A 226,674-nucleotide genomic window follows, 5' to 3' on the forward strand; every position below is an offset into this window, starting at 1 on the left:
TTACCCAGGAACGTCACATTGACCTTCGTGCCCTGCGGGATCACCTCCCGCGCCTCCAACAGACCCGGGACATCCTTCCCCGTCATCTCCAACGAGAAATCATGGACGAGCTCACGGGCCGCAAGCGGATGCGTGGCAGAAGAGGAACGTGACACGTTACGGATCCTTCCGGGTTCACGGGAGGACGCGGCATCGTGCCCTCATCTGACACGATACCTATCTAGATAGGTAATGGCAAGAGTGAAATAGGAATCACGCCGCGCCGGTGCCGTCCAGGCCCAGCAGTCGCACGGCGTTGTCTTTGAGGACGAGTTGTACGACGTCGTCGGGGAGTTCGAGTGCGGTGAAGTCGCGCAGCCAGCGGTCGGGGGTGAGGGCGGGGAAGTCGGAGCCGAAGAGCATCTTGTGCTTGAGGTAGGTGCGGGTGGCGCGCACGAGGGCGGAGCTGAAGTATTTGGGGGACCAGCCGGACAGGTCGATCCAGACGTTGGCTTTGTGCGTGGCGATCGAGATCGCTTCGTCCTGCCAGGGCACGCTGGGATGGGCCATCACGATCTGCAGCTGCGGGTGCCGGGCGGCGACCTCGTCCAGCAGCATCGGGTTGGACAGTCCCAGCCGCAGGCCGAGGCCGCCCGGGACGCCGGCGCCGACGCCGGTCTGCCCGGTGTGCACCACGATCGGCAGTCCGGCCTGCTCGATCGCGGTGAACAGCGGGTCGAACTGCAGGTCCGAGGGGTCGAAGCCCTGCACGGTGGGGTGGAACTTGAATCCGTGCACGCCGAGGCTGATCTGCCGGTGCAGCTCGTCCAGGGCGGCGGCGCCGCCCAGCGGGTCTACGGTGCCGTAGGCGATCAGGGTGTCGGGGTTGCGGGCGGCGCCGGCGATGATGTCGTCGGTGCTGTTGGGGGCGTGCCCGGTGTTGGTGGTGGCATCGACGGTGAACACCACGGCGATCATGTTCCGCTCCCGGTAGTACGCGGCGGTCTCGTCGACGGTGCGGGCCGGTTCGCTGCTGCCGAAGTACCGGTCCATGGCTTGGCGCTGCTCGTCCGAGGCGCCGTAGCGGCCGCTGTCGTCGACCTGGATGTGCACGTGCGTGTCGATCGCGCGGATGCGGTCAAGATCAGTCATTCGGGGTGCTCCTGTTCCCGGTCGTGGACGACCTCCTCGCGCAGCCGGGCGATGTCGACCTTGCCGGTGGGGGTGCGGTCCATCGTGGCGCGGAAGAGGATGTGCCGTGGTCTCTTGTAGCCGGCGAGGATGCCGTCCACGTGTCCGAGCAGCTCGTCGGCGCTGACGTCGCCGGCGCGCTGCACGACGGCGGTGACCAACTCGCCGAAGCGCGGGTCGGGCACGCCCAGCACGACGGCGTCGGCGACGGCGGGGTGGGTCAGCAGGGCTTCTTCGACCTCGAGCGGGTAGACCTTCTCACCGCCGGTGTTGATGACGCCGCTGCCGCGGCCGAGGAACTCGATGTACCGGTCCTCCTCCACACGCACCCAGTCGCCGGGCACCACATACCGCACCCCGTCGATGACCGGGAACGTCGCGGCGGTCTTCTCTGCGTCACCGTAGTAGCCCAGCGGCAGCGCGCCGTGCTGGGCGAGGATGCCCAGCGCACCAGGCTGGTTCTGCACGTCGCGCTGGTTCTCGTCGAGGACGACCGCGGTCGGCGCCAGCAGGGGGCGGCCGGGCAGGTCGTCGGGGCCGGTCGTCGTGGTGATGGCGAACATGCCGCCCTCGGAAGAGGCCAGCAGGTCGATGATCGTGAGCGTGCCCAGTGCGTGCAGGCGCCGTTTGCTGTCGGGGCTGAACCGCATGCCCGAGCTCATCACCGAGGTCACCGTCGGGAAGCCCACGTCGAGCCGCTCGGCCGCCTCGACCAGCGGGATCGTGACGGCGTCGCCGGCGACGATGATGCGGGTGGCGCTCTCGTCGTTGGCGAATCGCACTGCGGCCTCGGCATCCAGCCGCGGCGAGCAGGTGGTCAGCACGGTGCCGCCCAGAGTCAGCGTGTTCATCGACGTGGTCAGAGCCGTGCCGTGCAGGAACGGAGCCAGCGGCAGGTTCACCATGGTCGGGTACCGCGGGTCGGCCGCGATCTGAACGGCCTCGTCGAGCGTGGTTGGCGAGGGGCGTTCGGACAGCGTGTAGGTGGCGACCATCTGTGCCTCGAACATGTCCTGCTCGCCCCAGCGCACCGCCTTGGGCCGCCCGGTGGTGCCGCCGGTGTAGATCCAGAACTCCCCGCCGTCCGGCGCGGCCGAAGGCAGCGGAGCATCGCCGCTGACCGCGTCGGTCCATGCGATGCCCGGTGCGCCGGTGCGCTGGTCATCGGTGACGGCCACCAGCAGCGGGTCGCCGTGCGCCTGGGCCACGGCGTCGGTGGCCACGTCGGTCAGGGAGGTCGGGTAGACCAGCGCCGCCGCGTCGGCGTCATCGAGCAGCGCCGCCGCCTCGCCGGCGCGCAGCCGGTAGTTCAACGGCACTGCGATCATCCCGGTGGCCAGGCACGCGAAGAACGTGATCAGGAACTCCGGCCGGTTGTACAGCAGCAGGGCCACCCGATCTCCGCGCCGCAGTCCGCGGGCGCCCAGCGTCGCCGCCAGCGCGCCCGCCTCGCGGGCGAATCGGGCGTAGCTGTAAGTCGTGCCGTCGATCGCACGGATCGCGGCACGGTCGGGCAGGGCGCGCGCCAGCGCCTGCCAGAGGTCGGCATACCGCGCGCGCATCTCAGGACTCCGGCGGTCCGGAGTGCTGGGCCTGGGCGGCGAGTTCGGTGCGCCAGGCCGTGTCGATCTGGTCGGCGCTCCAGCCGCCGTCGTGGTCGAGATGGCGCAGCACGGTGGGGTGGGCGTACAGCGAGAGCCGGTCGCCGCCGATGCCGATGGCCTGCCCGGTCACGTCGGCGGCGGCGTCGGAGGCCAGCCAGACGATCAGGGATGCCACATCCGCGGGGGTGCCCAGGGCGTGGTCGCGGCGGTATTCGGTGGGGATCTCCCCCCCGGCCACGTAGTCCTCGTAGACCTGGGTGTAGGCGGGGATGGTCGCGGTCATCGGCGACAGGGCGGTGGGGATGACGGCGTTGGCGGTGATGCCGGCCCGGGCCAGTTCCAGCGACCAGGTGCGGGCCATCGCGACCAGGCCGGCCTTGGCGGTGGCGTAGTTGGTCTGTCCGAAGCTGCCGAACTGACCCGCCGGTGAGCCGATCAGGATGATCCGCCCGCCGGTGCCCTGCGTCCGCATCGCGGTGGCCGCGGCACGGCCGCACGTGAACGAGCCGCGCAGGTGCGTGGCGATGACCAGGTCGAAGTCGTCGTCGCCCATCTTCCACAGCACCCGGTCGCGCAAGATGCCGGCGTTGGCCACAAGCACGTCCAGGCGCCCGAAGTGCGTGGTGGCGGCATCCACCAGTGCGTCGGCGGTTTCGGTGGGGCCGACCGGGGCGATCACGGCGACGGCCTTGCCGCCGGCGTCGGTGATCTCGGTGACGGTCTGCGCGGCGGTCTGCTCGTCGACGTCGTTGACCACGACGGCGGCACCGGCGCCGGCCAGCGCGATCGCGTAGGCCTTGCCCAGGCTGCGCCCGGCGCCGGTGACGATGGCCACCTTGCCGTCCAGGCGGATCGGCGCGCTCACTTGTAGTACCTCAGCACCAGCTCGGCCACACACGCGGGTTTGCTGCCGCTGTCGACCTCGAACGTGATCGGCACCTCGATCTGCCAGCCGCCGCCGACGTCGGTGACCTTCGTCACCTCGCCGTGCACCCGGATGCTGGCGCCCACCGGTACCGGTGCGGGGAAGCGCACTCGGTTGAAGCCGTAGTTGATGCCCATGCCCACCTCGGTCACCTCGAACACCTCACGCATCAGCGGCACGACCAGGCTCAAGGTCAGCAGGCCATGTGCGATGCGGGTGCCGAACGGGGTCGACGCGGCGAAGTCGGCATCCACGTGGATGGGATTGTCATCGCCCGACAGCCGCGCATAGAGGTCCACCTCGTCCTGCGTCACCGGCCGCCAGCTGGAGGGGCCGAACTTCTTGCCGGCCAGCTGGGGCAGTTGATCCACGGTCACTGACACTTTGTTCTCAGCCATGTCGTCTCTCTCGCGTCGTCGCGTCGTGCTTGGGGTCAGAGCCTCGTCACTCTGGGATATCAGATGATGAGTATCAGGCTACCTGAAATACCGAAGGGAAGCACCTATCCTTGCAGAATGAGGCAGGAGCGTCGCGGCGCGGGGGATGATGACGGGGATGGGGTGCGGCACAGCAACCACACCTACGTCATCAAGCAGCTCGAGCTCGCGCTGCGCCCGTACATCGAGGCGGCGTGCGCGGCGGCGGGCATGACGACGTCCCAATACACCGCACTGACCGTGCTCGAGCGCCGTCCCGGCATCACCAGCTCGGAGCTGGCCCGCCGCTCGTTCGTCCGTGCCCAGACGATGGCGCAGACCATCGATCCGCTGCTGGAGGCCGGGCTGGTGCGCCGTGATCGCGACCCCGAGCACGCCCGCCGGTTCCGGCTGTATCTGACCGCGGCGGGCACGGCCGCGGTCGCGGCGGCGCGTCCCCGCGTCGACCGGCTGGAGGCACTGCTGACCACCGGCTTCACCGACGAGGAGAGCGTCGCCTTCGCGGACTACCTGCGCCGCGCGCGGGATGCACTGCGGGGCAGCACCCCGTAGTGCATCCCGTGTTTCAGCGCCCGGACGGGTGCGATGCGGCCGGTGAGTACGTGCGCGCATTGACGAACTTCGCCGGACGGTAGGTGATGAAGCTGCTGTCACCGTAGCCGGTGGCATCCGCCGCCGTCGTCATCGCGTGCGCCGTCGTGCTCGGCCAGTGACCGGTGGACACCCGCGTGTGCACCGTGTTCAGCGCACCGACGATCTCGGCGGGCGTGAAGTTGCAGTGCCCGATCGACTGCGTGAACACCTGGCGCAGCAGGTGGCCCTGGCCGGCGTGGGTCACCTGGGCACGGTACAGGTTCTCGTACGTGATAGGTGCGAGCTGGTCGCTGATGGTGTGCATGGTCAGCTCGGGCACGGTGATCCGCCCGGTGAGCGTGGAGGTCGCCGTGAGGCTTCGCAGCGCGGCGGTGTCGGGCGCGATGTCGGCCGTGCGGGTCAGCGTGCGCAGATCGGCGTCGAGGTCGAGCCCCGCCGCTCGGTACAGCGCACGGACCTGCGGGTACCGGTCCGACTGGCGGATCAGCGTCGCGTAGTCGACGCCGATGTTCCAGGACGCGTTGCCGCCCGCGGATGCCTCGATCGTGGGGCGTCCCGAGATGACGAAGCCCAGTTGCGGGGGCAGCCATGCGGCCTCCTGCGCCTCCTGCTCGACGAACGACGTGGGCGGGGTGTCGCCGCTGATCCAGTCGGGCGTCTGCAGCAGCGCCGCCGCCAGCGCGATGCGGGCGCGGCCCTGAGCGGTCTGCTGACCGGTGGTCACGGCATCCGTCAGTGCCGCCGTCGCCGCCTGCACTTGATCCTGAGACGTGTAGTCGACGAGCTGGATGTCGGGGTCCGAAGCCAGCAGCTGCGCGATGGCGTGCTCGCCGTCGAGCTGATAGTTGTTCAGGTTCACCCCGCCGCCGAGCAGCCCGCAGGTCGTCAGCGCGCCGTCGATCCGGCCGTCGGCGCGCTCGGCCTCCTGTGCGCTGATGAGTCCGCCCATCGACGTGCCCAGTGCGAGCACCTGCTCGGGCCGGCCGATGATCGGCGTGGCCGCGGCGAGAGCCGCGAACTGGTCGTCGGTGGCGGAGGCCAGGGCCCACCAGGTCGGGCCGCTGTACGAGGACCCCACCAGTGCGTAGCCCGAATCGAGCAGCGCCTGATGGCTGGCGGGGTCCGGCGCATCGACTGCGTTCAGCGGGCCGAAACCGTGGCTGTACAGGACGAGCACGCCGTTCCAGACGGCGGGTCTGTCGGCGACCCAGGTCGCGCCATCGGGGAGGGTCCCGGTGACGTGGGTGGCGGTGGTCGTGGTCGTGGTGACGTCGGCCTGGGCGGCGATGCCGCCGGTGAGCACTATCGCCGCGGCCGCGGCGATAGTGGTGAGGGCACGGGTGAATCGTCTGGTCATGCGAACTCCTCGGTTCGGCAGTTATTGACGTTGCCAATTATCGGAGCTCTGAAGGATTGCACAAGGGGGGTGTCGGATGTCACAGCCCGGCATCGATTCTGGCCGCGGGTATTGACGCGGCCTTTCGAGAGGCACATACTTCCTGACAGTCAGGCAACCTGATAATGGCCCCGGCTTCTGCATTCGGCGATGAATCGGAGTGACCATGAAATCCAAGACCTTGCTTGCCGTCGCCGCGTTCGCGACGGCATCCCTCACGGCGATCGCCCTGGCCGGGTGTTCCGGCAGTGGCGGCGCGACTCCGTCGGGCAGCACCAGCGGGCCCATCAAGATCGGTGCGGTCATGCCGTTGACCGGTCCGTTGGCGGCCCTGGGCGCCGGCGACAAGGAGGCCGCCGAGCAGACGGTCGCCGACATCAACAAGGCCGGCGGCATCGACGGTCGGCAGATCCAGCTGACGGTCGCCGACGACAAGACCAACCCCACCGAGTCGGTCAAGCAGTTCAACCAGATGGCCTCGGACAGCAGCTACTCGGCGATGCTCGCGAGCTCGATGACGTCCGCGGCGCTGGCGGTCAGCTCCAGCATCGAGCAGTACAAGATCCCGACGATCGCGCTCAGCCCCGTCGATCAGTACGTCGACGGCAGCAACCCGTATGCGTTCACCTCGCCGGGCAGCACCAAGATCTATGCCGCCGCGCTCGTGGACTACTGGAAGTCGATCGGCGTCAAGACGGTCGCCGTCGCCTACACCGGCACAGACCTGTACGGTCAGACCGGCGAGAAGTCGACCAAGAGCCTGGTCGAGGCGGCCGGAATGAAGATCGTGGTCGACGAGGCCTACGACCCGGCGGCGACGGACTTCACACCGTTGATCACCAAGGTCGTCGCAGCGGGGCCCGACGCGTTCGTGCAGTGGGGCTCCGGGCCCGCACCGGTCATCATCACGAAGCAGATCGCCGGCAAGGGCGTGCACTTCTATGTGACCGGCTCGCAGGCCTCCAACCTGTGGCTGCAGCCGTCCGGCGCCGCCGCTGAGGGCGTCATCGGCGCCACGACCGCCGCGCTGGATCCGGATGCCATCCCCGCCGGCCCGTACAAGGACCTGGTGATGGCCGTGGCAACGCCGTGGCGCGCCCAGAACAACAATGTGAACCCGCCCGAGTTCGCCTACGGCGGCGCGACCGCGATCGAGTTGCTCAAGAACGCGATCGAGAAGGCCGGGTCGACCGACCGCGGCAAGATCCGCGATGCGCTGGAAGCGACCGACCTGCTCACCCCGAACGGCCACTACCACTACAGCAAGACCGATCACATGGGCCTGGATGCCAGCGCCATCGGCATCATGGTCGTCAAAAACGGCGTGTGGAAGGCCACCGACTACCAGCTGAACCGATTCAAGACGGACACACCGAAGTAGCCATGCTCGAAGTGGACCGGCTCTCCCGGGCCTTCGGCGGTGTCTACGCGGCGCGAGACGTCTCGCTCGCCGTGGCCGATGGCGAACTGCGCGGGGTGATCGGCCCGAACGGGGCGGGCAAGTCGACGCTGTTCACCATGATCAGCGGACACCTGCACCCGCATTCGGGCCGCATCACCCTGGACGGGCAGCACATCGACCGGCTGCCGCCGCATCGGAGGGCACAGCTCGGCATCGCGATCGTGTTCCAGGGGGCGCGGATCTTCCCGGGGATGTCGGTGCTGGCCAACGTCGCGGTGGGTGCCACGGCGCGCACCCGGGCGGGGGCGGCCAGCGCCGTGCTGCGCCTGCCGCGGCATCGGCGCGAGGAACGGCAGATCTTCGCCGCCGCATACGAGGCGCTGGCCCAGGTGGGGTTGGCGGACTGGGCGGACCGCGACGCCGAGCAGCTGCCATTGGGGCAGCAGCGGCGACTGCAGCTGGCTCGGGCTCTGACGGCACAGCCGAAGCTGCTGCTGCTGGACGAGCCGGCGTCGGGCCTGCGGGCCAACGAGCGCCGCGACCTGGCGCAGCTGATCCGGCAGCTGCACCGCGGCGGCATGACGATCATGCTGATCGAGCACGACGTGTCGATGGTGACCAGCCTCGCCGACCGGATCACGGTTCTGGATCTGGGTGAGGTCATCGCCGACGGCACCCCTGACGAGATCCGCCGCAATCCGCGCGTCATCTCGGCATACCTGGGCAAGGGGGCCGCGGCATGATGCTCGAGGTCGACGATCTGGTCGTCCGCTACGGTGCGGCCACAGCGCTGGACGGCGTGTCGCTGCGGGTGGATGACGCGGAACTGGTCGCCCTGGTGGGCCCCAACGGTGCGGGCAAGACGTCGCTGGTGAACGCGATCTCGGGACTGGTCAGACCCGTGTCCGGCCGCATCCACGTCGGCGGGCGCGTGGCGCAGGTGCCCGAGGGGCGGCAGATGTTCGGCGAGCTCAGCGTCGAGGACAACCTGCGGCTGGGCGCGTGGCGACACCGCCCGAAGGACACCGGTCCGATCTACGAGCTGCTGCCCGATCTGCAGCGGCTGCGCCGGCAGCGCGCCGACACGCTCTCGGGTGGTCAGCAGCAGATGGTGGCGGTCGGGCGCGCCCTGATGGCCCGGCCCGATCTGCTCGTCGTCGACGAGCTGTCGTTGGGGCTCGCGCCGATGATCGCCGCCCAGCTCGTCGAGCACCTCGCCGTGCTCAACCGCTCGCAGGGCACTGCCGTGCTGCTGATCGAACAGGAGGTCGGCTTGGCCTTCGAACTGTGCTCGCGCGCTTACGTGCTCGAATCCGGGCAGATCGTCGCCGCGGGATCGACGGCGCAGCTGCGCGATGCCCCGGAACTTCAGGACGCGTACTTCGGTGGCCTGGACGTCGAAGGGACGGAGGGCTGATCGTGGCGGACTTCATCACCTTCGTCCTGTCCGGGCTGGCGCTGGCCGGATCCTTCGCGCTGGTCGGCAGCGGCCTGGTCGTCGTCTATCGGGTCACGCACGTGCTCAACTTCGCGCAGGGCATGCTGGCCGTGTTCGGCGCGATGATCTCCTACTCTCTGCTCGGTGGCATCCTGCCGCACGGGCTCGCAGAACTGGTCGCTGTGCTCTGCTGCGTCGCGATCGGCGTGGCCCTGGGGATCGCGGCGATCGGCAAACGCGGCACACCGCCGATGATCGCGCTGCTGATCACGCTGGGGCTCGGCATGATCGCCGAGGCCGTGGTCGTGTGGGTGTGGGGGCAGACGCCCGTCTCGCCGCCGGGGGTGCCCGGCTCGATCGACGTCTTCGGTGTGAGCCTGGAGAACCAGCGCATCCTCGTCTTCCTGGTGGCACTTGTCACCTTCGCCCTGCTCAGCCTGTTCTTCGCCCGCACCGACATCGGCAAGGCGCTGACGGCGGCGGCATCCAACCCGCATGCGGCACGGCTGGTGGGCATCAACACCCGCATGATGGGGCTGGTCGCGTTCGGCATCGCGGGTGCGCTGGGTGGCCTTGCCGGGGTGCTGATCGCGCCCACCACGGCCATCTCGGTCGCCTCGGACCTTCCGCTGATCCTCAGCGGCTTCGCGGCCGCGATCTTCGGCGGTCTGCGCAGCCCCTGGATGACGTTCCTGGGCGCGGTGATCCTGGGTGTGGTCGGACAGCTGGTCGCCGCCTACGGCAACGGCTCCTACCAGACCCCGGTCGCTCTGCTGATGATGCTGATCATCATGATCGTGCGCGCCGGCACGATGACTGAGGAGGAGGCGAAATGAGCACGAGTGCTCTGCGGGTGCGTCCGGTCCTGGGGCCGGTGCGCTGGATCGTCGCCGCCGTGATCTTCATCCTCCTGGGGCTGCTCCCGCTGGTCCTGACCGATCTGACGTTCTTCGTGCAGACGGTGCTCGCGGCCGTGGTCGTGACCGGGTTGTCACTGTTCATGGGATACGCCGGGCAGGTCTCGCTGGGCCAGAGTGCGTTCGTCGCGATCGGCGGGCTCACCGTTGCGACGCTGACCGTCAACCTCGGGTGGCCGCCGCTGCTCACCCTGGTGCTGGCACCCGTGCTCGGCGCGATCGTGGCCGCCCTCATCGGCTGGCCCCTGCTGCGCCTGCGCGGGCACTACCTCGCGTTCGGCACCCTGGCGGTGCTACTGATCCTGCAGACCGTCATGGCGACGGTGCCGTTCCTGGGCGGCGGCGTCGGCATCTTCGGCATCCCACCGCTGTCGGTCGGACCGATCGTCCTCAGCGGCCAGCTGCCCTATGCATACCTCGCCCTCGTGGTCCTGGCCGCTGCCATGGTGACCGCGCACAATCTCGTGAACTCCCGGTTCGGCCGCGGCATCCGCGCCCTGGCCGGCAGCGAGACCGCGGCGGCCTCCAGCGGGGTCTCGGTGCTGCGCAGCAAGATCGTCGTCTTCGCGATCGCCGGGGCCTTCGCCGGGCTGGCCGGGGGCATCGGCGCGTTCTTCACGCCGTTCGTCAGCCAGGACACCTACCCACCGCTGGCCTCGTTCGGCTACGTCATCATGGCGATGGTGGGGGGCCTCGGAACCCTGTGGGGCGGTGTGGTCGGCGCAGTGGCGATCAGCCTGTGGCTGCAGCTGCTCAGTGCGCTGGCGACGCTGCCCGGGCTGCCGCCGACGGCGGGCCCGATCCTGCAGTACGCCGGCTATGGCATCGTGCTGGTCGTGTTCCTGCTGCTCCTGCCCCGGGGCATCGTGCCATCGGTGGCCGGCGCCGCGTCGTGGTGGCGTTCCCGTCGTCGTCCGCCGGCGGCAGGTGGCGCCGTGCGGCATGAGGAGCTCACCGCCGATGTCCACTAGCACACCGGCTGCGGCGCCAGCAGAGACCGCGCTGCCGCCGGCCACGATGCTCTACCTGATCAAACAGGTCGAGCTCGCGGTCCGCTCGCGCCTGGATGAACTGACCGCGGCCCACGGCATCACGACGATCCAGTACACGGCGCTCACGGTGCTGCGACGGCATCCAGGGCTCATCGCCGCGCAGCTGGCGCGGATGTCGTTCGTGCGCGCACAGAGCATGACCCAGCTGCTGGGCGCGCTCGAGTCCCGCGGCCTGGTGCGCCGGGTACCCGACCCGGCGTCGCGCCGACAGATGCGCATCCTGCTCACCGATGCTGCGAACGAGCTTCTGGACCGAATGTACGTGAAGGCGGTCGAGATCGAGCAAGAGATGACGGCAGGCCTGTCGCCGGCAGAGGTGACACAGCTGGGCACGATGCTGCAGTCCTGCCGCGCTGCCCTCGCCGACAGCGCCGCCCGCTGAGCGCCGCCGTTGATCGGGCTTCCGCCCCGCGAAATCGGCGGGGTGTCGGACGCCGGGTGCGACCAGGGTGGAGTTGTCATCCATTGCGAAGGAGCCACCCGATGCAGCCCAGCGACCCGTCCACGTGGGAATTCCCGGTCACCGACGCGTTGGCCTCGGCCGGCCCGCCGTGGCTGGACGGCAAGGTCGCGGTGGTCGCCGGTGGAGGCCTTTCCGGACCGGAGGGCGGGGTCGGATTCGCGATGGCGTGGCTGTACCATCGCAACGGCGCGGCCGTGGCCGTGCTGGACCGCGACGCCGGCGCGGCGCAGCGCACCGTGGACGGCCTCCGTGCGGCAGGCGGTGTCGCTGAGGCGTTCATCGTGGACATGACCGACGACGCGGATGTCGCACGGACGGTGGATGCGGTCCTCGAGCGGTTCGGACGCATCGACGTCGTCGCCGATTCGATCGGCGGAGGTGGGGTGGAGGGCATCTTCGAGACGAGCGTCGAAGCGTGGGATTTCGCGATGGACCTGAACCTGAAGTCCGCGTGGTATCTGCTGCGGCACGCGCAGAAGCATATGACTGAGGGTGGTTCGGCAGTGCTGATCTCATCCGGCGCCGCCGAGGGCCGCGGGCCCGGCCTGCCCTACAGCATCGCGAAGGCGGCGCTGGAGAAGCTCACGACCGGTGCTGCCGCGACGCTCGCGCCACGGCGCATCCGCGTCAACTGCGTGCGGGTGGGAATGATCTGGGGCGCGTTCGCCGCACACGGCATGGACCAGAAGCAGCGTGAGATCCGCCGGCAGAACGTCGCGATGGGCGTGGAGGGCAACAATTGGGACATCGCCTCGGCGGCTCTGTTCCTCTCCACCGACGCTGCACGCTGGGTATCGGGCCAGATCCTCTACGTCGACGGCGGCGGCTTCGCCATGCGCAACGTCGGCCAGGCCGGCGCGAAGTAGGCCGCAGGCCGCGCGCGGCATCCGTCCCTGTCCCGCACTGACATGAACGACCCTTCAGTTTCCTCGAATGGTCGGAATCCCCCGGATCATTCCGACCATTCGCGGCAAGTCACGACGGCCGGCGGTCACGTGCCCGCACCCGCGCGGCGGCGGATGCCGCCACGACGCCGATCACGGGACAGATCGTCATGACGATCGCGGCGGGGACGGCCGTGCCGGTGCCTGCGATGCCGCCCAGCGGCGATGCGATCGCACCCAGGACGAACTGGGTGAAGCCGATCAGCGCCGACCCGGTGCCGGCACTGCGGCCCGCCGCACCGATGTCGAGTGCCGATGCGGTCGACATCATCGTGCCGCATCCGATGCAGAAGGCCACCACCAGCGGCAGATACGTCGCGAGCGTCAGCGACTGCGTCAGGGCGAGTGCCCAGGTGAGCAGGGCGGCGCCGAGCGCGAGCAGCTGGCCGGAGCGCAGCGCTCCGGCCGGTGTCCAGCACGCGGCGAGCCTTCCGCTCAACCATGCGCCCAGCATCACGGCGACCGACGTCGCGGTGAACGTGAAGCCGTATCCGATCGCGGTGATGCCCAGGACGTCCTGCACGATGAACGACGACGAGCCGATGTAGGCCATCAGGCCGGCATAGGCCGTCGCGAACGCGATCGCCCAGCCCGCGAAGCGCCGATCGCGCAGCAACCGGGCCATGGCGTGGCCGATCGCGCGGGGTGTGGCAGGGTGTCGTCGCTCGTGCGGAAGGCTCTCGGGAATCGCGAACGCCGCGGTCAGCAGCATCCCGGTCGCCAGCACCGCGAGTCCCAGCAGCGCCGTCCGCCAGCCGCCGACCTGGGTGAGCAGCGCACCCAGCGGGCTGGCGACCGCGGGGCCCAGCGCCGTCATGATCCACAGTCGACTGAAGGCCCGCACCGCCTCGCCCGGCGCGCTGAGGTCGGCCACGACCGCGCGCGCGAGGACCGAACCCGCCGCGCCGGCGAAGCCCTGCACGCCACGGACAAAGATCAGCATGCCGATCACGGGGCTCGCGACGGCGAGGAAGCAGCAGACGGTGAAGACGGCGAGGGCGACGATCAGCGTGCGGCGTCGGCCGAAGACGTCCGAGATCGACCCGATCACGAGCTGGCCCAGCGCCGAGCCGATCAGGAACGCGGTCAGCGTCAGCTGCACGACCGATGCCGGCGCGCCGAGGTCGGCGGAGATGTCGGGGAACGCGGGCAGATAGAGGTCTGTCGACAGCGAGCCCGCCATCGAGAGATAGCCGAGCGCGCCGGTCAGCCGGACGCCGAGCCGGCGCCCGGCCGGCTGCGTCATGTCGCCGCGACGTCCGCGCGGGCACCCCTCTTCGCGAGCTGGATCTGCTCGTAGACGAAGTGCCGCAGTTCGGTGAACCGGGCAAGCGAGCGCGTCTCGAGCTGGTCGCGCTCCTCGCCCAGATCGACGATCAGGTCCTGCTGCACGACTGTCGGCGAACTCGAGAGCATGATGACGCGCTCGCCGAGGTAGACGGACTCGTCGATGTCGTGCGTGACGAACAGGATCGAGATGCCCAGCCTCTTGCGCACGCGGCGTACGAGGTCCTCCAGGTCGGCACGGGTCTGCGCATCCACCGCCGCGAACGGCTCGTCCATCAACAGGACCTCAGGCTGGTAGGCGATCGCGCGCGCGATCGCCACGCGCTGCTGCATGCCGCCGGACAGCTGCCACGGGTAGGAGCGGGGGACGTGATCCAGCCCCACGTTCTCCAGCGCCTCGGCCACCAGCTCCGCGCGCTGCGCCTTCGGCATCCCGGCGTTCTTCAGCGGCAGTTCGACGTTCTCGGCGACCCGCAGCCAAGGGAACAGGGATCGGCCATACTCCTGGAAGACCACGGCCATGTTCTTCGGAGGCGCCGTGATCTTCTCACCGCCGAGGACGACCTCGCCCTCGGTCGGAGCGAGCAGGCCTGCGATGCATTTCAACAGCGTGGTCTTGCCCGAGCCGGACGGACCCACCAGGCACGTCAGCTCGTTCTTGCCCAGGTCGAACGTGAGGTCGCGGACGGCTTCGATGTCGCCGCCGTCGGTGCTGTACACCTTCTTCAGTCCGCGCACCGACAGCAGGGTGTCTGCGGCGGGGAGGGTGCGCCCGCCGGTGATCGTGTTCAGGGGAGTGTCAGGCAGCATTCTCGAGGTCCTTCAGTCCGTGGTACCAACGCAGCATGCGTCGTTCGAAGACGCGGAAGATGATCGCGACGGCGTAGCCGAGCAAGCCCAGCACCAGGATGCCCGACCACATCTCGGGGATCGCGAACCGTCGCTGGAATTGGATGATCGAGAAGCCCAGCCCGGAGGTCGTCGCGAACATCTCGGAGATGACCATCAGGATCAGGCCGATCGGCAGGCACTGCCGCACCCCGGCGAGGATCTGCGGGGCAGCCGACGGCAGGATCTGATAGCGCACTCGGTTGAACCCGTAGATGCCGTACGAGCGGCTGGTCTCGTTCTGCACCGGGTCGGCGGCCCGCACGCCCTCGATCGTGTTCAGAAGCACGGGCCAGATGCTGGCCAGCGCGATGAGGAAGATCTTCTCCGCATCGGTGGGCCCGAACAGCAGCAGCAGTGCGGGGATCAGTGCGGGCGCCGGGAGGGCGCGGAAGAACTCGAACACCGGCTCGGTGATCGAGCGCAGCGTGCGGTTGAGGCCGATCAGGACGCCCAGCAGGATGCCGAGCACGATCGCCGCGATCACTCCCACGGCGAACCGGCCGATGCTGGGCAGCACATCCTCCCAGAATGCCGGGCCGAACCAGACGCGGAAGAAGGTGGTGACCAGTTCACCCGGCGCGGGGACGAAGAAGTTCGGTGAGAGCAGCGTCGACAGCCACCACAGCAGGATGAGAATGATGGGCAGACCGAGGACGAATCCGATGCCGGTGATCAGTTTCTTCACGAGGCCGCCTCCTCTCGCACGGAGTGGTGCCAGCTCAGCAGGCGCCGCTCCAGCGCGCGGGCGCCGAAGTTGATCACGACGCCGAGCAGCCCGGTCGCCAGCACGAGTGCGTACATCGTGGTGTACAGCCCGGCGTTCTGGGCGCTGAGGATCTCGAGTCCGAGACCCGGCGTGCCGATGATCAGCTCGGCCGTGATCGCCAGGATCAGCGCCACCGCGGCAGCCAGCCGCAGACCCGTCATCAGGTAGGGGAGGGTGGTCGGGAACACGATGTCCTTGATGCGCTGCCACGCCGAGAACCCGTAGCTGCGGCCCGTGCTCATCGCCACCTGGTCGACGTCGGCGACGCCGTACAGCACCTGGATGAACACCTGCCAGAACGCGGCGTACACGATCAGCAGCAGGCTCGACTCGATCCGCACGCCGAACAGCAGCACCGCCAGCGGGATGAGCGCGACCGAGGGGATCGGGCGGAGGAACTCGACGGTGGAGTGCGTGGCCCGCCGCAAGAAGGGCGACAGGCCGATGACCACACCGAGGACGCACGCGAGCACGACGGCGATCAGGAGTCCCAGCGCCCAGGCGATCAGCGTGTCGCCGACGGCGAGCCAGAAGTCGCCCAGTGTCGCGATCTGCGCGAGCTGGGGGATCACTTCGGTCGGGGGCGGCAGGTACTTCCCGTTGACCAGGCCGCTGCGCGCGGCGGCCTCCCAGATGATCAGGAATGCCAGGATGCCCGCCAGGCCCAGCAGCGCTCGCTTCGGACGCATTCGGCGCCGACGGGAGCGCGCCTGCGCGACCGCGACGATACGGGTGATGGTCTCCTCGGGGGCGGCGGCCGTCATGATGCCGCCGGCTCGGACGTGCCGGGCAGGGTCGGGTACGTCTGGCGCAGGTCGGCCTTGCGGATCTTGCCGCTGGCGGTCCGGGGCAGCTCGTCGACGAACACGACCGCACGAGGGATCTTGTACTTCGCCAGGCGTCCCTGCAACTGGCCAATCACGTCTTCGGCGCTCAGCGCCGCGGCGCCCTCCTGCGTGGCGATCGCGATCGGCACCTCGCCCCACTTGGCGTCCGGCACGCCGATCAGGGCGACACCCGAGATCTGCGGGAGCTGCATGATCGCACTCTCGACCTCGGCCGAATAGATGTTCTCGCCGCCGGAGATGATCATGTCCTTCAGCCGGTCGGAGATGTAGATGTAGCCGTCCTCGTCGAACGAGCCGAGGTCGCCCGACCGGAACCAGCCGTCCACGATCGCATCGGCGGTGGCCTCGGGGCGACGCCAGTACTCGGTGATGACGTTGGGACCGCTCACCCAGATCTCGCCGACCTCGCCCGGCGGCAGCGTGCGGCCGTGCTCGTCGACGATCTTCACATCCGTGAAGAAGTGCTTGAGTCCGGACGATCCCATCTTCGCGATGCTCATACTCGGCGGCAGCGCGGTCGCGCCGGGGGACGTCTCGGTCATCCCGTAGCCGCACGAGAAGTGCAGCCCGCGCTGCTCATAGGCCTCGAGCATCCGCTGCGGCATCGTGGAGCCGCCGCATGTGAGGTGGCGCAGACTGGAGATGTCGGTGGTGGCGAAGTCGGGGTGCTCCTGCAGCAGCTGGAAGGTGGTGGGCACGCCCGAGAGCATCGTGATCTGCTCTTCCTGGACCGTGCGCAGCACGGCGCCGGGGTCGAACTTCTCGTGCAGGATGACGGTGCCGCCCTGCAGCAGCACGGGCAGTGCGCCCATGCCCAGGGATGCCACGTGGAACATCGGCGAGATCAGCAGCACGCGTTCGCCTGCACCGATCCCGTAGTCCAGAATCGCGTTGAAGGAGTTCCAGGTGAGGTTGCCGTGGGTGAGCACGGCGCCCTTCGGACGTCCGGTGGTACCGGACGTGTAGAGGATCATCGCCGGGTCCTCGAGGGCCACCGGCCGGTCGAGGTCGTCGGTCGAGCCCGACTCCAGGACGCTCTCGTAGTCGTCCACGCCGGGCGACGCCGTCCCCCCCACCTGGATGCGGCGGCGGGCGCTCGTGGACCACGTACCCGCACGGGCGAGCTCATGCAGGTCGGCATGGAAGATCAGGGTGGATGCCTCGGCGTCGTCGACGGCGAATTCGACCTCGGGTGGGGCGAGCCGGGTGTTCAGCGGCACGAAGATCGCGCCGAGCATCGTGGTGGCGAACAGCGACTCGAGGAATGACGGGTGGTTGTTGCCGAGGTAGGCGACGCGATCGCCGCGCTGCACGCCGCGCTCGTGCAGCGCATTCGCGAGCCGGGCGATGCGCTCAGCGAGCGCGTCGTAGCCGATGCGCTCGTCCCGGAACGCGACCGCGATGTCCTCTTCGCGCATGCGCTGCGCACGACGCGCGACCCAGGTGCCGATCCCCTGGTTCTGCATGGCTTCTCCTTCGACGGTGGATATATAGGGGTACCCGGCGCCGCCCTGCGGGCGGCGCCGGGACGGATCAGTCGACGATGACCTTGTCGAGATCGGGTGCCTTGGCGACGAAGTTGTACTTCTGCGCCATCGTACTGAGGTTCTCGATCACCGAGCGGTCGAGCTGGCCGGTCAGGTGCTCCAGGTGGATGCCCTTCACGACGTCGGCCGGCATGCCGGTGAAGGCGACGATCGCGTCGTCGTAGTGCGCGGTGTCGTCCATGGCAGCCTTCGTGCTCTCGCTGATCGCGTCGCGGAACGCCTTCACGACCTCGGGGTGGGCATCCGCGTAGGCACCAGAGGTGAACGTCACCATCGTGTACAGGTTCGGGATGGTGCGCATCGGGTCGCCCAGGAAGGTCATGCCCTCCTGCGCGAGCGCGGCGGACAGGAACGGCTCCGGCACCCAGGCCGCGTCGATGTGGTCCTCTTCGAGCTGGGCCAGCTGGTCGGGGAACGCGATCTCGGTGAATTTGACCGCCTTCGGGTCGCCGCCCTCGGCCTCGACCGAGGCCATCGTGGTCAGGTCGCCCTGGGTGTTCAAGGCGTTCACGGCGACCGTCTTGCCGGCGAGGTCCTTCCATGACGCAATACCGGAGGACTTCTTCACGACGACGCCGGAGGGCGCCTTGTCCTCGGGGACCTCGATGCTGGAGTAGCCGGCGATGATGTTCATGTCCAGGCCCTGGCTGGCCGCGACCAGCACCGACAGCGGGTTGCCGACGGCGAACTGGATGGACTGGCTGGACACGGCCGGCAGCAGTGCGGCGCCGCCCTGGCCGAGCTGGACCTTGACGTCCAGCCCGTGCTTCTTGAAGATGCCGTCGTCGATGCCCATCTGCACAGCGGCGGACGGGGCGATCTTCAGCAGGCCGACGGTGACCGGGGTGAGGTCGCCGCCGCCGGCGGGAGCGCCGCTCTTGTCGCCGCCGCTCAGCGATCCGGATGAACAGGCGGTCAGTGCCAGCGCAGCGGCGGCGGCCACGGCGAGGGCCGTGAAGCGGGTCTTCTTCATTTCAGTGACTCCCTTGTTACTGCGTGTGTGATTGCGATTCGGGTGGAGGATGCCCGGTGCCGGGCGGGTACTGGGTGGGCCTGGTGCGGCTCAGGCGTAGAACCGGCTGAGCCCCCGGGCGACGACGGCGGGCTTCGTGCCGCCCTCGATCTCGATCGTCTGATCGACGGCGATCTGGTAGCCGCCGGCGACCTCGGTGATGTCGGCGATGACGGCGTTCATCCGGATTCGAGAGCCGACCTTCACCGGCGAGACGAAGCGCACCTTGTCGAGTCCGTAGTTGACCTTCGTGGTCACGCCCTCGACATCCAGCAGCTCGGTCCACATCGGGATCGTCAGCGACAGGGTGAGGAACCCGTGTGCCACGGCACCGCCGAACGGGCCGGTCTTGGCGCGCTCGGGGTCGACGTGGATCCACTGGTGGTCATCGGTGGCGTCGGCGAACGTGTTCACCTGGTCCTGGGTGACCTCGCGCCACTGTGTGTAGCCGAGGTCGCGGCCCACGAGGCCCGGCAGGTCTGCGTATGCAACGGTGGTGGTCATTGTCTCTCCTCGATGTCAGGCGGATGCGGATGGCAGGTCAGCGGTCAAGTCCGAGCAGGCGCACGGCGTTGCCTTTCATGATCGACGGCATCACTTCGGGTTTGAACGCCGTCTGCTCGGCGTCTTTGCGCCACCGGTCCGGAGTGATCAGCGGGAAGTCCGAGCCGAAGAGGACGCGGTCTTTGATGATCGAGTTCGCGTAGCGGACGAGCTCAGCCGGGAAGTACTTGGGGCTCCAGCCGGACAGGTCGATCCAGGTGTTGTGCTTGTGGGTGGCCACCGACAGCGCCTCGTCCTGCCACGGCACCGACGGGTGGGCCATGATGATCTGCAGGTGGGGGAAGGCGGCAGCGACGGCATCCAGGAGCATGGGATTGGAGTAGCCGAGCCGGAACCCGTACCCGCCCGGCAGGCCTGCGCCGATGCCGGTCTGCCCGGTGTGGAACAAGGCGGGGATGCCGGCGTCCTGGATCGCTTCGTAGAGCGGGAACCAGCGCTCGTCGCTCGGGTCGAAGCCCTGGACGGTCGGGTGGAATTTGAACCCGCGCACACCGCTGTCCTCGACCAGCCGCCCGATGCGGTCCAGGGCGTCCTCGCGATGCGGGTCGACGGAGCCGAACGGGATCAGGATGTCGTTGTTGTGAACGGCGCCGGCGACGATGTCCTCGTTCGAGATCGGGGCGTGGTGCAGCTGCGTCTCGGCGTCGACCGTGAACACGACCGCCGCGGTCCTGCGTTCGCGGTAGTACGCGGCGACGGAGTCGATGTCGCGGGCGGGGCCGCCCGCGCCGAAGTACTTGTCGGCCGCCGCGGCCAGTTCGGCGGGCAAGGAGTTGCCGCCGTGGCCGTCGTCCTCGATGTGCACGTGCACATCGATCGCGTCGAGCGCGGCGACGTCGATCGCAGGTTCGTAGCGGGTCATCGGGATCAGGCTTTCGCGGCGGTGGGCTGCAGGTCGTCGGGCAGCGGCGGGAATTTCTCGCCGACGTCCTGCGCCTGGAACAGACCGGCGAAGTCCGCGTGCAGCGCGTCGTAGCTCCAGCCGCCGTCGTGGTACGCGGTCACGACCGGCTCCGGGTGCGACCAGACCTGCAGCCGGTCGCCGCCGACGCCGATGGCCTGGCCGTTGACGCCGGATGCCTCGTCCGAGGCGAGGTAGGCGATCAGGCCTGCGACGTCGTCGGCGGTGCCGAAGCCGAGGTCGTGGCGGAAGAACGGCGGCATGGGCTCGCCCTGCGCGTCCGCTTCCATCGCGGCCGCGAAATATGGGACTGTTGCGGTCATCGCCGTGGCGGCCACCGGGATGACGGCGTTGGCGGTGATGCCGGCCTTCTTCAGCTCGAGCGCCCAGGTCCGCACCATACCGACGATGCCCGCCTTGGCTGCGGCGTAGTTGGTCTGGCCGAAGTTGCCGCGCTGCCCGGTGGGCGAGCCGATGCAGATGATTCGCCCGGCGATCTCGTTGGCACGCATGTAGGTGGCGGCCTCGCGCACGCAGGTGAACGTGCCGCGCAGGTGCACGCCGATGACGGTGTCGAAGTCGTCGTCACTCATCTTCCAGAGCACGGTGTCCCGCAGCACGCCGGCGTTGGTGACGAGGATGTCCAGGCGTCCGTACGTGTCGACGGCCGTCTGCACCAGCTGCTTCGCGGTCTCGGTCGACCCGACCGGTGCGACGACGCTGACGGCCTGACCGCCGGCGGAGGTGATCGAGGCGACGGCATCGGCGGCGGTCGCGGCATCGACGTCGTTGACGACCACGGCGGCGCCCTGGCGGGCGAGTTCCTGCGCATAGGCCAGGCCCAACCCGCGGCCGGATCCTGTGACGATGGCGACTTTGCCTTGCAGTGACATCCGCTGCTCCTTTGCGTTGTACGTGAATCCGATGTAAACCTAAATCATTGAAAAAGTCAATTGTCGTTGTCGACGAAGATCGAACGAGGAAGTGAGGCGCGATGGATCACATGGCTGTGCAGACGCGCGATGGCACGGATCAGCGGTTCTGGAACACCTCGGTCAGCGGGGACCTCGCGTTCCTGCTGGCCCGCGCGAACTCTCTTTCGCTGGCGGGTGCGAACGCGGCGCTGGCGCAGGAGGGGCTGAAAGTGCGGTCGTACTCGGTGCTGGCGCTGGCTGCCTCCGACGAGAGGCCGACGCAGCGTGAGCTCAGCGAGTTCCTGCGGCTGGACCCGAGTCAGATCGTCGCCCTGGTCGACGGACTGCAGCGACGCGGCTGGGTCAGCCGCGAACCTGACCCGCAGGACCGCCGTGTCAACGTCGTGGTGGCCACGGACGCGGGTCGCGCGGCGTGCGAGCGAGCGCACGCCCGCGTGACCGAGCACCAGCGCGGGCACTTCGACATGCTCACGGACGACGAGCGGGCGTTGCTCACGAGCCTGATGCGGCGACTCGCCGGGGTCGCCGAGTAGCGTTCAGGAGGCCTCCAGCACGAACCGGTCACGGGCGGCGAAGATGCCCACCACGCCCTGCCCTGCCATCACGGCCGCAAGCAGGATCAGGGGCACGATCCACCCGCCGGTCACCGCGTGCACAGCGCCGAAGACGACCGGGCCGACCGCCGCGATCAGATAGCCCACCGACTGAGACATGCCCGACAGCGCGGCCGCTGTGTCGTGGTCGCGCGAGCGCTGCGCGAGCAGGGTCAGCGCCATGCCCAGCGACGAGCCCGAGAACACCCCGACGATCGCCACCCAGAGGTCCACCCCGCCCGGGGCGAGCATCAGGCCTGCGGTGCCGATGATCCCCAGCACCGGGATCGCGGCCGGGGCGATCCGCACGCCCCGCCCGCGCAATGCGAACGGAACGCCCAGCGATCCGGCCAGCGAGAAGATCTGGTACACCATCACGTCGACACCGGCCAGCGCCTCGCTGCGGCCGAACGACGTGGAATACGCGGCCAGCCACGTCACCAGCATGTAGAAGCTCGCCGACTGCAGACCCATGTAGCCGGCGACCTGCCAGGCGATCCGATCCCGCCAGATGCCGGTGCGCGCACGATGCGCCGTCGAATCGACGGTCGGGCGGGCGTGGATGCCATCGGTGCGGCGAGTGGCGATGCCCCACGCGATCGCTGCGAACGGCAGCAGTGCGGCCCCGATGATGAGCAGCGCGAAGCGCCAACCGGCGCCGCCCGGCCCCGGACCGACCTGCGAGACCGGCACCGCGACGCCGGACGCGACTGCACCGACCCCGCTCAGCAGCGCGGTGTACAGCGCCATCATCAGCGGCACGCGCAGGAACTCGCGCTTGATCATCGCCGGCATCAGCACGTTCACGATCGCCAGCGCCGCGCCGATCAGCGCCGTGCCCAGCCACAGGCTGAGAACCGGACCCGGCAGCGACCGCACGATCGTGCCGGCCAGCAGCAGCACCAGCGACCAGAACACGGTGCGGGCCATGCCGAAGCGCCGGCTCAGCGTGTGCGCGAGCGGCGAGATCAGCGCCCAGGCGACCAGCGGCACGGCCGCGAGCAGGCCCAGCGCGGCCGCCGACATGCCGGTGCCGGTGCCGATCTGAGCCAGCAGCGGACCCAGCGAAGTGATCGTCGGCCGCATGTTGGCCGCGACCAGCAGCACCGCGACGGTGAGCGCGACGGCTGAGCCCGTCCTGGTCGCCGCGTCAACTCTCACCGCACCAGACCCTAGTCCAGTGCGAGTAGCGTTGCGGAAATGGCCGCACCTTCCGCCGCCCGGCTGCCGGTTCGGCCGCTGGCACTGCTGACGATCGTCGTCGTGTTCGCGGCGGCGATGCTGCGCGGCCCGATCCTGGCCGTGGCCCCGGTCGCGCGCGAGATCGGCTCGGACCTGGGCGCCAATGCCGCGGTCGTGGGCCTTTTGACCAGCATCCCGGTGTTCTGCTTCGCGATCGGCGCCCCGCTTGCCATCGCGCTGATCCGACGCGGCGGCGCCGACGCCGCGCTGACCGTGGCGATGGTCGGTGCGATCGCCGGCTGCATCGTGCGGTCGTCGGGCGGCATCTGGGCGGCGCTGGCGGGGGCCGCGATCCTGGGGGCCTTCGTCACGATCGGCAACGTGGTGATCCCCATGGTGATCGCTCGGGAATACCGCAGCCGCACCGCGCACACCATGACCGGCGTCTACACCTCCGCCTTGAACGTCGGCACGATGACCGCGACGATCGCCACCGAGCCGCTGTCGGGCATGATCGGGTGGCGGGCGGCCGTACTGACCTGGTCGGTGTTCGGTCTGGCGGCGCTGGCCGTGTGGCTGCCGCTGCGCGGCTGGCGCACGGCGCTGCTCCCGCGCGCCGGCCAGAGCGCCGGGCCGCGTGCGGGCGCGGTGTCGGTGCTGCGGCACGGTCCGACCTGGCTGCTGGCGGCGGCGTTCGCCGGGCAGGCGTTCGCCTTCTATGCGATGACGGCGTGGCTGCCGACCCTGCTGGCCGACCAGGGCTTCAGCGGCACGGCGGCCGGGGCGATCGCGTCGATCTTCCAGATCGCCGGCATCGCCGGCAGCCTCCTGCTGCCGGTCATCACGATCCGCCGGTCGATCCGGGCCGGGGTGCTCGCGGTCGGGATCGGCTGGCTGGTCGTGCCCCTCGGGTTCCTGTTCCTGCCCGGGCTGTGGCTGGCGTGGTGCGCGATCGGCGGCCTCGCGCAGGGCGCCGGCATCACCGTCGTGTTCATCATGATCAACGGATTCGGCGATGACGAGCACACCACCGCCGGTCGCTCGGGCATCGTGCAGGGGCTCGGCTATGCGGTGGCCGCGTTCGGCCCGATGCTGCTGGGTGCGCTGCGCGAGGCCACCGGCGCCTGGACCGTGCCACTGCTCGTGGTGCTGGCCGCGGTGCTGCTGTTCCTGATCCCCGGCCTGGGCGTCACGAAGTTCCTGCGCCGGCCGGCAGACTGACTGCGGTCACGGCGAGACCTCCTCGAACACGCGGTTGCGGGTGTGCGCCGTGAACTGCGCCAGGATCGACGCGATGATCAGGAACGACGAGATCAGCATCAGCGCACCGAGCACCGACAGGTGCGGCACCAGCGGCGCCAGGATCAGGATGCCGATCCCGCCGCCCACATGGCCGACGCCGTCGACGATCGCGAATCCGGTCGAGCGCGCCCGGGTCGGGAAGCTCTCGACCGTCAGCGCGTAGCTCGGCGAGACCCACAGGTTGAATCCGGCGAAGATGAGGATCGCACCGATGAACACGATCGTCAGTGAGCTGCCGCCGAGGGCGACCACGAACGCGCCGATGAAAGTGACGACGGTGCCGATCGGCAGCCAGTAGCGGCGCTCCAGCTTCTCGACGATGAACGACATCACCACGGCCTCGATGATGAATCCGACCGATCCGACCGCGGCGATCACGCCGGCCTCGGGCGGACTGAACTTCAGCGAGGTGAGCACTGTCGTGAAACCTGCCGCGAATGCATAGACCGTGATGTAGCCCACGAACCACATGCAGAACAGCAGGATGACGCGGCGCAGGTACACCGGATTCAGGAAGATGTCGCCGTACGGGATCCGCCGTGCCGGCGGCCAGTGCGTGGGTATCTCATCCAGGTTCGGTGCGGCCAGCGGGCCACGACGGGCCGCGCGCTTCTCCATGTCGGTCGCGATGACGTCGGCGTCCAGGGTCCGGCCCCGTTGCAGCAGCCAGCGCACCGATTCGGGCAGTTGGAACCGCAGGATGATCGCGATCACCGCCAGCACGGCGCCGATCACGTACATCCAGCGCCACCCGCTCTCCAGACCCGTGGCGAACGGGATGCCGGTCGGCCAGGGGGCGGGACCGGTGGTCAGGATCAGGCCGAGCCAGATGCCGAAGAACGCGCCCAGGGCGGACATGATGAACACCACCGTCGTGAACTTCGCTCGGGACTGCTTGGGCGCGACCTCGCCGACGTACGTGTTCACGATCGCCAGATCGGCTCCGACGCCGATGCCGGTGATGATGCGCGAGACGACGAAGTTGCCGAAGTCCGGCGACAGGGCCGAATAGAGCGACCCCAGCCCGGTGATCAGCATCGTGATCAGCAGCATGTTCCGTCGCCCGATGCGGTCCGACAGCGGAGAGAGCACCAGTGTGCCGACCACGTAGCCGAGCAGGTTCAGCACCGTCGGCAGTGCCAGCGAATCCAACGCGGTCTCGGGGGTGCAGCCGGTGACCAGCTGGGTGCACATCTGCACGAACGACACGTTGATGTCGAAGATGTCGTAGAACGTGAACAGGAAGCCCAGCCCGATGATCGCCAGGAACGCCGGCGACATCGACCAGGTGCGGATGCGGTCCAGCCGCGCCATCACCAGCCGTGACTCCTGTGGGATCGGCTCGCCCTCCGGGTTCGCCCTCCGGGTGCTCGCCGCACCGGTGCCGCTCATGGCAGCCACCCGATGCGGAGCGTGATTACTGTGTGCATGTCAAACTCCTTCACTTCGACGTGAATTCGGTTCCATGCGCGGTTTCACAGAATGCAACGGCTTCGTGCGGTGGGCCCATCGCCCCAGCGGGTGCACGCTGCGTTGCCGTGCCGCTTCGAACGTTACGCCCGCCGGCGGGTCTGAGCGCCGGGTCACAGCAAAATCAAATGTGCAGGTCAACCGGCCATCCGGTGTACGCCTCGGCGAGATACATGCGTCCGGCCCGGGAGTCGGTGACCGAGCGCAGCTCGCCCAGCTGCCGCATCCGGTCGAACCCGGATGCCTCCGGCATCTGGTGGGTCATGCTCGTCATCCACCACGAGAAGTTCTGCGCCTTCCAGATGCGGTGCAGCGCGGTCTGCTCGTAGGCGTCCAGCAGCCGCGTGTCGTTGTCGTGGAAGAACGCCTGCAGGGCGCGGTCCAGCAGCAGCACGTCGGCGATCGCCAGATTCATCCCCTTCGCACCGGTGGGCGGCACGGTGTGCGCGGCGTCGCCGACCAGGGCGACTCGGCCGCGGCGCAGGTCGCGGGCCACGAAGCTGCGGAACTGCAGCACGTCGCGCTGGAAGATTCGCCCCTCCTTCAGCGTGGTGCCGGGCACCCGTGACTGCAGGATCTCCCAGAGCTCGGCCTCGGAGTAGGCGTTCGGATCGACGGTGGGCTCGCACTGGAAGTACATCCGCTGCACCGTGTCGGAGCGCTGGCTGATCAGCGCGAACCCGTTCGGCGAGTTGCTGTAGATCAGCTCGGGCGCACTCGGCGGCGCCTCGCACAGGATGCCGAACCAGGCGAACGGGTACTCCCGGTACAGGCCGTTGTGCGAGCCCGACATCGCCTTGCGCGTCACCGAGTGCGAGCCGTCGGCGCCGACCACGAAGTCGGCGGTGATCTCCAGCGTGCCGCCGTCGGCGTCGACGGCGATCACCTTCGGCTGCGTCGAGTCGACGTCCTCGACCCGCTCCGCCTTGGTGGTGAAGCGGATGTCCTGGCCCGCCGGCAGCAGCGTGCCCAGCAGATCCTGCAGCACCTCATGCTGCGGGTAGAGCCAGACGCCGCGCCCGACCAGGTCGGCGAAGTCGATGCGGTGTCCGGCACCTTCGAAGCGCAGCTCGATCCCGTCGTGGCGGGCTCCGACCTCATGCGCCCGGGTGTCGACGCCCGACGCCAGCAGGGCCTCGACGGTGCCCTGCTCGAGGATGCCAGCACGGATCGTCTGCTCGATCTCGTCGCGGGTGCGGTCGTCGATCACGATCGATTCCACTCCGGCGCGGCCGAGCAGATGGGCCAGCATCAGGCCGGCGGGGCCGGCGCCGACGATAGCGACCTGGGTGCGGACGGTGGTGGTCATGGCGTCTCCCTCGACTGGCTCAGCGACGGCCGGCGGGCGATGCCGGTGCTGTCCCCATTGTGGCCAGTGGTCGTCGGCGGTACGACCATGCACCCATTCAATGAGAATCGGACCGGTACAGGTGTGGGTGTCGGTGGCCACGCCTATCGTCGGATGCACGCCAGACAGACCGGACGAACCAGACAGACCGGACGAAGGAGTGCCGATGGCTGAGATCATCCTGTTCCACCACGTGCTCGGACGCACCGCCGCCGTCGAGGCGCTCGCGCAGCGGCTCCGTGCTGGCGGACACGTCGTGCACGTGCCCGACCTCTTCGACGGCCGCGTGTTCGACTCGATCGAGTCGGGCATGGAATACGCCGAGCGTGTCGGACTCGAGCCGATCATCGCGCGCGGCGCGGCCGCTGCGGCCGACTTGCCGGCCGGCATCGTGTGCATGGGGCTGTCGCTGGGGGTGCTGCCGGCGCAGCAGCTCGTGCAGACCCGGCCGGGGGTCGCCGGCGGCGTATTCGTCTCCTCATGCGTGCCCGCCGACACGTTCGGGGCCTGGCCGGGCGAGGTGCCCGTGCAGATCCACGGCGAGGATGCCGACCCGTTCTTCGCCGGCGAAGGCGACATCTATGCCGCCCGCGCGCTCGCCGATGCGCACGAGACGGTCGAGCTGTTCGTCTATCCCGGCTCGAAGCACCTGTTCCTCGAGCGGGGCTTCGCTGATTACGATCCGGATGCCGCCGATCAGGCGCTCGCACGAGTCACGACACTGCTGACCCGTATCGACGCGGCCCGCTGATACCCCGTCACTGCGACAGGGTGCGGCGGATCTCTCGCGCCGCGGCGTGCAGCGCGCTCAGGGGTCGGTCGAGGCGGGCGTGCCGCTCGATGACCACAGACAGTGCGGCCACCACGGTGCCGGAGCGGTCCCGCACCGGCACCGCGACCCCGGTGGCGACGTCCTCGATCGATCCCGGCGCGACGGCATGACCCAGCCGGCGCACCTCGGCGAGCTTGCGGCGCAGCACGGCCGGCTCGGTGATCGTGCCCGATGCCAGGCGCGCCAGCCGGCTGCCGAGCACCCGCTCCTGCAGCTCCGGCTCGGCATGCGCGAGCAGCACGAGCCCCGACGAGGACGCGTGCAGCGGCAGGCGGCCGGCGATCCGGGTGATGTTGGAGGTGGCATCCGGGCTCGACAGGCGTTCCAGGAACAGGGCCTCATCCTGCTCGAGGATGGCCAGCTGGGTGTGCTCGCGCACCTGCGCCTGCACGCGCTCCATCGCCGGCAGCGCCGCTTGGCGCAGCCGCAGGGCGCGGGAAGAGCGGGTGGCCAGCTCCCACAGCCGCATGCCGACCCGCACCCGGCGGTCCTGGTCGCGCTCGAGCAGGCCCACCTCGACCAGCTCGCCGACCAGTCGGTGCGCCGTGGACGACGGCAGGCCGGCACGCCGTCCGATCTCGGCCGCGGTCTGCATGGTGCGGGTCGGGGTGAAGGTCTCGAGCACGCGCAGCACGCGATCGGCGACCGAGTCTCCGGAGGGCGAATTCGCCATGGGGTCACCCTCTCACGTCGCGTCGCGCCTCCCACCAGCATCCTCACCGGTGAGTTGCCAGAAATGGCCGGAATCTCCGAGCCGAAAGTCACCACTTGTGGCAAGTCGAAAGTCCGGACCCAGGCTCGTGGCGGACGGATGCCGGTCGGCGAGCGAGGAGCGCGTGCGAGGGCACCCCGCGATACCCTCGGGCCGGGAGGAACGCCGATGGCCGAGGGGATGCTGGCGCGCATCACGCGCGTGCTGTCGTGCTTCACCGAAGACGCGCCGGCGGCCACGGCCGCCGAGATCGCGCAGCGGGCCGGCATCCCGGCATCCACCGTGCACCGGCTGCTCGCCGACCTGGTCGCCGAGGGGCTGCTGGCCCGCGTGCCCGGTCACCGCTACGGCATCGGCGCTCGGCTGTGGGAACTCGGCGAGCTGTCGCCGCTGGCACTGCGGCTGCGGGAGAGCGCGCTGGCCCACATGGCGCGGCTGTACGACGCGACCGGCGAGAACGTGCACCTGGCGGTGTTGGACGGGCCGACGCCCGAGGAGTCCGCCGCGCTGTTCGTGGGACGGACGACGGGCGCGGCATCCATCCCCACGCTGAGCCGGATGGGCGGCCGCCAGCCGCTGCACACGACCGGCGTCGGCAAGGCGCTGCTGTCCACCCGCGACGCGACCTGGCTGGACCGTTACTTCCAGGTGCCGCTGCAGCGCGAGACCGCGCACTCGGTCACCGACGAGGCCGTGCTGCGCGGCCAGCTGGCCCGCGCCCGGACCCGTGGCTATGCGACCACCCGCGAGGAGATGACACTGGGCAACGTCTCGGTGGCGGCACCGCTGGCGTCGGTGTCGGGCCTGCCGCCGATCGCGATCGGCGTCGTCGTGCACCTGGCGCGCGCGGACGAGCGACGGCTCGCCCCGCTGGTCGTGCAGGCGGCCAAGGATCTGTACCGGGACCTGCGCGGCTCTCACTGAGTGAGAACGACGACGGCGTGGATGCCGCGACCCTGCCACCCTGGAGAGGAACTGTCATTCTGGACAGGTCGAAGGAGACACCATGCCAGACACGCCGACCACCGCGGCCGCGCCCGAGTCCCTGCTCGCCTCGCCCGACTTCCCGCCGCAGGCACAGATCACCCAGGAGATCGTCGACCTGCACGCGGAGTACGCCCGCCGCGAGGCGGCGGGCGAGAAGCTGCCGCTGACGATGCACGACTTTCGGCCGTATCGCTCCAGCGTGCTGCGGCATCCGACCAAGAACCCGAAGCTCGTCGACCCCGAGACCATCGAGCTGACCTCACCGGCCTTCGGCCAGCGCGACGTCGCCGCGATCGAGTCCGACCTGACGCTGCAGCACGCGGGCGAGCCGCTGGGGGAGCGCATCACGGTGCGGGGCCGACTGCTGGACTCATGGGGCCGCCCGGTGCCCAATCAGCTGCTGGAGATCTGGCAGGCGAACTCCACCGGCCGTTACATCCACCAGCGCGATCAGCACCCCGCCCCGCTGGACCCGAACTTCACCGGCGCCGGGCGCACCATCACGAACGACAACGGCGAATACCTGTTCACCACGATCAAGCCGGGCCCGTACCCGTGGAAGAACCACATCAACGCGTGGCGCCCCGCCCACATCCACTTCTCGGTGTTCGGCAGCGCGTTCACGCAGCGCATCATCACGCAGATGTACTTCCCCGGCGATCCGCTGTTCGCGCTGGACCCGATCTACAACTCGGTGCGCCGGCAGGCCGACCGCGAACGGATGATCAGCACGTACGACCACGAACTCACCGTCCCGGAGTTCTCGATGGCGTACCGCTGGGACATCGTCATCGACGGACCCGATGCCACCTGGTCCGAGCCCGAGGGAGAGCACTGATGAGCGACAAGGTCCTGGTTCCGACACCGGGTCAGACGATCGGCCCGTTTTACGCCTTCGGGCTCAAATACGACCGCATGCACCAGGTCGTCCACCCGCATAGCCCGGGCGCGATCGTGCTCGGCGGCACCGTGTACGACGGCGCGGGCGATCCGATCCCGGACTCGATGATCGAGATCTGGGGCGCCGACACCGATGGCGCCATCTCGCACGAGCGCGGCGCGCGGTGGCGCGACGACCACACCTTCACCGGCTTCGGCAGGTCGTTCACGAACGACTCGGGCCACTACGAGTTCTGGACGCGCAATCCGGGGAATGCCGACGGCAAGGCGCCGTTCTTCGCGGTCGCGGTGTTCGCCCGAGGCCTGCCCGACAAGCTGCACACCCGCATCTACCTCCCCGAGGACGAAGAGCTGCTGGCGGCCGATCCGCTGCTGTCCTCGCTCGATGAGGCAGAGCGCGCTACGCTCATCGCGACGCGTCTGCCGGACGGATCCCTGCACCACGACATCCGTCTGCAGGGCGAGAAGGAGACCGTGTTCCTTGCCTTCTGAGGCCTGGCTCGTCGGGCCTGCCGGGCGCGGTGCGCGAGGCGCGGTCTACCAGAGCGCGCCGTGACCGAGGAGAAGGGGCCGAATGTGACCGCAGGCCTGCTAGCCCCGGTGATCGTCGGCGGCGACGGGACGGTCACCGACGCCGCGGTCCTGCGCGCGCTTGTTCGGGCCGAGTCCGCCCTGGCACGTGCCTGGACGCGCGTGGGCGTGGCGCCCGACGCCGCGACGATCGCCGTCACGAAGGCGCTGGCCGCCGCCGCCGATGAGATCGACGTGCCCGAGCTGGCGGCCGCCGCCGTGGCCGGCGGCAACCCGGTCATCCCGCTGGTCGTCCTGCTGAAGGCCCGGGTCGCCGCCGATGCCCGGGTCTGGGTGCACCGCGGCGCCACCAGTCAGGACATCCTCGACACCGCGCTGATGCTCATCGCTCGTGACGCACTGGCGCGCATCGCGGACTCGATGGCGGCGCTCGAGGCCGGGCTCACCGCGCTGGCGACCGCACAGCGCGACACCGCTGCCGCCGCGCGCACCCTCACCCAGCACGCCGTGCCCACCACGGTCGGGCTGCGCGCCGCCGTCTGGTTGCACGGCGTGCGGCGAGCCGTCGCCCGGCTGGCCGCGATCGACCCGCCCGCGCAGCTGGGCGGGGCCGGCGGCACGCTCGCCTCGTTCGTGCAGATCGGGGGAGCCGACGCCGCCGCCGCACTGCCGGCCGCCTTCGCCGCCGAGCTGGGCCTTGCCACCCCCGCCGCGCCGTGGCACACCACCCGCTGGCCCGTCACCGAGCTCGGCGACGCACTCGTGCAGGCCGTCGATGCCGTCGCCGTGATCGCGGCCGATGTCACGACGCTGGGCCGCACCGAGGTCGGCGAGCTGTCCGAGGGCGCCGGCGGTGGATCGTCCGCGATGCCGCAGAAGCAGAACCCGGCCGAGTCGGTGCTGATCCGCTCCGCCGCACTGCGCGCGCCGCAGCTGGGCGCAACCCTGCACCTTGCCGCCGCGCTCGCCGTCGACGAACGGCCCGACGGCGCCTGGCACGCCGAATGGCCGACGCTGCAAGACCTGCTCGCGCTCGCCCTCGGCGCCACCGCGCACGCCGCGAACCTGGTCGCGGGCCTGCAGGTGCACACCGACGCCGTCGCCCGCAATCTCGCCCGCACCGGTGGCCTCATCGTCGCCGAGCGGCTCTCGCTCGTGCTGACACCGCTGATCGGCAGAGAACGCGTCACCGCGCTCGTGTCGGCCGCCTCCGCCGGCGGCGACCTCGCCGCGCTGGTGCGGACGCTGCCGGAGGCATCCGATCTGAACGTCGCCGACCTGCTCGATCCCGCCGCCTACACCGGTCTGGCCGGTCGGCTCGTCGACGACGCCACCGCGCCGCCCGCGCCGCCCGCATCGCCCGCGCCACCCGCAGCGGCCGTGCCGCCCGCATCGCCCGAGGAGAGCGCATGACCGTCCCCGCCATCACCGTCACCGAGCCGGTCGGCCCCGCCGACGCTCCGCTGCTGCTGCTCGGGCCGTCGCTGGGCACGTCGTCGATCCTGTGGGACTCGGCCGCCCCCGCACTGAAGCGGCGGTTCCGCATCTCGACCTGGGACCTGCCCGGCCACGGCGCTTCGGCGCCGGCGACCGAGCCGTTCACGATCGGTGAGCTGGCTGATGCCGTCGCCGACGACATCCGCCGGATCGGCGCGACACAGGTGCTCTACGCGGGCGTCTCACTCAGCGGCTGCGTGGGGCTGCAGCTGCTGCTGCGGCATCCGAACGCCGTCACGGCAGCGGCGATCATCTGCTCGGGCGCGATCATCGGCTCCGCCGCCGGCTGGACCGAGCGCGCCACGCAGGTGCGGTCGCAGAGCACATCGTCGCTGATCATCGGCTCGGCGCAGCGCTGGTTCGCGCCGGGATCGATCGCCGAGCATCCCGAACTGACCGGACGGCTGCTGCACTCGCTGCAGAACGCCGACGACGAGAGCTATGCGCTGTGCTGCGAGGCGCTGGCCGGCTTCGACGTGCGCGACCGGCTCGAGCAGATCCAGACGCCGGTGCTCGCGGTCTGGGGCGAGCACGACGAGGTGACCCCCGAGGCATCCGCCCGCGAGATCGCCGATGGCGTGCACGATGGGCGGGCCGCGGGAATCCCGGACGCCTCGCACCTGGCACCCGTCGACGACCCCGACGCCGTCGTGCGGCTGTTGACGGACTTCTTCGAGAGGAGCCGTTCATGACTCGACCGGCCGGTGTCGGCAGCTCCGACAAGGGGCGCTACGACCAGGGGATGACGGTCCGCCGCGCCGTGCTCGGCGACACGCATGTCGACCGCTCGGTGGCCAACACGTCCGAGCTGACCGCCGACTTCCAGGACTTCATCACGCGCGTGGCGTGGGGGGATGTCTGGTCGCGGCCGGGTCTGGACCGACGCTCGCGCTCAGTCGCCGTGATCACCTCGCTCATCGCGCACGGCCATCACGAGGAGTTGGCGATGCACCTGCGCGCCGGACTGCGCAACGGCCTCACGGTCGAGGAGATCAAGGAGGTCATCCTGCAGTCGGCGATCTATTCCGGCGTCCCGGCCGCCAACACCGCATTCCGGATCGCGGCCGAGGTGTTCGCCGAGCCTTGATCGGTCAGCCGGCGCGCCGGGCGCCCTCGCCCAGCGCGGCGAGCTTGGCCCACGCGATGTCGGGGTGCACGCGGCCGCCGAGGCCGCAGTCGGTCGATGCGATGACCCGGTCCGGGCCGACGATCGAAGTGAACCGGCCGATGCGCTGCGCGACCAGATCGGGATGCTCGACCACGTTCGTGGCGTGACTGACCACGCCCGGCACCAGGACCAGATCGGCCGGGATGTCGGCATCCCGCCACACCGCCCACTCGTGCTCGTGGCGCACGTTGCCGGCCTCGAACGAGATCGCGCCGACGCCCGCGCCCAGCACGACCGGCAGGATGTGGCGCAGCTCGATGTCGGTCGTGTGCGGGCCGTGCCACGAGCCCCAGCACAGGTGCAGGCGCACCTGCTCCTTCGGCAGCCCCGCGATGGCGCGGTTCAGGGCGTCGATGCGGATCTTCGTGAACGCCTGGTAGTCGGCGACGCTCGGCTCGGGGTTGATCTGATCCCAGTTCTCGGCCAGCGAGGGGTCGTCGATCTGCAGGATGAGCCCGGCGTCGACGATCGCGCGGTACTCCTCATGCAGGGCATCGGCCCACGCGTCGATGTGCTGCTGCTCGGTGGCGTAGTGCGTGTTCACGATGCGTGCGGCACTGCCCGGCGATATCGCCGTGAGGAAGCCCTGCTCGCCGGGCTCCAGGGCGGCCTTCAGGTGGCGGATGTCGGCGGCCACGGCATCGTGGCCCCGGTAGCCGATCGGCCCGGTCGTGGTGGGGAACTTGGTCGCGATGCGGCCGGCGGGCACGGTGTCGCTGTCGCGGTAGACGGCGGGAAACAGCTGCCGGTCACGGCGGTCCACGAACGAGGTGAGGCGGATGCGGCCGGGCTCGGAGCGGACGGCGCGCTGGCCGTGCAGATCTGCCGTCGGGGCGTTCACGAGCGGGTTCACGTCGGTCAGCGAGAGGCCGGTGACGCGCTGGAACGAGTACGACCACCACGCGCCGTAGTCCACCGCGCTGGACATCGCCTTGCCGAACTCGCCGTCGCCGACGAGTGTGATGCCGGCGGCGCGCTGCCGCGCGACGACGTCGGCCACCGCCGCCGCGACGAGGTCGTCGAACGCGGGCGAGGTCTTCAGGGTGAAACCGTCCTCGGCCAGCTCACGAGCGCCGTTGGCGTCGATGAGCGCCTGCGTGCGGGGCAGGCTGCCGGCGGTGGAAGTGCGGATCGTGGGCATCGTCAGGCGCCTTTCGTCGTGGCGACTCTATCGGGGCCGGTGCCCGGGTGAGTCGGCGGTGACGCCGGATGACATCGGGGGCCAGGCCCGTCACTCCGGCAGCGACGGGCGCGGCTCGGCGGCGTCTGAGCCGGTGGGGATGAACAGTGCGACCACCAGGGCCATCACCGCTGCAGCGCCACCGAGGAGGAACGACATCTGGAACGCGGCCGATGTGGGCACCTGCGCGTCGCCCTGGCCGGCGGTCATCGTCGCGAGCACGGCGCCGATCACTGCGGCCGCGGCGCTCGTGCCGAGCGATCGGAACAGCGCGTTGAGTCCGTTCGATGCCCCCGTCTCGGTCTGCGGCACCGAGCGCATGATGAGCATCGGCATCGCGGCGTACCCGAAGCCGATGCCCACGCCGATGAGGATGTTCGCCACCAGGATCTGCCACACCTCGGCCGAGAACAACAGCGTGTACGCGTAGGCGACGATGAGCGCCCCGGAACCCAGGAGCAGCAGCAGCCGTGGCCCCATGGTGTGTGCGAGCCGGCCCGCGAGCGGCGAAAGCACCATCATCACGAGGCCGGACGGCATCACGATCAGGCTCGCCGCCAGCAGCGACAGGCCGAATCCCGCGCCGGTGCCGGAGGGCAGCTCCAGCATCTGCGGATAGGCGACGTTGGAGGCGAACAGCGAGAACCCGATCGCGACCGAGGCGATGTTGGTCAGCAGCACCGCCCGGCGGGCGGCCACGCGCAGGTCCAGGAGCGGATCGTCGATGCGCAGCTCCAACCAGCCCCACGCCAGCAGCACCGCCAGGCCGCCGAGCCCGCAGGCGAGCACCGCCGGTGAGAGCCAGCCCCACTCGTTGCCGCGTGAGACGGCCAGCAGCACGCCGATGAGGCCGATCGCCAGGCCCGCCGCACCCAGCAGGTCGAAGCGGCCCGCGGTGCGCAGCACGTCGACCGGCACGATCCACAGCACCAGGCCGAACACCACCGCGCCCAGGCCCGCCGACATCCAGAACAGCACGTGCCAATCGCTGTGCTCGGTGACCAGAGCGCTGATCGGCAGGCCGAGGGCGCCGCCGACGCCGAGCGTCGCACTGATCAGAGCGATCGCGCTGTCGACGCGGGACTCGTGCAGCACATCGCGCAGGATCGAGATGCCCAGCGGGATGACGCCGGTCACGGCGCCCTGCAGGGCACGGCCGACGATCACTCCGATGATGCCGGGCGAGACCGCGGCGATCACCGAACCGAGCACGAGCACGGCCAGCAGCACCAGCACGATCCGCCGCTTGCCGTACATGTCGCCGAGGCGACCGGCGATCGGCGTGATGACGGCGGCGGCCAGGAGCGTGGCCGTGACGACCCACGCGGTGTCGTCGCGGCTCGCGCTGAGCAGTTCGGGCAGCTTGGCCTGGATCGGCACGACCAGGGTGAACATGAACGACGAGGCGAGCCCGGCCACGGCCAGCACGGCCACGATCGCGCCCTGCCGAGGCATCCGCGACAGCCGCCGTCTGCTGCCCTCGCCCCGTGTCACTGATTCAGGCTATCGGCACTGGGCCGTCGTACCGCGCCGCTGAGGCTGGATGGCCGGGCGCCCGTGGCTCAGGCCGTCCGCGTGCCGCTGCGGGGCACGGTTCGTGTGCTGAGAAAACCGATCGCCTGCTCAATCAGCTCGCGTTCGCCCAGCATCGTAGTGGAATCGGATGCCACGAGCAGGGAGCAGTCCGGTACCTCGCGGGCGATGAGTGCCGCCCCGGGCGACCCGGCCACATCCACGACCAGAAGGGGGATGTCCAGTGCGCCCGGCCTGAGTTGCAGCCCCGCGGCAGGTGGGAGCGCATCGACATTCTGATGCGTGCAGTGGACGCCGATGCTCACTTCAGCCTCAGTGAGGTCGTACGCGGCAGTCGACGTCGCGACAAGTCGTCTTGCCGAATCGAGATGTCGGAGCGTTGGTGCCCAGATCACCAGGCTGCGCACGCGCGGGTCATTCAGCGCCGCGATCAGCGCGGGTTGCGTGCCGGCGCCTTCGGCCATCACGTCGACACTGTCGGCGCCGAGCTGGTCGATTGCAAGAGAGAGGGTTGCAGCCAACGCGACGTCGGGATCATGACCCAGCGCGTGCGCTGAGTCGATGGTGCGCAGATAATGCTCCTGCAGCGTGACCGACTGGCGCGAATGGGCGGCGAGTGCGGAACGGAGCGGCTCCCACACGCGACCCGTCTCGATCATGAAGCCCTGATGCAACAGCACCGGCGGTGATTCCGATGCGCTTCCAGAGATCGCCAGCCTGGGACCGTGGAGGTGCCCGAGCGCAGGGGACCACTGCCGGCCCGTCCCGTTGCGCGTCATCGCCGTCCCCTATGATTGAGCCGTCAATGAGTCGAACCCCGGCGTGCCTGAGGCAGGCCCTGATCGGCATCCGCTTCTTCACACGAATATACATGCTTATGGTTGTCCTGATCGGGTTCATGGGGGCCGGGAAGTCGACGGTCGGCCGCATCGTGGCGGACTTGCTCGGCGTCTCGTTCGTCGACACGGATGTCTTCATCGAACGTCACGAGGGACGCACGATCCGCGAGATGTTCGACCTGCATGGCGAGGCGTATTTCCGACAGATCGAGCGCGCCGCGGTGACCGAGCTCCTGGAGGATCGCGCGTCGGTATTGGCATTGGGCGGCGGTGCGCCCATGGACCGTGAGATCCGGGCGCTGCTGGGTGGCCACACGGTGGTGTACCTGCACGTCCCCTACGAACAGGCGCTTGTGCGGGTTCATGGCGACTCCTATCGTCCGCTGCTGCATGGGTCGGGGGTGCGGCAGATCTATGACAGCCGCATGCCCGTGTACGAGTCCACGGCCACCATCCGTGTCGAGACCGACGGGCGCCGCCCCGACGATGTCGCCCGCGAGGTTCTGCACAGACTCGCGCCGACACCGAACCTGCGTGACGGGTCGAGCTGCCTGGTCACTGCTGTCGGCGGGACGTACTTCGCCCACGCGGGCCCGGGGGTGACGGCTCGCGCAGTCGACCTGATTCCCAACGCTGCCGCGGCCGAGAGCGTCGTCATCATCTCCGCGACGCAGGATGAGCAGATCTCGGATTCCATCGCGTCGCAGCTCGACGGCCATAGCGTGATCCGGGCAACGGTCGACGACCACGAGCGATCGAAGAGCTTCTCGACGGTGGCCCGGCTCGCCGAGCAGATGGCCACCCAGATGGTGCACCGGAATGATCTCGTCATCGGGGTCGGCGGTGAGGTGGTGTGTGAGATCGCCGGCCTGGTCGCGGCGCTGTTCAATCGCGGGATTCCGCTGGCGCTCGTCCCGACGACTCTGGTCGCACAGGCTGATTCGGCGATCGGGGGCAAGAACGCGATCAGCCTGCCGCAGGGACGGAATCTGATCGGAACCATCTATCAACCCGTCGCCGTGGTCGCCGACACGGCCGTTGCTGCGCGGAAGGACCAGCGCGGCTACAGTGCAGGCCTCGCGGAGATCGTCAAGCATGCGCTTCTGCAGGGCACGGACGCCGTCAATGCGGTGATGTCGCTGGCCGGTGCGCTGCGTGGGCGTGATCCGGCAGCGGTCAATCAGGCGGTGCGGGTCAGCCAGGAATTCAAAGCAGCGGTCGTCAGTCGCGACGACCGTGAGACCGGCGATCGGGTCTTCTTGAACTATGGTCATACCTTCGCTCACGCCATCGAATGGGCGACGGGTGTCGACGGCAGCGACGACGGTGCGCCGATCGCGATCGGCATGATGGCTGCGGCGCACGTATCGCATATCCAGGGGCGGATGAGCGCGGCAGAAGTCGAGGTTCATCGTGACCTGCTGGTCGCGCTGGGATTGCCGACATCTGCGACGGTCGACGTTGATCGTCTCGAGGCTGCATGGATGCGCGACAAGAAGTACGACCATGGCGTGCGACTCGTGTTGTTGGATCGGATCGGCGTGCCGCGCCGCGGTTGCACGGCGACCCGCGAGGAGCTCGCCACCGCACTGGCCGCGCTCGCCCCCGGATGAGCGCCGCGGATCAGGTCGGAGAGCGCATCTGGGCCACGCGGCGCACAGAGGAATTCGCGGCGCCGAAACCGTCGTACCCCCCGGTGCGCTGGACCAGCTCGAAGAAGACGCTCCCCACCGTCCGGGTGTAGCACTGCAGGAATTCTCCCCCACGGTCATCGCGATCGAAAAGAAGATCCAGATCCTGCAACTGAGCGACCACCTCGTCGGTGAGGCCGTAGCGGGCGCGCAGATCCGCGTAGTAGTTGGCTGGGATCTCCAGCATTCTCATTCCGGCTCGGCGCAGTCGGCGGACGGTCGCCGGCAAGTCTGACACCCGAAGTGCGATGTGATCTGCGCCGCGGTGGTGCACGGGCGGGGATTCGCTCAGGGGTTGCACGTTCAGAACAAGCGCGATGGCGCCGTCAGCGCTGCGCAGCGCCTGGCTGCGCACCAGCCCGTAGGCATCGGCGACATCGACCGACTGCTCTGGCTCGAGCCCGAGCGTCGCACGATAGTAGAGGATCGCCTCATCGAACGAGTACCAGGGCTCGGTGAGGGCGACATGATCGAGAGTGACGGAACCGAGTAGGACCGCCTCATGCTCGGCAGCATCGACCTTTGAGAACTCTCGTGCCCAGGCGGGCTCGGAACCGGGGTGGGGCGCGCAGAAGTACACCTCGGTGCCGTCGGGGGCTGCGATGCCGTAGAGCACCTGCTCTCCTGCGGCGGTCTCGCGGCTGAGCCGGGTGATGTTCAGCTGGTCGGCGCGTGCCGCTGATGCAACCGGATCGTCGACTTCGAATCCCAGCGCAGTGACCTTCGCGTTCGAGCCCGGCGACCGCGTGTCATCGAGGACGAGACGCACCTCTCCCAGCGTCCACAGTGCAACGGGCTTCGACCGGTGGGTTCCGTGAGGACGGAATCCGAGGCCGGTCAGCAGGTTCGAGAGCTCGCCGGCAACGGTCCCGTGGATCTCCACGAAGTCATGCGTGCGGATGGTGCTCGCCGGTGGCAGTCGTTCCAATGGCATGGGGGAAGCCGGAGTCGAGATCGTCGCACGGGCAGTGAGGTCCTCGAGGTAGCGCAGCGACCGGTGAGCATCGCGCGCGGTACGGATTGGATCCGTCTGCCGGAAGACGTCATTGAACACTTCGATCGAGATGGGGCCGTCGTACCCGGTGCTCAGTACAGCGCTCATGAACTCAGGCAATGGGAAACCGCCTTGGCCGGGGAACAGCCGGTAATGCCGACTCCACGAAAGCGGGTCGAGGTCCATCAGTGGCGCGTCCGCGATCTGGCAGAAGAAGATCTTCGCACCGGGGATCTCGCCCATCTCGGCAAGCGTCGAGGATCGCGAGAAGATGTGGAAACTGTCCAGGCAGAGACCGACGGAGGGGTGATCGGTGCGCTCGACCACCTGCCACGATCGTCGGTACGTATTCACGAAGCGCCCCCAGGCGAGCGCCTCATACGCGATCCGCACGCCGCGCTCGGCGGCGAGGTCGCCCAATCGCCGCAGTTGATCGGCTGCCGTCCTGTCATCGTCGATGGTCGCGGTGGCGACGTTCGAGCACACGAGCATCGTCGCAGCACCCAACTCGGCCGCCAGGTCGAGTTTGGCCTCGGCGCGTCGCAGGTTGGCGGACAACTGCTCGGCGGGCACGCCCTCGAAGTCCCGGAATGGCTGGTACAGGTCGATTCTGAGGCCAAGCCGTTCGGCCCAGGAGCGGATCTGACGCGGGGTGGCGAAGCTCGAGATCAGATCGTTCTCGAAGATCTCGATGCCGTCGAACCCAGCGCTGCGCGCTGCCTCGAGCTTCGCCTCGAGCGTGCCTCCGATGCTGACCGTGGCGATCGAAGTCCTCATGCCATCACCTCCATGATGCAGCGGTAGCGTACTGCCGATCGACGAGACCCAGACGAGACTGAAACAACGTGCGGTGTGTCGCACAAACTGTGTTTACGAATCGGTGATCAATACGCCTTGACCTGTAATCGGCTGTGACTTACGTTCAGAAAGAGAACGCTCGTTCGCACAGCGGGCAGCCTTGCCCTAAGTGCACGGCCACGGAGAACTTGGCCGTGGCGGTGTGGGCCCGACCACAAAGAGGTGAGAGATGATTCAGACACGAGTCAAAAAGACAACGGCGCTGCTCGTAGGAGCGGCGACGCTGGGAATGCTGCTGGCGGGTTGCTCAGCGCCGGGCCAGAACAAGGGGACTTCGGCGAGCAACGCCAGCGGACCCATCAAGATCGCCATCGTCGACGCGCAGAGCGGGCAGCTGAGCTCGTTGGGGGCGTGGGAGTACAAAGGCGTGAAGTTGGCGTTCGACGAGCAGAATGCCGCCGGTGGAATCGATGGTCGGAAGATCGAGTACACCCTGTATGACGATCAGGGCGATCCGACCGTCAGCACCAACCTGGCCCGCAAGGTCGCCAGCGACGGCAACATCGCCATGATGGGAACCGCGGAAAGCGCGGATGCCCTCGCCATGGCACCGATCATGGCGCAGAACAAGATCCCGATGATCACGTCGGGGCAGTCGCCGAAGCTCGGCCAGCTGCACAATTCGTTCGTGTTCCTCAACAGCCCCCCGAGCACGGCATTCGACGAGACACTGGCCAAGTATCTGGTGACGAAGAAGGGCTACAAGTCCATCGCCATGATCAGCAACAACGGCGCATACGGTGCGGGAGAGCACGATGCATTCCTCGCCGCGCTGAAGGCACTGGGCGTCACCCCGGTCGCCGATCAGACCGTGACACCGGACCAGAAGGACTTCAGCTCCGCCTTGACCCGGATCCGCGACGCCAAGCCCGATGCGCTCTTCACCGGTATGGAGGAGGTCGAGACAGGCCTGGTGGTCAAGCAGGCGCGCCAGCTCGGCATCAAGGCGGTGATCGCCGGTGGAGCACCGGCCGGCACCCCGGTGTACGTGCAGACGGCCGGCGTCGCCAATGCGGCGGGGACCATCGTCAGCACCCCGTACCTCGGCAACGACACGAACGACCAGACCAAGAAGTTCGCCGCGGCATACAAGGCGAAGTACGGCGAGGATGGTGAATTCCACGGCGCGAAGGCTTACGACGGTGCGCAGATCCTGATTCAGGCGCTGAAGAAGTCGAAGGTCGCGTCCGGCTCGAAGCTGGCCGACGCCATCCGGTCGATCACCTACGACGGCCTGGTCGGTCACTTCGAGTTCGACGCCAACGGCATCGGAGTGCATGACACGTTGATCGGGGAGATCGATTCGAGCGGAAACCTCGTTCCCGCCAGCTGATCCGCTGCAAGGGGTGGAGCAGGATGCCCGATTCCGGCACCTGCTCCACCGCTTGCCCACCGTCACGTCACACCCCTCGTCGCAGCCACGCCGGCGGGGAGTCCTGGAGGACAACATGCAATTCATCTTGCAGACCCTGGTCGGGGGAATCGGGCTCGGTGCGATATATGTGCTGGTCGCCCTCGGCTTCTCACTTGTCTACCGCACGATGGGCCTGGTCAACTTCGCCCACGGTGACATCCTCATGGTGGGCGCTTATCTGGCTGCGACGTTCTTCATCAGTGCCAAGCTGCCGTTCTGGGTCGCGATGATCATCGCGATCGTCGCCACGGCCGTGATCGGTCTGGTCATCGAGCGGATTCTGCGACCGCTGGAGAACAAAGACTTCGACCTGATGCTGATCGGCACGATCGGGTTCGGGATCATGCTCGAAGGCATCGCGATTCTCATCTGGGGAACGACAGGACAGGCGGTTCCGACGCCCGTGTCGGGGGAGCCCTTCGACCTATTCGGGATCATCATCAAGCGCTACGAGTTGGTCGTCGTCATCGTGGCGGCCCTGGCATCCCTGGTCCTATGGCTGTTCCTCGATCGGACCAAGACCGGAATCGCGATGCAGGCGGTGGCCATCAACCACGAAGAGGCCACCGCGCTGGGCATCAATGTCGGGCGCAGCAACGCGATCGCATTCGCCATCGGATCGGGGCTGGCGGCGCTGGGCGGGGGGCTCGCCGGTCCGATCCTCTACGTGAGCCCCACATTCGGGGCGAGCCTGGGAATCATGGGATTCTCCGCGGCCATTCTGGGCGGCTTCGGCAACATCAAGGGAGCCATCGTCGGGGGTCTGCTCTTCGGCGTCCTCTATGCTTTCGCGTCCGGACTCTCGCAGGGCTACGCGGATCTGGTCGCGTTCGTCGCGTTCGCCCTGATCGTCATCATCCTCCCCACAGGCATCTTCGGAGAGAGCACGGTGAACCGCGCATGAACCTCAAGAAGGCGACAACGCTGGGCGCACCGCTGGTCATCCTGTTGGTGCTGTCACTGGTGTTCCCGTACCTCGTCGATCCCTACACGATTCACGTGACCAACGTGGCGGTGGTGTTCGCGCTCCTCGCGATCGGTCTGTTCCTGTCGATGGGCATCGCCGGGCAGTTCGACCTGGCACAGGTGGCGTTTCTGGGCGTCGGCGCGTACACGGCTGCCATCCTCACCCTGCATGCGGGCTGGAACTTCTGGTGGGCGGCACTGGCCGGAGTGCTCGTATCGGTGATCGTGTCGCTGGTCGTCGGAATACCGGCGCTGCGCGTGCAGTCGCACTATCTGGCGATCGTCACCCTGGGGCTGTCGCTGGCGTTCATCAGTCTGGTGATCAACCTGCCGCTTGCCGGACAGGCGGAAGGGCTGAGTGGTATTCCGGCGCCGGTGCTGTTCGGCATCGACCTCAGCGATGACTACCTCTTCTACTACCTCGCACTGCTCGTGCTCGTGGTCGGGATCGCGTTCGCGGCATTCATCGTCCACACCCGGCTCGGCCGTCGTCTTCGTGCCATGCGCGATGACGATCTGGCGGCGGCCGCGATGGGCACCAGAATTCCCGTCATGCGCATGCTCGCCTTCGCATTCGGTGGGTTGTACGGCGGGGTGGCCGGAGCGTTGTATGCCGGACTCATCCGATTCGTCGCCCCGGAATCCTTCAGCCTCGCCAATATGTTCCTGCTGCTGGCGATGGTGATCATCGGTGGCCGGCACAGTCTCCCCGGTGTGGTCATCGGCGCGGTCGGTCTGATCTTCGTGCGCTCGTGGCTGGCAGACTTCTCGATCTATGCCCAGCTGGGGTACGGCGCACTGGTGGTGATCTTCGTGGTGTTCCTCCCCACGGGGATCGCAGGGATCCCGCGCCGGGTCTATCAGCTGTGGACGAAGCGGCGAGGCCACCAGGTTGCCGGCGGACTCGCAGTCGCGCCCTACGTGCCCTTCGCGACCGATCGGGCCGACGCGGTGACGGCGCCCGGAAGCGAGAGCACGGTGGTGCTGCAGGTGAACGACGTCGTCAAGAGCTTCAAGGGGCTGCGCGCGCTGGACGGCGTCTCGATGACCGTGCGCGAAGGCGAGATCCGCGGATTGGTCGGGCCGAACGGATCCGGCAAGACGACGCTGTTCAACGTGCTCAGTGGCATCCACCCGCCGACCTCGGGCACCGTGGAGGTGCTCGGCATGCGATCGACGACGACACCGTCCTACCGCCTCTCGTTGCGCGGCGTCGCCCGCACCTTCCAGAACCTGCGTCTGTTCTCACTGCTGTCGGTGCGTGAGAACGTGATGATGGGCGTCGACCGCACCCGCAGCCGCTGGACGTGGCGCTACATCCTCGCACCGCTGTCGGTGTTGCGCGGAGACCGCAGCATCCGCCACGAGGCTGACGAGATGCTCGAGCGGCAGGGTCTGCTTGAGATGGCCGGCGCATTCCCATCCGAGCTGTCGTACGGGGCGCAGCGACGAGTGGAGATCGCTCGCGCAATGGCGACCCGTCCCAAGCTGTTGCTGCTGGACGAGCCGGCCGCCGGGCTGAACGGCGACGAGGTCAACCAGCTCAAGGCCATCGTTCAGGACATCCGCGCGCAGGGTGTCACGGTGATCATCATCGAACACAACATGGGGCTTGTGATGTCGCTGTGCGACCGCGTCACGGTGCTGTCGACGGGCAAGGTCATTGCGGACGGGCTGCCCGAAGACGTGGCGAAGTCGCCCGAGGTGATCGAGGCATACCTGGGTGACGATGCGCGGCTGGAGGAAGAGATGCTTGAGACCGACACGATGCACCTGGAAGGCGGACAGCATGACTGACTCGTACACGGCCGCCCACCGCCTGACGTCCACGTCGGGCCATCTGCCTGCCAAGCTCGTCGCGGACGGACTGTTCGTGAACTACGGTGGTGTCGCCGCAGTGCGCGGAGTGAGCTTCGCGGTGGACATCGGCCAGTCGGTCGGAATCATCGGCGCCAATGGTGCAGGCAAGACGTCGACGCTCAAGGCGGTGCTCGGTCTCGTGCATCGACGTGCCGAGAAGCTGGCATACGGAGACGTCGATCTGGCGCGGATCCCCGCCCGCAAGATCGTGCGAGAGGGGATCGGATACGTCCCGGAGGGCCGGCACGTCTTCGGGGGCCTCAGCGTGGAGAAGAATCTGCTGCTGGGCGCGTACATCCAGCGCTGGAACGCGGAGACCAAGGCGCAGGTGGCTGAGATCTACGACATCTTTCCGGTGCTCGGCCAGATGCGCACACGGCTGGCGGGTGCGCTGTCAGGGGGCCAGCAGCAGATGCTGGCCATCGGCCGAGCGCTGATGTCGAAGCCGCGGCTGCTGGTACTCGATGAGCCTTCGATGGGGCTGTCGCCGAAACTGGTCGACGAGGTTCTGGCCGTGGTGAAGCGGTTGAACGCCGCAGACATGGCCATTCTGCTCGTCGAGCAGAACGCCAAGCTCACCTTCGAGGCGACCACGTACTGCTATGTGATGGAGAACGGCAAGATCGAGATCGAGGGCACTGCAGACGACCTTCGGACTGACCCCAGGGTGCGTCGGATCTACCTCGGCATATGAACGGCGGTCCTGCGACCCGCCGCCGTCTCTGGGCCGGAAGAGCTCTCGCGCTCATCGGGGTCATCCTCCTGGCGGTCAACCTGCGCACGGCGGTGGGGGCGCTCTCGCCGATCGCCAGGGTGATCGAGGGAGACATCCCACTCGATGATGCATCGCTCGGTGTGCTGGGCATGCTGCCACCGTTCGCATTCGCCGTTTCTGCGTTCGCGGCGTCGCGCGCGCGACGGCTCGGCCCCGAGGGCCTGGTCACCGTCGCATTGGTGGCCGCCCTGGCCGGCCATGTCGTGCGCGCGTTCGCAGGATCATTCGCAGTGCTCGCTGGGGGCTCGCTGCTGGTGTTCATCGCGATGGGAGTCGGCAACGTGATGCTCCCTCCGCTGGTCAAGAAGTACTTCCCCGATCGAATCGGGTTGTTGACCGCCGTGTACACGACCGTCAACGCGGTCGGTATGGCATTGCCGCCGCTCATCGCCTTCCCCGTTGCGATCCGGTATGGCTGGCGCAGCTCGTTGCTGATCTGGGCGGTGGTCGCGTTCATCGGACTCGTGCCGTGGGTCGTGCAGCTGATTCGCGCACGGGAGCACGAGGCGAGTCCGGCGATGGCGTCGCGCACCGCCGTTCGCGGAGCTGAGCGCGCAGAATCGCCCGGCCGGCTCTGGCGCTCCCGGATCGCATGGGGGCTCGCCATCATGTTCGCCGTGGTGTCGCTGCACGTCTACACGATGTTCGCCTGGCTCCCAGAGTTGATGATCCAGTGGGGGCGTCAGGCCCCCGTGGTCGCCGGTGGACTGTTGGCGCTGTACTCAGCGCTCGGGCTTCCGCTGGGCATGGTCGTACCCCTTGTGGCGGAACGGATGGCGCAGCCTGCCCGCCTGGTCTACTTCGGCGCAGCGTGCATGGTTCTCGGCTATGCCGGCATCGTCTCGTCGCCCGGTGCGGTCCCCTGGCTGTGGGTGGTTCTGCTGCGACTGGGGTCGGTGATGTTCCCGTTGTGCCTGGTCATGATCAATCTGCGCTCGCGGACGCCGGCCGGTTCGGCACGCTTGAGCACATTCGTCCAAGGCGTCGGATACACGATCGCCGCAATCGGTCCGCTGTTGGTCGGCGCGCTGCACGCAGCGTCGTCATCCTGGCTGCCGCCGCTGCTGGTTCTGGTCGCCACGGTTGCGGCAGTGGTGGTCGTGCCCTCGATGCTCCGATCGGGGACGTTCGTCGAGGACGAAACGACACAACGGATAACGAGCAGGGAAGAACGAGAATGACGAATCACGGGCGCTACATGGTCGGCCTCATCGGCGAGGGGATCGGCCCATCGCTGTCTCCCGCGCTGCATACCCAAGAGGCGCGTTCTCTGGGCATTGACTACGAGTACCGACTCTTCGACCTCGCCCAGCTGCACCGTCCTCCGGAGAGTGTCGGTGAGATCCTGCACGAGCTGAGCGACAACGGCTATTGCGCCGTCAACATCACCTATCCGTGCAAGCAGCTCGTACTGCAGCACCTGGACGAGATCGACGAGAATGCGCGGCGGCTGGGGGCGGTGAACCTCGTGCTCATCCGTGACGGCAGGTTCACGGGGTTCAACACCGACTGGGTCGGCTTCCGTGATGGCGTCGTAGACGGACTCCCGGGCAGACGGTTGGACCACATCGTGCAGTTCGGCGGCGGCGGAGCCGGTTCGGCCGCCGCCTACGCAATGCTGTCACTGGGCACGATCCGGCTCACCCTCGCTGACATCGATCCTCGGCGGATGGCCGAGCTGGCCGACAGGTTGCGCGCGTCGTATCCGGATCGCCAGATCGAGGCGATCAGTGTGCAAGGCGCCGAGCCGGTCATGCGGCAGGTCGACGGTGCCATCAACGCGACACCGCTGGGAATGTCGAACCACCCGGGGACGGCGTTCGATGTCACGCGACTGCGGCCGGACGCCTGGGTCGCCGATGTCGTCTACTTCCCGATCGAGACGCAGCTGCTGCGCGAAGCCCGCAGTACCGGCCACGAGGTGCTCGACGGCGGGCGGATGAATGTCGGCCAGGCGGTCGAAGGGATGCGGCTGATCACGGGAATCCGTCCGGATGCCGCACGAATGCGGGCGCACTTCCTCGAACTGACCGCCCATGCCGATGAGCCGGCCCCGAATGACAAGGAGACGCAATGAAGAAGATCATGGTCCTGAACGGACCGAACCTGAACCTCCTGGGGTTGCGCGAGCCGCAGCTGTATGGAACAGACACGATCGACGATGTGGAGCGCCTCTGCATATCGATTGCGGCGCAGCTGGAACTCGAGATCGAATTCCATCAGAGCAACCATGAGGGCGTCATCGTCGATCTCATCCAGAAGGCGCGGACGGACGCGGACGGCATAGTCCTCAATCCGGCCGGCTTCACCTCGGTGTCGATCGCGATCCTCGACGCACTGCTCGCCGCTGAGCGACCGGTGATCGAGGTGCACCTGACCAACATCCATCGGCGGGAGGAGTTCCGTCACGAATCATTCGTCTCCAAGGTCGCGGACGCCGTGTTCATGGGTGCTGGCATCCAGGGATACGAGTTCGCGCTGCGCCGACTCGCGACGATCCTCACGGCAGGTTGATGGTCACGCCCGTCGCCGCCGCGCGGATGATGGCTTCGACGACTTGGAGGTCGCGCAGGCCCTCCCGTGCGCTCACCATGGGCTGCGCTCGTCCGGAAGCGACCTCGCCCAGGTGACGCAGCTGGGCGACGTAGGGATCGCCGGCGGCGACGATGGTGTGCTGGCTGCGAAGCGGAGTCGTCCAGCTGCGCACGCCATCGTGCTCCCAGACCTCCAGTGCCGGCAGCGTCAGCGATGCCGTCTCGCCGCCGATGAGGTGCGAGTTCACTGCGTGCACGGGAAATCGAGGCGAGTCGCCGGCAGTGAGGTCCCAGCTCCAGGGGCCGGCGACGGTGTCGGAGATCGCGATCGTGGCCAGCGCTCCAGAGCCGAATGCGACCGTGATCGCGCCGGTGTCCTCGACGTCGAAGCCGCGCGTGGCGGACGTGGCCATGGCCGACACCGCCACGATCTCGCCGACCAGGTGCCGGAGCAGGTCGACTTCGTGAATCAGGTTGATCAGGAACGGCCCGCCGCTGCCCGTTGCCTTCCGCCAGGCGACGTCGAAGTACTCCTCCGGCTTGCTCATGAAGGCAGTCGCGCTCACCGCGACGATTCTGCCCAATCGTCCTCCGGCGATCAGGTCCTTCGCGCGTTGCACGACCGGGTGATAGCGGCGATGGTGGCCCACGAGCACCGGCACGCTGGCCGCATCCGCGGCCTCCACCAGTGAGTTCGCCTCGTGAGAGGTCGTCGCGATGGGCTTCTCGACGAGGGTCGGAATCCCTGCCGCCACCGACGCCAGCGCGATCGGCACGTGGAGCGCATTCGGTGTGGCGACGATCACCGCATCCGGCCGTTCCGCACTCAGCAGCTCGCGATGGTCACGATAGTGGGTCGTGCCGAATTCCTGGGCGAGTTCCGCCCCGGAAGGGAACGGGTCTGCGATGCCGGCGAGCGAGAAGCCGCTCGTTCGGGCGATCGTCCGGGCGTGTGTCCGGCCGATGACGCCCGCCCCGACGACGGCTACCCGCATCACGCGGTTTCCCGGTCGACTGCGGCGGCGGCCCCGGCGACGAAGGCACGTGTCACAGCGGAGCCGATCGTGGCGCCGCCCCCCGGATAGTTGTTGCGGAACACGCTTGCCGCGACGTTGCCGGCTGCATAGAGTCCGGCGATCGGCGATCCGGTCCAGTCGAGAACGCGGCCGTCGTCGTCTGTGCGCAATCCGCCGGAGGTGCCCAGCACACCCGGATGGAGCGGGATGGCGGAATACGGAGGCTCAGCGAGCGGTGCCAGGCACGGGTTCGGCAGGTGCGTCGCATCGCCGAGAAAGCGGTCCTGCGGGCTGTCACCGCGGCCGAATCGGGAGTCGTGCCCCCGGACGGCATCCTGATTGAACTCCGTGATCGTCGCCGGCAGTCCGGCCGCATCGATCCTGCAGGCGGCGGCGAGCGATTCCACGGTCTCGGCCGTCCTCGCCCAGCCCGGCGCGGCACCCGTGTCGGATCCGGCGATCGGGTAGCGGCGGGCGTAGGCGTGGTCGAAGACGAGCCAGGCAGGTATGTTGCGGGGCCGCCCGGTGCGCGGGTCGGTGTCGCCGAACATGCGCGAGGTGTCTTGATAGGAGAGAGCTTCATTGACGAAACGCTCGCCCGACGAATTCACGACGATGGAGCCTGGCAGGGTCATCTCGACGTTGCCCATCCGGCCAGAGGGTCTACCGTCATACGTCTGAGACGGCGGGACAATCACCGGAACCCCCCAGATCGCAGTCATGTCCGCCACAGCGGCGCCGGTGGACAGACCCATCCGCAGGCCGTCGCCTTCGTTCGAGGGCGCGCTGATCGCAGTGATGCTGAACGGGAGGAAGGCGTCGGTGAGGGCGGGACTCCACTCGAACCCGCCGGTTGCGAGCACGACGCTCCGCGCCCGCAGCATGGTGTCGCGGAATGCCACCTGCCAGTGATCTCCACTGCGGGTCAGGCCGGTCGCGCGCGCTTCCGTGGTGATGTGGATGCCGCGGTCCAGCGCCGACGCCGCCAGTGCACCGACGAGCGCACCGCCCATCGTCCGGACTCCGCGCTTCCGCCTGGTCGCGAGAACCTCGGGTGCGGGCGCGCGTCCGTTCAGCCCATCGCGCTCAGCCATGGTCAGGGGCGGAAAGTACGATGACGGTCGCAGCAGGTCGGCCAGGCCGGGGAAATCACTGGGATCGAACGCATCGTTGTCGAGACTGCGACCGCCCTGAGCGGCGCCGGGCCACTCGCCGCGGTAATCGGGACGTGCGAGCGGAGTCAGCCGCACCCGCGTGCGGGTGGTGAGGTAGGTCACGGCCGCCCGAGCCGTTCGGATGTACCAGTCGATCGCGTGCTCAGACATCACGTGTCCTGCTGCGGCCGACAGGTACTCGGCCCCGTCTGCGGGCGAATCCTGGAATCCGCGACTGCGGCTGAGCTCGGTCGCGGGCGCCCACATCACGCCACCGCCCGCACTGGTTGTCCCGCCGAGCAGGGCGGCTTTCTCCGCGACGCAGACGCGCGCTCCCGCATCCGCCGCGCGCAACGCAGCGACGAGGCCGGCGACGCCGGAACCGAGGACGAGCACGTCGACGGTCTCGGGCAGAGCGGATGCACCGACGGTGACCCCTGACGTCATGTCCTCATCTCCCGGACCGTTCCACATCGATGATGATCTTCTCGGTGAGCACCCCGGGATCGGCCATCGTGTCGAACGCCTCGGCCAGGCGGGTGAGCGGAAAGCGGTGGGTGACGAGTCGCTGTGCCGCCTCACGGTGTCGGCCCAAGAGCGCGAGCGCCTCGGGAATCAGGCCGCGGCTGTTGCGGCTGCCCCGCAGCTCGATCTCCTTGTCGGTGAGGTCCTTGATCCGGATCTCGGCGTGACCGGCCGAGATTCCGACCTGGACGATGCGTCCCGCCGGCGCGATGAGCCGGATCGCATTCTGCAGCGAAGCGGGCACGCCCGTTGCCTCGATGATCAGCCGTGGTCCCGCTCCCTCGGTCAGACCGTCCAGCAGCAGGCCTCCCGCGCCATCAGGAAAGTCACGATCCACCGATAAGGCATGTGCCGCGCCGAAGACCGGTGCCAGTGCGGCCCGCTGTGGATCGATATCGGCGGCCACCACCGTCACGCCCCGCTCGGACAGACTCAACGTGGCCAGCAGGCCGATCGGCCCGCAACCGAGCACGAGTACGACATCTCCGGGCGTCGGCTCTGCGCGACTGACGGCCTGCATGGCGATGGATGTCGGCTCGCCGAGCGCCGCGAGATCCAACGGCAGGTCGTCGGGCACGGCGTGCAGGCGATCGACGCCGACGCTGAGCACCTCGGTGAGCCCACCGTCCTGGTAACAGCCCAGCACCGATAGGTTCTGGCACACATTGGCATGACCGCCGCGGCATGCGGCGCAGGCGCCGCATGCGACCAGCGGGTCGATCGCCACGCGGTCGCCCGCGCGCACACGATCGGCTGGATCGGCTTCGATCACGGTTCCGGTCAGCTCGTGCCCCTGCACGAGGGGCAGGGTGGTCGGGTAGCGATCCTCGAAGATGTGCAGGTCTGTGCCGCACAGACTCACGGCATGCACGCGCACGAGCGCCCGACCAGGGCTCAGGCGCGGCGGTGGCACATCGTCGAACGACAGCGTCCTTTTGGCGGTCGTGTGCACGGCGAGCATCTGCACTACCGCTGGTGCTGTTCGCGGGGATCGAAGAACACGGACCACACGCTGACGTCGCGTCGGCCGACGAGACCGTTCACGAAGAATGGGTCCTGGTCGAGGCGTGCTTCGAGTGCTGACTGATCGTCTGCTTCGAGCACGAGGAGTGCCCGCGGCGGCTCTGTGGCCATCGCACCGCTCATGTAGAGGATCCCCTCGTCGTGCAGCCCGTGCAGGAATGCCACATGGTCCGGACGATGCTGATTGCGCCGCTGCTCACTGTTGTCCGCGTAGTAATAGGTGACGGCGAATGTCGGCATCGAAAGGCTCCCGGGAAGGTGGATGGCACCGGCGACCGACTTGGCTCGCCGTTCTCGTCTCAGTATGCGCCGGGATATTGTCATAAATGCGACTGGATCCGTCTTAAATTGAGACGGATATCTGCTCTATCTCTGTCGCGCTGACCGAGGCAGCTTCTCGTGGCTGGTCAGGCCGCTCCGGACTCCAGAGGGGTCGGCAGAACCTTTTCGGACAGCTTGAGCACGGCGGCGACCGCTGCTGAATGCTCGTCGGCCATCCACGCGATCCCGTGGTACATGTATATCTTCTGGTCGCTCAGGGGAATCCAGCGTGCTCCGCGCGGCAGGATCGGGGCCAGATCTTCGGCGACGATGCTCACTCCCATTCCCGCGGCGATGAAGGTGAGCATCATGTAGGGGTCGGTGATCTCCTGAACCACCCGCGGGCGGAAACCGGACGCGATGCAGGATCGCATGAGCTCGTCTGCCATCGAGGACGAGCCGTCGAGAGGCATGCTGAGAAAGTCGTCGTCGGCGAGAGCGGCAACGCGGATCGACTTCTCATCGGCCAGCGGGTGGTCTTCGGGCACCACTGCACCCATCCCCACCCGGGAGATGAGTCGAGACGCCACTCCGCGGGCACCGCCCAGGGGCAGGCCGACGAATGCGATGTCGAGAGTGCCGTTGCGCAGCTTCGTGATGCCTTCGCCGGTATGGATGCGACTGATGAGTTCGAGGTCGATGTCCGGCATGGTGCGTCGGATCGCCCGAGCCAGCGCGGGCAGCGTCATGTGGTTGAACGCACCGGAGAACCCGATCCGGACGGTGCCGTGAATGCGGCCGGTGGCCGCCTGCGCAGCGGCTGTGGCCAGTGCGATGTCGCGCAGCACACGATAGGCCATGGGCAGCAGCGCTTTGCCCGCGGGGGTCAATGAAACGCTGCGCGTGTTGCGATCGAACAGTATCGCGTCCACGCTGGTCTCGAGCCGCCTGATCGTCTGACTCAGTGGAGACTGTGCCATGTGCAGCCGCTGCGCTGCGCGCCCGAAGTGCAGTTCTTCGGCGACGGCGATGAACGCCTCAAGCCAGCGTGCTTCCACAGTTGATCCCTAACTGTCGTCGAATTGGACGGCGGTGTGCATTGCCGCAATGTACCCGAACGTCATGCCTGCGCCAACTTGGCAGCCTGCACCGGGGTACTCGGCGCCCATCGGCGAGTCGGCGTCGCTTCCCGCCGCATACAGCCCTGCAACCACGCCGCCGTCGACATCGAGCACACGTGCCGATTCGTCGATGCGCAGTCCCAACGCCGTCCCCAGCGGCGTCGGAACGACGGGGAGCGCGTAGAAGGGCGCGGTCCGGATCGGGCCGAGATTCACGTTCGGCCGGTGACGGGGATCGCCGTACTGTCGTCCGAATGTGCTGAGGCCTTTGCCGAACTCCTCATCCACGCCGGTTGCGGCCGCCTGATTGGCCTTGTCGACGGTGTCCTCGAGGCCGTCCGGGTCCACTGCGATCAGTTCGGCGAGCGCACGGATGCTGGTCGCTCGATGGATGTAACCGCCGCGGACGTACTTGCGCAGGAAGGCGCGCGGGGTATGGGGGCGGATCATGCCGAGACCGTATTGGCGAAGCGCGGCCGCGTCGATGATCAGCCATGCGGGGATGCTCTCGTCGCTCGGCTGTGTGGCATACATCGCGCGCACGAAGCGGTCGTACGAGACGGATTCATCGACGAACCGTTTGCCAGAGGCGGCGACGGCGACGATGCCCGGCTTGGCGCGGTCCCAGATGTGCGGGAAGACGACTTGCGATCCGTTCCGACGGTGGCCGATCGAGCTCGGGAACCACAGTGCGTTGTCGCCGTGGTCGGGTCCCAGAGCGCCACCGACGGCCTGGCCGAGCGCCAGTGTGTCGCCGGTGGCGCCTTCTGCCGCCCGAGTGAACTGCGGCGTGGGCGACGGCAGGTACTTTTCGCGCCACTCCTGGCTCGCGGGGAATCCGCCGCCCGCCAGGATGACGCCTCGTCGCACACGGATGCGACGCTCGCGGCCGGCCGCCTCCACGATCGCGCCGACCACGCGGTCATCTGTCGCGATCAGCTGCTTCGCAGTGCTGCTGAACAGCGTTCGTCCGCCCTGCTCGGTGAATACATGGAACAGGTGCGCGACGAGGGCGTTGCCCATCGCCAGGCGGGTTCCGCGGGGGTACCGCAGCCGATCGAAGAACCACCGCACGCCCAAACGGGCGGCGAGCGCCAGCGCTCGGGGAGAACCGTGGAACAGCTCCAGCAGCTGGTTCACTTCGGCGCGACGGACCATGAGGGTGCCGCCGAACAGTGCGAACTCGGGGACCGGCCAGCGCACCCGCCGGAAGCCTTCCGGGCCGAGCAGGCGGCCGTCGAACGTCTCCGGCTCGAGGGCCCGCCCGATTCCGGCTCCGTCGAGTTCGGGGTGGTAGTCGATGACGGTCTTCGAGTGCCAGAAGCGCACGCCGAGCGCGCCGAAGTAGTCGATCATCTCCGGCCCGCGATCGAGGTACGCCTCGCGCACGTCACGCGGTGCCCGGTCGCCGACCACCAGATCGAGGTAGCGGGAGGCTGCGGCGCGATCGTCGGTGATCCCGAGCGCGCGCTGGTGTCGATGACCCGGCATCCAGCAGGTGCCCGCCGAGTATGCCGTCGTTCCGCCCAGGAACTCGGTCTTCTCGAGCAGGAGCGTTTCCAGGCCGTGCGCGGCGGCGGTCGTGGCGGCAGACAGGCCCGCGGCGCCGCTGCCGATCACCAGCACATCGACGGTCCGATCCCACGTGTGCTCAGACATCCTGGTGACCGATCGTGTCTCGTGCGCTGTCCGCCTGTTCTATGAGCGCGCGTGCCGCCTGTGCGTTCTGCACGATCCACTCGTGTGGGCTGACGGACTGTTGGCGCAGGGCGTGAGGTACCTCGATGCTCACCGGGACTCCCGCAGGCGTCGCCGCTAGCAATGCCGCCAGGGGCAGCTCGCCCTCGCCGATCTGCAGTCGCTGCGCGCGCGCTTCATGCTGGAGTGCGGGCAGCCGGTCACCACTGGGAGGTGCCAGTGGCGCATCGCACAGCTGGATCATGGGGATGAGTCCTGGATCGAGTGCGGCGACGTCGGCGACGTCACTCCCGCCGCGCTGGATGTGCAGAGGATCGAGCATGAGTCCAGCCCCTGTCGCTCGTGCGATGGCCGCGGCGTCGGTGACACGTGCAATCGGCTGGTAGGAGATCGGCTCCAGGAGTGGGCGGATGCCATATCCGGCCGCATCGGCGGTCAGCTGACTGATCTTGTCCAGCAGACGAGAGCGGTCGGTATCTGCGCCGGCGATGGTGAGCGCCGTTGCGCCGAGTGCCGCACCCGCCTCGAGCGCCGACTGCCAATCGTCTGGACCGGTTCCGGGAGTGATCGGCAGGAATTCGATGTCTCGGACGACGACCCCGGTGTCCTTCAACCGCATCACGGTCTCGCGCAGGAGGGGGGATCCGGGCCGGAGCGCTGGGATCGGCTCGTCGGAGGTCACTGCGCGCACGCGGATGCCGACGAAGTCGAGTCCGGCCGCGGTCGCCGCGGAGACGATCTCCGGTGGGGTCAGAGACAGCAGGGTGAGGTGCGCGACGCCAAGTGGACGAGTCATGCCAGGCTTCCTTCTTCATTGCGCGTGAGGTCCCGTCCGGCGACGAAACCGAATGTGAGTGCGGGGCCGATGTTGACTCCGCCTGCCGGGTAATGCCCGCCCATCACGTTGGCTTGGTCGGCTCCTACCGCATACAGTCTCGGGATCGGTGCGCCATCGGCATTCAGCACCCGAGCACGGTCATCCGTGGCCAGCCCCGCGAACGTGCCGAACGACCCCGGCAGCACGCGCACGGCGTAGAACGGTCCCTTCTCGATCGGTGCGAGCGAGGGGTTCGGGGCGGTGCCGGGATCACCACCGTAGCGGTTGAAGGGCGTCGAGCCGCGAGAGAATTCCGTGTCGACCCCGCGGCGCGCATCGGCGTTGAAGCGCCTGATCGATTCGATCAGCCCGGCCTCGTCGATCCCGCACTTGCGCGCGAGTTCGCCCAGCGTGCGCGCGCGGATGAGGTATCCGCTTTTCCGATAGGGGAACAGCGGCACCGGGCGCGGTTTGGCCATCCCCAGCGGGAAGCGGCGCACGAAGCGGGAGTCGCCGATCTGCCACGCCTGGACCGACTCGTTGTCCGGTGCGGCCTCGAACATGGCGGCGACATAGTCGTAATAGCCGTTGGCTTCATTGACGAAGCGGCGGCCGGTACTGACCACCCCCACACTGCCGGGTTTGGCCCGGTCCATGATGTGGGGGAAGACTCCGACCCGTCCGGTGCGATAGGGCACGAGCGACACCGGGCACCACGCCCCGGCTGCAGCTCCCTGTGAGAGCACTCCGCCGACGCTCTCACCGAGCGTGATCCCGGCACCGTCTGCCGTGGCGGGCGCGAGCGTCCAGTGTTCGGTGCCAGTGGGGGTGCGCGGAAATCGTTCGGCCCGGCGTGCGACATCGTTCGGGAATCCCCCGGCGGCCAGCACCACGCCGGCTCGTGCCGTGAATGTGCGCGACCCGTCCGGGGTGCGTGCGACGACGCCGGTCACTTGACCCTGTTCACCCGTCAGGAGCTCGGTCGCCGGCGACGAGACGCGGATGTCGACGCCGGCGTCCTCCGCAGACTGCAGCAGGCGCCCGATCAACGCGCCACCGTTGACCAGCTGCATGCTGCGGCGGTGGACGAGCAGATCGAACAGGTGCAGACCGACGCGCCAGGTGCAGTGCCAGATTCCGCGCAGGTCGCCGCGGGCGGCCGCGAGGAACGCGCCGAGATCGGCGCCGGCCATGATTCCCATTCCGAGGAACGAGGTCTCGTAGAGTTGACCGCGCAGCAGGGCGCGCACCGGACGGCTGAGGCGGCGGGCATTGATCGGCTTGGCGCCGGCCGAGCGGTTCCCCGTCCCCGCATGTGGCAGGTCGCCGTAGATGTCATTGATGTGCGACCCCGGTACGAATTTCATCGCCGTCTGCGTCTGGAAGAACTGAATCATCTCGGGCGCCGCTCGAAGGAAGGCATCGACTCGCACCGGGTTGTAATCGGAGCCGAGCGCCGCCTGCAGATACGCCTTGACGTCGTCTATCGACTCGTCGACGCCTTCTGCTTTGGCGAGCATCGAGCGCGGTGCCCACAACCAGCCGCCGGACCAGGCGGTCGCGCCGCCGCAGACGTCGGCCGCCTCGAGGACGAGTACCGAGGCGCCGCCATGAGCAGCGGTCACGGCTGCGGCAAGCCCGCCGGCCCCTGCCCCGACGATGATCACGTCGAATGCCGGCCCGGCCGCTGTGCCCTTCGGCGGTGACATCATGTACCTCCTGGCTGATGTGATGATGTCGGCGAATCACTCACACTATGTAGAAAATATACATAAAGGAGTATTATTCGTGTCGAAATGACACTACATCGACACCGTCGACTGCACAATGGCGATCTTGCAGCAGCGTCCGCCTCGGCCCGACAGGGTAGTATCGTACGTGTAACGCACAGACGTTCATACTGCGAACACTCGTGCCCAGGAGGCGACGTGATCGACAAGACCGTTCCCGATGTCGAGGCGGCAGTGGCAGGCATCTCCGACGGTGCGACCGTCATGATCGGCGGCTTCGGCCGGGCCGGACAGCCGGTCGAGCTGATCGACGCACTGATCGACCAGGGTGCCGGCGACCTGACCATCGTCAGCAACAATGCCGGCAACGGCGATGTGGGCCTGGCCGCACTGCTGGCGAAGAAGCGCGTGCGCAAGATCATCTGCTCCTTCCCGCGCCAGCACGACTCCTGGGTGTTCGACGGCCTGTACCGCGCGGGTCAGATCGAGCTCGAGCTCGTGCCGCAGGGCAACCTCGCCGAGCGCATCCGTGCTGCCGGCGCCGGGATCGGCGCTTTCTACACGCCGACCGGGGTGGGCACTCAGCTCGCGGAAGGCAAGGAGCGGCGCACGATCGACGGTCGAGAGTACGCCCTCGAATACCCGATCAGGGCGGACATTGCGCTGATCAGCGCGGTGCGCGCCGATCGCTGGGGCAACCTGGTCTACCGCGAGACGGCCCGCAACTTCGGCCCCGTGATGGCATCGGCCGCCGTGACCACGATCGCCCAGGTCGACGAGATCGTGCCGCTGGGCGGCATCGATCCCGAGACCGTCGTCACCCCCGGCATCTTCGTGGACCGCGTCGTCGCGGTCGGCGAGCGCATCTGGCTGCGAGACGGCTCGTTCGTCGGCGGTGTCGACCTCGAGGGTCTTCCTCTTGATCAAGATGCCGCAATCAGCCAGGAGGTCGACCAGTGAGCACGATCAGCCGACAGGATCTCGCCGCGCGCATCGCCGCCGACATCACCGAGGGCTCGTACGTGAACCTCGGCATCGGCGCACCGACACTCGTGGCCAACTACCTGCCCGCCGATCAGGAGATCATCCTGCACACCGAGAACGGGCTGCTCGGGATGGGCGAAGCACCCGGTGTCGACCAGGTCGACCCCGACCTGATCAACGCCGGCAAGCAGGCTGTCACGGCGCTGCCCGGTGCCGCGTACTTCCATCACGCCGATTCGTTCGGCATGATGCGCGGAGGGCATCTGGACGTCTGCGTGCTGGGCGCCTTCCAGGTCTCGCAGACCGGCGACCTGGCGAACTGGTCGACCGGGGCCGAAGGCGCCATCCCCGCCGTCGGCGGGGCGATGGACCTCGCGATCGGTGCGAAGAGCGTGTATGTGATGACCGACCTGCTCACCAAGAAGGGCGAGCCCAAACTCGTCGGCTCGTGCACTTATCCGCTCACCGGCGTCGGCTGCGTCACCCGGGTGTACACCGACCACGCCGTCTTCGACGTCACGTCCGCCGGCTTCGCCGTGCGCGAGACGTTCGGCGACAACACCGTCGCGGGTCTGGAAGAACTCACCGGCCTCACTCTGGTCGATGCCACGCAAGGAGAAGTGAAATGACCGCCAGCTACATCTACGATGCCGTCCGCACGCCGTTCGGGCGCGCCGGCGGCAAGCTCTCCGGCGTCCGCCCCGACGACCTCGCCGCCGTCGTGATGCGCGCCATCGTGGCGCGCACCGGCCTGGACCCGGTCCGCATCGACGACGTCATCTTCGGCGACGCCAATCAGGCCGGCGAAGACAACCGCAACGTCGCCCGGATGGCGGCGCTGCTGGCGGGCTTTCCGACCTCGGTGACCGGCGTGACGGTGAACCGGCTGTGCGCGTCGTCGCTGGAGGCCGTCGTGCAGGGTTCGCGTGCGATCGAGGCGGGGGATGCCGAGCTGATTCTCGCCGGCGGCGTCGAATCGATGAGCCGCGCCCCGTTCATCGTCGAGAAGTCCCCGCGGCCGTGGCCGGCCACCGGCAACCAGACGCTGTGGAACACGTCGATCGGCTGGCGCATGGTCAACAAGGCGCTGCCGGCGGACTGGACGATCTCCAACGGCGAATCGGCCGAGAAGGTGGCCCGAGAGCAGGGCATCTCACGTGAGGAGCAGGACGCTTTCGCGCTGCGCTCGCATCAGCTGGCGGCGGATGCCTGGGCCAAGGGCGTCTACGACGGTGAGATCGTGCAGGTGCCGGGAGTCGAGCTCGAACGCGACGAGGGCATCCGCCCCGACACGTCGATGGCCAAACTCGCAGGTCTGCGCGCCCTGTTCGCCCCCGACGGCAACGGGTCGGTGACGGCGGGCAACTCGTCGTCGATCAACGACGGCGCCTCGGCGGTGCTGCTGGGGGCCGAGGGTGTGCTGGATGCTGAGCCGCTGGCGCGGATCACCGGTCGCGGCGTCCACGGAGTCGATCCGAACGTGTTCCCGCTGGCGCCGATCGAGGCCGCGAACAAGGCGCTGGCGCGTGCCGGACGCACTTGGGCCGACGTCGACGTCGTCGAGCTGAACGAGGCGTTCGCGGCGCAGTCGATCGCCGACCTGAGGGGCTGGCCGGACCTGGACCCCGAGAAGGTCAACATCCACGGAGGTGCACTGGCGATCGGGCACCCGCTGGGCGCGTCCGGCGGCCGGATCGTCGGCCACGCCGCGCATGAGCTGGTCCGCCGGGGCGGTGGGATCGCGGTCGCCGCGATCTGCATCGGCGTCGGGCAGGGCCTGGCCGTCGTGATCGAGCGCTGACGGAGTCCACCATGGCGGACCGGCAGCCTGCGGGCATCGCGCTCGCCGACGACGACGTCACCCGCTCGTCGGCGGACTTCGTGCAGTCGCTGGCGCGCGGGATCGATGTCATCCGCGCGTTCGACGCCGACAACGCCGAGCTGTCGCTGAGCGACGTCGCACGCCGGGCCGGCATCCCGCGCGCAGCGGCGCGCCGGTTCCTGCGCACCCTGGAGACGCTCGGCTACGTCCGCAGCAGCGGCCGCGTGTTCGCGCTGACCCCGCGGATCCTCGAATTGGGCTTCAGCTACCTGTCGGCGCTGTCCCTGCCCGAAGTCGTGCAGCCGCACCTGGAGCGGCTGTCCCACCAGGTCGGCGAATCCGTGTCGGCGGCGGTGCTGGACGGGGCCGACATCGTCTATGTCGCGCGCGTTCCCACGCGTCGCATCATGAGCGTGCGGATCACGATCGGCACGCGCTTCCCCGCTGCCGCCACCAGCATGGGGCGCGCGCTGCTATCGGGCGAACCGGCGGATTCCCTGGAGGCCGTGCTGCGCGATGCGCCGCTGGAGGCGTACACCGAGCGCACCGTCACCGACCCGGACCGACTGCGGGCGGAGCTGGACCAGGTGCGCGAGCAGGGCTGGGCACTGGTCGACGGCGAACTGGAGTTCGGCCTGCGCTCGATCGCGGTGCCGCTGCACGGACGCGACGGATCGGTGGTGGCGGCCGTGAACGTGTCGACGAACGCGACCCGCGACACCGTCGAGCGGGTGCACGACGTGTACCTGCCCGCGCTGCAGGCCACCGCCCGCGCGATCGAGGCCGAACTGCGGCTGGTGTGATCGGTGCGGCCAGCCTGTGGTAGACCGGTGGATTCTACGGTCTACCGTGGGTAGAATCGGGTCATGAGTCTGAACATCAAGAACGAGCGCACGCATGCGTTGGTTCGTGAGCTAGCCGAGCGCACCGGGATGAGCCAGACCAGCGCGGTCGAGGATGCCGTGCGCCGGCGCCTGGATGAGCTGCAGGGTCGTGTGGGCCGGCGGGGGATCGTCCCGGCCCCGGCCTATTCGCCAGACCAGATCGAGCAGCGCAGGCGGGCGATCGACCGCATCCTCGACGAGTTCCGCGCCCAGACGACACCCGCCCAGCGTGCGGCGCTGTCGGATGGACAGGACGAGCTGTATGACGAACTCGGCCTGCCGCGATGATCGTCGATTCGTCCGCGCTGGTCGCGCTGCTGCGGGGTGAAGGACAGGCGTCGCTGATCCAGGAGGTGCTCCTGGCGTATGAGTCGCTCATCTCGGCGGCAACACTCGTCGAGGTGCGCGCGGTCGTCGGCGGGCGGTTCGGCGCGGACGGTCTGCGGCGGTTGGATGCGCTGCTGCGACGCTTCGAGACCGAGGTGGTGCCGTTCGATACGCAGCAGGCGGATACGGCGAGCGCGGCATACCGGGACTACGGCCGCGGATCACGGCATCCGGCACGCCTGAACCTCGGCGACACGTTCAGTTACGCGCTCGCCTACGTGCGCGACGAACCGCTGATGTACGTCGGTGACGACTTCGCGCGCACCGACATCCGCTCCGCACTCGACGAGTACGGCGACGCGGTGCGCTGATGGTGTTCAACAGCGGGCCGATGCACACGGTGTCCGTCTCGCGGGTGGCGCAGCTCAGCGCTTGCCGAGGAACCAGTTCACGATGCCGGCCGCCAGCACGATGCCCGCCGCCGTAGCGGGCGTCATCATGGCGGCCGCGGTGCCGGCCGACTCGGCGAGCACCCCGACCAGGGCCGCCGATGCCGATTGGCCGACGATCACGGCCGAGCCGAGCATCGTCATCACGGTCGCCGAGCGGCCCAGCGGGCTGCGCTCGGCACCCAGGCTGTACTGCGTCACCAGGGTCGGGCCCACGCCGATGCCCGCCAGCGCGAGGGCGAGGGCCACGCCGCCCGTCGTGTCCATCAGCGGCAGCAGCGCGGAGCCGACGACCAGGATCACGGCGAACGTCAGCCATCGCGCGCGCAGGGTGAACCGCGGTGAGAACCAGGCGACGGCCAGTGCGAAGATCGCCGAGCCGATCCCCATCACGCCGTAGATGAGCCCGGCGGCCTCGGGCTCGCCGCGGTCGGCGAGGAACGAGGTCAGCGTCGTGAGCATGGCGCCGAAGAACAGCCCCATCCCGAGCACCCCGACGGTGACGGTCGTCACGCGGATGTGGAAGAGCTCGGATGCCGCGGCCTGCACCACGCGCTCGGGTCTGCCGTCCGCGCCGGTGAGCGCCCGGCCGGTGCGATGGTAGGCGAAGGCCGTGACGAAGATGAGCGTGAGCACGGCCGCGCCGATCACGGGGGCGGCGGGGTTCATCGTCGTGGCCAGGAGCCCGACCAGGAACGGCCCGAACACGAACACGATCTCGTCGGCGGCCGACTCATAGGCCATCGTGCCGTTGAACGTCTTCGCCCTGCGGTCTTCAGGCAGGTGCCGGGTGATCACGCCGACGAGCCGGCTGCGTGAGAGCGGTGAGACCTGCGGGGCGGTCGCGCCGATGACGAACGCGACGGCCAGCACGACGGCATCCGGCAGCGTGCTGAACACGACCCACGACATCGCCACCAGCGCCAGGCTGTTGACGATGCCGCACAGCAGCACGATGCGGCGCTGCCCGAGACGGTCGGCCGCGGCGCCGATCAGCGGTCCGAACACGGCGGTGCCGAGACCGGTCAGGGCCGAGTTCAGGCCCCCCAGTGCGATGTCGCCGCGGGCCGAGACCACCAGGGTCAGCACCCCGACGACCATCATCGCGAACGGCAGTCGGGCCAGCAGCGCGATCGGGAAGTAGCCGAACCCGGTCGCCCGGATCAGGCTGGGCGGGCGCGTATCAGTCGTGGTCGTCATGTGCTCTCTCAGGCGGGTCGTGCCGCCTTGGCCGGCCGGGCGGAACGCCTGCAGCCAGGTAGATACACGTGGATCTCAGATATTCTCTCATGTCGCCCGGCGCCGAAGCCGGGCGGATTCACAGGTGCATCAGATCGGCACCGGCGGCCACCACCCTGATCATTTCGGCAGGGGAGGAGCGGCTTCCGCCCGGCCGTTTGGTCCGAACGGTCGCGCTCGCGTCCTGAGCCGGCGGGCCGTGTTCCGATGCCGAGGAGAACCGCAACTCGAGAACGTATCATCCGGGCTGATATCGGGCATAAACGATCTCAGGTTCGCTTATGGCCGCGCATGGGGTTGAATCGGGATCACCCATCCTGCCCGAGGAGATTCAATGTCGAATGTCACATCCGGCGCGTCCGCGCGCGTCACTCAACGAGCCGGCGTCTGGCAGGCAGTGCTGCTGCTGGCCGGCAGCTGCATGCCCGTGCTCGGCTCGGTGCTGATCACGCCGGTGCTGCCGCAGCTGTCCGAGCACTTCGCCGGCTTCCCCGGCGCCGAGGTGCTCGTGCCGATGATCGTCGCCATTCCGGCACTGATGATCGCCATCTTCGCGCCCTTCGCCGGCCAGGTCGTCGACCGGCTCGGCCGCAAGCCGCTGCTGATCATCGCCATGTTCGCCTACGCACTGGTCGGCACCGCGCCGGCCTGGCTCGAGGCGCTGCCGGCGATCCTCGTCAGCCGGGTGCTGGTGGGCGTGTGCGAAGCGGCGATCATGACGGTGTGCACGGCCCTGATCATCGACTACTTCCACGAGGAGCGACGCCGCGACAAGTACCTCGGCCTGCAGACGGTCACCACGACGCTGGCGGCGACCGTGTTCATCATCGTCGGCGGCGCGCTGGGCGTCGGCGGATGGCACACGCCGTTCTGGGTGTACGCGCTGAGTCTGGTGATCGTGGTGCCGATGATCTTCTCGCTGTGGGAGCCGAAGCCGGCCGACAGCGGCGAGGAACGCGTGTCGGCCGAAAAGGTGCGCACGCCGTGGCGGCGCATCTGGGTCCGACTGCTCGTGGGTCTGTTCGCGGGCTTCACCTTCTATGTGCTCATCATCGAAGTCAGCTACCTCGTGGTCGGCACCGGCATCGATGCCGGCAACACGGCGGCCATCGGTGCCGTCGCGGCCGTCGCCTCGCTGTTCACCGCGTTCGGCGGTCTGACGTTCGCCCGGCTGGGGAAGATCGGCGCCGTGCGGCTGCTGCCCTACGCGTTCGCACTGCAGGCGCTGGGCATGATCATCGTCTGGATCGTCCCCGCGCTGGCAGGGGTGATCATCGGTGCCGTGATCGCCGGGTTCGGATCCGGGCTCCTGCTTCCGTCCCTCGTGGTGTGGGTGGTCGCCCCGAGCCGGTTCGCCGAGCGCGGCCGGGTCACCGGCTGGTGGACCGCGGCGTTCTTCTTCGGTCAGTTCCTGACGCCGATCCTGATGGGCGGCCTGGCGGCGGCGACCGGCCAGCTGGCCGTTGCCGTGGGCGTCGTCGGCGTCGCCGCGGCGGTCATGGCGGTAGTCCTGGCCCTGGTGCAGCGTCGTGTCGCGGTGCAGGAGGCGGCCGACGCGGTCTGAGCCACCCGCGTCGGGGCCCGAAAGCGCCCTACCCGGGCCCGGACTGGCCACGACAGGCTCAGCGCAGCGCCACCGTGCGGAACCCGGCGTTGCCCATCGACGAATCCGGTGTGTTCTGCGACCGGGCCGAGTTGCGGTATCGGTTGCAGTACGAGACGTGGCACAGGTAGCTGCCGCCGCGCAGCACGCGTGCCCCGCCGTGCTCGGGTCCGGTCGGGTTCGCGGCGGGCGAGGCCGCGTAGAAGCCCGGGTCGAACCAGTCCTGACACCATTCCCACACGTTGCCCACCGGCTGCCACAGCCCATAGCCGTTCGGGTCGAACGTGTGCACGGGCGCCGTGGTCAGCCATCCGTCCTCGCGCGTGTTCCTCCGGGGAAAGTCGCCCTGCCAGATGTTCGTGCGCCATCCGCCGATGTCGGGCTCCTCATCCCCCCATGGGTACTTGCGCCCCTCCAGCCCGCCGCGGGCGGCATACTCCCACTCGGCCTCCGTCGGCAGCCGCCGGCCCGCCCAGGCGCAGTAGGCGACGGCGTCGTTCCAGCTGATGTGCACGGCCGGGTGGTCGCCGAGACCGTCGATCGACGAGTCCCGCCCGCCCGGATGCGCCCAGTCCGCGCCGCGCACGCCGTACCACCACGGGGTGCCGGATGCCGGGCCCATGACATCGGCGTCCGGAGCCTGCACCGCCAGATGGAACACGGCCGAGAACCCCCACGTCTCGGCCTCGGTGCGGTAGCCGGTATCGTCGGCGAACCGCGCGAAGTCGTCGTTGGTCACGGACGTCGCATCGATCGTGAAGCCGGCGACGGTGACCGGATGCCGCGGCACTTCGCCGTCGCCCGGATTGCGGTCGCCCGACGAGTCACCCATCGTGAACGTGCCGGCGGGGATCGCGGCCTGCTCGATAGTGTGCCGGCCCGACGCGGGCGGTGCGGTCGGTGCCGGCGCTGCCGACCCGATCGTGACGAACGTCTGGCGGGATGGCGTGCCGCAGGTGCAACCCGGCCCGCAGGAACCGGACGCGGAGATATCGGTCATGCGTCGATTCTCCCAGTGCGAGATGTGCGAACGTCCACCGCCGCCCGCTCGACCGGTATGCTCGGGCCACGGCAGCCCACCGGCGCAGGTGCGCTGCGCTCGGGTGGACACCCTGGGAGGACTGCATCATGTGGATTCGCATCGTGGCCGCCGCAGCCGTGCTGATCTCGGCGATCATCCACCTCGAACAGTGGATTCTGGTGTTCCGGGGCACCGCCTACATCGGGCCGGCCATGCTGATCAACTTCATCGGGGGCCTGGTCATCGTGGTGCTGCTGCTGTGGTGGCGCACCAGCTGGGTGCCTTGGGCGCTGACCGTGCTGTTCGGCGCCGCGACCTTCGGCGCGTTCCTGATCTCGGCGACGGTGGGGCTGTTCGGCGTGCACGAGCACTGGACCATCTGGGAGGTCTGGGTGGCGGCAGCAGTCGAGGTCATCGCCATCATCACGGGCCTGGCAGGGCTGGCGTCACGTCCGGCAGCACGACGCTGAGCTGCGGGCTGTAGGCGGTCGCGAAGCGGTCGCGGAATGTGCTCATCGGCCACACCGGCGCGGTCGGGTCCGGCAGCAGACCGGCCTGCCAGCCCCACGAGCCGATCGCGCGCAGCACCGCCGGGTCGTGCGCGATGATCGAGATCGGCACGTCGTGGCCGGGATGGTCCCCGGCCACGTACGCGTGCGGCTGATGGTCGCCGACCATGACCACGACCAGGTTCGGGTCGGGGTAGGTCTGCACGAACGAGAAGAGCGTGCCGAGCGTGTACTCGACGGACCGGCCGTACAGCGCGCGCACCTGCGCCGGGTCGGCGAGCGCGGCCTCCGAGACCTGGTCCTCCTCCGGCATCGCGTCGAAGACCGAGCCGTCGCCGACCGCGTTCCACGGCACCGGCCGCGGCAGCGGTGTCCACGGGTGGTGGCTCGAGACGAGATCGATCTCGGCCATGACCGGCGCACGGTGCGGCCGTGCCAGCTCCAGGCGCTGGAAGGCCGACCACACGAACTGGTCGGGCATCGGCGCATAGCCGAACCCCGGGCCGCGGTAGCCGACGTTTCGCGAGTCGTAGAGGGCATCGAAGCCGTAGAATCTTTTGCCTTGCGGCCAGTCGATCGTGTCGGCGGGCACGACCGAGACGGTGCGCCAGCCGGCATCGCCGAATGCACGCGACAGGGTCAGCCGCTGCTGCGTCAGCAGCTGGTTGTAGCGCTGCTGGCTGTTCACCCACAGCCCGGACTGCAGCGTCGCGTGGGCCAGCCAGCTGCCGGCGCCGAACGTCGGCGAGGTGAGGAACGCGCTGCGTGCCGTGAAGCCGGCCGCCGCCAGGCTGCGGGTGCCGGAGGTCAGCACGGCGTCGATTCCCGGCGCGAATGAGGAGTCCTGCACCGCGATGCGTCCGTAACTCTCCACGAACACGACCAGAACGTCCTTGCCGCGCAGCGTGGTGAACAGCTGATCGGACCGCGCCTGCCGCAGCGGGTCGGCGGCGATCTCGGCCGCGAACACGTTGTGGTCGCGGATGTCGGCGTGCAGCCGCCCGATCGCCAGATTGGCGGCGCTCATCGAGGCGACCGGCCCGGCCGGGCCCAGGCGCACGCCGGCGGCCACGCACAGCGCCGCGACCAGGCCGACCGCGACCACGACATGGATCGACACGTGGCGGACGCCCGTCACGCCCTCGACCAGCCGCACCACCACGAACGGCATCACCACCACGACGGCCACTGCCGCGGTGACAGCGGCAGCGGCGACCACCAGCGCTCCGAACCGGCCGATCGAGTCGCCCAGGACGCCGACGCCGGGGCCGAGGTAGTACCAGTCGCTGATCAGGTCGAACGATCGGTCGAACAGCGTGTAGAAGCCCACGTCGATCGCCTTGACGATCACCAGCAGGCCCAGCAGCACGCCGAAGACGCGTGCCGTGACCCGCCGCGCCACCGGCGGCAGCACGAGCGCCAGTGCCACCAGCACGAGCGCCTCCAGCGGAATGCGCGCGAACGCATCCGGCGCGAGCAGGCTCGGCTTGCTCGGCACGATCAGGACGAACCACACCAGCAGCCCTGCCCCTACGGTGCGCGCCGGCGACGGCACGAGCGAGAACGGCACGGTCGGGCCGCGATGGCGCCACAGCCACCACGTCTGCCGGGCGAACGAGCCGGCGAGCAGGATGCCGGCGACGCCGACGGCGATCTGTGCCGCCTCGCGCGGCAGCACGTCGGCGGCGACCGCGGCCAGCACGATGCCCTGGATCGCCGCGACGACCTTGGCCCCGAAGCGCGGCGGTGACCACGCGTGCAGCCACGGCAGCATCCATCCGGCCACGGCGAACGCGTAACGTGCCAGCCCGATCGCCAGCACCCCGCCGCCGACCAGAGGAGCGGCATACACGCTCAGCACCAGGATCAGGAAGGCGTCGACCTCCATGTCGAACCGCGCCCCGAGGTCCGAGGAGGTGCCCGTCGCGCGCGCGACCCGCCCGTCGACCGCGTCGAGCGTGAGCGCGATCACGGCGAGGACGACCAGGAGCGGCACCGGAATCGCCCGATCGAATGAATCGGCGACCAGAGCCGCGATGGCGCCCACCAGACTCGCCCGTGCCAGAGTCACCCAGTCGGCGGGCCCGAACCCGTCGCGGCCCCGGCGCTCCAGGCCGCGCGCCAGCAGCCCCGTGCCCACGACCGCATACCCGCCGGCCGCGGTCCAGCCCGCGACGCCCAGCCCCACTGTCGCGGCGAGGGCCACCAGCACCGCCAACTGGGCGGCCAGTCCCACGAGCGGGTCGCTTCGCACCGAACGCACGACGCCTCCTCTGCCGCCGCGGCGACGGTAATAGACTATGGCGCACCCCGGGCCGGGCCGGGCCAAGCCGAGGTGCAAGGTGCAAGGCGAGGAGGATGCCGTGCCGGATGAGGCGCTCGCATTCTGGCTGCGCGAACCCGGTGTCGGACAGATCCGCACCGAGCCGCTGCGCGCACCGGCCGCGGGCGAGGTGCTCGTGCGCACCCGGTACTCCGGGGTCAGCCGCGCATCCGAGGCGCTCGTGTTCCGCGGCGGCGTGCCCGCCGACCAGTACGACGTGATGCGGGCGCCGTTCCAAGACGGCGACTTCCCCGCGCCGGTCAAGTACGGCTACCTCAATGTCGGCGTCGTGCAGGCCGGGCCCGACGTGCTGGTCGGAAAGACCGTCTTCTGTCTGTACCCGCACCAGACCGCCTATGTGGTGCCCGCCGATGCCGTCTTCGTCGTCCCGGACGACGTGCCACCGCAGCGCGCGGTGCTTGCCGGCACCGTCGAGACGGCGGTGAACGCGCTGTGGGATGCCGCACCCCTGGTCGGCGACCGGATCGCCGTCGTCGGCGCCGGCATGGTCGGCTGCGCCGTCGCGCGGCTGCTCACCCAGATCGTCGGGGTGGCGGTGACCCTGGTCGACATCGACCCGGGTCGTGCCGCCACGGCTGCCGCGCTGGGCGTCGCGTTCGCCCTTCCCGGGGCGGCCGGCGGCGACTGCGACCTGTCCATCCACACCAGCGGCACGTCGGCCGGGCTGCAGCTGGCGCTGGACCTGCTCGGACCGGAGGGTAGCGTGATCGACCTCAGCTGGTACGGCGACGCCGACGTGCGGCTGTCACTGGGCGGCGCCTTCCACTCGTCGCGCCTGAGCATCCGCTCCAGCCAGGTCGGCGCCGTCGCCCCCGCCCGGCGGCGGCGGCGCACCCCCCGACAGCGGATGGAGTTCGCCCTGCAGCTGCTGCGCGACCCCGCGTTCGACGCACTGATCACCGGCACCTGCCGATTCGACGAGCTGCCCGACGTGTTCCCAGCTCTGGCCGACGGACGGCTGCCGGCGCTCTGCCACACTGTCTCTTATGGGTGAGCCTGCGATCGGGGGGGGAATGTTCCGCACCACGGTGCGCGATCACCTGATGATCGCGCACAGCCTGACCGGTGCGGTCTTCGGCCCGGCGCAGCGCCTGCACGGGGCGACGTATGTCATCGACGCGACGTTCTCGCGGCGCGAGCTCGACGAAGACAACATCGTCGTCGACATCGGCGCGGCCGGCCGCGAGCTGCGCGCGATCATCGACGAGCTCAACTATCGCAATCTCGATGAGCTTCCCGCTTTCGCCGGTGTCGCCACCTCCACCGAGCTGCTGGCCCGGTTCATCGCCGATCGACTCGCCGACCGGGTGCACGACGGCGCCTTCGGCGCACGCGCCCGGGGGCTCGCCGGCATCCAGGTCGTCCTGCACGAGTCGCACATCGCGTCCGCCGGCTATGAGCGGCCACTGTGAACGAGGTGCACGTGATCGTGCCGGACGGCATCGACGATCCGAGCCGGCCCAGCGGCGGCAACAGCTACGATCGGCGCATCTGCGCGGGGCTGGCCGCGATCGGCTGGACGGTGCACGAGCATCCGGCCGCGGGTGCATGGCCGGCGCCGGACGGGGCCGGGCGCGCGGCGGTGGCCGGTGTGCTGGCCGGCATCGATGACGGCAGCACGGTGCTGATCGACGGCATCATCGCCAGCGGTGTTCCCGACATCGCGGCGTCCCAGCAGCGCTTGCGCGTCTATGTGATCATGCACATGCTCCGCCTCGGCGCGGTCGAGGCGACCGTGCTCGCCGGGGCGACCGGAGTCATCGCCACCAGCCGGTGGACGAAGGCCGAACTGATCGCGCGGCATGCGCTGGCCGGGCACCGCATCCACGTCGTCGAGCCCGGTGTCGATGCCGCCGGCATCGCGCCCGGCACGGCTTTGGGCACCCGGCTGCTGTGCGTGGCCGCCGTGACGCCGGTCAAGGGGCACGATGTGCTGGTGCGCGCGCTGGCCGAGGTCGCCGACCTGCCCTGGCGCTGCGACTGCATCGGCGCACTCGATCTGGACCCGGGCTTCGTCGACCGGGTGCGGCGACGCGCGGCCGACGGCGGGATCGCCGACCGGATGCGCCTGGTCGGCGCCCGCATCGGAGCCGATCTGGATGCCGCCTATGCCGCCGCCGATCTGCTCGTGCTGTGCTCACGTGCCGAGACGTACGGGATGGTCGTGACCGAAGCGCTCGCGCGCGGAATCCCCGTGATCGCGCCCGCCGTCGGCGGCGTGCCGGAAGCGCTCGGCGGCGACGGAGGCCGCATTGCCGCCGACGACCTGCCTGGAATCCTGGTCCCTCCCGGCGATTCGGCCGCGCTGGCTGCCGCACTGCGCAGCTGGCTCGGCGACGCGGCGCTGCAGCGGCGACTGCGTCGGGCGGCGCAGAGCCGCCGCGCGACGCTGGCGGACTGGACGCGGACGGCCCAGCGGCTCTCGGACGTGCTCGCCCGCGAGGCGGTCTGACATGGTCCGGCCGTACACCGTGCTCAGCTGCAGCATGTCGATCGACGGCTACATCGACGACGCCAGCGACCGTCGCCTGATGCTCTCGAACGCGGCGGACTTCGACCGCGTCGACGCACTGCGGGCGTCATGCGACGCGATCCTGGTCGGCGCCACCACGATCCGCCGCGACGATCCGCGGCTGCTGGTGCGCAGCCCGGCGCGGCGACAGGAGCGGGTCGCCCGCGGCGCGACGCCGTCGCCGGTCAAGGTCACCGTGACCGGCGACGCGGACCTGGATGCCGCCGCCCGGTTCTTCACGACCGGTGCGGGGCAGAAGCTGGTCTACTGCACGAGCGCGCACGCGCCGGATGCGGCAGATCGCCTGGGCCCCGTGGCGACGGTGGTGGATGCCGGCGCGGAGGCGTCGATGGCCTGGATCGTCGCCGATCTGCACGTGCGCGGCATCCGGCGGCTGCTGGTGGAGGGCGGCGAGCGGGTGCACACGCAGTTTCTCACCGACGACCTCGTCGACGAGCTGCAGCTGGTGGTCGCCCCGTTCTTCATCGGCGACGCCCGCGCACCCCGGCTGGTCGGCGCCGGCAGGTTCCGGTGGAGCCCGGACCGCGCGGCCTCGCTGGCGGAAGTGCGCCGGATCGGCGACCTCGTGCTGATGCGCTACGCGCTGTCGGCGCGATTCGCGAAGGGGTGATGGGGGGGCGGACAGTGCGTGATTTGCGACTATTCGGCGAACTTATGTACAAAACACACATAGCGCGCTAGTGTGCTGACAGACACGAGGACTCGCGCGCCCGATTCGGCCGCGCTCATCACGAAGGAGCACCATGCCCAACGGATTGATCGATGACGACAGCCTGCGCGTCCACCCGGACGGGCTCGCCTTGTCCTTGACGATCCCGTGGTATCGGAGCCTGTGGTTGTCGTCGGTGTCGGCACTGCAGCTCACCGTCGATGGCGTGGCGGTACCGGACGGCGATCTCACGCTCGAGCTGGCGGGGGTCCGATACCCGATCGCCGCGCTGCCCGCGCAGAGCGAGACGCTCTGGTACCTGCAGGAGCATCCGCTGCTGATCGCGCGCCGTGATCAGGCGATCGCGCTCGGCGAGGTGCATGCGATCACGATCCACGGTGAGCTGCGCCTGCCGTACATGCAGATCGCACCGGGCGAGGACGGTGGTCCGGGCATGTACGTCCCGAACATCGTGCACCAGACCATGACGCTGGCGGCGACCGATCGTGCCGCTGCGCCGCCTGCTCTCGTGTCGGATGTCGCGCCCCCGCCGTCAGCAGGTGAGGATCCGTTCCGGCTCGGCCTCACGCTGTACTCGGCCAGTGCCGAGTTCCGCGCTGGCTGGCTCGACTTCGACGGGCTGCTCGACCGCGTCGCGCAGCTCGGCATCGGTCCGGGCATCGAGGTGGTCGCCTCGCAGGTGCTGCCGACCTACCCGCATGTCTCCGATGAGTTCGAGCACCGGTGGCGAGCGGCATTCGACCGCCATGGGTTCGATGCGAGCGCATACGGCGCGAATCTCGACATGGGTCGGCGCCGCGACCGCGACATGACGCCGGACGAGGAGTTCGAGTTCTCGAAGCTCATGTTCGACGGGGCGCGCACGCTCGGCTTCCCCCTCGTGCGCATCCAGTCGGCCAAACCCGACCTGCTGCGGCGCCTGCTGCCGATCGCCGAGGACCTCGAGCTGAAGCTCGCCTACGAGATCCATGCGCCGATGGGGCCGAACGCCCCCGAGATCCTGCGCGTGCGCGAGACCTACGACGAGCTGGACTCGCCGCTGCTGGGGTTCGTCGCCGACTTCTCCGCGACGATGCATGCCATGTCGCCGACCCTGCTGCGTGCCGTGCAGCGCGCGGGTCTCGACGATCACGCACTCACCATGCTGCAGTGCATCTGGGCCACGGATGCCCCGATGCGAGAGCGACAGGAGGAGTTCATCGGGTACCTGCGCGATCGTGATTTCGATCCCGGACGACTCGGCTCGTTCGCCCACCTCGCCTTCAACATGCACGGCCACGTCGACCCGACGGAGTGGGCCGACATCATGCCGCAGATCCTGCACGTGCATGCCAAGTTCTACGACATCGACGCGAGCGGCCAGGAGCCGGCGATCGATTATCCCGAACTCGTGCGGGTGTTCGTCGAAGGCGGGTACCGCGGATACTGGTCGAGTGAATGGGAGGGGCATGCCTTCGCAGAGCTCGGCGAGGTCGACCCGCTCGTGCTCGTGCGACGTCAGCACGACCTCATCCGCTCGGCGATGCGCTCACTGCGTGAGTCGGACTGACTGAGAGGACGTGCTGTGACCGACGATGTCGACATCCGCAGGATGCCGCTGCGCGATGCCCTGCGCTGGCTGCGTGAGAACGGCGAGCCGATCGATCCGCGGCCGGACATCGACACCGCGTCGCTGACGCAGAGGTTCCCGCGGCTGGCCGGCGTGGCCACACACGACCTGACGGTACAGAGCCCGCACGGACCGCAGCCTGCTCGCGTCTACCGCGATGCCGGGGCGGCGGTGTCGGGGCGCGCACTGGTGTGGGTGCACGGCGGCGCCTTCATCGGCGGGTACCTCGACATGCCCGAATCGAACTGGGTGGCGTTGGAGCTGGCGAGCCGCGGCATCCCGGTCTTGGCCGTCGACTACACGAAGTGCCTCGGCGACGTGCATCACCCGGTGCCGTCCCAAGATGTCCTCGCCGCCTGGGGGCACTCGCGAACGCACGCGAAGGATCTTCTCGGCGTCGAGGCCGACGCGCTCCTGCTCGGCGGCGCGAGCGCGGGAGGCACGATCACCGCAGGTGTCACGGCTCAGCTGCGCGACGCCGGCGGGCCGCTGCCCGCAGGCCTCGTCCTGGTCTATCCGGCCGTTCACCCGGACGGGGGCCACCCCGGGGAACTGCCCGATCCCGCATCGCCGACGACGCAGCTCGCGCTCAACTACGCCGGATCGGCGGAGGCGCTCGCCGACCCGCAGGTGTTCGCCGGCAACGGAACGGGCGCCGGCTTTCCACCCACTCTGATCGTCGTCTGCGAACGCGACGGGCTGCGGCCGTCAGGCGAGGCCTTCGCCGCGCAGCTGGAGCGCGCCCACGTCGATGTGACGCTCCATCTGGAGCCGGGTGCGGATCACGCCCACATCAATGAGCCGTCCGACCCCACGGCCCTTCCGACCATCGAGGCGATCGCGGACTGGATCCGGCGATGATGTCTCGTCGCATCCCGGTGACGCCGCAGGCGCCGAACATGGCTGAGCACGGGCGGGTCCGGGCAGGTGGCCCGACGTCGGTTCCGTCTTGGCGGCTCGACGGGACGAGTCTGCTCTGCGACGGAGTCGTGACGCTGCTGGTCGGCGGGCAGGTGCACAACTCGTCCGCGTCCAGCCCGGGCGGCATCGCCCAGTCGTTTCGGCGTGCGCGCGAGGTGGGCGGCAACACCGTCATCGCACCGGCGTACTGGGACCTCTCCGAGCCCACCGAGGGGACACTGGATTTCGCGCTGGTCGACGTGATGCTGGGTGAGGCGGACAGGTGCGACCTCAGGCTTGTGCTGCTGTGGTTCGGTGCGTTCAAGAACGCCGGGTCGACGTACGCACCGCGCTGGGTGCGTGCTGACGTGCAGCGCTTTCCGCGCGCGCGTGCCCTGTCGGGGATCCGCCCCGCGTTCACCTACGAGGGCGCCATGCACAAGCCGGTGCTGAGCGTATTCGCGCCGCACCTGCGCAACGCCGATGCGCGGGCATTCGAGGCGCTCATGACCTACGTCGCGCGCCACCCGCTTCGTGATCGGGTGGCCCTGGTGCAGATCGAGAATGAAGTGGGGCTGCTGGGCGACAGCCGCGACCGGTCGGATCTGGCCGAAGCCGCCTGGAACGGCTCGGTCCCTGCGGAGTTCGTGGCATTCCTTCGGGAAGCCGCTGCCGACTCCATGGCCGCGCAGCGATGGCGGAGGGCGGGTGCGCGGACGGGTGGGTCCTGGGCCGAGGTGCTCGGGGAGAGCGCCGAATCCGACGAGATCTTCATGGCATGGGCGTTCGCGACCTACGTCGAGGCGCTCGCGACCCGTGGCGCGGGCGCTTGGCCGGTTCCGTTCTACGTGAACGCCTGGCTCGGTCCGCAACCCGGCCAAGATCGGCCCGGCCAATACCCGAGTGGCGGACCGGGCACTCGGGTGCTCGACGTCTGGCGGGCCGCAGCGCCCACGCTGTCGATGATGAGTCCGGACATCTATATCGACGATGCGGCATCCACCATCGCAGCATACGCGTTCCCCGGAAATCCGCTCTTCGTCCCAGAATGCAGGCTGCGAGCCGGTGATCTCATCAGAGCCATCTCGGGCGGCGCGATCGGCTGGTCGGCGTTCGGCATCGACGACGCGCGTGCCGAGGGGCAGACTGCACAGCTGCTCGGCCTCTTCGCTCAGCTGGAAGGGCAGATCGCCCGCGCACAGCGCGAAGGGCGGATTGCGGGCATCGTCATGGAGCCCGGCGCCGGCGCGGTCGAGGAAGCTCTCGGCGGCATCCGCATCGTCGCCCGTGCCACGCGGGACCTCTTCGGGCGAATGCTGCTGGATGCCGGTGTCGCGCGACTGCCGCCGGCGCCGGAGAGCCCTGCTGAGACCATCCCGGGCGCGCGCATCGCCGCCCCGCACGACACGCGCCCGCTGGCGCTGGTCATAGCGCTGGGCGCTGACGAGTTCCTGATCGTCGGTGAGGGGATCACGCTCGACTTCTGCCACGATGATGCGACTGTCGAAATCGATTCGGTGGTGGCGGGGACGTTCGTAGACGGTCAGTGGATGCCGGGACTCGCGCTCAACGGAGACGAACGGCTGTGCCTGCTGCCGACAGATGAGATCGGGGTCGTCCGGGTGCGGCTCCTGCAGCTGGTCGAGGAATGAGCCCGTTGCCGACGTGCGGGGTCAGCGGGCCGTGTCGGCGCCGGATTCGACGAGCTGGCCCGCCTCGGTGAACAGTGCGCGCATCCAGGCGTGCTCGGGATCGCGGGTGTGCACGGAATGCCACCAGAGCGCGTTGACCAGAGGCGTTGCCGCAAACGGCAGGCCCACGACACGGATGCCGCGCACCTGGTGTGCCAGGGGGACGAGCGCGGCCTGGATCAGACCGATGCGCCGGGTGCCCGTGACGAAATAGGGCAGCGCGACGAAGCTCTCCACGACCACCTCGACCCGTGGCTCGATGCCCAGCTGCTGGATCTGGCGGCCCACCGAGGTGAAGGCGTTCTGAGACGCATAGGTCATGGCATACGGGAGCGAAGCGAGATTCTCCATCGTCAGCTGATCGCCGACCGCGTCGTTGTCGTCGGCCACGACCGCGACCCAGTCATCGCGCCACAGATCCGCGTAGGGCAGGTTGCTGAGAAAGCCGTGGGGGAGGATCATCGCGTCCGCCGCGCGCAGCCTGTTGGCGGCATCCTCGACCACCGTCGGCGTGTGCAGCAGAAAGCGGAAGCGCACGTTGGGAGCACGCTCCGCCGCCAGCCGGGTCAGGACCGTCCCCACGGTCGTGAAGCTGTGGTCCGAGCCGTATATCGAGAACTCGCGGGTCGACTCGCTGGGCTCCCACTCGGCCTGGCTCTCGAAGACGCGCCGTGCGGCATCCAGCGCCGTCGTGGTGTGATCCGTGAGGCGCAGCGCGAACGGCGTCAGTTCGTAGGTGTTCCCGCGGCGCGCGAGGATCGGGTCGCCGAAGTGAGTGCGCAGCCGTGCCAGCGACGCGCTGAGCGCCGGTTGGCTCAGGTGCAGCCGCTCGGCGGCCCGTGTCACGCTGCGCTCGGTCAGCAGGGCGTCGAGCGACACGAGGAGATTGAGATCGAGCCGGGACAGCAGCAGATGATCAGTCACGTCGATGTGATCCTCAGAACGGGTGACGAAGCAGACCCCATTGTATCGGTCGGGCCGATGCAGGTGGGAGTCGGCATCTGTCACGTCGATGGGGCGTGCAGGATCCGCTCGACCAATGCGGTGATCCGTGCGATGAACGCTGCAGGCGACTCGCCCCCGTCGCTCCAGAATGCGGGGCCGTACATCGTACGGAACGCGCACTCCGTGTACACGAGACGTGCGATCGATGACGCCAGTTCTGTGTCTCGCGTCGGCAGCGTTGCGCTGATGCGCTCCTGCAGGCGCCGTGACATCACGGCACCGTGCTCCAGGAGCCAGGGGTCGTCGACCGCGCGGCGAATGATCGCGCGCAGCAGTGCACGGCGCCGTTCGAACACGCCTGCCGTCGCCGCAATGACACCTGGCACTGTTCCGGTGGTTGCCTCGACCAGCTCGTCCTACGTTGCCACGACCTCCTGCATCGTGCGTTGGTAGACGGCGCGGAACAGCTCCACCCTGCCGTCGACGCGCGCGTAGATGGACGGTGCAGTGACACGGGCGCGACGGCAGATCTCGTTGATCGTGAGCGGTTCGTACCCGCCCTCTTCGAGCAGTTCATGTCCGGCCACGAGCACGCGCTCCCAGGTTGCGCGGCGCGTGATGGAAGAGCTTGCCGAGCAGATAGGCCGATTGCACCTGCTCTCGCGTATGCAGGATTCGCGGAGTCTCGTACGCGACGAGCGCACGCTGGACCGCAGCCGTATCGCGCAGATCGACGCCCGCCAGTCGCTGTCCGAGGAAGTACCCATCGCAGATCGACATGCCCGCCCCATATGCGGCGTAGGGACTCGTGGCGTGTGCGGCGTCACCGGCCAGCGTGATCCGGCCCTTCGACCAGTGCGCGAGTGGAGGAATGTCGCGGATCGGCCAGCGCTGCAGGCTCTCGTCAGACGTCGCCGCGACGAGCTCGGGGAGCGGGGCGGGGAACCCGGCCGCCAGGAGTGCCGCGTGGACCTTCAGGAATCTGGGGGAGGATCGACGCGATTCACTGCGGTGGCGCTGACACGATCCCTTGACTGCCTGATCCCGTCGGCTCCAGCGCAGGCGGATGACTTCGGATGCCGGACCCCGGATCCCGTTTCGCGCTACCGCGCTCCCGCTTATGTCGCATATCGAAGAAACTAATGTGTGTTTCGGGCACATCTAGGTCATACTGAGGTTCACAAGCGCGGTGTCTCGCCCGATGCGCCGTCGACAACGAAGTCAGAAAGGCTGCACATGACTCAGCATCTTCGCTCGCGGCTGCGGATCGGCCTCTTCACCGTCCCCCTTGCCGTAGGAGCTCTTCTCCTGTCCGGGTGTGCCGGCGGCAATGCGCCGAGTGGTCCCGAACCGCAGACCATCACGTTCGCGTTCGGGGCCACCAACGACCAGGACAAGGTGGCCTATACGGGCCTTGCCCAAGCCTTCGAGAAGGAGCACAAGGGCGTCACCGTCACCACGCAGAACCTCCCGACCGAGAGCTATGCGACGGCGATCGCGACGCGTGTTCAGGGCGGCAACGCGCCGGACACGTTCTACGCGGAAGGCGGCACCGGCCAATCTGATTCCATCATCCCGTTCGCGAAGGCCGGACTGCTCCTGCCCCTGGCGGATCCCGCTGTCGCGGCCGCGATCCCGGACGCGGAGAAGGACCTGTGGACGTACAACGGCAAGATCTACGGCGTCCCACTGGGCATGCAGTCCAACGGCGTGATCTACAACGATGATCTCGCGAAGTCGATCGGCGTCAGCATTGATGCGTCGACGAGTCTGGATGGTGTCATCGCGCAGTGCTCGGTTGCCCGTGCACACGGGAAGACCGTATACGGTCTGGCGGGATCGACCTTCGCGAACAACGGAATTCTCGCCGTCGCGATTGCGACGTCGACCGTCTACGGACCCGACAAGGATTGGAATGCCAAGCGGGCATCCGGAAAGGTCACCTTCGCCGGTAGTCCTGGATGGGTCGAGGCGCTGACGTACATCAAGAAGATGTATGACGCCGGGTGCTTCCAGGACGGTGCGACCAGCGCAGGGTTCGACGCACTGACCAACGGGGCGTCGTCCGGGAAGATCCTCGGCTTCTTCGCACCCAGCGCGGCTGCACAGCAGATCATGGCGGCCGCCGGTGGACACGTCAAGCTCGTCGTGCTGCCGGTGCCGGCGCCGGACGGGGCGAAGACCTACCTGTCGCTGAGTGCGGATCAGAGCGTCACCGCGAGCGCCAAGACCAAGAGCCCCAAGCTCGCCCAGGAGTTCCTGAAGTACATCGTGTCGGCACAGGGGCAGGACGCGTACTCCGGTCTGACCGGAACGATCCCGGTCACCGCGGGATCCTCTGCCACCCTCCTTCCGCAGTATGCCGGGATCAAGGACATGATCGCCGCACAGGACATCCGCGGCTACGCACCGACCGGATGGCCCAATGCCAAGGTCTACACCGACCTGGGCAATGGCGTGCAGGGCATCCTGACGGGGCAGATGACCGTCGACCAGGTGCTCAAGCAGATGGATTCCGACTGGGGATGAGAACCGATGCCCGGTGGCCTGCCCCTGAGGGACCGGCCACCGGCAGAGGGGCCATGGGAGCGATGCAATGGTGATGCAGATGGCGACGGAAACCGAAGTGATGACCACTGCGGGCGCGCGTGGGCGACGTGGTGCGCGGCGACCGCGCACGAACTCCTATCACGTGCGGCTGGGCTCGTGGTGGTGGGCAGTGCCGGCGCTCGTGCTCATGATCATCGTGATCTACGTCACCACCGTGGCCGGAGGATTCTTCGCCTTCACGAACTGGTCGGGGATCGGAGCATTCGACTTCGTCGGTCTGGGCAACTTCATCAAGATCTTCGAACAGCCCGAACTGGTCGGGTCGTTGCGGAACACCCTGTTCCTCGCATTCGGGTTCCTCGTGTTCACGAACATCGCGGGGCTGCTGTTCGCGCTCGCGCTCAACCGAGGGCTGAAGACCCGATACCTGCTGCGCACGCTCGTGTTCATGCCGGTCGTGGTCAGTCCGATCGCCGTCTCCTACATCTGGAAGTTCATCTTCGACTACAACGGCCCGATGAACCAGCTGCTGGTCGGCCTGGGGATGCCGAAGCAGAACTGGCTCGCCAGCCCCACGCTCGCCATCTGGTGCGTCTTGACCGTCATGGTCTGGCAGAACATCGGCTTCGTCATGGTGATCTACCTCGCCGGCCTCGCCACCGTTCCGGTGGAGATGGAGGAGGCCGCGGCGCTGGACGGCGCCGGACCGGCCCGCAGATTCCGCTACATCGTCCTGCCCCTCGTGCGACCCTCAGTGGCCATCGCCACGACCTTGACCCTCATCCAGGGACTGCGCGTGTTCGACCAGGCGGTCGCACTCACCGGGGGCGGCCCGGCCGGTGCAACCCAGACGCTGGCGCTCGAGGTCTATCAACAGGCGTTCACGTTCCAGCAGTTCGGATTCGGGGCAGCGCTTGCCCTCGTGCTCAGTCTGCTGATCCTGGTGTTCTCCATCGCGCAGCAGTGGGCGACGCGTGACCGTTCGCAGAAGGTGGCATAACCCGTGTTCCGCTACACCAAGAAGACCCTCACCGTCGAGGTCGTGACCCTCCTGGCGACGGCTGTCCTGCTGCTGCCGTTCTGGATTCTCGTGATGGGTTCGTTCAAATCACTGCCGCAGATCCTCAGCACCGCGGCCATGGCGCCGCCGGCCCAGCCGACCATCGACAACTTCGTCCAGCTGCTGTCGCCGGCGTCCGCATCGTCTGGCAACATCTGGGCGGGGTTGGCATCGAGTGTGATCATCACCGCCGGGAGCATCCTGCTCCTGATCATCCTGGGATCCCTGGCGGCCTATGCGATCGCCCGCTCCACGAGCCGCTGGAGCCGGCGCGCCTATTATCTCTTCCTCGTCGCGATCATCCTGCCCACACAGCTGGGCACGCTGCCGCTGTACATCGGGGCGCGCGACGTGGGGCTGGTGGGCAACCCGTGGGGCATGGTGCTCATCTACACCGGCATGCTGCTGCCCCTGTCCGTCTTCCTGTACGCGAACTTCTTCCGAAACCTCGACCTCGAGTACGAGGAGGCGGCGGTGATCGACGGCGCCAATCGGTATCAGGTCTTCTGGAGCATCGTGCTCCCACTGATGTCTCCGGCGACGGGGACCGTGGCGATCCTCGCGGGGCTCATCGTCTGGAACGACTTCTTCACAGCGCTCATCTTCTTGAACGGGACGACGTACCAGACGCTGCCCGTCGTGATCTACAGCTATGTCGGATCGCTCGTCTCGCAATGGAACCTGATCTTCGCGGTCGTGATCATCTCGATGATCCCGATCCTCGCGTTCTATGCCTTCGCCCAGAAGAAGTTCATCCAGGGCTACGCCGGCGGACTCAAAGGGTGATCGGCGATGGATGCATCACGGCCCGCGGCGGATCTCGGCGACGGCACGTTCCGCAATCCGGTGCTGCCCGGTGACCGGCCGGACCCCAGCGTGCTGCGCGCGGGGGATGAGTACTACCTGACCTACTCGTCGTTCGACGCGTCGCCCGGTCTGACGATCTGGCGCTCGCCCGACCTGGTGAACTGGACGTTCGTCACCTGCGCGCTCGAGCAGCCGTTCGCGACGGTCTTCGCACCCGATCTGATCGAACACGACGGGCGGTACTACCTCTACATTCCGTTCATCCCGAGCTCGTGGTCGGATGCCATCACCGAGCCGCAGATCTGGGTGATCACCGCAGCCCACCCGGCGGGGCCGTGGAGCGAGCCGGTCTTCACGGGCATCAGCGGTGCTATCGACCCGGGACACGTCGTGGGCGAGGACGGGCAGCGCTACCTGTTCGTCAACGGCATCCGACGGTGCCGGCTGGACGCCGAGGGGCTTCGTGCCGTCACCGGGCTCGAGCAGGCCTACGACGGATGGGATTATCCCGACGAGTGGATCACCGAGGCCTATGCGCTCGAGGGCCCGAAGTTCTTCCGCCGCGGCGAATGGTTCTATCTCGTGAGCGCTGTCGGCGGCACGGGAGGACCGGCGACCGGCCACATGGTCATCGTCGCGCGCTCGCGCAGCGTGCTGGGGCCGTGGGCGAACTCGCCGTACAACCCGGTCGCCCGCGCGCGCTCCGCCGACGAAGCGTGGTGGTCCCGCGGCCACGCCACGATCCTGGACGCCGGGGACGGGTCGTGGTGGATGGTCTCGCACGGCTACGAGAAGGACTTCCGCACCCTCGGCCGGCAGGCGCTGCTCGAACCGATCGAGTGGACCGAGGACGGGTGGCCGATGGCCCCGGCCGCAGACCTCGGTCTCGCGCTTCCGAAGCCAGCCGGAGCGGGCACGCCCCGGGCACTGCCCGGCCCCGACGACGACTTCAAGGCACCCGCGTGGGGGCAGCGCTGGGTGTTCGACAATCCGGCGGGGGATGAGCGGCGGCGGGCGCGCTTCGGCCGCAACGGCCTGGAGCTGCGGGCGAAGGGGACGACGCCGGCTGAGTCGTCGCCCCTGACGACGTGGGCGATGGACCGTGCCTATGAGATCGAGGTCGAGCTGGAGGTCTCGTCGGATGCTGCCGGCGGACTCCTGCTCTACTTCAACGCCCGGCTGTTCTGCGGGATGGGCTGGGACGGCACGACCCTCGCCAGCTATGCCGGCGGCATCCGCACGCACGTGCGCACCGCCGCGCCACCCGGGGCGGTCATCCAGCTGCGCCTGCGCAACGACCATCACATCGTGACGGGCTGGTACCGGCGGCCGGGTGAGGAGTGGACGCGGCACGGCGTCCGCTACGACACACAGGGGTACCACTCCGCGACGATGAACGATCTCAAGAGCCTGCGGCCGGCCCTGTTCGCGACCGGCACCGGTGTGGTCGCTTTCCGCGCTTTCCGCTACCGTGCCCTCGGTGAGCGGGCGAGGCCGTGAGCGCCCGCGTCGAGGAGCTGCTGGCGCGGATGAGCTGGGAGCAGAAGCTCTTCCAGCTGCAGATCCTCTGGCGTCAGGACCCGACCATGCAGCACGAGCTCGCGCGGCGTGGGATCGGCGCCCAGTTCTGGCCGGCAAGCGCCGCCGCCGCCAACGCACTGCAGCGCGTCGCCGTCGAGGAGTCCGCGCTCGGCATTCCTCTTCTGATCGGACTGGATGTCGTGCACGGCCAGTTCACGATCTTCCCGACCCCGCTCGCCCAGGCGGCGAGCTTCGATCCTGCCGTCGCGACGGCGGACGCGCGCTTCTCGGCGGCCGAAGCACGCAGCAGCGGCGTGAACTGGACCTTCTCGCCGATGGTGGATGTCACGCGCGATGCACGCTGGGGTCGCGTCGTCGAAGGATTCGGCGAGGACGTGTTCCTGGCGAGCCGCTTCGCCGCGGCGAAGGTCCACGGTTACCAGGGCGATCGGCTCTCCGCACGCGGCGCCGTCGCGGCCTGTCTCAAGCACTTCGTCGCCTACGGGGCGGCTGAAGCGGGACGTGACTACAACACGGTCGACATGTCGCACCGGCGGCTGCACGAGACCTACTTGGAGACCTTTCGGGTCGGTGTCGCCGCCGGCGCCGCCTCGGTCATGGCATCCTTCACCGCGCTCAACGGCGTCCCGATGCACGCGAACGCGGCCCTGCTGACGGGGGTCCTGAAGCACGAGTGGGGATTCGCGGGCGTCGTCGTGGGCGACGCTGAAGGCGTCGCGCAGCTCGTCGACCACGGTGTCGCCGCCGACGAGAAGGCAGCCGTCGCCCTGGCGATCGAGGCCGGCGTGGATGTCGTGATGGGCGGCGTGCTCCTCGTCGGCGACGAGGGCCGTGCTCTCCTGGCGCCCGACGAGCTCTCATCCGCACGCGTCGACGACGCGGTACGCCGGGTGCTGGCATTGAAAGAGCGGCTCGGGCTGTTCGACAACCCCTATGTCGACGAGGGCGCAGCGGCTCTGACCGCAGCCGACGCCCGCGAGTCGGCACGCGAGGCTGCCCGGCGATGCATCGTGCTGCTGCGCAACGAAGACTCGGCGCTGCCCATCCGACCGGGGAGTCGCGTCCTGCTCGCCGGCCCGTATGCGCGCAGCACCGACCACCTCGGTGCCTGGGTGCAGCACTTCGCAACCCCGGTGGCGCAGCCGGTGGCCGATGCGCTGGCGGAGGCCATCGCGGGCGCCACCCTCGATGTCGTCGACGGTGCCGGTTTCTTCGCGGCATCCGACGACCAGATCGCTGAAGCCGTTCAACGGGCAGCCGCAGTCGACCTGGTGGTGCTCGCGGTCGGTGAGCCCAGCACGCTGTCCGGCGAGGCGAGCTCACGCGCCGACATCACGCTGCCCGCGGCGCAGGTGCGGCTCATCCGAGCCGTCGCCGCCACCGGCACGCCCGTCGTGGTGGTGCTGGCGACCGGCCGGCCCCTCGTCGTCGAGGACTGGATCGAGGACGTCGACGCGCTGCTGGTCACCTGGCACCTCGGCATCGAGGGTCCGGCCGCGATCGCAGACACCCTGACCGGACGGGCCAACCCCGGAGGGCGTCTTCCGATGACCTTCCCACGCTCCGTCGGGCAGGTGCCGATCCACTACGACCACGAGAGCACGGGGCGTCCGCCCCGCACGGGTGGGCGGATCCAGAGCGCGCCGGATGCGGAGCTCGCGGGCCCCGACAACACCGACGACTACTACACGTCGAAGTACATCGACCTCGCCCTCGGACCGCGCTTCGGGTTCGGTGCCGGTCTGAGCTATACGACCTTCGCGCTCGGTCCGCTCGAGCTCGCCGGTGAGGTTGCCCATGCCGAGCTCGAAGCCGGCGCGACGGTCGATGCGCACGTGCGCATCGAGAACACCGGTCACCAGGCGGGCGACGATGTCGTCCAGCTGTTCGTGCGCGATGAGGTCGCGTCCCGCACGCAGCCGGTTAAGCGCCTGTGCGGATTCGCGCGGGTCGCTCTCGAGCCCGGCGAGAGCACGAGAGTCACCTTCGCGCTCGACGCGGACGATCTGCGGTTCTGGATCGATGACGAGCACGTGCTCGAACCGGGTGCATTCGCGGTGTGGGTCGAGGACGGCACTGCGCGCGTGGACGCCCGGCTCGTGGTCACCGGAATCGAGGACGACGCATGACCGTGCGACGACTGGTGGATGCCGTCTCGGGCGATGTGCCCGGTGCGGTCATGCCGTTGTTCTGGCAGAAGGGCACCGGCACGGCGTCGGTGCGCGACGAGATGGAGCGCATCCGCGACGCCGGCATCCGTGCGGTGATCCTCGAAGCCCGCCCGCACCCGGACTTCCTCGGCGACGGGTGGTGGCGAGACGTCGATGCCGTCCTCGACGTCGCCCGTCGCCGCGGCATGAAGGTGTGGTTCTTCGACGACGACGTCTTTCCGACCGGTCACGCCGGCGGGGCGGTGCGGGATGCCGCGCCGGAACTGCGCCGCCGCTTCCTCACCGAGCGCCACACGGATGTGGTGGGGCCGGCTGTGGGGGCCTCGCTCATCGTCGAACGCCATCAGTTCTGGGGCCCCGCCGCGACCGGTGACCCGGGCGCGCTGCTGCGCGTCGTGGCCTATCGGCGCGCAGAGGACGGGCACGAGCTCTGCGGTGACCCGATCGATCTCACGCAACACATCAGAGACGGAATCCTGTATTGGGACATCCCCGAGGGCTGGTGGCGCGTCTTCTTCCTCACGACGGTGGCCGACGGCGGCAGCAAGCCGCACGCGCACCACATCGACTACCTCAACGCCGCCTCCACGCAGCTCCTGATCGACAACGTGCACGAGCGGGTCCACGCCCGGTACGGCTCCGAGTTCGGCACCACCATCGCCGGTTTCTTCAGCGACGAGCCCGGCTTCTACAACGACCCCGACACGTTCGACTTCGGCTCGCAGCCCGGCAAGAGCGTGCCCCTGCCCTGGAACGAGGAGGTCCGGGCTCGGCTCGGCCCGGCGCTCGGCACCGAACCGCTCGCTCTGCTGCCGTTGCTGTGGAACTCCGCCGGCGGCGCTGAGCGGCGCGTGCGCTACGCCTTCATGGACGTGGCATCGCGCCTGTACTCGGAGAACTTCTCGCAGCGAGTCGGCGACTGGTGCCGCGCCCATGGCGTCGAGTACATCGGCCACGTGGTCGAGGACAACGGCGCGCATGCGCACCTGGGGCCGGGCGCGGGGCACTACTTCCGTGCGATGGCGGGCCAGGACATGGCGGGCGTGGACATCATCGGCGCCCAGGTCGTGCCGGGGTTCGCACGGGGGCCGTTCGCGAACATGGCCGGGCACTCCGACGGCGAGTTCTTCCATTTCGGACTCGCGAAGCTGGCATCGTCCGCGGCGCACCTGGACCCCCGCAAGCACGGCCGGTCGATGTGCGAGACGATCGGCGCCTCCGGCTGGTATGCCGGGCTGCGCCTGTTCACCTGGCTCACGAACCATCTGCTGGTCCGCGGCGTCACGCACGTCGTGCCGCACGCGTTCTCGCCCGCGCCGTTCCCCGACCCCGACTGCCCGCCGCACTTCTACGCGCACGGTCACAATCCGCAGTACCGGCATCAGCACCTGCTGAGCAGCTACACCGATCGGCTCAGCCACCTGCTGCAGGGCGGCATCCACATCGCACCCGCCGCGGTGCTGTATCACGCCGACGCCGAATGGCTGGGCGACGCACAGCCCTGTGAACGGGCGCTGCGACTGCTCATGGAGGCGCAGCTCGACGCCGACATCGTGCCCGGCGATGCGCTCGCCGGTGCGGCTGCCGATGGCGCCGCGCTCGCTCTGAGGGGTGAGCGGTACGACACCCTCGTCGTGCCCGGCAGCGCGTTCCTGCCCGAGGCCGTCGCCGACCACCTGCTGCGCCTCGACGCCGCGGGGGTGCCCGTCGTGTTCGTGGACGACGTGCCACAGGTGGTCGGCTCCGGTCCGGCGGCGCTGCGCGAGCGGTTCCGTGCCGTGCGTCAGGAGCGTCTCGCCGACGTCGTCGCCGAGCTCACGACCCGTGCTGTCCGCAGCGCGGCGCCCGCGCCGTCGCTGCGGGTGCTCCGCATCGACCACGGCGAGGCGGATGTCGTGATGCTCGTCAATGAGTCTGCGTTCTCCGCAGTGCAGACGACGCTCTCGCTGCCCTGCGCCGGCGAGGTCGTGGCGTTCGACGCATTCGCCGCGACCCTCACTGCCGTGCCGGGCATCGTCGCCGCCGGCTGCACCCGGGTCGAGATCGACCTCGGTCCGGGGGAGGCGGCCGTGCTCATCGTCGGCGCCCCGTCGGCATGGGCCGGCCTCGAGGTCGCACCGGTCGCCAGGTTCGGTGATCCGGTCGAGATCAGCCAGGGCTGGGATGTCTCGCTCGCGACCGCCGAGGAGTATCCGGCGTTCACCCGGTGGGGCACGCTGGACCGGCTGGTCCCGCTGAGCGCCCCCGATCTGCTGCCGACTTTCAGCGGCACCGTCCGGTACACGGCACCGCTGGCGGTGGCGCGACCGGGCCAGACGCACCGCCTCGACCTGGGTGCCGTCTTCGAGACCGCCCGGGTCGCGCTCAACGGCGCCGAGATCGGCACCCGCATCGCCCCGCCGTACATGTTCGACATCCCCGGGGACCTCTTGGCCGAGCACAACCTCCTTGAGATCGAGGTCACGAACACCCTGGCCAAGGCGCACCCCGACTTCTTCTCCGCCTTCGCACAGCAGGATCCCACCGGGATGCTCGGGCCCGTGACGCTTGCGCCGATCGGACCGGATGCTCTCGTGACCGACCACTGCCCCGCACATGACCACCCGATGTTCTGAACAGGAGACCCATGTACCAGCTCGCCCCCAACATCGAACTGCTCTTCACCGAGGCCGGCGACTACCACGACCGCGTCCGCGCGGCGGCGGCGGCCGGGTTCACCGCCGTCGAGATGTGGGGGCCGACCGGTGTCGATGCGCCGGCGACGCCGAAGGACCTGACGGCGTTGAAGGCTGCCTTCGAGGAGACCGGGCTGCAGCTGACGGCTCAGTTGAGCGAGCCGCGCACCCAGTTCATGATCCCGCCGTGGGATCACTCCGAATTCTTCCGCAAGCTCGACGAGGGCGTCGCGATCGCCCGAGACCTCGGCTGCCCGCGCATCGTCGTCGGCAGCGGCACCGGTTTCGGCGGCTGGAAGCGTCAGGTGCAGCTGGACAAGCTCATCGAGATCTACCGGAAGGCGATCGCGCAGATCGACGGCTCGGGGATCACCCTCACGCTCGAGCCCGTGAACATCCGCGTCGACCATCCCGGTTCGCTGCTGGACCGCACCGCCGAGGCGGTGTACGTCGCTCGCGGTGTGGACTCGCCGTTCTTCGGCATCCTCTACGACATCTACCACTCGGCCGTCGAGGGCGAGGACATGGCCGCAGAGCTGGCCAACGCCGGCGACCTGCTCGCGTATGTGCAGCTCGCCGACGCCCCCGGCCGCGGCGAACCCGGGTCCGGTGGCCTGGACTGGACCGAGCGACTGGGCATCCTGCGGCGCTCGGGATACGACGGGCCGATCGGACTCGAGTACTACCCGACGCAGGAGTCCGTGGCGTCGACGGCCCTCATCCGCACGCTGGCGGTGACGGCATGACCCGGTATCCGGAATCGGTGGATGTCGCGATCGTCGGGAGCGGCCCCACTGGCGCCGCGTACGCGCGGATCCTGAGCGAGCGGTCGCCACAGGTCGAGATCGCGATGTTCGAGGTCGGGCCGGTCGTCTCCGACCCGCCGGGCGCCCATGTGAAGAACATCACCGACCCTGCCGCGCGAGCGCTCGCGCAGCGACGGTCGGAAGGGCCGGGAGCGGGCGCGCCGACGGTCGACTCACCCGGCGCTGTGAAGTCAGGCGACCGGATGGCGCGGCCGGGCACCTACCTGCTGCCCGATGGTCACACCGCCCTCGGCGAGGATGGCCTGCCGGATGCGTCGTTCTCCAGCAACGTCGGCGGCATGGCCGCCCACTGGACCGGAGCGTGCCCGCGGCCCGGTGGCAGCGAGCGCATCGCCTTCCTTCCCGACCTCGACGAGCTGCTCGACGAGGCGGACCGTCTGCTGGGCGTGACCACCGACGCCTTCGACGGCGCGCCCTACACCGGACTCGTCCGCGAGCGTCTGGCAGCCGCGGTCGACGAGGGTCGCAGCCCCGACCGGCAGGTGCAGCGCATGCCGCTCGCCGTGCACCGGCGCGCGGACGGCGGTCTCGTCTGGTCCGGGTCGGATGTCGTGCTCGGCGACGTCACGCGCGCCAATGGGCACTTCACGCTGCACGACCAGACCCTGGTCACCCGCGTCCTGCTCGCCGACGGACATGCGGCCGGCGTCGAGGTGCGGGACCTGGACACCGGCACGGTCAGCCGGGTCCGCGCGCGCGTCGTCGTCGTGGCCGCCGACGCGCTGCGCACCCCGCAGGTGCTCTGGGCCTCCGGCATCCGCCCCGACGCCCTCGGCCGCATGCTCAACGACCAGTCGCAGATCGTGTTCGCCTCCCGCATCCGGGACACCCCGCACTCGGATGCGGCCCGCCCGGTCGGCCAGTCCGACGAGCGCGCCGTCGTCGGCGGCGCGATCAGCGAGCGCAGCGGCGTCACCTGGGTGCCGTACACGGACGCGGAGCCGTTCCACGGTCAGGTCATGCAGCTGGATGCCTCGCCCGTGCCGCTCGCGGAGGATGACCCGGCGGCGCCGGGATCGATCGTCGGTCTCGGTCTGTTCACGGCGAAGGATCTGCAATGGGATGACCGTGTCGAGTTCGCCGGCGATGCGACCGATCCGTATGGCATGCCGGCCATGCGCATCCATTACCGGCTGACCGAGCGTGACCACGCGGTGCTGGATCGGGCCCGTGCCGAAATCGTGCGCCTGGGCCGTGCCGTGGGCGAGCCGATCGACGAGCACCCCTTCACGATGCCCCCGGGTGCGTCGCTGCACTACCAGGGCACGGTGCGGATGGGCGCGACCGACGACGGACGCAGCGTGTGCGGACCGGACAGCCAAGTGTGGTCGGCGCCCGGCGTCTTCGTCGCCGGCAACGGCGTGATTCCGACCGCCACCGCCTGCAACCCGACTCTCACCTCGGTGGCGCTGGCCGTGCGCGGAGCACGCCGCGTCGCCGACCTCATGGCGACGTGACCTCTTGCTTACGTCAGAAACAGACATTAGAATGCAGAATTAAAGAAGAATTAAGGAGGGCACTGTGATCCCCGATCGCATCATCGAGCAGGGCACGCTCACCAGCGGCGCCGGCCGCACCGCCGTCGAGGTGCGCATTCCGTGGTATCGCGCACTGCCGGCATCGTGTATCGCGGGGGCGACGCTGGCCGTCGACGGCGTCACCGCGCCGGCCGAGTCGCTGCGCTGGCAGATGAACGGGCGCACCTTCACGTTCGCCGAAATGGCAGACAACACCGACGAGTGGTGGTTCCCGCTCGACTCGGCCGTGCTCTCCGGTGCACTCGACCCGGTCGCCGGCGCCGAGCACACGGTTGAGGTGGGCCTCACGGTGTACATCCCCTACATCGTCATCGGCGAGAACGAGGTCCTGCACATCGAGGAGCACGACAGCAAGACCATGACGGCGGTGGCGGCATGAGCCTCGGAGCCCCGATCCAGGGCGTCACCCTGTACAGCTTCACCCGTGCCTTCCACGGTCGTGAATACGATCTCGAGGCCCTGATCCGCAAGGTGGGCGCCGAAGGATACGGCCCCGGCCTGGAGATCATCGGCTTCTCGAGCTTCCGTGGGTTCCCCGAGATCGACGACGCATACAGCGGCAGATTCCGCGACCTGGTAGCCGAGGTGGGCCTGGTCCAGACATCCCTCGCCGTCAACGCCGACATCGGCATCCATCGCGACCGCCTGCTGGACCAGGACGAGCTCATCGAATACATGCGGCGCCAGATCGAGGCCGCGGCGAAGCTCGGCTTCCCGATCGCGCGGGTGCAGATCTCGATCACCCCCGACTCGATGGAGGCGCTCGCGCCGATCGCCGAGCGCTACGGGGTGACCCTTGCCCTCGAGGTGCACGCCGACCAGTACGCATCGCACCCGCGGATCCTCGCGTTGCGCGACCGGTACGAGAAGGTCGGCTCGCCGTTCCTAGGATTCACCGCCGACTGGGGTGCCACCGTGAGCGGGTTCGCACCGTCGCTGCTGGAGGCGTACCGACGGCGGGGGGCATCCGAGGAGCTCCTCGGCAAGGTCGTCGCACTGTGGGATGAGTTTCATCGGGCCGGTCCGCCCGCCGACCAGGCCGACCATGAGCAGCGGTTCGGACGCTTCATCGGGCTGGCCGCCCAGAACGGCCGCCCCGACCTCGGCATCGACTTCGGGATCAACGGCACGGGTCTGTTCGGCCCGGCACCGGTCGAGGACTGGCTGGAGATCATGCCGTGGATCCGGCACGTGCACGGCAAGTTCTTCGGCATCGACGAGAACCACGAGGAGCCGTCGGTCCCGGTGCGGGGCCTCGTGAAGCTTCTCGTGGACAACGGCTATGACGGCGCGATCTCCAGCGAGTACGAGGGCTGGCACTGGAACCACTGGCAATCGCCGTTCGAGATCGTGGGCGACGAGCAGGCCGTACAGCGGGCGGCCGCCGTCGATGCCGGATCACAGATGGTGACCGATGCCGCGGCCGCCCGAGCACAGCTGTCCCGGTGGCTGCCGGACGCTGCGAAGCCGGAAGGAGCACGCGCATGAACGACGGCATCGCCGGTACCGGCATCCGGCTCGGCACCACGCTGTACTCGATGACCAGCGAGTTCGCTGCGGGCCGGTACACCCCCGAGACCCTCATCGCCGCAGTCGCCGAGAACGGCATCGGCCCCGGTGTCGAGTTCAACATCGCACAGCTGCTGCGCACCTACCCGGACGTCGATGATGAGTTCGTCACGCTGTGGTTCGCCACTCTGGACAAGTTCGGACTCGAGCCCAGCGCCGTCGGCACCAATCTGGACATGGGCCGCCGCAAGGACCGTGACATGACGCCCGGCGAAGAGCATGACTTTCTCGCGCGCCAGCTCAAGACCGCACATGCGCTGGGCTTCAAGACGGTGGTGATCCGCTCCGCCGGAAAGGACCTCCTGCGCAGCCTGCTGCCGCTGGCCGAGAAGTACGACCAGCGATTGGGCTACGAGATCCACGCTCCACAGGGGCCCAACGACCCGGTCGTGCAGGGCATCCGCGAGATGTACGACGAGCTCGGCAGTGACCGACTCGGGTTCACCGCCGACTTCTCATCCACGATGCACAGCCTTTCACCGACACTGCTCACCCAGTTGGCGAAGATGGGCCTGGACGAGGAGCATTTCGCCGTGATGGACGAGATCTGGCGGGAACCTGCGCCCATGCACGTGCGCAATCAGAAGTTCGAGGACTATCTGCGCGGCGAGGGTGTCGACCCGCAGCGGTTCGGCCCGTTCACGAGGCTGGCGTTCAATATGCACGGACTCGTACCCCCGGAGGAGTGGCTCGACATCATGCCGCAGATCTTCCACGTGCACGCGAAGTTCTATGACATCGACGCGAACGGAGACGAGCCGGCGATGGACATCCCGCGGATCGTGCGGCAGTTCGTCGCCGGTGGCTACGACGGGTACCTCTCCAGCGAATGGGAGGGGCATGCCTTCAGCGATCTCGGTGAGGCCGATCCGATCGTGCTCGTCCAGAAGCAGCACGCGCTCATGCGGCGCGCCATCGAAGACGCCGTCGCGGCGGCCTGACAGCGGGGAACATCATGGCTACGCACAACTCCCTCTTCTCTGCGAAGGACGTCCGGCGCATCGACGACGGCGTCGCGGTCTCGGTGCAGATCCCCTGGTACCGAAGCCTCTGGCTCTCGGCCGTCGACGACGTCGCCGCTTCGGTCGACGGCGTCCCGATCCCTCGCGAGCAGCTGCGCTTCGAGCTGAACGGGAGAGCCTACCGCGTCGACGAGCTGCCGGGGCAGTCCGAGACCCTGTGGTTCGTCGCAGACCGCCCCGATGTCGTCATCCCGCTGGAGCGCGCTCCCGACGCGGGGGCGACGCTGACCGTGGAGGTCGTCCTGACCATGCGGCTGCTGTACATGCAGATCATGCCGGGCGTCGACGGCGGCCCCGGTCGCTATGTCACCAATCGCGTGCCGGTCACGCGTCGGGTGGTGCTGGCATGACTCTGCGGGTCGCGATGATCGGCCACGGCTTCATGGGCGCGGCGCATTCGGTCGGGTGGCGTCAGGCCCCGGCGATCTTCGACCTGCCCGACCGTGTCGAGATGAGTGTGCTGGTCGGGCGAGATGCCGCTGCCGCGGAGGCAGCGGCCCGCAAGTGGGGCTGGTCGGAATCTGCGACCGACTGGCGCGAGGTGGTCACACGTGACGATGTCGACATCGTCGACATCGTCACGCCGGGCGACATCCACGCCGAGATCGCGATCGCCGCGCTGGCGGCAGGAAAGCATGTGCTGTGCGAGAAGCCGATGGCCAATTCGGTCGCACAGGCCGAGTCGATGCTCGCCGCCGCGGAACAGGCGGCCGCGCGGGGCACCAAGGCCATGGTCGGATTCACCTACCGTCGGGTGCCGGCCGTCACGCTGCTGCGTGATCTCATCGCGCAGGGCAAGGTCGGCAACATCCACCAGGTGCGGGCGGCGTATCGGCAGGACTGGCTGGTCGACCCCGAGACACCGCTGGCCTGGCGGCTGCAGAAGGATCATGCCGGCTCCGGCGCGCTGGGCGACATCGGCGCACACATCATCGACATGACCCAGTTCGTCACCGGACTCGCCGTGGATGCCGTCTCGGGCACGGTGCAGACGGTCGTGCCCCGCCGGCCGCTGCTCGATTCGGGTTCGGGACTGTCCGGCACGGCAGCCGAAGGCTACGGCGACGTCACCGTCGACGACCTCGCGATCTTCACGGGGCGGCTGGCTGGCGGTGCGCTGGTGTCCTTCGAAGCGACCCGCTTCGCCACCGGACGCAAGAACGCGCTGACGATCGAGGTCTCCGGCGACAAGGGTGCGCTGCTGTTCGACTTGGAAGATCTGAACAGACTGCGCTTCTACGATCGCACGGCCCCCAGCCGGCTGCAGGGGTTCACCGCGATCCTGGTCACCGAACCGGTGCACCCCTATGTCGCCGCCTGGTGGCCGGCTGGTCACGTGCTCGGGTACGAGCATGGCTTCGTGCATCAGGCGGCCGACTTCGTGACCGCCGTCTGCACCGGCGCACCGGCGCACCCGACCTTCGCCGAGGGGCTCAGCGTGCAGCGCGTGCTCGATGCGGTGCAGCACAGTGCCGCGGCCGAGTCCGCATGGGTGGACGTGCACGAGCCCACCACGGTGTCGATGCGCTAGCATCCGCCTCAACCGAAGGAGCTGACATGACGCGACCGATCACGCTGTTCACCGGGCAGTGGGCCGACCTTCCGTTCGAGGAGGTCTGCCGGCTCGCCGGCGAGTGGGGCTACGACGGCCTGGAGATCGCGTGCTGGGGCGATCACCTCGATCCGAACCGCTGGGACGACGCCGACTATGTGCAAGGCAAGCGCGATGTGCTCGAGCACAATGGACTGAAGGTGTTCACCATCGCCAACCACCTCAAGGGGCAGGCGGTGTGCGACGACCCGATCGATCAGCGGCACCGCGACATCCTGCCCGACAGCGTATGGGGCGACGGCGACCCGGAGGGGGTGCGCCGCCGCGCCGCCGAGGAGATGAAGAACACCGCCCGGCTCGCGGCCCGCCTCGGCGTGCAGACCGTCACCGGCTTCACCGGATCGTCGATCTGGAAGTACGTCGCGATGTTCCCGCCGGCCTCCGACGAGATGGTAGCGGCCGGCTATCGCGACTTCGCCGACCGCTGGAACCCGATCCTGGATGTGTTCGAGCAGGAGGGCGTGCGGTTCGCCCTCGAGCCGCATCCCTCCGAGATCGCATACGACTACTGGACGGCGAAGGCCACCCTCGAGGCGATCGGGCACCGGGAGAGCTTCGGGTTCAACTTCGACCCGTCGCACTTCATGTGGCAGCAGCTCGATCCGGTGGCATTCGTGCTCGACTACGCGGAGCATGTCTTCCATGTGCACGTGAAGGAGTCGGTGACCAATCTCGACGGGCGCAACGGCGTGCTCGGATCACACCTGCCGTGGGCCAACCCGCGCCGGGGCTGGACGTTCGTCTCGACCGGGCATGGCGAGGTGCCCTGGGAGCCGATCTTCCGCGCCCTGAACGCGATCGGCTATCACGGGCCGACCAGTGTCGAATGGGAGGACGCCGGCATGGACCGCCTCCAGGGCGCACCCGAGGCGCTCGCATTCGTGCGTGAGCTGAATGCGATCACACCCCCCGCCGCCGCCTTCGACGCGGCGTTCTCGACGAAGTAGCCGGTCCGTCAGGGAGGGCACCGCTCTGCCGGGCCAACCGACATCCGATGGTCGGCCCGGGTGGGCTCGTGCGCGTCTCAGGACGAGCGGATGCCGTCGATCGTGGGCTGACCGTCTGCGAACCAGCGTGGGAACGTCGTATCGAAGAGCTGCTCGATCGCGAGTTCCGCGCCGCCGCGCAGCGGCTGCTGCTCGTCTCCGAACGATCGCACGATGCTCAGATCGCGCGTCGCCAGCGGCAGCGAGAGCTCGTACACGCGCTGTCGGATCTCGGCGAGGAAGATCTCACCGGCGGCCGAGACGGAGCCGCCGACGACGATCACGCCGGGGTTGAACATGTTCACGAGTGCCGCGATCGCCTCGCCCACCAGACGCGCGGAGCGCTGCACCAGCGAGATGGCCAGTGCGTCGCCGTCCATGGCGCCCACGGAGATCGACTCCGGAGTGATCGGCTCGCCGCGCGAGGCGGCCGCGCCCAGGGTGCCGCTGGCCCCGGCCTCGATGGCACGGTGTGCGTCGCGCACCATCGCCCATCCACCCGCCTCGGCCTCGAGGCAGCCGACCTTGCCGCATCGGCAGACGACGTCTGAATCACGTACGCGCACGTGCCCGATGTCGCCGGCGGCGCCGTTGGCGCCGCGATGGATGCGTCCGCGGGAGAGGAGCCCCGCGCCGATGCCGCTGCCGACCTTGCAGTAGATCAGATCGACGGGCTCGTCCTTGCGGTGGGCGCGCTCGGCCAGCGCGAGCAGATTGACGTCATTGTCCACCCAGACCGGTGCGTCGAAGTGCTGCTCGAACCGTCGCCGGATATCGAATCCGTTCCATCCCGGCATGATAGGCGGAGCCACCGGAGAGCCGCTCTCGAAGTCGACCGGACCAGGAACCCCCACCGACACCGCCCACACCGGACGGTCTTCGCCGGCTGCAAGCAGTTCGTCGATCATGCCGAGTGCGGCATCCAGCGTCTCCGCCGGTCCGCGGCCGATGTCCCACTCCTGGTGCAGCTTGGCGGTGACCTCCCCGTCCAAAGACGCGAGACCGACCCGGATGTGCAGCGCGCCCAGGGCGCACACCACGATCTGGCCGCGGTCGGCACGGAAGCGCAGGGTGCGCGGGGCGCGTCCGCCCGAAGACCGACCGAAGTCACCGTCTTCCAAGAACCCCATGCCGATCGCCGCTTCCACGCGCTGGGTCACGACGCCGCGGCCCAGTCCGGTCAGTCGACCGATCTCGGGTCGGGTGGTGGCCTCACCGGTGCGCACCATGTTCACGATGCGCAGGAGGCTGGTCACCTCGTCGGTCTGGGCGCCGAATCGCAGTGCGGACTCTGTGGTCATGCTTGATTCTGACACAACTGTGCGACAGGACAGGCCGTATTCTCTCCAACTATGGGTATGTACTTCACAACTTACGCATGATCACGACGGAAGCGAGAAGGGTCGTTGATTCGAATCGGTTATAAACCACGCTGATGGCACAGATAGCCAACCCGCTCTTCCCTGATGTGCACACATCGCCCAGAGTGGGTAGCAGACCTTCCCCCTTCGAAAGGATCGAAGATGAGCAAGCTGCTCTCCCACCTCTCCTACATCGCCGTGACGAGCCCCGACGTCGAGGCGTCCGTCCGCTTCTACGAGGAGCGCGTCGGCCTGACCGTCACCGACCGCGTCGACGGTGCCGTCTACCTGCGCTGCTGGGGCGACTACTACGCCTACTCGGTGATCGTCCTCCCCGGCGACCAGCCGTCGATGTCGACGATGGCATGGCGCACCGCCAGCCCCGCAGCCCTTGACGAGGCCGTCGCGCGCATCGAGGCAGCGGGTGTGCAGGGCGAATGGGTCGAGGTCCACAAGATCGGACGCGCCTACCGGTTCACCGGTCCCTGGGGCCACAGCATGACGCTGCACTGGGATGTCACGCGGCACCAGTCCGAGCCGGCCGCGGCATCCATCTACCCGGACCGTCCCGCCAAGCGCAGCTCGTTCGCCGGCGCCCCCCGCCAGCTCGATCACGTCACGATCGCCTGCACCGACGTCGACGCCTTCGCGAAATGGTACAACGACGTGCTGGGCTTCCGGATCATGGCCCGCACGGTGCTGGACGAGGCCCCGATCTCGGTGTTCTCGGTACTCACCACCAACGAGAAGTCGCACGACCTGGGCGTCGTGCTCGATGGCGCGAAGGTTCCGGGACGCATCAACCACTACGCGTTCTGGGTCGACACGCGCGAAGAGCTGCTCATCGCCGCCGACACCCTGATGGAGAACGGCGTGCCGATCGAATACGGGCCGTCCATCCACGGCATCGGCGAGCAGAACTTCCTGTACTACCGCGAGCCGTCCACGCTGCGCATCGAGCTGAACACCGGCGGCTACCGCAACTACGTCCCGGATTGGGAGCCGAACACCTGGAAGCCCTCGCAGGGGTCGAACAACTTCTACCGCAACGGCTCCATGCCGATGTCGCTGACCGAATCGTTCCCGCCCGCCGACGCGCCCAGCGCCACGGAGGAGGGCGTGCCCGACGAGATCAAGGACGCCCTGCTCAACCCGTACGCCAAGCAGGGGCGCGGCTGAGCGTGCACACCGATCGATTCGAGGCCCCGTTCGCGCTGGCCCGCCGGCGCGACGGCGACCTCGTGCGCACTGCGCTCGTGGCCGGCGACCGCATCCGCGACCTCACCGCGGCCGAACTGGGCGCGCCGGAGCTGAACGCGTTCCTGTCCGACCCCGACTGGGATCGGCTGGCGGCGCTCGCCGCGGCGGACGGCGACTGGATGCCGCTGTCCGGCGCCGTCCTGACCGCACCGGTGGCACCCCGCCAAGTGCTGCAGGCCGGCGCGAACTACCGGCAGCACGTCATCGAGCTGGTCGCCGCCGGCCTCACCCAGAACAGCGATCGCACGCCGGACGAGGCACGGGCCTTCGCTGCCAAGCTGATGGATGAGCGCGCCGCGCACGGTGAGCCGTACTTCTTCATCGGCCTGCCCGCCTGCGTGGTAGGCGACGACGTGCCGCTGGTGCTGCCCGCCTACAGCGACGTGCACGACTGGGAGCTGGAGCTTGCCGTCGTCATCGGTCGCGAGGCGTTCCGGGTCGCACCGGAGCAGGCGATGGACCACGTCGCCGGGTACACGATCTGCAACGACATCACGACCCGCGACCTCGTGTTCCGTGCGGACATGAAGGAGATCGGCACGGACTGGTACCGCGCCAAGAACGCCCCCGGCTTCCTGCCGACCGGGCCGTTCCTGGTGCCGGCGCCGTTCGTGGACGGGCCGGATGTGAACGTGCAGCTCGCGCTGAACGGGCAGACGATGCAGGATGCCTCGACCAGCGATCTGCTGTTCGGCATCCCCGCCCTCATCTCGGGCGCCTCGCAGACGATGCCGCTGCTGCCCGGTGATCTGCTGCTGACCGGCAGCCCGGCCGGCAATGGCCAGCACTGGCGGCGATTCCTGCAAGATGGGGACGTGATGACCGGCAGCATCGCGGGCCTGGGCACCCAGACCGTGCGGTGCATCGCCGGCGCCCCGCCGCGCACCGCGGCCGGGTGAGACCGGTCGGACCCGCAGCCGAACAGACCAGTACACGAACAGAGAGGTTCTGACATGAGCGCAGTCACACGAGTTGCGATCGCCGGCAGTGGCGTCGCCGGCCTCGCCGCCGCCATCCGGCTGGCCCACGCCGGCGTGGCCGTCGACGTCTTCGAGACGCTGCCCGAGCCCAGCGCGCTGGGCTCGGGCATCACGCTGCAGGGCAACGCCCTGCGCGTGCTCGACGCGCTCGGCGTGTGGGACGAGGCACGTGAGGCAGGATTCCCGTTCGAGGGACTCACGCTGCGCGCCCCCGGACCCGACGCGCAGGCCGTCGCCGACCTGCCCGACGTGAAGACCGGCGGCCCCGACTACCCCGCGGGCATGGGCATGTATCGACCCGACCTGGCCCGCATCCTCACGGATGCCGCCGGCCGTGCCGGCGTCACGATGCACTGGAGCAGCGAGGTCACGGGCCTGGGCGCCGACGCGGACGGCGTCACGGTCGTCGTCGGCGGCGAACCGGCCGGCCAGTACGACCTGCTGATCGGCGCCGACGGTCTGCACTCCACGGTGCGCACGCTGATCGGCATCGAGACCCGGCCGGAGCCGACCGGCATGGGCATCTGGCGCACCTTCGTCTCGCGCCCGGTCGAGGTCACGCACACCGAGCTGTTCTATGGCGGACCCGTGTACATCGCCGGCTACACGCCCACCGGCAAGGACACCATGTACGCGTTCCTGGTCGAGAAGGCGCAGGACCGCAGCGGCGTCCCCGACGCCGAAGCCGCGCAGATCATGCTCGGCGAGTCGATGGCCTACAACGGGCCGTGGCAGTCGATCCGCGCCGATCTGGCCGACGACGCCCAGGTGAACTACACCTGGTTCACCCAGCACATCGTCGACGCCCCCTGGAACCGCGGCCGCGTCGTCATCATCGGCGACGCCGCGCACTCGTGCCCGCCCACCATCGCGCAGGGGGCGGCGCAGGGACTGGAAGACGCGTTCGTGCTCACCGAGCTGCTCATCGCGCGCGATGCGGTCGACCAGCGGCTCTGGGACGACTTCCATGCGCGCCGGCTGCCCCGGGCGCAGGCGGTCGTGGCGGCATCGGTCCAGCTCGGCCAGTGGCAGATCGACGGCGACCGCGACGTCGACCCGGCACCGTTGATCTTCGACATCGCGCACAAGATGGCGCAGCCGGCATGAGCGTCACGGACGTGCACGCGCACGTGCTGCTGCCCTCGCTGCACGACGAGGTCCGGCGCCGCGACCCCGAGGGGGTCGCGGCGGCCGAAGCACTCGACCTGGTGCGCCACGGCGCCACGAGCCAGGCCGTTTCCGGCCCGATGGTGGGCGCGCGCATCCCGAAGCTCACCGACGTCGCGGTGCGCCTGGCCGCGATGGACGAGCAGGGGGTGCAGCGCCAGTGGGTCAGCGCCTCACCCAACCACTTCTATCCATGGGCCGGCGAGCAGCTGGCGGTCTGGATCGCGTGCGAGGCGAACCGGCTCGTGGCCGAACACGTGGCCGCGGCGCCGGAGCGGCTGACCGGCCTCGGGCTCGTGCCGCTGCAGCATCCGGCGCGCATCCTGGAGTGCCTCGACGACGCCGTGCTCGGCCGCGGGCTCGCGGGCGTGGAGATCTCGTCGTTCGCAGGCTCCGTCGAACTGTCCGACGAGCGGCTCGAGCCGTTCTGGGCGCGGGCCGCCGAACTGAAGGCGATAGTGTTCCTGCACCCGTTCGGCTGCAGCCTCGATGAGCGCCTGGATCGCTTCTACCTCGCCAATACGGTCGGGCAGCCGGTCGAGAACGCGGTGGCGCTGTCGCACGTGATCTTCGCGGGCGTGCTCGACCGGCACCCGGGCCTGAAGATCGTCGCGGCGCACGGCGGCGGCTACCTGCCGACATCGATCGGCAGGTCCGATCATGCCTGGCGGGTGCGGCCGGATGCGCACACCTGCGCGCACGAGCCGTCGAGCTATCTGCGGCGCATCTGGTTCGACACCGTCGTGCACGACCACGCCGAGCTGCGGCACCTGATCGAGGCCGCCGGTGCGTCGCAGGTCGTGCTGGGCAGCGACTTCCCGTTCGACATGGGTCCCGAAGACCCGGTGGGCTTCGTCCGCGGGGCGGGGCTGCCCGAGGACGTGACCGGGCGCATCCTGGGCAGGACCGCCGACGAGCTTCTCGGCTCCCTGGTGAAGGCCTGACCCGGCCGCAGATCCCGGCCCGACCAGATGAGGACGCAGATGAGTTCCGAACCCGCACTGCAGCAGGTCGCCGACGGCGTCTGGGCGTATGTCCAGCCCGACGGCGGCTGGATGATCAACAACATGGGGCTGATCGCCGGAGCCGACGGGGCGACCACCGTCGACGTCACGTCGACGAAGCAGCGCACGGTCGACTATCTGCGCGCGGTCGCGAGCGTCACCGACGGCCCGCCGCGACGCATCGTGCTGACGCACTCGCACCCCGACCACTGCAACGGTGCCTCGTTGCTGCCCGGCGCCGAGATCATCGCCCACCGCACCGTGGCCGACGACCTGCGAGCGCTGCACCCGCTCGCCCCGCACATCTTCGAGCCGTTCGAGCAGGGCGACGTGCAGCCGCGGATGCCGACCATCGTGTTCGACGACGCGCTCACGATCACGGCGGGCGGGCGCCGGGTGGAGGTGCGCCATCCCGGCGTTCCCGCGCACACGCAGGGGGATTCCTATGTGTGGCTGCCCGAGGAACGGGTGCTGTTCACGGGTGACCTGGTCTTCAGCGGCGGGACGCCGTTTGCCCTGTCCGGTTCGCCGGCGGGCTGGCTGACGGCGCTGGACCAGATGGCGCAGCTCGAGCCGGCCGTCGTCGTGCCGGGGCACGGACCGATCGGCGGCGTCGAACTGCTCGAGCCGGTCGCCGACTATCTGCGGTTCCTGATCGGGGCCGCCCGCGATGCGCATGGGCGCGGCCTGACGCCGCTGCGGGCGGCGCGCGCACTCGATCTCGGCCGGTTCGCCGGGCTGCTGGAGCCCGAGCGCATCGCCGGGAACCTGCGCCGCGCCCTCGCCGAACTCGACGGCGTCGAGCCCGACTTCGCCGCGGCGTGGCAGGACATGTACGAGTACCACGACAGCAGGCCTCTGGAGGTGCACGCATGAAGATCGCACGCTGGGAGCACCCGGTGCTCGCACCGGACACGCACGATGGATTCGTGATCGACGGCCGGGTCGTCGCGTTTCCGGACGGTCTGACCGTCGCCGCTGTGCTCGCCCGCGGGCTGGCTGCCGCGCACGAGCTGTACGCGCGGGTGCAGGACGCCGCCGGCACACCGCTGACCGAGGTCCGGCTGCTGGCCCCCGTCGCGCCCGCGTCGATCCGCGACTTCGTCGCGTTCGAGGAGCACGTGGCGGGGATCAGCGCCGGCGTCGAGGGCAAGAGCGATGTCGCGCCCGAGTGGTATCAGGCGCCCACGTTCTACTTCACGAACCCGCACACCGTCCTGGGCCCGGACGAACAGGTGTCGCCGCCGGTCACCGAGCGCCTCGACTTCGAGCTCGAGCTGGCCATGGTCATCGGCGCCGCCGAGGGCATCGGCCAGGCGAACCTGACCGCGCAGGACGCGGCATCCGTCATCTTCGGCTATACGATCATGAACGACTGGTCGGCCCGCGACCTGCAGGCGCGCGAGATGAAGGTGCGCCTGGGGCCCGCCAAGGGCAAGGACTTCGGGATGAGCCTGGGGCCGTGGATCGTCACCGCCGACGAGCTCGCGCAGTACCTCGACGCCGACGGCTTTCTCGCGATCCGCGCCGAGGTCTATGTCAACGACGAGCTGATCGGCGAGGACCTCGTCTCGAACATGGGCTGGCCGCTGCCCGAGCTGGTCGCCTACGCCTCGCGCAACTCGCGTCTCGTGCCGGGGGACGTGCTCGGTTCCGGCACGGTCGGAGGCGGTGGATGCCTCGGCGAGCTGTGGGGCCGCAACGGCAGCCTCACCCCACCGCCGCTGCAGACCGGAGACGTCGTGCGGATGGCCATCGAGGGCATCGGTGAACTGTCCGGCGCCGTGGGGCCCCAGGTGACGGGGCCCGACCTGCCGGCGGCCCGGCCGCGCCCGCGAGCACGGCACCGTGGCTAACTTATGTTGCTTTCTCTCTAAAGTAGGTCTAGAGTTGGCATGACGTCGGGGCCCTCGGGCCCGTTCCCCGCCGTGACGCTGCGGCGGGGGCACACTCCGTCGCGTCGACGGCCCGATCGATCGGGTGATCCCGGCATGCCGCTTTCACCACTGAGGTTCCGCTTCCTCGTCATCTCGCTACTGACCGTGTCGTTCCTCGGCGCGCTCGACAACACCGTCGTCAGCACCGCTCTGGCCACCGTCGCCGGTGACCTCGGCGCGCTCGAGGACATGAGCTGGATCATCGTCGGCTACACGCTGGCCAGCACGGTGCTGCTGCCGGTGCTCGGCAAGCTCGGCGACATGATCGGCCCGCGAGCCGTGTTCCTCGGCTCGCTGATCGTCTTCATCGTGTCGTCGGTGGCCTGCGGGTTCGCGCCGTCGATGGGGTGGCTGATCGCCGCGCGCGTCGTGCAGGGCATGAGCTCAGCCGGTCTGCAGCTCATGTCGCAGACGATCATCGCCGAGACCACGACGCCTCGGCAGCGGCCGAAGTACATGGCGATCATCGGTGCGGCATTCCCGATCGCGATCCTGATCGGGCCGGTGATCGGCGGGCTGATCACCGACTACTGGACCTGGCCCTGGGTGTTCTGGGTGAACGCCCCGGTCGGCATCGTCGCCTTCATCCTGGCGGTGATCGCCGTGCCGCACCTGGACGGCGGAGGACGGTCACGGTTCGACCTCGCCGGAGCCGCCACCCTCACCAGCGGCCTGGTGTCTCTCGTGCTCGCCGTGACCTGGGTCGTCGACCGCCAGCAGACCGTGGCCGCCACTGCCGCGTTCGCGGCGGCGGGGGTGGGCCTGGCCGCGTTCGTGGTGATCGAGCTGCGCTCGGCGAGCCCGATCGTGCCGCTGCGGCACCTCGCCAACCGCACGATCGCCACGGGCATCGTCATCTCGGCGATCATCGGCATCGGGCTGTTCTCGATCACCGCCTATCTGCCCACCTACTTCCAGATGGCGTATCGGACCAGTGCCACGGTGTCGGGCCTCGTGCCGATCGCGACGGTCTTCGGCATGCTCGTGAGCAACCTCGTCACGGGCTGGCTCGCCAGCCGCAGCGGGCACTACCGGGTCTTCCCGCTGGCCGGCACGATCCTGGGCGCTGCGGGTCTGGCGGTCATGGCGATCCTGCCGGTGGGTCTGCCGCTGTGGGTTCCCATGGTCGTCATGGCTCTGGTGGGCCTGGGCACCGGAGCGTTCATGAGCCTCATCGTCGCGGTCGTGCAGAGCGCCGCCCCGCGCTCCGAGATCGGCGCGGTCACAGCGACCGTCAATCTCGTGCGTCAGGTGGGAGCCACCGTGGCGACAGCGCTGATCGGCGGCGTGATCGGGTTCGCCGTCGCCGCGGCGCTGCCGGGGGGACTGGATGCCGCGACCCTGACACCGGCCGAAGTCCATGGGGCTTCCGAAGCGATCCAGGCCCAGGTGGCCGAGCTCTACCGCGACGTGTTCGCGCCGATCTTCTTCGCGCTGGCGGGGACGTACCTGGTGGGTGTCGTCGCCTCGCTGCTGCTGCCGCCCGGACGGCTCTCCGACGATCCCGACGACATTCCCTCCGCGGCACCGCCGCGCCACCCTGCAAGGAGCATGCCATGACCACTGCACCCACCATCGCCGTCGTCGGCAGCGGCCCGATCGGCGCGACCTACGCGCGCGTCCTCCTCGAGAAGCTGCCCGACGCGCGCGTCGTGATGTTCGAAGCGGGCCCGCAGCTGACCGACCGGCCCGGCGCCAGCGTGCGCAACATCGCCGACCCGCAGGAGAAGGAGCGCGCCCGCGAGCGCGCACAGGGACCGCAGGCGGGGCAGTATCGCGCCGCACTGGGAATCCCCGACAGCGTCGTCGCCGAGGGCATGTTCACTGCGCGCGGCGGTACCCATCTGCTCGACTTCGGCGGCCCCGGTGCTGCGCACACCGCACAGTTCCCGGCCGCGGCCGCCTCGACCAACGTCGGCGGCATGGGCGCGCACTGGACGTGCGCGACCCCCGCGCCGTCGTTCAGCGAACGCATCGGGTTCATCGACGACGATGAGTGGGACGACCTGATCGCCGAGGCCGAGCGCCTGCTGCATGTCCGACATGCGGCCTTCGCCGACTCCGCGATCTCGGCGGCGATCAGCTCCCTGCTGGCCGATGGGTTCGCCGGGATGCTGCCGGACGGGTACGGTCCGAGCACCCTGCCGGTCGCCGGTGATCCGCAGCCGGACGGATCGATGGCGTGGGCCGGCGCCGATGTGGTCCTGGGCCCGTTGATCGAGGCGGGCACGTCCGAGGCGGCGCGCTTCACCCTGCACGACCTGACGCTGGTGCGACGCATCGAGCATGACGGCGGGCGGGTGACCGGGGTCACCGTCGAGGATCTGCGCACCGGCACGCATCGGACGGTGCCGGCCGATCTGGTCGTCGTGGCGGCCGACTCCTTCCGCTCGCCGCAGCTGCTCTGGGCCTCCGGCATCCGGCCGGCGGCTCTGGGCCGCTACCTGACCGAGCACCACGTCGTGATCAGCACAGTGGCGCTGGACGGCGAGCGGATGGCGCGACTGGTCTCCGAGGACGAGCTCGCGCGCGAGCTCGCCCGGCGGGCGCTGAACCCCGCCGACCCGGTCGGCGCGGTCAACCGCATCCCGTTCTCCGAGCCCGGCCACCCGTTCTCGCTTCAGGTGATGTACGCGGAGAACCCGCCGTTCCCGCTCGATCCGGCCCATCCCGCGGCCGGCAACCGCTGGGGGTACGTGAACATGGGCTACGGCGTGCGCAAGCACCCGCGCGTCGAGGACGGCGTGCGCTTCGACGAGGGTGAGCGCGACTACCGCGGCTTCCCGAACATGACGATCGAGTATGCCCTCACCCCCGCAGAAGAGGCCGAGATCGCCCAGGCGACGGCGCTGCTGCGGCGCGCTGCCGGCGCCCTGGGGGACTTCGTCGCCGAACCCCGCCTGCTGCCGAACGGGTCGAGCCTGCACTACATGGGCACGATGCGGATGGGCGCGGCAGACGACGGCACGTCGGTGGCCGATCCGTACTCGCGGGTGTGGGGGTACTCGCACCTGCTCGTGGGCGGCAACGGCCTGATCCCCACCGCCAACACCGTGAACCCGACCCTCACCAGTGTCGCGATCGCCGTGCGCGGCGCACGTCGCGTCGCCGCGGAGCTGGCCGGGAACTGATGCACGGCCGCGCTGTCACGCGGCCGAACGGAAAGGATGAACATGCTCGAAGAACCGCTCATTCAGGCGGCCGGGTTCCGCAACGTCGGGCCCGATGATGCTCCGACGGGGTTCCAGCTGCGCGTGCGCAGCCCGTACTACCGCGGCATGTGGGCCGACCTTCTCGAGAAGCCGACCGTCACCGTCGACGGCGAGGAGTTCGACGGTGACGACATCCGCTGGAGTCTGCCCACCGGCGACTATTCCTTCTCTCAGCTGCAGGCGTCCACGACCGCGCGGTGGCCGATGGACCGGGCCGCCGTGCTCACGGTCCCCAAGCCTGGAGGCCTTGCCCGCGGCATCCATGACGTGACGTTCGTGCTGCGGGTGCGGATGTCGTATATCCCCGAGGAACTGCAGCCGTCCATCTGGACGGCGACGCGAAAGGTGGTGATCGTCCGATGAGCACCGACAGCCTGTCGTTCGGACTCGGAGTCTCGCTGTACAGCTACACCGAGGACATCGGCGTCACGATGACGGTCGAGGACTGCATCGAAGACGTCGCGGACCTGGGCGCCAGCGGTCTGGAGATCCTCGGCGAAGGCCACATCGAGGACTACCCCAGCCCCTCCACTGCCTGGATCGATGCCTGGCACGCCCGCAATCAGAGGCTGGGGCTCACGCCGACGCTGTACGGATCATGGCTGGACACGCGCCGGTTCCCGGGCCGGTCGATGACCGTCGCCGAAGGGGCCGAGCAGCTCGAGCTCGACCTGCGCCTGGCCGCACGGCTGGGCTTCTCCTTCGTGCGGCCGAAGATCGGCGTGATCAGCGCAGACCTGCGGGTCGACCCGATCTGGGCCGAGGCCGTCGAGCGAAACCTCGAGCTGGCCGAGGAGCTGAACCTCGTGATCTGCCCCGAGATCCACTGGCCGACGGTGATCAAGTCGCCCGTGGTCGAGGAGTACCTCGAATTCGAGGAGCGCACCGGCAGCGGGCAGTTCGGCCTGCTCATCGACACCGGCGTGTTCGACGTGCAGCGCTACTTTCGTCGCGGCGGAAGCGCGTCGTTCCAGATGGGTACCGGCGGTGCGCGTCCGCCGGAGGTGCCGTTCGTCCCGGTGTCGGATCTGGCCGAGATCATGGCGCACGTCGTCTACTTCCAGGCGAAGTTCTATGAGGTCGACGACGATCTCGTCGATCATTACATCCCCTGGCGCGAGATCATCGACGTGGTCGTGGCAGCCGGCTACACCGGGTGGCTGTCCAGCGAGTACGAGGGACACCAGGAGCCGTATCGGGCCGCCGATCAGCTGCGCAGACAGCATGCACTGATCCGGTCGATCGCGGCCGGGCGCGCAGAGGCTGGTCCGCTCCGGCGCCAGGTGCCAGACTGAGCGCATGGACGAGCCGTCCGCACCCACACCGCCGGGAATCGGCATCCGACCGCTGCAGACCGTCGACGAGGTGTTCACCGCGTCGGCGGTGCTGGCCGAGGTGTGGGGCGGCGACCACGCCGGCATGCCGCCCAACCTGCTGCGTGCGCTGGCACATTCCGGCAACTACGCGGTCGGCATTCATGACGACGATCGCATGATCGGGGCATCCGTCGCCTTCTTCGCCGCCCCCGCCACGCGCTCGATGCACTCGCACATCACCGGGCTGCTGCCCGAATACCGCGGCCGCGGGCTCGGCCGTGCGCTCAAACAGCATCAGCGCGAGTGGGCGCTGCGACGCGACGTCGGGCAGATCACGTGGACCTTCGATCCCCTGGTCGCCCGGAACGCGCACTTCAATCTGCGCATCCTCGGGGCGCGCATCACCGACTACCTCGTCGATCATTACGGGCCGATGGATGACCGGGTCAATCGGGGCGACGCGACCGACCGGCTCATGGTGTCGTGGGCGCTGGCGGCGCCGGCGGCCGCGGCGCCGGAGGATGCCCGGGTGGTGGCATCCGTGCATATTCCCCGCGACATCCAGACGCTGCGGCGCGAGACGCCGGTGGATGCCCGCACCTGGCGGATGACGGTGCGGGACGGTTTCGCCCAGCACCTGGCCGCCGGGCTCGTGGTCGGCGGATTCGACGACGAGCGCGGCTACCTGTTCGTGCGCCCGGACCGGTAGCCGGGTCGATACCCTGGGGGCATGTCCAGCGGTCCGGATGCCCGGGTGTACACGATCGGGCACTCGACGCATCCGATCGACGAGTTCATCGGGATTCTGCGCGCCTACAGCATCGAGCGGCTGATCGACGTGCGGACGGTGCCCGGGTCACGGCACAACCCGCAGTTCGGTGCGGAGGCGCTCGCCGCGAGCCTGGCCGAGGCGGGCATCGACGCCGAGCGGATCGCCGCGCTCGGCGGATTGCGCTACACCCGCGCCGGCGTGGAGAGCACCGACGGCGCCTGGCGCAATCGCAGCTTCCGCAATTACGCCGACTACATGCAGACGCCCGAGTTCGCCGCCGGCGTCGACGAGCTGGTCGCGCGCGCCCGGGCCCAGCAGGTCGCGATCATGTGCGCCGAGGCGGTGCCATGGCGCTGCCACCGCTCGCTGATCGGCGACGCGCTGCTGGTGCGCGGCATCGAGGTACGCGACATCTTCAGCGCCAGCTCGGCGAAGCCGCACACGCTCACGGCATTCGCGGCCGTCGAGGGCCGGCGGGTCTGGTATCCCGCCGAGGGCGCGGCGTCGGACGACCAGGCTCCGCCCGCCCGCCGGGCGGACTAACCTGTCGTCATGCCCATCGCGCGCCCTGCGGCATCCATCGCCCTCGACGGGTTCGAGCTGCGCGTCGTGCACCTGCCGCTCGTCTCGCCGTTCACCACGTCGTTCGGGACCGAGACGGTGCGCGAGGCGATCATCGTGCGGGCCCTCACCGCCGACGGCGACGGGTGGGGCGAGATGGTGACCTCGGCTGCGCCGCTGTACTCGAGCGAGTACACGCAGGCCGCGTGGGATGTCGCGCAGCGCTTTCTCATCCCGGCGCTGCTGGACTGCCATGCCCTCGCCCCCGAAGACGTCGCCGGCATCCTCGAGCCGATCATCGGGCACCGCATGGCCAAGGCAGGGTTCGAGCTCGCGGTGCTGGATGCCGCGCTGCGCTCGCAGGGCCGGCCGCTCGGCGAGTACCTCGGCGCGACGGTCGATCGCGTGCCGTCGGGGGTCTCGGTGGGCATCCAACGTGACCCGGCCGCGCTCGTGGAGGTCGTGCGCGGCTACCTCGACGCGGGGTACGTGCGCATCAAGATCAAGATCAGGCCCGGGCGCGACCTGGCCGAGACCGCCGCCGTGCGCGATGCGTTCGGCGCGATTCCGCTGCAGGTCGACGCGAACTCGGCCTACACGCTCGATGACGTCGGCCTGCTCGCCGAGCTCGACCGGTTCGACCTGCTGCTGATCGAGCAGCCGCTGCAAGAGGACGATCTCGTCGATCACGCGACCCTCGCTGCGCGCCTGCGCACGCCGGTGTGCCTGGACGAATCGATCACCTCGGCCAAGGCCGCGCGCGACGCGCTCGCACTGGGCGCCGCATCGATCATCAACATCAAGGCCGGCCGGGTCGGCGGGTACCTCGAGGCCGTGCGCATCCACGACCTGTGCCGGGCCGCCGGTGTGCCGGTGTGGTGCGGCGGCATGCTCGAGACCGGCATCGGCCGGGCCGCCAATGCCGCCCTCGCGGCGCTGCCCGGTTTCACGCTGCCCGGCGACGTGTCGGCGTCGAGCCGGTTCTACGCGCGCGACCTGGTGACCGAGCCGGCCGTGCTCGAGGCCGGACACATCGCCGTGCCGACCGGACCCGGGCTCGGGGTCGAGATCGATCCCGTCGCCCTCGACGACTTCACCGTCGAACGGGCCGAGCTGCGGCGCTGAACCGTCGGTTCCGGCGCCAGGTCACGCACGCCCCTCGTACAGCAGAATCGGGATCGGCGGCAGCGGCCGGTCGTGCACCCGCACCCGCCGCACCGCGACGTCGGTGAAGCCGGCGGCGTGCAGCTCGGCCAGCGGATCGCGATCCTGATGGCAGCCGCCGCACCACCGCACCGTGAACGGCGTCGCGGCGTGCTGCAGGGCGCGCAGCGTCCGGCTGTGCGGCGCGAGCACATGCTCGACCAGCAGCACCGTGCCGCCGGGCACCAGCACCCGCCGCGCCTCCTCGAGCGCTGCACGCACACCCGACACGGTGCACAGCACATAGGTCGCCACGACGGTGTCGACGGACGCCGCCGGCAGCGGGATCCGCTCGGCGACGGCATCCAGCGGCACGGCCTCGTGCCCCCATTCGCGCGCCCGCTGCGCGAGCTCGACACGACGGCCCGCATCCGGTTCGAGCCCGTGCCACTGGATCTTCGGGTCGAACGCGCCGAAGTTCTCGCCGCGACCCGCGCCGATCTCGAGCACCCGGCCGCGCGCGCGGGCGATCCACGCGCGCTCCAGATCGTCCAGCGCGTCGTCGCCGATCAGCGGCTGCATGTCGGACATGCCTCCAGTCTGCCCGGGTGCGGCGCCGACCGCCCGGCCAAACCCCGCGTCGCGACCGAAACGAGCCCGTCGCTCTGCCACCCGGGCGGCACCGGGCTGGCACCCGGCCGCCGCCGCCCGTAGGATCGTTCCCGTGACCACACCGCCGCCGCCGCCCCCGGGCTATGGGCAGCAGCCCCAGCCGATGAACCCGGCCGATGAGCGGCTGTGGGCCACGCTGATCCACGTCGGCGGCATCTTCTTCGAGTTCATCCCCGCGCTGATCGGCTATCTGGCGCTCAAGGACCGTGGCCCGTTCATCCGCGCCCACGCCCGAACGGCGCTGAACTTCCAGCTCACGATGCTGATCGCCGAGGTGATCGGCTGGATCACCGTGCTCGTCCTGATCGGCATCGTGATCCTGGTCGCCGTGTACATCGTCCGAATCGTGTTCTCCATCGTGGCCGCGGTCAAGGCGAACCGCGGCGAGTGGTATACCTACCCGCTGACCATCCCGCTGGTGCACTGAACCCGGCGTGAGCCCGGGCGGGTTGCCGGGCGCCCGCCGATAGAATCGAGGATGCCGCCGTCAGCGGCATCCCGATTCCTCTTCTTGCGACCATTGGAGCCACCGTGGCCGAGCCCTCCCGCCTCGACAAAGTCATCGCCCTTGCCCGCCATCGCGGGTTCGTGTTCCAGGCCGGTGAGATCTACGGCGGCTCCCGCTCGGCTTGGGACTACGGCCCCCTGGGCACTGAGCTGAAGGAGAACATCCGCCGGCAGTGGTGGCAGACCTTCGTGCGCGGTCGCGGCGACATGGTGGGCCTGGACTCGTCGATCATCCTGCCGCGGCGGGTCTGGGAGGCGTCCGGTCACGTCGCGACGTTCACCGACCCGCTGGTGGAGTGCCTGCAGTGCCACAAGCGGTTCCGGGCCGACAACCTGATCGACGACTTCGAGGCGCGCAAGGGCCGCAAGGCCGAGAACGGCCTTGCCGACGTGCCGTGCCCGAACTGCGGCACGAAGGGCCGCTACACCGAGCCGAAGGCGTTCTCGGGCCTCATGAAGACCTACCTCGGCGTCGTCGACGACGAGTCGGCGGTGAACTATCTGCGCCCCGAGACCGCGCAGGGCATCTTCGTCAACTTCGGCAATGTCGTGCAGGCCTCACGCAAGAAGCCGCCGTTCGGCGTCGGCCAGGTCGGCAAGGCGTTCCGCAACGAGATCACGCCCGGCAACTTCATCTTCCGCACCCGCGAGTTCGAGCAGATGGAGATCGAGTACTTCGTGCCGCCGGCCGACGCCGACCAGTGGTTCGACCACTGGGTGCAGGAGTGCTGGGACTGGTTCCTCGATCTGGGGGTGGATGCCGACAACATCCGCCGCTTCGACGTTCCCGCAGACGACCGTGCGCATTATTCGACGGCCACCATCGACATCGAGTACAAGTTCGGCTTCGCCGGCAAGGAGTGGGGCGAGTTGATGGGTGTGGCCAACCGCACCGACTTCGACCTGCGCAATCACACCGACGCCTCCGGCCAGTCGCTGACGTACTTCGATCAGGCATCCGGTGAGAAGTACACGCCGTTCGTGATCGAGCCCTCGTTCGGTCTGACCCGCGCGATGATGGCGTTCCTGGTCGACGCGTATCGCGAAGAGCAGGCCCCCAACGCAAAGGGCGGCACCGACACCCGCACGGTGCTGGGGCTGGACCCGCGCCTGGCGCCGGTGAAGGTGGCCGTGCTGCCACTGAGCCGCAACGAGAAGCTGTCGCCGATGGCGCGCCGGCTCGCCGACACACTGCGCGGGCACGGCTGGAACACCGACTTCGACGACGCCGGCGCGATCGGCCGCCGCTACCGCCGGCAGGACGAGATCGGCACGCCGCTGTGCGTGACGGTCGACTTCGACTCGCTCGACGACAACGCCGTGACGGTGCGCGACCGCGACACGATGGATCAGGAGCGCGTGCCGCTGGCGGGCGTGGAGCAGTACCTGGCCGATCGGCTCAAGGGGGCATAGGGCCGGGTCCGCGGCCATATGATGCCGCTATGACCCAGAATCCTCGCGCCCTCACCGTGGACGGCGTACTGCACCGCAGTGCCGCCCGCACCCCGAACCGCACCGCCCTGACCTTCGAGGACCGCGCCTGGACCTACGCCGAGCTCGACGAGGCCGTCTCGCGCGGCGCCGTGTGGCTGCAGCAGCAGGGGCTCGCCCGCGGCGACCGGGTGGCCGCGCTGGGCACGAACTCGGACGCCTACCTGATCGCGTTCCTCGCCTGCGCCCGCGCGGGCCTGGTGCATGTGCCGCTCAACTACGCGCTGCGCGGCGGCGAGCTCGCCTATCTGCTGCAGACCTCCGGCGCGCAGGTCGTGCTGGTCGACCCGGCGCTGGCCGAGGTGGCGGCCGGCGTCTGCGCGGGCCTGGGCATCGACCGGCTGCTGAGCCTGCGCGGGGACGGGGCATCCCTGCTCGAGACGGTGCAGGACCCGGACGCCTCCGATGCGGTGGAAGCCGAGGTCGAGGCGACCGACCTGGCCCAGCTGCTGTTCACCTCGGGCACGACGTCCCAGCCCAAGGGCGCCATGATGAGCCACCGGGCGCTGGTCACCGAGTACCTGTCGTGCCTGCTCGCGCTGGATTTCACCGCCGACGACCGACCGCTGATCTGCATGCCGCTGTACCACTCGGCCGCCATGCACGTGTTCATGCTCCCGTACCTGTCGATCGGTGCGACCATCACGCTGCTGGGCTCGCCCGACGTGACCGAGGTGCTGCGCCGGATCGAGGCCGAGAAGATCGGCTCGCTGTTCCTCGCCCCCACCGTGTGGGTGCCGCTGGCGAACCACCCCGACCTGGCCACCCGGGATCTCTCGTCGCTGGCGAAGGCGCAGTACGGCGCGTCGATCATGCCGGTCACGGTGCTCAGCCGGTTGCGCGAGCGCTACCCCGACATCCTCTTCTACAACTGCTTCGGCCAGTCCGAGGTCGCGCCGCTGGCCACGGTGCTGCGCCCCGAGGACCACGCCGAGCGCCCGGCATCCTGCGGCCGCCCGGTGTTCTTCGTCGAGACGAAGGTCGTGGATGCCGACGGCAACGAGGTGCCGGACGGCGAGTCCGGCGAGATCCTGTACCGCTCGCCGCAGCTGTGCGACGGCTACTGGGGCGACGACGCGGCCACCGCCGCGGCCTTCCAGGACGGCTGGTTCCACTCCGGCGACCTGGTCACCCGTGACGCCGAGGGCTACATCACGGTCGTGGACCGGATCAAGGACGTGATCAACACCGGCGGCGTGCTGGTGGCCTCGCGCGAGGTCGAAGACGCGATCTACACGCACCCGGCCGTCGCCGAGGTCGCAGTCATCGGCACCCCCGACGAGCGCTGGATCGAGGCCGTCACCGCTTTCGTGGTGCTGCGGGAGGGCGCGAGCGCCGACGAGGCCGAGATGATCGCGCACGTGCACGACCGGCTGGCCGCGTTCAAGGTGCCCAAGCGCGTCGAGTTCGTCGACGCGCTGCCGCGCAATCAGTCCGGCAAGCTGCTCAAACGGGAGCTGCGCACGCGCGCCTAGCCCTCACCGCACGATCGCGGTGACCGTCGCCAGCCGGGCGAGCACCTCGTGGCTGATCGAGCCCAGCAGCAGGCGGGCCAAGGCGCCGCGGCCGTGGCTGCCGAGCACGGCCAGGCGGGCATCCTGCGCCAGCTCGTTGATGATCGCCGACGGGTACCCGCACTCCACCTGCTCGATGATCTGCAGGTTCGGATGCGCCGCGCGCACCTCGGCCAGCGCCGCCTTCAGGATCTCGCCCGTCACCTCGTTCATGTCGCCCAGATACGGTTCGGGGTAGCTGCCCATCACCCCGGGGATCGGCACCGGCGTCCAGACGCTCACCGCCACCAGGGGCTCGCCCAGTCGGACGGCCTCGGCGGCGGCGAATCGCACCGCGGCGGCCGACACATCCGATCCGTCGGTGCCCACCAGCACCCCGGTGCGCCCGGCGGTGTCGATGTCGGGCACCACGACGACGGCCGAATGCGCAGCCGCGCTGATGCGGATGCCGTGCGCGCCGCGGGCCGCCCCGGTGTCGGGGCCGCGATAGTCGCTGCCGATCACCAGCAGCGCGGCCCCCTCGGAGGCGTCCACCAGCACCGCGACCGGATTGCCCTGGTCCACCCGCGTCGTCACGGCGATCCCTGCCGCCTGCACCCGGGCGGCATGCTCGTCGAGCAGGCGCTGGGTGGCCTCGTGGGCGGTGCGCACCAGTTCGGCCTCACCGACCGCGCCGACCGCGCCGCCGACGATCGAGACCAGCTCGATCTCGCCGCCCGCCGCCGCGTGCGCCACGGCCCAATCCACTGCGCGCTGTGCGACCGGGGCACCTGTGACGCCCACCACGATCTTCTCGCTCATCGTCTTCACCTCTCGATAGGCCCTACTTCTTGCGGGCGGTGGCCTTCATCTCGCGTTTGAACTCGCGCACCTTCGCCAGCGACTCGGGGCTCGTGATGTCGGCGATGCTGCGCAGCGTGCCCTCCTGGCCGTAGGGGTCGGATGCCTCGCGCCAGCCGGCTCCGTCGAACCCGCACTGCTTGCCCAGCAGCGCCAGGAAGATCTTCGCCTTCATCTCGCTGTAACCCGGCAGCGCGCGCAGGCGCTTCAGGGCCTCGGGGCCGGTCGGGTCGCCTCGCGTCCAGATCGCCGCGGCGTCGCCGCCCCAGTCCGCCATGACCGTCGTCGCCAGCGCCTGCACGCGCGCCGCCATCGACCCGGGGTAGCGGTGCACGGCCGGCGTCTGCCGGAACACCTCGACCAGCGCCTGCGGATCGTAGCCGGCCAGGGTCGCCGCATCGACCGATCCGACGCGCCGGGCGAGCTTCAGCGGGCCCGTGAACGCGCTCTCCATCGCCACCTGCTGGTCCAGCAGCATTCCGATCAGCAGGGCCAGCGGGTTGCTGCTGAGCAGTTCGTCGGCCGCGGCATCCGCGGTGAGGTGGAGGGCCATGACACCAGTCTGGCAATGATTGGCCTGCGAGCCAACAGGCTCGCGTCACCGGCGTTGCCGGCCGGGGATGGGAGGATGGAGCCGTGGCAGCCGTCGACGAGGAACCCATCCCGCTGGACCAGCTCGCATCCCGCGCAGGCGGCGTGCGGGTGGCCGTGGTCGGCGGCGGCATCGCCGGTCTGGTGGCCGCGCTGGAGTGCGCGAAGGTCGGGCTGCAGGTCACCCTGTTCGAGGCATCCGAGCGCCTGGGTGGCACCTGTCGCACCGCCCTGCTGGACGGGATGGCGGTGGACACCGGCGCGGACTGCTTCGCCGCCCGCGGCCGCGAGCCGGCAGCCCTGATCGAGAGCCTGGGCCTGACCGGGCAGATCGTGGCGCCGCAGACCGGTCGCCGATGGCTGGCCGGGCTGGCCGGGCACGCCGATGCCGTGCCGATGCCCGAAGACGTCGTCCTGGGCATCCCCGAGAACATGTGGAGCGACGAATGCCGCACCATCCTCGGCACCGGCGGCACCTGGCGCGCGTACGTCGACCGGCTGCGCCCGCCGCTGACCATCGGCCACGAGCGCAGCCTGGCCGCCCTGGTGCGCAGCCGGATGGGGCAGAAGGTGCTCGACCGCCTCGTCGCACCGGTGACCGCAGGGGTGTTCGGGGTGCGTCCGGCCGACGTCGACGTCGAGATCGCCGCGCCCGGGCTGAACGCCGCTCTGACCCGCACCGGGTCGCTGTCCGGCGCGGTCGCGACGCTGCGCGCCGACCGCGGCGACGGGCCCGCCACCCAGTCGCTGTCGGGCGGGATGGGCCGGCTGGTCGATGCGCTGGCATCCCGTCTGGAAGAGTTCGGTGCGACGGTGCTGCCGGGCGTCTCGGTCACCGCGGTCGAGCGCACCGGCGTCGCGACCGAGTGGATCCTGCACACCGACGCCGACGAGTTCGACGCATCGGATGAGGCCGCGCCGCCGCACCGGTTCGACGCCGTCATCGTCGCGACCGGCGAGCGTGCTGCGCGCCGGCTGCTCGACCCCGTCGTGCCGGAGCTGTCCGCCGACGTCAGCGCGGCCGCCGAGGTCGAGACCGTGACGCTGGTGCTGGATGCCCCCGCGCTGGGCGGGGCCCCGCGCGGAGCCGAGATCATCACGATGCCCGGCTCGCGCCCGGCCGCGGGCGCCCTGCACCTGAGTGCGAAATGGGAGTGGCTGGCGCGCGCGGCCGGGGTCGGGCGGCACGTCGTGCGGGTCAGCTTCGGCGGCACGCCGCCGGCCACCGCCGGGCTCGGCGATGCTGACGCCGTGGAGCTGGCGCGCGCCGAGGCATCCGCCCTGTTCGGCGTGCCGCTCGAGCAGACCCAGGTGCGCGCCGCGGATCGGGCCCGGTTCACCCTTGCACCGCCGCTCGCCGTCACCGGTCGGCGAGCGTTCGCGACCCGCGTGCGAAGCGCCGTCGAAGCCGTGCCGCGCCTGGCGGCGACCGGATCGTGGCTGGCCGGCAGCGGCCTGGCGCAGGTGATCCCGGACGCGCAGGCGACCGCCGATCGACTGCGCCGCCGGGCCCTGTTCGGCGGTGGTTCGCCGTCCTGAGGGGTGGATGCCAGAAATGGCATACGGCGTTACCCTGGGGGGAGGCGACAACCGTGAGGAGACCCGATGAGGGGCAAAGTCGGACTGGTGATGGGACTGGCCGCGGGCTACGTCCTGGGCACGCGTGCCGGACGCCAGCGGTATGAGCAGATCAAGGAGCAGGCCGGCAAGATCTGGAACCTGCCGCCCGTGCAGAAACAGGTCGACAAGGCCAAGGACTTCGGTAAGTCGGCTGCGATGGCGTTGCCGAGCATGCTGTGGGACGGTGCGGTCAAGGTCGCCAAGGCGGCCGGGTCCCGGGGAACCGCCGGGGAGCGGCTGGATGCCGCCACGTCGGCGGCGAAGACATCGGCCGACGACATCGCGAAGGCGTCCGGCAGGGCGGGCAGTGACATCAAGGACGCCATCCGCGCCGACGACGGGAGCTGAGATGAGCTCATCCAGAGGATTCCGCGACCGCGCCGACGACGGCTTTCTCAGCCTCATCGGCGATCTGCCCGAGCTGATCCGCAACCTGATCGTCGCCGAGATCGACGCCGCCAAGGGGTGGGTGCGCAAGACCGCGAAGGATGCCGGCTTCGGCACCGGCTGGATGGTCGTGGCACTGTTCTTCCTGTTCTGGTCGGTGCCCGCCCTGGGCGCCTTCCTGATCGCGGGGCTGTCGTCATGGTGGCCGGTCTGGCTGTCGGCGGTGGTCGTGTTCGGCATCCTGTTGCTGATCGCCGTGGTCTTCGCCGTGCTCGGGCTGCTGCGCTTCCGGCGGCTGGCCAGGCGCGAGAATCCGGGCAAGGCGATCGCCACCGACGTGCAGATCATGAAGGAAGTGACCGATGAGTTCTGACGCGACCGCGCTCTCCCGCACCAGCGGTGCCGGCGCCGTGATGCCGCGCACGGCGGTGGCACTGGGCATCGCCGACCCGGTGCAGCGCGCGCGTGCCGAGTTGAAAGCGGCCCTGGTGGCGATCGAAGAGAAGGCGAACGTCCCCAAGCGAGTCGCCCGCGCCAGCCAGCAGCGCATCGACGACGCCCGCGCATTCGTCAAGAAGCAACCGGCTCTGGCGGCCCTGGCCGTGGTCGGTGTGGCCGCGGCAGCGGGGCTGACGGTGTGGACGCTGGTGCGCCTCTACACGCGGTGACCGCACACGACCGGGCGGCTCGGGGTATGCTCGGACGATAGGCAGTGGCAATGGTGCGAGTGCTGCCGACGGCGCGGACCCGAACGCGTACAGCGCGCACGGGGCCGAGTCACCCGTCGGTTGCTCATCCGTAGGGCGGCCGACGACGAAATCCGTGAGTCGAACCCTGAACACACATGATGAACACAGCCACATCGCATCTGGATGCCGCCGCCGATAAGCCGTTGTCGGGGTGGCGAGTTCTCGTGCCCCGCGGGGGTCCGTGGGGTGACGGCGTCGCCGCCACGCTGCGCGCACAAGGGGCCGTGCCGGTCGTCGCCCCGCTGATCAACTTCGCGCCCACGGAGGATCTGTCAACGCTCGAGGCAGCGCTGGCCGATCTGGCCGCGGGTGCTTTCGATTGGCTCACGCTGACCAGCGCGACCACCGTCGACGTGCTGTTCGCCTACCGCGCGACCATCCCCGCCACCACGAAGGTCGCCGCCGTCGGCGAGACCACCGCGGCCGCGCTGCAGGCCGTCGGCTACCGGGTGGACCTGGTGCCCGAGAAGGACAACTCCGCCGCAGGCATGGCCGAGGAGATGATCGCGCTCGAGCCGGACCCGCGCCGCATCCTCACACTGCGCAGCGAGATCGCCAAGCCCGTGCTGACCAAACGGCTGATCCAGGCCGGGCACGACGTGCACTCGGTGGTCGCGTACCGCACCGTCGGGGTGCCGGTGACCGACCGCATCGCCCGCGACGTCGCGAACGGCCGGATCAACGCCATCCTGGTCACGAGCGGCTCGGTCGCGCAACAGGTGCGGCTGCAGTTCGAAGACATCCCGGCCCAGACGGTGATCGCCGCGATCGGGCCCCGCACCGCCAAGGATGCCCGCAAGGTCGGCCTGGATGTGGATGTCGTGGCGCCGAGGCAGACCGTCGATGCGCTGATCGCCGCCGTCTCGTCGCTGCCGCTGCCGCATTCGGCCGACGAGTTCCACTTCTGATCCGCCCGTGAGCGTGCACCCTCGCGTCGTGGTGCTGGCCGGCGGGGTCGGCGGCGCGAAGTTCGCGCTGGGCGTGCGCGCCGCCCTGGCCGCCCGCGGCGCCGCACCGGCGACGGTGATCGTCAACACCGGCGACGACCTGTGGCTGTCGGGGGTGCGGCTGCAGCCGGACGTCGACTCGATCTTGTACGCGCTGGCCGGCGTGAACGACGCCGCGCGCGGCTGGGGCAGGGCCGGCGACAGCGAACGCGTCAATGCGGAGCTCGTGGCCTGGGGCGCCGGATGGCCGTGGTTCACTCTCGGCGACCTCGACCTGGGCACCCACCTGGCCCGCACCGGCTGGCTGCGCGAAGGGCTCAGCCCGTCGCAGGTGCTGGCGCGGATGTCGCAGCGCTGGCCGCTGGGCGTGCGGCTGCTGCCGATGACCGACGCCGAGGTCGACACGCACGTGCTGCTCGGCGACGGCCGGCGGATGCACTTCCAGGAGTGGTGGACGCGCCACCGCGCGACGCTTGAGCCCGCCGCGTTCGAGAACCCCGGCATCGACACCGCGACGCCGGCACCCGGAGTGCTCGAGGCGATCCGCGCCGCCGACGTCATCCTGCTGGCGCCGTCCAACCCGGTCGTCTCGATCGGTCCGATCCTGGCCGTGCCCGGCATCCGTGAAGCCGTCCGGGCGGCGCCTGCCCGTGTCGTGGGGGTGTCCGGCATCATCGGCGGTCGCGTCGTGCGCGGCATGGCCGACGTGTGCCTCGCCGCGATCGGCGTCGCCACGTCGGCCGATGCCGTGGCCGCCCACTATGGCGCCGGTGGCGCCGGCGGCCTGCTGGACGCCTGGCTGCTGGCCGAAGAAGACGCCGCCCTGGCGCCGGCGGTCGATGCCCTCGGCATCCGCGCCGTCGTCGCGCCGCTGTGGATGACCGATGTCGTCGCCGGCACCGCCCTCGCCGAGGCGGCGCTGCGGGCATAGCCCGGCGGGAGATGCCGGGGTGCGCCGGCCCGCCGATCTAGGATCGGGGCATGGCCCGAACGGAGCGGTTGCTGCCGGCGTCGGTCGTGACCCGGTACGCGATCGGATCGCTGGGCACCGGCGGATTCGCCACGCTGCCCGGCCTGGTGCTGGTGTTCTACCTGACCGACACCCTCGGGGTGGCCGCCTGGGTGGCCGGCATCGCCGTCTCGGCGGCGAAGGTGTGGGACGTGCTGGTCGACCCGGTGATCGGGGCGGTCTCGGACCGCTCGCTGCATCGCACCGGCTCGCGGCACCGGCTGATGACGCTCGGAGCGCTCACCCTGCCGGTGTTCTTCCTGCTGACGTTCGCGGTGCCCGGCGGCATGGCGCCGACGCTGTCGGCGCTGTGGGTCACAGTGGCCTTCATCCTGGCATCCACCTCGTTCAGCCTGTTCCAGGTGCCTTACATCGCACTGCCGGCCGAGCTGTCCGAGCGGTACGACCAGCGCACCCGGCTGCTGACCTCGCGGGTCGCGGTGCTGAGCCTGGCGATCCTGCTGTTCGGCGCCGGCGGCCCGCTGCTGCGCGGGATCGGCAGCGCCTACACCGGCTACCTGGTCATGGCACTGGTCGCGGGCGTGGTGATCGCGCTGGGGATGCTGGTGGCCACCACGATCGCGCCGCGGGAGGCGCGCGGGCGCGGCGCGGTGCGCGCGCGGCTGTCGGCCGGGTACCGGCCGGGGCTGTCGGCGCTGCGCCGCAGTGCGCCGTTTCGCGCTCTGCTGGGCGCGTACCTGCTGCAGGCGCTGGCCACGGGCCTGATGCTGGCCGGTGCGAACTACGTCGCCGTCTGGGTGATGCACTCCAGCGATGCGCTCACGTTCCTGTTCGTCGCGCTGATCGCCCCGGCGATCGCGTTCTCGCCGGTGTGGAACGCGATCTCCCAGCGCATCGGCAAGGAGCGCGCGTTCGCGGCGGCGTCGGTCCTGTTCGCGCTGGCAACGGCATCCCTCACGTTCGCGATCTGGACGCCGGGAGCTTGGATGTACGTGTCGGTGGGCTTCGCCGGTGCCGCGTACGCGGGCATGCAGGCGCTGCCGATGGCGATGCTGCCCGATGTCATCTCGCACGACGCGCGCACCACCGGCCCCGGCCAGGCGGGGGTGTTCGGCGGCATCTGGACGGCCGGTGAGACCACCGGCATGGCGCTGGGGGCGGCGCTGCTGACGGTCATCCTGACCATCACCGGCTATGTGCAGACCGTCGCGGGGGTCACCGTCACCCAGCCGACCGGCGCGGTGGTGGGCATCGCCGTCGGCTTCAGCATCGTGCCGGCGGTGCTGACGCTGATCAGCCTGGCGTCTCTGGCGCGGTACCGGCTGCGCCGGGCCGATATCGATCTGGTCGATCAGGAGGCAGCATGACACCCGAGGATGTGCTCACCCGGCTTGAGAGGCTGCGCGCGATGGACGCGCCCACGCACGGTGGGCACCTGCTGTCGTACGTGTACGACTCGGGCCGGCCGGACCTCGACGAGGTCGCCGCCGGCGCGATCCGTGCGATGCAGCCGGTGAACGGGCTGGATCCGACGACGTTCCGCTCGGTCGCGGTGATCGAGCGCGAGGTCGTCGACTTCGCCCGCGGGGTGTTCCATGCCGATGCCGACGTCACCGGCACCGCGACCTCGGGCGGCACCGAGAGCTGCCTGCTCGCGGTCAAGACGGCGCGCGATGCGTGGCGCGCCCGCGGCGGGCAGGGCCGGCCGCGGCTGCTCGCGCCGATCAGCGTGCATGCCGCGTTCCGCAAGGCGGCGGCGCTGTTCGACCTGGATCTCGATCTGGTCGGCGTCGATCCGGACGGCGGGCGGGCAGATGCCGCGGTGCTGGCGGCGCGGCTGGGGGCCGACGTGGCGCTTGCGGTGGTCAGCGCGCCGAGCTATCCGCACGCGGCACTGGACCCGGTGCCCGACGTGGCCGCGGCGTGCCGCGCCGCCGGCGTGGATCTGCACGTGGACGCGTGCATCGGCGGATTCGCGCTGGCGTTCTGGCCGGATGGCGCGCCCGGCGCGGCGGCGACGGACTGGGACTTCGCGGTGCCGGGTGTGACGAGCCTGTCGGCCGACCTGCACAAATACGGCTACGCGCCCAAAGGCGTCTCGGTGCTGCTGCAGCGCGGCCGCGAGCGGCAGCGGCACCAGTGGTTCGCGACCAGCTCGTGGCCGGGGTATCCGGTGGTCAACGCGACGCTGCTCGGGTCGAGGTCGGCCGGGCCGCTGGCCGCCGCCTGGGCGATCATCCAGGTGCTGGGCGTCGACGGATTCCGCGATCTGATCGGCCGGACCGCGCGGGCTGCGGCGGCGATCGTCGCGGCGGTCGGTCGGATCGACGGGCTGCGCGTGGTCGGGGTGCCGACCGGGCCGATGGTCGCGGTGGCCGCCGATGAGACCGATCCGGCGCGCCGGGTCGACCCGCACCTGTGGGCCGACGCGATGGGCGCGCACGGATTCGCGGTGCAGATGCAGCCGGCATGCGCGCAGCCGGCCGGCGCCGGACTGCCGGCGACCGCGCACATGACCGTGACGCCGGTGACCGAGCGCGTCATCGATGAGCTGGTCGCCGCCGCGTCCGCCGCCGCCGACGAGGTGCGCGGGCGGGCGCACCTGGACGGTGCGGCGCTGGCCGCGGGGCTGCTCGGCGATCAGGTCGGCGCGTCCGCCGGTGCGATCGACCCGGAGGCCGCCGTGCGGATCCTCGAGGCCGCCGGACTGCTGAGGCCCGAAGGGCTCGGCGCCATGGCGCCGGTGCTCGCGCTGGTCGAGGCGCTGCCGTCGCCGCTGGTCGAGCGGCTGCTCATCGAGCTGCTGGCGGCGGGTTTGGAGCGCTGAGACCGGTCAGGCCCGGCCACCGGCCCGAACCGCCGCCAGCGGTGGGGGCGGGCCGTTCACCGGCCACCCGACCGGACCGCGATCGTGTGCGGGCCGAGGCCGAGCCGGGCGGCGGCGGCCAGCTGCGCGGGGGTGTCGACGTCGCGGCGCAGGGTCGAGGCATCCGGCAGGTGAAGCGCCACGCACCCGGCTTCGACGTGCCGCGCGAACGAGCCGTCGCCGAAGGACGCGGCCCACGGCACTCCGGCGCGCGCGGTCACCAGCGTCGAACCGGTGCCCTCGGCATCGGCCACCACGGCGCGGTCGGCCGTCGCCGCCTCGCGCAGTGCCGCGGCGAGGTCGGCCGGCCGCAGCGCCGGCAGGTCGCCGAGCAGCGCCGCGCAGTTCGTCGCGCCGCCGGCGCGCGCGACGGCGACGCCGGTCGCGATCGCCGCGTTCAGCCCGCGCGCCGGCGTCTCTGCGGTGCCGTCCGCGTCGGACGCCGCAGACGGCGTCTCGGCCACGGCGTCCGCACCCAGCCCGCGCGCGGCGGCGGCGACCTCGGCATCGTCGGTGACCACGATCACCCGGCACACCGCGGCCGCCGCGGCGATCGTGTCCAGCGCTATCGCGCGGGCCAGGTCTGCCCGCGCCGACCCGGTCGCCGCGAGGCGCGACTTGCCGATCGCGGCGGGCTTGACCGGGATGACGACGGTCCAGTCCGTGCAGAACTCCTCAGACATCGCGGTCGCCCGCCCGCTGGGAGCTCAGTGCGCGCTCCGGGGCGTCCGATCGAAGGAGTTCTGCACGCGCCCCTCCTGTCGCGGCGACGCACCCGCCGTCGCACCCCTCGGATCGCAGCGCCGCACATACTGCACGAGTGCCGGGCCCTTGGCTCACTGCCCGTACTTCGCGCGCAGCCGCGGCAGGATCTCGGTGCCGTACGTGTGCAGGAACTCCTCCTGGTCGAATCCGGGGTCGTGGAAGACCAGGTGCCGGAAGCCGAGGTCGATGTACCGGCCGATCTGCTCGACGTGCTCGTCGGGGTCGGTGGAGACGATGAACCGCGACGCGACCTGCTCGATCGGCAGCTGCTTCGCCAGCTGCTGCATCTGCAGCGGATCGTGCACGTCGCGCTTCTGCTGCGGGCTCAGCGCCAGCGGCGCCCAGAACCGGGTCTTCTCCAGTGCCGTGGCGCGGTCAGGATGGTACGAGACCTTGACCTCCATCAGGGTGTCGACCTCGTCGACCCCGCGCCCGGCCTTGCTCAGCCCGTCGTGCAGCGCCGGCAGCAGCGTGTCGGTGTACAGCGCCGGGTCCTTGCCGCTCGTGGTGATGTAGCCGTCGGCGATCCGCCCGGCCAGCCGGGTCGCGGCCGGTCCCGATGCGCCGATGTAGATCGGCACCTCGCGGTCGGGGCGGTCATAGACGGTGGCATCCCGCACCGAATAGTAGGTGCCGTCGAAGGTGACCCGCTCGCCCCGCCAGAGCGCCCGGATCAGGCCGATCGACTCCTTCAGCCGCTGGAACCGCTCCGGCGGGTCGGGCCAGGCAAGGCCCAGGGTGACCTCGTTCAGCGCCTCGCCGGTGCCCACCCCGAGGATCACCCGCTCGGGGAACATCACCCCGAGCGTCGCGAACTCCTGCGCGATCACCGCCGGGTGGTACCGGAACGTGGGCGTGAGCACGGACGTGCCGATCAGCACCCGCGAGGTCTGCGCGCCGAGCGCCCCCAGCCACGGCAGCGTGGCCGGCGCGTGGCCGCCCTCGTGCATCCACGGCTGGAAGTGGTCGGACAGGAAGACCGAGTCGAACCCTGCCTGCTCGGCCAGCACGCCGAAACGCAGCAGCTCATTGGGGCCGAATTGCTCGCTGGAGGCCTTATAGCCGAATCGCAGTGTCACCGTGCGCCTTTCGTCACCGTCGTGGGCAGGAATTCCGAGCCGGATGTCCGGGCCAGCCGCTCCCGGAACGCGTCGACCGTGCCCGGCCACAGCAGCGTGAGCCGCCCGGACCGCTCATCGACGTACCAGTTCCGGCAGCCGCCGGACAGCCAGGGGGTGGATGCCGCTGCCTCGTCGATCTCGGCGGTGTACGCCGCCTCGGCAGCAGGGTCCACCCGCAGCACGCCGGTGCGGGCGGCCAGGACGCGGGCCGTGTAACCGGCCTGCGCCTCCATCATCAGCACCGACGAGTTGTGCCCCAGTGACGCGTTCGGCCCGTCCAGCACGAACAGGTTCGGGAACCCGGCGACCACGGTCGAGCCGAACGAGGTCATCCCCGCCGCCCAGTGCGTGGCCAGTGACCCGTTCTCGCCGTGGACGAGTTCGGCGTACGGCTGCCGGGTGGACTGGAATCCGGTGGCCAGCACCAGCGCATCGACGGCGTGCGTGCGCCCGCTTCCTGCGGTCAAGGTGCGGCCGTCGACGGCGACGAGGGCGGATGCCTCCAGCCGGACGGCGCCCGATGCCAGGGCGGGGTAGAACGCGTCCGAGAGCAGCACCCGTTTGCAGCCGAACGCATAGTCCGGCGTGAGCGCGGCGCGCAGCCGCGGGTCGGCGACCTGGGCGCGCAGGTGGGCCAGCGCGATGTCACGGGCCGCGGCGGCGGCATTCGCGTCTCCGGAACGCGACGCGAACCGCGCCTCGCCCTCGGCGTACAGGTCGGCGCGCAGCCGGCCCAGCCGCTGCGGATCGGCGGCGAAGCGGGCGCGCTCGCCGGCGGAGTAGTCGCGGTCCTCGCGGGGCACGATCCACGCCGGAGTGCGCTGGAACAGCGTCACCGCGGCGGTCCGGGCCAGTTCGGGCACCAGCTGGATCGCCGAGGCCCCGGTGCCGACCACGCCCACCCGCGCACCGGCCAGATCGACGTCGTGGTCCCACCGGGCGGAGTGGAAGATCGGGCCGGGGAAGGACTGCAGACCGGGGATGTCCGGGATCAGCGGCTCGGTCAGCCGTCCGCAGGCCAGCACCAGCGCGTCGGCGGTGATCGTGCCGGGCAGGGCACCCCCGGTGCGGATGCCCCACGTCTCGGTCGCCGCGTCCCACGAGGCATCCAGCATCGGGGTCTGCAGCAGCGGACGGATGCCCTCGGCGTCGGCGACGCGCTCCAGATAGGCGCGGATCTCGCCACCGCGCGCGAACACGTGGGAGAAGCCCGGGTTGGGGTGCGCGGCGAAGCCGTAGAGGTGGCTGGGCACGTCGCACGCCACGCCCGGGTAGGTATTGTCGCGCCAGGTTCCGCCGATCGACTCCGCTCGCTCGAGGATCACCAGGTCGTCGATGCCGACCGAACGCAGCGCCATCGCGGCGGCGAGGCCGGCGAATCCGGCCCCGACGATGGCCACCTGGACGCGCGTCACCGCAGTGCCGCCTTGCGGTCGGGATCGGGCTCGCGGTACTGCGTGGTGCGCTGGTGGAACGGGCGGAACAGGTGCGCGGCCAGGGCCGCGGCCTCCGGCACCGGCAGCTGCCGGCCACACTCGACGCCGGCTTCGGGCAGGACCCGTCCGTCCAGCAGCGCGCCGCCCAGGTCGTCGCCGCCGCACAGCAGCAGCGTGCGCGTGGTGGCCTGGCCCAGCCGCGGCCAGGGGATCTGGATGTGCGGGATGCTGCCCGACAGCAGCAGCCGCGACACCGCGACCATCGCCCGGTGCTCGTCGATCGTGGCTCGACCCGGCACCAGCGGCACACCGCCGGCGGGGCCCGGCAGCGGGATCGGCACGAACTCGGTGAAGCCGCCGGTCTCGTCCTGGATGCGGCGCAGCTCGCGCAGGTGCGCGACGCGCTCGGCGGCGGTCTCGACGTGCCCGTAGAACAGCACGCTCGTCGAGGTGAACCCGGCCTCGTGCGCGGCCGTGATCGCCTCGATCCAGCGGCCGGTCGGCAGATCGTCGGGAGCCACCAGGCGCCGCACCCGCTCGCTGAGCACCTTCACCCCCGTGCCCGGCACCGACCCGACACCGGCCTCGAGCAGCGCCTCGAGGGCGCGATCGAGATCGAGGTCGATGCGCCCGGCGAAGTCCCACACATCCTGCGGGCGGTAGGCGTGCACGTGCAGGCGGGGCACGGCGGCCTTCGCCGCGCGCACGATCTCGAGGTACGCGGCGGGGTCGGCGGCGGCGGGCAGCCGGCCCTGGATGCACAGCTCGGTCGCGCCCAGCTCCCATGCGTCGGCGGCGATCGCGCCCACGTCGTCCAGGCCGAACAGCTCGCCGAAGCCGGTCGTGGTCAGGTTGCGGTTGACCACGAGGCTCACCGCCTCGCCGACCGTGAACCGGCGCACGTCATTGGCGGTCTCGGTCAGCGCGTCCAGGTCGGTGCCGTCGGCTTCCAGCAGCGCCACCCACTCGGCGTCGTCCAGGGCCTCGGGGTCCGCTGCCGCCGCCTCGGCGAGCCCGGCGATCCCCGAGCCGGCGACCTGAGAGCCGGGCCGGTCGTTCCCCGGTGGCAACGGCAGGCCGGATCGGCCGTTCGCGCCCCGTCCGGAGCTGGAAAGCGCGTGCGAGCCGGCTTCTGCGACACCCGCGGCCGCGCGGCGCCGGTCGCCGGCGCGTGCGAGCCCGGTCCGGCCGTCGGCCAGCGTCGCCACCGCGCCGTGCAGGCCGGGGTCGATCCACGTCGCGGCGCCCTGCACGTACTCCGGGTGCGCGGTCAGCCGCTCTTCCAGCGTGAAGCCCAGTGCGGCGGTGCGCTCGGCCAGCCGCTCCACCCGCGGCCACGGCCGCTCCGGGTTGACGTGGTCGGCCGTCAGGGGCGACACCCCGCCCCAGTCGTCGATCCCGGCGGCCACCAGCAGGGCCAGCTGGTCGGGGTCGGACAGGTTCGGCGGCACTTGGATGTGCATGCCCGGGCCCAGCACCAGCCGCGCCGTCGCGACGGCCGCGAGGTATTCGTGCGGGTCGGCGTCGGGCGCGTCGCGCATCGCGGTGCCCGGCTTGGCGCGGAAGTTCTGCACGATCACCTCCTGCACGTGCCCGTGCCGCGCATGCGCGTCGCGGATCGCGATGAGCGATTCGGCCCGGTCGCGCAGCGTCTCGCCGATGCCGACCAGGATCCCGGTGGTGAACGGGATGCGCGCCCGCCCGGCATCCTCGATCGCCTGCAGCCGCACGGCGGGATCCTTGTCCGGCGACCCGTAGTGCGCCTGGCCCGGCTCCCGGAACAGCCGCTCGGAGGTCGTCTCGAGCATCATCCCCATCGAGGGAGCCGTCGGCCGCAGCGCCGTCATCTCGGCCAGCGACATCGCCCCCGGGTTCAGGTGCGCGAGCATGCCGGTCTCGGCGGTGATCATCCGCGCCGTCGCGGCGACGTAGTGCAGGGTCGATGCGTAGCCGTGCTCGTCCAGCCAGGCGCGCGCCTGCGGCCAGCGGTCCTCGGGGCGCTCGCCCAGTGTGATCAGCGCCTCTTTGCAGCCCATCGCCTGCGCGCGGTGCACGACCGTCCGCACCCGCTCGGGCGACATGTACGCCGGCTTGTGCAGCACGGCCAGCTGGCCCGGGGTGTCCACGAACGCGCAGTAATGGCAGCGGTCGCGGCACAGCGTGGTCAGCGGCACGAACGCCTTGCGCGAATAGGTGATCACACCGGGGCGCCCGGCCGCGGCCAGGCCCCGGTCGCGCAGGGATGCCGCCACCTGGAGCAGCCGGTCGAAATCGGCTCCCGTGGCCGTCAGCAGCGCCTCGGCCGCAGCGACGTCCAGCGACTGCCCTGCGGCGGCGGCGTCCAGGGCCGACGAGACCGGGGGGAGGTCGCGCACGGAGGCGGGCTCGACAGTCGTCACCGTCTTAGTCTCGCATCGCCGTGGGTGCACCGGCGTGCACCGGTGATTGTTGCCGCACTGTGAGCAAATGAACGGGCGTGCGCGCGCCGACGCTGGCAGACTGGAGGCATGGTGACGTTGCTGCTCGATTCGACACAGCTCGAGATCGTGCTGTCGGTCACCGAGCACGCACTCGCATTCCGCAAACGGAATGTGATCATCGAGCGCTCGCAGATCACGAAGGTGCAGCTGACCGCCGACGCCTGGACGTGGTTGCGCGGTGTGGCCGACCCGGGCACCTACATTCCGTCCGCCGTGGCGATGGGGTCGTGGAAGTCGGCCAGCGGCCGCGACTTCGCCATCATCCGCCGTCGTCGTCCGAGCGTCGTGATCGACTTGGAGGGGCACGACGAGTTCCAGCGTCTGGTGCTGACCACCCGGCACGGACTGGCACTGGTGAAGGCGCTGCGGCTGGATGCCGGTGCCCAGTTCGCCGACGTGGTCGATATCGTCGCCGCACCCGTGCGCAAGCCGCGCACGGCCGGGCCCCGCCCGGCCACCGCCTGACCTCAGCTGACGTCGCGGCGCCAGCTGAGCAGGTGACCGAGGATGATCAGCACGACGGCGTAGCCCAGCAGCACCACGCCGCCGACCCACCAGTCCAGCTGCACGACCGCACCGCCGCCCGCACCGCCGAATGAGGTGAAGACGCTCTGGCCCACCAGCGCATCGCTGGCCGCTCCGGGCAGATACTGCATGACGTCGCCGAGGCCCTTCACGAGCGAGCCGGCGACGCGGCCGAGCGGTTCGATGAACTGCGTGAAGGCCAGCACGATCACCACCGCGGCGACTTGGTTGCGCACCAGCGCGCCCACGCCGATGCCCACCAGCACCCACAGCGCGAACGCGATGACGATCCGGCCGAGCATGGCCCACGTGTCGGCCGCGTCCAGCTCGGTGTTCACCCCGAAGCCGGCCAGGAACCCGGCCGCAGGCCCCACGGCCGCGATGATCGCGAGCACCGCATAGAGCACGCCGATGCCGATGCCGACGACGACCTTGGCGCCCAGCACCAGGCCGCGGCGCGGCGTGGCCAGGAAGGTCGGGGTGAGGGTCTTGTGCCGGAACTCCGCCGTGACCATCAGCGTGCCGATCAGCAGCGGGAAGACGTACCCGATCGATGAGGCGATGCTATACAGCACCGGCGCGAGGCCGGCCTTCGGGATATGCGCTCCGCTGGCCCCGGTCGGCAGGTGGCCGGTCGCGGAGGCGCCGAACACGAACCCGAGACCGCCGGCGGTCATCGCGACGTAGACGACGAGCACGAGCGCCAGGATCCACCACATCGCGGTGGTGAACGTCTTCGTGGACTCGGAGCGGGTGGCTGCGGTCAGGCTCATCGCCGGTCACCTCCGTCGGGGGCGTCGGAGTCGGTGTCGGATGCCGCATCCTCCGCTTCTTCGCCCGATGGCTGCTGCTGCGTGCCGTCCTCGTCGAAGGAGTGGAAGAACTCGTCGGCGGCGACGTCGGATTCGGTCTGCTGCTCGTGGCGCCCGTCGTCCTCGGGCAGCTGCTCGGGCTCGCCGGCGACCACCTCCTCCTCGGCGCGCGTGGACTCGGGCTCTGCCGGTTCGGATTCGGCTCCTGCGGCTTCGGTCTCGGGCTCGGCCTCGGCATCCGCCGTGACGATGTCGATCACTCCGGTGGAGGCGACGGCGAAGGCCGCACCGGCCGGTTCGCCCGCATCCGGCGTGGCGTCGTCGTCGGCGCCGGCGGTGTCCGGCGCGGCGGTGGGTTCCGGTTCGCTGTGCTCGGCCGGCTCTGCGCCGGTGCCGGTCTCATCGGAGGCCTCGCCGTCGGGTCCACCCGGATCGTCGCCGGCGGCATCGCCCATGGTGGCGTCGGGTGCAGCGTCATCCGGGGTACCGGCCTCGGGTGCGGCATCATCCGCGGCACCGGGCCCGGTGCCGGCATCGCCCGCGGCCTCAGCGGACTCGGAGGCTGTGCCGGTCGTCGCAACGGCGGCGAGAGCAGCTGCCGGCGCGGACGCGCCCGGCGCACCTGCGGCGCCCTGCCCCGACGGGTGCATGCGCAGTCCGTTGACCAGGCCGAAGAAGACTTCTTCCAGCGCGGGCCCGCGCCGCTGCAGCACCGACAGCGCGACGCCGGCGTCGGCCGCGATCCGGCCGATTCCGACGGCGTCGACACCGCGCACGGTCAGTCCTGCGCGCAGCGGCTCATAGGAGATGCCCGCCTGCTCCAGCGCCGCCACCAGCGCGGCGCGGTCGGGCGCGTCCACCACGGTGGCGAATTCGGACGGGTCGGTCAGGTCGCCGATCTCACCCTGGAACACGAGCCGGCCGGCGGAGATGATCATCAGCCGGTCCACAGTCTGCTGCACCTCGGCGAGCAGGTGCGACGAGACGAGCACGGTGCGTCCCTGCTTGGCCATTTCGCGCAGCAGGCCGCGCATCCAGGTGATGCCCTCCGGATCCAGGCCGTTGGTCGGCTCATCCAGCACGAGCACGCCCGGGTCGGCCAGCAGCGCACCGGCCAGGCCCAGCCGCTGGTGCATGCCCAGCGAGAATCCGCCACACTTGCGCCCCGCCACATCGGCCAAGCCGACCACGCCCAGCGCCTCGTCGACTCGCGCTGCGGGCAGACCCGCCGCCTGCGCGTAGACCTTCAGGTGGTTCGCGGCGGTGCGCCCGGGATGGAACGAGGATGACTCCAGCACGGCGCCGACCGTCTGCAGGGGCTGCGCGAGCTTGGCGTATGGCATGCCGCCGATCGTGACCTGGCCGGCCGACGGACGCACGAGTCCCAGCAGCATCCGCAGCGTCGTGGTCTTGCCCGCGCCGTTCGGACCGAGAAAGCCGGTGACCGCACCCGGTTCGACGCGCGCGGTCAGGCTGTCGACAGCGAGGATCGAGCCGAATCGCTTGGACAGTCCGGAAAACTCCAGCACCTGGCCTTCGGGCATGCCGAGCCTCTCGTCGTTGCGGGCAGTGTCCCCCCTATCCTTGCGGAAGATCCCTCGTTCGTGCCGTTGCACACGGCACTAAATCCGTTCTGATCTGGTTCCCCGGGTAATCTGGCGAACGTGACCGAGCCGCACCAGACAGCGCCCCACCCGCCGCAGCCCACCGTGATCGCGCAGGCGCACGGCGGCCTGGGGTGGCTCACCCTGAACCGGCCGCGTGCGATCAATGCGCTCGACCTCGATATGATCGGTCAGCTGGCCGGCGCGCTGGACCGCTGGGAACACGACCCGGACGTCGACCTCGTCGTCCTGGACGGCGCCGGCGACCGCGGCTTCTGCGCGGGCGGCGACGTGCGCAGCCTCTATGACCAGATCACGTCCGGTCACGCCGATGACACCGCGGCGTTCTTCCTCGCCGAGTATGCACTCAACGCCCGGATCGCCGAGTATCCGAAGACCGTTGTCGCCCTCGCCGACGGCATCACGATGGGCGGCGGCATCGGCCTGGCCGGTCATGCCGCGATCCGGGTGGTCACCGAGCGGTCGAAGCTGGCGATGCCTGAGACGCGCATCGGCTTCACCCCCGACGTCGGCGGCACCTGGCTGCTGGGCCGGGCGCCCGGGCGCATCGGCGAGTATCTCGGGGTGACCGGGGCGACGATGGATGCCGCTGACGCGATCTATGCCGGCTTCGCCGACCACCTCGTGCCCAGCGACCGGCTGGACGCCGTGCGCGAAGCGCTGCAGACGCGCACCGATCCGCCCACGCCGACCGGCATCGTGCTGCTGTTCGAGGAGATGCCGGCACCCTCCCGGCTCGAGGGCGCGCGCGCCTGGATCGATGACGCCTTCGCCGCCGACACCGTCGCCGAGATCGTGCAGCGGCTGCGCGCACGAGACGAGCCGAAGGCATCCGCCACCGCCGACGTGATGAGCGAGCTGTCGCCGACCGGCATGGCGGTCACCCTCGAAGCCGTGCGCCGCGCCCGCCGGCTGCCCGATCTGCGCGCGGCCCTCGCGCAGGAGTACGGCCTGGTGCAGTGGTTCGGGCACACTCAGCCCGACCTCGTCGAGGGCATTCGCGCCCAGCTGGTCGACAAGGATCGCAACCCGCGGTGGAACCCCGCCACACCCGACGCGATCGAGTCGGTCGCTGCCGCTTTCGCGCACGTCCCGCCGGTGCCGCTCTGGGGCTGATGCGGGGCGCACTCTATCGGTGATGCCGCGCTCGGGTCTACACTGTGCAACGTCTGCGCGCTGGGGCCTTGCGTCGTCGTGCGCAGCTGGGACATCGACGATGCGCGCCGCGCACGGTCGTGCCCGACGCCCACGTTGCTATTCGCCTACGTCGCACGGTCCGGTCGATGTCGACATCCTGGGGAATACAACGAAAGAAGGACTGATGAAGACATCAGTGCTATGGGGAAGACGGACGGCGGCCGCAGTCGCGGCTGCCGCGACGATCGGTGCGATGGGACTGATCGGGTCGGGGGCGGCATTCGCCGACACCGGCTGTCAGACGGCGGGGGACTCCGGCTTCACCGCGGCGGTGGTTGCTCAGCCGGGGCAGGTGATCTCGCAGCGGACGGTGAATGCGACGGGTTGCGATGTCGGCATCTACGTGGACGCCGCGAACGTCACGATCGATCAGGTGAAGGTGACCGGTGCGAACGCGGCCGGCATCCTCGCCGAGAACACCTCGTATCTCACGCTGACCCGCTCAACGGTCACCGGCAACGGGTTCCATGCGCCGGCCGCTCCGTATCCTCCGGGGACGCCGCCGGTCACCGGGCAGCTGGATCAGGCCTTCGCGATCAGCCTCTTCGGTGTCTCGCACGCGACGGTGGGCCGCAACACCGTGTACAACAATGGCCGCGGCGGCATCGGCATCATGGACAACGGCCCCTTCGATCCGGGCCGCGTCGTCGGGCTGCCGACCTACCCCGCACCCATTCCGGTCAGCGACGTGACGGTCTCCCAGAACACCCTGTGGGCGAACTACGCGGGCTGCGGCATCGTCGTGTCGGCCTTCAACAGCGGCAACACCGTCGATGACGTCACCGTCACGCAGAACACGATTCGCGGCACGATGCAGCCCGGAGACGTCGGCGGAATCGTCGCGCAGAGCAACGGTCCGAGCAGCGTCGTCAGCAACATCATGATCAGCCGCAACACCGTCACCGACTCCGGCGAGTCCGGAGTGATCGTGCACGCTGCTGCCCCCGGTTCGATGACGAAGAACGTGACGGTCACGCGCAACCTGCTCTCCGGCAACAACTGGATGGCAGGGACCACGATCGGTGTGGAGGTCGACTCGCGGATGACGGACCCGTACCTGGGCCAGCAGAACGTGAACACGGTGATCACCCGCAACACGATCAGCGACCAGTTCTACGGCATCTGGGCGCAGGGGCCGGATTCCCCGCTCGTCTCGCGCAACGACATCACCACGACCACGGGTGGGCAGGACATCCTGATCCTCAAGTGACATCCTGCATTCCGTGACTTTGCCCACTCCGGGCAGAGAGCGCACATCGCCGACCGGTACCCTGTACCGGTCGGCGATGTGCGAGGAGGATCGGTGTTCGACAGTCCACTGTCCGCTTCGGCGTACGAAGTGCTGCAGGTCGAGCCCGAGGCCTCCGACGAGGCCCTCCGCAAGGCCTACCGCCTGCGGCTGCGGCAGAGCCATCCCGACACCGGTGGGGATGCCGCAGTGTTCATCCAGGTGCAGCAGGCCTGGCGGCTGGTCGGCACCGCCGAGGCTCGTTCCGCCTATGATCGCGGGCACGGCTTCGGGCGGGTCGAGGCGCCGCAGTGGAGTGGATGGCACGCCCCCGCGCCGCGCCGCGACACGCGTCCGCGTGCCCGGATGTACGGCCAGCCGGGCGGCCGGCGCCGCGAACAGTACCTCGGTCTGATCCGGGAATGGGCGGGTCGCGGCGTCACGCTGACCGACCCATACGACCCAGCGCTGGTGCGCCGCGCGCCGCGCGAGATCCGCAGTCTGCTGGCCGACGCGCTCGCCGAAGAGGCCACCGCCCACATCCTGAGCGAGCTGGGCATGGGCTACACCGTGTGGCATGACGTCGCCGCCGGCCACCGACCGAACGAGAAGATCGATCACATCGTGCTGGCGCCATCGGGCCTGTACGGCATCCTCTCTGAGGACCGCGGCGGCCCGGTGCGCACCCGGCGGGGCGAACTGATCGGCGACACCGTGGTCGGCACCCCGATCGCCGATCTGGTGGCAGGCATCCGCACCGTCGCCCGCGACGGACGGGTGCGCTTCGGTGCTGCGATCGTCGTGCTGCCCGACGACGACGTGCTCGAGCCGGTGGCCCAGCTGGGCAAGGTGCGCGGGGTGCGCACCGTGGTGTGTGCGCGCGGCGTGCTGGGCAACGTGCTGCGCCAGGGGGTCCCCGGCGCGCACGAGATCGGCGGCAACGAGATCTTCGACGTGCGCACCCGCCTGCAGCAGGTCGTCACCTTCGCGTGACGCGGGCGCAGCCCGCTCAGTCGACCCCGAGCAGCTGCAGCGGGTGCGTGATGCGCCACCACGGGCTCGGCCCGTCGATGTCGTGCTGCAGTGCCACGTCGACGGTGACGGTGTTCAGCGGCCCGGTCGCCGTCAGCGTCCCGACCCGGTCGCCGGTGCCGCGATGGTCGCCGAGCGCGATCGTCGCGGTCGTCGTCGCCGACGCCCCGTTCCACAGCACGACGCTTGCGGCGGTGGCGGTCACCACCGGCACCCGCTCGCCCCACACCGTGCGCGCCGTGCCGACCACAGTGCCCGCCGGCAGCGCCGGAGTGGCCTGCAGCTGCGTCTGCACCTGCGCGAACAGGTCACGCGCCAGGCGCCAGCGGGTCTTCGAGTCCGGCTGGTTCAGCGCCACCGCCGCGACGCGCACCTGCGTCGAGCCGACTGTGATGTCCTTGACGGCGACCACGTTGTAGCCGTCGAGGGTGCCGGTCTTCAGCCCCGCCACGCCCAGGTCCGACAGCAGCTCGTTCGTGTTGGTGATGGTGCCGGCCCCGGGCAGCGTGACCGACCTCTTCGCGACGATCTCGGCGATCACCGGATTGGCCATCGCCTGCTGCGCGAGCTCGATCAGCGCCGCCGGAGTGGCCGTGTTGCCGGGGTCGAACCCGGTCGGGTCGGTGATCGTGATGCCGGTGATGCCGTGCGCGTCCAGCCAGCCCGACGCGGCGCTGGCGAACGACTGATCGGTCGGCCACAGATTGCCCGCCAGCCGTGCCGCGTAGTTGCTCGCCGAGGCGATCAGCATCCCCTCCATCATCTGGTACTGGGTCAGCACGCCGCCCACCGGCACGTCCAGCGCCGACTCGTTGCGGCGCAGATACTGCCAGTACTGCGCCCGGTCGGCGTAGCCGAACCGGAAGTCCGGCCCCTGCTCGCCGACCTTCAGCGGCATCCGATCCAGCACCAGCAGCGCCGTCACGACCTTCGTGATGCTCGCGATGGCGCTCTGGCTCTGGGCGGACTCGGCCGGGGCGCCGAACCCCTTCACGCCCACGCCGGCGGCGCCGGCCCTCGGCCAGGTGAAGGATGCCGCCGGTGCGGTCACGGCGGACACCTGCGCCCGCTGCACCGTCGGGGCGACGGCCTGCAGTGGCCAGACGATCATCGTGACGCAGTAGGCGATCACGATCGCCACGATCAGCCCCATCGGCACCAGCACGCCGGGCCGCAGCGCCGAGCGGCGCGGCCGGGCGCTGAGCAGCCACACCATCGGCGGCAGGTCCGCCTGGTCGGTGTACGCGGCCGGGCCCCCGGCACCCGCGTCACCCGCGCCGTGCGCCGGTGCGACGGCCACCGACGATTCGTCCCACCACGACAGGGCGCGGGGTGCGTCGGCAGATCTCACCCGCTCACGCTATCGGACGCCGCGCACGGTATACTCAAGGACATAACCACGGGAGTCCGGTGTGCCGGGCTGAGAGGAAGCGCCACAGCTTCGACCGTCGAACCTGATCTGGGTCATGCCAGCGCAGGAAGGGAGCAGAAATGCAAGTATCCGCAGTCGCATCCACACCGGCATCCGTTCGGCGGTTCCGTTGGCGCGTGGTCGACATCGTCACCGCCAGCGTCATCGGCGTCGCCGCCGGTGTGATCTTCTGGGTGTGGGGGCAGGCGTGGACGCCGCTGTCCACTGCCTTGGCGTTCCTGCCCGGACTGGAGGGACTGCTCGCCGGCGGGTGGCTGTTCGCCGGAGTGCTCGGCGGCCTGGTGATCCGCAAACCCGGCGCCGCGCTGTACACCGAGATCGTCGCCGGCGTCGTGTCGATGGCGGTGGGCACCCAGTGGGGTCCGCTGACCTTCCTGTGGGCGGTCATCGAGGGCATCGGCGCCGAGATCGGCTTCGCGATCCTGTTCTACGCGAACTGGAAGCTGCTGGGCGCGCTCGTCTCCGGCGCGGTCGCAGGTCTTTCCACCGCCGTGCTCGACACGAACTTCTCGTCGGTCGCGGCGCAGTCCGGCGTCTTCCGCGCCGTCTACTTCGGCGCGGCGATCGTCTCCGGCATCCTGCTGGCGGGGCTCGTCTCGTGGCTGATCGTGCGGGCGCTCGCGGCCACCGGCGCGCTGGACCGCTTCGGCGCGGGCCGCGAGGCACGCTCGCGCGAGGCGGAATCGCCCGACGCCGCATAGGCCGCCGTGACCCTGACCGAGCGCCCCGTCACCGTCGCCGCCCGCGGGTGGGGCTGGCGGCACGCCGGCCGCCGTCGTGCCGCGGTGCGCGGGCTCGACCTCGACATCCCCGCCGGGCAGCGGGTGCTGCTGCTGGGCGCCAGCGGCGTGGGCAAGAGCACGCTGATGCGGGCGCTGGCCGGCGTGCTCGGCGACGAGGAGGACGGCGAGCAGTCCGGGCAGCTGCTCGTGGGCGGACTGCCCCCGATCGCCGCCCGCGGGCGGACCGGCCTCGTGCTGCAGGACCCGGATGCGCAGGTCGTGCTCGCCCGCGTCGGCGACGACGTCGCCTTCGCGTGCGAGAACCTGGGCGTGCCGCGCGAGGAGATCTGGCGCCGCGTGGATGCCGCGCTCGACGCGGTCGGGCTGCGACTGGGCCGCGACCATCCGACCGCGAAGCTGTCGGGCGGGCAGAAGCAGCGGCTCGCGCTGGCCGGCATGCTCGCGATGCGACCCGGGCTGATGCTGCTGGACGAGCCGACCGCGAACCTCGACCCGGACGGCGCGGCGGCGGTGCGCGACGCCGTGCTCGCGTCGACGCGGGGCGCGACCCTGATCGTCGTCGAGCATCGGGTGCACCTGTGGGCCGAGCAGATGGACCGGGTCATCGTGCTCGGCGAGGACGGGCTCCTGGCCGACGGCGAGCCCGCCGAGGTGTTCGCGCAGCATGCGGCCGAACTGACCGCAGCCGGGGTGTGGGTGCCGCACGCGGCGCCGTGGCGCTCGCCGCGTGCACATGCGACCGGCCCGGGGCGGCCGCTGCTTCGGCTGCGCGAGCTGTCGGTCGGGCGCACGGCGTTCGGTGCCCGGATCCCGGAGGTGGCGGCATCCGGCATCTCGGCGTCGGTGCACGCCGGCCGGGCGCTCGCCGTGACCGGACCCAACGGCGCCGGCAAGTCCACGCTCGCGATGACGATGGCCGGGCTGATCGCGCCGGCCGGCGGCGACCTCGCCGCCACCGAGGCGCTGCGGTCAGGGCTCGGCGCCCGGCCCGCGCAGTGGAAGTCGCGGCAGCTGCTGACCCGCATCGGGATGGTCTTCCAGGAGCCCGACCACCAGCTGCTGACGGTGCGGGTGCGCGACGAGCTGGCCGTCGGCCCGCGCGCGCTGCGGCTGCCCGACGCCGAGGTCGCCGCGCGGGTCGACCCGCTGCTGGAGCGGCTGCGGCTGACGCGCCTTGCGGCGGTGAACCCGTTCACGCTCTCGGGCGGCGAGAAGCGGCGCCTGACCGTTGCCGCGGCGCTGGCCACCCGTCCGCAGGTGCTGGTGCTGGACGAGCCGACCTACGGGCAGGATGCCCGCACCTGGCGCGAGCTGGCCGAGCTGATCGACCAGGTGCGCGTCGACGGCACCGCGGTGGCGTTCGTCACGCACGACCGGAGCCTGGTCGACGCGCTCGCCGACGACGAGCTGCGGCTGGAGGGCGTGCCGGCGCCGGGGGTGAGCGTGTCATGAGCCTGCTGGCCGCCGACCCCGCTGCACGGGTGTCGTCATTCAACCCGGTCGCGAAGTTCGCCGCGGTGCTGGTGGTCACCCTCACGCTGCTGCTGTCGATCGACCCGGTCTCGGCCGGGGTCACGCTGCTGCTGGTGCTCGCCCTGCTGCCGTGGTCGGGCCTTTCGGCGCGGATGATCTGGTTGCGCTGCTGGCCGCTGCTGGCCGCCGCGGTGCTGGCGTCGGCCGCCACCGTGCTGTACGGCCGCCCGTCCGGTGCGACCTACCTGCAGTGGGGGCTGCTGCACATCAGCGACGGGTCGCTGTATCTCGCGCTGGCGATCCTGCTGCGGGTGCTGGCGATAGCGCTGCCGGCGATCGTGCTGCTGTCGACCACTGACCCGACCGATCTGGCCGATGGGCTGTCGCAGCTGCTGCATCTGCCGGCCCGGTTCGTGCTGGGGGGCCTGGCCGGGCTGCGCCTGGTCGGGCTGCTCATCGAGGACTGGCGCGAACTGTCGCTGGCCCGTCGTGCCCGCGGGGTGGCCGATGCGGGCCGGGTGCGGCGCTTTCTGGGGCAGTCGTTCGCGCTGTTCGTGCTGGCGATCCGCCGCGGCGCGAAGCTGGCCACCGCGATGGAGGCGCGCGGGTTCGGCGCACCCGGCGCCCGCACCTGGGCGCGCCCTTCGGTGCTGCGCCGGCGGGATGGAGTGCTCGTGCTGATCGCGTTCGCCGTCGCCGCGGCATCCGCCGTCGTCGCCGTCACGGCCGGCACCTGGACCTTCGTCTGGGCGCTCTGACCTGCGCGGCCGGTTCCGCGCACCCGCGTGACGCCCGGTCGAAGGCCCCGCGCGGCCAGGCGTTGCCACGTCAGGTCGCATTCCACAGCCGCGGTCACGAGCCAGCCGTGCGTCGCGTCGGTACCGGCCTGAAGGACCCGCGGCACCGGGGTGAACGGGGCCGCCCGGGCGAGGCGGTCGGCTTCGGCATCTGCGGATCACGCGGACCCACGTGAGGTACCGGGCGTCGTCGGTGCGGAAGGTCAACCCGCCGGTTCCGCTCTGCCATACCGGCGTCAGCGCACCCTGCTCCGGGGTCCGGACCCGCCCGGGGATCTCGATCGGCCCGGCGGGGATGGACGTGGGCCCATTCTGCCCGGCGCATGCCACCGGCGGTACTATGAGAGGGTTCTCATCTGCGGGCGTTCGGCCGCGGGTGTTCCGATGCGGTGACGAATGAAGAAGGCCGCAGTATGAGCGCGGCCGTGGGCGCGGGATGACGAAGAGGATGTGGCGGCGGCCGACGCTGTGGGTCGGCGCGGCGCTGTCGGCGGTGCTGCTGCTGAGTGCGGGACTGTCCACCGGCGTCGGCGGGCTGCTGATGTCGGCCGGGCTGATCGCGCTGGTCTCGGGCCTGTACACGCTGCTCACCCGCCGCCCGTCGTGGCTGGGCCTGGCCGGCCGCAAGGCCGGAGCCCTCGTCACGGTCCTCGCGTGCGCGGCCGTGTTGACGGGGACCGGGGTCTACGGCGCGACAGGGGGCATGGATGCCGCGCCCCAGCCGGCGGCCGAGGTCGTCTCCGCGCCGCCGAGTACCGGCTTCTCGGCCACCCCCACGCCCACGCCGTCGCCGACGGCGACGGCGACGCCGTCACCGTCCGCCGGCACCGCGCTGGCGCTGCTGGCCACGGTTCCGGTGAAGGGTCGCGCGCCGAAGACCGGCTACGACCGACCGGTCGTGTTCGGGCAGGCATGGAAGGACGTCGACCGCAACGGCTGTGACACCCGCAACGACATCCTGCGCCGCGACCTGACGCACGTCACGGTCAAGGCCGGCACGCACGGCTGCCTCGTGCTCAGCGGCATCCTGAACGATCCGTACACGGGCGCCACGATCAGCTTCGTCCGCGGCGAGGGCACGTCGAACGCCGTGCAGATCGACCACGTCGTGGCGCTGATGGATGCCTGGCAGAGCGGCGCGCAGCAGCTGAGCCAGCCGCAGCGAGAGGCGCTCGCGAACGACCCGCTGAACCTGCTCGCCGTGGACGGACCGAGCAACGAGCGCAAGCAGGCGAGCAACGCCGCGTCGTGGCTGCCGCCGAACAGGGGCTACCGGTGCGCATATGTGGCACGGCAGATCACCGTGAAGGCCGCGTACCACCTATGGGTGACGGCGGCCGAGCATGACGCGATGGCCCGCATCCTGCAGACCTGTCCCGCGCAGAAGCCAGCGACGGCGGGCACGATCGCGCTGCTGCCGAACGCCGTCGCCCCCGCGCCGGCGCCCACGCAGGTTGCGCCCGCCGAGCCCGCGCCGACGAAGTCGGCACCGGCCAGCCCGAAGGTCGTGCATCCGGGGTCCTTCTGCAGCCCGGTCGGGGCGACCGGCGTCACGGTCAAGGGCACGCCGATGACGTGCTCGCTCACCGCGGGCGACACCCGCGCGCGCTGGCGCGCGGCCTGAGTCAGCCCGCGCCACGTCCCCGCGGTGCGCACCCGGCCGCCGCAAGCGCGCGCTCACAGACTTCGAACGATTCAACGAAGATCGCACGCATCGCGCAGAATCATCCGAAGTGCGCGCGATCCTCCGAACCCTGTGAGCTGACCCGCGGCCCGGAGGACCCGCACGGTCAGGCCGCAGCGCCGCGCGGTCAGGCCAGCAGCGCCGCGCGCAGCAGGCCTGCGTGGGTGTGCTGCTCGTCGTGCGAGCTGAACAGCAGCGTGACCACGTCGTGCCCGGCGATCTGCCCGCGCAGCGCCGCCAGGGCGTCCTGGTTCTGCGCCAGTTCGGCCGTATAGGCCTTCTCGAACTCGTCGTGCGGCAGGTCGTCGTGATGGAACGCCTTGCGCAGCTCGCCGCTGGGCGCGACGTCCTTGTCCCACAGGTCGATCTCGGCCTTCTGTTTCGACAGCCCGCGCGGCCACAACCGGTCCACCAGCACCCGGAACCCGTCGGATGCGGCCGGCTCGTCGTAGACGCGCTTCACCCGAATCTCCATGCTCCCAGTCAACACCCACCCGGGCTACCCTGGGCACAGGTGCCGGTGACGCAGCTGCTGGCACCGAGTCCCGCGTATGCTGGCACTCAATGTCGAAGCCGGTCCTGCCGGCGGGTTCGAAGGAGAACGCATGGAGATCACGGGAGCATCGGCCCTTGTCACCGGTGGCGCAAGCGGACTGGGCCAGGCCACCGCGCGGCGCCTGGCCGCCGCCGGGGCGCACGTCACGATCGTGGACCTGCCCGCCTCGGCGGGGGAGCAGGTCGCGGCGGAGCTGGGCGGCACGTTCGCCCCCGCCGACGTGACCGACCCCGAGCAGGTCGCCGCCGCCGTGCAGATCGCCGCGAAGGCCGGCCCGCTGCGGGTCGTGATCAACTGCGCCGGCATCGCGCCGCCGGCGAAGGTCCTCGGCCGCGACGGCGACCCGTCGCCGCTGGGCGCGTTCGCGAAGATCATCCAGGTGAACCTGATCGGCACCTACAACGTCATCGCGCAGGCATCCGCCGTCATCAGCAAGACCGACCCGACCGCCGGTGGCGACCGCGGCGTGATCGTCAACACGGCATCCGTGGCGGCCTTCGACGGCCAGATCGGACAGCCCGCCTACTCCGCGAGCAAGGGCGGCATCCACTCGATGACGCTGCCGATCGCGCGGGAACTGGCCCGCTACGGCATCCGGGTGTGCACGATCGCGCCCGGCATCATGGAGACGCCGATGCTCGCGGGCCTGCCCGAGGCCGCACAGGCCTCGCTCGGCCAGCAGGTGCCGTACCCGGCGCGGCTGGGCACCCCTGACGAGTATGCGCGCCTGGCCCTGTCGATCATCGACAACGGCTACCTCAACGGCGAGACGATCCGCCTGGACGGCGCGATCCGGATGGCACCGAAATGAGCGATCCGATCCTGCTGCACGTCGAGGACGGCTTGGCCCGCATCACGCTGAACCGGCCCGAGCGGCTGAACGCGTTCAACGCCGACGCCGCCCGCGCCTGGGCCGGCGTCACGCGTGAGGCGACGAGCCGCGACGACGTCGGCGCGATCATCCTGGATGCCGCCGGTCGCTCGTTCTGCGCCGGCGGCGACGTGCGCGACATGGCCGAGACGATGGGCAGCGGGGCCGACATCACGGCGCTGGCCGAGGTCATCAACCAGGGCATCCGCTCGCTGACCGAGTCCGCCATCCCGGTCGTCGCGGCCGCCCAGGGGACGACCGCCGGCGGGGGCCTCGGCATCCTGATGGCCAGCGACTACGCGATCGTCGGGGCGAACTCGAAGATCGGCAGCCTGTACGCGAACATCGGGCTGACGCCCGACCTGTCGGTCACCGCCCAGCTGGCCCGCGCGGTCGGCGAGCGGCGCGCCCTGCAGCTCGTGCTGCACGACCGGATGCTGTCGGCCGACGAAGCCCTGGCCTGGGGCCTGGTCGCCGAGGTCGCAGCCGGCGACGCCGTGGGCGCCCGCGCAAACGAGATCGCGCAGTTCTGGCTCTCGGGCGCATCCGGCGCCTACGGCCAGGCCAAGCGCCTGATCCGCTCGCAGCCGACCCGCAGCGTCGCCGACCAGCTGAGCGAAGAGGCCCGTTCCATCGGCGCGGCCTTCGACACCCCCGAGGCGCAAGCCCGCATCCGCGCGTTCGGCGCGCGCTAGAACCGGAGGCACGGCATGACCGAGAAGCTCCTGGCCGGCAAGACCATCCTGATCTCCGGCGGCAGTCGCGGCATCGGCCTGGCCATCGCGCTGCGCGCCGCGCGCGACGGCGCGAACATCGCGCTGCTGGCCAAGACCGACACCCCGCATCCCAAGCTCGAGGGCACCGTGCACACGGCGGCCGCGCAGATCCGGGATGCCGGTGGTCAGGCGCTGCCGATCGTCGGCGACGTGCGCAGCGACAGCGACGTGTCCGGGGCGGTGCTGACCACCCGCGGCGAGTTCGGCGGCATCGACGTCGTGATCAACAACGCCAGCGTCATCGACCTGTCCGGCTCGGTCGACCTGCCGGCAAAGAAGTACGACCTGATGCAGGACGTCAACACGCGCGGCACGTTCATGCTGTCGCGGGCGGCCGTTCCGGTGCTGCGAGATGCCGAGAACCCGCACATCCTGTCGCTGTCGCCGCCGCTGAACCTGTCACCGAGATGGCTGGGCGCGCACACCGGCTACACACTGGCCAAGTACGGCATGTCGATGGCGACCCTGGGCATGGCGGCCGAGTTCGCGAAGGACGGCATCGCCGCCAACACGCTGTGGCCGCGCACTACGATCGCCACCGCAGCGGTGCTGTTCGCCCTCGGGGGAGACCGGATGATGCGGGCCAGCCGCACCCCCGAGATCTATGCCGACGCGGCCTACCAGGTGGTCACGCAGCCGGCACGCGAGGTCACCGGACAGAGCCTGATCGTCGAAGACGTGCTGGCGGCCGCCGGCATCACCGACCTGTCCGGCTATGCCGCCGTGCCCGGCACGCCCGACGACCAGCTGTTCCCCGACATCTTCCTGGATTGAGGGAACCGCCCGGTTCATCCTCGGCTCGGCCGAGGACATGTGCCGAGGCGAGGACCGATTTGGTCGCCTTGATCCTCGTTTCGGCGTATCACCTCGGCTCGGCCGAGGGCGGGCACGGGTCTCGCACGCGGCCGGGGCGCGGCATCCGTCATGAACGGCGGACGCCGCACGATACCGTGAACGCATGATCCGAACGCACCCATGCCCGAGCTGACCGCGCTGGCGTGGCTCGCGCTCGCCGTCGGGGCGGCCGTGATCGGGCTGTCCAAGGCGGCGCTGCCGGGGGCCGCGACGCTGGCCGTGGCGCTGTTCGCCGCAGTGCTGCCGGCCAAGCAGTCCACCGGCACGATCCTGGTGCTGCTGATCGTCGGCGACATCTTCGCGCTGTGGGCGTACCGCCGGCACGCCGACGTCCGCACCCTGATCCGGCTGGCGCCCGCCGTGATCGTGGGGCTCGTGGGCGGCGCGGTGTTCCTCGCGTTCGCCTCCGATGCCTGGGTGCGCCGGATGATCGCGATCCTGCTGCTGACCGTGGTGGCGGTGAGCCTCTGGCGGCGGGCGCGGCAGGCCCGGCGCGAGCCCGCGCCCGGCGGCGCCGGTCCACACCGGGTCGCGGCAGCCACCTATGGCAGTCTCGCGGGATTCACCACGATGGTGGCCAACGCCGCCGGCCCGGTGATGTCGATGTACTTCCTGGCGGCGCGCTTTCCGGTCAAGGCGTTCCTGGGCACTTCGGCCTGGTTCTTCGCGATCGTCAACATCACCAAGCTGCCGTTCTCGATCGGACTCGGCCTGATCACGCCATCCGGGCTGCTGGTCGACGCGGTGCTCATCCCGGTCGTGGTGGCCGCGGCGTTCGGCGGCCGGCTGATCGCGGGGCACATCAGCCAGCGGCTGTTCGACCGGATCATCATCACGCTGACCGTGGTCGGCTCGCTCTACCTGCTGGTGTGAACCCGGCGCCCCACCAGCCTCCGCGCAGGCGACTCGCCTAATCTGGACACATGACCGCCACGCCCGAGACTCCCACGCGCACCCAGGTGCGGCCCAAGACCGAGGGCTGGACGCAGAAGAAGGATGCCGAGGGCCGGCCGCTGCTGCAGTTCGCCAGCCCCAAGCGCGGCAAGCCGCCCGTGCACCTGGCTGACCTCAGCCCCGCCCAGCGCGTGGAGAAGGTCACCGAGCTGGGCATGCCCGGCTTCCGCGCCGCCCAGCTGGAGAAGCACTATTTCGTGCACGGCACGCACGACCCGGCCGCGATGACCGACCTGCCGGCCGCCGGACGCGAAGAGTTCGTGCACGGCATGCTGCCGCCGCTGCTGACCGAGGTGCGCCGGCTGCAGACCGACCGCGGCGACACCATCAAGTTCCTCTGGAAGCTGCACGGCGGGGCTCTGGTCGAGTCGGTGCTGATGCGCTACCCGGGCCGCATCACGCTGTGCGTGTCGAGCCAGGCCGGCTGCGGCATGAACTGCCCGTTCTGCGCGACCGGCCAGGCGGGGCTGACCCGCAACATGTCGGCCGCCGAGATCGTCGCGCAGGTGGTGCGCGCCAACCGGGTGATCGCCGAGGGCCAGCTGGGCGACCCTCGCGAGTTCGGTCACGAGGGCGAACGGGTCTCGAACATCGTGTTCATGGGCATGGGCGAGCCGCTGGCCAACTATGCACGCGTCATGCAGGCGGTGCGCGTCATGGTCGACAAGAAGCACGGCCTGGGCATGAGCGCGCGCGGCATCACGATCTCGACGGTGGGGCTGGTGCCGGCCATCCGCAAGCTGTCCGACGAGGGTATCCCGGTCACCTTCGCGCTGTCGCTGCACGCGCCCGACGACGAGCTGCGCGACGAGATGATCCCGGTCAACTCCCGCTGGAAGGTCGACGAGGCACTGGATGCCGCGCGGGAGTACTTCGAGAAGACCGGCCGCCGCGTCTCGATCGAATACGCCCTGATCAAGGACATGAACGACCACGGCTGGCGTGCCGACCTGCTCGGCGAGAAGCTGAACGCGCGCGGGCGCGGCTGGGTGCACGTCAACCCGATTCCGCTGAACCCGACGCCCGGGTCGGTGTGGACGGCATCCACCCGGGCCGCCCAGGATGAATTCGTGCGCCGACTCGAAGCCCACGGCATCCCGACCACGATCCGCGACACCCGCGGCAAGGACATCGACGGCGCGTGCGGCCAGCTGGTGGCCACCGAAGCCGATCAGGACGCCGCGCAGGCCACTCCCGCCGAGGTCTGAGCCTCAGAACGGCACGCCGGCGTGCAGGATGACGTTGGCGTACGGCGTGTACTCGCCGGTGCGCACGAACGTGCGGGCCGCCCGGCTCAGGCGCTTGAGCTCCTCGTGCGGCACCTGCTCGATCGGCACGCCGAGCGCATCGAGCCGTTCGTGCAGGGCGGCCAGGATGCCGGGGCTGTGCTGCGCCGTCTCGGTGGCCACCGTCGCCCGCTCCACGACGAGTTCGGCCAGCACGGTGTCGAGGACGTCCAGGAACGCGGGGGCGCCCGGCCGGTAGGCCAGATCGATGCGCTCGCTGCCGGGCGGAATGGGCAGGCCGGCGTCGGCGATCACGATCAGGTCGGTGTGCCCGGCCGATTCGATCGCGTGCGACAGCGCCGGATTTATGCTCGCGGTGGTGCGTCTCATCGGCTGCTCCTTCTGGGATTCCCACCGTACCGTCGGCCGCCTGCGGGCGGGTAGCGTGGAGGGATGGTCGAATATCGCTATCTCGGAAACAGTGGTCTCAAGGTCTCGGAGATCACCTACGGCAACTGGGTCACGCACGGCTCTCAGGTGGGGGACTCGGCCGCGATCGCCACGGTGCATGCGGCGCTGGATGCCGGGATCACGACGTTCGACACCGCCGACACCTACGCCAACACGGCCGCCGAGGTCGTGCTGGGCAAGGCGCTGGCCGGTCAGCGCCGCGAGGGCCTCGAGCTGTTCACCAAGGTGTATTGGCCGATCGGGCCGAAGGGCCCCAATGACGGCGGGCTGAGCCGCAAGCACATCCTGGAGGGGATCAACGGTTCGTTGCAGCGCCTGGGCGTCGACTACGTCGACCTGTATCAGGCGCACCGCTACGACTACGAGACGCCGCTGGAAGAGACCATGCAGGCCTTCGCCGACGTCGTGCGGCAGGGCAAGGCGCTCTACATCGGCGTGAGCGAGTGGACCGCCGAGCAGCTGCGCGATGCCGCCGCGCTGGCGAAAGAACTGCACGTGCCGTTCGTCTCGAACCAGCCGCAGTACTCGATGCTGTGGCGGGTCATCGAAGCGAAGGTCGTGCCGGCCAGTCAAGAGCTCGGACTGTCACAGGTGGTCTGGTCGCCGATGGCGCAGGGCGTGCTCAGCGGCAAGTACCTGCCCGGCCAGCCGGTGCCCGAAGGATCGCGCGCCACCGACTCCAAGAGCGGGGCGCACTTCATCGAGCGACTGCTGCGCGAGGACGTGCTGACGGCGGTGCAGAAGCTGAAGCCGATCGCCGACGAGTGCGGCCTGACGATGCCGCAGCTGGCCATCGCGTGGGTGCTGCAGAACCCGAACGTCGCCTCGGCGCTGGTGGGGGCATCCCGCCCCGAGCAGGTCGCGTCCAACGTGGCCGCCTCGGGCGTGACGCTCGAGCCCGCCGTGCTGACCGCGATCGATGCGGCCCTGGGCGACGTGGTCGAGCGCGATGGCCAGAAGACCTACGACGTCTCGCCCAAGACGCGGCCCTGAGCGGTTTCCGGTGGGACCGTCGGCGACGTGGGACCCGATAATCTGAGCACCGGAAGCCCGGAGCGGGCAGGCGACGACGAAGGAGGCCGCAGCACGTGAGCGTACGGGTGTCGCGAGCAGGAACGCAGAAGGCGCGTGACAAGCGCAGCCCCCAGCTGTTCGACGGCGATCCGCAGCGCCGCCGCCTGCCCGACGGATTCGTCGTCGAGCTGGCGCCGAACGTGACCGTCGGCGACGACGGGGGCACGCTGGTGTGCTCGTTCCCCGAGATCATCGGGCTGCTCGCCGATCGCGGCCGCGCGCTGCTGCACGGTCGTCGCATGACGGTGGACGGCCCCGAGACCGCGCAGCTGGTGCGCGACCTGATGGATGCCGGGCTGGCCCACCCCGTCGTGGCGGAGCTGCCGCTGGCCGATTCCGACGACATCACGGTCGTCATCCCGGTCAAGGATCGGCCCCGGGAACTGACCCGGCTGTTGGATTCACTCGGCGGTCGGCTGCACACCATCGTGGTCGACGACGGGTCGGACGACCCGGCCGCCACGAAGGACATCACCCAGGCGCACGGGTGCCGGGTCGTGCTGCTTCCGGAGAACATCGGGCCGGGCGGTGCCCGCAACGCGGGGCTGCGCGAGGTGACCACGGGGCTGGTCGCGTTCGTCGACTCGGATGTCGTGGCCGAGCCCGACGCGCTGCTGATGCTGGCCCGGCACTTCGCCGACCCTGCGGTCGGCGTGGCGCTGCCGCGGGTGATCGGCTTGTTCGAAGGCGACCGCACGACGTGGCTGGGCAGATACGAGAACTCCCGGTCTTCGCTCGACCTCGGCGAGCTGCCGTCGTTCGTGCATGCCGGGTCGGCGGCGCCGTGGGCGCCGGGAACCGTCACGATCAACCGCACGGCGGTCATCCGGGACGGGTTCGACGAGAGCATGCAGGTCGGCGAAGACGTCGACATCGTGTTCCGGCTGGGGCTGGACGGCTGGCGCACTCGGTTCGACCCGACGGTCACGGTGCGACACGACCATCGCGCGACGCTGGGCAAATGGTTCCGCCGCAAGGTGTTCTACGCGTCCTCGGCGGAACCGCTGAACGCCCGATTCCCGTATTACGTCGTGCCGTCACTGCTCACTGCCACCGACCTGGGCCTTATCGCCGCGGCTCTCGCACAGCGACGCTGGTCGGTGCCGGTGATCGGTGGCCTGGCGGCGCTGAGCGCCGTGCGCACGGTGCGCAGACTGCGCCATGCGGGCGCCGTGCGCGGTGCGCCGGTGCCCGAGGCCACAGCGGTGGCGGCCCGGTCGGCGTGGGGGCATCTGCAGCTGTTGGGGCTGCACGTCTGCTCGCTGCTGGTGCGCCAGTGGTGGCCCGCCGCGGCGGTGGCCGCGGTGTTCTCTCGCCGGGTGCGGCGCGCCGTCGCGGTGGCCGCAGTAGTCGACGCCGTCGTGTTCCGCCGCCGCAACCGTGCCGATCTCGACCTGCCCCGCTACTTCGTCGGGCGCCGGCTCGATGACGTCGCGTTCGGCTTCGGCTGGTGGCTGGGCGCGTGGCGGGCCCGCAGCCCGGCGAGCGTGCTGCCGGACCTGCGCGGAGTCGAGCTGCCGCGTTCGCGCACCGATCTGATCACGTTCACGCGCCCTGCGCGGTGAGCGCCCGCGCCACCAGCAGCCCGACCAGGGCGACGGATGCCGCGGGCCCGCGCCGCGGTGCCGCCGGCAGGAGAGAGGCATCCGCCACGCTCAGTCCCGCGGTTGCGCGTACTACTCCGTGTGGTCCCGCACCGAGGCGGGTGGGATGCCGCTGCGTGCTCACGCCGGCCGGCGGAACTCCTGCTCGAGCGTGGTCAGAGCCTCGTCGAGCACCGCCGTCAGTTCGACGCGGGGCTGACGCAGCCATACCTCGTACGACGCGATGGAGGCCGCCTGGTATGCCCATGACACGACATGCGGACGCAGCGCAGCTACGCTCGTGCCCGAGCGAGCGGCGATGAACTCGGCGATCGCCTGCCGCCACGAGGCGTACCGCAGGGTGGAGTGGGCCACGAGGACCGGAACGTTCAGCAGCAGGTCCATGCGCTGACGGTGGCGATCCTGCTCTGCTTTCGGGTAGTCATTGAAATCGACGATGGCGGCGTGCAGCGCCGCGATCGTCGACACGCCGGCAGGTGTGGCGCGCAGGTGTGTGCGCAGGCGATCGACGAGCACGTCGAAATCCCCCCAGGGAACGTCGTTCTTCGAGGCGAAGTACCGGAAGAACGTGCGCCTGCTGATGCCGGCTGCCGTGGCGATGTCTTCGACCGTCGTCCCCTCGAAGCCGTTCTGCAGGAAGAGCTCGAGCCCCACTCGCGACAACTCGGCCACGCTGGTGACGCGGCGACTGTCGACAGGGCTCTCGGGCATGCCGCCCATTCTCCCGCACCCGGAGCGCGGGCCCCGATGGCGCACCGGCACAACCCGGATCACGTCGGCAGCAATGCCTGAACCCCTTGAAGTGACACTGAGTGCCACATGTAGTGGGGCTCACAAGCCGCGGCGGATGACGACAGTCGGCACCCGCGCCGATGTCATTGCGTGCTCGTCCGCCGCCTCGACAGGAGGTAATGATGGCCGGCAAGCTCGAAGGCAAGGTCGCCTTCATCACAGGGATCGCGCGTGGGCAGGGGCGCAGCCACGCGGTGCGGTTGGCGCAGGAAGGCGCCGACATCATCGGGGTGGATATCTGCCGACAGGTCGAGACGGTGCCTTACGCGACGGCGACGCCGGAGGACCTCGCCGAGACGGTGCGCCAAGTCGAATCGCTGGACCGGCGCATCATCGCCACCGAAGTCGACATCCGGGACGGTGCGGCGCTGAAGCAGGCAGCGGATGACGGCGTCGCCCAGCTCGGCCGCCTCGACATCGTGCTGGCCAACGCCGGCATCTCGACGATGCACAGCACCGTCGACATGCCGGACGAGGTGTGGGACACGATGATCGACATCAACCTCAGCGGACAGTTCAAAACGATCCGCGCGACCGTGCCGCACATCATCGCGGGAGACCGCGGCGGCGCCGTCGTCATCACCTCTTCGCTTGCGGCGATGAAGGCCAACGCGAACATCGCACACTACACGGCCGCCAAGTCCGGGCAGGTGCTCGCACTGGAGCTCGCGCCGCACCGCATCCGCGTGAACACCGTGCACCCGACGACGGTGAACACCGACATGGTGCTCAACGAGCCGACGTACAAGCTGTTCCGCCCCGACCTGGAGCACCCGACGCGCGAGGACTACGAGGTCGCGGCCCGCACGCTGAACAAGCTGCCCACGGCGGGGCTGGATCCGGTCGATATCTCCAACGCGATCCTCTACCTCGTCAGTGACGACGGTCGCTTCGTCACCGGCACGACGCACGTCGTCAGCGCCGGCGGGCAGCTCTGACACACAGAGGCGGCGGGCACCTGCCGGCCGCCTGAGAGAAGGGAATCATCATGACCGGAAGAGTCGAAGGCAAAGTCGCATTCATCACGGGCATCGCCCGCGGGCAGGGGCGCAGCCACGCCGTGCGGCTGGCGCAGGAGGGCGCCGACATCATCGGCATCGACCTGTGCGAGACGGTGCCCAGCATCGCCCGCTACTACGACGGCGCCACCGCCGAAGACATGGCCGAGACCGTGCGTCAGGTCGAGGCGCTGGACCGACGCATCATCGCCACGAAGGCCGACGTGCGCGACTACGATGCGCTCAAGGCCGCAGTCGATGACGGTGTCGCCCAGCTCGGACACGTCGACATCGTGTCGGCCAACGCCGGCGTCTTCGCCTTCGGTGACAAGACCCAGGACGTCACGGACTCCGACTGGCAGGACGTCATCGACATCAACCAGACCGGCGTCTGGCACACGGCGAAGGCCGTGATCCCACATCTGATCGACCAGGGCACGGGCGGGTCGATCATCCTGACCAGCTCTACGGCCGGACTGAAGGGCACGCCGAACGTGGCCGCGTACACGGCGGCGAAGCACGCCGTCGTCGGGATCATGCGCACCCTGGCCGTCGAGCTCGCGCCGTACAGCGTCCGGGTCAACACCGTTCACCCGACCGGCGTGGCGACGCCGATGATCCTGAACGAGGCGGCCTGGCGACTGTTCCTGCCCGACGAAGCGCATCCGACGCAGGAGCAGGCCGCGAAAGTGTTCCAGACCACCAACGCGCTGCCCGTGCCGTGGGTCGAGGCGATCGACATCTCGAACGCGGTGCTTTTCCTGGCGTCGGATGAGGCTCGGTACGTCACCGGTACCGAGCTGAAGGTCGACGCGGGATACACCGTCAAGTGAGCGCAGGCGATGTCGCACCGGAGAGGTCGGGCAGAGTGACCGACGACACGGAGGACGCGACGGACGACGGTCCGCCCATGATGGGCCCTCCGGAGCCGGCGGCGTCGGTCGCGCCGACGGCGGCAGACAGCGCAGCCGTGCAGGCCCGCATCCGTGCGCATGTCGTCGGCCGTCACCGGGAGCTCGAGCTCGCCCTCGCAGCCGTCGCCGCCGGCCGGGACCTCGTGCTGGAAGGCCCGCCGGGCACGAGCAAGACGACCATGCTCGGCGCCATCACGGCCGAGTGGGGCATCCCGCTGCTGTTCGTCGAGGGCAATGCCGATCTCACCCCGGCCAAGCTCGTCGGCCACCACAGTCCGGCGCGGGTGCTCCGTGAGGACTACAGCGCCGACACCTTCGTGCCGGGGCCGCTGGTGCGCGCGATGCGCGAGGGCGGGTTCCTCTACATCGAGGAGCTGAACCGGGCGCCCGAAGACACGCTGAACACCCTGCTGGCCGCGATGGCCGACCGGTCGATCGCCGTACCGCGGGTGGGCGTGATCGACGCGGCCGACACGTTCCGGGTCGTCGCTTCGATGAACCCCTTCGACAACGTGGGCACGACCCGGCTGTCGATGAGTGTGCGCGACCGGTTCAATCGGATCGTCGTGGGGTACCAGGATGCGGCAGCGGAAGAGCAGATCGTCGCGCTGCGCGCGCCGCTGCCCGCCCCGATCGCGCAGCGGCTGATCTCGGATGCCGTCGCCCTCACGCGCGCGACCCGTGCACACGAGCTGATTCGGCAGGGCAGCAGCGTCCGCGGCGCGATCGACCTCGCGCGCATCGCCGGCGAACTCGCCGCCATGCGCGGGGTGGCCACCGCTGACGCCGACGGGTACGCCGAGCTCGTGTTCGACGCCATGCTGGTGGCACTGTCCGGCCGCATCCGACTCGACGACACGACCGAGGCCACCCCGGAGGAGGTGCTGCGCGAGATCTGGGAAGACCGGTTCGTCCTCGAGCCGGCCATCGCGCGGGGGCCGACCTCAAGAGAGGTCCCGGCCGATGGGCCGGTCGTTCGGCGTCGCAATGCGGCGTCCGCCCATCGCGTGCGCCCGAAGCCGAAGGAGCTGACCGACGAGCCGAGCGTGTTCGAGGCGCAGGCGGGTGCCGGCGGCCTGATCCTGCGCGCCCACGACCGGACGGCGGGCGGGAAGGGGCGCCGCCACGCGCCCGCCGCCGTCGTCACGGGCTGCACCGACGATCCGGCGCAGCAGGAGCAGCTCGAGCAGCAGCAATCGGTCGCGCCCGAGGCACGTCGCCGCGCACGGCAGATCGCCCGTGCGCTCTCGGTGCCGCGGCCCAGCCGCAGTCGGCGCACCCGCCGGGGCGCCGGTGCGCTGGCGAGCCTTCCGTACCAAGGCGGCGCCGACGACATCGACATCGATGCGACGCTCGAAGCCCTTGCCGAGAACCCGCGCCCCGAAGACGACGACATCATCGTGCGCGACCGCACGCACGCGACCCGCTCGGTCGTGCTCATCATCGACGTGTCGGGGTCGTTCCGCGGCGAGCGCATCATGACCTCGGCGGCGCTGGTGGGAGCGCTCGCGGGCGAGCTGGCCCGCGATCGACTCGCCGTCATCGCCTTCTGGTCGGATGCCGCGGTGCTGGCCGAATTCGGTCAGCGTCTCGATCCGCAGCTGCTGCTTGACCGCGTCATGGCGATCCCGGCTCGGGGCCTGACCAACATCGAGTTCCCGCTGCGGTTGGCCGCGGGCATGCTCGCGAACGTGCCGACGCGGGATGCCAGGGCCGTGCTGTTCTCGGACTGCGTGCACAACGCCGGCCCGGACCCCCGCACGGCCGCGGCGGCGTTGCCGCGGCTGGACGTGCTGGTCGACGTCAGCGGCGAGAGCGACGTGGATCTCGGACGGGGACTGGCAGCCCGGGGACACGGGGTGCTGCGCATCGTGCGCGGGTATCGTGAGGTCGCGCCCGCACTGGGCGACGTATTCCGTGACCGAGGGGAGGCGTGATGGTCGATGGCGGCGGCGGGCGCATCCTGGTGGCCATCGACGGCGGTGGCGAGAAGACGGATGCCGTCGCCCTGACCGTCGACGGTGATGTGCTCGCGCAGGCATCCGGGCCCGGGTCGAATCCGCGGGTGGCCGGTGCAGAAGCGGCAGCGGAGGTGCTGGCCCGGCTCATCGGTGAGACGGTCAGGGCCGCACACGTGGCGGCACCGCCGGCCAAGCCGGTGGGAACGGCAGTCGGCGGGACGACGGCCATTCCCGTGCACGCCTTCGTCTCGGGACTGAACCTCCCGCGCGATGTGGATGCGCTGCGCACCCACCTCACCGGCGCGCTGGCCCAGCTGCCGGCGGGAGCGTCGGCTGCGCATGAGTGCACGCTCGCCCTCGACAACGACATGCCCGCGATGCTGCGCGCCGGCACGGATGCCGCCGACGCGGTCGCCGTCGTCTGCGGCACCGGGATCAATGCGATCGGTATCCGCGCCGGCCATGCCTCGGTGCGCTTCCCCGCACTGGGCACCATCAGCGGCGACTGGGGCGGTGGCTGGGAACTGGGACAGCAGGCGCTATGGCACGCGGCCCGGGCACAGGACGGGCGTGGGCCGGACACGAGCCTGCGCATCGTGATCCCGCAGGCATTCGGGGTGGACGACGTCACGGATGTCTTCACGGCGCTGGATTCCGGGCGCGTGGCGCATGCCGAGCTGCGCCGCCTGGCCCCGGCGGTCCTGGCGGCCGCGGCGGGCGGAGATGCCATCGCGCAGTCCCTGGTGGACCGGCAGGCCGAGGAGGTGGTCGTGCTCGCCACGACGGTGCTGCGCCGCCTCGGGCTGGATGGCGCTGCCGTTCCGGTCGTGCTGGGCGGCGGCCTGATCACCGGCGGCGGTCCGCGACTGACCGACGGCATCCGCGCACGGCTCGCCGAGCAGGCGCCCTGGGCGCGCCCCTTCGTGCCCGACGTGCGTCCCGTCGTCGGTGCGGCGCTGCTGACCCTGGCGGCGGCCGGGGGCGATGCGGCATCGCTGGCGCGCGTGCGCTCCGACCTGTGCCGGGGATGACCGGAAAAGCCTCTTGACGTGGCACTGAGTGCCACATACAGTGAGGGCCACGAGAAGTCTCTCGGCAGATGGTCATCAAGGAGGACGGAACCATGGCAGGTCGGGTGGAAGGCAAGGTCGCATTCATCACCGGTGCGGCCCGAGGACAGGGACGTGCGCATGCGCTGCGGCTGGCGGAGGAGGGTGCCGACATCATCGCCGTCGACATCGCCGCACCCGTCGAGGGAGTCGTGTACGCTCCCGCGACCAAGGAGGACCTCGATGAGACCGTGCGCCAGGTCGAAGCTCTCGACCGGCGCATCGTGGCAGAGATCGCTGACGTGCGCGATCTGGAGGCGCTGAAGGGCGTCGTCGACCGCGGCGTCGCCCAGCTCGGCCGGCTCGACATCGTCGCGGGCAACGCCGGCATCGACATCATGATGCCGTGGCACCAGTTCACGCCCGAGATTGTGCGCACGATCATCGACACGAACCTCATCGGAGTCTGGAACACCGTGATGGCCACGGCCCACCACCTCATCGACGGCGGCGGAGGCTCGATCATCCTCACCAGCTCGGCCAACGGGCTGAAGGCCGGTCCCTTCAACCTCGCCTACAACATGTCCAAGTATGGGGTCACCGGTGTGACGAAGTCGTTCGCGATGGAGCTGGCCAAGGACCACGTGCGCGTGAACAGCGTGCACCCGGGCGGCGTGGACACGCCCATGGCCCAGGGGCTGATGCCCGACTTCGACACGCTGAAGGACGACAACCCGAACCTGCTGGGCATGATGACGCAGTGGATCCCCGGGGTCATGGAACCGCGCGAGATCTCCAACGCCGTGTTGTGGCTCGCCTCGGACGAGTCGGCGTGGGTGACCGGCCATGCCCTGGCCATCGACGGCGGTATGACCCAGTACTGACAGCGGGCGCACCCCCGACCCCGCAGGCAGAAGGAGCACGACGATGTGGACGCAGAACCCCTGGTTCGAAACGGTGCTGGAGGCACAGCGAAGGGCCAAGCGACGTCTGCCGCCGTCGGTCTATGCGGCGCTGATCGCCGGGTCCGAGCGCGGCCACACCCCACAGGACAACACGGATGCGTTCGCCGAGATCGAATTCGCTCCGCACGTGGCCGGCCATGCGCCTCAGCGCGACCTGTCCACGACCGTCCTCGGCATTCCGATCTCGATGCCGGTGCTGATCTCGCCGACCGGCGTGCAGGCGGTGCACCCGGACGGCGAGGTCGCCGTGGCGCGCGCGGCCGCCAAGCGCGGCACCATCATGGGGCTGAGCTCGTTCGCGAGCAAGCCTGTGGAGGACGTGGTCGCAGCGAACCCGAACACGTTCTTCCAGCTGTATTGGACGGGCTCGAGGGAGACGATCATTCAGCGCATCGACCGCGCGCGCGCGGCCGGCGCCAAAGCGCTGATCGCGACCCTCGACTGGTCGTTCTCGATCGGCCGCGACTGGGGCAGCCCCGTCATCCCCGACCGGCTGAACCTGAAGGCGATGGTCGAGTTCGCACCCCAGGCCGTGATCCGTCCGAAATGGCTGTGGAGCTACGTGTCCCACGGGATGCTGCCGGACCTGCAGGTGCCGAACCTGGCGCCAGCGATCGGTGGACCGGCTCCGACGTTCTTCGAAGCGTACGGTGAGTGGCAGCAGACGCCGCCGCCGACCTGGGAGGACGTGGCGTGGTTGCGCGAGCAATGGGGCGGGCCATTCCTCCTCAAGGGGGTGACGCGGGTCGACGACGCGAAGCGAGCGGTGGATGCCGGGGTCGACGCGATCAGCGTGTCCAACCACGGGGGCAACAACCTCGACACCACGCCGGCGACGATCCGGTGCCTGCCAGCCGTGGCCGAGGCGGTCGGAGAACAGATCGAGGTGCTGCTCGACGGCGGTGTCCGTCGTGGCGGCGACGTCGCGAAGGCGCTGGCTCTGGGGGCTCGGGCCGTGATGATCGGTCGGGCCTACCTATGGGGACTGGCGGCGAACGGGCAGAAGGGCGTCGAGAACGTGTTGGATCTGCTGCGGATGGGCTTGGACTCGGCCGTCCTCGGCCTCGGGCACGGCTCCATCCACGAGCTCTCGCACGACGACTTCTACGTTCCCGATGGCTTCGAACGCGCGCTGGGCACGGCGGCGCGCCAAGACCTGGCGCCCCGCTCGTGACCACTACGGGCACCGGCGCTCCGACGCGCGCTGAAGGGAAGCACGACGACTATGCGCTGACCAGGGTACCGGCGAGTGCCCGCTTTGCCTGGCCGATCGTGGCACTGCAGCGGTTCGGGCAGCTGTCGACGGTGTCGCAGTTCCTGCTGGGCGCGACGCTCGGATTCGGCATGACGTTCGGGGGTGCGATCCTTGCGTTGACGATCGGCACCGTGATCCTCGAGACCCTGACGATCCTGGTCGGGATCATCGGCGTCCGCGAGGGGCTGTCGACTTCGCTGGTATCGCGCTGGACGGGATTCGGCCGCAAGGGCTCGGCGCTGATCGGCCTGGTGGTGGCGGTGAGCATGGTCGGCTGGTTCGGCGTGCAGAACGGCGTGCTGGCCGACGGCATGGCGCAGGCGGTCGGGATCATGCCGGCCTGGGCCTGGGCGCTGGTGGGCGGCATGGCCGTCACGGTGATCTGCGCCGTCGGGTTCCGGGGCATGGCGTGGGCGGCCGCGGTGGCCGTGCCGGCCTTCATCGTCCTGGTCGTCTTCACCGTCGGGCGAGAGCTCGTCCGGCACGACCTCGGGTCGCTGCTGACCGCTGAGCCCGCTGGGCCGCGGCTGAGCATGGCGACGGCGACGACGATCGTGGCGGGAGGGTTCATCATCGCCTCGGTGCTCTGCCCCGACATGACCCGGTTCAACCGCAGCGTCGGCGACGTCGTCAAGCAGACGGTGGTCGGTGTCACGCTCGGCCAGTACGTCATCGCCGTCAGCGGCATCCTGCTCGCCCTCGCGCTGCGCACGTCGGACATCGCGGCCATCGTCATCGGCACTTCCGGCATCCTCGGGGCGATCATCCTGGCGGCGGCGACCGTGAAGGTCAACGACTGGAACCTGTATTCGGGAGGTCTGGGCGTCGTCAACATCGTCAACGTCCTGACCAGACGCCGCGTCAGCCGCGTGGGCGTCACCCTCATCATCGGAGCATTCGGATCCGCGCTGTCGGCGTTCGGCATCCTGGGACACTTCGTCGAGTTCCTGACGTTCCAAGGCGTGTTCCTCCCTCCGATCATCGGCATCATGATCGCGGAGTACTTCCTCGTGCGCACGTGGCGGGGCGAACTCACTGAAAGCCGGCGCACCGGGACACTTCCCGCGCGGGAACCGCAGTGGGTGATTCCCGGTCTGATCGCCTGGGCGGCCGGATGGGCGGCAGGGTATTTCATCACCGTCGGCATCCCCGTCCTCACCTCGACGGTCGTGGCACTGCTGGTGTACTGGGGTGGGAGCCTGGTGGCCCGCTGGATACAACATCACGCAGGAACGGGAGAATCAAGATGAGCGTCATCGTCGTGGCAACCAGTCGGCCCAAGCCCGAAAAGCGCGCGGAGGTGATCGCGGCCCTCGAGGCGGCGATCGTGCGCGTGCACGCCGAGGATGACGGCTGCGAGCTGTATGCCCTGAACGAGACATCCGACCGGCTCGTCATGATCGAGAAGTGGCGTGATCAGGCCGCGCTGGATGCACACAGCCGGGGTGCCGCCCTCGCCGAGCTCCAGGGCGGGCTGAACGGCCGCCTGACCGAGCCCACGGAGGTCGTCGTGCTCACACCGCACCCGGCGGGCACGGCCCGCCAGGGCGCGGTGTGAGCCGGCAGCTCACGTCACGGTGCGCCCTGACCAGCGCCTGACGACTCGTTCTGAACGTTAGATGGCACCCAGTGCCATGTCAACGGGGCGTCCAGCACCGCGTTACCATCGGGCATGACCTCCAGTGCGGGGCTCCTGCTGCACCGGCGCACCGGCGACGGTCTCGAGGTGCTGATCGCCCACATGGGCGGTCCGTTCTGGGCGCGCAAGGACGAGGCGGCGTGGTCGATTCCCAAGGGCGAGTTCGATCCCGCGGTCGAGACGGCGATGGATGCCGCGGCCCGCGAGTTCCGTGAAGAGCTCGGCGTCGATCCACCGGCGGGTCCGTACGTCGAGCTGGGCATGTGGACGTACTCGTCGGGCAAGAAGGTCACGGTCTTCGCCGCCGACGGTGCCGGGCTGCCGGCATGCGCTTTCTCATACGGAACGTTCGAGATGGAGTGGCCGCCGCACTCCGGCCGGCGGGCGGCGTTCCCCGAGGTAGACCGCGCCGAATGGATGGGCGTGGAACCAGCGCGCCCGCGCCTGGTGAAGGGCCAGCGTGCGGCACTCGACGCGCTGGTGAATTCCCTGTAGCGGAGTGTCGGCGGCCCATGGCAGGCTAGAAGGTCCGCGCATTCGCGCGATCCCCCTGGAGTCGCTTGTGCTTGCGAAGATCCTCATCCGCTACCTCAAGAAATACCGCTGGCTGCTGCTGGGTGTACTGGCCTTCCAGTTCGCCTCGGCGATGGCCCAGCTCTACCTGCCGCGGCTGAACGCCGACATCATCGACCTGGGCGTCGCCAAGGGTGACACCGCCTTCATCTGGTCGCATGGCGCATACATGCTGCTGATCTCCCTCGGCCAGATCGTGGCATCGGTCATCGCGACCTACTTCGCCGCCCGTGCGGCCATGGCGGTGGGCCGCGACATCCGTCGCGACGTATACGACCGCGTGAGCGATTTCTCCGAGCGGGAGATCTCGGCGTTCGGGCCGGGATCGCTGATCACGCGCAACACGAACGACGTGCAGCAGGTGCAGATGCTCGCGATGATGGGCGCCACGATGCTCGTGACTGCGCCGCTGCTGGCGATCGGCGGCGTCATCATGGCGCTGCAGCAGAACGTCGGGCTCAGCTGGCTCATCGCCGTGTCGGTGCCGACCCTGCTGATCGTGGCGATCATCGTCATCAGCCGCATGGTGCCGCTGTTCCGCCGCTACCAGACCAAGCTCGACGCCGTGAACCGCATCCTGCGCGAGCAGCTGACCGGTGTGCGCGTCGTGCGCGCGTTCGTGCGCGAGCGCATCGAAGAGGGCCGGTTCCGCGAAGCCAACACCGACATCATGATCGTCGGGCGCAACGTCGGATCGCTGTTCGTCCTGCTGTTCCCGATGGCGATGCTCGTGCTGAACGTCACGGTGGTCGGCGTGATCTGGTTCGGCGGCATCGCCGTCAACGACGGTTCGGTGCAGATCGGCACGCTGTTCGCTTTCATGCAGTACGTCGGTCAGATCCTCATGGGCGTGCTGATGGCCAGCTTCATGACGATGATGATCCCCCGCGCGGCGGTGTCCGCGGAGCGCATCGGCGAGGTGCTGGATGCCGACACCTCGCTGGCGCGTCCCGCCGACCCGGTGGGCGAGTTCTCCCGCCCCGGCGCGGTGGAGTTCGACGATGTCACGTTCACGTATCCGGGGGCCGAGGCGCCGGTGCTGCAGCACGTGTCGTTCCGTGCCGAGCCGGGGGAGACCGTGGCGATCGTCGGGTCGACGGGATCGGGCAAGACGACGCTCGTCTCGATGATCCCGCGTCTGTTCGACGTGACTTCCGGCGCGGTGCGCGTGGCCGGCGTCGATGTGCGCGACGCCGACCTCGACGTGATGTGGAAGGGCATCGGCCTCGTGCCGCAGCGCCCGTTCCTGTTCACCGGTACGATCGCCTCGAACCTGCGGTTCGGGCGCGAGGAGGCCACCGACGCCGACCTGTGGGAGGCGCTGGAGATCGCCCAGGCGCGCGACTTTGTCGCCGAGAAGGAGGGCGGCCTCGCCTCGCGCATCGCGCAGGGCGGCACCAACGTGTCGGGCGGGCAGCGGCAGCGGCTCGCGATCGCGCGCGCGATCGTGCATCAGCCCGACATCCTCGTCTTCGACGACTCGTTCTCGGCGCTGGACCTGTCCACCGATGCGCGGCTGCGGCAGGCGCTGTGGAAGCACATGCCCGGCGTGACCAAGATCGTCGTCGCGCAGCGCGTGTCGACCATCACCGACGCCGACCGCATCGTCGTGCTCGACGACGGCCGGGTCGTCGGGGTCGGCACGCACGACGACCTGCTGATCACCTGCACCACCTACAAAGAGATCGTCGACTCGCAGCTGGGGGTGCAGGCATGAGCGCGCCCGACATGCTGAGCGAGGAGGAGCGCCTCGAAGAAGAGCTCGCCGAACAAGCGCGACTGAACGCCGACGACTGGAGCGGCGGCGTCGCGCCGGGGAAGGCGGCGAACTTCGGCAAGAGCTTCGGCCGGATGGTGGGACTGCTGCGGCCCCACTGGATCGGCTTCTCGCTCGTCTCGCTGGCCGGAGCGGTCGGCGTCGTGCTGGCCGTGATCGCGCCGAAGGTACTCGGGCAGGCGACGAACATCATCTTCGAAGGCGTCGTCTCGCTCTCGCTGGCCTCGTCCTTCCCGGCCGGCGCCACGCAGGCGCAGGTCGTGGCAGGACTGCGCCAGGGCGGCCAGACCGACATCGCGAACATGGTCTCGGCCATGGACGACTTCCGTGTCGGCACGGGCGTCGACTTCGATCGGCTGCGGTGGGTGATCGTCGGGGTGCTGGCGATCTACGTCGTCTCGGCGCTGCTGAGCTGGCTGCAGGGCTATGTCATCAACGTGATCATGGTGCGCACGATGTGGCAGCTGCGCGAACACGTCGAGGCCAAGCTGAACCGGCTGCCGCTGGCCTACTTCGACAAGGTGCAGCGCGGCGAGCTGATCTCGCGCGTCACGAACGACATCGACAACATCACCCAGACCATGCAGCAGTCGCTGTCGGGGGCGCTGACCAGCGTGCTGACAGTGGTCGGCGTGCTCGTCATGATGTTCTCGATCTCATGGCAGCTGGCGCTGGTGGCCCTGGTCTCGCTGCCGCTGATGGCGGTGATCTTCGGCGTCATCGGACCGAAGTCGCAGAAGGCGTTCAGCGTGCAGTGGCGCAAAGTCGGACGACTGAACGCCCGGGTCGAGGAATCCTTCTCGGGCCACGCGCTCGTGCAGGTCTTCGGCCGGGAGCAGGACTCGCGCGCGCAGTTCGCCAAGGACAACGACGACCTGTTCGAGGCATCCTTCAAAGCGCAGTTCCTGTCGGGCATCATCATGCCGGGCATGATGTTCATCGGCAGCCTGACCTACGTCGGCATCGCGGTGCTGGGCGGCCTCATGGTGGCGTCGGGCAACCTGCGTCTGGGCGACGTGCAGGCCTTCATCCAGTACTCGCAGCAGTTCACGCAGCCGCTGTCGGAGCTGGGCGGCATGGCCGCCGTCGTGCAGTCGGGCACGGCGTCGGCCGAGCGGGTGTTCGACCTGCTCGACGCCGACGAGCAGCAGGCCGACGCCGACGACGCGCCCGAGCTGGTGCCCGGCCGCGGGGTCATCGAATTCGAGAACGTGAAGTTCTCGTACGACCCGGCCCAGCCACTGATCCGCGACCTGTCGTTCCGGGTCGAGCCCGGGCAGACCGTGGCGATCGTGGGTCCCACCGGCGCCGGCAAGACGACGCTTGTGAACCTGCTGATGCGGTTCTACGAACTGGACGGCGGGCGCATCCTGCTCGACGGGCAGGACACGTCGACGCTCACCCGCGACGACGTGCGAAACCGCACCGGCATGGTGCTGCAGGACCCGTGGCTGTTCGCCGGCACGATCCGGGAGAACATCCGGTACGGGCGGCAGTCGGCGACCGACGAGGAGATCGTGGATGCCGCGACCGCGACGCGAGTGGACCGGTTCGTGCACTCGCTGCCCGACGGCTACGACACCATGCTCGACGAGGACGCCTCGAACGTGTCGGCCGGTGAGAAGCAGCTGATCACGATCGCCCGTGCATTCGTGGCGCAGCCGTCGGTGCTGATCCTCGATGAGGCGACCAGCTCGGTCGACACTCGCACCGAACTGCTGCTGCAGCACGCCATGGCCGCGCTGCGTGCCGGGCGCACGTCGTTCGTGATCGCGCACCGGCTGTCGACGATCCGCGACGCCGACCTGATCCTGGTGATGGAGCACGGCGACATCGTCGAGAAGGGCACGCACGACGAGCTCATCGCCCGCGAGGGCGCATACTGGCGGCTCTACCAGTCGCAGTTCGAGCAGGCCGCGGCCGACCTGGACGCCGAGCCGGCCGAGACCGCGGCGGCCGAGGGTGCAGTCGAGCCCAGCTGATTCTCGCAGGATGCCTGAGCCCGGCGCGGGGTGCCTGGCCGGTACGCGGCGCCGGGCTCAGCCCCGCTCGGCCTCCCACTCCTGGATCAGCAGCGGCATCCGCTTCGCCATGAAGCGGAAGAACGACGCGATTTCCAGAGCGCGGCTGCGGGCGGCGGCATCCTCGTCCATCTCCTTCGCGATGTTCTCAAGCTCATCCGCCGACCGTTCGTAGACGGGGGAGTTCTGCGCGACCGAGTGGTAGAAGCTGGCCATGATCAGGAAGTACCGTTCGCGCCGCTCGCCGGGCAGGGTGCGCCGGTTGATGAAGTGGACCTGCTGCAGATAGCGCGCGGCCCCGGAGATCGCCGCCGCGCTGACCCCGAGCCGGTCGGCGAGATCGGCGGCCGTGTATCCGTCGTCGGGTGCCGCCACGAGTGCCATCATCATGCGCGCCGGCATCCGCGGCATGCCCGCGCCCGCCATGATCGCGGCCGCCCGTTCGGCTGCCTCGATCGCCCGGTGCTCTCGGGCGGAGTGCTCTGGGGAGGCATGCTCTGTCATCGCATCGAATCTATCCGTCGGCCGCGAGTTCGCGCCGTCGCATCAGGCTCAGGGACGCCGCAGCCCCGACGGCGACCGCCAGTACGAGCCACCACAGGCCCCGCATGTCGACGCCACTTTCCGAGACCACCGGAGTCACGCCGAACGGCGAGAGGCGCGTGGTCCACTCGGGCAGCCCGAACAAGGGCCCGAACATGCCGAGCATCGTGGCGATCAGCAGCAGCGCCCAGCCCAGGCCGATCGTCGCGCGCGGAACGAGCACGAACACGAGCGCGGTGACGACGGTGAACACGGATGCCGCGACCAGCTGCCCCACACCGTCGACGAGCACCGTGCGGTACAGGTCGGCCGACCCGCCGCTTCCGGCGATGCCGAGGCATCCGGCCGCCACAGCGGCGACCACGGTGATCAGCACGGCGCAGGTCGCCACGATGAGGTAGTCCGCCAGCCACCGAACCCGCCCGACGAGGGTCGCCAGCACCGGTTCGGCGGTGCCGTGCGCCTCCTCCTGCCGGGCGCGGGCGATGGTCTGCACGGCGCAGCAGGCGGCGACGATGCCGAGCATCGTGAAGAACACCGTGATCGTCGCTTCGTCGAGCGAGCCGGACTGCGCGAGCTTCGTGATGATCTCGACCACGGCCCGGTTCTGATCGGCGACCTGGTCCACGACGCTCCCCAGCGTCGTGGCGAGGATGCCGGTCAGGGCCCCGCCGATCGCCCATCCGACGATCGAGCCGGACGCCAGTCGCCAGAGCAGGGCCTGCGGCGACGACAGCGCCGGGCGGGCGTGCGCCCGGCCCGGCCTGCCCGCCAGAAAGGCCGCACCGATGTCGCGCACCGACTGCAGCACCGAGGCGACGATGCTCAGAGCCAGGCCGACGACGACCGCCAGCAGCACCGGCCACCACGAGTCCGCGTCGTACGGGCGGGTCTGTTCGGCCCACCCGAACGGCGAGACCCACGCCGGCCAGGCGCTCGTCACATGCGTGAGGTCGGCGCTCGGCGTGCCCGCCGCGTTGCCGATGCCGCGCAGCAGGAACAGGGCCACCAGCGCCCACACGGCGATCGAATTCGCGGCCCGTGACGTGCGCACGAGCTGGGCGGCGACCAGGCCGATGCCCAAGAACGAGATGCCGGTGGCGCCGGCGGCGGCGCCGGCCAGCCACGAGCCGCCCGGGTCCATCCCCGTCGAGATCAGGGCAGCCGCGGTCAGGAGCGCGAGCACGACGTTCGCGATCACTCCGTGCACCGCTGTGGCGATCGTGGGCATGCTCCGACTCGCCGGCGTCGCCGACAGCAGCTCGGCCCGGCCCGCCTCTTCGTCGGCGCGGGTGTGCCGCACGGCCAGGAACGTCGTCATCAGGGCGGCGAGGATCGCCAGCCAGGGCAGGATCTCGAACGCGAGGAATGCGCCGGCGCTCGGCCCCGACGGCAGGCCGCGGAACATCAGGATGACGGGGTTGGCCACCGCGGCGGCGAGGATGTTCTGCCGATCGGCGAGTGTCGAATACGACTGTGTGACACCGGCGTAGCCGGCGTACGCCATCAGCGCGGTGCCGACGATCCACAGCGCCAGCTGCAGCCAGTCGCGGCGCATCCGCTGCCGCAGCAGGGCGGTGAGCTCACTCATCGCCGCTGCCCCGCCGCCGCGGTCTCGAGCTCGGCGAGGTCGTCGCCGTAGTGGCGCAGGAACAGCTCCTCCAGAGAAGGGGGAGCGACCCGCAGCCCTGCCACACCCAGCTGCGCCAGCATCGGCAGGGTCTGCGCAATCGTGTCGCTGTCGATCGTGAACCGGGCCCGGCCCGCCTGCACGGATGCATCGTGGGCCCCCGGGATCGCGGCCAGCCGGTCGGGGTCCACTCCGTCGGCGGCGAACGAGACCTCGGTGCGGGTGAGGTGGCGCAGGTCGGCCAGCGTCCCGGATTCGACGATGCGGCCGGCGCGGATGATCCAGACCCGGTCGCACAGCTGCTCGACCTCGGACAGGATGTGACTGGACAGCAGCACCGTGGCACCGGCATCCCGCACCCGCGCCACCTCGCGGTGGAAGACCACCGACATCAGCGGGTCCAGACCGCTCGTCGGCTCGTCGAGGATGTACAGGTCGGCAGGCACCGCGAACGCGGCGATCAGCGCCACCTTCTGCCGGTTGCCCTTCGAGTAGCTGCGGCCCTTCTTGCGGGGGTCGAACTGGAACTCAGCCATCAGGCGCTCGCGCTCACGACGGTAGGTGCGGTCGGTGCGCGCGGTGCCGCGCAGGCGCACGAGCAGATCGACGGCCTCGCCGCCGCTGAGGTTGGGCCAGACGCTCACGTCGCCGGGCACGTACGCGATGCGCCGGTGAATGGCGACGGCATCCGTCCAGGGGTCCAATCCGAACACGGATGCCGCGCCCGCGGTTTTGCGGGCCAAGCCCAGCAGGACTCGGATCGTGGTGGTCTTGCCGGCACCGTTGGGGCCGAGGAAGCCGTGCACCGCTCCGGCGTCGACGGTGAGGTCGAGGCCGTCGAGGGCATGCGTGCGGCCGTAGTGCTTGTGCAGTCCTCGGGTCTCTATCACGGTGGTCATGAGCCGCGAGTGTACGCCGATTTCAGAAGTTTGTGAAGTGTGTGAAGGAGGCCGCGGGCGCGCTGCGGCGCGTGTCGCGGTATGACGTCACGATTCGTCACACCCGCACCGGCGGCATCCCACACCAATAGCATCGGGCGCACATATTCTTCTCTCAGAAACGGACTCCCATGAGCACCCAGACCGCGTCGCGAGACGCCCAGGCAGAGCGCGGGCCGGTCCGCCGCCTGCTGACCAACTTCGGATTCCAGATCCTCATCGCCCTGGTCCTGGGCATCGTCCTGGGCCTGTGGGCGCTGTCGATCGGCGACGACGGCGCGGGCAATGCCAACGGGCTTGCCGCGACGCTCGGCGTGATCGGCTCGTCCTACGTCACATTGCTGAAGGCGGCCGTCGTGCCGTTGATCTTCGCCGCGATCGTGGCCAGCATCTCGAACCTGCGCCGGGTGCGCAACGCCGCACGGCTGGCCGGCCAGACGCTGCTGTGGTTCGCGATCACGGCGTTCATCGCGGTGTCGATCGGCATCGTGCTGGGCCTGGTGATCCAGCCCGGCGCGCGTGCCGGCGACGGGCTGCAGACCGGCGCGCCGCACTCGGTCGGCACCTGGTGGAACTTCCTGATCGGGCTCATCCCCGAGAACTTCCTGGGTCTGGGCGTGCGCAGCTCGCTCGACGGCGACGTCGTCAGCTCGGCCGCCAGCTTCAACATCCTGCAGGTGATCGTGGTGTCGGCAGTAATCGGCATCGCGGCGCTGAAGGCGGGCCGCAGGGCGGAGCCGTTCCTGGCGGTCGTCGAGTCGTTCCTGAAGATCATCCAGCGGGTGCTGTGGTGGATCATCCGGATCGCGCCGATCGGCACCCTGGGCTTGATCGCCAGCGCCGTGGTCGACTACGGCTGGGCGAAGCTCGCGTCGCTGATCTGGTTCGCCGCGGCCGTGTACCTCGGGCTGCTGATCGTCGTGTTCGTGGTCTACCCGAGCATCATCAAGGCGCACGGGCTGTCGATCCGCCAGTACTACTCGGGCGTGTGGCCGGCCGTGCAGCTCGGCTTCGTGAGCCGGTCTTCGATCGGCACCCTGCCGGTGACCGAGCGCGTCGTCGAGCGCAACCTCGGGGTGCCGCGCGCGTACGCGTCGTTCGCGGTGCCGTTCGGTGCCACCACCAAGATGGACGGCTGCGCCGCGATCTATCCGGCCATCGCCGCGATCTTCGTCGCCCAGTTCTTCGGCATCGCGCTGACGCCGATCCAGTACATCCTGATCATCGTCGTGGCCGTGTTCGGGTCGGCGGCCACGGCGGGGACCACCGGCGCGATCGTCATGCTCACGCTGACGCTGTCGACGCTGGGCCTGCCGCTGGAAGGCGTCGGACTGCTGCTGGCGATCGATCCGATCCTCGACATGGGCCGCACCGCCACCAACGTCGCCGGGCAGGCGCTCGTGCCCACGATCGTCGCCCGACGCGAGCGCATCCTGAACCTCGACCTGTACAACGCGCCGCGCCAGGGCCTGCCCTTCGCCGATGACAGCGACGTCGACGACACCGACGCCATCGACATCGACGATGCGGTGCTGCCCGAGGCCGAGCCGGAGAAGGCCGCCGTCTGAGTCGAGACCGACCCGGGGCGCGGCGTCCATCATCGAATGGATGCCGCGCCCCGGCGTCGTTGCGGCGGCGACGGTGCACGGCCCTCGAACCTTGGTCTGGCCAAGACCAAGTCTGGTATTCCGAACACATGTCGGCCGTGATCCCCATTTCTGAGGCGAAGGCGAACCTCAGCAAGCTCGTGCAGGGCGCGCGTGCCGGCGAGACGATCTACGTCGGCGCCTGCGGACGTGCTGAAGCGGTGATCGCCCTGCCCCCCGAGCGTCGGGCGGTGTTCGCTCCCGAGCACCTCGGAGCAAAAGCCCGAGACGCCCTTGACCACAGTGATGCGCTCGCCGTCGGTGGATTTCTAGGAGAAGCCCACTCGCAGGAATGTATACGAAAAGCGGAGCCAAGCACTATCAGCTGGCATGTGTGCCACTTTATGTATACACTGATAGATGAGAAGTGACGCAAGGAGGTGTGCATGCGCGCCAGCGACAGGGCGTATCGCACGCTGCTGGATGAGATCCAGTCCGGCGCGCTCGCGGCCGGCGCCGTGCTGGGCGAAGTCGAGCAGGCCGCTCGTCTCGGGGTCAGCCGCACTCCGTTGCGCGAGGCGCTCGGGCGGCTGGCCGCCGACGGCCTGGTGGTGCAGCAGTCGCCGCGGGTCACCGTCGTCAGCGAGATCGATGCCGGCGACATCCGCGAGATCTTCGAGATGCGCCGCGCGCTCGAAGAGACCGCCGCGCGACTGGCCGCCCAGCGCGGGGACACGGCCACGTTCGCGGCGCTCGCCGCCGAATTCGACCGGGCCAGCCGGGGCGAGACTCCTGCCGTGCCGATCTACGACGACCTGTTCGCCCGCTTCGACGCCGCCGTCGATGCCGCGGTGGCCAACGACTATCTGATCGCCGCGCTGCGCACGATCCGCACGCACCTGGTGCGCGTGCGCCGGCTCGCCCGCGAGAACGCCGAACGGGTCACCGCCGCCGTCATCGAGCACCGCACGATCGCGCGTGCGATCGCCGCGCACGACGAAGACCTCGCCGCCCACGCCACGCACCTGCACGTGCACAATGCGCTGGAGAGCATCCTCGCCTCGCTGCAGAGCGAGCCGCCCGTATCCGAACAAGGAGCAGCATGACCGTCACCCATCACGTTCGCGTCTACACGAGCGAAGAGGACCTGCCCCGCGAAGACCAGCTCGCGTACAAGATCGCCGAGGTCGCCGCCGACCCGGTGCCGGTGGACGACGAGGTGGTCGCCATGGTCATCAACCGCGTCATCGACAACGCGGCGGTCGCCGCGGCATCCCTCACCCGCGGTCCGGTCAGTGCGGCCCGCCAGCAGGCGCTGGATCACGCGGTATCGGTGTCGGGCCACGGTGCGACGATCTTCGGATGCCTGCTGGATCGCCACACGAGTCCGGAATGGGCCGCGTGGGCTAACGGGGTGGCCGTGCGCGAGCTGGACTACCACGACACCTTCCTGGCCGCCGAGTACTCGCACCCGGGCGACAACATCCCGCCGATCGTCGCGGTCGCCCAGCATGTCGGCAGCACCGGCGCCGACCTGGTGCGCGCCATCGCGACCGGGTACGAGATCCAGATCGATCTGGCTCGCGTGATCAGCCTGCACCAGCACAAGATCGACCACGTCGCGCACCTCGGCCCGTCGGCCGCCGCAGGCATCGGCACGCTGCTGCACCTGCCGGTCGAGACGATCTATCAGGCGATCGGGCAGGCACTGCACACCACGACCGCCACCCGGCAGTCGCGCAAGGGCGAGATCTCGACGTGGAAGGCGCATGCCCCGGCGTTCGCCGGCAAGATGGCGGTCGAGGCCGTCGACCGCGCGATGCGCGGGCAGACCAGTCCGAGTCCCATCTATGAGGGCGAGGACGGTGTGATCGCGTGGCTGCTGGACGGGCCGGACGCCGCCTACGACGTGCCGCTGCCCGGTGCCGGTGAGGCCAAGCGGGCGATCCTCGACTCGTTCACGAAGGAGCACTCGGCCGAGTATCAGGCGCAGGCCTGGATCGACCTGGCCCGCAAGCTGCACCGCGAGCACCCGGACGCGTTCACGGCGGCAGGCGTCGCCTCGATCGTGCTGCACACCAGCCACCACACGCACTATGTGATCGGGTCGGGTGCGAACGACCCGCAGAAGTACGACCCGACGGCATCCCGCGAGACGCTCGACCACTCGATCCCGTACATCTTCACGGTCGCGCTGCAGGACGGCACCTGGCACCACGTCGACTCGTACCTGCCCGAGCGCGCCGCGCGGGAGGACACCGTGGCGCTGTGGCAGAAGGTCACCACCGCCGAAGACGAGGAGTGGACGCGCCGCTACCATTCCGAGGACCCGAACGAGAAGGCCTTCGGCGGACGGGTCGAGATCACCTTCGTCGACGGCGGGCAGATCGTCGAGGAGATCGCCGTCGCCGATGCGCACCCGCTGGGCGCGCGGCCGTTCGCCCGCGAGGACTACATCCGCAAGTTCCGGATGCTGGCAGAGCCCGTGCTCGAGCCGGAGGAGATCGAGCGGTTCCTCGACCTCGCGCAGCGGCTGCCCGAGCTGACCGCCGAAGAGGTCGCGCAGCTGTCGATCGTCGCCAAGGCCGGCGTGCTGGCGGCGGCGCCGGCGCCGAAGGGGCTGTTCTGATGCTGTACGCCACCACGCCTCCCGCCGAGAAGCGCCGGCTGTTCCGGGAGCGGCTCGCGTCCGGCGAGCTGCTGCGCTTCCCCGGTGCGTTCAATCCGCTGTCGGCGCGGCTGATCGAGCGCAAGGGCTTCGAGGGCGTCTACATCTCGGGGGCGGTGCTCTCGGCCGATCTGGGCCTGCCCGACATCGGCCTGACGACGCTGTCCGAGGTGGCCGGGCGCGGCCAGCAGATCGCGCGGATGACCGAGCTGCCGGCGATCATCGACGCCGACACCGGATTCGGCGAGCCGATGAACGTGGCGCGCACGATCCAGACCCTCGAGGATGCCGGCCTTGCCGGCACGCACATCGAGGACCAGGTCAATCCGAAGCGGTGCGGGCACCTGGACGGCAAGCAGGTCGTCGATGAGGACACCGCTATCAAGCGCATCCGCGCCGCCGCCGACGCCCGCCGCGACCCGAACTTCCTGATCATGGCGCGCACCGACATCCGCGCCGTGGAGGGGCTCGAAGCCGCAAAGGACCGCGCGAAGGCGCTGGTGGATGCCGGGGCCGACGCCATCTTCCCCGAGGCGATGCGCACCCTGGCGGAATTCGCCGCGATGCGCGCGGCCGTCGAGGTGCCGATCCTGGCGAACATGACCGAGTTCGGCAAGAGCGATCTGTTCTCGGTCGATCAGCTGCGGGACGTCGGCGTGAACATCGTGATCTGGCCGGTCTCGCTGCTGCGCACCGCGATGGGCGCAGCAGGCCGCGCGCTCGATACGCTGAACGAGGAGGGGCAGCTGACCTCCCGGCTCGGCGAGATGCAGCATCGCGCCGACCTCTACGATCTGCTCGACTACGAGGCATACAACCACTTCGACACCGGCGTCTTCAATTTCCAGGTTGCGCGATAGGAGAACGGCATGACCGACATCGAGATCAAGAAGGGCCTCGCGGGGGTCACGGTCGACTACACCGCGATCAGCAAGGTCAACCCCGACACGAACTCACTGCTGTACCGCGGGTACCCGGTGCACGAGCTGGCCGCGACCGAGCCGTTCGAGGCCGTCGCCTACCTGCTCTGGCACGGCGAGCTGCCCGACGCCGAACAGCTGGCGGCGCTGCGCGCCACCGAACGGGCGCACCGTGCGCTGGTGCCGGCGGTGCAGCAGGCCATCGACCTGCTGCCGCCGGGAGCGCACCCGATGGATGAGATCCGCACCGCGGCATCGGTGATCGGCGCCGTGGACCTGGCCGACATCGGCAACGTGATGGACGCCGTCGGCACGCCCGACGAGAACCTCGACCGCAGCATCCGGCTGTTCGCCGCGCTGCCGGCGATCGTCGCCTACGGCCAGCGCCGGCGGCGGGGCGAGGCGCTCGTACCGCCGCGGGACGACCTGGACTACGCGGCGAACTTCCTCTGGATGACGTTCGGGCGGGAGGCCGACGAGGTCGTGGTCGACGCGTTCAACCGGTCGATGATCCTCTACGCCGAGCACTCGTTCAACGCCTCGACCTTCACGGCGCGGGTCGTGACATCCACGCTCAGCGACCTCTACTCGGCTGTCGTCGCCGCGATCGGCGCGCTGAAGGGCCCGCTGCACGGCGGTGCCAATGAGGCCGTCCTGCACATCTTCGACGAGATCGGCACCGCCGACAACGTGGCGGCGTGGCTGGACCAGGCGCTCGCCGCCAAGCGCAAGATCATGGGCTTCGGACACCGCGTGTACAAGCGCGGCGACTCGCGGGTGCCGACGATGAAGGCGGCGCTGGACACCCTCGTCGAGCACTACGACCGGCCCGACGTGCTGGCGCTGTACACGACGCTCGAGTCCGAGTTCGTCGCGCGCAAGGGCATCTACCCGAACCTGGACTACCCGTCCGGCCCGGCCTACAACCTGATGGGCTTCGACACGCTCACCTTCACGCCGCTGTTCGTGGCCGCGCGGGTCACCGGCTGGACGGCGCACATCATGGAGCAGCAGGCATCCAATGCCCTGATCCGTCCGCTGTCGGCCTACAACGGGCCCGACGAGCGGCACATCGAAGGATATGTTCCCGATGCCGCGGTGCAGGATGCGGCATCCCGCCCGGAGGAGGCCCACTGATGGCCACTGCAGTCATCGTCGACGCCGTTCGCACCCCGGTCGGCCGCGGCAAGCCCGGCGGCGCGCTCAGCGGCGTGCACCCCGTCGACCTGTCGGCGACGGTGCTGCGCGCCATCCTCGAGCGCAACGGGCTCGAATCGACCCAGATCGACGACGTGCTGTGGGGGTGCGTCAGCCAGATCGCCGATCAGGCCCTGAACGTCGGCCGCCAGTCCGTGCTGGCGGCCGGGTTCGACGAGACGGTGCCGGCCACCACGATCGACCGGCAGTGCGGATCCAGCCAGCAGGCTGCGCACTTCGGTGCGCAGGGCGTCATCGCCGGCGCCTACGACATCGTGATCGCCGGCGGCGTCGAGTCGATGAGCCGGGTGCCGCTGGGCTCGTCCGCCCACGGCGGCGTGCCCTCCGAGGGACTGAAGGCGCGCTACCCCGAGGGCCTGGTCAACCAGGGCGTGTCGGCGGAGCTGATCGCCCGCAAGTGGGGGTTCTCGCGCACCGACCTGGACACCTTCTCGGCCGAGTCCCATCGCCGGGCGGCGGATGCTTGGGCCAGGGGCCGCTTCGACGGCCAGGTGGTGCCGGTGCCCGGCGCCGCCGAGCTGACGATCGACCAGACGGTGCGCCCGACCACCACGGTCGAGGGCCTGGCGGGGTTGAACCCGTCGTTCCGCACCGACGAGATGGTGGCGCGGTTCCCCGAGATCGACTGGCAGATCACGCCCGGCAACTCGTCGCCCCTGACCGACGGCGCGACCGCGCTGCTGATCATGAGCGAAGAGAAGGCGAAAGAACTGGGGCTCACCCCGCGAGCGCGGTTCCACTCCTTCGCCGTGGTGGGCGATGACCCGATCATGATGCTCACCGGGCCGATCGCCGCCACGCAGCGGATTCTGGCGCGATCGGGCATGTCGATCGACCAGCTCGACGCGTACGAGGTCAACGAGGCGTTCGCGTCGGTGCCGCTGGCGTGGACGCACGACCTGCACGCCGACCCGGCCAAGCTGAACCCGTGGGGCGGGGCGATCGCCCTCGGCCACCCGCTGGGTGCGACCGGCGCGAAGCTGATGGGCACGCTGCTCGCGCACCTCGAGGCCACCGGCGGACGCTTCGGCCTGCAGACGATGTGCGAAGGCGGCGGCATGGCCAACGCCACGATCATCGAACGGCTCTGAGGCGCGGCATCCACTGACGGTCGTTGCCGCGGCCGTTGCCGCGGCGACGACCCCGGCCGGGTCGTCATGCCGCGACCTCGGGCCGGTCGCCGAACGTTTGAGTCGTCGCATATGGCGGGAATTGCTGCGTGGAGGTCGCCATATGCGCCGACCGAAGATTCTGCGCGCGGGACGCCGGGGCGGCGGCCACGCCGCAGGCCGCAGGCAGTACCGCTGAGGTATCCACAGTGATCGGATGCCCCTGTAGATAGTCGGACGTCCATGTAAAATAGTCGTGATGCCGACGCGGGCGTCACCCGGCGGCACACGATGCCGGTGCCGGGGTCGATCGAGGGGTGGTTCCGACATGACGATGGTGACGACCGAAGAGCGTCAGGCGATCCTCGAGGCGGTGCGCGAGTTCGCGCAGACCGAACTCGAGCCGCACGCGCAGGAGTGGGACCAGACCAAGCACTTCCCCCGTGACGTCGTGCAGCGCGCGGGCGAGCTGGGCCTGGGCGGGATCTACGTGCGCGAGGAGAGCGGCGGCGCAGGCCTGGGCCGCACCGAGGCCGTCGCGATCTTCGAGGCGCTCGCCGGCGGCGACCCTGCGATCGCCGCCTACATCAGCATCCACAACATGGTCGCCTGGATGATCGACAGCTACGGCACCATGGCGCAGCGCGACGCCTGGCTGCCGCGACTGCTGGGCATGCACGACCTCGGCGGCTACTGCCTGACCGAGCCCGGCGTCGGCTCGGACGCGGCAGCGCTGACCACGAGTGCGATCCGAACCGGCGACGAGTACGTGCTCACCGGGGTCAAGCAGTTCATCTCGGGCGGCGGCGAGGCATCGGTCTATGTCGTGATGGCCCGCACCGGCGAGCCCGGCGCCCGCGGCATCACCGCATTCCTGGTCGAAGACGGCCTGCCCGGCCTGTCGTTCGGACCGAACGAGAAGAAGATGGGCTGGAACGCGCAGCCCACCCGGCAGGTCATCTTCGACGAGGTGCGGGTGCCGGCATCCGCCGTGCTCGGCGAGGTCGGCCGCGGCTTCAAGATCGCGATGGAGGGCCTCAACGGCGGGCGGCTGAACATCTCGGCCTGCTCGATCGGCGGCGCCCAGTGGGCGATGGACAAGGCGATCCGCTATGTGCACGAGCGCTTCACGTTCGGCGAGCCGCTGGCCGAGAAGGAGACGGTGATGTTCGCCGTCGCCGACATGGCCACCAAGCTCACGGCCGCCCGGGCGCTGGTGCGGGATGCCGCGGCCGCGCTGGACGCGAAGGAACCGGATGCCGCGATGCAGTGCGCGATGGCCAAGCGGTTCGCCACGGACGCCGGATTCGAGGTCGCCAACGAGGCGCTGCAGCTGCACGGCGGGTACGGCTACCTGCAGGACTACGGCATCGAGAAGGTCGTGCGCGACCTGCGCGTGCACCAGATCCTCGAGGGGACCAACGAGATCATGCGGGTGATCATCGGCCGCGAGGTGCTGCAGGGCTGATCGGGGCGCCCGCGCTCTCACGAGCCGAGCGCGGCGACCTGCTCCGGGGTGAGCGGGCGGGTGCTGCGGTCCTGCAGCAGGAAGAACAGGCGCGCGGTCTGCTCGATCTCCTCCGCGGCCTCCATCGCGGCGGCCACGTTCGCGGCCGCCACGATCGGGCCTTGATTGGCCAGCAGCAGCGCCCGGTGCTCGCCGGCCAGCAGCGTCGCCGCCTCGGCCAGCCGCCGGTCGCCCGGCGGAAAGTACGGGACCAGGGGCATTCGGCCGACGCGCATGGCGTAGTAGGCGGTGAACGCGGGCAGAACGTCGCCGGGGTCGAGGTCGGCCAGACACGAGAGAGCCGCGGCGTGCGTGGAGTGCGCGTGCACGACGGCGCCGGCATCCGGCCGCGCCCGCAGGATCGCGGTGTGCAGGAACGCCTCCTTCGACGGCTTCGGTCCGTCCAGGTGCCGCCCGTCCGCGTCGATCACCGACAGGTCGTCGACTCCGACGGTGCCCAGGCTCGAGCCGGTCGGCGTCACCAGCACGCGCTCGCCGACGCGCACGCTGATGTTCCCAGTCGACCCGTGCGTGAGTGAGCCCGCGGGCGAACGCCGAGTGCGCTGCCGCGACCACGGACTGTCGGAGCACCGTCTCGTCAGTGCGCATCGGGCACCCCCGCGGCGCGGACCAGCAGGTCCGGGTCGCCATAGTTGCCGGACTTCAGCAGCAGCGCGACCGGCGCCGGTCGGTCCACGAAGATCCAGGGCACCCCCGGCGCCGCTTCGGCGCCGACCCGGCCGTGCATGACGCCCAGCGCCCGAACCACCTCGCCCGACGTCTCACCGCCGGCGACGATCAGACGGTTCACGCCGCGCTCGGTCAGGCCGACCGCGATGAGGCCGAGGGCGTGTTCGATGATCTCGGCGGCGCGGTCGGCGCCCAGCGTCTGCTGCGCCCGGCGCAGCGTCTGGGGGTCGGCGCAGGACGAGATCAGCGGCGCACCCTCGCCCCGGGTGCGGTCGTACCAGGCGAGCGCATCGCGGGCGAGGGCGTCGCTGTCGGGGACGGCGATGGCATCCAGTCGCAGCGCCGGGCCGCGCCATCGTGCGATCTGCTCGCGGGTGCGCGCCGAGCAGCTGCCCGCGAGCACCGCGACCGTCGTGGCGGAGGCCAGGCGCACGGCGGTCTCGTCCGGCCGGTTGGCACCGGGGGCGGATGCTGCGATCCGCGCGAGTGCCGCAGCGAGCCCCGCCGCGCCCGTGACGAGCCGGTTCGCGCGCACGGCGCGCGCCACCTGGTCGAGATCGTCGTCGCCTACCGCGTCGACCACGATGAAGTCGTCGCCGCGCGCGTGCAAGTCGGCGATCCGTGCCGCGATCGCGTCGCTGCCGGCGCGGACGGTGTCGTGGGCGACCAGCCCCACCGGGCACGTCGCCTGGGCTGCCAGCACCCGCGGCAGGTTCGCATCGGTCATCGGGGTGAGCGGATGATCGCGCATCGTCGACTCGCTCAGCAGCACCTCGCCGACGAACAAATGCCCTTGATACACCGTGCGGCCCTGCACGGGCGTCGTCGGCACGAAGACGACCGGTCCCGCGTCGACCTCGGCCGCGAGGGCTTCGGCGACGGGGCCGATGTTGCCGGCCGGCGATGAGTCGAAGGTGGAGCAGTACTTGAAGAAGAGCCGGCCGCACCCGCGCGCACGAAGCGCGCGGGCCGCGGTCAGCGAGGCCGCCACCGCATCTGCAGCGGGCACCGTGCGCGTCTTCAGGCCGACCACGACGACGTCGAAATCGCCGGCAGACGCCGCATCGTCGATCGCGCCGAAGAACAACCCGACCCGCAGCGCGGCCGATGCGAACGCCGCCGCCACGTCCGTGGCGCCGGTCAGATCGTCGGCGATGACCCCGATCATCGGCGGCCGCTCCCGAGGACATCGCGCATCCGCGCCGCGGCGCGTGCCGGCCCCGACAGCACCGGCAGTCCGATCCGCGCAGCGAGTGCATCGGTGGCCGGTGAGATCGAATACTGGGCCAGCAGCACGGCGTCGACCGCCGGGATGCCTCCGACCGCCTGCGCGAGCGCGTCGGTCAGGGCTGCGACATCCGTCACGCCCGCGGCCCGCTCCGCCAGCACGTCCACGATCTCGAGGTGCTGCCCGCGCTGCGTCAGGAACGCGTCCAAGCGCGCCCGGGCGTCGGCCAGCGGAATCGGCAGCGATGCGACCAGCGCGATGCGGCCGAACCCGCCCGATGCGGCATCGGCGAAGGCGGCATCGTCGGAGGCGAGCACCGGGACGGATGCCTGTGCGGCGACGGCATGGGCGACCGGGCCGTACATCGAGCAGGTCAGCAGCACCCCGGCGGCCCCGTGGTCGATGGCATAGCTGATCAGTGCGGCCATCCGCGCCGCCAGCGCGTCGGTCACACGGCCTTCGGCCAGGGCGTCTGCGATGAGCCGGTCGTCCAGGACGTTCCACGTCTGCGCCGCGGGGAACACCTCGGCGAATGCGCGCTCGGCCGGTGGCGCCGCCGCGGCGACGGCCCCCACCAGGGCCACTCGGGGTGCCGGATCCGTCATCTCAGTGTGCCACCACCACGCCGTCCTCGTCGGCGGTGATCATCGCTCCGGGGCGGATGACGACCCCGCCGATCGTGACCTCGACATCGGCTGCACCGCTGCCTGCCTTGCCGCTCTTGCGCGGATTGGTGCCCAGGGCCTTGATGCCCAGCGGCAGATCGGCCAGTGCGACGCTGTCGCGCACGGCCCCGTTGATGATCACACCGCTCCAGCCGTGAGCCACCGCGAGACCGGCGATCCGGTCGCCCATGAGCGCGCAGGCGAGCGACCCGGCACCGTCGACCACGAGCACCGCTCCGTCACCCGGTGTCTCGAGGACTCCCGCCAGCACGACGTTGTCTTCGAGGCAGCGCACCGTGCGCGCGGGGCCGGAGAACCGCACCCGCCCGCCGAGGTCACGGAACTGGGTGGGCAGGGCGGACAGCTGGTCGCCGCGCTCGTCCCATAGGTCGGCGGTGGAGGTGCTCATCGGGGGTTCCCTTCGTCTGGCGGTCATGATGTCACTCAGGTCGGCTGCTGGTCGGCGAGCAGCCGCGCGGCGCGCACGCCGAGGCTGGACTGGATGTGCCGACGCATCACCTCGGCGGCGCCGTCGGCATCACCCGAGATGACACAGCTCATCAGCTCATGGTGCTCGGCGTCCTTCTGCGCGGTCTCGGCAGCGGTGCGGTGCACCGTCAGCGCGGCCATCCGGTAGCGATCGGCCTTGTCCCACAGTGTGTCGAGGGTCTCGATCAGCAGGTCGTTGTGCGACGCGCGGTAGATCGCCTGGTGGAAGCGACGGTGCGAGATCAGCTGCGCGATCGTCGGTGCCGCCGGCAGAGCCTCGACGGCGGACCGGGCGCGGATCGCGGCGATGTCCTCGTGCGTGCGACGCGAGGCGGCGAGGCCTGCCGCGAGCGGGTCCAGGGCGAGGCGGATCTCGAGCAGATCCCGCGCCTCTTCGCTGGTCAGCCGCGTCACCTGCGCGTCCCGGTGTGCTCCGAGCGTCACCAGGTTCTCGGCGGCGAGCCGGCGCAGCGCTTCGCGCAACGGTGTCGTGCTGATGCCGAGCTCGGCCGCCAGTGCGGCCTGGTTGAAGGTCGTGCCGGGTGGGTACGCGGTGGTGAGGATGCGGCCGCGCACGACGTCATAGGCGAAGTCGCTCTTGACTGCGTAATCGCGCAGCGGTTCGCCCACGGATGTGTCCCGTCGCCTGGAGAGTCTGGACCTCCGTTATAACACAAGCACACGGGTATCGCCTCGGAAAGCGTTTCGCTGCGCACAATATGAGCAAAACCCCCGGAAACAGGCATCGTTACCGGGTCGTTATTGACCTCTCTTGGTTATAACCATAGTTTGGGCTGCGAGCAAAGGCTCGTGCACCTGCACCACAAGGGAGTGAAGAGAATGAATCTATTGCGTTCGCAACTGGGCCGCCCATCGCGTCGTTGGGCCGCGATCGGGATCGCCTCTGCCGCCGTCGCCGGACTGGTGGTCAGCCTGAGCGGCTGCTCCAGCAGCACGACGCCGAAGGCGCCCGAGAACACGGTCGCCCAGGGGCAGTGGCCCAGCTACTATCCCTCCGACTACGGCACGATCGTCGACGGCGCCAAGAAGGAGGGCGGTGAGCTGACGATCTATTCGAACACCGACCAGGAGAACTGGGCGCCGATCTTCCGCGACTTCCAGAAGAAGTACCCGTTCGTCACGAAGATCTCGGCGAACAACCTCGATTCCGATGAGGTCTTCCAGCGGCAGCTCAGCGAATCGGCGACCGGCAACGCCCCCGCCGATCTGCTGGCCACCAACGCCGTGCAGGCCTGGGCCACGTACAACAACGAGCCCGGCCGGGTGATGGAGTACCAGTCGCCCGAGCTGGCGAAGATGCCCGACTTCGCGCAGGTGATGCCGAACGTCTACGCGATCTCGATGGACCCGGTGGGCCTGGCCTACAACGCCAAGCTGCTCGGTGGGGAGCCGACCAGCATCGCCGACCTGGCCGCGCTCGTGTCGGCCGACCCCGCGAAGTTCAAGAACAAGATCACCACGCGTGACGTGAGCGGTTCGTTCGGCTTCACGGTCTCGAAGGGCTTCGTCGACGGCAACACCGACGCCTGGGCGAGCCTGGAGAAGATCCTGCCGTCGGCTCGGCCCGAGACCAGTTCGGGCACGCAGATCGAGAAGATCACCTCGGGTGAGTACCTCGCTGGATTCTTCATCTCCAGCGCCGTGGCCTTCCCAGCCCAGGACAAGGCGCAGGGCATCTTCAAGTTCGTGTTCCCGAAGGACGGCACCGTGGTGCTCGGTCGCGGCATCGGCATCACACCGAAGGCCCCGCACGCGAACACCGCGAAGCTGTTCATCGACTTCCTGCTGTCCGAGGAAGGGCAGAACGCCGTCTCCGAGGGGGGCCTTACCGCCTACCGCGACAGCGTGAAGCCGGCTCCGGGTCGTCACACCTATGGTGAGATCGTCGACCAGGCCGGTGAGAGCGCCGTCATCCGGGTGCCGTACAAGATCACGTCCGACGCGGATGTGAAGGCATTCACCGACAAGTGGAACGGCATGCTCGGCAAGTGATGCCGAGTCATCCCTGACATGCCATCGAAGTCATGACAACTCTGACACGCGCCCCCGAACAGGCGGGGTCAGATCGGTCGCAGTCCCTCCCGGCGCCGAAGTACCTGCGGGTCTTCGGCGTCGGGCGGGATCGCTTCGTGCAGTATGCGGTGCTGGTCATCGTCGCACTGTTCGTCGTCGCGCCGATCGTGCCCATCCTCTACCAGTCGATCCGCACCAAGCCGCTGTACGACTCGACCGGCGCCTTCACGCTCGACGCCTACGTCAAGCTGTTCACCGAGGCCGGGTTCGGTCAGGTGATCCTGAACACGGCGATCTTCGCCGTGCTGACCACGTTCCTCACCCTGCTCTTCGCGATCCCGATGGCGATCCTGGTCGTGCGCACGAAGCTGCCGTTCGGCCGGCTCCTGGCCGGGTCCATGCAGTGGCCGTTCTTCGTCTCATCGCTGATCCTCGGCTTCGGCTGGATCACGCTGTACGGACCGGCCGGATTCGTCAGCTCCGAGGTGCAGCGGTGGTTCGGGTTCGTGCCGTGGAACCTGTATTCCATCCCGGGCATGGCTCTGACCGAGGCCGTGGGCCTGGCTCCCATCGCCTACGTGTTCTGCGCCAATGCGCTGCGGCAGTCCGACGCGTCACTGGAGAGCGCCGCACAAGTGTGCGGCTCGGGTCCGCTGCGCATCGCGTTCCGCATCATCGTGCCGCTGCTGCGGCCGCCGATGGTCTATGCCTCGATCCTCATCTTCAGCATGTCGATCGAGACCCTGAGCGTGCCGCTGCTGTACGGCACCCCGGTGCGCATCGAGGTCTTCTCGACGTTCCTGTACACGCACGGGCTGCAGTCGATCCGGCCCGACTACGGCGTGCTGGCCTCGGCATCCACGATCATCCTCGCCGTGACGATCGCCACCGTCGCGATCCAGGCGAAGGTGCTGAAGAACTCGCAGCGGTTCGTCTCGGTCCGCGGCAAGGCCACGCGGCCGCGCCGGCTGGACCTCGGCTGGCTGAAGTGGGTGGCCACTGTGCTCATCGTGATCTACGTGGTGTTCGGGGCCGCGCTGCCGATCCTGGGCCTGGTGCTGCGCTCATTCACGCTAGTGTTCACGCCGCTGCTGAACCCGTTCTCGACACTGACCCTGCAGAACTACGAGACGGTGTTCACCTACCGGTCGTACATCCAATCGATCTACAACAGCGTCATCATCGCCGTGATCGGCGCCGTGCTGGTCAGTGCCCTGGCACTGCTGGCGGTGCTGGTGGCACGGCGCTCCACCTTCCGGTTCGCGCGGCTGGTCGAGTATCTCGCGCTGGCGCCGCAGGCCATCCCCGGCATCATCGTCGGCATCGGCTTCTTCTGGGCCTTCGCGATCATGCCCGGCGGCAGCATCATCCAGGGCACTCTCGCGGCGGTGATCATCGCATTCGGCCTGCGGGCGCTGCCCACCGCGTTCGGTTCGATCTCGCCGGCGCTCATGCAGATCGCCTCCGAGCTCGACAACGCCGGGCGGGTGGCCGGCGCCGACTGGGTCGGCGTGTTCATCCGCATTCTGCGCAAGCTGCTCGTGCCGGCGTTCGCCGGAGCCATGCTCCTGGTGTTCGTCACGATGCTCAAGGAGTACTCGGCTGCACTGTTCCTGTCGTCGGCGGACTCGAACGTCATCGGCACCACGATGCTCGAGCTCTGGGTGCAGGGCAACACCGGTTCGGTCGCGGCACTCGCGACCGTGCAGATCGTCATCACGGCCGTCGTCGTCGGTCTTGCCAACCTTTTGATGAAAGAGAAGAAGGATGCCTGAAATCCACGTCTCCCACATGGCCAAGACCTTCGGCGATGTCAAAGTGCTCAACGACATCGACTTCGATGTGCAGGACGGTGAGTTCTTCACCCTGCTCGGCCCGTCCGGCTGCGGCAAGTCGACCACGCTGAACTGCATCGCGGGCTTGGAGGACCCCACCGAGGGCGTGATCTCGATCGGCGAGCGCACCCTGGTCGACCGCGCCCAGCGCGTGTACGTGCCCACCGAGGAGCGCAACCTCGGCATGGTGTTCCAGTCGTATGCGCTGTGGCCGCACATGACGATCCGCAAGAACCTCGCGTTTCCGCTCAACATCCGGCGGACCGCGCGCGCCGACCGTGATGTGCGCATCCGCGAGGCGCTCGAGAAGGTCGGGCTCGCCCACTTGCAGGATCGCTACCCGCACCAGCTCTCCGGCGGACAGCAGCAGCGGGTCGCGCTGGCCCGCGCTCTGGTGTACTCGCCGAGCGTGCTGCTGCTGGACGAGCCGCTGTCGAACCTGGACGCCAAGCTGCGCGAGCAGGCCCGGGCCTGGCTGAAGCGGCTGCAGGCGGACCTCGGCATCACGACCCTGTACGTCACACATGACCAGGATGAGGCGCTGACCCTCAGCGACCGCATCGCGGTCATGTTTGACGGCGTGATGACGCAGGTCGGCACCCCGCACGAGATCTACGAGCACCCCGCCACCGCGGCGGTGGCCGCGTTCGTGGGCAGCTGCAACTTCTTGCTGGGAACGGTGGAGCGCAGCCACGGCGACCAGGTCGAGGTGCGCCTGCAGGCGACCGGCGCGACGGTGCGGGTCACCAGTGACGAGCACTGGCTGCCCGGCGCGCCGGTGACCGTCGCGGTGCGGCCCGAACGTCTCACGATCGTCGCCGACGCACCGGGCAGCCGCGACGTGAACGTGCTCGACACCGAGGTCGTGACCAAGGCGTATGTGGGCTCGCGCTACGAGTACATGCTGCGCCTGGGTGACATCGCGGTGCAGGTCGTCTCGCCGGAAGGCTCGCTGACGGGTGCCGTGCGCCTGGTGTTCGGCCCGGGCGACGCGCACGTGTTCCCCGGCGAGTCCGGGCCCTCCACCGAGGCACTCGATCTGATGAAGGTGACGGTATGACGGAATCCGACAGCTACCGGCTGGGCCTGCTGGACGGCGACGGGATCGGCCCCGAGATCGTGCCGGCGGCGGTGCAGTGCGTGGATGCCGCGACCGCCGCCGCCGGCATCGGACCCATCGAGTGGGTGCGGCTGCCCTTGGGGCGGTCCGCCATCGACACACACGGCGCGGCGGTCCCGGAATCGACGCTTGCTGCACTGGACACGCTGGAGGCGTGGCTGCTCGGCCCGCACGACAGCGTCTCGTACCCCGAGCCGCACAAGTCCCGGCTCAACCCCAGCGGCACGATCCGCAAACATGCGGGCCTGTTCGCCAACGTCCGGCCGGCCAAATCGTTCGCCGGCAGCCCGGCACTGGTGCCCGGCACCGACCTGGTGATCATGCGCGAGAACAGCGAGGGGTTCTACGCCGACCGCAACACGTACGCCGGCACGGGCGAGTTCATGCCCACGCCGGATGTCGCGATCGCGCACGGTATCATCACGCGGGCGGCGACCGAGAAGATCGCGGTGGCTGCGTTCGAGCTGGCGATGACGCGGCGCAAGCACGTCACGATCGTGCACAAGGCCAACGTGCTGCAGCTTTCGACCGGGCTGTTCCGGGACGTGTGCCGCGAGGTCGGGGCGGACTACCCCGACGTGCGCGTCGACGACTTCCACATCGACGCGATGACGGTGCACCTGGTGCGCCGCGGGCCGGACTTCGACGTGATCGTCACGGAGAACATGTTCGGCGACATCCTCTCCGACCTCAGCGGCGAACTCGCCGGGTCGCTCGGCATCGCGCCGTCGCTGAACAGCTCACTCACGCAGGCGATGGCCCAGGCCGCGCACGGCTCGGCGCCCGACATCGCCGGCCGGGACATCGCGAATCCGATCGCGATGATCCTCTCGGCCGCGATGCTGCTGGAGTGGCTCGCCCGCCGGCACGACGACGAGCGTCTGGCGGAGGCCGCCCGACGCATCCGCACCGCCGTGGACGACACCGTCGGCGACGGGGTCACGACCGGCGACATGGGCGGCTCCGCCTCGACCAGCGGCTTCGCCGCCGCCGTGGTGGCGCACATCGCGAGCGCGGGGGAAGCAAGGTCATGAGACAGGTCTTCGTCGTGATCGTGCGGATCCGGGCCCGTGCCGACCGGCTTGACGAGTTCGTCGCAGGTCTGGAGCGCAACGCCCGGGCCACGCGCACCGAGCCCGGATGCCTGCGGTTCGACATCGTCCGGGAGCGCGACGCGGCGAGCAGCTTCATCCTGTACGAGCAGTACGCGTCTGCCGACGCATTCTTCACCGACCACCGCCAGGCCGCCCACTATCCGGCGTGGCAGGAGCTGTGCGAGCGCTGCGTCGTGGCGGACGGCCGCCACAACACGTACGGTGTCACCGAGGTGACCGATGCCTGAGGACGCCGCCGCCGTGCTGCGCACCAGTGCCGGCGAGCACCGGATCACACCGCTGGCAGGCGTGGCACCCGGCCGACTGCCGTACTCGATCCGCATCCTGCTGGAGAACGTGCTGCGCGGCGCCGAGCGCGGCGACGTGCCGCGCAGCCAGGTCGACGCGCTGATCGACTGGGGCAGCCCGGCGTCGCTGCGCACCGCGATCGACCTGACGCCGACCCGGGCCTTCCTGCACGACACCAACGGGGTGCCGGCACTGGTGGACCTCGCAGCGATGCGCGACGCGATGGCCGCACTCGGCGGCGACCCGAGCACGGTGGGGCCCAGCATCCCGTCCGAACTCGTGATCGACCACTCCGTGATCGCCGACGTGTTCGGCACGCCGGATGCCCGCGAGCGCAACGTGGCGCTGGAGTATGAGCGCAACGCCGAGCGCTACCGCTTCCTGCGCTGGGGGCAGGCGGCCCTCGACGGCTTCGCCGTGGTGCCGCCCGGCGCCGGCATCATGCACCAGGTCAACCTGGAGCACCTGGCCCGGGTGGTGATGGCCGACGACGGCTGGGCGTACCCCGACGTATGCCTGGGCACCGACTCGCACACCACGATGATCAACGGCCTCGGCGTGCTCGGGTGGGGGATCGGCGGCATCGACGCCGAGGCGGTGATGCTCGGCGAGACGTTCAGCATGCTGATCCCGCCGGTCGTCGGCTTCCGGCTGTCTGGAGCGCTGCGCGAGGGCGTCACGGCGACCGATCTCGTGCTGACGATCACGCAGATGCTGCGCGCGCATGGCGTCGTGGGTGCGTTCGTCGAGTTCTTCGGCGACGGCGTCGGGCGGCTCTCGCTGCCCGACCGGGCGACGATCTCGAACATGAGCCCCGAGTCGGGTGCGACCTGCATCTACTTCCCGATCGACGAAGAGACGATCCGCTATCTGCGGTTCACCGGCCGCGCCGACGCCCACGTCGAACGCGTCGAGGCCTACGCCAAGCGGCAGGGGCTGTGGCACCGCCCCGACCAGACCGCGGACTACACCGAGGTCATCGAGCTCGACCTGGCCACCGTGTCGGCGTCGCTGGCCGGCCCGCGCCGCCCGCAGGATCGGGTCGCACTGGCGGCGGCGAAGTCCGCCTACCGGCAGGTCATCGGCGACCTGATGCCGGCCGGCTCGACCGCCCAGACCCGGGCGCGGGTCTCGCTGCCGCAGGGCGAGCAGGTGCTCTCGCACGGAACGGTCGCGATCGCGGCGATCACCTCGTGCACGAACACATCGAACCCGTCCGTGATGATGGCGGCAGGTCTGGTGGCCAAGAACGCCGTCGCGGCGGGCCTTTCCAGCAAGCCCTGGGTGAAGACGACGCTCTCGCCCGGGTCGCGGGTGGTCACCGACTACCTCGATCGCGCCGGGCTCTCGCCCTACTTCGACCGGCTCGGCTTCGCCGTGGCGGGCTACGGCTGCATGACGTGCATCGGCGCCTCGGGGCCGCTGATCACCGAGGTCGAGCAGGCCGTGCGCGAAGACGGCATCGCGGTGGCGGCGGTGCTGTCGGGCAACCGCAACTTCGACGGCCGGATCAACCCGGACGTGCGGCTGAACTACCTCGCCTCACCGCCGCTGGTGGTCGCCTATGCGCTGGCTGGGACGATGGACATCGATCTGCTGACCGAGCCGCTGGGCACCGACCGCGCCGGGGCGCCGGTGTACCTGGCCGACCTGTGGCCCAGCTCGCTGCAGATCGCCGAGCTGATCGACGACAATCTCAGCGCCACGATGTTCACCGACGCGTACCGCGACATCTTCACGGGCGACCAGCGCTGGCGGGGCCTGTCGGCGCCCGCCGGCGCGGTGTTCGACTGGGATCCGGACAGCACCTACATCCGCCGACCGCCGTTTCTGGACGGGATGCGGGCTGACGCGGACGAACCGGCCGACATCCGCGGGGCGCGGGTGCTGGTCCAGCTCGGCGACTCGGTCACGACCGACCACATCTCGCCCGCCGGCGCCATCCCGGCCGCCTCGGTGGCCGGGAGGTACCTGTCCGAGCAGGGCGTGCCGCGCAGGCTGCTGAACACGTATGCCTCGCGGCGCGGCAACCACGAAGTGATGATGCGCGGATGCTTCGCCAATGTGCGGCTGCGCAACAAGCTCGTCGACGGGGTCGAAGGCGGCGTCACCCGCAACTTCCTGGACGGCGGGGCGCAGCAGTCGATCTTCGATGCGGCCATGGCCTACACGGCGGCCGGGGTGCCGCTGGTCGTGGTCGGCGGCAAGGAGTACGGCACCGGCTCCTCCCGCGACTGGGCGGCCAAGGCACCGGCCCTGCTGGGCGTGCGCGTGATCCTCGCCGAGTCGTTCGAGCGCATCCATCGTGCGAACCTGATCGGCATGGGCATCCTGCCGCTGCAGTTCGCCGCGGGCCAGAGTGCGGAGGGGCTCGGGCTCACCGGCACCGAGGTCTTCGACGTCGTCGGGGTCGCGGCCGCCGCGCGCGCCGTCGCATCCGGAGACGGGCCGGCCGAAGTGACGGTCCGGGCCGGCGACCTGCAGTTCACCGCAGTGGTCCGGCTGGACACCGAGCGCGAGCGGGAGTACTACCGGCACGGCGGCATCATGCCGTACGTGCTGCGGCACCGGCTGGCCGCCGCCCGGCCCGATCGGCAACAGCCCGGGCGGTCGTGACGCGGACGTCGCGCGGCCTGATCCTGGTCCTCGGGCACGCGGTTCTCATCCAGATCATCATCTTCGGGATGAGGCCGTCGCTCTCCTATGCAGCGCTCGAGTTCGGCTCGTCGCCGGCGTTCCTGGGTGTGCTGTCGGCGATGTACGCGCTGCCGGCGCTGTTCCTCGCACTGCCGGCCGGCCGGATCGTCGATGTCATCGGCGAACGCGGCAGCATGCTCATCGGCGCCGTCACCGTCGTCGCCGCGGCGTTCGTCGCCGTCGTAGGAGTGGGGTCGCTGCCGCTGGTCTCGCTGGCGGCGGTGCTGCTCGGTGGGGGCCAGATGTTCACCGTGCTGGCTCAGCAGTCCTACATCGGCGGCATCTCGACGCGCCACCGATCCGATGCGACGTTCGGCCTCTACGGCTTCGCCGCGTCATTCGGTCAGACCATCGGTCCGCTGCTGCTCGCCCTGCCCGGCGAGCACACCGGCACGCCGCCGCTGGGCCTGGTCTTCACGATCAGCCTGATCTGCGCCATCGTGATGTTCGGCGTCTCGCTGTTCATCAGAAGCCCTGCCCGCAGCACCATCAGTGCGCGCACCGGAATGCTGCGCACTGCCGGCGGCGTGCTGACGGCGAAAGGGCTGTCGGGCGCGCTGATCGCCGGCAGCCTGGTGCTGGCATCGGTGGACATCTTCATCGCCTATGCCCCGCTGATCGGGCAGGATCGCGCGATCCCCGCCGTCGTGATCAGCATCATCCTCGTCGTGCGGTCGCTGGCCTCGATGGCGTCGCGGCTGTTCCTCGGCGTGTTCTCGCACGCCTTCGGCCGCCGGTGGCTGCTGGTGGGCAGCATCGTGCTGTCGGCGGTGACCCTGGGGGCGTTCGCCTTCGACCTGCCGGCGGGGGTGCTGATCGCGTTCGCATTCGGCTACGGATTCGTGGTCGGCATCTGCCAGCCCATCACGATGTCGTGGATCTCGCTGATCGCCCCGCCGGGCACCCGGGGCCTGGCGATGTCGATGCGGCTGGCGGCGAACCGACTGGGGCAGACCGTGCTGCCGGCAGCGCTCGGCCTGCTGGCGGCATCGGCCGGGGCCGACGGCGTGCTCGGCGCCAGCAGCATCGTGCTGCTGGCCGCGGCCTGGTCGGGGATGGGCGTGCCGGCCGACACCGACGACATCGAACCAGACAGTGTGGAGGGGCAATGAGCGTTTCATCCTGGCAACCGCGGATTCTGCGGCCCGACGAGCGCGCCAGCATCGACCGCGGCAACGGCGCGCGCACGACACCGCTGGTGACCCGCGCCATCGGCGCGACCTCGTTCTTGAACGGTGTCACGTCCTTTGCGCCGTCGGCGGTGATCGCCCATCACAGCCACAACTGCGTCGAGAGCGTCATGGTCATCGAAGGCACCGCGATCGTCGACATCGACGGGGTGCGCACGCCACTCACCCGACACGACACGACGTTCGTGCCCGCCAACGTCCCGCACCACTTCGAGAACGCGTCGGACTCCGAGCCGATGGCGATCTTCTGGACGTACGCCTCCGCCGACGCGACCCGCCGGCTCGAGGAGGCGGACGGGCCGAGCGGCCCCTCGCGGCGCGTCGACGTCGAAGCCGATGCGGCGCCCGATCTGCACGGGTGCCGCGAGACGGCGCGCATCCGCGTGCTCCCGGGCACCGAGGACGCCTTCGAGGCGGCCGTGGCCGCGGCGGTGCCGCTGTTCCAGCGGGCGGCCGGATGCCGCAGCCTGCAGCTGCGCCGGGGCGTCGAAGAGCCCGACGTGTACCTGCTGTGCATCGAGTGGGACAGCATCGCCGACCACCTGGAGCGGTTCCGCGCGAGCGGGGAGTATGTGCAGTGGCGGGAGCGGGTCGGTGGCTTCTTCGCCGAAGCCCCGCAGGTCGTGCACGACCGGCCGGTGCTGCAGGGATTCTGAGGAGACGACGATGGACACGACTGCTTCGCCCGACGACCTGCGCGCCTTCGGCACGCGCGTGCTCGACACACTCGGCGTGCCGACGGCCGACGCCGAGCTGGTCGCCGACTCGCTCGTCGTCGCCGAGCAATGGGGACACCGCTCGCACGGCATGCTGCGGCTGCCGTGGTACGTGCAGCGGCTGCGCACCGGGCGCATCGAGGCGGTCACCCGCATCGAAGTGCTGAACGACACCGGCGCCCTGGTCAGCATCGACGGCCACAGCGGCGTCGGCCAGGTCGTGACCGCGCGGGCGATGGACCTGGCCGTCGAGCGCGCGAAGGAGCACGGCATCGGCGCGGTGGGCGTGCGCAATTCGAACCACTTCGGCACGGCCGCGTACTTCACCCGGCGGGCCGCGGCGGCCGGGTGCGCGGCGATCCTCACCACGAACGGGTCGCCGGCGATGGCGCCGTGGGGTGGCATCGACAAGGCCGTCGGCGCGAACCCGTGGTCGCTGGCCACCCCCGACGGGCAGGGGGATGCCGCCGTGCTCGACATCGCCAACACCGGCGTCGCGCGCGGCAAGATCTATGCCGCCGCCGAGCAGGGCGAGCCGATCCCCGAGGGCTGGGCGCTGGACGGGGTGGGGCATCCGACCACCGACCCCGCGGCCGCGCTGGACGGCGGGGTCGTCCTGCCGATGGCCGGCCACAAAGGGTACGCGATCTCGTTCATGATGGACGTGTTCTCGGGGGTGCTCACGGGTTCGTCATTCGGGCTGGATGTCGGCGGCCCCTGGCAGCCGGACGCGCACAGCGGCGCCGGGCACCTCGCGATCGCGATCGACATCGCGGCGTTCCAGCCGCCGGAGGCGTTCGGCGAGCGGATGACGCAGCTCATCGACCAGGTCAAGGGCGTGCGCCGGGCACCGGGCGCCGGCGAGATCCGCTACCCCGGCGAGCTCGAGAACCGCACCGCCGCCGCCGGCGGCGGCATCCACCTGCCGACCAAGACCCGCCACGACCTCGAGGCGCTCGCCGCCGACTGCGGAGTGCCGCTCGTGCTGTGATCGGCGTGCCACGATGGGGGCATGACTGACTACGACACGATCCTGGTCTCCACGCGCGGACGCGTCGGCTGGATCACACTGAACCGGCCCGAGGCGCTGAATGCGCTCAACTCCCAGGTGTGCGCCGAGGTCGTCGCCGCCGCCACCGCGTTCGACGCCGACGCCGGCATCGGCGCGATCGTGCTGACCGGCTCGGCGCGCGCGTTCGCCGCGGGTGCCGACATCAAGGAGATGGAATCCAAGACCGGACTGGACATGACGATGGGCGACCACTTCGGCGGCTGGGGGCAGTTCGCCGCCGTGCGCACACCGGTGATCGCCGCCGTGTCCGGCTATGCGCTGGGCGGCGGCTGCGAGCTGGCGATGATGTGCGACATCATCCTCGCCGCCGACACCGCCCGCTTCGGCCAGCCCGAGATCAACCTCGGCGTGATCCCCGGCATGGGCGGCACGCAGCGGCTGATCCGCGCCATCGGGTACTACAAGGCCGCCGAGCTCGTGCTCACCGGGCGGGTCATGGATGCCGCCGAGGCCGAGCGCGCCGGCCTCGTGTCGCGGGTCGTGCCGGCGGCCGAGCTGCTGGACGAGGCGTCCACCGTCGCCGAGACCATTGCCTCGAAGTCGCTGCCCTCGGTGTTCGCGGCCAAGGCGGCGCTGGATGCCGCGATGGAGACGACGCTGGCCGAAGGCCTGCGCTTCGAGAAGCAGGCGTTCGCCGCGCTGTTCGACACGCACGACCAGAAGGAGGGGATGGCCGCGTTCCGCGAGAAGCGCGCCCCCGGCTTCGAGAACCGGTAGTCCGGCCAGTCCGCCCGAGTTCGGCTTGTTGAGTCGTCGCATATGGCGGGTTGTGTCGTGTCGAACCCCGCATATGTGACGACCGAAGCGGGGCAGAGGGACGTGCACGTCGTTCGGTCGTCGCATATGGCGGACGAAACTCGCGCGAGGTCGCCATATGTGACGACTCACGTGTCGGATGTCGCGGTGCTGACGGCGGCGGATGCCTCGGCCCGCTGCGCGCGCACCACGGTCAGGCCTGCGACCGCCATCGTCAGCGCCCCGGCGATGCCGGCGACGACGAAGGTCGCGCGCGGGCCGATCAGCGCGTTCGCCGTGCCGCCCAGCGCGAGCGCGATCAGCGATGCCGTGCGCGCCAGGCCGCCCAGCGCGGCGTAGACCCGGCCGCGCTGCGCGTCCGGTGTGCGACTGGTCATCAGCGCGCCGAAGGTGGCGTTGCCGGTGCCGAAGGCGGCGACCATCACGGTCAGCAGCACGGCGTAGATCCAGAAGCTCGGCGCCAGCCCCGCACCCACCATGACCGCGGCCGCGAGACCGAAGCCGACGGTGGCGGCGCGGGCACGCCGGTGATTGTGCACGATGCGCCCGGCGATCGCCGCGCCGATCAGGCCGCCGGCGCCGGCGAAGAACTCGCTCAGCCCGTACTCCCAGTTCGATGCGTGCAGACCGTCGCGCACCAGGAACACCTCGACCGGGTTGATGCCCTCGACGAGGACGACGAACACCAGGATGGAGGCGAACAGCGGCACCAGGATCCGGTCGCGCGCGACGATGCGGATGCCGGCGGTCCAGGACGTGTCCGCCGGCGGCACAGGCACGCCCACGGGTCGGTCTTCGGCCGGTTCGACGTGCCGGCGGGTGCGGATCAGCAGCGCCGCTCCCGCCAGCACGACGTAGGTCGCCGCATCCGCCCAGAACCCCCACGCCACTTCGTCGAGCGTGACGAGGATGCCGCCGAACGCGGCGCCGACCGGTGACGCGACGGCGGTCAGGCCCTGCTGCCAGGAGATGGCATGGCCGATGTGCTCCTCGCCGACCACCCGGGGGACCAGCGCGCTCCAGGTCGGCTGCGCGAAGGCCTGGGCCACGGCGATGACGACCCCGGTGACGAAGATCATCACCGTGTTCGGGGCGAACCCGAGCGCCGCCACCGCGGCCGCCTGCACGAGCGCCGTGACGGTCAGCACGAGGCGCGAGTCCATCGTGTCGGCGACGCGCCCGGCGACGCCCATCGTCGCGATCGTCGGAATGGCCAGGGCCGCCAGGAACGCCGCCACGACCATGGCCGCAACACCCTCGTCGGCACCGCCGCCGGTGAGACCGTTGTGCAGCAGCAGAATCGCCGCGATCGAGGTCACCGCGGTCCCGGCCGTGCTCACGGCGCGCGCGATCAGCACGATCCGGGCGTCGCGAATGGCCCAGATGGAATTCTGAAGGGGACGCTTCACAGTTATGAAGGATATGCTTCGGAAATCCTTCGCGCAACTAGACTGTGGCCATGGCGGGGGACAAGGGCGAGCCGGTCGAGATCGATGATCTCGCGCAGATGCGGGCGCTCGTGCATCCCGCACGGTGGACCGTGCTGATGGCGCTCTACGACGGCGAGCCGCTCACGGCGACCCAGGCCGGTGCGCTGACCGGGCTCACACCTTCGGCCATGAGCTACCACCTGAAGCAGCTGGCGAAGATGGGACTCATCGAGCGCGCTCCGAAGTCCGACGACGGCCGCGAGCGGCCGTGGATCGCGCGCGGCAGCGGCCTGCGCATGTCGGCGCAACCCGACGAGTTCGTCGGCGGCGTGATGATGCGGCACTTGATGTCGGCGCTCACGAAGGTGATCGGCGCACCGCCGCCGAAGGACCCCGCCGAGCGCCCGTGGCCGGCCGGCTATTCGCAGACGCGCATGCGCCTGTCGAAGGAGCGTCGCAAGGAGATGCTCGCGCGCCTGCAGGAGATCGTCGACGAGTACGACAAGGACGAGGACGCGGACGCCCCCGAGGTGGACTTCTTCCTGATCCACGGCGTGCGCGTGGATGCCGTACCCGAGGCGGCGGCCGACGCCGATGTCGAGGCATCCGACGAAGACCACGCCCGCCGAACGGCATAGCGTAGACGCGAGCGAGCAGGAGAGCGGAGCAGTCAATGCCACAGCAACAGCAGGTGACCTGGATCATCGGTGCCACGTCGGGAGTGGGCCGGGCCTCGGCACTCGCGCTGGCCGGGCCGGACCGGCACCTCATTGTCAGCGGCCGCCGCGCGAACCTGCTGTCCGCGCTCGCCGACGAGGTGGCAGCGCGCGGCGGGACCGCCACGGCACTGGCGCTGGATGCCGGCGATGCGCAGGCGATGGATGCCGCCGCCGAGACCATCGCGCGGCAGCACGCGCCCGTGACCGAGCTGTTGTACTCGGCGGGACTGAACGTGCCGGCCCGGTCATGGGCCGACCTGAAGATGACGGAGTTCGAGGCGGTCGTGGCGACCAATCTCACGGCGGTCGCACGCGTCATCGCGCGGGTGCTGCCCGGGATGCGCACCGGCGGCGCGGGGCGGGTCGTGGTGATCTCGTCCTGGGCGGGCTGGACCCACGGGCGGGGCGCCGGGGTCGCGTACTCGGCGAGCAAGACGGCGCTGAAGGCGCTGACCGAGTCGCTGAACGATCAGGAGGGGCCGCACGGCATCAGCGCCTGTCTGCTGTGCCCGGGTGACATCGACACACCGCTGATCGACAATCGTCCGATCGTGCCCGATCGGGCCCAGCGCGACCGGATGCTGGCTCCCGAGGACGTCGCGCAGGCAGTCCGATTCGTCTTCGAACTGCCTCGCCATGTCTCGATCAACGAGCTCGTGATCTCACCGATCGAGAGCCACTCCTACGGACGGTGAGCCGCGCCCACCTCGTGCAGCGTCTCGACGATGATCTCTTCGGCCAGGGCCGTGGCGGCATCCCGGTCGCATCTGACCAGTGCCGCGGCCAGCGCGATGTGCCGGTCGAGCGCGGCATGGGCCAGGCCGTCGGGCGAATAGACCTGTGCGCTGGTGGCGCCGCGCAGTCGCAGCAGTGCGGCGACGGTGTCGGCGAACTGGGCGAACACCGCATTCCCGGAGCCTTCCAGGAGAAGTCGGTGCAGCTCGGCATCGGCGCGGAAGTAGCCGAACGTGTCGCGGGCTGCGAACGCACGCGCCATCTCGTCGGCGGCGCGCGCCATCGCGGCGGCGTCGTCGGGGTGCATCCGGGTCGCCGCGAAGTAGGCGGCGGCCCGCTCGATGCCCAGTCGCAGCTCGAGCAGCTCGCGCATCTGCTGCATGTAGTCCGGGCCCTGGCCGCGCCAGCGGATCACGTAGGGGCTGAGCAGGTCCCAGTTCTCACGCGGCAGCACCCTGGTGCCCCGCTGCGGGCGCGACTGGATCAGTCCGAGCGAGCCGAGCGTGCGCAGGCCCTCGCGCACCACGGATCGTGAGATCTTCAGGCGGTCGCACAGCTGCTCGGCGAAGATGATCTGCCCGACTGCCAGGTCGCCGTTGATGATGCGCTGGCCGACGTCCTCGACCACGCGCGAATGCAGATCGACGCCGCTGCTGGTGCCGGCGCGCAGGGATCCGCCGCGGGGCCGCCTGGGTCGGACGCCCTCGGCGCCACGAGTTCCGGCGGCTCGGTTCTCGGGTGAGGCGGGAGCAGTCATCCGTTCTCCGCAGCGGCGAGTTCGTACGCTTCGCGCGGCAGCTGGGTTGCCAGCTTGCCGCCGCTGATGTCGATGAGTGAGCCGGTGATGTAGGCGGCCCGGTCGGATGCCAGGAAGCAGATGAGGTCGCCGATGTCGTCCGCGCTGCCCCAGCGATGCAGCGTGAGCGTGTCCAGCAGTGCGTCCTGTTCAGGCTGCGGCAGTTCGGTGAAGTGATTCATGCTGGTGGGGATCATGCCGGGCGCGTACGCATTGACGGTGATGTCCCAGGGGCCGAGTTCGCCGGCGAGCCCGCGCGTCAGGTGCGCGACGGCCGCCTTGGAGGCCGCATAGGTGACCCCGCCCACGCGGGGGACGATCGCCGCGAAGGACGCCGCATTGATGATGCGTCCGGAACGCTGGCGCTTCATCACCGGGATCACCGCACGGCACATCAGGAATGTGCCCTTGACGTTCACATCCTGCACGAAGTCCCAGCGCGCCTCGTCGACCGTGTCGATCGGGCCGGAATCGACCACGCCGGCGTTGTTGACCAGCAGGTCGATGCGGCCCAGGCTCGCGTCCAGCTCGGCCACGATCTCGCCGATGCGTGCGGCGTCGCGCACGTCGCACGGATAGGAGCGACTGCGTGGGTCGATGGCCAGCAGCTGCCCGGTCACCTCGGCGAGGGCCTCGGTCGTGACATCCAGCGCCACCGTGATCACCCCCTCGCGGGCCAGCGTCAGACAGATCTGTCTGCCGATGCCCCGGCCGGCTCCGGTGACGATTGCGACCTTGTCGCGCAAGTCGATCTGCATGACCCCTCCAGCGATGTGGGGCGATCCGTCGCCAGCGGCGGATCGTTACCGTTTGGTTATCTGCACTGATACGTATTACTTATAGCCTAGCAACGAGGAAGACAATTGCCCAGGTGCGCTGAACGCGTACTCCTCGAGGAAAGGCTATGCAATGAAGCGCCACGTCCTATTACGAATCGCATCGGTCGCCAGCGCGACCCTCCTGACCGCAGGCGTCGTCACCGCCTGCAGCAGTGGTGGCGGCGACCAGGCGGAGGGGTCGAAGACCCTGAACGTCACGCTCGCCAACCACGTCTGGACGGAGGCGATCAAGAAGCAGATCCCCGAGTTCGAGAAGGAGAGCGGACTGAAGGTCACGCTGACCCAGCTCAGCGAGGATCAGCTCGCCGACAGCTACAAGGTGAAGCTGAACGCCGGCTCCAGTGACGTCGATGTCATGATGTACCGGCCGCTGCAGGTCGGCAAGCTGTTCGCGTCGAGCCACTACTTCGCCGATCTGACGCAGCGCGTCCAGTCCGATGCGAACTGGAACTGGAGCGACTTCCAGCCCGGTCCGGTGAGCATCACCACGTACCAGGACAAGGTCGTGGGCGTGCCGATCATCACCGAGAACGAGATCCTCTATTACCGCAAGGATCTGCTGACCAAGGCGGGCCTCGAAGTCCCGACCACGATGGACGAGCTGAAGGCGGCCGCCAAGAAGATCTCCGAGGAGAACCCCGGGGTCGCCGGCTTCGTCTCGCGCACCCAGGCCTCGGCCGGGGTCACGCAGTTCTCCGGCTTCCTGTACAGCTTCGGCGGCGACTGGATCGACAGCAACGGCAAGTCGGGTATCGCGTCGGATGCCGCCAAGAAGGCCTACGCCTACTACGGCGGGCTGCTGCGCGACTACGGCCCCGCACAGGTGAACACCGACATGAGCTGGCCCGAGGCGATGGCGATCTTCCAGCAGGGCAAGGCGGCGTTCGAGACGGACGCATCCAGCCTGTATGAGAACCTCACCAACCCGGAGAAGTCCAAGGTCGCCGACCAGGTCGGGTTCGCACCGTTCCCGGCGGGCCCCGCCGGTTCGAAGCCGTACAACGTCGCGGCGTGGGCGCTGGGCATCAACGCCAACTCGAAGAACCAGGACAACGCCTGGAAGTTCATCCAGTGGGCCACCAGCCCGAAGATGACGCTGGCCATGCAGAAGGAGGGCACGCCGAGCGCCCGCACCTCGGCATGGGACAACCCGGAGGCGACCTCGAGCTTCCCGCCGGAGCTCGCCAAAGCCATCGCTGAGAACGCGAAGAACGGCGTCGGATACGACCGGCCGCTGGTGGTCGCGGTGGCGCAGGCCCGCGAGATCGTCGGCACTCCGTTCGTGGTGGCCATCACCGGCGGTGACTCGGATGCCGCAGCCGACAAGGCCAGCACGCAGTTCGAGTCGCTGCTGCAGTCGGAGAACAAGTAGCGCCAGCGGCCGGGGTGGCGTTCTGGCGGCATCTGCCGGAACGCCACCCTTTCCGATAGCCTGCACTGGCAGTTGAACTGGATTGCGAAGTGGACAATGACCGTCACTGTGCCTGACCGGCTCCCGCCGGCCGAACGAGTCTCGCGGTGGGCGAACGATCACCGGAAGTGGCTGTTCTCGTCGCCGGCCATCATCTTCACCGTGCTGCTGATCGCCTTCCCGATCGGCTGGACCATCTACCTCAGCTTCACCGACTCGTTCGGCTCGGTGCGCGCCCCGTTCGACTTCGTCGGGTTCGACAACTACGTCACGGCGCTGACCGACACGGCGCGGTTCTGGCCGGCGGTGCTGCGCACCGTGATCTTCACGGTCGCCGCGCTGGCCTTCGAGCTCGCCGCCGGCATGTCGATCGCGTTGCTGCTGTGGCGACCGTTCAAAGCGCAGGCCATCGTCCGGGTGATCGTGCTGCTGCCGTTCGTGGCCACCCCGGTGGCGATCGCGATGATGTGGCGGCTGATCTTCGACCCGAACATCGGGTTCGCCAACCAGGTCCTCGGCTGGATCGGCATCCCGCCGCAGGCGTGGTTCTCCAGTCCCGCGACGACCCTGCCGACGCTGATCTTCGTGGATGTCTGGGAGTTCACGCCGATGATCGCGATCGTGCTGCTGGCGGGGCTGACGTCGCTGTCGGATGAGCCTGATGAGGCGGCGCGCATCGACGGCGCCAACGCCTGGCAGCGGTTCTGGTTCGTGACGCTGCCGCTGCTGCGCCCGGTCGTTCTGGTGGCGATCATGCTGCGCGCCATCGACGCGCTGAAGACCTTCGACCTGCTGTATGCGGTCAAAGGCCAGGGCGGCGGATCATTCCACGAAGCCGAGACCCTGAACATCTACGCGTACACGCTGAGCTTCCAGTACAACAGCTTCGGGCTGGCATCGGCGGTGCTGATCCTGTTCTTCCTGATGGTGCTGATCTCGATGTGGTTGCTCACCCTCCGCCGGAAGGAGAAGCCATGACCGCGACAGCTGCGACCACGGCTGCAACATCCGCGCCGCGGCGGCGCCGTCGCCGCGGCGGCTACCCGACCTTCCGGTTCGTGATGATCGCCTTCGTCGTCATCGCGTTCCTGGTGCCGCTGCTGTGGATGGTGCTGGCGTCGTTCAAGAGCAACGTCGACATCCAGGACACCAGCCAGCCGTTCAAGTTCGCGCCGATTCTGGACAACTACGCGAACGTGTTCGGCAACGACACCTACCTCTCGTTCGTGTTCAACAGCTTCTGGATCGCGTTCTGGGCGGTGCTGATCTCACTCGTCCTGGGCGTGCCGGCCGCATATGCGATGAGCCGCTTCAACATGCGCAAGTCCGCGCTGGTGGTGCTGCTGGCGCGCATCATCCCGGGGATCAGCCTGCTCGTGCCGTGGTACTTCATCTTCGCGAACCTGGGCTGGGTGGGCAGCTACGGGGTGATGATCCTCTCGCACATGTTCATCCTGATCCCGGTCAGCGTGTACATCATGATGTCGTTCTTCGACTCCATGCCGCTCGAGCTGGAAGAGGCGGGCCTGGTCGACGGACTGACGCCGATCGGCGCGTTCTGGCGCATCCTGCTGCCACTGTCGGTGCCGGGGATCGCCACGGCCGGCATCCTCTCGTTCATCTTCTCGTGGAACAACTTCATGTTCGCCCTGGTGCTGACCGGGGCCCACACCAAGACGCTGCCGGTGGCGGTGTTCGACTTCGTGTCGTACGCGAGCATCGACTGGGGTGCCATCATGGCGGCATCGACGATCATGACGGTGCCGATCATCGTGGTCGCGCTGTTCGCGCAGAAGTACATCGTGTCGGGCCTGACCGCCGGCGCGACCAAAGGCTGAGCGGCATGGCCCTCGAGCGGATGCCGGCGGTGGTCAAGGCGGCGCCGGGAGCGGACGGCGTCCGGCTGCAGAGCGTGCCGGTGCCGCAGCCGGCCGCCGGCATGGCGCTGGTGTGGGTGGCGGCCACGGGCATCTGCGGCACCGACATCCACATCGCCCGTGACGAGTATGCGCATGAGCTGGGCGTCGTGATGGGGCACGAGATCTGTGGCGTGGTCGAGTCCGCCCACGACGCGGCGCTGGTCGGTGCGCGGGTCGCGGTGGAGACCTACTTCTCGACGTGCGGGGTGTGCGACTGGTGCCGCAGCGGGCGGATCAACCTCTGCCCGCGGCGCCGGTCGATCGGCTCCTTCGAGAACGGCGGCTTCGCTCCCTGGGTGCTGGTGCCGTTGCGCAACCTGCATGTGCTGCCGGCGAGCGTCGACGGCGTCGAGGGAGCGCTCAGCGAGCCGCTCGCGTGCGTCGCGCACTGTCTGATGGATCCGCCGGTGGTCGCCGCCGGCGACCGGGTGCTGGTCACCGGTCCGGGTGCGATGGGGCAGCTCGCCGCCCAGGTGGCGGCGGCCTGCGGAGGTGTCGTGACACTGGTCGGATTGCCGCAGGATGCCGAGCGGCTGGCCGTGGCTGAGAAGCTGGGCATGCGCACCACCGCCGGCACCCCCGACGAGGACGCGTTCGACGTCGTGATCGAGTGCTCGGGCAGCGTCGGCGGCGCGCGCACCGCGCTGGCTTCGGCACGCCGCGGGGCGCGCTATGTGCAGGTCGGGATCTTCGGCCGTGAGGTCGAGCTGCCGTTCGACCTCGTGCTCTACAAGGAACTCGTGGTCTCGAGCGGCTTCGCCTCGACGCCGACGTCGTGGCGCCGGGCGATGACGCTGATCCGGGACGGCGCGGTGGAGCTGGCGCCGCTGGTGACGAGGTCCGTGCCGTTGGACGAGTGGGCAGCCGCCTTCGAGGCGGCACGCACCGGCGCGGGCATCAAGACAGTGATCGTCCCGTAGCCGGCGGTGTCGCATCTGCCGGCGCCTGCGCTACCCGAGCCGGCTCGACCCGAGCAGCGCGAAAAGACCGTTCCGGGCGCGACGTCGAAGTCGACGCCGCGCAGCACGTGCAGGTCCTGGAACGACTTGTGGATGCCGCGGACTTCGATCGCTGCTGCAGTCATGATCCCTTCTCCCCGCCTTCGTCCTCAGCGCGCGCGATCGCGTCGTTCAGGCGCTTGCGCTCCTTGCTCACCCACGAGTCCTCGGCGTAGTTCGCCAGGAATTCGGTCGCGAACTCGACAGGATCGTCGCCGACGATCGTGCGGATCGGCGTATGGTCCGCGGCGGCCTGCTCGAACAGGTCGGCCAGGTCCTCCAGCATCCGGATCAGAGTGTCGCTCTTCGTGATCGCGCCGGTGTACATCACGTAGCGTGCGACGCCCTCGGCCGCGGTGCGGTACCCCGCAGGGAGCGCCTTCACGCGCGCCTTGTATGCCTTGAACCGCCGCTTGTCGCCGAAGTCGCCGACGATCTTCTCGATGAAGTTGCTCATCGCTTCTCTCCTTGTGTGTCGTCGCTGTGCCTGTCATCACTGTGTTCGTCAGCACCGTGTTCGTCAGCACCGCGGAGCTGTTCCAGGTGGTCCGCGAGGAAGCTCCACGTCGTCCAGAACTCCGCCAGCTGTGCGTGACCCTGCTCATTGAGGGTGTAGACCTTGCGCGGCGGGCCCTTCTCGGACGGCACCTTCTGGACGTCGACGAGCCCGCGCTGCTCGATCCGGATCAGGAGTGCGTAGACCGTGCCCTCGGCGATGTCGGCGAAGCCCTGGTCGCGCAGCCATGCCGTGATCTCGTATCCGTAGGCCCGGCGACGCGCGAGGATGGCGAGGACGATGCCCTCGAGCACTCCCTTGAGCATCTCGGTGGCCTGCTTGCCCATCGGCGCCTCCTGCTACTCAGTGATGGTGACTACTGGTAGACAGTAACACTGAGTAGCAGTAGATAGCAAGACTGAGTACCGGGGTTCCGACAGTCTTCGAAGCGAGGATGCGGCAGCCGTCAGAGGGGCTCGGCGACCGGGCGGGCGTCGTCGAAGTCGCCCGAATTGCGGCGCATCTGAGCGATCAGTGCGACGAGCTGCTCGGTCTGGTCACGACTGAGCTCGGGCTGCTCGAACACCTCGCCGTTCAGCGCGGCGGTCGCACGCCGCGACAGGTCGCGCCCCGACTCGGTCAGCGCGATCACGGTCGCGCGGCCGTCCTCGGGGTGCGGCTCGCGCCGCACGTGCCCGGACGCTTCGAGCCGGTCGACGGTGTTCGTCACGCTGGTCGGGTGCACCTGCAGACGGGCGGATGCCGACGCCATCGGCATCCGCCCGTCACGCGTGAAGCTCAACAGCGTGAGCAGCTCGTATCGCGCGAAGGTGAGCTTGAAGGGCTTGAGGGTCGACTCCACGCGCGCGAGCATCAGCTGCTGCGCGCGCATGATCGAGGTGACGAGGGTCATGCCGGGTGCGGCATCCGTCCACCCGTGCGCGAGCCATTGCCGTCGCGCCTCGGCGATCGGGTCGACGGGGAGTCGTTTCACGCGAGCCACAAGAACCTCCCGGATTCGGCTTCAACGCTAGTCGGTTCGCCACGCTGGTTTCCGACGACGCGGTGGGCTGAATAGACTCGAACACGACGAAGGAGAGCTATGAAGATCGTCGTCCTGGTCAAGGAAGTCCCGGATACCTATGGGGACCGCAAGCTGAACCTCGAGACGGGGTTGGCCGATCGCGCCGCGAGTGAGCCGGCGCTCGATGAGATCGGCGGGCGCGCCCTGGAGGTGGCCCTGTCGTTTGCGGGCAAGAACGACGGTACCGAGGTGGTGGTGCTGTCGATGGGTCCGGAATCGGCGCAGGCCACAATCCGCAAGGGACTGGCGATGGGTGCCGCCTCGGCGGTGCAGATCGTGGATGAGGCTCTGGCCGGGGCCGACCTGGGACTTTCGGCCGAGGTGCTGGCTGCAGCGATCCGCGAGGTCGGCTTCGACCTGGTGATCACCGGCAACCAGTCCACGGATGGTTCCGGCGGGGTGATGCCGGCGATGCTGGCCGAGCTGCTGGATGTGCCGCAGGCGACGGCGTTGAACTCGGTCGAGATCACCGAGTCCGCGGTGTCAGGTGAGCGGGCGATCGATGGCGGCACGGCGGTGGTTTCGGCGAGCCTGCCGGCGGTGATCTCGATCACGGAGCGGCTGCCCGATGCCCGGTTCCCGAACTTCAAGGGCATCATGGCGGCCAAGAAGAAGCCGTACGAGGTGAAGTCGCTCGCCGATCTGGGCATCGACGCCGAGGATGCGGCCGCAGCCCGGTCGATCATGGTCGCCGTCAGTGAGAAGCCGCCGCGTTCGGCGGGTGTGAAGATCGTCGACGAGGGCGATGCGGGCACGCGGCTCGCCGAGTTCCTGATTTCGAACCGACTGGCGTGAGGTGACGGTGATGGCTGATTTCGCTGCAGATTCGATCCTGGTGCTGCTGGACGTGACCCCGTCCGGGCAGCTCGCCAAGTCTTCCGCGGGCCTGCTGGGTGCCGCATCCGGTGTCGGCACACCGGTGGCGCTGGTCGTCGGCGACGCCGCGCTGGCCGATGACGCGGCCGCCCTGGGCGCGGCCCGAGTGCTGGTGGCAAGCCCCGGCGAGGGCCTGACGGTGCCGGTGGTGGACGCCCTGGCCGCCGCGGCGGAGCTGGTGGGCCCGGACGCGATCCTGATCTCGCACTCGGTCGACGGCCGTGACGTCGCGGGCCGGTACGCGGCCCGCACCCGGTCGGCGCTGGCCATCGACGCGGTCGGCGTCGCGCGCGACGACGAGGGCATCACGGCGCAGCACTCCGTCTACGGCGGCATGTTCACGGTGGACTCGGCGGCGACGTTCGGGGCCCCCGTGATCACGGTGCGTCAGGGAGCGGTGGATGCCCGTGCCCAGGCGCAGCCGGTGGCCGCAGAGACGCTTCAGGTGCCGGCGTCGGGCCGCAAGGCTGCCGTGGTGGAATCGGTTGCGGAGTCGACCGAGACCTCGTCGCGGCCCGAGCTGCGCGGTGCGGCGAAGGTCGTCTCGGGCGGTCGCGGACTGGGCTCGGAAGAGAAGTTCGCCCTGGTCGAAGACCTCGCCGACGTGCTGGGTGCCGCAGTCGGCGCCTCGCGCGCTGCCGTCGACGCCGGTTACGTTCCGCAGGCGCATCAGGTCGGTCAGACCGGCGTGTCGGTCAGCCCGCAGCTGTATGTCGCTCTGGGAATATCCGGTGCGATCCAGCACAAGGCCGGCATGCAGACCGCCAAGACGATCGTCGCGATCAACAAGGACGGCGACGCGCCGATTTTCGACATCGCCGACTTCGGTGTCGTCGGCGATCTGTTCACGATCGTGCCGCAGTTGATCGAGGCACTCAAGGCGCGGAAGCAGTAGCGGTGGCGACGTACCCGCGCACGATCCGCCGTGGTCTGCCCCGGATCCCCGGTGGGGAGCCCTGGCCCGCCGGCGGAGGAGTGGATGCCGCCGCCGACGACCCGGCAGACGAAGCGGTCGCCGCGGCCGAAGCCGTCGCCGCCCCGGTGTCTGCGGCTGCCGCCCCGGCCGCCCCGCGAGCGGAGCGAGTCGAAATGACGCCCGAGCCGCCGACCGCGGTGGTCGCTGAGGTCGTGGCGGCCGATGTCGTTCCGACTCCGCGCGCAATGACCGAGGGCGTCGTGCTGCGCCGTGGCCTGCCCCGCGTACCCGGTGGGGAGCCTTGGCCGCCCGCCGGCGCGGCCGCCGCATCAGCGTCCGGCGTTGCCGAGCAGGTCGCGGACCAGGCCGCCATGGCACCGCAGGCCGCGGCCCTGATCCCGGACGCTGTGCCGGGGGCTCCTGCCTCGAACGAGGCCGCTGCGTCGGCAGTCGCGACCTCTACGAGCGCTGAGCCGGCGCCGGCGGCAGCCGTCGCACCGTCGGCGGCTGTCTCGGGTGTCGCCCTGCGCCGTGGCCTGCCGCGCGTTGCCGGCGGCGAGCCCTGGCCGTCCGCGGGTGCGGCACCGTCAGCGGCTGTGGGCGCCGCGCTGGCGCCGCCCGCTCCCGCAGCCGCACCGGCGCCGCCCGCGGTCGCAGCCGCAGCGGCGGCGACACCGGCTGCAGCGCCCGTTGCTGCGCCGGAGGCCGGGAAGCCGTCCGTCCGCCGCGGTCTGCCGCGCCCGGGCACCCCCGCACCGGCCCCGTCCACCGCAGCGTCCGTCGCCGCCCCTGCGCCGGAGGCCGGGAAGCCGTCCGTCCGCCGCGGTCTGCCGCGCCCGGGCACCCCCGCACCGGCCCAGCCCGCTGCGGCGCCCGCCGCCTCCGCACAGCCCGCCGCCGCGGCATCCACGCAGCCCGTACGCGCGGCATCGGCCGCCGTCGCGGCCGTGGCGCCTGCCGAGCTGGCGCCGTTGCCGTTCCAGCGCACCGTGTTCCCTGGAGCCGGGGCCACGCGCTGGGAGGCGGACCGGGCCCGCACGATCGGCACCCGCAACGGCCCGCTGACCCCGCCGGAGCCGGAGCGGATCGGGCCGTTCACCCGGGGCCAGTGGGCCGGTGCGGTCATCGTCGCCGGTGCCGGCCTGCTGTTCGCGGCGGGCATGGTCGTGCTGCTGGTGCGCTGGTTTCTCAGCCTGGACTTCATGCAGGACTTCCTGACCGCCTACCCGGGCGCATACGCGCTACCGGCGGCGGCGCCGGTCGGATTCGGGGCGTGGCTGAACTGGCAGCACTTCCTGAACATCTTCTTCATGGTGCTGATCATCAGGTCCGGCCTGCGGGTGCGCAACGAGAAGCGCCCGAGCGTGTTCTGGAGTCCGAAGATCAACCCGGCCCGCAAGATCAGCCTGTCGCTGTGGTTCCACCAGTCCCTGGACATCCTCTGGCTGGTCAACGGGATCGTGTTCGTGGTGCTGCTGTTCGTTTCGGCGCAGTGGATGCGGCTGGTGCCGACCAGCTGGGACGTGTTCCCGAACGCGATCTCGGCGGGTCTGCAGTACCTGTCGCTGGACTGGCCGATCGAGGACGGCTGGGTCACCTACAACAGCCTGCAGCAGCTGGCCTACTTCGCCGTCGTGTTCCTGGCCGCCCCGCTGGCGGCGATCACCGGCGTGCGGATGAGCGGGGTGTGGCCGAAGAACGCGAAGACGCTGAACCGGATCTATCCGGTGGAGTGGGCGCGGGCGGTGCACTTCCCGACGATGATCTTCTTCGTGCTGTTCATCATCGGGCACGTCACCCTGGTGCTGACGACCGGGGCGCTGCACAACCTGAACAGCATGTTCGCCGCCAACGGCGGCGACAGCTGGGTCGGGTTCTGGTTCTTCATCGGTGCGATGGTCATCGTCGCGATCGGCTGGGTCGCCGCGCGGCCCATGATCCTGGCCCCCATCGCCCGGCTGTTCGGCAAAGTCAGCGGCAGCTGAGCGCACCCCGCGCCCTGCCGCGTGCGGGGCCGGCGTCGGTTCGTCGCACGTGGCGAGCGGGGAGCCGGCGAACCGGCCATATGCGCCGGCCGAAGCCCGAGCCCCGCAGCTGGGCCCCGCACTGAGTCGTCACAAATGTCGGGTTCTGTGCTGGCCGACCCACCATATGCGACGACCGAAGCCTGGGCCTTGCAGCTGAGTCGTCACGAATGCAGGGTTCCGAGCCCGCGCACCGGCCATATGCGACGACCGAAGCTCGGCGCATCGCGAAAGTTCGTGGCGCCGCGGGCCGCCCCACTGGGGGGATAACCCGAACCGAGGTCTGCAGGTCGCCACGCTGTGCCGCAGGACAGGGCACCCTAGCGTTGAGTCATGACCACAATCTCGCGCTCCGGTACGCCGCGCCTGTACACGCCGACCCGGCTGCTGGGTGCCATCGCCCAGCTCGCCGTCGTCGGCGTTGTCTGGTCGGGCGTCTTCATCCTGATGTTCCCGCTCATAGGCGCCGGACTCGGCCTGATTCCCGTGATCGGCATCGGCCTGCTGCTGCTGGTCGGCGTGGTCTATGCGCTGTTCGCGTTCGGCTGGCTCGAAGTGGCCCGCGTCGACGGGCTCTACGGCTTCGGCCTCGCACCCCGCCGGCTGCGCACCAGCGGGCGGCCCGGATTCACGGGCTATCTGCGCACGCTGTGGCTGCAGCTGATCGATCCGTCGATGTGGCGCGCGATCGCACACGCCGCCATCGCCACCGTGCTCGGCTGGGCGACCCTGTCGCTGCTGAGCGTGCTCGGCTCGGGCATCGCGCTGCTGTTCTCACCGCTGCTGCACGGCCAGGCCCGCGCGATCCCGCTGCAGGGCACCGGCTTCGACATCTCGCCGGCGTGGGCGCTGCCGGCCGGCGTCATCGCCATCGTGATCGCGCTCGCACTGCTGGCCGGGGTCGGCATCGTGCACGGCATCATCGCCCGGGCGATCCTGGTGCCCTCACGCGAGGCGCAGCTGGCCGACGCCGCCCGCACCTCGCAGGTGCAGCGCGCCGGTGCCGTGCGCGCCGCCGACGTCGAGCGCACCCGCATCGAACGCGATCTGCACGACGGCGTCCAGCCCCGGCTGGTCTCGCTCGGGATGACGCTGGGCATGGCCCAGCAGAAGATCGACGACGACCCGGCCGCGGCCAAGGCGCTCATCGCCGAGGCGCACACGTCCACCAAGGCGGCCATCACCGAACTGCGCCAGCTCGCCCGCGGCATCCACACGTCCGTGCTCGATGATCGGGGCCTGGATGCCGCACTCTCGGCGCTGGCGGCCCGCTCACCGATCCCCGTGGCGCTGGATGCGCGCATCCAGACCCGATGCAGCCCGCAGGCCGAGGCGGCCGTCTACTTCGTGATCGCCGAGTCGCTGACCAATGCGGCCAAGCACTCCCGGGCGGCGGAATGCCGCGTGACGGTGCGCCAGCGCGAAGGCGGCATCCTCTGGGCGCGGATCGAGGACAACGGCATCGGCGGCGCCACGGTCGTCCCCGGCGGCGGTCTGGACGGACTGTCGAACCGGGTGCTGGGCGTGGGCGGAACGTTCCGGCTGGACAGTCCCGCCGGCGGTCCGACGAGTGTGGAGGTGAGCGTGCCATGCGCATTCTGATCTGCGAGGATTCCGTGCTGCTGCGCGAGGGTCTGGTGCGGCTGCTCGAGGATGTCGGTCACAAGGTCGTCTCGGCGCTGCCGGATGCCTCGGGGCTGGATGCCGCCATCGCGGCCTCCGCGCCGGACCTGTGCATCCTCGACGTACGACTGCCCCCGACCCGCACCGATGAAGGCATCCGGGCCGCGCTGCGCGTGCGACAGGCCCGGCCGGACCTGCCGATCCTGGTGCTGTCGCAGTACGTCGAAGAGCGCTACGCGTCCGACCTGATCGCCGGCCGCGGCGGGGCACTGGGCTATCTGCTCAAGGACCGGGTGGCCGACGTCGCCGAGTTCGTGCAGACCGTGGAGCGGATCGCCGCGGGCGCCACCGTGTTCGACCCCGAGGTCGTCGCGCAGCTGCTGGGGCGTCGCAGCTCGGACGAGCGCATGCAGCGCCTCACCGACCGCGAATCCACCGTCCTCGCGCTGATCGCCGAGGGCAAGTCCAACCAGGCGATCGCGCAGGCGCTGTTCGTCACTGAAGGCAGCGTCGAGAAGCACATCACGTCGCTGTTCCAGAAGCTCGATCTTGAGCCCGACGAGTCGGGCAACCGGCGGGTGCTGGCAGCGCTCGCCCACATCGCACACAGCGGCGACGCGCCGCAGACGGGAGAGAACCGATGAGCACCACCAGCAGCCCGCGTTCGGGATCGGGCCGGGTCGTCGCGACTCTGGCCATCGTGTTCGGGGCGATCATCGCCCTGGGCACGGTGGGGTCGGCGGCGGCATCCACCCTCACCTCGGCCGCCGTGGCGGACAGCAGCCGCACGATCGCCGTCGACGGCGTCGATCGGCTGAGCCTTGACCTGTCGGCAGGGCAGATGCGCGTCGAGTTCGCCGACGTCGAGCAGGCCGAGCTGTCGGTGACGGCGGGCGTGAGCGCGCAGCGGTGGACGCTGCGCCGTGATGGCGACGAGCTTGTCGTGCGCACCCCGCAGGGCCTGTTCGGATGGAGTGGATGGGGGAGCTGGGGCATGTGGGGCGGCCACGGCTACGGCGACGCCGTGCTGCGGTTGCCGCACGCGCTGGCCGGGATGGACGCCGATCTCGGGATATCGGCCGGCACCCTGACCGTCGCCGGCGACTTCGGCACCCTCACGACGACGCTCGGCGCCGGAGCGCTGCGCGTGAGCGGCTCGGCCCGTGAGGTGTCCGCCGACATCAGCGCCGGCCGCGCCGACCTGACGCTGGCCGACGTGGGCACTGGGGACCTTCAGATCAGCGCGGGGCAGCTGAACGCGACGCTGACCGGCTCGCAGCCGCAGCACCTCGCGCTGCGCGCGAGCGCCGGGTCGATGGATGTCGGCGTGCCCGCCGGCGACTACGCCGTGACCGAGCACACCTCGGCGGGGTCGTTCGAGAACCGGATCGGGTCGACGCCGGGGGCGGGCAGCGCCGTGCAGGTGGATGTCTCGGCCGGCCGGATCGTGCTTGAGCGAGGCGGTCGTTGAGCGTGGCCGGTCGTTGAGCGAAGGAGCGCAGCAAACGAGTCGACACGCAGCGGGTATGCGTTTCGACTCGCTCCGCTCGCAGGGAGACCGGTAGCGCGGCCGGTCAGGAGCCGCTGCGGCCGCCTTCGTGCCAGACCTCTTCGGCGCCCGCGGCGTAGCCGAGGTCGTACGCCTCGTCGGCGCCGAGGCGGAACATGTCGCGCTCGGCCGGCCGCACGATCGAGCGGGCGCCGGGCAGGTCCACGTCGCCGACCAGGTCGGCACGGCCGCGCACGACGGCGACCGGCAGGCGCGACGCCTTGCCCTTGACCAGGTCGGCGGCGGATGCCAGCTCGTCGGCCGTGCACGGCATCGTGACCACCAGCGGCCGACCCTCGGCATCCGACTTCCCGCGCAGGTCCTCGAAGACCCGCACGCCGCCGGCGCCGATCGCGGTGTCGGTCTGTCCCTCGCGCCAGGCGCGGCCCAGCGTGTCCGAGACGATCACGCCGACCCGGACGCCGAGCAGTTCGCGCAGTCCTGCGGCGATCGCGCGGGCGGACGCATCCGGATCTTCGGGCAGCAGCAGCACGGTGCCGTGCGGTGTGTTCGAGGCATCCACCCCGGCCGCGGCCGAGACGATGCCCAACCGGTTCTCGACGATGCGGGTGACGTGTCCCGACTCGGAGGTGCGGGTGGCGACCGTGCGCACCGTCTCGGCAGTGATCGCCGCTTCGCGGTCGGATGCCTCGATGATGCGGCCCTCGGCCTTCGAGACGATCTTCGAGGTCACCACGAGGATGTCGCCGTCCGCGAGCGCCCCGGCCGCGGCGTCGGCGATGACCTGCACGAGGTCGTCACCGGTGCGGATCTCTGCGATGCCCGCAAGGGCCCAGATCTGCAGCACGTCAGCGGACGAATCGAACCTCGGTGAGCTGTTCGCCCAAGAACGGCTCGGTGTGCCGGGCGCCGTCGAGGGTGAACCCGTTGCGCAGGTAGAACCGGTGCGCGCGCGGGTTGTCTTCGGCGACCCAGAGGTACAGCGGCTCGACCGACTCGACCGCGGCGTCGAACAGGCGCTGGCCGAGGCCGGTGCCGTGCCAGGCGCTGAGCAGGTAGATGAAGTAGAGCTCGCGATTGCGGGGGGCATCCCGATCGCGGGCGGGGCCGGAGCCCACGAACCCCACGATCTCGCCGTCCACGAGCGCGGCGCTCATGTGGAACTCGGGGCCCTGCACGGCCCAGTTCGTCCACAGCTCGGCCATGCGCTTGGGTGAGATCTTCTCCAGCGCGGCCTTGCTGATCAGGTGATCGTATGTCTCGTGCCAGCAGGTGGCGTGCACCCGGCCGAGGGCCTCGGCGTCCACGTCCCGGACCGGACGGACGACGATGTCGGTCTGCAGTTCGGCTTCCATGGCCAGACTCTACGCGGCCTGCGTGCCAGGGGGAAATCGAGGCGCAACGGGCCGTGATGGATGGGACGCATGGGCCGCGAGGCGCGGTGCTGCTGGGTCGGGCGGTCGCGGTGTCGACTGGGATAGTTTACTACTCTGATTCACTGCCACATCCGATGATGAGTACGAGTGCTTCTGCACAGGCAGGTACTGAATGTGCGTTATCCACAGCTATCGGGCAAGGATCGGCGATGGCAGATTGGATGTCGGAGGCCAGTGCCACAATCGTAGTTATGAACGAGGCAATCGGCACCTTGGACGGCATCCGCGAACAGCTTGCGGTGCTGGTGTCGAGCGCGTTCGATTCCGGTGCGATGCATCACTCCGCTGAGGCGGAGCTGTTGGAGGCGCTGCGTGCGGCGGGTGATCTGCAGCGGCTGGTGGATGCCGTGCTCGTGGAGGGGGTCGCCGAGATCGCCGAGCGTTCCCGGCAGCGTGACCGGAGTGAGCGGTTGTCGACGAGAATGGGCTGTCACAACGTGAACGAGCTGGTGCAGCGGGTGACCCGGTGCTCACCGCAGGCGGCGGGGCGGCTCGAGCTCGCCCAGCGTGCGGTCGGGGTGGATTGGGACCCGATCGACGGAGAGGCGATGCCGGCGAGGCTGCCCGCGATCCGGGTGGCGCTGCGCGACGGTGAGGTCGGGGTCGACGGTGTGGTCGCCGTTGCGAAGCCGATGCTGGGCATGCGGGACCGGGTGGAGCGGACCAAGGTGCTGGCCGCCGATGCGGCGATTGCGGCATTCGCACGGGGTGCCGGTCCGGATGGTGAGCCGCCGGCATGGGCGGACCTGCTCGCCGTGCAGGCGATGGTGTGGGCGTGTGCGCTGGACCCGGACGGTGACGAGCCGCGGGATCGGGATGCGGGCTTGGACCGGTTCTTCACGATGGGCAAGGCCCGGCCCAATGGAATCACCCCGTTCCGTGGCGGGGCGACCCCCGAAGTCGCCGCCCAGCTGCAGCGCATCATGGATGCTTCCATTTCTCCGCATGTGCAGGGTGTGCAGTTCGCCGAATCAGATGGTGGCGGTGTCGGCAGTGATGAGGATGACGGTGCCTGGGTGGATCAGCGCACCCGGTCGCAGAAGCAGCATGACGCGCTCGCGTCGGCGCTGTTCGCGGCTGCGGCATCCGGCGAACTGCCCACGATCGGGGGTGCCGCGCCGACGGTGATCGTCACGGCGTACGCCGCGGATCTTGCCCGCGGGTCGGGTTGGGCGTTTCTGGAAGGCACCGCCGAGCCGATCTCGATGGCCGCCGCGACCCATCTCGCCTGTGCGGGGGCGATCCAGCGGGTGGTGCTGAATGAGGACGGCCGGATCGTGCAGCTGGGCAACCTGGAGCGGGTCTTCAACGCACATCAGCGCCGGGCGATCACCCTGCGTGACGGCGGGTGCATCATCCCCGGGTGCGGCATCCCGGCAGGGTGGTGTGAGATCCACCATGTGCAGGAGCACGCCCGCGGTGGACCGACGCACACCGACAACGGGGTGCTGCTGTGCTGGGGGCATCACCGGTTCATCGACACCGGACCGTGGCAGATCCGCATGCGCGAGGGAGTGCCCGAGATCCGCGGGCCCGCGTGGTTCGATCCCGCGCAGCGCTGGCGACGCGTCACGAAATCCAAGACCCGTCTGCTGCGGTTGCTGCAGCCGGCATGAGTGCGGGCGAGTGCCCCTCGGCAAACAGATCCTGTCCACCCGCCAGGACCCCTGCGGCTGTGCGCACCAGCGCGACGCGGCCAGTACTCTGACAAGAGTGAATGTCATCTGGCGGACCATCCTGGTGCATCTGCGGGCGCGATGGCGGGTGCGCCGCGGGCGAAGCCTGCCGATGACCGGTGTCAGCAGCATCCGACTGACCGCGCTGCCGACCGACCTCGACATCATGCGGCACATGAACAACGGCCGCTACCTCTCGCTGTTCGACCTGGGGCGCTGGGATCTGCTGGTGCGCTCGGGCATGTGGGATGCCATGCACGGGCACGGCTGGTACGCCGTCGTGGGGTCCGAGACGATCACGTTCCGCAAGTCGCTGCGGGCCTGGCAGCGCTTCGACATCCAGTCGCGGGTCGTCGGCTACGACGACCGGTCGGTGTACATGGAGCACCGTGCCGTCGTCGACGGCGAGATCTACGCGCGCGCCGTCGTGCGGGCGCGCCTCATGCGGCGCTCGGGTGGCGCCCTGCCGCACGAAGAGCTGTTCGCGGCGATGGGGCAGCCGGACGGGCTCGCCGACCTCGAACCCTGGATCACCGACTGGGCAGAGGCGTCTCGGCTGCCGGGCACCAAGCGGCCCGCGCCGAGCATCTGGGCGTAGCCGTCAGTCCGCGCCGCTCACCGGGACGCGAAGGCGTCGCGCAGCGCGGCCCGGACGGTGAGGATGCCGGTACGCGCGGACGTCGACCGCCGCGCGGCGGTGAACAGTTCGCGCGTAGGCGCGCCGGGCAGCTCGACCAGCCGGGCCGTGGGAGCGGCCCCGGCCCACACCAGGTCCGGCAGCAACCCCACCGCGTGCCCCGCCGTGATCAGGCGCACCTGTGCGGTGAGGTCGGCGATCTCGAACCGCACATCGGGCTCGAAGCCCGCCGCGCGGCACTGCTCGCTCGCCCAGCGCCGGGCGGCGGTGCCCCGCGGCTCCATGACCCAGGCCCGCTCGGCCAGCTCCACCAGCGCGCCCACGCCGTCGCCCGGCGGCAGCGCGATCCGGATCGGGTCGTGCCCGATCGTCTCCCGGTCGAGGTCGGCGCGATGCGCGCGCGCCGAGCCCGGATACTGCTCGGCGATGACCAGGTCGAACCGGCGTGCCGACAGCTCGAACAGCCCCTCTTCGGGCGGCACCTCGGCGACCTCGATGCGCAGCGTCGGCGCCGTCATCGCCAGCAGCGTCAGGGCGCGCGCGAGGATCGCCTGCGCCGCCGTCTGCATCACGGCGATCCGCACGGGCGCGGCGCCCGGCTGCAACCGCTCCAGATCGCCACGCGCCTGCTCGTCCAGCTCGAGCGCCCGCGCCGCGTGCGCCGCCAGCAGCCGGCCGTGCTCGGTCAGCCGCACGCCGCGCCCGTCCGGTTCGATCAGCGGTACCCCCGCCTCGCGCTCCAGCAGCGTGAGCTGCTGCGAGATCGTCGACGGGCTGTAGGCCAGCGCCTCGGCCACGGCGGCGAGGCTGCCGCGCAACGCGAGCTCGTGCAGCATCCGCAGCCTGCGCAGCTCGAACACGTCGCCTCCTCAGGGATCACATCGAGAAAGTCGATGCAGAAGCATCATAGATCATCACTATTCATAATGGTTCGGATGGCGCAGACTGGAAGTGTGATCCACGATGAGGTGCAGTCTGGGAACGACCAGGCGGGAGTGCAGATGACGGACGAAACGCTGCCGGAGATGGCCCACGAGGCTGTCGCGCTGGCACAGCGCTGGGTGAACGAATCGGCGGCGGTCGAGGTCGACCCCGCTGCGAGCCGACTGGCCGGCGTACTGCAGGATGAGAACGGACTGCCGTTCACGGTCGGATTCGTCGACGGCGTGATGCGCCCCGAGTCCCTGGCGGCGGCGGCATCCAATCTGCGCCGCGTCGCACCCCTGGTGCCCGCGTTCCTGCCCTGGTACCTGCGCGCCGCGGTGCGCCTGGGCGGATGGGTCGCACCGGTGCTGCCCTACCCGGTGGTGCCGATCGCACGGCGGGTGCTGCGCAACATGGTCGGCCACCTGATCGTGGATGCGCGTCCCGAAAGGCTCGGCGCGGCGCTGCAGAAGCTGCGCGGCAGCGGCCACCGCCTGAACCTGAACCTGCTCGGCGAAGCCGTGCTCGGCGAAGCCGAGGCGGCACGCCGGCTCGAAGGCATCCATGAGCTGATCCGCCGGCCCGACGTGGACTACGTGTCGGTGAAGGTCTCGGCCATCGCCAGCCACATCTCGATGTGGGCGTTCGACGAGGTCGTCGACACCGTCGTGGAGCGGCTCACCCCGCTGTACCTGACCGCGCTCGGTGACAACACCTTCATCAACCTCGACATGGAGGAGTACCACGACCTCGGTCTGACCATCGCGGTGTTCACCCGCATCCTCGACGACCCGCGGCTCGCGCAGTCCCGTGCCGGCATCGTGCTGCAGTCGTACCTTCCCGACGCGCTGCCGGCACTGGACCGGCTCACCGCCTGGGCGCAGCAGCGGATGGCCGCCGGGGGCGCCCGCATCAAGGTGCGCCTGGTCAAGGGCGCGAACCTCGCGATGGAGCATGTCGACGCCGTGATGCACGGCTGGCCGCAGGCGCCCTACCGCACCAAGCTCGACACCGACGCGAACTACCTGCGCTGCCTCGACGCCGCGATGCAGCCCGAGCGCACCGCCGCAGTGAAGCTCGGCGTGGCCGGGCACAACCTGTTCGGCATCGCCTACGCGTGGCTGCTGGCCGGGCGGCGTGGCGTGCGCGACGGCGTCGAATTCGAGATGCTGCTGGGCATGGCGCAGGGGCAGGTCGAGGCCGTCTCCCGCGAGGTGGGCCCGGTGCTGCTGTACGTGCCGGTGGTGCGGCCGAACGAATTCGACGTCGCGATCAGCTATCTGGTGCGGCGGCTGGAAGAGAACGCGTCCACCGATAACTTCCTCTCCGCGGCCTTCGAGCTGCACGAGGACGTCTCGCTGTTCCAGCGCGAGCGCGGCCGGTTCGAAGCCGCGCTGGAGCGTGCCGCGGACCCGGCGCTGCACACCGGGCCGCTGCGCACTCAGGACCGTGCCGACGAGGCAGTGCCTGCGACCGGTCCGCGCGCGGCGGCGCGGATGCTGCGCGACGTGCCGTCGACACAGGACGACTCGCTGACCGAGGCCGTGCTGGGCATCGCCCGCTCGGCGTCGCTCGAAGACGGCGACCCGTCGGGCACCGAGGCCCTCGCCTCGGTCGGTGCGGAACGGGACTTCGGCGGCGACCGCTTCGTCGAGACCGCGGTGTTCTCCCCGCGCGAGACCGGTGTGACCGCCGTCGGCGCCCCCGGGTTCCGCAACACCCCCGACACCGACCCGGCGCTGCCGGAGAACCGGGCGTGGGCGGGAGAGATCCGCACGCGCATCGAGACCTCCACCGCCGGTGACGCCACCATCGCGGCGGCCCGCGTCGTCGACACCGACACCCTCGATCGCATCATCGCGACGGTGCGGGATGCCGGTGCGGCATGGGGCGCACGGCCTGCGGCCGACCGCTCCGTGATCCTGCAGGCCGCCGCCCGGGCGCTCGAGGCGCACCGCGGCGAACTCATCGAGGTCGCGGCATCCGAGACCGGAAAGGTGCTCTCCGAAGGCGACATCGAGGTCAGCGAGGCCGTCGACTTCGCGAACTACTATGCCGCCTGCGCGCGCGAACTCGACCGGGTCGGCGGCGCGGTGTTCGAGCCGTCGAAGGTCACCGTGGTCACGCCGCCGTGGAACTTCCCGATCGCCATCCCCTCCGGCGGCGTGCTCGCCGCGCTCGCGGCCGGCTCGGGCGTCGTGTTCAAGCCCGCGCCGCAGGCCCGGCGGTGCGCGGCCGTCGTGGCCGAGGCGCTGTGGCAGGCCGGCATCCCCCGCGACGTGCTCGTACTCGTCGACATCGACGAGGGCGGCCTGGGTCGTCAGCTGATCACGCACCCGGACGTCGACCGGGTGATCCTCACCGGGTCGTGGGACACCGCGGCGCTGTTCCGCTCGTGGCGACCCGACCTGCCGCTGCTGGCCGAGACCAGCGGCAAGAACGCGATGATCATCATGCCGTCCGCGGACCTCGACCTGGCGGCATCCGACCTCGTCAAGAGCGCGTTCAGCCATGCCGGGCAGAAGTGCTCGGCGGCGTCGCTGGCCATCCTGGTCGGCCCGGTCGGGCATTCCGAGCGATTCCGCCGGCAGCTGATCGACTCGGTCCAGTCGTTGCGCGTCGGCCCGCCGTCGGACCCGCTGGCCGAGGTCGGCCCGGTCATCGCGCCGCCGCAGGGCAAGCTCGACTGGGCGCTGACCACGCTCGAACCCGGCGAGAGCTGGCTGGTGACGCCCGAGCCCCGCGACTTCGGCCCCGAGACCGCCGGCCGGTACTGGACGCCGGGTGTGCGGGTGGGAGTGCAGTCCGGGTCGCGGTTCCACTGCGAGGAGTTCTTCGGCCCCGTGCTGGGCGTCATGCACGCCGCGTCGCTGAGCGAGGCCATCGACCTGCAGAACGCGGTCGCGTACGGACTCACCGCCGGGCTGTACACGCAGAACCCGGACGACCTGGCGCTGTGGCTCGAGCGCGTGCAAGCCGGCAACCTGTATGTCAACCGCGGGATCACCGGTGCGATCGTGCAGCGGCAGCCGTTCGGCGGGTGGAAGCGCTCGTCGGTGGGCGCCGGCACGAAGGCGGGCGGCCCGAACTACCTGATCGGGCTCGGCTCGTGGCGCGCGTCGACCGGCGGCCAGGCGTCGCAGACGCTGCATCTGCGGGGTCTGGACTCGCGCATCACCGATGTGATCGAGGCCGCCCAGCCGGCCCTGGACTATGCCGCGTTCGAGTGGCTGCGCCGCGCGGCGCTGTCGGACGCGATCGCGTGGGACCGCGAGTTCGGGCGGGTGCAGGATGTCTCGCACCTGGGCATCGAGCGCAACCTGTTCCGCTACCGGCCGCTGCCGGTCGCGGTGCGCGCGACCGCCGATGCGCCGCTGCAGGAGGTGCTGCGGATCGCCGTGGCCGCGATGCGGGCCGGCGCCGAGTTCACGCTGTCGCTGGCCGCCGGGCTGCCGCCGGCCGTGCGCCGGGTGCTCAGCGACCAGGGCGTGCCGGTGTTCGTGGAGAGCGACGGGCAGTGGATGCAGCGCATCGGCGCCGTCGCGCCGGCCGCATCCGCCGCGCCCGCCGAGGGCCTGGCCGACTCGCTCGCCGATCTCGCGCCGGTCGCGCGCCCGCCGCGGGTTCGCCTGGTCGGCACGCACGAGTCGGTCGGCGAGCTGCACGAGGCGCTCGCCGCCGCCGTGGCCGGCGACCCCGATCTGGCCGTCTACGACCACGAGGTCACCACCGCCGGCCGCCTCGAGCTGCTGCCGTTCCTGCACGAGCAGGCCATCGCCATCACGGCGCACCGGTTCGGCGACCCGGATGATTGGTCACGCGACGTGATCTGAGCGCGGCCGCGGGACAATGGCCAGATGACGCAGGACCGGATCCGGGTGCGCGGCGCCCGCGTGCACAACCTGAAGAGCGTCGACGTCGACGTGCCGCTGCAGCAGCTGGTGGGCATCGCGGGGGTCTCCGGGTCGGGCAAGTCGTCGCTGGCGATGGGCGTGCTCTACGCCGAAGGGTCGCGCCGCTATCTCGAGGCGCTGTCGACCTACACCCGGCGGCGGATGGCGCAGGCATCCCGGGCCGACGTCGACAGCGTCGAGCACGTGCCCGCGGCTCTCGCGCTGCGCCAGCGACCGGGCGTGCCGGGGGTGCGCTCGACGTTCGGCACGTCCAGCGAGCTGCTGAACGTGCTGCGGCTGATGTTCTCCCGGCTCGCGTCGCACGTGTGCCCCAACGGCCATCACGTGCCGCCGACGATCGACGTCGCCGCCGAGACGCCGATGTTCTGTCCGGTCTGCGGCGAGCGGGTGCATCCGCCCGGTGCCGAGGCGCTTGCGTTCAACTCCGAAGGCGCCTGCCCCACCTGCGCGGGCACCGGCATCGTCCGCGGCGTCGACGACGACGCGCTGATCCCCGACCCGGGCAAGTCGATCGATGAGGGCGCGGTCGCGCCCTGGAACGTGTTCGGGTTCAATGTGCAGCCCGACATCGTGCGCGAGTTCGGCGTCCGCACCGACATCCCGTACCGGGACCTCACCGATCACGAGAAGCGGATCGTGCTGGCGGGACCCGAGGAGAAGAAGCACATCGTCGTGACCAGCCGCAAGGGCCTGCACGACCTCGACTTCACGTTTCGCAACGCGCGGCTGACCGTCACCAAAGAGCTGGAGCGGGCCACCGACGAGAAGCGCTACAAGCGGGTGGCCCGGTTTCTCACCGAGACGGTCTGCCCCGACTGCGGCGGCACCCGGCTGTCACCGGCGGCGCGCGCGCCCCGGATCGGTGACGTCAGCCTCGCCGACGCGACCGCGTTCACACTCGACCACCTCGTCGCGTGGGCGGCGGACGTGCCCGGGACGCTGCCGGCGGGCATGCGCGCCATGGCATCCGCGCTCGTCGACACGCTGGAGGGCATGGCGCGCCGACTGCGCGAGCTCGGGCTCGGCTACCTGACCCTCGACCGGGCCAGCGCCACGCTGTCGACGGGGGAGCGGCAGCGCGTGCAGCTGGCCCGGGCGGTGCGCAACCGCACGACGGGTGTGCTGTACGTGCTCGACGAGCCGTCGATCGGGCTGCATCCGGCCAACGTCGAAGGGCTCGTCGGCGTCATGCGCGACCTGCTCGCCGACGGCAACTCGGTCGTGTTCGTCGATCACGACGTGCAGGTGCTCGGCGAGGCGTCGCACCTCATCGAGATCGGCCCCGCCTCGGGCGCCGACGGCGGGCGGGTGATCGCCGTCGGCAGCCCCGCCCGGCTGGCAGCATCCGCGGCATCGCGACTCGGACCGTTCCTGTCCGGCGGCGAACCGGTGCTCGTGCGGTCCCGGGCGGATGCCGACGAGCTGTTCGCGCACGGGCGCATCCGCCTGGCGACGGCGCCGCTGCACACCGTCCAGGCGCTGGATGTCGAGATCCCGCGCGGGCGCCTGATCGCCGTGACGGGGGTATCGGGATCGGGCAAGACGACGCTCGTCCTGGAGGCGCTGATCCCGGCGCTGCGTGCGCGCATCGACGGGGACCGGATGCCGCACCACGTCACCGCGCTCGAGATCACCGGCGCCCCGGTGACGCAGGTGCACGTCGTGGATGCCGCGCCCATCGGCATCAACGTGCGCTCGACCGTGGCCACGTACTCGGGCGTGATGGACCGACTGCGCCGCGCGTTCGCGGAGACTGAAACGGCGCGCAGCCGGGGATGGAACCTCGGCGACTTCTCGTACAACACCGGGAGCCTGCGCTGCCCGCGCTGCGACGGCACCGGCGAGGTGTCGCTGGACGTGCAGTTCCTGCCGGACATCGACATCACCTGCCCGGTGTGCCGCGGGTCGCGATATGCGCCCGAGGCCGAAGAGGTCCGGCTCGAGAACGGGATGAGCCTGCCCGACGTGCTCGCGTTGACCGTCGCCGGTGCGCTGGGCGCGATCGGCGCGCTGCCGCAGGTGCGACCCCACCTGCAGACGCTCGTCGACCTCGGGCTCGGCTACCTGACGCTCGGCGAGGCGACGCCCGGGCTGTCGGGCGGCGAGGCACAGCGGCTGAAGCTCTCCGGCCAGCTGCGGCGCCGGCAGTCCGGCGCCGTGTTCGTGCTCGACGAGCCGACCGTGGGCCTGCATCCGCTCGACGTGCGCGTGCTCATCGGCGTGCTGCAGCGCCTGGTCGAGCACGGCGCGACGGTGATCGTCATCGAGCACGACCTCGATCTGATCTGCAATGCCGACGACGTGATCGACCTGGGTCCCGGTGGCGGCGTCGACGGCGGGCGGATCGTGTTCGCCGGAACCCCGGGCGAACTCGTGACGGCGCCGGGCAGCGTCACCGGGCGCTACCTCGCCGCCCACGTCGCGGCCGGGCGCGGCTGAGGCCGCTCAGCTCACGGCAGCTGTTTGGTCGCCGCCAGCTGCGCGTACCACTTCGCGCTGTCCTTCGGGGTGCGCACCAGCGTGTCGTAGTCCACGTGCACGATGCCGAAGCGCTTCTGGTACCCCCACGCCCATTCGAAGTTGTCCAGCAGCGACCAGACGAAATAGCCGCGCAGGTCGGCGCCGTCGCGCAGGGCGCGGCCGGCGGCGGCGATGTGACGGTCGAGGTAGTCGACCCGAAGCGGGTCGTGCACGACGGGGCCGCCGCCTTGCATCGTCAGCACGTCGGGGAATGCCGCGCCGTTCTCGGTGACGTACAGCGCGAGGCCCGGCACCTCGGCATGCATGCGCATGAGCAGCTCGTGCAGCCCGTCCGGCTCGATGTTCCAGCCCATGTCGGTGTAGGGCCCCGGCTGGGTGAGGAACTGCACGTTGTCGGCGCCGGGCCAGGGCGACGCCGCGGACGGATTGTGCCCGCTCGAATGCCGCCTGTCGCTGACGCCGTCCCAGATCTTCACGCGGCTCGTGGAGTAGTAATTCACGCCCAGCGCGTCCAGCGGCTGGTGGATCTGTGCCAGGTCGCCGTCCTGCACGAACGACCAGTCCGTCAGCGCGGCCGTGTCGGCGAGCAGATCCAGCGGGTACTCGCCGTGCAGCATCGGCCCGGTGAACACCCGGTTGCCGACCGCGTCGATCTGCCGTGCGGCATCCGCGTCGGCGGGGGTGTCGGGATGCACCACGTGCAGGTTCAGCGTGACCAGGGCCTGGGCATCCGGCCGCACCGTCGCGCGCAGCCGCTGGATGGCCAGACCGTGCGCGAGATTGAGGTGGTGTGCGGCCCGCAGGGCCTCCACCGGATCCGTGCGCCCCGGGGCGTGCACACCCGAGCCGTACCCCAGGAACGCCGAGCACCACGGCTCGTTCAGCGTCGTCCACATCGCGACCCGGTCGCCCAGCAGGTCGGCGACGATGCCGGCATAGTCGGCGAACGCTTCGGCGGTCGAGCGCACCGTCCAGCCGCCCTCGTCCTCCAGCGTCTGCGGCAGGTCCCAGTGGTAGAGCGTCACGACCGGCCGGATGCCGTGCTCGAGCAGCGAGTCGGTCAGCCGCGAGTAGAAGTCCAGCCCGGCCCGTACAGCGGCGCCGCGGCCGGCGGGCTGGATGCGCGGCCACGCGATCGAGAACCGGTACGCGTCGAGGTTCAGGCTCTGCATCAGGTCGACATCGGCGTCCATCCGGCGATAGTGGTCACAGGCCACGTCGCCGGTGTCGCCGTGGGCGATGCGGCCGGGCGTATGGCTGAATGTGTCCCAGATCGAGGGCCGGCGGCCGTCCTCGGCCACGGCGCCTTCGATCTGATACGCGGCCGTCGCCGAACCGAACAGGAAGTCGTCGGGGAAGGCCCGCGTCGGCCGGGCCGGTGCCCCCTGCTGTGAATCCGTCATCGTGATGTCCTCGCCTTGGTCCGTGCCGGGGTCGATGTGGCCCGCGTCGTCTCGTCCAGCCTCTACCTGTGGGGCTGATATCGAATCGTGATCTTTAACCTAACCGGTTAAGTTAGACTACCGCCAAGACCCTTCTCGGGGAAGACACGATGTGGACGGCCGCACCGCGCAGAGCGAGGGCCACCGACAGCAGCAGTCCGCCTGTCGTATTCGACGAAGGAGTCTGAGGTGCGAACGAATAAGAAGGTGCTCGCGGCGGTGACCGCGACAGCCGCCGTGTCCATGCTCTTGGCCGGGTGCTCCGGCGGAGGCGGTTCCAACCCCAGCACGTCTGCGGGCGGTTCGGACGTCACGCTGACGTATTGGGCCAGCAATCAGGGGTCGAGCCTGGCCAACGACAAAGAAGTGCTCACCCCGGTGCTCAAGCAGTTCACCGACCAGACCGGCGTGAAGGTCGATCTGCAGGTGATCGGCTGGAACGATCTGCAGACCAAGATCGAGACCGCCATCACCAGCGGGCAGGGTCCGGACGTCGTCAACATCGGCAACACCTGGGGCACGTCGTTCCAGTCGTCCGGCGCCTTCGTCGAATTCGACTCGAAGAACGCCGCCGCCATCGGCGGGCTCGACAAGTTCGTGAAGACGGCATTGGATGCCGGCGGCGCACCGGGTGCCACGCCGACCTCGGTGCCGCTGTACGGACTGGCCTACGGCCTGTACTACAACAAGGCGCTGTTCCAGAAGGCCGGCCTGCAACCGCCGACGACCTGGGAGGAGCTCGTCTCCGACGGGCAGAAGCTCACCCACGGCAGCCAATGGGGCCTGACCCTGGCGGCGGCCAGCTACACCGAGAACATCCACTTCGCGTTCCTGACGGCGGCCCAGAACGGTGGCGCGTTCTACGACGCCAGCGGCAAGCCGACCTTCGACACGCCGAAGAACGTAGCGGGTCTGCAGCGCTACCTCGCGCTGATGCAGACCGACAAGATCGTGAACCCCTCCAACGCGCAGTATGACAGCGACGCGCAGCCCTCCAGCGACTTCGCCGCGGGCAAGGCGGCGATGTTCCTCAGCCAGAACAACGCCGACACGACCCTGAAGGCCGATGGCATGAAGGTCGGCGACTGGGGCGTCGTGGCGCTGCCGGCACCGGCGAACGCCGCAGCGCAGATCTCGACCTTCCCGGCCGGCATCAACCTGTCGATCTTCAAGTACACCAAGCACCTGCCGCAGGCGCTGGAGTTCGTGAAGTTCATGACCAGCAGTGCCGTCCAGACCGAGCTGGCCGTGCCGTACTCGACGCTGCCGGTGCTGCAGGGCGCCAAGGCCACGTACACGACGGATGCCGCAGAAGCGGCGGCGTTCATGGACGCGTACCAGAACCACTCCAAGCCGCTGCCGCAGGTGGCCAGTGAGGCCAACTTCGAGAGCACCATCGGCAAGGGCCTGAGCAACCTGTTCGCGCAGATCGCCACGGGCAAGACGGTGAGCGCCACCGACATCAGCACGATGCTGAAGTCGGCGCAGCAGCAGGTCGAAGCGGCCGGTTGAGATCTGCCGGGGCGGGGCGCGCAGGCGCCTCGCCCCGACGGCCGAGCCCGGTTTTCGAGGGAGGACAGTGGTGTCTGCGACCGCATCTGAGTCAGTGACCGCGTCGGTGACGCGGCACGCGGCCCCGCCGCCGCCCCGCGGACGCGAACGGCGGGTGCGCTGGTGGCTGCCGTACGTGCTGCTGGTGCCGGCGATCGTGTTCGAGCTGCTCGTGCACCTCATCCCGATGGTCACCGGCATCTGGATCAGCCTGGTCAAGCTCACCCAGCAGTATCTGCGCAACTGGAGCGAGGCGCCGTTCCTCGGTTTCGGCAACTACCGCGCGACGCTGGATCTGAACGGGGTGGTCGGGCAGGCGCTGCTGCACTCGTTTCTGGTCACCTGCGCCTACACGCTGCTGGTCGTGGCCATCGCCTGGGGGCTGGGCATGGCCGCCGCCGTCGCACTGCAGCGCCCGTTCCGCGGACGCGGGCTGTTTCGCACCGTGTTCCTGATCCCGTATGCGATCCCGATCTATGCCGGCATCATCGCGTGGAAGTTCATGTTCCAGAAGGACACCGGTGCGCTGAACCATCTGCTGTTCGACACGCTCGGGCTGCCCGGCGACAAGCCGTTCTGGCTGATCGGCGGCAACGCGTTCTGGGCGCTGGTGATCGTCGCCATCTGGCGGCTGTGGCCGTTCGCGTTCCTGATGCTGATGGCGGGACTGCAATCCGTGCCCGAAGATCTGTATGAGGCATCCGCCGTCGACGGCGCCAAGCCGCTGCGGCAATGGCGCAGCATCACGCTGCCGATGCTGCGGCCGGTCAACGTGGTTCTGGTCCTGGTGATGTTCCTGTGGACCTTCAACGACTTCAACACGCCGTTCGTGCTGTTCGGCAAGACCGCGCAGCCACCCGCGGGCGACCTGATCTCATTCCACATCTACAACGCGTCCTTCCTCACCTTCAACTTCGGCTACGGCTCGGCGATGTCGGTCATGCTGCTGGTCTTCCTGATGATCGTGACGGCCGCGTATCTGCTCTTCGTGAACCGGAGGTCCAAGCGTGCGTGAGACACACGGGACGCGGGTGTTCCGCATCGTCACCATCGTCGTCCTCTCCCTGTTCACCCTCTTCCCGATATGGGTGATGATCACCTCGTCGGTCAAGCCCCTGGGCGATGTGCTGGACAGCTTCACGTGGTGGCCGAAGCACATCACGCTGCAGCCGTACATCGACATCTGGAACACGGTTCCGCTGGCGCAGTACTTCCTCAACAGCCTGATCGTGTGCACGGCGGCCACCGCCATCAGCCTGGTGATCGCCGTGTTCGCCGCCTATGCCGTCTCGCGGTGGCGCTTCCGCGGCCGCAGCGTGTTCACCACGACGGTGCTGTCGACGCAGATGTTCCCCGGCATCCTGTTCCTGCTGCCGCTGTTCCTGATCTTCATCAACGTGACGCAGCTGACCGGCGTTCCGCTGGTCGGCACGCGCACCGGTCTGGTGATCACCTACCTCACCTTCTCGCTGCCGTTCTCGATCTGGATGCTCGCGGGGTACTTCGACGGCATCCCGCGCGACCTCGACGAGGCCGCCAAGGTCGACGGCACCGGCGCGATGGGTGCGCTGTGGTACGTGCTGCTGCCGGCGGCCCGGCCGGGGCTGGCCGCGGTGGGCATCTACAGCTTCATGACCAGCTGGGGCGAGCTGCTGTTCGCCTCGGTGCTGACCAACGGGTCCACGCAGACCCTGGCGATCGGGCTGCAGCAGTACTCCACCCAGGTCAACGTGTACTGGAACCAGATCATGGCGGCCTCGCTGGTGGTCAGCGTGCCCGTCGTCATCGCGTTCCTGGCCCTCCAGCGCAGCTTCGTCGCGGGGCTGACCGCGGGGGCGGTGAAGTGACCGGCGCCGCGCTCGCCCGGCCGATGAGCTTTCTGCCCGGCGCCGGGCAGCCGTGGCTGGGCGCGAACTTCTGGTCGCGGTCGGGCGGGCCGCGGATGTGGACCCACTACGACCCGGCGCTGGTGCGCCGCGAGCTGCGCGTGCTCGCCGAGCACGGCCTGACGATGACCCGGTCGTTCTTCTACTGGCCCGACTTCCAGCCCGAGCCGGACCGACTCGACGAGGCGTGCCTGGCGCACTTCGCCGACTTCCTCGACGCGCACCGCGAGGCGGGCATGACGACGGTGCCCACCTTCATCGTCGGGCACATGTCGGGCGAGAACTGGGACCCGGTCTGGCGGGCCGGCCGCGACCTCTACCGCGACGTCTGGTTCGTCGCACGCCAGGCCTGGTACGTGCGCGAGCTGACGGCCCGGTTCCACCGCCACCCGGCGGTGGCCGGGTGGCTGCTCAGCAATGAGGTGCCGATCTACGGCGGCGAAGCGCCCCACGAGGTGATCGCCGCGTGGGCGCAGATCCTCATCGACGCGATCCGCGCCGCCGGCGCCACCCAGCCGGTCTCGGTCGGCGACGGCGCCTGGGGTGTCGAGACCACCGGCCACGACAGCGGCTATCGCATCCGCGACCTCGCCCCGCTGGTGCAGTTCATCGGGCCGCACGTGTATCGGATGGAGACCGATCCGATCCGTCAGCACCTGAAGGCCGCGTTCATCGCCGAGCTCTGTCACGTCGGGCAGCGCCCGGTCGTGCTCGAGGAGTTCGGGGTCACCGACGCCTACGTCTCGGCCGAGGGCGCCGCGACCTACTACCGCCAGCAGCTGTACAACACGCTGCTGGCCGGGGTGACCGGGTGGATCGCCTGGAACAACACCGACTTCGACGACCTGGCGCACCAGCGCCCGTACTCGCATCACCCGTTCGAGATGCACTTCGGCATCACCGACTCCACCGGCGCACCCAAGCCCGCACTGCGCGAGCTGGCACGGTTCGCCGCCGACCTTGAGGCAATGGATGCCGGCGGCCTGCACCGCGCACCGGCCGGCGCCGCACTGGTGGTGCCGTCGCACCTTGCCGAGGACTACCCGTTCACGCAGCAGGCCGAGCGCACGGTCATCGTCGACGTCAGCGAACAGGCGTATGCGGCCGCGCACGCGGCGCACCTGCCGGTGGCGATCGAGCGCGAGCACGCCGACGGCGGAGTGCGCGAGGGGTATCGCCTCTACCTGGTGCCGTCGGTCAAGCAACTGTGCGGACCGACCTGGCGGCAGCTGCGCAGCCTGGCCGCGTCGGGCGCGGTCGTGTACGCGTCGTACTGCGCCGGCGAGGCGCCCGAGC

At 69.8% G+C, this 226,674-nt stretch carries 211 protein-coding genes and 1 riboswitch (1 of these 212 only partly in view); of the genes, 142 read left to right on the forward strand and 69 right to left on the reverse strand.

Going from position 1 to position 226,674, the window contains the following annotated elements; all coding sequences use genetic code 11:
- Positions 1-252: 252 nt before the first annotated feature.
- From ABD705_RS03135 to ABD705_RS03150, 4 genes are read right to left on the reverse strand one after another with little or no spacing between them, the layout of a single operon-like run.
- Positions 253-1,131, reverse strand: a complete 879-nt coding sequence (locus ABD705_RS03135) for an amidohydrolase family protein (RefSeq protein WP_344780444.1) — start codon at positions 1,129-1,131, stop codon at positions 253-255.
- Positions 1,128-2,732, reverse strand: coding sequence for an AMP-binding protein (locus ABD705_RS03140; protein WP_344780446.1), 1,605 nt, complete (start codon positions 2,730-2,732; stop codon positions 1,128-1,130). Before ABD705_RS03140 ends, ABD705_RS03135 begins: the two co-directional genes overlap by 4 nt.
- A gap of 1 nt (position 2,733) precedes the next feature.
- On the reverse strand, positions 2,734-3,639 hold the full coding sequence (locus tag ABD705_RS03145; protein ID WP_425562021.1) for an SDR family NAD(P)-dependent oxidoreductase: 906 nt from the start codon (positions 3,637-3,639) through the stop codon (positions 2,734-2,736).
- A complete protein-coding gene (locus tag ABD705_RS03150) occupies positions 3,636-4,097 on the reverse strand; it encodes a MaoC family dehydratase (RefSeq protein ID WP_344780448.1) in 462 nt (153 codons plus the stop codon). Before ABD705_RS03150 ends, ABD705_RS03145 begins: the two co-directional genes overlap by 4 nt.
- A gap of 117 nt (positions 4,098-4,214) precedes the next feature.
- Here ABD705_RS03150 and ABD705_RS03155 point away from each other — a divergent pair, with 117 nt between their 5' ends.
- Positions 4,215-4,688 carry a MarR family winged helix-turn-helix transcriptional regulator gene (locus ABD705_RS03155; protein WP_344780450.1) on the forward strand — a complete coding sequence of 158 codons (474 nt, stop codon included), beginning with the start codon at positions 4,215-4,217 and terminating at the stop codon, positions 4,686-4,688.
- A 13-nt stretch (positions 4,689-4,701) separates the two neighbouring features.
- Here ABD705_RS03155 and ABD705_RS03160 read toward each other — a convergent pair whose 3' ends face one another.
- Complete coding sequence (locus ABD705_RS03160; protein ID WP_344780452.1) at positions 4,702-6,087, reverse strand: alpha/beta hydrolase; 1,386 nt, start codon at positions 6,085-6,087, stop codon at positions 4,702-4,704.
- Positions 6,088-6,292: 205 nt separating this feature from the next.
- On the opposite strand from ABD705_RS03160, the gene ABD705_RS03165 reads away from it, so the two are divergent.
- The 7 genes from ABD705_RS03165 (at position 6,293) to ABD705_RS03195 (ending at position 12,264) form a co-directional block, all read left to right on the forward strand.
- Positions 6,293-7,507 (forward strand): ABC transporter substrate-binding protein, encoded by a 1,215-nt coding sequence (locus ABD705_RS03165; protein ID WP_344780454.1) that lies wholly within the window; start codon positions 6,293-6,295, stop codon positions 7,505-7,507.
- 2 nt (positions 7,508-7,509) lie between these two features.
- A complete protein-coding gene (locus ABD705_RS03170; protein ID WP_344780455.1) occupies positions 7,510-8,271 on the forward strand; it encodes an ABC transporter ATP-binding protein in 762 nt (253 codons plus the stop codon).
- A complete protein-coding gene (locus ABD705_RS03175; RefSeq protein WP_344780457.1) occupies positions 8,268-8,945 on the forward strand; it encodes an ABC transporter ATP-binding protein in 678 nt (225 codons plus the stop codon). The genes ABD705_RS03170 and ABD705_RS03175 overlap by 4 nt, the downstream gene beginning before the upstream one ends.
- Positions 8,946-8,947: 2 nt before the next feature.
- Positions 8,948-9,802, forward strand: a complete 855-nt coding sequence (locus tag ABD705_RS03180) for a branched-chain amino acid ABC transporter permease (protein ID WP_344780459.1) — start codon at positions 8,948-8,950, stop codon at positions 9,800-9,802.
- Positions 9,799-10,854: a branched-chain amino acid ABC transporter permease gene (locus ABD705_RS03185; protein WP_344780461.1), complete on the forward strand. Its 1,056-nt coding sequence runs from the start codon at positions 9,799-9,801 to the stop codon at positions 10,852-10,854. The genes ABD705_RS03180 and ABD705_RS03185 overlap by 4 nt, the downstream gene beginning before the upstream one ends.
- Positions 10,844-11,317, forward strand: a complete 474-nt coding sequence (locus ABD705_RS03190; RefSeq protein WP_344780462.1) for a MarR family winged helix-turn-helix transcriptional regulator — start codon at positions 10,844-10,846, stop codon at positions 11,315-11,317. The genes ABD705_RS03185 and ABD705_RS03190 overlap by 11 nt, the downstream gene beginning before the upstream one ends.
- Positions 11,318-11,418: 101 nt before the next feature.
- Positions 11,419-12,264, forward strand: coding sequence for an SDR family NAD(P)-dependent oxidoreductase (locus ABD705_RS03195; RefSeq protein WP_344780464.1), 846 nt, complete (start codon positions 11,419-11,421; stop codon positions 12,262-12,264).
- 109 nt (positions 12,265-12,373) lie between these two features.
- Here ABD705_RS03195 and ABD705_RS03200 read toward each other — a convergent pair whose 3' ends face one another.
- The 9 genes from ABD705_RS03200 to ABD705_RS03240 form a co-directional block, all read right to left on the reverse strand.
- The gene (locus ABD705_RS03200) at positions 12,374-13,588 is read right to left on the reverse strand and encodes a multidrug effflux MFS transporter (RefSeq protein WP_344780466.1); all 1,215 of its coding nucleotides are present in this window, start codon (positions 13,586-13,588) and stop codon (positions 12,374-12,376) included.
- Positions 13,585-14,439 carry an ABC transporter ATP-binding protein gene (locus tag ABD705_RS03205; protein WP_344780468.1) on the reverse strand — a complete coding sequence of 285 codons (855 nt, stop codon included), beginning with the start codon at positions 14,437-14,439 and terminating at the stop codon, positions 13,585-13,587. Before ABD705_RS03205 ends, ABD705_RS03200 begins: the two co-directional genes overlap by 4 nt.
- Positions 14,429-15,205: an ABC transporter permease gene (locus ABD705_RS03210; RefSeq protein ID WP_344780470.1), complete on the reverse strand. Its 777-nt coding sequence runs from the start codon at positions 15,203-15,205 to the stop codon at positions 14,429-14,431. Before ABD705_RS03210 ends, ABD705_RS03205 begins: the two co-directional genes overlap by 11 nt.
- A complete protein-coding gene (locus ABD705_RS03215; RefSeq protein WP_425562022.1) occupies positions 15,202-16,050 on the reverse strand; it encodes an ABC transporter permease in 849 nt (282 codons plus the stop codon). The genes ABD705_RS03210 and ABD705_RS03215 overlap by 4 nt, the downstream gene beginning before the upstream one ends.
- Complete coding sequence (gene menE, locus ABD705_RS03220; protein ID WP_344780472.1) at positions 16,047-17,600, reverse strand: o-succinylbenzoate--CoA ligase; 1,554 nt, start codon at positions 17,598-17,600, stop codon at positions 16,047-16,049. The genes ABD705_RS03215 and menE overlap by 4 nt, the downstream gene beginning before the upstream one ends.
- A gap of 67 nt (positions 17,601-17,667) precedes the next feature.
- Complete coding sequence (locus ABD705_RS03225) at positions 17,668-18,654, reverse strand: ABC transporter substrate-binding protein (protein WP_344780474.1); 987 nt, start codon at positions 18,652-18,654, stop codon at positions 17,668-17,670.
- 90 nt (positions 18,655-18,744) lie between these two features.
- Positions 18,745-19,197, reverse strand: a complete 453-nt coding sequence (locus tag ABD705_RS03230) for a MaoC family dehydratase (protein WP_344780476.1) — start codon at positions 19,195-19,197, stop codon at positions 18,745-18,747.
- Positions 19,198-19,234: 37 nt separating this feature from the next.
- A complete protein-coding gene (locus tag ABD705_RS03235) occupies positions 19,235-20,119 on the reverse strand; it encodes an amidohydrolase family protein (RefSeq protein WP_344780478.1) in 885 nt (294 codons plus the stop codon).
- A 5-nt stretch (positions 20,120-20,124) separates the two neighbouring features.
- Complete coding sequence (locus tag ABD705_RS03240; RefSeq protein ID WP_344780480.1) at positions 20,125-21,051, reverse strand: SDR family NAD(P)-dependent oxidoreductase; 927 nt, start codon at positions 21,049-21,051, stop codon at positions 20,125-20,127.
- 110 nt (positions 21,052-21,161) lie between these two features.
- Here ABD705_RS03240 and ABD705_RS03245 point away from each other — a divergent pair, with 110 nt between their 5' ends.
- On the forward strand, positions 21,162-21,626 hold the full coding sequence (locus ABD705_RS03245; RefSeq protein WP_344780482.1) for a MarR family winged helix-turn-helix transcriptional regulator: 465 nt from the start codon (positions 21,162-21,164) through the stop codon (positions 21,624-21,626).
- Between the two features lie 3 nt (positions 21,627-21,629).
- Here the strand turns inward: ABD705_RS03245 and ABD705_RS03250 are convergent, their stop codons facing one another.
- On the reverse strand, positions 21,630-22,847 hold the full coding sequence (locus tag ABD705_RS03250) for an MFS transporter (protein WP_344780484.1): 1,218 nt from the start codon (positions 22,845-22,847) through the stop codon (positions 21,630-21,632).
- 39 nt (positions 22,848-22,886) lie between these two features.
- On the opposite strand from ABD705_RS03250, the gene ABD705_RS03255 reads away from it, so the two are divergent.
- Complete coding sequence (locus ABD705_RS03255) at positions 22,887-24,089, forward strand: MFS transporter (protein ID WP_344780486.1); 1,203 nt, start codon at positions 22,887-22,889, stop codon at positions 24,087-24,089.
- A 6-nt stretch (positions 24,090-24,095) separates the two neighbouring features.
- Here ABD705_RS03255 and ABD705_RS03260 read toward each other — a convergent pair whose 3' ends face one another.
- Positions 24,096-25,562 carry an MFS transporter gene (locus tag ABD705_RS03260; protein ID WP_344780488.1) on the reverse strand — a complete coding sequence of 489 codons (1,467 nt, stop codon included), beginning with the start codon at positions 25,560-25,562 and terminating at the stop codon, positions 24,096-24,098.
- A 202-nt stretch (positions 25,563-25,764) separates the two neighbouring features.
- On the reverse strand, positions 25,765-26,949 hold the full coding sequence (locus ABD705_RS03265; protein ID WP_344780490.1) for a 4-hydroxybenzoate 3-monooxygenase: 1,185 nt from the start codon (positions 26,947-26,949) through the stop codon (positions 25,765-25,767).
- A 205-nt stretch (positions 26,950-27,154) separates the two neighbouring features.
- Here ABD705_RS03265 and ABD705_RS03270 point away from each other — a divergent pair, with 205 nt between their 5' ends.
- A complete protein-coding gene (locus tag ABD705_RS03270) occupies positions 27,155-27,739 on the forward strand; it encodes a dienelactone hydrolase family protein (protein WP_344780492.1) in 585 nt (194 codons plus the stop codon).
- A gap of 7 nt (positions 27,740-27,746) precedes the next feature.
- On the opposite strand, the gene ABD705_RS03275 is transcribed toward ABD705_RS03270, so the two are convergent.
- Positions 27,747-28,493, reverse strand: a complete 747-nt coding sequence (locus ABD705_RS03275; protein WP_344780494.1) for an IclR family transcriptional regulator — start codon at positions 28,491-28,493, stop codon at positions 27,747-27,749.
- Between the two features lie 207 nt (positions 28,494-28,700).
- Between ABD705_RS03275 and ABD705_RS03280 the strand changes: the two genes are divergently transcribed.
- The 6 genes from ABD705_RS03280 (at position 28,701) to pcaC (ending at position 33,534) form a co-directional block, all read left to right on the forward strand.
- The gene (locus tag ABD705_RS03280) at positions 28,701-29,456 is read left to right on the forward strand and encodes an IclR family transcriptional regulator (RefSeq protein ID WP_344780496.1); all 756 of its coding nucleotides are present in this window, start codon (positions 28,701-28,703) and stop codon (positions 29,454-29,456) included.
- Between the two features lie 82 nt (positions 29,457-29,538).
- Complete coding sequence (gene pcaH, locus ABD705_RS03285; RefSeq protein ID WP_344780498.1) at positions 29,539-30,357, forward strand: protocatechuate 3,4-dioxygenase subunit beta; 819 nt, start codon at positions 29,539-29,541, stop codon at positions 30,355-30,357.
- A complete protein-coding gene (gene pcaG, locus ABD705_RS03290; RefSeq protein WP_344780500.1) occupies positions 30,357-30,911 on the forward strand; it encodes a protocatechuate 3,4-dioxygenase subunit alpha in 555 nt (184 codons plus the stop codon). The genes pcaH and pcaG overlap by 1 nt, the downstream gene beginning before the upstream one ends.
- 84 nt (positions 30,912-30,995) lie before the next feature.
- Positions 30,996-32,363, forward strand: a complete 1,368-nt coding sequence (locus ABD705_RS03295; RefSeq protein WP_344780502.1) for a lyase family protein — start codon at positions 30,996-30,998, stop codon at positions 32,361-32,363.
- Positions 32,360-33,139 carry an alpha/beta fold hydrolase gene (locus ABD705_RS03300; RefSeq protein WP_344780504.1) on the forward strand — a complete coding sequence of 260 codons (780 nt, stop codon included), beginning with the start codon at positions 32,360-32,362 and terminating at the stop codon, positions 33,137-33,139. The genes ABD705_RS03295 and ABD705_RS03300 overlap by 4 nt, the downstream gene beginning before the upstream one ends.
- Positions 33,136-33,534: a 4-carboxymuconolactone decarboxylase gene (gene pcaC, locus ABD705_RS03305; RefSeq protein WP_344780506.1), complete on the forward strand. Its 399-nt coding sequence runs from the start codon at positions 33,136-33,138 to the stop codon at positions 33,532-33,534. Before ABD705_RS03300 ends, pcaC begins: the two co-directional genes overlap by 4 nt.
- Before the next feature lie 4 nt (positions 33,535-33,538).
- Here pcaC and ABD705_RS03310 read toward each other — a convergent pair whose 3' ends face one another.
- The 3 genes from ABD705_RS03310 to ABD705_RS03320 form a co-directional block, all read right to left on the reverse strand.
- Positions 33,539-34,756 (reverse strand): cobalamin-independent methionine synthase II family protein, encoded by a 1,218-nt coding sequence (locus ABD705_RS03310; protein WP_344780508.1) that lies wholly within the window; start codon positions 34,754-34,756, stop codon positions 33,539-33,541.
- A 90-nt stretch (positions 34,757-34,846) separates the two neighbouring features.
- Positions 34,847-36,250 (reverse strand): MFS transporter, encoded by a 1,404-nt coding sequence (locus tag ABD705_RS03315; RefSeq protein WP_344780991.1) that lies wholly within the window; start codon positions 36,248-36,250, stop codon positions 34,847-34,849.
- Positions 36,251-36,357: 107 nt separating this feature from the next.
- Positions 36,358-37,008: a hypothetical protein gene (locus tag ABD705_RS03320; RefSeq protein WP_344780510.1), complete on the reverse strand. Its 651-nt coding sequence runs from the start codon at positions 37,006-37,008 to the stop codon at positions 36,358-36,360.
- 125 nt (positions 37,009-37,133) lie between these two features.
- Here ABD705_RS03320 and ABD705_RS03325 point away from each other — a divergent pair, with 125 nt between their 5' ends.
- Positions 37,134-38,780, forward strand: coding sequence for a bifunctional shikimate kinase/3-dehydroquinate synthase (locus ABD705_RS03325; protein ID WP_344780512.1), 1,647 nt, complete (start codon positions 37,134-37,136; stop codon positions 38,778-38,780).
- A gap of 10 nt (positions 38,781-38,790) precedes the next feature.
- Here ABD705_RS03325 and ABD705_RS03330 read toward each other — a convergent pair whose 3' ends face one another.
- Entirely contained in the window at positions 38,791-40,713 is a 1,923-nt protein-coding gene (locus ABD705_RS03330) for a bifunctional sugar phosphate isomerase/epimerase/4-hydroxyphenylpyruvate dioxygenase family protein (RefSeq protein ID WP_344780514.1), read from the reverse strand.
- A 166-nt stretch (positions 40,714-40,879) separates the two neighbouring features.
- On the opposite strand from ABD705_RS03330, the gene ABD705_RS03335 reads away from it, so the two are divergent.
- The 7 genes from ABD705_RS03335 to aroQ all read left to right on the forward strand — a co-directional run bounded on the left by ABD705_RS03335 (position 40,880) and on the right by aroQ (position 48,239).
- Complete coding sequence (locus ABD705_RS03335; protein WP_344780516.1) at positions 40,880-42,043, forward strand: ABC transporter substrate-binding protein; 1,164 nt, start codon at positions 40,880-40,882, stop codon at positions 42,041-42,043.
- Positions 42,044-42,158: 115 nt separating this feature from the next.
- On the forward strand, positions 42,159-43,028 hold the full coding sequence (locus ABD705_RS03340; protein ID WP_344780518.1) for a branched-chain amino acid ABC transporter permease: 870 nt from the start codon (positions 42,159-42,161) through the stop codon (positions 43,026-43,028).
- A complete protein-coding gene (locus ABD705_RS03345) occupies positions 43,025-44,887 on the forward strand; it encodes a branched-chain amino acid ABC transporter ATP-binding protein/permease (RefSeq protein WP_344780520.1) in 1,863 nt (620 codons plus the stop codon). The genes ABD705_RS03340 and ABD705_RS03345 overlap by 4 nt, the downstream gene beginning before the upstream one ends.
- Entirely contained in the window at positions 44,880-45,644 is a 765-nt protein-coding gene (locus ABD705_RS03350; RefSeq protein WP_344780522.1) for an ABC transporter ATP-binding protein, read from the forward strand. Before ABD705_RS03345 ends, ABD705_RS03350 begins: the two co-directional genes overlap by 8 nt.
- A complete protein-coding gene (locus tag ABD705_RS03355) occupies positions 45,641-46,906 on the forward strand; it encodes an MFS transporter (RefSeq protein ID WP_344780524.1) in 1,266 nt (421 codons plus the stop codon). Before ABD705_RS03350 ends, ABD705_RS03355 begins: the two co-directional genes overlap by 4 nt.
- Entirely contained in the window at positions 46,903-47,802 is a 900-nt protein-coding gene (locus tag ABD705_RS03360) for a shikimate dehydrogenase (RefSeq protein ID WP_344780526.1), read from the forward strand. The genes ABD705_RS03355 and ABD705_RS03360 overlap by 4 nt, the downstream gene beginning before the upstream one ends.
- Complete coding sequence (aroQ, locus tag ABD705_RS03365; RefSeq protein WP_344780528.1) at positions 47,799-48,239, forward strand: type II 3-dehydroquinate dehydratase; 441 nt, start codon at positions 47,799-47,801, stop codon at positions 48,237-48,239. Before ABD705_RS03360 ends, aroQ begins: the two co-directional genes overlap by 4 nt.
- Here the strand turns inward: aroQ and ABD705_RS03370 are convergent.
- The 8 genes from ABD705_RS03370 to ABD705_RS03405 all read right to left on the reverse strand — a co-directional run bounded on the left by ABD705_RS03370 (position 48,226) and on the right by ABD705_RS03405 (position 57,586).
- Positions 48,226-49,254, reverse strand: coding sequence for a Gfo/Idh/MocA family protein (locus tag ABD705_RS03370; protein WP_344780530.1), 1,029 nt, complete (start codon positions 49,252-49,254; stop codon positions 48,226-48,228). The genes aroQ and ABD705_RS03370 overlap by 14 nt on opposite strands.
- On the reverse strand, positions 49,254-50,903 hold the full coding sequence (locus tag ABD705_RS03375) for an FAD-dependent oxidoreductase (RefSeq protein ID WP_344780532.1): 1,650 nt from the start codon (positions 50,901-50,903) through the stop codon (positions 49,254-49,256). The genes ABD705_RS03370 and ABD705_RS03375 overlap by 1 nt, the downstream gene beginning before the upstream one ends.
- Entirely contained in the window at positions 50,881-51,915 is a 1,035-nt protein-coding gene (locus ABD705_RS03380; RefSeq protein WP_344780534.1) for an alcohol dehydrogenase catalytic domain-containing protein, read from the reverse strand. Before ABD705_RS03380 ends, ABD705_RS03375 begins: the two co-directional genes overlap by 23 nt.
- Positions 51,916-51,920: 5 nt before the next feature.
- On the reverse strand, positions 51,921-52,217 hold the full coding sequence (locus tag ABD705_RS03385) for a YciI family protein (RefSeq protein WP_344780536.1): 297 nt from the start codon (positions 52,215-52,217) through the stop codon (positions 51,921-51,923).
- A gap of 167 nt (positions 52,218-52,384) precedes the next feature.
- Positions 52,385-53,296, reverse strand: coding sequence for a LysR family transcriptional regulator (locus ABD705_RS03390; RefSeq protein WP_344780538.1), 912 nt, complete (start codon positions 53,294-53,296; stop codon positions 52,385-52,387).
- A 9-nt stretch (positions 53,297-53,305) separates the two neighbouring features.
- On the reverse strand, positions 53,306-55,018 hold the full coding sequence (locus tag ABD705_RS03395; RefSeq protein WP_344780540.1) for an FAD-dependent oxidoreductase: 1,713 nt from the start codon (positions 55,016-55,018) through the stop codon (positions 53,306-53,308).
- Entirely contained in the window at positions 55,011-55,853 is an 843-nt protein-coding gene (locus tag ABD705_RS03400) for a TIM barrel protein (RefSeq protein ID WP_344780542.1), read from the reverse strand. The genes ABD705_RS03395 and ABD705_RS03400 overlap by 8 nt, the downstream gene beginning before the upstream one ends.
- Entirely contained in the window at positions 55,850-57,586 is a 1,737-nt protein-coding gene (locus ABD705_RS03405) for an FAD-dependent oxidoreductase (RefSeq protein ID WP_344780544.1), read from the reverse strand. Before ABD705_RS03405 ends, ABD705_RS03400 begins: the two co-directional genes overlap by 4 nt.
- Positions 57,587-57,802: 216 nt before the next feature.
- On the opposite strand from ABD705_RS03405, the gene ABD705_RS03410 reads away from it, so the two are divergent.
- From ABD705_RS03410 to ABD705_RS03435, 6 genes are all read left to right on the forward strand, one after another.
- Positions 57,803-58,564 (forward strand): 3-oxoacid CoA-transferase subunit A, encoded by a 762-nt coding sequence (locus tag ABD705_RS03410; protein ID WP_344780546.1) that lies wholly within the window; start codon positions 57,803-57,805, stop codon positions 58,562-58,564.
- Positions 58,561-59,217 (forward strand): 3-oxoacid CoA-transferase subunit B, encoded by a 657-nt coding sequence (locus ABD705_RS03415; RefSeq protein ID WP_344780548.1) that lies wholly within the window; start codon positions 58,561-58,563, stop codon positions 59,215-59,217. The genes ABD705_RS03410 and ABD705_RS03415 overlap by 4 nt, the downstream gene beginning before the upstream one ends.
- Positions 59,214-60,389: a thiolase family protein gene (locus ABD705_RS03420; protein ID WP_344780550.1), complete on the forward strand. Its 1,176-nt coding sequence runs from the start codon at positions 59,214-59,216 to the stop codon at positions 60,387-60,389. Before ABD705_RS03415 ends, ABD705_RS03420 begins: the two co-directional genes overlap by 4 nt.
- Positions 60,390-60,400: 11 nt before the next feature.
- Positions 60,401-61,213, forward strand: a complete 813-nt coding sequence (locus tag ABD705_RS03425) for an IclR family transcriptional regulator domain-containing protein (protein ID WP_344780552.1) — start codon at positions 60,401-60,403, stop codon at positions 61,211-61,213.
- Between the two features lie 63 nt (positions 61,214-61,276).
- Positions 61,277-61,582, forward strand: coding sequence for a type II toxin-antitoxin system VapB family antitoxin (locus ABD705_RS03430; RefSeq protein WP_344780554.1), 306 nt, complete (start codon positions 61,277-61,279; stop codon positions 61,580-61,582).
- Positions 61,579-61,992 carry a type II toxin-antitoxin system VapC family toxin gene (locus ABD705_RS03435; RefSeq protein WP_344780556.1) on the forward strand — a complete coding sequence of 138 codons (414 nt, stop codon included), beginning with the start codon at positions 61,579-61,581 and terminating at the stop codon, positions 61,990-61,992. The genes ABD705_RS03430 and ABD705_RS03435 overlap by 4 nt, the downstream gene beginning before the upstream one ends.
- A gap of 54 nt (positions 61,993-62,046) precedes the next feature.
- On the opposite strand, the gene ABD705_RS03440 is transcribed toward ABD705_RS03435, so the two are convergent.
- Positions 62,047-63,270 (reverse strand): MFS transporter, encoded by a 1,224-nt coding sequence (locus tag ABD705_RS03440; protein WP_344780558.1) that lies wholly within the window; start codon positions 63,268-63,270, stop codon positions 62,047-62,049.
- Positions 63,271-63,643: 373 nt separating this feature from the next.
- Here ABD705_RS03440 and ABD705_RS03445 point away from each other — a divergent pair, with 373 nt between their 5' ends.
- A complete protein-coding gene (locus ABD705_RS03445; protein WP_344780560.1) occupies positions 63,644-64,873 on the forward strand; it encodes an MFS transporter in 1,230 nt (409 codons plus the stop codon).
- Between the two features lie 58 nt (positions 64,874-64,931).
- Here the strand turns inward: ABD705_RS03445 and ABD705_RS03450 are convergent, their stop codons facing one another.
- On the reverse strand, positions 64,932-65,912 hold the full coding sequence (locus ABD705_RS03450; RefSeq protein WP_344780562.1) for a formylglycine-generating enzyme family protein: 981 nt from the start codon (positions 65,910-65,912) through the stop codon (positions 64,932-64,934).
- A 128-nt stretch (positions 65,913-66,040) separates the two neighbouring features.
- Between ABD705_RS03450 and ABD705_RS03455 the strand changes: the two genes are divergently transcribed.
- Positions 66,041-66,403 carry a hypothetical protein gene (locus tag ABD705_RS03455; RefSeq protein ID WP_344780564.1) on the forward strand — a complete coding sequence of 121 codons (363 nt, stop codon included), beginning with the start codon at positions 66,041-66,043 and terminating at the stop codon, positions 66,401-66,403.
- On the opposite strand, the gene ABD705_RS03460 is transcribed toward ABD705_RS03455, so the two are convergent.
- Positions 66,357-68,705, reverse strand: coding sequence for a CDP-alcohol phosphatidyltransferase family protein (locus ABD705_RS03460; protein ID WP_344780566.1), 2,349 nt, complete (start codon positions 68,703-68,705; stop codon positions 66,357-66,359). The two genes, ABD705_RS03455 and ABD705_RS03460, sit on opposite strands and share 47 nt — an antisense overlap.
- A gap of 79 nt (positions 68,706-68,784) precedes the next feature.
- Here ABD705_RS03460 and ABD705_RS03465 point away from each other — a divergent pair, with 79 nt between their 5' ends.
- From ABD705_RS03465 to ABD705_RS03495, 7 genes are all read left to right on the forward strand, one after another.
- Positions 68,785-69,780 carry a zinc-dependent alcohol dehydrogenase gene (locus tag ABD705_RS03465; protein WP_344780568.1) on the forward strand — a complete coding sequence of 332 codons (996 nt, stop codon included), beginning with the start codon at positions 68,785-68,787 and terminating at the stop codon, positions 69,778-69,780.
- Positions 69,773-70,198: a 6-pyruvoyl trahydropterin synthase family protein gene (locus ABD705_RS03470; RefSeq protein ID WP_344780570.1), complete on the forward strand. Its 426-nt coding sequence runs from the start codon at positions 69,773-69,775 to the stop codon at positions 70,196-70,198. Before ABD705_RS03465 ends, ABD705_RS03470 begins: the two co-directional genes overlap by 8 nt.
- Positions 70,195-71,238, forward strand: coding sequence for a glycosyltransferase family 4 protein (locus ABD705_RS03475; RefSeq protein ID WP_344780572.1), 1,044 nt, complete (start codon positions 70,195-70,197; stop codon positions 71,236-71,238). Before ABD705_RS03470 ends, ABD705_RS03475 begins: the two co-directional genes overlap by 4 nt.
- 1 nt (position 71,239) lies before the next feature.
- Positions 71,240-71,929: a RibD family protein gene (locus ABD705_RS03480; protein ID WP_344780574.1), complete on the forward strand. Its 690-nt coding sequence runs from the start codon at positions 71,240-71,242 to the stop codon at positions 71,927-71,929.
- Between the two features lie 133 nt (positions 71,930-72,062).
- Positions 72,063-73,538 carry a C-glycoside deglycosidase beta subunit domain-containing protein gene (locus ABD705_RS03485; RefSeq protein ID WP_344780576.1) on the forward strand — a complete coding sequence of 492 codons (1,476 nt, stop codon included), beginning with the start codon at positions 72,063-72,065 and terminating at the stop codon, positions 73,536-73,538.
- A 15-nt stretch (positions 73,539-73,553) separates the two neighbouring features.
- Positions 73,554-74,459, forward strand: a complete 906-nt coding sequence (locus ABD705_RS03490; protein ID WP_344780578.1) for an alpha/beta hydrolase — start codon at positions 73,554-73,556, stop codon at positions 74,457-74,459.
- Between the two features lie 38 nt (positions 74,460-74,497).
- The gene (locus tag ABD705_RS03495; RefSeq protein WP_344780580.1) at positions 74,498-76,150 is read left to right on the forward strand and encodes a DUF5597 domain-containing protein; all 1,653 of its coding nucleotides are present in this window, start codon (positions 74,498-74,500) and stop codon (positions 76,148-76,150) included.
- A gap of 21 nt (positions 76,151-76,171) precedes the next feature.
- Here the strand turns inward: ABD705_RS03495 and ABD705_RS03500 are convergent, their stop codons facing one another.
- The 4 genes from ABD705_RS03500 to ABD705_RS03515 form a co-directional block, all read right to left on the reverse strand.
- Positions 76,172-77,113 (reverse strand): LysR family transcriptional regulator, encoded by a 942-nt coding sequence (locus ABD705_RS03500; protein WP_344780582.1) that lies wholly within the window; start codon positions 77,111-77,113, stop codon positions 76,172-76,174.
- 80 nt (positions 77,114-77,193) lie between these two features.
- Complete coding sequence (locus tag ABD705_RS03505) at positions 77,194-77,520, reverse strand: hypothetical protein (protein WP_344780584.1); 327 nt, start codon at positions 77,518-77,520, stop codon at positions 77,194-77,196.
- A gap of 30 nt (positions 77,521-77,550) precedes the next feature.
- Positions 77,551-77,721: a helix-turn-helix domain-containing protein gene (locus tag ABD705_RS03510; RefSeq protein WP_344780586.1), complete on the reverse strand. Its 171-nt coding sequence runs from the start codon at positions 77,719-77,721 to the stop codon at positions 77,551-77,553.
- Entirely contained in the window at positions 77,708-78,295 is a 588-nt protein-coding gene (locus ABD705_RS03515; protein WP_344780588.1) for an FAD-dependent monooxygenase, read from the reverse strand. The genes ABD705_RS03510 and ABD705_RS03515 overlap by 14 nt, the downstream gene beginning before the upstream one ends.
- Before the next feature lie 75 nt (positions 78,296-78,370).
- Between ABD705_RS03515 and ABD705_RS03520 the strand changes: the two genes are divergently transcribed.
- From ABD705_RS03520 to ABD705_RS03585, 14 genes are all read left to right on the forward strand, one after another.
- Positions 78,371-79,663: an ABC transporter substrate-binding protein gene (locus ABD705_RS03520; protein ID WP_344780590.1), complete on the forward strand. Its 1,293-nt coding sequence runs from the start codon at positions 78,371-78,373 to the stop codon at positions 79,661-79,663.
- A 100-nt stretch (positions 79,664-79,763) separates the two neighbouring features.
- The gene (locus tag ABD705_RS03525; RefSeq protein WP_344780592.1) at positions 79,764-80,684 is read left to right on the forward strand and encodes a carbohydrate ABC transporter permease; all 921 of its coding nucleotides are present in this window, start codon (positions 79,764-79,766) and stop codon (positions 80,682-80,684) included.
- Positions 80,685-80,687: 3 nt separating this feature from the next.
- Positions 80,688-81,530 (forward strand): carbohydrate ABC transporter permease, encoded by an 843-nt coding sequence (locus tag ABD705_RS03530; RefSeq protein ID WP_344780594.1) that lies wholly within the window; start codon positions 80,688-80,690, stop codon positions 81,528-81,530.
- Positions 81,531-81,536: 6 nt separating this feature from the next.
- Positions 81,537-83,051: a family 43 glycosylhydrolase gene (locus tag ABD705_RS03535; RefSeq protein ID WP_344780596.1), complete on the forward strand. Its 1,515-nt coding sequence runs from the start codon at positions 81,537-81,539 to the stop codon at positions 83,049-83,051.
- Complete coding sequence (locus ABD705_RS03540; RefSeq protein ID WP_344780598.1) at positions 83,048-85,222, forward strand: glycoside hydrolase family 3 N-terminal domain-containing protein; 2,175 nt, start codon at positions 83,048-83,050, stop codon at positions 85,220-85,222. The genes ABD705_RS03535 and ABD705_RS03540 overlap by 4 nt, the downstream gene beginning before the upstream one ends.
- Positions 85,219-87,879 carry a hypothetical protein gene (locus tag ABD705_RS03545; protein ID WP_344780600.1) on the forward strand — a complete coding sequence of 887 codons (2,661 nt, stop codon included), beginning with the start codon at positions 85,219-85,221 and terminating at the stop codon, positions 87,877-87,879. Before ABD705_RS03540 ends, ABD705_RS03545 begins: the two co-directional genes overlap by 4 nt.
- Positions 87,880-87,890: 11 nt before the next feature.
- Positions 87,891-88,685, forward strand: a complete 795-nt coding sequence (locus ABD705_RS03550; protein ID WP_344780602.1) for a TIM barrel protein — start codon at positions 87,891-87,893, stop codon at positions 88,683-88,685.
- Positions 88,682-90,223, forward strand: a complete 1,542-nt coding sequence (locus ABD705_RS03555) for a GMC oxidoreductase (RefSeq protein ID WP_344780604.1) — start codon at positions 88,682-88,684, stop codon at positions 90,221-90,223. Before ABD705_RS03550 ends, ABD705_RS03555 begins: the two co-directional genes overlap by 4 nt.
- A 64-nt stretch (positions 90,224-90,287) precedes the next feature.
- Positions 90,288-90,683, forward strand: a complete 396-nt coding sequence (locus ABD705_RS03560; RefSeq protein ID WP_344780605.1) for a C-glycoside deglycosidase beta subunit domain-containing protein — start codon at positions 90,288-90,290, stop codon at positions 90,681-90,683.
- On the forward strand, positions 90,680-91,792 hold the full coding sequence (locus tag ABD705_RS03565; protein ID WP_344780607.1) for a sugar phosphate isomerase/epimerase family protein: 1,113 nt from the start codon (positions 90,680-90,682) through the stop codon (positions 91,790-91,792). The genes ABD705_RS03560 and ABD705_RS03565 overlap by 4 nt, the downstream gene beginning before the upstream one ends.
- Positions 91,789-92,814, forward strand: a complete 1,026-nt coding sequence (locus ABD705_RS03570) for a sugar phosphate isomerase/epimerase family protein (RefSeq protein ID WP_344780609.1) — start codon at positions 91,789-91,791, stop codon at positions 92,812-92,814. The genes ABD705_RS03565 and ABD705_RS03570 overlap by 4 nt, the downstream gene beginning before the upstream one ends.
- A gap of 14 nt (positions 92,815-92,828) precedes the next feature.
- Positions 92,829-93,245 (forward strand): C-glycoside deglycosidase beta subunit domain-containing protein, encoded by a 417-nt coding sequence (locus ABD705_RS03575; RefSeq protein WP_344780611.1) that lies wholly within the window; start codon positions 92,829-92,831, stop codon positions 93,243-93,245.
- Positions 93,242-94,426, forward strand: coding sequence for a Gfo/Idh/MocA family protein (locus ABD705_RS03580; RefSeq protein WP_344780613.1), 1,185 nt, complete (start codon positions 93,242-93,244; stop codon positions 94,424-94,426). The genes ABD705_RS03575 and ABD705_RS03580 overlap by 4 nt, the downstream gene beginning before the upstream one ends.
- 26 nt (positions 94,427-94,452) lie before the next feature.
- The gene (locus ABD705_RS03585; protein ID WP_344780615.1) at positions 94,453-95,454 is read left to right on the forward strand and encodes a sugar phosphate isomerase/epimerase family protein; all 1,002 of its coding nucleotides are present in this window, start codon (positions 94,453-94,455) and stop codon (positions 95,452-95,454) included.
- Positions 95,455-95,531: 77 nt separating this feature from the next.
- Here the strand turns inward: ABD705_RS03585 and ABD705_RS03590 are convergent, their stop codons facing one another.
- Positions 95,532-96,794, reverse strand: coding sequence for an ROK family protein (locus tag ABD705_RS03590; RefSeq protein ID WP_344780617.1), 1,263 nt, complete (start codon positions 96,792-96,794; stop codon positions 95,532-95,534).
- Positions 96,795-97,016: 222 nt separating this feature from the next.
- Here ABD705_RS03590 and ABD705_RS03595 point away from each other — a divergent pair, with 222 nt between their 5' ends.
- From ABD705_RS03595 to menC, 13 genes are all read left to right on the forward strand, one after another.
- Positions 97,017-98,033: a VOC family protein gene (locus tag ABD705_RS03595; protein WP_344780619.1), complete on the forward strand. Its 1,017-nt coding sequence runs from the start codon at positions 97,017-97,019 to the stop codon at positions 98,031-98,033.
- Between the two features lie 2 nt (positions 98,034-98,035).
- A complete protein-coding gene (locus ABD705_RS03600; protein ID WP_425562024.1) occupies positions 98,036-99,013 on the forward strand; it encodes a fumarylacetoacetate hydrolase family protein in 978 nt (325 codons plus the stop codon).
- A 54-nt stretch (positions 99,014-99,067) separates the two neighbouring features.
- Positions 99,068-100,201 carry an FAD-dependent monooxygenase gene (locus ABD705_RS03605; RefSeq protein WP_344780621.1) on the forward strand — a complete coding sequence of 378 codons (1,134 nt, stop codon included), beginning with the start codon at positions 99,068-99,070 and terminating at the stop codon, positions 100,199-100,201.
- Positions 100,198-101,205 carry an amidohydrolase family protein gene (locus tag ABD705_RS03610; protein ID WP_344780623.1) on the forward strand — a complete coding sequence of 336 codons (1,008 nt, stop codon included), beginning with the start codon at positions 100,198-100,200 and terminating at the stop codon, positions 101,203-101,205. Before ABD705_RS03605 ends, ABD705_RS03610 begins: the two co-directional genes overlap by 4 nt.
- Positions 101,206-101,244: 39 nt before the next feature.
- A complete protein-coding gene (locus ABD705_RS03615) occupies positions 101,245-102,141 on the forward strand; it encodes an MBL fold metallo-hydrolase (protein WP_344780625.1) in 897 nt (298 codons plus the stop codon).
- Positions 102,138-103,121, forward strand: a complete 984-nt coding sequence (locus ABD705_RS03620; protein WP_344780627.1) for a fumarylacetoacetate hydrolase family protein — start codon at positions 102,138-102,140, stop codon at positions 103,119-103,121. Before ABD705_RS03615 ends, ABD705_RS03620 begins: the two co-directional genes overlap by 4 nt.
- Positions 103,122-103,256: 135 nt before the next feature.
- Positions 103,257-104,762 carry an MDR family MFS transporter gene (locus ABD705_RS03625; protein WP_344780629.1) on the forward strand — a complete coding sequence of 502 codons (1,506 nt, stop codon included), beginning with the start codon at positions 103,257-103,259 and terminating at the stop codon, positions 104,760-104,762.
- Positions 104,759-106,333, forward strand: coding sequence for a GMC oxidoreductase (locus ABD705_RS03630; RefSeq protein ID WP_344780631.1), 1,575 nt, complete (start codon positions 104,759-104,761; stop codon positions 106,331-106,333). Before ABD705_RS03625 ends, ABD705_RS03630 begins: the two co-directional genes overlap by 4 nt.
- Before the next feature lie 42 nt (positions 106,334-106,375).
- Complete coding sequence (locus tag ABD705_RS03635; RefSeq protein ID WP_344780633.1) at positions 106,376-106,777, forward strand: C-glycoside deglycosidase beta subunit domain-containing protein; 402 nt, start codon at positions 106,376-106,378, stop codon at positions 106,775-106,777.
- Entirely contained in the window at positions 106,774-107,709 is a 936-nt protein-coding gene (locus tag ABD705_RS03640) for a sugar phosphate isomerase/epimerase family protein (protein ID WP_344780635.1), read from the forward strand. The genes ABD705_RS03635 and ABD705_RS03640 overlap by 4 nt, the downstream gene beginning before the upstream one ends.
- A 4-nt stretch (positions 107,710-107,713) precedes the next feature.
- Positions 107,714-108,439, forward strand: coding sequence for a GNAT family N-acetyltransferase (locus tag ABD705_RS03645; protein ID WP_344780637.1), 726 nt, complete (start codon positions 107,714-107,716; stop codon positions 108,437-108,439).
- Between the two features lie 21 nt (positions 108,440-108,460).
- Complete coding sequence (locus tag ABD705_RS03650) at positions 108,461-109,045, forward strand: DUF488 domain-containing protein (RefSeq protein ID WP_344780639.1); 585 nt, start codon at positions 108,461-108,463, stop codon at positions 109,043-109,045.
- A gap of 9 nt (positions 109,046-109,054) precedes the next feature.
- Positions 109,055-110,188: an o-succinylbenzoate synthase gene (gene menC, locus ABD705_RS03655; RefSeq protein WP_344780641.1), complete on the forward strand. Its 1,134-nt coding sequence runs from the start codon at positions 109,055-109,057 to the stop codon at positions 110,186-110,188.
- A 21-nt stretch (positions 110,189-110,209) separates the two neighbouring features.
- Here menC and ABD705_RS03660 read toward each other — a convergent pair whose 3' ends face one another.
- Positions 110,210-110,797 (reverse strand): class I SAM-dependent methyltransferase, encoded by a 588-nt coding sequence (locus ABD705_RS03660; RefSeq protein WP_344780643.1) that lies wholly within the window; start codon positions 110,795-110,797, stop codon positions 110,210-110,212.
- Between the two features lie 133 nt (positions 110,798-110,930).
- On the opposite strand from ABD705_RS03660, the gene ABD705_RS03665 reads away from it, so the two are divergent.
- The 3 genes from ABD705_RS03665 (at position 110,931) to ABD705_RS03675 (ending at position 114,351) form a co-directional block, all read left to right on the forward strand.
- A complete protein-coding gene (locus tag ABD705_RS03665; RefSeq protein WP_344780645.1) occupies positions 110,931-111,305 on the forward strand; it encodes a DUF4870 domain-containing protein in 375 nt (124 codons plus the stop codon).
- A gap of 104 nt (positions 111,306-111,409) precedes the next feature.
- Positions 111,410-112,798, forward strand: a complete 1,389-nt coding sequence (locus ABD705_RS03670; protein WP_344780647.1) for a glycine--tRNA ligase — start codon at positions 111,410-111,412, stop codon at positions 112,796-112,798.
- A 29-nt stretch (positions 112,799-112,827) separates the two neighbouring features.
- Positions 112,828-114,351 (forward strand): fatty acyl-CoA synthetase, encoded by a 1,524-nt coding sequence (locus tag ABD705_RS03675; protein ID WP_344780649.1) that lies wholly within the window; start codon positions 112,828-112,830, stop codon positions 114,349-114,351.
- A gap of 3 nt (positions 114,352-114,354) precedes the next feature.
- Here ABD705_RS03675 and ABD705_RS03680 read toward each other — a convergent pair whose 3' ends face one another.
- Both ABD705_RS03680 and ABD705_RS03685 read right to left on the reverse strand, forming a co-directional pair.
- Positions 114,355-115,191: a universal stress protein gene (locus ABD705_RS03680; protein WP_344780651.1), complete on the reverse strand. Its 837-nt coding sequence runs from the start codon at positions 115,189-115,191 to the stop codon at positions 114,355-114,357.
- 22 nt (positions 115,192-115,213) lie between these two features.
- Positions 115,214-115,783, reverse strand: coding sequence for an HhH-GPD-type base excision DNA repair protein (locus tag ABD705_RS03685; protein ID WP_344780653.1), 570 nt, complete (start codon positions 115,781-115,783; stop codon positions 115,214-115,216).
- 83 nt (positions 115,784-115,866) lie between these two features.
- On the opposite strand from ABD705_RS03685, the gene ABD705_RS03690 reads away from it, so the two are divergent.
- From ABD705_RS03690 to ABD705_RS03725, 8 genes are all read left to right on the forward strand, one after another.
- Positions 115,867-117,360 carry a protoporphyrinogen/coproporphyrinogen oxidase gene (locus tag ABD705_RS03690; RefSeq protein ID WP_344780655.1) on the forward strand — a complete coding sequence of 498 codons (1,494 nt, stop codon included), beginning with the start codon at positions 115,867-115,869 and terminating at the stop codon, positions 117,358-117,360.
- 66 nt (positions 117,361-117,426) lie between these two features.
- Complete coding sequence (locus ABD705_RS03695; protein WP_344780657.1) at positions 117,427-117,789, forward strand: hypothetical protein; 363 nt, start codon at positions 117,427-117,429, stop codon at positions 117,787-117,789.
- A gap of 1 nt (position 117,790) precedes the next feature.
- A complete protein-coding gene (locus ABD705_RS03700; protein ID WP_344780659.1) occupies positions 117,791-118,201 on the forward strand; it encodes a phage holin family protein in 411 nt (136 codons plus the stop codon).
- Positions 118,191-118,496, forward strand: coding sequence for a hypothetical protein (locus tag ABD705_RS03705; protein WP_344780661.1), 306 nt, complete (start codon positions 118,191-118,193; stop codon positions 118,494-118,496). Before ABD705_RS03700 ends, ABD705_RS03705 begins: the two co-directional genes overlap by 11 nt.
- Before the next feature lie 179 nt (positions 118,497-118,675).
- Entirely contained in the window at positions 118,676-119,485 is an 810-nt protein-coding gene (locus ABD705_RS03710) for a uroporphyrinogen-III synthase (RefSeq protein ID WP_344780995.1), read from the forward strand.
- A 13-nt stretch (positions 119,486-119,498) separates the two neighbouring features.
- Positions 119,499-120,455, forward strand: coding sequence for a 2-phospho-L-lactate transferase (gene cofD, locus ABD705_RS03715; RefSeq protein ID WP_425562025.1), 957 nt, complete (start codon positions 119,499-119,501; stop codon positions 120,453-120,455).
- A gap of 50 nt (positions 120,456-120,505) precedes the next feature.
- Positions 120,506-121,861 (forward strand): MFS transporter, encoded by a 1,356-nt coding sequence (locus ABD705_RS03720; RefSeq protein WP_344780679.1) that lies wholly within the window; start codon positions 120,506-120,508, stop codon positions 121,859-121,861.
- On the forward strand, positions 121,858-123,321 hold the full coding sequence (locus tag ABD705_RS03725) for a pyridoxal phosphate-dependent decarboxylase family protein (protein ID WP_344780681.1): 1,464 nt from the start codon (positions 121,858-121,860) through the stop codon (positions 123,319-123,321). Before ABD705_RS03720 ends, ABD705_RS03725 begins: the two co-directional genes overlap by 4 nt.
- Before the next feature lie 56 nt (positions 123,322-123,377).
- Here ABD705_RS03725 and cofC read toward each other — a convergent pair whose 3' ends face one another.
- The 4 genes from cofC to cofG form a co-directional block, all read right to left on the reverse strand.
- Positions 123,378-124,043, reverse strand: coding sequence for a 2-phospho-L-lactate guanylyltransferase (cofC, locus tag ABD705_RS03730; RefSeq protein WP_344780683.1), 666 nt, complete (start codon positions 124,041-124,043; stop codon positions 123,378-123,380).
- 153 nt (positions 124,044-124,196) lie between these two features.
- Positions 124,197-125,204: a glucose-6-phosphate dehydrogenase (coenzyme-F420) gene (fgd, locus tag ABD705_RS03735; RefSeq protein ID WP_344780685.1), complete on the reverse strand. Its 1,008-nt coding sequence runs from the start codon at positions 125,202-125,204 to the stop codon at positions 124,197-124,199.
- The gene (locus ABD705_RS03740; protein WP_344780687.1) at positions 125,201-126,661 is read right to left on the reverse strand and encodes a flavin-containing monooxygenase; all 1,461 of its coding nucleotides are present in this window, start codon (positions 126,659-126,661) and stop codon (positions 125,201-125,203) included. The genes fgd and ABD705_RS03740 overlap by 4 nt, the downstream gene beginning before the upstream one ends.
- On the reverse strand, positions 126,658-129,081 hold the full coding sequence (cofG, locus tag ABD705_RS03745; RefSeq protein ID WP_344780689.1) for a 7,8-didemethyl-8-hydroxy-5-deazariboflavin synthase CofG: 2,424 nt from the start codon (positions 129,079-129,081) through the stop codon (positions 126,658-126,660). Before cofG ends, ABD705_RS03740 begins: the two co-directional genes overlap by 4 nt.
- A 108-nt stretch (positions 129,082-129,189) precedes the next feature.
- Here cofG and ABD705_RS03750 point away from each other — a divergent pair, with 108 nt between their 5' ends.
- Positions 129,190-129,627, forward strand: a complete 438-nt coding sequence (locus ABD705_RS03750) for a hypothetical protein (RefSeq protein WP_344780691.1) — start codon at positions 129,190-129,192, stop codon at positions 129,625-129,627.
- 2 nt (positions 129,628-129,629) lie between these two features.
- Here ABD705_RS03750 and ABD705_RS03755 read toward each other — a convergent pair whose 3' ends face one another.
- The gene (locus tag ABD705_RS03755; RefSeq protein WP_344780693.1) at positions 129,630-130,460 is read right to left on the reverse strand and encodes an ABC transporter permease; all 831 of its coding nucleotides are present in this window, start codon (positions 130,458-130,460) and stop codon (positions 129,630-129,632) included.
- Positions 130,457-132,043, reverse strand: coding sequence for an ATP-binding cassette domain-containing protein (locus ABD705_RS03760; protein WP_344780695.1), 1,587 nt, complete (start codon positions 132,041-132,043; stop codon positions 130,457-130,459). The genes ABD705_RS03755 and ABD705_RS03760 overlap by 4 nt, the downstream gene beginning before the upstream one ends.
- A 120-nt stretch (positions 132,044-132,163) precedes the next feature.
- Here ABD705_RS03760 and ABD705_RS03765 point away from each other — a divergent pair, with 120 nt between their 5' ends.
- From ABD705_RS03765 to ABD705_RS03775, 3 genes are all read left to right on the forward strand, one after another.
- Positions 132,164-133,240 carry an enoyl-CoA hydratase/isomerase family protein gene (locus tag ABD705_RS03765; RefSeq protein ID WP_344780697.1) on the forward strand — a complete coding sequence of 359 codons (1,077 nt, stop codon included), beginning with the start codon at positions 132,164-132,166 and terminating at the stop codon, positions 133,238-133,240.
- A 205-nt stretch (positions 133,241-133,445) separates the two neighbouring features.
- Positions 133,446-134,531 (forward strand): right-handed parallel beta-helix repeat-containing protein, encoded by a 1,086-nt coding sequence (locus tag ABD705_RS03770; RefSeq protein ID WP_344780699.1) that lies wholly within the window; start codon positions 133,446-133,448, stop codon positions 134,529-134,531.
- A gap of 93 nt (positions 134,532-134,624) precedes the next feature.
- Positions 134,625-135,542, forward strand: coding sequence for a DnaJ domain-containing protein (locus tag ABD705_RS03775; RefSeq protein WP_344780701.1), 918 nt, complete (start codon positions 134,625-134,627; stop codon positions 135,540-135,542).
- Between the two features lie 16 nt (positions 135,543-135,558).
- Here ABD705_RS03775 and ABD705_RS03780 read toward each other — a convergent pair whose 3' ends face one another.
- Positions 135,559-136,932, reverse strand: coding sequence for a D-alanyl-D-alanine carboxypeptidase family protein (locus ABD705_RS03780; protein ID WP_344780703.1), 1,374 nt, complete (start codon positions 136,930-136,932; stop codon positions 135,559-135,561).
- Positions 136,933-136,970: 38 nt separating this feature from the next.
- A riboswitch (TPP riboswitch) is annotated at positions 136,971-137,079 on the forward strand.
- On the opposite strand from ABD705_RS03780, the gene ABD705_RS03785 reads away from it, so the two are divergent.
- From ABD705_RS03785 to ABD705_RS03800, 4 genes are all read left to right on the forward strand, one after another.
- Positions 137,073-137,714, forward strand: a complete 642-nt coding sequence (locus tag ABD705_RS03785; RefSeq protein WP_344780704.1) for an ECF transporter S component — start codon at positions 137,073-137,075, stop codon at positions 137,712-137,714. Its footprint overlaps the riboswitch before it by 7 nt.
- Positions 137,715-137,720: 6 nt before the next feature.
- Positions 137,721-139,208 carry an ABC transporter ATP-binding protein gene (locus ABD705_RS03790; protein WP_344780706.1) on the forward strand — a complete coding sequence of 496 codons (1,488 nt, stop codon included), beginning with the start codon at positions 137,721-137,723 and terminating at the stop codon, positions 139,206-139,208.
- Positions 139,205-139,987 (forward strand): energy-coupling factor transporter transmembrane component T family protein, encoded by a 783-nt coding sequence (locus ABD705_RS03795; RefSeq protein WP_344780708.1) that lies wholly within the window; start codon positions 139,205-139,207, stop codon positions 139,985-139,987. Before ABD705_RS03790 ends, ABD705_RS03795 begins: the two co-directional genes overlap by 4 nt.
- A 475-nt stretch (positions 139,988-140,462) precedes the next feature.
- Positions 140,463-141,650, forward strand: a complete 1,188-nt coding sequence (locus ABD705_RS03800) for an HNH endonuclease family protein (protein WP_344780710.1) — start codon at positions 140,463-140,465, stop codon at positions 141,648-141,650.
- 187 nt (positions 141,651-141,837) lie between these two features.
- Here the strand turns inward: ABD705_RS03800 and ABD705_RS03805 are convergent, their stop codons facing one another.
- Complete coding sequence (locus ABD705_RS03805; protein ID WP_344780712.1) at positions 141,838-142,185, reverse strand: DUF488 domain-containing protein; 348 nt, start codon at positions 142,183-142,185, stop codon at positions 141,838-141,840.
- Between the two features lie 130 nt (positions 142,186-142,315).
- Between ABD705_RS03805 and ABD705_RS03810 the strand changes: the two genes are divergently transcribed.
- The 5 genes from ABD705_RS03810 (at position 142,316) to rlmN (ending at position 146,930) form a co-directional block, all read left to right on the forward strand.
- Positions 142,316-143,077, forward strand: coding sequence for an SDR family NAD(P)-dependent oxidoreductase (locus tag ABD705_RS03810; RefSeq protein WP_344780714.1), 762 nt, complete (start codon positions 142,316-142,318; stop codon positions 143,075-143,077).
- Positions 143,074-143,832 carry an enoyl-CoA hydratase/isomerase family protein gene (locus ABD705_RS03815; protein WP_344780716.1) on the forward strand — a complete coding sequence of 253 codons (759 nt, stop codon included), beginning with the start codon at positions 143,074-143,076 and terminating at the stop codon, positions 143,830-143,832. The genes ABD705_RS03810 and ABD705_RS03815 overlap by 4 nt, the downstream gene beginning before the upstream one ends.
- A 15-nt stretch (positions 143,833-143,847) precedes the next feature.
- Positions 143,848-144,687: an SDR family oxidoreductase gene (locus ABD705_RS03820; RefSeq protein WP_344780718.1), complete on the forward strand. Its 840-nt coding sequence runs from the start codon at positions 143,848-143,850 to the stop codon at positions 144,685-144,687.
- 201 nt (positions 144,688-144,888) lie between these two features.
- Positions 144,889-145,641 carry a sulfite exporter TauE/SafE family protein gene (locus ABD705_RS03825; RefSeq protein ID WP_344780720.1) on the forward strand — a complete coding sequence of 251 codons (753 nt, stop codon included), beginning with the start codon at positions 144,889-144,891 and terminating at the stop codon, positions 145,639-145,641.
- Positions 145,642-145,691: 50 nt separating this feature from the next.
- Complete coding sequence (rlmN, locus tag ABD705_RS03830) at positions 145,692-146,930, forward strand: dual-specificity RNA methyltransferase RlmN (RefSeq protein ID WP_344780722.1); 1,239 nt, start codon at positions 145,692-145,694, stop codon at positions 146,928-146,930.
- 3 nt (positions 146,931-146,933) lie between these two features.
- Here the strand turns inward: rlmN and rbsD are convergent, their stop codons facing one another.
- Complete coding sequence (rbsD, locus tag ABD705_RS03835) at positions 146,934-147,338, reverse strand: D-ribose pyranase (RefSeq protein WP_344780724.1); 405 nt, start codon at positions 147,336-147,338, stop codon at positions 146,934-146,936.
- A 63-nt stretch (positions 147,339-147,401) separates the two neighbouring features.
- Between rbsD and ABD705_RS03840 the strand changes: the two genes are divergently transcribed.
- Together ABD705_RS03840 and mftF are read left to right on the forward strand one after the other, a co-directional pair.
- Complete coding sequence (locus ABD705_RS03840) at positions 147,402-148,412, forward strand: aldo/keto reductase family protein (RefSeq protein WP_344780726.1); 1,011 nt, start codon at positions 147,402-147,404, stop codon at positions 148,410-148,412.
- Positions 148,413-148,507: 95 nt separating this feature from the next.
- Complete coding sequence (mftF, locus tag ABD705_RS03845) at positions 148,508-150,058, forward strand: mycofactocin biosynthesis glycosyltransferase MftF (RefSeq protein WP_344780728.1); 1,551 nt, start codon at positions 148,508-148,510, stop codon at positions 150,056-150,058.
- A gap of 159 nt (positions 150,059-150,217) precedes the next feature.
- Here mftF and mftR read toward each other — a convergent pair whose 3' ends face one another.
- Positions 150,218-150,808: a mycofactocin system transcriptional regulator gene (gene mftR / locus ABD705_RS03850; protein ID WP_344780730.1), complete on the reverse strand. Its 591-nt coding sequence runs from the start codon at positions 150,806-150,808 to the stop codon at positions 150,218-150,220.
- 203 nt (positions 150,809-151,011) lie between these two features.
- On the opposite strand from mftR, the gene ABD705_RS03855 reads away from it, so the two are divergent.
- The 11 genes from ABD705_RS03855 (at position 151,012) to ABD705_RS03905 (ending at position 164,002) form a co-directional block, all read left to right on the forward strand.
- On the forward strand, positions 151,012-151,827 hold the full coding sequence (locus tag ABD705_RS03855; protein WP_344780733.1) for a mycofactocin-coupled SDR family oxidoreductase: 816 nt from the start codon (positions 151,012-151,014) through the stop codon (positions 151,825-151,827).
- Between the two features lie 50 nt (positions 151,828-151,877).
- Positions 151,878-152,720, forward strand: a complete 843-nt coding sequence (locus tag ABD705_RS03860) for a mycofactocin-coupled SDR family oxidoreductase (protein WP_344780735.1) — start codon at positions 151,878-151,880, stop codon at positions 152,718-152,720.
- Between the two features lie 35 nt (positions 152,721-152,755).
- A complete protein-coding gene (locus tag ABD705_RS03865) occupies positions 152,756-154,738 on the forward strand; it encodes an AAA family ATPase (RefSeq protein WP_344780737.1) in 1,983 nt (660 codons plus the stop codon).
- Positions 154,738-155,793, forward strand: a complete 1,056-nt coding sequence (locus ABD705_RS03870; protein WP_344780740.1) for an N-acetylglucosamine kinase — start codon at positions 154,738-154,740, stop codon at positions 155,791-155,793. Before ABD705_RS03865 ends, ABD705_RS03870 begins: the two co-directional genes overlap by 1 nt.
- A gap of 92 nt (positions 155,794-155,885) precedes the next feature.
- Entirely contained in the window at positions 155,886-156,695 is an 810-nt protein-coding gene (locus tag ABD705_RS03875) for a mycofactocin-coupled SDR family oxidoreductase (RefSeq protein ID WP_344780742.1), read from the forward strand.
- A gap of 43 nt (positions 156,696-156,738) precedes the next feature.
- Positions 156,739-157,950 (forward strand): pre-mycofactocin synthase MftD, encoded by a 1,212-nt coding sequence (mftD, locus tag ABD705_RS03880; RefSeq protein WP_344780744.1) that lies wholly within the window; start codon positions 156,739-156,741, stop codon positions 157,948-157,950.
- Positions 157,947-159,281, forward strand: coding sequence for a purine-cytosine permease family protein (locus ABD705_RS03885; protein WP_344780746.1), 1,335 nt, complete (start codon positions 157,947-157,949; stop codon positions 159,279-159,281). The genes mftD and ABD705_RS03885 overlap by 4 nt, the downstream gene beginning before the upstream one ends.
- Positions 159,278-159,589, forward strand: coding sequence for a putative quinol monooxygenase (locus ABD705_RS03890; protein ID WP_344780748.1), 312 nt, complete (start codon positions 159,278-159,280; stop codon positions 159,587-159,589). The genes ABD705_RS03885 and ABD705_RS03890 overlap by 4 nt, the downstream gene beginning before the upstream one ends.
- A gap of 114 nt (positions 159,590-159,703) precedes the next feature.
- Entirely contained in the window at positions 159,704-160,165 is a 462-nt protein-coding gene (locus ABD705_RS03895) for an NUDIX hydrolase (protein WP_344780750.1), read from the forward strand.
- Between the two features lie 67 nt (positions 160,166-160,232).
- Entirely contained in the window at positions 160,233-161,960 is a 1,728-nt protein-coding gene (locus ABD705_RS03900; RefSeq protein WP_344780752.1) for an ABC transporter ATP-binding protein, read from the forward strand.
- On the forward strand, positions 161,957-164,002 hold the full coding sequence (locus tag ABD705_RS03905) for an ABC transporter ATP-binding protein (protein WP_344780754.1): 2,046 nt from the start codon (positions 161,957-161,959) through the stop codon (positions 164,000-164,002). Before ABD705_RS03900 ends, ABD705_RS03905 begins: the two co-directional genes overlap by 4 nt.
- A gap of 57 nt (positions 164,003-164,059) precedes the next feature.
- On the opposite strand, the gene ABD705_RS03910 is transcribed toward ABD705_RS03905, so the two are convergent.
- Genes ABD705_RS03910 through ABD705_RS03920 form a run of 3 tightly spaced genes read right to left on the reverse strand, consistent with a single transcriptional unit; the run spans position 164,060 to position 167,113 of the window.
- Complete coding sequence (locus ABD705_RS03910) at positions 164,060-164,545, reverse strand: GbsR/MarR family transcriptional regulator (protein ID WP_344780756.1); 486 nt, start codon at positions 164,543-164,545, stop codon at positions 164,060-164,062.
- Between the two features lie 10 nt (positions 164,546-164,555).
- Positions 164,556-166,175, reverse strand: a complete 1,620-nt coding sequence (locus ABD705_RS03915; RefSeq protein ID WP_344780758.1) for an ABC transporter permease — start codon at positions 166,173-166,175, stop codon at positions 164,556-164,558.
- Positions 166,172-167,113 (reverse strand): ABC transporter ATP-binding protein, encoded by a 942-nt coding sequence (locus ABD705_RS03920; RefSeq protein WP_344780760.1) that lies wholly within the window; start codon positions 167,111-167,113, stop codon positions 166,172-166,174. The genes ABD705_RS03915 and ABD705_RS03920 overlap by 4 nt, the downstream gene beginning before the upstream one ends.
- A 170-nt stretch (positions 167,114-167,283) precedes the next feature.
- Between ABD705_RS03920 and ABD705_RS03925 the strand changes: the two genes are divergently transcribed.
- The 8 genes from ABD705_RS03925 to ABD705_RS03960 all read left to right on the forward strand — a co-directional run bounded on the left by ABD705_RS03925 (position 167,284) and on the right by ABD705_RS03960 (position 176,121).
- The gene (locus ABD705_RS03925; RefSeq protein ID WP_344780762.1) at positions 167,284-168,720 is read left to right on the forward strand and encodes a dicarboxylate/amino acid:cation symporter; all 1,437 of its coding nucleotides are present in this window, start codon (positions 167,284-167,286) and stop codon (positions 168,718-168,720) included.
- A gap of 128 nt (positions 168,721-168,848) precedes the next feature.
- Entirely contained in the window at positions 168,849-169,169 is a 321-nt protein-coding gene (locus ABD705_RS03930) for a type II toxin-antitoxin system Phd/YefM family antitoxin (RefSeq protein WP_344780764.1), read from the forward strand.
- A 15-nt stretch (positions 169,170-169,184) separates the two neighbouring features.
- A complete protein-coding gene (locus tag ABD705_RS03935; RefSeq protein WP_344780766.1) occupies positions 169,185-169,844 on the forward strand; it encodes a GntR family transcriptional regulator in 660 nt (219 codons plus the stop codon).
- Positions 169,841-171,367: an MmgE/PrpD family protein gene (locus ABD705_RS03940; RefSeq protein ID WP_344780768.1), complete on the forward strand. Its 1,527-nt coding sequence runs from the start codon at positions 169,841-169,843 to the stop codon at positions 171,365-171,367. Before ABD705_RS03935 ends, ABD705_RS03940 begins: the two co-directional genes overlap by 4 nt.
- Positions 171,367-172,266: a methylisocitrate lyase gene (gene prpB / locus ABD705_RS03945; RefSeq protein ID WP_344780770.1), complete on the forward strand. Its 900-nt coding sequence runs from the start codon at positions 171,367-171,369 to the stop codon at positions 172,264-172,266. Before ABD705_RS03940 ends, prpB begins: the two co-directional genes overlap by 1 nt.
- 9 nt (positions 172,267-172,275) lie before the next feature.
- Positions 172,276-173,463 (forward strand): bifunctional 2-methylcitrate synthase/citrate synthase, encoded by a 1,188-nt coding sequence (locus ABD705_RS03950; RefSeq protein ID WP_344780772.1) that lies wholly within the window; start codon positions 172,276-172,278, stop codon positions 173,461-173,463.
- A complete protein-coding gene (locus ABD705_RS03955) occupies positions 173,463-174,635 on the forward strand; it encodes a thiolase family protein (protein ID WP_344780774.1) in 1,173 nt (390 codons plus the stop codon). The genes ABD705_RS03950 and ABD705_RS03955 overlap by 1 nt, the downstream gene beginning before the upstream one ends.
- A 346-nt stretch (positions 174,636-174,981) precedes the next feature.
- The gene (locus ABD705_RS03960; RefSeq protein ID WP_344780776.1) at positions 174,982-176,121 is read left to right on the forward strand and encodes an acyl-CoA dehydrogenase family protein; all 1,140 of its coding nucleotides are present in this window, start codon (positions 174,982-174,984) and stop codon (positions 176,119-176,121) included.
- A gap of 17 nt (positions 176,122-176,138) precedes the next feature.
- Here ABD705_RS03960 and ABD705_RS03965 read toward each other — a convergent pair whose 3' ends face one another.
- The 5 genes from ABD705_RS03965 to ABD705_RS03985 form a co-directional block, all read right to left on the reverse strand.
- Positions 176,139-176,666, reverse strand: a complete 528-nt coding sequence (locus ABD705_RS03965; protein WP_344780778.1) for a class II aldolase/adducin family protein — start codon at positions 176,664-176,666, stop codon at positions 176,139-176,141.
- Positions 176,667-176,758: 92 nt separating this feature from the next.
- On the reverse strand, positions 176,759-178,018 hold the full coding sequence (otnK, locus tag ABD705_RS03970) for a 3-oxo-tetronate kinase (protein WP_344780780.1): 1,260 nt from the start codon (positions 178,016-178,018) through the stop codon (positions 176,759-176,761).
- Entirely contained in the window at positions 178,015-178,683 is a 669-nt protein-coding gene (locus ABD705_RS03975; protein WP_344780782.1) for an aspartate/glutamate racemase family protein, read from the reverse strand. Before ABD705_RS03975 ends, otnK begins: the two co-directional genes overlap by 4 nt.
- Position 178,684: 1 nt before the next feature.
- Positions 178,685-179,152, reverse strand: a complete 468-nt coding sequence (rraA, locus tag ABD705_RS03980; protein ID WP_344780785.1) for a ribonuclease E activity regulator RraA — start codon at positions 179,150-179,152, stop codon at positions 178,685-178,687.
- A 35-nt stretch (positions 179,153-179,187) separates the two neighbouring features.
- The gene (locus ABD705_RS03985; RefSeq protein WP_344780787.1) at positions 179,188-179,862 is read right to left on the reverse strand and encodes a GntR family transcriptional regulator; all 675 of its coding nucleotides are present in this window, start codon (positions 179,860-179,862) and stop codon (positions 179,188-179,190) included.
- Between the two features lie 219 nt (positions 179,863-180,081).
- Between ABD705_RS03985 and ABD705_RS03990 the strand changes: the two genes are divergently transcribed.
- From ABD705_RS03990 to ABD705_RS04035, 10 genes are read left to right on the forward strand one after another with little or no spacing between them, the layout of a single operon-like run.
- The gene (locus ABD705_RS03990) at positions 180,082-181,245 is read left to right on the forward strand and encodes an ABC transporter substrate-binding protein (protein WP_344780789.1); all 1,164 of its coding nucleotides are present in this window, start codon (positions 180,082-180,084) and stop codon (positions 181,243-181,245) included.
- Positions 181,246-181,277: 32 nt separating this feature from the next.
- Positions 181,278-183,041 carry an ABC transporter permease gene (locus ABD705_RS03995; RefSeq protein WP_344780791.1) on the forward strand — a complete coding sequence of 588 codons (1,764 nt, stop codon included), beginning with the start codon at positions 181,278-181,280 and terminating at the stop codon, positions 183,039-183,041.
- On the forward strand, positions 183,034-184,161 hold the full coding sequence (locus ABD705_RS04000) for an ABC transporter ATP-binding protein (RefSeq protein ID WP_344780793.1): 1,128 nt from the start codon (positions 183,034-183,036) through the stop codon (positions 184,159-184,161). The genes ABD705_RS03995 and ABD705_RS04000 overlap by 8 nt, the downstream gene beginning before the upstream one ends.
- Positions 184,158-185,255: an isocitrate/isopropylmalate dehydrogenase family protein gene (locus ABD705_RS04005; RefSeq protein ID WP_344780795.1), complete on the forward strand. Its 1,098-nt coding sequence runs from the start codon at positions 184,158-184,160 to the stop codon at positions 185,253-185,255. The genes ABD705_RS04000 and ABD705_RS04005 overlap by 4 nt, the downstream gene beginning before the upstream one ends.
- Complete coding sequence (locus tag ABD705_RS04010) at positions 185,252-185,563, forward strand: putative quinol monooxygenase (protein ID WP_344780797.1); 312 nt, start codon at positions 185,252-185,254, stop codon at positions 185,561-185,563. Before ABD705_RS04005 ends, ABD705_RS04010 begins: the two co-directional genes overlap by 4 nt.
- Positions 185,556-188,240: an aconitate hydratase AcnA gene (acnA, locus tag ABD705_RS04015; RefSeq protein ID WP_344780799.1), complete on the forward strand. Its 2,685-nt coding sequence runs from the start codon at positions 185,556-185,558 to the stop codon at positions 188,238-188,240. Before ABD705_RS04010 ends, acnA begins: the two co-directional genes overlap by 8 nt.
- Positions 188,237-189,433 (forward strand): MFS transporter, encoded by a 1,197-nt coding sequence (locus ABD705_RS04020; RefSeq protein ID WP_344780801.1) that lies wholly within the window; start codon positions 188,237-188,239, stop codon positions 189,431-189,433. Before acnA ends, ABD705_RS04020 begins: the two co-directional genes overlap by 4 nt.
- Positions 189,430-190,167, forward strand: a complete 738-nt coding sequence (locus ABD705_RS04025; protein ID WP_344780803.1) for a cupin domain-containing protein — start codon at positions 189,430-189,432, stop codon at positions 190,165-190,167. The genes ABD705_RS04020 and ABD705_RS04025 overlap by 4 nt, the downstream gene beginning before the upstream one ends.
- A 10-nt stretch (positions 190,168-190,177) precedes the next feature.
- The gene (locus ABD705_RS04030) at positions 190,178-191,218 is read left to right on the forward strand and encodes an Ldh family oxidoreductase (RefSeq protein ID WP_344780805.1); all 1,041 of its coding nucleotides are present in this window, start codon (positions 190,178-190,180) and stop codon (positions 191,216-191,218) included.
- 21 nt (positions 191,219-191,239) lie between these two features.
- The gene (locus tag ABD705_RS04035) at positions 191,240-192,016 is read left to right on the forward strand and encodes an enoyl-CoA hydratase (protein ID WP_344780807.1); all 777 of its coding nucleotides are present in this window, start codon (positions 191,240-191,242) and stop codon (positions 192,014-192,016) included.
- 167 nt (positions 192,017-192,183) lie between these two features.
- On the opposite strand, the gene ABD705_RS04040 is transcribed toward ABD705_RS04035, so the two are convergent.
- Positions 192,184-193,464, reverse strand: coding sequence for an MFS transporter (locus ABD705_RS04040; RefSeq protein WP_344780809.1), 1,281 nt, complete (start codon positions 193,462-193,464; stop codon positions 192,184-192,186).
- Between the two features lie 50 nt (positions 193,465-193,514).
- Between ABD705_RS04040 and ABD705_RS04045 the strand changes: the two genes are divergently transcribed.
- Complete coding sequence (locus ABD705_RS04045) at positions 193,515-194,123, forward strand: MarR family transcriptional regulator (protein WP_344780811.1); 609 nt, start codon at positions 193,515-193,517, stop codon at positions 194,121-194,123.
- Between the two features lie 35 nt (positions 194,124-194,158).
- On the forward strand, positions 194,159-194,899 hold the full coding sequence (locus tag ABD705_RS04050; RefSeq protein ID WP_344780813.1) for an SDR family oxidoreductase: 741 nt from the start codon (positions 194,159-194,161) through the stop codon (positions 194,897-194,899).
- On the opposite strand, the gene ABD705_RS04055 is transcribed toward ABD705_RS04050, so the two are convergent.
- Complete coding sequence (locus tag ABD705_RS04055) at positions 194,887-195,696, reverse strand: FadR/GntR family transcriptional regulator (RefSeq protein ID WP_344780815.1); 810 nt, start codon at positions 195,694-195,696, stop codon at positions 194,887-194,889. The genes ABD705_RS04050 and ABD705_RS04055 overlap by 13 nt on opposite strands.
- Positions 195,693-196,493: an SDR family NAD(P)-dependent oxidoreductase gene (locus ABD705_RS04060; RefSeq protein ID WP_344780817.1), complete on the reverse strand. Its 801-nt coding sequence runs from the start codon at positions 196,491-196,493 to the stop codon at positions 195,693-195,695. The genes ABD705_RS04055 and ABD705_RS04060 overlap by 4 nt, the downstream gene beginning before the upstream one ends.
- 151 nt (positions 196,494-196,644) lie before the next feature.
- On the opposite strand from ABD705_RS04060, the gene ABD705_RS04065 reads away from it, so the two are divergent.
- The 4 genes from ABD705_RS04065 (at position 196,645) to ABD705_RS04080 (ending at position 200,824) form a co-directional block, all read left to right on the forward strand.
- On the forward strand, positions 196,645-197,946 hold the full coding sequence (locus tag ABD705_RS04065) for an ABC transporter substrate-binding protein (RefSeq protein ID WP_344780819.1): 1,302 nt from the start codon (positions 196,645-196,647) through the stop codon (positions 197,944-197,946).
- Between the two features lie 96 nt (positions 197,947-198,042).
- A complete protein-coding gene (locus ABD705_RS04070; protein ID WP_344780822.1) occupies positions 198,043-198,963 on the forward strand; it encodes a carbohydrate ABC transporter permease in 921 nt (306 codons plus the stop codon).
- A complete protein-coding gene (locus ABD705_RS04075) occupies positions 198,960-199,823 on the forward strand; it encodes a carbohydrate ABC transporter permease (protein ID WP_344780824.1) in 864 nt (287 codons plus the stop codon). Before ABD705_RS04070 ends, ABD705_RS04075 begins: the two co-directional genes overlap by 4 nt.
- Positions 199,824-199,828: 5 nt before the next feature.
- On the forward strand, positions 199,829-200,824 hold the full coding sequence (locus ABD705_RS04080) for a zinc-dependent alcohol dehydrogenase (RefSeq protein ID WP_344780826.1): 996 nt from the start codon (positions 199,829-199,831) through the stop codon (positions 200,822-200,824).
- 160 nt (positions 200,825-200,984) lie between these two features.
- Here the strand turns inward: ABD705_RS04080 and ABD705_RS04090 are convergent, their stop codons facing one another.
- From ABD705_RS04090 to ABD705_RS04100, 3 genes are all read right to left on the reverse strand, one after another.
- A complete protein-coding gene (locus tag ABD705_RS04090) occupies positions 200,985-201,359 on the reverse strand; it encodes a DUF1048 domain-containing protein (RefSeq protein WP_344780828.1) in 375 nt (124 codons plus the stop codon).
- Positions 201,356-201,745 (reverse strand): PadR family transcriptional regulator, encoded by a 390-nt coding sequence (locus ABD705_RS04095; RefSeq protein WP_344780830.1) that lies wholly within the window; start codon positions 201,743-201,745, stop codon positions 201,356-201,358. Before ABD705_RS04095 ends, ABD705_RS04090 begins: the two co-directional genes overlap by 4 nt.
- Before the next feature lie 119 nt (positions 201,746-201,864).
- Positions 201,865-202,401, reverse strand: a complete 537-nt coding sequence (locus ABD705_RS04100; protein ID WP_344780832.1) for a MarR family winged helix-turn-helix transcriptional regulator — start codon at positions 202,399-202,401, stop codon at positions 201,865-201,867.
- 99 nt (positions 202,402-202,500) lie between these two features.
- On the opposite strand from ABD705_RS04100, the gene ABD705_RS04105 reads away from it, so the two are divergent.
- From ABD705_RS04105 to ABD705_RS04130, 6 genes are all read left to right on the forward strand, one after another.
- Positions 202,501-203,277, forward strand: a complete 777-nt coding sequence (locus ABD705_RS04105; RefSeq protein ID WP_344780834.1) for an electron transfer flavoprotein subunit beta/FixA family protein — start codon at positions 202,501-202,503, stop codon at positions 203,275-203,277.
- A gap of 10 nt (positions 203,278-203,287) precedes the next feature.
- Complete coding sequence (locus tag ABD705_RS04110) at positions 203,288-204,253, forward strand: electron transfer flavoprotein subunit alpha/FixB family protein (RefSeq protein WP_344780836.1); 966 nt, start codon at positions 203,288-203,290, stop codon at positions 204,251-204,253.
- A gap of 2 nt (positions 204,254-204,255) precedes the next feature.
- Positions 204,256-206,259 (forward strand): cytochrome b/b6 domain-containing protein, encoded by a 2,004-nt coding sequence (locus tag ABD705_RS04115; RefSeq protein WP_344780838.1) that lies wholly within the window; start codon positions 204,256-204,258, stop codon positions 206,257-206,259.
- Positions 206,260-206,631: 372 nt separating this feature from the next.
- On the forward strand, positions 206,632-207,900 hold the full coding sequence (locus ABD705_RS04120; protein ID WP_344780840.1) for a sensor histidine kinase: 1,269 nt from the start codon (positions 206,632-206,634) through the stop codon (positions 207,898-207,900).
- The gene (locus tag ABD705_RS04125; protein ID WP_344780842.1) at positions 207,888-208,565 is read left to right on the forward strand and encodes a response regulator; all 678 of its coding nucleotides are present in this window, start codon (positions 207,888-207,890) and stop codon (positions 208,563-208,565) included. The genes ABD705_RS04120 and ABD705_RS04125 overlap by 13 nt, the downstream gene beginning before the upstream one ends.
- Positions 208,562-209,392: a hypothetical protein gene (locus tag ABD705_RS04130; protein ID WP_344780844.1), complete on the forward strand. Its 831-nt coding sequence runs from the start codon at positions 208,562-208,564 to the stop codon at positions 209,390-209,392. Before ABD705_RS04125 ends, ABD705_RS04130 begins: the two co-directional genes overlap by 4 nt.
- Before the next feature lie 103 nt (positions 209,393-209,495).
- On the opposite strand, the gene cofE is transcribed toward ABD705_RS04130, so the two are convergent.
- Positions 209,496-210,278, reverse strand: coding sequence for a coenzyme F420-0:L-glutamate ligase (cofE, locus tag ABD705_RS04135; RefSeq protein WP_344780846.1), 783 nt, complete (start codon positions 210,276-210,278; stop codon positions 209,496-209,498).
- A 1-nt stretch (position 210,279) separates the two neighbouring features.
- Positions 210,280-210,786: a GNAT family N-acetyltransferase gene (locus tag ABD705_RS04140; RefSeq protein WP_344780848.1), complete on the reverse strand. Its 507-nt coding sequence runs from the start codon at positions 210,784-210,786 to the stop codon at positions 210,280-210,282.
- A gap of 272 nt (positions 210,787-211,058) precedes the next feature.
- Here ABD705_RS04140 and ABD705_RS04145 point away from each other — a divergent pair, with 272 nt between their 5' ends.
- Together ABD705_RS04145 and ABD705_RS04150 are read left to right on the forward strand one after the other, a co-directional pair.
- Positions 211,059-212,483, forward strand: coding sequence for an HNH endonuclease signature motif containing protein (locus tag ABD705_RS04145; protein ID WP_344780850.1), 1,425 nt, complete (start codon positions 211,059-211,061; stop codon positions 212,481-212,483).
- A gap of 97 nt (positions 212,484-212,580) precedes the next feature.
- Entirely contained in the window at positions 212,581-213,141 is a 561-nt protein-coding gene (locus tag ABD705_RS04150) for an acyl-CoA thioesterase (RefSeq protein ID WP_344780852.1), read from the forward strand.
- Between the two features lie 17 nt (positions 213,142-213,158).
- Here the strand turns inward: ABD705_RS04150 and ABD705_RS04155 are convergent, their stop codons facing one another.
- Positions 213,159-214,040, reverse strand: coding sequence for a LysR family transcriptional regulator (locus tag ABD705_RS04155; RefSeq protein WP_344780854.1), 882 nt, complete (start codon positions 214,038-214,040; stop codon positions 213,159-213,161).
- 141 nt (positions 214,041-214,181) lie between these two features.
- Here ABD705_RS04155 and ABD705_RS04160 point away from each other — a divergent pair, with 141 nt between their 5' ends.
- Positions 214,182-217,937, forward strand: coding sequence for a proline dehydrogenase family protein (locus tag ABD705_RS04160; protein ID WP_344780997.1), 3,756 nt, complete (start codon positions 214,182-214,184; stop codon positions 217,935-217,937).
- A 24-nt stretch (positions 217,938-217,961) separates the two neighbouring features.
- A complete protein-coding gene (locus ABD705_RS04165; protein ID WP_344780856.1) occupies positions 217,962-220,457 on the forward strand; it encodes an excinuclease ABC subunit UvrA in 2,496 nt (831 codons plus the stop codon).
- Between the two features lie 11 nt (positions 220,458-220,468).
- On the opposite strand, the gene ABD705_RS04170 is transcribed toward ABD705_RS04165, so the two are convergent.
- A complete protein-coding gene (locus ABD705_RS04170) occupies positions 220,469-221,902 on the reverse strand; it encodes a GH1 family beta-glucosidase (RefSeq protein WP_344780858.1) in 1,434 nt (477 codons plus the stop codon).
- Positions 221,903-222,130: 228 nt separating this feature from the next.
- On the opposite strand from ABD705_RS04170, the gene ABD705_RS04175 reads away from it, so the two are divergent.
- The 4 genes from ABD705_RS04175 to ABD705_RS04190 all read left to right on the forward strand — a co-directional run.
- Positions 222,131-223,453, forward strand: coding sequence for an ABC transporter substrate-binding protein (locus tag ABD705_RS04175; RefSeq protein ID WP_344780860.1), 1,323 nt, complete (start codon positions 222,131-222,133; stop codon positions 223,451-223,453).
- A 94-nt stretch (positions 223,454-223,547) separates the two neighbouring features.
- Positions 223,548-224,507, forward strand: coding sequence for a carbohydrate ABC transporter permease (locus tag ABD705_RS04180; RefSeq protein WP_344780862.1), 960 nt, complete (start codon positions 223,548-223,550; stop codon positions 224,505-224,507).
- On the forward strand, positions 224,500-225,339 hold the full coding sequence (locus ABD705_RS04185) for a carbohydrate ABC transporter permease (RefSeq protein ID WP_344780864.1): 840 nt from the start codon (positions 224,500-224,502) through the stop codon (positions 225,337-225,339). The genes ABD705_RS04180 and ABD705_RS04185 overlap by 8 nt, the downstream gene beginning before the upstream one ends.
- Positions 225,336-226,674 carry the 5' portion of a cellulase family glycosylhydrolase gene (locus ABD705_RS04190; RefSeq protein WP_344780866.1) on the forward strand. Its footprint extends 596 nt past the window's final position, so the window shows 1,339 of its 1,935 coding nt (coding positions 1-1,339); it begins with the start codon at positions 225,336-225,338; its stop codon lies beyond the right edge, outside the window. The genes ABD705_RS04185 and ABD705_RS04190 overlap by 4 nt, the downstream gene beginning before the upstream one ends.

The sequence above is a fragment of the Microbacterium kribbense genome, from assembly GCF_039537285.1.
GTDB classification, from domain to species: domain Bacteria; phylum Actinomycetota; class Actinomycetes; order Actinomycetales; family Microbacteriaceae; genus Microbacterium; species Microbacterium kribbense.

What these genes read in the sequence shown, in the direction of transcription:
- ABD705_RS03495 (WP_344780580.1), top strand. Translation starts at nt 74,498, where the DNA reads ATGGCTGAGCACGGGCGGGTCCGGGCAGGTGGCCCGACGTCGGTTCCG.
- ABD705_RS03770 (WP_344780699.1), top strand. Translation starts at nt 133,446, where the DNA reads ATGAAGACATCAGTGCTATGGGGAAGACGGACGGCGGCCGCAGTCGCG.
- ABD705_RS03575 (WP_344780611.1), top strand. Translation starts at nt 92,829, where the DNA reads ATGGCTACGCACAACTCCCTCTTCTCTGCGAAGGACGTCCGGCGCATC.
- ABD705_RS03725 (WP_344780681.1), top strand. Translation starts at nt 121,858, where the DNA reads ATGACACCCGAGGATGTGCTCACCCGGCTTGAGAGGCTGCGCGCGATG.
- ABD705_RS03820 (WP_344780718.1), top strand. Translation starts at nt 143,848, where the DNA reads ATGACCGAGAAGCTCCTGGCCGGCAAGACCATCCTGATCTCCGGCGGC.
- ABD705_RS03205 (WP_344780468.1), bottom strand. Translation starts at nt 14,439, where the DNA reads ATGCTGCCTGACACTCCCCTGAACACGATCACCGGCGGGCGCACCCTC.
- mftR (WP_344780730.1), bottom strand. Translation starts at nt 150,808, where the DNA reads ATGCCCGAGAGCCCTGTCGACAGTCGCCGCGTCACCAGCGTGGCCGAG.
- ABD705_RS03315 (WP_344780991.1), bottom strand. Translation starts at nt 36,250, where the DNA reads ATGCCTCGGCAGGGCGCGATCGTGGCCGTGCTGGCCGTGGCCGGGCTC.
- ABD705_RS04075 (WP_344780824.1), top strand. Translation starts at nt 198,960, where the DNA reads ATGACCGCGACAGCTGCGACCACGGCTGCAACATCCGCGCCGCGGCGG.
- ABD705_RS03185 (WP_344780461.1), top strand. Translation starts at nt 9,799, where the DNA reads ATGAGCACGAGTGCTCTGCGGGTGCGTCCGGTCCTGGGGCCGGTGCGC.
- ABD705_RS03170 (WP_344780455.1), top strand. Translation starts at nt 7,510, where the DNA reads ATGCTCGAAGTGGACCGGCTCTCCCGGGCCTTCGGCGGTGTCTACGCG.
- ABD705_RS03710 (WP_344780995.1), top strand. Translation starts at nt 118,676, where the DNA reads ATGAACACAGCCACATCGCATCTGGATGCCGCCGCCGATAAGCCGTTG.
- menE (WP_344780472.1), bottom strand. Translation starts at nt 17,600, where the DNA reads ATGCAGAACCAGGGGATCGGCACCTGGGTCGCGCGTCGTGCGCAGCGC.
- ABD705_RS03280 (WP_344780496.1), top strand. Translation starts at nt 28,701, where the DNA reads ATGGCCGAGGGGATGCTGGCGCGCATCACGCGCGTGCTGTCGTGCTTC.
- ABD705_RS03720 (WP_344780679.1), top strand. Translation starts at nt 120,506, where the DNA reads ATGGCCCGAACGGAGCGGTTGCTGCCGGCGTCGGTCGTGACCCGGTAC.
- ABD705_RS03300 (WP_344780504.1), top strand. Translation starts at nt 32,360, where the DNA reads ATGACCGTCCCCGCCATCACCGTCACCGAGCCGGTCGGCCCCGCCGAC.
- ABD705_RS03385 (WP_344780536.1), bottom strand. Translation starts at nt 52,217, where the DNA reads ATGCCGACATTCGCCGTCACCTATTACTACGCGGACAACAGTGAGCAG.
- ABD705_RS04165 (WP_344780856.1), top strand. Translation starts at nt 217,962, where the DNA reads ATGACGCAGGACCGGATCCGGGTGCGCGGCGCCCGCGTGCACAACCTG.
- ABD705_RS03535 (WP_344780596.1), top strand. Translation starts at nt 81,537, where the DNA reads ATGGATGCATCACGGCCCGCGGCGGATCTCGGCGACGGCACGTTCCGC.
- ABD705_RS03340 (WP_344780518.1), top strand. Translation starts at nt 42,159, where the DNA reads ATGCAATTCATCTTGCAGACCCTGGTCGGGGGAATCGGGCTCGGTGCG.
- ABD705_RS03935 (WP_344780766.1), top strand. Translation starts at nt 169,185, where the DNA reads ATGCGCGCCAGCGACAGGGCGTATCGCACGCTGCTGGATGAGATCCAG.
- ABD705_RS04090 (WP_344780828.1), bottom strand. Translation starts at nt 201,359, where the DNA reads ATGAGCAACTTCATCGAGAAGATCGTCGGCGACTTCGGCGACAAGCGG.
- ABD705_RS03860 (WP_344780735.1), top strand. Translation starts at nt 151,878, where the DNA reads ATGACCGGAAGAGTCGAAGGCAAAGTCGCATTCATCACGGGCATCGCC.
- ABD705_RS03995 (WP_344780791.1), top strand. Translation starts at nt 181,278, where the DNA reads ATGACAACTCTGACACGCGCCCCCGAACAGGCGGGGTCAGATCGGTCG.
- pcaC (WP_344780506.1), top strand. Translation starts at nt 33,136, where the DNA reads ATGACTCGACCGGCCGGTGTCGGCAGCTCCGACAAGGGGCGCTACGAC.
- ABD705_RS03470 (WP_344780570.1), top strand. Translation starts at nt 69,773, where the DNA reads ATGGGTGAGCCTGCGATCGGGGGGGGAATGTTCCGCACCACGGTGCGC.
- ABD705_RS03705 (WP_344780661.1), top strand. Translation starts at nt 118,191, where the DNA reads ATGAGTTCTGACGCGACCGCGCTCTCCCGCACCAGCGGTGCCGGCGCC.
- ABD705_RS03370 (WP_344780530.1), bottom strand. Translation starts at nt 49,254, where the DNA reads ATGCGGGTAGCCGTCGTCGGGGCGGGCGTCATCGGCCGGACACACGCC.
- ABD705_RS04045 (WP_344780811.1), top strand. Translation starts at nt 193,515, where the DNA reads ATGGCGGGGGACAAGGGCGAGCCGGTCGAGATCGATGATCTCGCGCAG.
- ABD705_RS04005 (WP_344780795.1), top strand. Translation starts at nt 184,158, where the DNA reads ATGACGGAATCCGACAGCTACCGGCTGGGCCTGCTGGACGGCGACGGG.
- ABD705_RS03240 (WP_344780480.1), bottom strand. Translation starts at nt 21,051, where the DNA reads ATGTCACTGCAAGGCAAAGTCGCCATCGTCACAGGATCCGGCCGCGGG.
- ABD705_RS03550 (WP_344780602.1), top strand. Translation starts at nt 87,891, where the DNA reads ATGTACCAGCTCGCCCCCAACATCGAACTGCTCTTCACCGAGGCCGGC.
- ABD705_RS03225 (WP_344780474.1), bottom strand. Translation starts at nt 18,654, where the DNA reads ATGAAGAAGACCCGCTTCACGGCCCTCGCCGTGGCCGCCGCCGCTGCG.
- ABD705_RS03450 (WP_344780562.1), bottom strand. Translation starts at nt 65,912, where the DNA reads ATGACCGATATCTCCGCGTCCGGTTCCTGCGGGCCGGGTTGCACCTGC.
- ABD705_RS04105 (WP_344780834.1), top strand. Translation starts at nt 202,501, where the DNA reads ATGAAGATCGTCGTCCTGGTCAAGGAAGTCCCGGATACCTATGGGGAC.
- ABD705_RS03940 (WP_344780768.1), top strand. Translation starts at nt 169,841, where the DNA reads ATGACCGTCACCCATCACGTTCGCGTCTACACGAGCGAAGAGGACCTG.
- ABD705_RS03635 (WP_344780633.1), top strand. Translation starts at nt 106,376, where the DNA reads ATGCTCGAAGAACCGCTCATTCAGGCGGCCGGGTTCCGCAACGTCGGG.
- ABD705_RS03380 (WP_344780534.1), bottom strand. Translation starts at nt 51,915, where the DNA reads ATGCTCGCCGTGCACACGACCGCCAAAAGGACGCTGTCGTTCGACGAT.
- ABD705_RS03920 (WP_344780760.1), bottom strand. Translation starts at nt 167,113, where the DNA reads ATGACCACCGTGATAGAGACCCGAGGACTGCACAAGCACTACGGCCGC.
- ABD705_RS03420 (WP_344780550.1), top strand. Translation starts at nt 59,214, where the DNA reads ATGACCGCCAGCTACATCTACGATGCCGTCCGCACGCCGTTCGGGCGC.
- acnA (WP_344780799.1), top strand. Translation starts at nt 185,556, where the DNA reads ATGCCTGAGGACGCCGCCGCCGTGCTGCGCACCAGTGCCGGCGAGCAC.
- pcaH (WP_344780498.1), top strand. Translation starts at nt 29,539, where the DNA reads ATGCCAGACACGCCGACCACCGCGGCCGCGCCCGAGTCCCTGCTCGCC.
- ABD705_RS03875 (WP_344780742.1), top strand. Translation starts at nt 155,886, where the DNA reads ATGGCAGGTCGGGTGGAAGGCAAGGTCGCATTCATCACCGGTGCGGCC.
- ABD705_RS03825 (WP_344780720.1), top strand. Translation starts at nt 144,889, where the DNA reads ATGCCCGAGCTGACCGCGCTGGCGTGGCTCGCGCTCGCCGTCGGGGCG.
- ABD705_RS03275 (WP_344780494.1), bottom strand. Translation starts at nt 28,493, where the DNA reads ATGGCGAATTCGCCCTCCGGAGACTCGGTCGCCGATCGCGTGCTGCGC.
- ABD705_RS04050 (WP_344780813.1), top strand. Translation starts at nt 194,159, where the DNA reads ATGCCACAGCAACAGCAGGTGACCTGGATCATCGGTGCCACGTCGGGA.
- ABD705_RS03755 (WP_344780693.1), bottom strand. Translation starts at nt 130,460, where the DNA reads ATGAGCCTGACCGCAGCCACCCGCTCCGAGTCCACGAAGACGTTCACC.
- ABD705_RS03270 (WP_344780492.1), top strand. Translation starts at nt 27,155, where the DNA reads ATGGCTGAGATCATCCTGTTCCACCACGTGCTCGGACGCACCGCCGCC.
- ABD705_RS03485 (WP_344780576.1), top strand. Translation starts at nt 72,063, where the DNA reads ATGCCCAACGGATTGATCGATGACGACAGCCTGCGCGTCCACCCGGAC.
- ABD705_RS04065 (WP_344780819.1), top strand. Translation starts at nt 196,645, where the DNA reads ATGAAGCGCCACGTCCTATTACGAATCGCATCGGTCGCCAGCGCGACC.
- ABD705_RS03400 (WP_344780542.1), bottom strand. Translation starts at nt 55,853, where the DNA reads ATGACTCGTCCACTTGGCGTCGCGCACCTCACCCTGCTGTCTCTGACC.
- ABD705_RS03930 (WP_344780764.1), top strand. Translation starts at nt 168,849, where the DNA reads ATGTCGGCCGTGATCCCCATTTCTGAGGCGAAGGCGAACCTCAGCAAG.
- ABD705_RS03585 (WP_344780615.1), top strand. Translation starts at nt 94,453, where the DNA reads ATGACGCGACCGATCACGCTGTTCACCGGGCAGTGGGCCGACCTTCCG.
- ABD705_RS03895 (WP_344780750.1), top strand. Translation starts at nt 159,704, where the DNA reads ATGACCTCCAGTGCGGGGCTCCTGCTGCACCGGCGCACCGGCGACGGT.
- otnK (WP_344780780.1), bottom strand. Translation starts at nt 178,018, where the DNA reads ATGATCGGGGTCATCGCCGACGATCTGACCGGCGCCACGGACGTGGCG.
- ABD705_RS03625 (WP_344780629.1), top strand. Translation starts at nt 103,257, where the DNA reads ATGCCGCTTTCACCACTGAGGTTCCGCTTCCTCGTCATCTCGCTACTG.
- ABD705_RS04110 (WP_344780836.1), top strand. Translation starts at nt 203,288, where the DNA reads ATGGCTGATTTCGCTGCAGATTCGATCCTGGTGCTGCTGGACGTGACC.
- ABD705_RS03660 (WP_344780643.1), bottom strand. Translation starts at nt 110,797, where the DNA reads ATGTCCGACATGCAGCCGCTGATCGGCGACGACGCGCTGGACGATCTG.
- ABD705_RS03960 (WP_344780776.1), top strand. Translation starts at nt 174,982, where the DNA reads ATGACGATGGTGACGACCGAAGAGCGTCAGGCGATCCTCGAGGCGGTG.
- ABD705_RS03915 (WP_344780758.1), bottom strand. Translation starts at nt 166,175, where the DNA reads ATGAGTGAGCTCACCGCCCTGCTGCGGCAGCGGATGCGCCGCGACTGG.
- ABD705_RS04070 (WP_344780822.1), top strand. Translation starts at nt 198,043, where the DNA reads ATGACCGTCACTGTGCCTGACCGGCTCCCGCCGGCCGAACGAGTCTCG.
- ABD705_RS03750 (WP_344780691.1), top strand. Translation starts at nt 129,190, where the DNA reads ATGGTGACGTTGCTGCTCGATTCGACACAGCTCGAGATCGTGCTGTCG.
- ABD705_RS03195 (WP_344780464.1), top strand. Translation starts at nt 11,419, where the DNA reads ATGCAGCCCAGCGACCCGTCCACGTGGGAATTCCCGGTCACCGACGCG.
- ABD705_RS03590 (WP_344780617.1), bottom strand. Translation starts at nt 96,794, where the DNA reads ATGACCACAGAGTCCGCACTGCGATTCGGCGCCCAGACCGACGAGGTG.
- ABD705_RS04080 (WP_344780826.1), top strand. Translation starts at nt 199,829, where the DNA reads ATGGCCCTCGAGCGGATGCCGGCGGTGGTCAAGGCGGCGCCGGGAGCG.
- ABD705_RS03200 (WP_344780466.1), bottom strand. Translation starts at nt 13,588, where the DNA reads ATGACGCAGCCGGCCGGGCGCCGGCTCGGCGTCCGGCTGACCGGCGCG.
- ABD705_RS04140 (WP_344780848.1), bottom strand. Translation starts at nt 210,786, where the DNA reads ATGGAAGCCGAACTGCAGACCGACATCGTCGTCCGTCCGGTCCGGGAC.
- ABD705_RS03695 (WP_344780657.1), top strand. Translation starts at nt 117,427, where the DNA reads ATGAGGGGCAAAGTCGGACTGGTGATGGGACTGGCCGCGGGCTACGTC.
- ABD705_RS04170 (WP_344780858.1), bottom strand. Translation starts at nt 221,902, where the DNA reads ATGACGGATTCACAGCAGGGGGCACCGGCCCGGCCGACGCGGGCCTTC.
- ABD705_RS03650 (WP_344780639.1), top strand. Translation starts at nt 108,461, where the DNA reads ATGTCCAGCGGTCCGGATGCCCGGGTGTACACGATCGGGCACTCGACG.
- ABD705_RS03515 (WP_344780588.1), bottom strand. Translation starts at nt 78,295, where the DNA reads ATGTGCCCGAAACACACATTAGTTTCTTCGATATGCGACATAAGCGGG.
- ABD705_RS03630 (WP_344780631.1), top strand. Translation starts at nt 104,759, where the DNA reads ATGACCACTGCACCCACCATCGCCGTCGTCGGCAGCGGCCCGATCGGC.
- ABD705_RS03350 (WP_344780522.1), top strand. Translation starts at nt 44,880, where the DNA reads ATGACTGACTCGTACACGGCCGCCCACCGCCTGACGTCCACGTCGGGC.
- ABD705_RS03955 (WP_344780774.1), top strand. Translation starts at nt 173,463, where the DNA reads ATGGCCACTGCAGTCATCGTCGACGCCGTTCGCACCCCGGTCGGCCGC.
- mftD (WP_344780744.1), top strand. Translation starts at nt 156,739, where the DNA reads ATGTGGACGCAGAACCCCTGGTTCGAAACGGTGCTGGAGGCACAGCGA.
- ABD705_RS03430 (WP_344780554.1), top strand. Translation starts at nt 61,277, where the DNA reads ATGAGTCTGAACATCAAGAACGAGCGCACGCATGCGTTGGTTCGTGAG.
- ABD705_RS03975 (WP_344780782.1), bottom strand. Translation starts at nt 178,683, where the DNA reads ATGACGGATCCGGCACCCCGAGTGGCCCTGGTGGGGGCCGTCGCCGCG.
- cofC (WP_344780683.1), bottom strand. Translation starts at nt 124,043, where the DNA reads ATGTCTGAGGAGTTCTGCACGGACTGGACCGTCGTCATCCCGGTCAAG.
- ABD705_RS03815 (WP_344780716.1), top strand. Translation starts at nt 143,074, where the DNA reads ATGAGCGATCCGATCCTGCTGCACGTCGAGGACGGCTTGGCCCGCATC.
- ABD705_RS03525 (WP_344780592.1), top strand. Translation starts at nt 79,764, where the DNA reads ATGACCACTGCGGGCGCGCGTGGGCGACGTGGTGCGCGGCGACCGCGC.
- ABD705_RS03700 (WP_344780659.1), top strand. Translation starts at nt 117,791, where the DNA reads ATGAGCTCATCCAGAGGATTCCGCGACCGCGCCGACGACGGCTTTCTC.
- ABD705_RS03405 (WP_344780544.1), bottom strand. Translation starts at nt 57,586, where the DNA reads ATGATGTCACCGCCGAAGGGCACAGCGGCCGGGCCGGCATTCGACGTG.
- ABD705_RS03580 (WP_344780613.1), top strand. Translation starts at nt 93,242, where the DNA reads ATGACTCTGCGGGTCGCGATGATCGGCCACGGCTTCATGGGCGCGGCG.
- ABD705_RS04035 (WP_344780807.1), top strand. Translation starts at nt 191,240, where the DNA reads ATGACTGACTACGACACGATCCTGGTCTCCACGCGCGGACGCGTCGGC.
- ABD705_RS04120 (WP_344780840.1), top strand. Translation starts at nt 206,632, where the DNA reads ATGACCACAATCTCGCGCTCCGGTACGCCGCGCCTGTACACGCCGACC.
- ABD705_RS03680 (WP_344780651.1), bottom strand. Translation starts at nt 115,191, where the DNA reads ATGAGCGAGAAGATCGTGGTGGGCGTCACAGGTGCCCCGGTCGCACAG.
- ABD705_RS03325 (WP_344780512.1), top strand. Translation starts at nt 37,134, where the DNA reads ATGAGTCGAACCCCGGCGTGCCTGAGGCAGGCCCTGATCGGCATCCGC.
- ABD705_RS03785 (WP_344780704.1), top strand. Translation starts at nt 137,073, where the DNA reads ATGCAAGTATCCGCAGTCGCATCCACACCGGCATCCGTTCGGCGGTTC.
- aroQ (WP_344780528.1), top strand. Translation starts at nt 47,799, where the DNA reads ATGAAGAAGATCATGGTCCTGAACGGACCGAACCTGAACCTCCTGGGG.
- ABD705_RS03595 (WP_344780619.1), top strand. Translation starts at nt 97,017, where the DNA reads ATGAGCAAGCTGCTCTCCCACCTCTCCTACATCGCCGTGACGAGCCCC.
- ABD705_RS03375 (WP_344780532.1), bottom strand. Translation starts at nt 50,903, where the DNA reads ATGTGGAACGGTCCGGGAGATGAGGACATGACGTCAGGGGTCACCGTC.
- ABD705_RS03455 (WP_344780564.1), top strand. Translation starts at nt 66,041, where the DNA reads ATGTGGATTCGCATCGTGGCCGCCGCAGCCGTGCTGATCTCGGCGATC.
- ABD705_RS03760 (WP_344780695.1), bottom strand. Translation starts at nt 132,043, where the DNA reads ATGCCCGAAGGCCAGGTGCTGGAGTTTTCCGGACTGTCCAAGCGATTC.
- ABD705_RS03440 (WP_344780558.1), bottom strand. Translation starts at nt 63,270, where the DNA reads ATGACGACCACGACTGATACGCGCCCGCCCAGCCTGATCCGGGCGACC.
- ABD705_RS03425 (WP_344780552.1), top strand. Translation starts at nt 60,401, where the DNA reads ATGGCGGACCGGCAGCCTGCGGGCATCGCGCTCGCCGACGACGACGTC.
- ABD705_RS03925 (WP_344780762.1), top strand. Translation starts at nt 167,284, where the DNA reads ATGAGCACCCAGACCGCGTCGCGAGACGCCCAGGCAGAGCGCGGGCCG.
- ABD705_RS03905 (WP_344780754.1), top strand. Translation starts at nt 161,957, where the DNA reads ATGAGCGCGCCCGACATGCTGAGCGAGGAGGAGCGCCTCGAAGAAGAG.
- ABD705_RS03140 (WP_344780446.1), bottom strand. Translation starts at nt 2,732, where the DNA reads ATGCGCGCGCGGTATGCCGACCTCTGGCAGGCGCTGGCGCGCGCCCTG.
- ABD705_RS04025 (WP_344780803.1), top strand. Translation starts at nt 189,430, where the DNA reads ATGAGCGTTTCATCCTGGCAACCGCGGATTCTGCGGCCCGACGAGCGC.
- ABD705_RS03855 (WP_344780733.1), top strand. Translation starts at nt 151,012, where the DNA reads ATGGCCGGCAAGCTCGAAGGCAAGGTCGCCTTCATCACAGGGATCGCG.
- ABD705_RS03950 (WP_344780772.1), top strand. Translation starts at nt 172,276, where the DNA reads ATGACCGACATCGAGATCAAGAAGGGCCTCGCGGGGGTCACGGTCGAC.
- ABD705_RS03605 (WP_344780621.1), top strand. Translation starts at nt 99,068, where the DNA reads ATGAGCGCAGTCACACGAGTTGCGATCGCCGGCAGTGGCGTCGCCGGC.
- ABD705_RS03215 (WP_425562022.1), bottom strand. Translation starts at nt 16,050, where the DNA reads ATGACGGCCGCCGCCCCCGAGGAGACCATCACCCGTATCGTCGCGGTC.
- ABD705_RS03890 (WP_344780748.1), top strand. Translation starts at nt 159,278, where the DNA reads ATGAGCGTCATCGTCGTGGCAACCAGTCGGCCCAAGCCCGAAAAGCGC.
- ABD705_RS03395 (WP_344780540.1), bottom strand. Translation starts at nt 55,018, where the DNA reads ATGTCTGAGCACACGTGGGATCGGACCGTCGATGTGCTGGTGATCGGC.
- ABD705_RS03840 (WP_344780726.1), top strand. Translation starts at nt 147,402, where the DNA reads ATGGTCGAATATCGCTATCTCGGAAACAGTGGTCTCAAGGTCTCGGAG.
- pcaG (WP_344780500.1), top strand. Translation starts at nt 30,357, where the DNA reads ATGAGCGACAAGGTCCTGGTTCCGACACCGGGTCAGACGATCGGCCCG.
- ABD705_RS03800 (WP_344780710.1), top strand. Translation starts at nt 140,463, where the DNA reads ATGACGAAGAGGATGTGGCGGCGGCCGACGCTGTGGGTCGGCGCGGCG.
- ABD705_RS03135 (WP_344780444.1), bottom strand. Translation starts at nt 1,131, where the DNA reads ATGACTGATCTTGACCGCATCCGCGCGATCGACACGCACGTGCACATC.
- ABD705_RS03675 (WP_344780649.1), top strand. Translation starts at nt 112,828, where the DNA reads ATGACCCAGAATCCTCGCGCCCTCACCGTGGACGGCGTACTGCACCGC.
- ABD705_RS03795 (WP_344780708.1), top strand. Translation starts at nt 139,205, where the DNA reads ATGAGCCTGCTGGCCGCCGACCCCGCTGCACGGGTGTCGTCATTCAAC.
- ABD705_RS03245 (WP_344780482.1), top strand. Translation starts at nt 21,162, where the DNA reads ATGGCTGTGCAGACGCGCGATGGCACGGATCAGCGGTTCTGGAACACC.
- ABD705_RS03810 (WP_344780714.1), top strand. Translation starts at nt 142,316, where the DNA reads ATGGAGATCACGGGAGCATCGGCCCTTGTCACCGGTGGCGCAAGCGGA.
- ABD705_RS04095 (WP_344780830.1), bottom strand. Translation starts at nt 201,745, where the DNA reads ATGGGCAAGCAGGCCACCGAGATGCTCAAGGGAGTGCTCGAGGGCATC.
- ABD705_RS03445 (WP_344780560.1), top strand. Translation starts at nt 63,644, where the DNA reads ATGTCGAATGTCACATCCGGCGCGTCCGCGCGCGTCACTCAACGAGCC.
- ABD705_RS04030 (WP_344780805.1), top strand. Translation starts at nt 190,178, where the DNA reads ATGGACACGACTGCTTCGCCCGACGACCTGCGCGCCTTCGGCACGCGC.
- ABD705_RS03620 (WP_344780627.1), top strand. Translation starts at nt 102,138, where the DNA reads ATGAAGATCGCACGCTGGGAGCACCCGGTGCTCGCACCGGACACGCAC.
- ABD705_RS03520 (WP_344780590.1), top strand. Translation starts at nt 78,371, where the DNA reads ATGACTCAGCATCTTCGCTCGCGGCTGCGGATCGGCCTCTTCACCGTC.
- ABD705_RS03255 (WP_344780486.1), top strand. Translation starts at nt 22,887, where the DNA reads ATGGCCGCACCTTCCGCCGCCCGGCTGCCGGTTCGGCCGCTGGCACTG.
- ABD705_RS03610 (WP_344780623.1), top strand. Translation starts at nt 100,198, where the DNA reads ATGAGCGTCACGGACGTGCACGCGCACGTGCTGCTGCCCTCGCTGCAC.
- prpB (WP_344780770.1), top strand. Translation starts at nt 171,367, where the DNA reads ATGCTGTACGCCACCACGCCTCCCGCCGAGAAGCGCCGGCTGTTCCGG.
- ABD705_RS03910 (WP_344780756.1), bottom strand. Translation starts at nt 164,545, where the DNA reads ATGACAGAGCATGCCTCCCCAGAGCACTCCGCCCGAGAGCACCGGGCG.
- ABD705_RS03150 (WP_344780448.1), bottom strand. Translation starts at nt 4,097, where the DNA reads ATGGCTGAGAACAAAGTGTCAGTGACCGTGGATCAACTGCCCCAGCTG.
- ABD705_RS03190 (WP_344780462.1), top strand. Translation starts at nt 10,844, where the DNA reads ATGTCCACTAGCACACCGGCTGCGGCGCCAGCAGAGACCGCGCTGCCG.
- ABD705_RS03640 (WP_344780635.1), top strand. Translation starts at nt 106,774, where the DNA reads ATGAGCACCGACAGCCTGTCGTTCGGACTCGGAGTCTCGCTGTACAGC.
- ABD705_RS03265 (WP_344780490.1), bottom strand. Translation starts at nt 26,949, where the DNA reads ATGACCACCACCGTCCGCACCCAGGTCGCTATCGTCGGCGCCGGCCCC.
- ABD705_RS03615 (WP_344780625.1), top strand. Translation starts at nt 101,245, where the DNA reads ATGAGTTCCGAACCCGCACTGCAGCAGGTCGCCGACGGCGTCTGGGCG.
- ABD705_RS03335 (WP_344780516.1), top strand. Translation starts at nt 40,880, where the DNA reads ATGATTCAGACACGAGTCAAAAAGACAACGGCGCTGCTCGTAGGAGCG.
- ABD705_RS03175 (WP_344780457.1), top strand. Translation starts at nt 8,268, where the DNA reads ATGATGCTCGAGGTCGACGATCTGGTCGTCCGCTACGGTGCGGCCACA.
- ABD705_RS03805 (WP_344780712.1), bottom strand. Translation starts at nt 142,185, where the DNA reads ATGGAGATTCGGGTGAAGCGCGTCTACGACGAGCCGGCCGCATCCGAC.
- ABD705_RS03480 (WP_344780574.1), top strand. Translation starts at nt 71,240, where the DNA reads ATGGTCCGGCCGTACACCGTGCTCAGCTGCAGCATGTCGATCGACGGC.
- ABD705_RS03435 (WP_344780556.1), top strand. Translation starts at nt 61,579, where the DNA reads ATGATCGTCGATTCGTCCGCGCTGGTCGCGCTGCTGCGGGGTGAAGGA.
- rraA (WP_344780785.1), bottom strand. Translation starts at nt 179,152, where the DNA reads ATGAGCACCTCCACCGCCGACCTATGGGACGAGCGCGGCGACCAGCTG.
- ABD705_RS03570 (WP_344780609.1), top strand. Translation starts at nt 91,789, where the DNA reads ATGAACGACGGCATCGCCGGTACCGGCATCCGGCTCGGCACCACGCTG.
- ABD705_RS03230 (WP_344780476.1), bottom strand. Translation starts at nt 19,197, where the DNA reads ATGACCACCACCGTTGCATACGCAGACCTGCCGGGCCTCGTGGGCCGC.
- ABD705_RS03645 (WP_344780637.1), top strand. Translation starts at nt 107,714, where the DNA reads ATGGACGAGCCGTCCGCACCCACACCGCCGGGAATCGGCATCCGACCG.
- ABD705_RS03345 (WP_344780520.1), top strand. Translation starts at nt 43,025, where the DNA reads ATGAACCTCAAGAAGGCGACAACGCTGGGCGCACCGCTGGTCATCCTG.
- ABD705_RS03545 (WP_344780600.1), top strand. Translation starts at nt 85,219, where the DNA reads ATGACCGTGCGACGACTGGTGGATGCCGTCTCGGGCGATGTGCCCGGT.
- ABD705_RS03355 (WP_344780524.1), top strand. Translation starts at nt 45,641, where the DNA reads ATGAACGGCGGTCCTGCGACCCGCCGCCGTCTCTGGGCCGGAAGAGCT.
- ABD705_RS04010 (WP_344780797.1), top strand. Translation starts at nt 185,252, where the DNA reads ATGAGACAGGTCTTCGTCGTGATCGTGCGGATCCGGGCCCGTGCCGAC.
- ABD705_RS03685 (WP_344780653.1), bottom strand. Translation starts at nt 115,783, where the DNA reads ATGGCCCTCCACCTCACCGCGGATGCCGCGGCCGACGAACTGCTCAGC.
- menC (WP_344780641.1), top strand. Translation starts at nt 109,055, where the DNA reads ATGCCCATCGCGCGCCCTGCGGCATCCATCGCCCTCGACGGGTTCGAG.
- rbsD (WP_344780724.1), bottom strand. Translation starts at nt 147,338, where the DNA reads ATGAGACGCACCACCGCGAGCATAAATCCGGCGCTGTCGCACGCGATC.
- ABD705_RS03870 (WP_344780740.1), top strand. Translation starts at nt 154,738, where the DNA reads ATGGTCGATGGCGGCGGCGGGCGCATCCTGGTGGCCATCGACGGCGGT.
- ABD705_RS03160 (WP_344780452.1), bottom strand. Translation starts at nt 6,087, where the DNA reads ATGACCAGACGATTCACCCGTGCCCTCACCACTATCGCCGCGGCCGCG.
- ABD705_RS04130 (WP_344780844.1), top strand. Translation starts at nt 208,562, where the DNA reads ATGAGCACCACCAGCAGCCCGCGTTCGGGATCGGGCCGGGTCGTCGCG.
- ABD705_RS03310 (WP_344780508.1), bottom strand. Translation starts at nt 34,756, where the DNA reads ATGCCCACGATCCGCACTTCCACCGCCGGCAGCCTGCCCCGCACGCAG.
- ABD705_RS03565 (WP_344780607.1), top strand. Translation starts at nt 90,680, where the DNA reads ATGAGCCTCGGAGCCCCGATCCAGGGCGTCACCCTGTACAGCTTCACC.
- ABD705_RS04055 (WP_344780815.1), bottom strand. Translation starts at nt 195,696, where the DNA reads ATGACTGCTCCCGCCTCACCCGAGAACCGAGCCGCCGGAACTCGTGGC.
- ABD705_RS03360 (WP_344780526.1), top strand. Translation starts at nt 46,903, where the DNA reads ATGACGAATCACGGGCGCTACATGGTCGGCCTCATCGGCGAGGGGATC.
- ABD705_RS03155 (WP_344780450.1), top strand. Translation starts at nt 4,215, where the DNA reads ATGAGGCAGGAGCGTCGCGGCGCGGGGGATGATGACGGGGATGGGGTG.
- ABD705_RS03235 (WP_344780478.1), bottom strand. Translation starts at nt 20,119, where the DNA reads ATGACCCGCTACGAACCTGCGATCGACGTCGCCGCGCTCGACGCGATC.
- ABD705_RS04000 (WP_344780793.1), top strand. Translation starts at nt 183,034, where the DNA reads ATGCCTGAAATCCACGTCTCCCACATGGCCAAGACCTTCGGCGATGTC.
- ABD705_RS04060 (WP_344780817.1), bottom strand. Translation starts at nt 196,493, where the DNA reads ATGCAGATCGACTTGCGCGACAAGGTCGCAATCGTCACCGGAGCCGGC.
- ABD705_RS03260 (WP_344780488.1), bottom strand. Translation starts at nt 25,562, where the DNA reads ATGAGCGGCACCGGTGCGGCGAGCACCCGGAGGGCGAACCCGGAGGGC.
- rlmN (WP_344780722.1), top strand. Translation starts at nt 145,692, where the DNA reads ATGACCGCCACGCCCGAGACTCCCACGCGCACCCAGGTGCGGCCCAAG.
- ABD705_RS03165 (WP_344780454.1), top strand. Translation starts at nt 6,293, where the DNA reads ATGAAATCCAAGACCTTGCTTGCCGTCGCCGCGTTCGCGACGGCATCC.
- ABD705_RS03555 (WP_344780604.1), top strand. Translation starts at nt 88,682, where the DNA reads ATGACCCGGTATCCGGAATCGGTGGATGTCGCGATCGTCGGGAGCGGC.
- ABD705_RS04145 (WP_344780850.1), top strand. Translation starts at nt 211,059, where the DNA reads ATGAACGAGGCAATCGGCACCTTGGACGGCATCCGCGAACAGCTTGCG.
- ABD705_RS04160 (WP_344780997.1), top strand. Translation starts at nt 214,182, where the DNA reads ATGACGGACGAAACGCTGCCGGAGATGGCCCACGAGGCTGTCGCGCTG.
- ABD705_RS04125 (WP_344780842.1), top strand. Translation starts at nt 207,888, where the DNA reads ATGCGCATTCTGATCTGCGAGGATTCCGTGCTGCTGCGCGAGGGTCTG.